Below are 213,165 nucleotides of genomic sequence, written 5' to 3'. Positions count from 1 at the left end.
CCCGCGGAGCGGGTCTCTCCGGGCTGCGCCCGGAGCAAGCGAACACCCGCGCTGCGCGCGGGTGTTGCGCTCCCGCTCCGCGGGCGCGCAAGCGGGCCGCTGCGCGGCCCGCTCAATCCGACTGCTGCGCAGTCGGATTGACGCTCCGTTCGCTGCGCTCCCGGAGCTGGCGGGACATCCGTCCCGCCGTCAGGCTTCCGCTTCGCTCCAGCCTGACAGGACGGGTCCGCTGCGCTCCCCCGTCAACGGGACTTCCGGCTTCGCCTCCAGTCCCTTCAGGCCCGCTATCGCGGGCCAGGCTGGCTAGGAGGACCAGGGTCGGACGGTCAGGGTGACTGGCTGTCAGCAGTCGGCGGGCAGCTGGCAAGCGCGCCTCAGGCTCTTCCGGCTGGTGTCCATGGCTTCTCAGGGGGCTGCGGTGCCTCCAGGGCGCTGCGAAGCATTTCCCTCAAGCTTTTGGGTGGGGCTTCCTTCTCCTCCTGTGAGTGCATGAGCCGGGCCGTGGTCACCCGTATGTGGCACTCGCGATGCCGCTGCCTGAGCTGCACCACCCACGCACCGTCCTTGGTGAGGAAGGCACGCCGAGCCGGCTGGTCTCCCGGGCGGGCATGCCGAGCCAGAACCCCCGGCACGTAATGCAGAGCCGCGTCCTCAGCCACTGCCGCGGCCTGGGCTTCACCGCCTTCGATGTGGTGGGTGGCCACCAGCATCCAGCGGTGCAGTCTCAGTTCCACGCCGTCAGCATTCCTGGTCTCTCGGGTGTCCTCTTCGATGAGGACGTACCACTCGGCGGTCATGCCTGCGCCTCTCCCCTAGTGGCCTCACGCGGCCCTCTTCCTGATGAGTGCGCGGGCAGCAGAACCGGGCCCCGCGGCTGAAAACTATCATCCGCTCCAGCTCTCTTTCCGGGGTGCTTCATTTTGAAGCTGCGATACAATCTGGAATTTAGGGAGACCACCGTTGAGGCTGTCTACAGCCCATCGCCATCATTCAACCCAATCCGACCCACATGATGAACCGCAGCTCGTTCGTAGCCGACGTATCGTCAACTAGCGGCAGCTTGAGGCAGCTTGAGGCACTTCGTCCTCGTGACACCGCGCTCAACAGACAGCAGAAGGCTGACCGGCATGGCAGTGAAACATCTCCGTCCCCACCAGCGTGAAGCCGTAGACACGGTACTCCGCTCTCTGGAAATCCCGGCAAGATCAACGGTGCCCGAACGGGGACTCCGCACTCAGGTGATCATGGCGACCGGCACCGGCAAGACCCTCGTCGCCGTACGCAGCGCGGAAGAACTGCGTACGGGCCGTGTGCTGGTGCTCGTACCCTCGCTGGACCTGCTCGCCCAGACCCAGGCCGCGTGGCGTGAGGGCGGCCGTACCGGCCCGATGATCGGGGTCTCGTCCCTGCGGGGTGAGGACGCGTCCTTCCCGAACACCACGGACGTGGACGAGCTGGTCGCCTGGGTACGGCCATTCGACAAGGTGACGGTGTTCGCCACGTACGCCTCGCTGGGGCTTGGCACGCTGGAGCGCGCGCACGCCGCTGGCCTGCCCGGCTGGGACCTGATCGTCGTGGACGAGGCGCACCGGACGTCGGGGCGGATCGGGAAGCCGTGGGCGGTGGTGCACGACAATGCCCGCATCCCTGCCCTGCGGCGGCTGTACATGACCGCCACCCCGCGCTTGTGGCAGTTCGATGAGGACTCCGAGCAGGGCGCGCCGGGTGAACTGGTGGCGTCGATGGAGGACGATGCGGACGGGCCGTTCGGGGCTCGCTGCTACACGCTGACGCTGTCGGAGGCCATCGACAGGGGCATCTGCGCCCCCTATCAGGTGGTGTGCCTGGACATCACCGACACCCAGCTCCAGGCCGCCCAGCTCCTGGGCGCCGAAGCTCGGTCGGAGCAGGTGCGCGGGGCGCGGCTCGCGGCGCTGCAGACCGCGCTGGTGAAGGCGTCGGCGGAGGAAGGCTTCCGGCGCACGCTCAGCTTCCACCATGTGGTGAAGGAGGCCGAGGCCTTCGCGGCCGGCCTTCTGGGCGTCGCCGAGCGGCTGCACGCCGCCGACCCCGAGCTGTATCCGAAGACGGTCTGGGCCGACTGGCTGTGCGGGGAGCACAAGCCCAACCATCGGCGGCGGGTTCTCGGGGAGTTCGCCGACGGGATCGCGGCCGACGGCACGGTAGTGGAGAAGAGCTTCCTGGGGTCGGTGAGGGTCCTGGGCGAGGGCGTCGACACCCGCGAGTGTGACTCTGTGTACTTCGCGGACGTGCGCGGCTCGATGCCGGACCTGGTCCAGGCCGTCGGCCGGGCGCTGCGCATGCAGCCGGGCGAGGGCAAGACGGCCTCCCTCGTGGTGCCGGTGCTGCTGGGGCCCGGGGAGACGGCGGACAACATGCTCACCTCCCGGGCGTACGGCGGGCTCGCGAAGCTGCTGGAGGCGCTCAGGGCGCACGATGCCCGCGTCGTCGAGCAGCTCGCCGAACCCCAGGCACGAAGCCGGTCACGGGGCGTACAGAGCCGCAGCGGCAGCCAGGAAGACGAAACCGCCGGCAGCGACCGAAGCGACCGAGGTCTGTCCCTGCCGGCTCGGGCGCTGCTGAAGTTCTCCACGCCGCGTGATCCCGCCGCACTGGCCACCTTCATCGACCTGCGGGTCCTCAACCCTGAACGCACTCACTGGCGGCGCGGTATCGAGGCCGCCGTCATCTACCAGCGGCTCCACGGCGACCTGCGCGTGCCGTTCACCTACCGCGTCCCCGGCCGCGACGATCAGGACGCGGAGGGTGAGGGGTGGCCAGGGTCGCTGGCTGGGTTCCCGCTTGGGCAATGGACCGCCGACGCTCGAAGGTTTCACGCCCGCGGGGACATGGACGAAAGCCGCGCCCGGCAGCTCGAGAAGCTCGGCATGATCTGGTCGCACTACGACGTCGCCTGGGAGGAAGGTCTGGCCGCCGCCCGCGGATGGGCCACCGAAGCGGGTCACCTCCTGGCGCCGCTGGATGCCACGTTCCAGGGTTACCGGGTGGGGATCTTTCTGAAGAACCAGCGGGCCGCCGCCCGAAGGGCGCAGGAGAACGAGCAGCGACGTGCCGAAGGACTGCCCGTGGGGTCGTCGGCCGGCGCCCTGTCGGAGGAACGGCGCGAACAGCTGGAAGAGATCGACCCGTCGTGGTGTCCGGCCTGGCCGGTGGAGTGGCAACGCTGCTTCCACCTCACCCGCCAGCACCTCGAAGCCGGCGGCACGCTGCCCACCTCGCCAGGCGACGTCGTCCACCAGGGCGAGGACCTCGGCCGGTGGGTGAGGGCACAGCGCCTCGGGTGGGACAAGCTCACCAGCGTGCAGCAGTGGATGTGCGAACACATCCTCGGCATCCAGCCCGCGGCCGAGGACGAGAAACCGAAGCCGCGGCGTTCGCAGGCGGACAAGTGGGCCATCAACCTCGCCGCCGCCACGCAGTACTACCAGCGCGAAGGACATCTGCGCGTACCGAGGAAGCACATCGAGACCATCGCCGTCGCCAGCGGAGACGACGGCCGCGACGGCGAGAGCGGAGCAGCCCAGGAGGTGCGGGAGCTTCGGCTAGGGGCATGGGTGAGCAACCAGCGGTCCAGAGCCGCGACACTTACCCCCGAGCGCGTGGAACAGCTCTCCGCCATCGGCATGCGCTGGACATGACCATGGACGTGACCGCCAGATCACGACAGCCGCCGTCACCCTGTCATGGGTCGACTTCCTCGGTCCCAGCCGCTGGCCGTCGCCGCACCTGCAGGGCGCCCACCGCGAACCGTATCGTGAAGCGTACATTTCGCGTACTAATTGCGCACAGATGACGTATTTACGCATGGTGGCAGCGGACATGGCGCGCGAGGGAAATCCGCATCATCGCCGTCACCCCGAGACACCGCCCGGTTGCGCCACCCCGCGGCGCTGGCCCCGGCTTGGCGAAGGAGCCGCGGCAGCAACTACAGCCGTTCCCGGAGCCCCGGTCTGCTTGATCCGCGAAACCTCCCCACCCGGGACCGGCGGACACGAGACCGTGGTGGAGTGACCCATCACCCCGGCCTCCTGCGCACAGCTCCCCTGCAGGGGGAGACGACCTCGTCGCTGATCTGCCGCATCGCAAGCCGCTACGGGCTGGAAGCGAAGGTGCTGCGGTCCTGCTGGCACTGGCGCAACTACCAGCCCGGGCACGACGACGGGGGCGCACGAGCCGACGCCGAAGTGCTGCTGAACTCAGCCGGACGGCATCTCCTGGCGGGCCTGTGCGGCGTCACCGAAGGCGTGCTGGCGCGGGCGTTACCGTCCTGGGGACAGGAGGACGCCAAGCTGCCCGCCGGAGAAGACCAAGTGCCGGCGGCGGCGTGGCGGACCGGCGGCGCGGTCGCCGGGCCGGTGGCATTCGGCTGCCGCCTGTGCACGGCCCGGCGCACGGGGACGGCCGTGCGGATGGTGCGGTACGCGCCGCGATGGGAGCGGGTGTGTGTCCGGCACGGGCGGTGGCTCCTGGACGCGGACGCCGACCAGCCTCTTGAGTATCTGGACGTGCGAGGTGTGCCGGAGGTGGTCGCGGCGCAGCGGCGGTGGGCCGGTGTGGCGCGGCGGGCGGTACGGGCCGGGGCCGAGCCAGCAAGGGTGTTCGCCCTGGCGCATGCGGTGGTGGCCCGGTGGTGGGAGCATGCCTTCCACTGGGAGCGGGAGACGATCTGGCCGCGGCGTCTGCATCAGGTCGCGGGCGGCAACGCCGGAGGTGATCTGGAGCGGTGGCGGATCGTGGGCCGGGACGCGGTCGTCTTCCCCGAGGTGGTGGCCGTCGCCGACGCGCTGCTGGACCCGGCCATGGCCCAGCTGGCGTGGGCCGACAGCGGCGCCGGACAGCCGCGGGCGCTGCCCGCCGACGGGATGTTCTGCCGCCTGCTCGGCGAGCGGGTGGACCGCCCGTGGCTGGGGCCGCTGGCCGCGACCGACTACGGCGGCCCGCTGACCTCCTGGATGGGCAGCATCATCCGCATCCGCCGCGGCGCCGGCGGACCACCCGGATACGACAACGACCCCTGGTGGCTGCGCCAGGAAAACCAGCCCTCCACCATGGCCGGACAGCTGCGCGTGCTGGGCAAGGAGAAGAAAGCGCCGGGCTCGGGGACGATGTGGCGCTCGACTGTGCCCGCCGAGCAGCGCGCCCAGATCACCAGCCTCGTCGACGGCGCTCAGGAGCAGCTCATCCAGCTGCGCGGGGCGCAGACCGGTTCGAGTGCGGACGTGGCCCAGCATCTGCTGCGCATCCTCAGCTACAGTGCCGCACTGCTCGAGAAGGCCCTGCAGCACACTGTCGTGGCGGCCGTGAACGCCGGGGTGCCGCCGCGGGATGTGGCCCAGTGGGCGAAGCTGCCCCCCGGCGCGTTGGCGGACGCGCTCAAGGCCTACCAGGAGGCGTACGGGTAGGCGCCGGCTCGCCGGGAATTGGGCGGCCCGGGACAGGTCTTTTTGGGGCGCTGGCGTGGTGGCCCGGTGTTACCGCATCACGCGGCTCCACGTGATCGAAATGCGGAAACAGCTCCGGCCGGCAGCCGGGCCGGTTTGGCTGGGCCAGGTGAGCGGCAAGGGTGCGGCGGCTGGGTCTGGTAGCAGGCCGGGACAGGTGGACGTGAACATCGGGGCCGGGTTCGAGGCGGTCTTCCTCGACCCCGTCGGGCGGGCGGTGCAGCAGCGGTGGGCGGACGCCGCCCTCGCGGTCGCGTTCGAAGACCTCGATCCGGTGTCGGCGTTCCCGGTGGTGCCGGGACGGCGGTGGGGGCCGGGTCTGTGGTGGTCGGCCACCACCGGGCGGCACGTGGCTGCCGGATCGAACGCCATGCGTACGCAGCTGATGGCCCTGGACCGTGACCCGCAGGTCACCGGCATGGCCGGGCGGCCGGTACGGCTGCTGTGGCGCGACCGTCGGGGCCAGGTGCGTTCCTGGGTGCCGCAGTTGTTCGCCCGCTACGCCGACGGCACCGCTCTGCTGGCCGACTGCCCCGGCCAGCCCGATAGCGGCGGCGAACGCGCCCTGAAGGCCGCGCATGCGGTGGCTGCGGCGTGCGGGGACATCGGCTGGAGCTACCGGCGCCTGGCGCCGCTGGACGAGGTGCTGGCGGCGAACCTGAAATGGCTGGCCGGCTACCGCCACCCCCGCAACCAGGGCAGGCCCGGCCTGATGCCCGCAGTCCTCGAGGCCTTCTCGCGGCCGCGGCCGCTGATCGAGGGCGCCGAAGCGGCCGGCGACCCGATCGAGGTCCTCCCGGCCGTCTTCCACGCCCTGTGGCACCACACGCTCACGACAGCACTCGAGGCGCCGCTGCACGAACGGGTCATCGTCAGTCCCGGTTCCCTCCGCGAGGCCTGTGGCGCAGCGCCGGCCGAAAGCCTGCACGATGACTCTGGCGCCGGGCGTGGCGAGGAGAGCCAGGGCTGCGTCCCTGCGGCCCAGTGCCCGACGTCAGGCGAGGGGCGCGGCGGGGCTTGCGCCGGGTGCGGGGAGGCGGTGTGAGCAGCGGCCGACGGAGCGGTGGGCCGGTGGTGGCGGTCGGGTCTCATGTCCGCTTCCGCGGATCGCGGTGGCAGGTCGTTGCCCTGGCCGGGCAGTGCGTCCACCTGGCCGGCGAGGACGGCAGTGATGAAGCGGTGCTCGCCGGGCACCTCTTCGCCGATCCAGGCTTCGCCCTCCTGGGGGCAGAGGCGCAGCAGCCTCAGGCGGTGCCGCGGTGGGGGCTGTTCGAGACGGCCCCCACCGCGGCGCGGGAGAAGGCGCTGGCCTGGCAGTGCCACATCCGGGAAGTCGAGTGCGGGTTGCCCGGCGGGCTGGGCAGCGGCGGGCCGGTGCGGGAGCAGTACGACCCCGAGCAGCACACGCTGGCCGAACGGGAAGAGGCCAAAGCAGCAGAGCTGACAGCGCTCGGCTTCGGCCGGGTGTCCCGTACGACGGTGCAGCGCATGCGCCTGGCCTACCGCAAACAGGGCCTGTGGGGGCTCATCGACCACCGCACCACCCGCGGCCCCAGCCCCACAGGACGAGCCGACGAGCGGGTCGTCGCCGCGGTCAAGGAGGCGCTGCGCCGCCAGCGCGGCCGCTCCAAAGGCACCATCAAAGGGCTGATGCCGCTGGTCGCGCACATCCTTAAGGACCGGCACGGCGGCGCGGTGGCGATGCCGGCGCAGGCCACCTTCTACCGGCTCGTCCATCAGCTCGCCGGCCCCGCCGACCATCCCGCACGCCCGGTACGCACCCCGCCCATCACCGAGGACGGACGGGGGCACACGCCCACCGTCGCCCTGCGGCCCGGAGAGCAGGTGCAGATCGACACCACCCGGCTCGATGTCCTGGCCCTGTTCGACGACGGCACCCTGGGCCGGCCTGAGATGACGATCGCGGTAGACGTTGCGACGCGAGCGATCCTGGCGGCCGTGCTCTGTCCGGGCGGGACCCAGGCCGTGGACGCGGCCCTGCTGCTGGCGGAGATGGCCGTCCCCCACCCGTCAAAGCCCACCTGGCCCGACGCCCTGCGCTTCACCCACAGCCAACTGCTCCCCCGGGCCCGTTTGCTGACGCTGGACGAGCGACTTCAGGGCGCGGCCGCCCGCCCGGTCGTGATCCCCGAGACGATCGTCGTAGACCGGGGCAAAGTATTCCTTTCCAGGGCGTTCACCGCCGCCTGTGAGACCCTCGGCGTCAGCGTGCAGCCCGCCCCGCCCTTCGCGCCCACCGCCAAGGGCATCGTCGAGCGGACTTTCGGCTCGATCAACACCCTGTTCTGCCAGCACCTGCCCGGCTACACCGGATCCGACGTCACCCGCCGCGGGCGCGACGCCGAACGCGAGGCGTGTTTCACCGTCGCGCAGTTGCAGGACCTCCTCGACGAATGGCTCGTGCACTACCACCACCGCCCGCACCAAGGGCTGCGTCATCCCGTGCTGCCCAAGGCCCCACTGACACCGAACCAGATGTGGGCCGCCCTCATCTCGGTCGCCGGGTACGTCCCCGTCCCCCTCACCAGGGACGACTACCTCGAACTGCTGCCGGTGCGCTGGCAGGCCATCACCGAACGCGGGATCCGCCTGCACCACCGCACCTACGACTGCGACCTCCTGGCCCCCTACCGCGGGCAGCCCTCCCCCATCACCGCCCGCGGCGGGAAATGGGAAATCCACACCAACCCCCACGACGCCCGCCAGATCTGGCTGCGCCTGCCCGGCGGCACGTTCGCCGAGATCCCCTGGATCCACCGCGCCCACGTCCACCGCCCGTTCAACGAACAGACCTGGCAGCACATCCGCACCACCGTCACCCGCCACACCGACCCCGACAGCCTTGAGGCCGACCTCGCCGACGCCCTCGACCAGCTCATGCGCCGCACCCGCACCGGCCATGCCACCGCAGGCGAACAACGCCTCCTGGCCCGCACCCAGCCCGCCCGAAAACCCCTGCCCCCACCGCGCTCCGCACCCGACCACCCGGGCGAAACAGAGGCCGGTGCCGTCCCGACCGGGCCCGCGACGGACACCGACAGCCTCGACGACCTCGACGAGGAACAGGACCTGGACCTGGACGCGGAAGAAGACGACGCCGACGACGGCTCGCCCGCCGTCCCCTACACCGGACTCGGGCTCTACGACGCGCGCGCAGAGGCCCTGAAATGGTGAACACCCGCCCGCCCGCTACAGCCGGCGATCCCGGCAGCACCACCACACCCGACGCCGGACGAGCGGGGCAGTCCACAGCGGACACGATGACCGCGTCATGGCCCGTGACCACCTGGCAGGGCTGGCACCACTTCGCCACCACGACGCCACCCACACCGCCCCAGCCCGGCCAAGAGCCCCGCAGCGCGGAGGAACGCCTCGCCTACCACTCCGCGTTCGTCACCGTCCGCACCCCCGCCATCGACACCCTCGCCCGCCACGTGCGCACCGTGATGATCCTCGGCCGCCACCAGACCACCACCGCACGGCCCTCACTGATCGTCACCGGCCCCGCAGCCGCAGGCAAAACCACCGCACTGCTCCACGTCGGACGCGCCTGCCACCTCGCCCACACCCACCGCACCCCCACCCCGCCCGGCCACCACCCTCAGGTGCCGGTCGCCTACGTCCTCGTCCCACCCGGCGCCACCGCGAAGACCCTCACCGCCGAATTCGCCCGCTACCTCGGCATCCCCACCACCACCCGCATGACCCAGGCCCAGATCACCGAAGCCGTCTGCCACACCTACAACACCGCCGGCGTCCAACTCATCCTCATCGACGAGATCCACCGCCTCAACCCCCGCACCACCACCGGCGCCCAAGCCGCCGACCTCCTCAAAGACCTCACCGAACGCATCGGTGCCACCTTCGTCTACGCTGGCATCGACGTCACCGCCACACCCCTGTTCAGCGGCGTGCGCGGCGCCCAACTCGCCGGCCGCGCCACCCTCATCACCTGCGGCCCCCTCCCCGCCCGCCACGGCAACCAGCACCCCTTCACCGACGTCATCACCGACCTCGAAAACGCCCTCGACCTCCAACACCACCGCCCAGGCACCCTCCCCCGCCACCACGCCTACCTCCACCAGCGCACCGCCGGCCGCATCGGCAGCCTCACCCGCCTCATCCGCCAAGCCGCCATCACCGCCATCTGCGACGGCACCGAACGCATCACCAAGAAAACACTGGAAGCCATCCAGCTCGACCACCTCGCCGAACAACACAAGCGCCCCCGCACCCGCCGACCGTCCACACCGGCATGATGCGGACGTGAAGAAGACCAGGGAAACGCCCACTGACGAGGAATCCGCTGCCGTCTGCGGCCAGGCGTGAGACGTCCTGACCCCCGCCCGTGCCGACTACCTGGCAGGAGTCTCACCGCACTACGACGAGTTGTTCCACAAGGTCGTGCAACGAACTGAGTACGCCGGCAGTCTCGGGAAGACGGACATCGCAGCCCTGGTCGTCTGGAAACGGCTTTCCGCACAGACCCCGTGGGTATCGGCGCTCATGTCCCTGCCCGACGCACACGTACGCGAGGTCACCAAGCGGGCCGTCACCGCAGTCCGCGACACCGCAGTACCGCGCAGTGAGGCTGCCCGCACAGGACGCAGCATCATGTGGGAACTACCGGGCTTCCGTACCGGCGACGCCCTCGCCTCAGCCGCCCTGACAGCAGCGGCACCCACACGGATGGCCGTCTACGACCGCCGTGTCCAACACGCCCTGGACACCCTGGGCCTCACCCTCACCCGCACACCAGGACGCTACAGCCGCTACATGCAACTCCTCGACAACCTCCTCCAACACAGCCCAGCACCCGCCGACGGCTGGACCGCACGCGACATCGACACCGCCCTGTACTGGACCGGCAAGAGCCCCAACCCACCGACCACCGAGCCAGGAGCTACCAGCCCCCGACCCGCCCGAACGGCCCCTACAACGCTCCGACACCACAGACACCAGGCCAGGCCTCTGACCAGGCACCACACGCCTGACCAGCCAAAACACACCCCGGACCATTAGACGCAGAAGCTACCCACAACGCCCCGGAAATTCCCACTACAACCCACACAACCCCAGCTCAGCCCCACCCCACCCCCGACAAACCCCATTCTCAACCAACACCCAACCCCACAGCTCACACCCCACCCAGCACACCAACTACCCACCCCCGGATCGACAGCAGGTCCGCGGGGCCCGGCTCGCCGCCCTGCAGACCGCCCTAGTGAAGGCATCGGCCGAAGAAGGCTTCCGCCGCACGCTCGTCTTCCACCACGTCGTGAAGGAGGCCGAGGCTTTCGCGGCCGGCCTTGGCGACGTCGCGAAGCGGCTGCATGCCACCGACCCCAAGCTGTACCCAAGGACCATCTGGGCCGACTGGCTGTGCGGCGAGCACAACCCGCTCCACCGGCGCCGTGTCCTGGACGAGTTCTCCAGAGGAATCGCCGCTGATGGCACCGTGGTGGAGAAGACGTTCCTCGGGTCCGTTCGGGTGCTCGGCGAAGGCGTCGATACATCCCACTGTGACTCCGTGTACTTCGCTGACGTACGCGGCTCCATGCCCGACCTCGTCCAGGCCGTCGGCCGCGCGCTGCGCATGCAACCCGGCGAAGGCAAGACGGCGTCGCTGGTCGTGCCCGTCCTGCTCGGGCCCGGAGAGACGGCCGACAACATGCTCACCAGTCGGGCGTACGGCGGCCTGGCCAAGCTTTTGGAAGCGCTCAGAGCACACGACGCCCGTGTCGTGGAGGCTCTGGCGCAGCCCCAGGCGCCAAGCCGTGTCAGAGGCGTACAGACACGTTCCGGAGGCGAAGGAGCCGAGGGCGGCGACCGCGGACTGTCGACGCCAGCCCGGGAGCTGCTGAAGTTCTCCACCCCGCGTGACCCCGCGCAGCTGGCCGCGTTCATCAACCTGCGCGTCCTCAACCCCGAACACCAGCACTGGCGACGCGGCATCGAAGCCGCCACCCTCTACAACCGGCTCCACGGCGACCTGCGCGTGCCGTTCACGTACCGCGTGCCCGGCAAGGACGACCAGGAGCCGGAAGCCGAACGGTGGCCCGCCTCGCTCGCAGGGTTCCCACTGGGGCAATGGACCGCCGACGCTCGCAGGTTCTACGCCCGCGGCAACATGGACACCGACCGCATCAAGCAGTTGGAGAAGCTGGGGATGGTGTGGTCGCACTTCGACGTCGCCTGGGAAGAGGGCCTGGCTGCGGCGCGTGGGTGGGCTGCCGAAGCGGGCCACCTCCTGGCGCCGCTGGACGCCACCTACCAGGGGTACCGGGTGGGCATCTGGCTGAAGAACGCACGCGCCGCCGCCCGGAAGGCCGCTGAAATCGAGCAACGGCGTGCCGAGGGCCTGCCAGTTCAGTCGTCAGCCGGCGCGCTGCCGGAAGACCGGCGCGAGCAGCTGGAGGACATCGACCCCTCCTGGTGCCCCACATGGCCAGTGGAATGGCAACGCTGCTTCCACCTCACCCGGCAGCACCTGGATGAGGGTGGCGAGCTGCCGACCAAGCCGGGCGAGGTCGTACGCCAGGGCGAGGACCTCGGGCGATGGGTCAAGACGGTCCGCTTCGGTTGGGACAAACTCACGACCGTGCAGCAGTGGATGTGCGAGCACATCCTCGGCATCCAGCCCGCCACCGACGACGAAAAGCCCAAGCCACGCACGAGCCAGGCTGAGAAGTGGGCGCTCCATCTCGCCGCCGCCAAGCAGTACTACGAACGCGAAGGACACCTGAAGGTGCCGCGCAAGCACGTCGAACCAATCGTCATCGGCGGCAAAGGAGACGACGACAGCAGCAAGGGCCAGGAGCAGCGGGAAGAACGAGAGATCCGGCTCGGGGCATGGATCAGCAACCAACGCTCACGGGCTGCGACGCTAACACCGGAACGGATCGAGCAGCTGTCGAAGATCGGAATGCGCTGGACATGACCATGCACGCAACCGCCTGATCACAACAGCCCGCCGTGACCCTTGCCACGGGTTGACTTCCTCGGTCTCAGCCCCTGGCCGTCGCCGCACCAGCAGGGCGCTGACCTCGCCCCAACAAGCGGCTCAGTCGCTGGGGGGCGTAGTCTTCGATTCTTCGCGAGTGCGGGGCCGTTCCGACTCGTCCTCTTCGTCGGCCAGGTCGGCTTGGTCCGGAGCGCCGCTGCTCCACGCGACGGGCGGTGTCGGCGCCGTGATCGTCTGCGGTTCGTCGGAACCCGGGTGGACGCTCGGCTGGGATCCCGGTGCATGGGACGTCTGCGCTTCGTCATTGGAGTTCGTCATGGAGTCTGTGTTCCCGTCGTTCTCATTCGAATCCCCCTGATCAAGTTCAGCCGGTGTCATCATCATGCCGAGAGCCCAGGAGCCCCGGGCTACGGTGGGCTCCCTGGTGTGGGGCCGTGACGACGCCTTCGTGCAACTCCGCAGGTACGACGGCGGCGGGGGCGCGCAGGCCGAGGTGCTGCTGAACGCAGCCGGACGCCAGCTCCTGGCAGGCCTGTGCGGCGTCGAGGAAGACGTCCTGGCGCGGGCGTTGCCGTCCTGGGGACAGGAGGACGCCAAGCTGTCGGCCGGAAGGAACGGGGTGCCGGCGGCGGCGTGGCGGACGGGGAGCGCGGTCGCCGGGCCGGTGGCGTTCGGCTGCCGCCTGTGCACGGCCCGCCGCACGGGGACGGCCGTGCGGGTGGTGCGGTACGCGCCGCGCTGGGAGCGGGTGTGCGTCCGGCACGGGCGGTGGCTCCTGGACGCCGACGCCGACCAGCCCCTGGAGCATCTGGACGTGCGGCACCTGCCGGAAGTGGCCGCGGCGCAGCGGCAGTGGGCCGGTGTGGCGCGGCGGGCAGCACGGGCCGGAGTAGAGCCGGAGCGGGTGTTCGCACTGGTGCATGCGGTGGTGGCCCGGTGGTAGGAGCAGGCCCTTGGCTGGGAGCGGGAGACGATCTGGCCGCGCCGGCTGCACCAGGTCGCGGGCGGCAACGCCGGAACTGAGCTGGAGCGGTGGCGGATCGTGGGGCGGGACGCGGTCATCTTCCCCGAGGTGGTGGCTGTCGCCGACGCGCTGCTGGACCCCGCCATGGCCGAGCTGGTCTGGCGCGCAAGCGGGGGGATGCGGCCTCGGGTGCGGGGCGAGGACGCCCCGTTGTGCCACCGGCTGGGCGAGCGTGTGGACCGGGACTGGCTGGGGTCTCTGGCCGCCACCGACTACGGCGGCCCGCTGAGCGGCTGGAGGAATGCGATCGTGCGCGCCCGCCGCGGCAGCGGGCCGCCGGGATGGCGGGACGATCCGTGGCATCTGAAGCGGGAGCAGCAGCCCGCAACGATGGCCGGCCAGCTGCGTGTCATGGCGGCGGAGGCACAGGCGGGCGGCTCGGGCACCCGGTGGCGTGCCACCGTTTCTGCCGAACACCGCTTCCACATTACGCAGTTGCTCGACGAGGCCCGCGAGGAGCTGGCGCAGCTGCGCGGCCCTCACAGCGGCACCACCGCCGAGGTGGCCCGGGAACTGCTGGAGCGCCTCAGTCAGAGTGCCGAGCTGATCGACCGGGCCGTGCTGCATACCGCCGCCGCGGCCGTCGCGGCCGGGGTGGCGCTTGAGGAGTTGGCCCAGTGGTCCCGCCTGCCCGCCGAGGAGCTGTCACAGATACTCGCCGTGGGCCGCAGTGAAGACTGACGCACTCGACGCCAGCCCGGGCAGCGGCCCTGGCATTACGGTCCGCTCTGCGTACGGCGAGCAGCGGTCGAAGAAGGGCGGCCCGGCAGCCGAAAAAGTGCAGGGGTGCGCACTGACACCGGCGAGCCTGGGTGGCATCTTGGCCCGCGCGCGGCCCAACAGGCTTGCCAGGCAACGCAGTTGACGCGATTGGGGGTTACCGGCCGGTTCGCCTGCGCGGCAGGACAGGCATGGCGTTATATGGAGTTCGTGATCATCGACAGCAGCCAGGACGGCGCGCAGGCCGGCTTGCCCGCCGTCGCGTCCGGCGCCTGCCGGGTACCGGACGCGGGCGCGGTGGAGGCGGAGTTCGCCGGGGTGGACGGCACGCTGGTGCAGCGCCGCTGGGCTGAGGCGGCCGTGGCGGTGCGGTTCGAGCAGCTTGCGCCGGCGGCGGCGTTCCCGGTGGTGCCCGGGCGGCGGTGGGGGCCGGGCTGGTGGTGGTCGGCCACGACCGGGCGGCATGTGATGCACGGTTCGCAGGCGATGTGCATGCAGCTGATGGTCCTGGACCGCGATCCGCAGGTGGTGGGCCTCTCAGCGCGGCCGGTGCGGCTGATCTGGCGGGATCCGGACAGCGGGCGGGCCCGGACGTGGGTGCCGCAGCTGTTCGCCCGCTACGCCGACGGCCGCGCGCTGCTCGCCGACTGCCCCGCCGCCTCGACGGCCGCCGGGACGCGGGCCGAGCACGCCGCCGCGGTGCTTGCCGCGGCGTGTGCGGCGGCGGGGTTCACCTACCGGCGTCTGGTGGCGCCGGACAAGGCGGTGGCGGCGAATGTGCGGTGGCTGGCCGGCTACCGCCATCCGCGCCACCGCGACGCCGGCGGGCTTGAGAAGGCGGTGCTGGAGGCGTTCACCACCCAGCGGCCGCTGATGGCCGGGGCCGCGGCGGCGGGCGAGGTCCTCACCGCGCTGCCGGTGCTCTATCACGCGCTGTGGCACGGCCGGCTGGCCGCGGACCTGATACGGCCGCTGGGCGAGCACACCCTCGTTGCGCCCGGCCCGGTTACAGGCGACGGGGAGCAGGAGCAGCACGGCAGGTGAGCAGGCACAAGGTAACCGCCCCCGGCGGGCGGTGTGTTGAGGTGGGCACTCAGATCAGGTTCGAGGCCCGCACCTGGCAGGTGAGTGGCCTGGTCGACGGAAGAGTGCACCTGGTCGCCGACGACGGGACCACCGGGTGCGTGCTGGCCGCCCACCTGGTGGCCGCCGACGGCTTCGAGGTCCTCGGCCAGGCCACCTTGCAGGTTCCCGCCGCCCCCGTGTGGGCGGCGCTGCCCCTGCCGGCCCGGGAGCGGGCGATGGCCTGGCTGCGGCACATCCGCGAGGTCGAGACCGGGTTGCCCGACGGTCCCGGCAGCGGCGGCGAATTGAGGCCCGAGTACGACCCGCAGCGATTCACGCTCGCCGAGCGGGAGCACGCCAAGGCGAAAGAGCTTGCCGCGCTGGGCTGGACGAAGGTCAGCCGGCCCACGGTGCAGCGGATGCGGCTGGCCTACCAGCGCCAGGGGCTGCTGGGGCTGGTGGACAAACGGTCCCTGCGCGCCTCCTCCCCCAGCGGGCGTCCGGACGAGCGGGTGGTGGCCGCCGTTTTGGAGGCGCTGCGCCAGCGTCGCGGCCGCAGGGCGACGACCGTGAAGCAGGTCATCGACCTGGCCGAACTGATCGTGACGGAGACCTATGGGAAGGGCCGGGTGCGGCTGCCGGCCCGGTCGTCGCTGTATCGGCTGGTGAGGGTGCTGGCGGATCCGGCCGAGCCGCCCGGCAGCCCGGCACGCACCGCCACCAGCCCAGACCGGGCAGGCGGCGGGCCGCCTGCCCTGCGGCCCGCCGAGCGGGTCCATGTCGCCACCGCCCGCCTCGGCATCGAGGTGGTGGGCGAGGACGGCCGTCCGGTGGCGGTGTCGGTCATCGCCGCACTGGACGGGGCCACGGGCTGCGTGCTGGCCGCCGTGCTGCACCCGCAGCAGGCCACGCCGGTCGAACTGTCGGTGCTGATGGCCGAGATGGCCGTCCCTCTCGCGATGCGCCCCAGGTGGCAGGAGATGCTGCAGGCAGCCCACGAGGGGCTGCCCGAGCGGCTGATGACACTGCCGGCCCGGCTTGAGGCAACGGCGGCTCGCCCGGCGGCTGTGCCCGAGACCCTGGTCTTCGGCCCGGCGGCGGCCGCCGTCACGCCCTGGTTCCTCACCGTGTGCGAAAGCCTCGGCGTGAGCCTGGAAGCCGTCCCCGCACGGCAGGGCGGCATGCGCAGTGTTGCCGGGGACACCGTGAAGGTGCTCGCCGCTGTGTTCACCCGGCACGCCGCCGAGGTGAGGGCCGCCGCCCGGCCTGGAATGCGCTCGCAGGACAACATGGCGCGACAGGCGGAGGCGTTCTTCAGTCTGCTGCATCTGCAGGATGTGCTGGACGAGTGGATCACCGCCCGCTGGCACAACCGCCCCCAACAAGCCCTGCGGCACCCGCTGCTGTCCAAGGCGGCCCTGACCCCGGATGAGATGTGGCGGGTACTGCTGGGCGTCGCCGGTGGCTGTGTCAGTTTCCGTGGATGCCATTTCGAGGTGAGTTCGGGAGTCACTCGAGGGGCACGCGCATGATCAATGTCGATGTGAATTGATGTCACCGCGCCGTTGTGTCCCATCGTCAGCTCCCGACGCCGTCGAGGATCATGCGATGTTCGAATGACGTGCCCAAGGTCGGCCGGTCGAGTTTGATCAGAAGCCGAAGGAGTTGTGCGGTTCGGGGTCGGTCCAAAACATTCGGGCAAGATGTCCGATCGCGTCGTCGCCGTGCGTAATGATGCGGCCCGCATGCGCCAGGTGGCGCGCCGACATGCCACCGAAGTAGAGCGAGCTGAGCGCCGAGAGCGTGATGGTCAGGTCCGCCGTCTCGTCGGTCGGAACGCACGTCACTGCGTCGTCTGCCTTCAGATGCCATGTCCTGTTGTTCGCCGGGCACATCTGGTCGTCGTCGATGGTGAATTTCAGCTCGCCGGGTGTGAGGTATGAGCGTTGCGTCAGGGCTCGGGGGACGTCGAGCAGGCGCGCCCAGAGGTTGTCCGTCTGGCGAGTGATGCGCATCGCCCGCGGGTTGGTGAGCATCCACCGCAGGGGTTCGTCGCGCGGACGGCCAGGCGCCACGACGGTCTTGGTGAGGTCGAAGTCGATCAGCAGTCCCCACAAAGCGCGGTAGGCCACAGGGTTCGTAGCCTCCAGGGCTTCCACCACGAGCGTTCCCGCACGGTCAGCGGTCGGGGACCACGGCAGCCGGAAGTTGGCGATGCCATCCACATTGCCGTACTGGTCGTGGTGGGCGAGAAAGCGAAGCGGTCCGTTTGTGCCGTCTGCTTCGTCGGACAGCCCGTCCCAGCGCCCAGGCAGAGGGCTGAGCTCTCCGACGCGATGTGCACGCACGTCCGCGTGCACCCGCGGCCAGGCCGTTCTCGCCTGCGCAGCGTCGACCAACTCCAGTGACCCGGGATCCGGCTCTGCCGGAAGGAGGACTGCTTCGTGACGGGCCAGCTCCCACCGGGTGCGGTAGGTCGCGGGCGAGAACCCGAACCGCCCATAGATGCTGCCCTCGCTCGCGCTGAGCATCGCCAACGGCTCGCCTCGCTCCAGGGCCGCCTCGAACATGGCCTGCATCATCTGCCGCAGGTAACCGCGCCGGCGATGCGTCGCGATCACCCCGGTAGCAGTGACGCCGGCCATCCTCGCCGTTCCCCCGCCAGGGACCGTCACCTCGAAGGAGATCGTCGCCGACGCACCGACACACCTGCCGTCTACGAACGTCGCTATCGGGTGGAAGGAACCGTCCTCGATATCGGCTGCCGCCCACTTCTCAAGCTGCTCAGCGCTCGCAGGGGTGCGCTGCGGAGGCCACGGCTCGGGGCCACCGTGCCACGCGGCGTCCGCAGGTTCCCAGCTCGGCAAACCGTTCGCAAACGGCAATGCCCGGTAGTATGCAGCCATCTCATCCCGGCGCGGCGAGCGGACCTCAGTCACCATGCCTGACATTGCATCCATCAGCCCCGCAGGCGAGCAACCAAATATCTCCTCAGGCCCACGCATCAGGGGGTGTCAGTCGGCCGCGGCGCGTTCGGCTTGGGCCTTGGTGTGGGCGAGGCGGTAGGACTCGGTTCCGGTCTGGATGATGGCGCCGTTGAAGGTGAGGCTATCGACGATGGCCGCGCAGAGGCGTGGGTCGGTGAACGTCTTCGTCCAGCCGGAAAACGATTCGTTGGAGGCGATGGCGACGCTGTTCTTCTCCTCGCGTTCGGTCAGGACCTGGAACAGCAACTCGGCGCCGCGGCGGTCCAGTTCCATGTATCCGAGTTCATCGATGCATAAAAGATCGACACGGCCGTAGCGGGCGATCGTCTTCGACAGCTGCTTCTCGTCGGCGGCCTCGACCAGCTCGTTGACGAGCTTGGTCGCCAGCACGTAGCGGACCCTGAAGCCCTGCATGGCGGCCTCGGTGCCCAGGGCTATGAGCAGGTGGGACTTGCCGGTGCCGGAGTCACCGATCAGGCAGAGCGGCTCGCCCTTCTTGACCCACTCGCAGGTCGCGAGCGTGTTGATGGTGGCGGGGTCGACGCTGGGGTTGGCGTCGAAGTCGAACGCCCGCAGGCTCTTCTCCCGCGGGAAGGCCGCGGCCTGATGCGGCGCTCGGACCTGCGGCGGGCCCGGTCATCGCACTCGGCCATCAGGAGTTCGGCCAGGAAGGCCCGGTATGACATCTGCTCGCGGGCTGCGCCGTCGGCCTGGTCCTTGAACTGCTGGCGGATGGTGAGCAGCCGCAGCATGCGGCACGCCTGGTCGATGGAGGCGGTGGCGGCTTCCTCGGTGAGTCCACGCTTGCGCGTCATGATCCTTCTTTCTTGCCGGCCGTGCGGCCAGGCCGTTGCAGGAGCTGGTCGTAGTGAGCCACCGAGGGCAGCGGCCGGTTGTCGGGCGGCAGGTGGGACAGCCGCCAGTCGGCGAGAAAGGTCACCGACGCGGTCGGCCCCTCGTCCTCCGACGCCGACGCCCCGGGCCCAGAACAGGCCGGCAGGGCCGGTTCTCCGTCCGATTCGGCGAGCTTGCGGGCTTCCAGCGCGACCGCGTCTGCAGTCAGGGCCCCCGCCCGGTAGGCGGCCGCCAGCCCGGCGACGACCTGCTCGTGGTCCATGTGCCGGCCCAGCAGCAGCACCTCGATCAGAGCCCGGGGGCCGGCCGCGTCGCCGTGCGCGGCCTTCGCTGCCGCCCATCACTTGTCGTGGACGGGGGTGAAACGGCCCGCGGAGCGGGCCTGTTCCAGCGCCGTCGATCCCGGGAAGGCACCCGGCTTGCGCAGCAGTGCCTCCAGGTAGTGGTCCAGGACCAGGCGGGAGCCGTTGCGGCCGCCCAGGCGCTCGTGCCGGGCGACCACGGTCCGGCCGTCGTAGACGATCAGTTCATTGGCGTGCAGCAGGACGCGCAGCTGACGTCCGATGAAGCGGACCGGCACCGAGTAGGCGTAGCCGCGGACGCTGATCTGGCTGAACCGGTTGACCCGCGGGGTAAACCAGCGGCCCGTCTCGAACGGCTCGGTAGGCAGCGGCTTGAGCAGGTGCTGTTCAGCCGCGAAGTAGTCCCCGACGGTCCGGGTACGGCCCCGCAGACGCCGCGCCTCGTCGTCCAGATCCCACTGGTCGACCATCGCGTTCAGCTCGGTGAGCGAGGCGGACCTCGGGAACGGGAACGAAGTGGTTGCGCCGGTAGTAGCCGATCCGCCCCTCGACCCCGCCCTTCTCGTGGGCGCCCTCGATGCCGGGCCGGCAGTAGAACGCCTCGATACCCCGGTGCGAGCGGAACGCCGTCCATCGATCCGCCTCCACCCGGCCCCGGTAAGTGCGGCCCGGAGCCAGAACTTACGACTGGCTTGACCGCCATGGCGGAGGCAGTCGCACGCCAGATGCTGGATGCGGGGATCGGCCCGCAGGCCACTCCCGCACTGAGATACAAAGCCAAACGCGGCTCTGAAGCCGGCCGGTTGCAACTCCTCTTCTCCCCGTACTGATGTACCTGGAGAAGCGGTCCCGGCCCCGGAAGGCCGCCGCAGCGAAGGCCGACGCGGACCTCCGCGGCAAGGTCCTGCTCGCCCTCGCCCAACTGCGCCTGGCCACACCCCGCCAGCTCAAGGCAATGCTGCTGCCGCGTCAGCAGGGCACCGACCACGTCCGGCGCGCGCTGCGCAACCTGCTCGCCGAATCCCCGGCCCTGGTCGGCCGGACCAACCGCGCCCAGCAGAGCTACTGGTACTGCACCCCGGCGGGTCGCGCCGAAGCCGCGGCCTCCGGTGAGCTCGCGCCGACTGCCGGCCGGACCACCGGGAAGCGCATCGCCGCCAGCAAGACGGGCCTGCGGGAGCACGGTCTCGCCCTGGTCGACACCGTCATCGCCTTCCACCAGGCGGGGATGGCCGACCACGCCGACTGGCAGGTGGAAGTCGCCCACCCCCCTCCGGCCGGCTCCCTGGTGCCCGACGGCGTGGTGCTCCTGGCCGACGGCTCCAGCGCGTTCGTGGAGATCGACCGCACGATGTCCTACGCTCGCCTGGTCGCCAAGCTGGAGCGCTACGACGCCTACCGCAACGCGCCGCCGTCCGGGCGCGGGAACGCCGCGCGAGCTCCGCGCAGCCACTGGCAGGAGACCTACGCCGGGCCGTCGATGGACCGGCCCTTCCCGCCGGTGCTGTTCGTCTTCGCCCCCGCCCCGCGCCGCGCGGCCCCGGCCACGAGGGAGGCCGCCTTCCATGAGCGCGCCCGCTTCGTCGGGAGCGTGAACTACCGGCTCACCGTGGCGACCACGACCCTGCCCCTGCTGACCTGCGACGGGGCTGATGGGCCGGTGTGGTGGGTCGTCGGCAACGGCCGCGGCGAGGACCGCTGCTCTCTGACCGCGCTGCCGAAGGCACGATGAGCACGGTGGGCCCGGCCTCCACCCAGGCCGGGCCCACCGTCTTCTTCACGCTCTCGTTGTCGGTGGCGGCTGCAGGCTGATCATCATGAACGGCGATGAGGAGCTGCTGAACGGACGCGTCTACGGCCACGACCCACGACGACCCCACCCCCCCGGCCCGCTCCCGCACCGGACCTACGCCGAACTGGTCGGCGGTCCGCTGGACGGCCTGCTGCTGGACATCCACGGGTGGCGGACCGAGGAAGTCGGCGACGGTGTCGCCCTGTCCACCGAGCTCGGGCAGTTCCCCGGCGGGGGCGGTCGCTGTACGACCCAGGCCCTGGCGAGCCCCGCACGCCCGGCCCGGGGGTGAGCTGCTGCTTCTCCTACTCCGGCGACACGCCCTGACCACAGGCCCGACCATGGCCCCCACCACGGCAGCGGCCGTCCCGACCACAGGCCCGGCCAGGCAGGCCAGGAGTCTGCGGACCGTGCGGGCCGACATGCCGCGCATGGCGTAATGAGCCGTTGCGGCTGCTTGGCCAGGTCACGTTGTGCGGAGGCAGTGGTCGGCGCGGGTGGCGGGAAGGCGGTGGCGTACCGGGCCATGGGCGAGGAGAGCGTGGACCGGTCGGAGGGTTTCGGTGAGCGGCTGCTGGGTGTGCTGCTGGATCGGGCGCGGTTGTTGCCGCCGCAGCTGATCGCTCCGCTGATCGCGGATGAGGTGGCCAGGATCGGCGGCCGTGACGTGTCCATCCTGCTCCAGGATTACGGGCAGGAGCTGTTGGTGCCGCTGCCGGGTAAGAAGCTGTACGTGGGCCAGCCTGAGCCGGTGGTGGGCTCTCCCGCCGGCCGGGCCTTCCAGCGCGCGGAGGTCGTCGAAGTGCCGCAGGCCGGCGGTGTGCGGATGTATCTGCCCCTGCTGGACGGAAGCGATCAGGTGGGCGTGCTGGCCCTGACGCTGGACACCGTCGACGAGGATGACCGGCGCCTGCTGCGCCGGCTTTCCTGCCTGGTCGCCGACATGCTGGTCACCAAGAACGCCTACACCGACCAGTTTTTCCTGGCCCGGCGCCGGGAGCCGATGAGCGTGGCCGCGGAGATCCAGTGGGGCCTGCTGCCGCCGCTGACGATGACTGTGCCGCAGGTGGAGGTGGCAGGCATCCTGGAGCCCGCCTACCGCGTTGCTGGCGACAGTTTCGACTACGCCCTCAACGACAACATCCTGCACATGGCCGTGATCGACGCGATGGGCCACGACCTGGACGCCGCCGCGATGGCGACCGTCGTCATCGGCGCCTACCGTCATGCCCGGCGCGTGTTCATCAGCCTGGCCGAGAAGTACGCGTTCATGGACGATGCGATCTCCCGGCAGTTCGGGGCCGACCACTTCGTCACGGCGCAGCTGATGCACCTGAACATCGCCACCGGTGAGCTGGAGCTGGTCAACGCGGGCCACCCCGCGCCGCTGCTGATCCGTAACGGCCAGGTCGTGCGGCAGTTGGAGAGCGCGACGACGCTGCCCGTCGGCGTCGGAGGCGAGGTGCCCCGCATCAAAGAGCACACACTCCAGCGGGGCGACCGGGTGCTCTGCTACACCGACGGCATCATCGAGGAGCGCGTCGACGGCGGGGAGCCGTTCGGTGAGGAACGCCTCATCCGCTGCGTCAACAACCTTGGGCAGGAGCCGTCGGACGGGATGAGGGCGGATCTGCGCCGTCTGTCCCACACGCTGAAGAAGCAACGGGGCGGGCGCACCAGCGACGACGCCACCCTCTTCATGATCGAATGGCGGGGAGGCTCCGCCGACCACCTCGCGGTCCTGGACTGAACCCCCCGGCCTCGGCCGAGGGGTGCCGCGTACGAACGTTTGCAGCAGGCTGCCGCCGCGATCGAGCCGGGGCACAGTGGCTCAGCCATTCGTCGAAGCGCTGGCCGAGCTGGTCCGGGCGCAGGCCGACACCACTGGCTTCGTCGTCCTGCCCCGCTGGGCGGAGATCCTGGAGCGGCACTTCCCGCCGGAGCTCCCCGACCCCGACTGCACCACCGAGTAGACCGAACACGGCACCGACCACGCTGCCGCCAACCCGACCATGATTCCGACCACGGCTGGTCAGCGGTGCTATGCCGTTACGCGCCGTCCGGAGCGGGGAGCTGGATCCCCCTGGCGCGCGAGACCCAGTGGATGCGCTGCCGCGACGGCAGCAGGCTGTAGTCCAGGGTGCGCAGACCTGATCCCTCGGTCAGGTGCCACGGAGCGATCCTCCACAGCCCGTCCCGGTCGGGGAACGGTTCGACCGGGCAGCCGGTCAGCACCAGGTCCCAGCGATCCGTGCTCCCATTGTCACGGTCGTCTTCCGCCGTCACCGTGCCGAGCACTTTGTGCGGCAGCTCCTGCCCGGCCTGCTTCGCCGTGAAGTTCTCCGAGAGTTCTTTGATGGTGAATTCGCGCTGCAGGTAGACGTCCGGGCTTGTCTCGCGGGGTTCCAGGACGATGACGCCGGCGGCATTGGGCCGCCTGTCCTCATCGGCCACGACCAGGTCGCCGTCGAACCGTGCCTGCACGCGCCGGTCGCTGAGGTTCTCCAGGACCAGGACCTGCTGCAGCACGAGACGGTTGGCGCCATGTTGCTGTTCGGGGAAGTGCCAGGTGTGCCCCTGCGGCCAGGGGGTGCACGGCATCCCCATGTTGGTCGCTGCCAGCGGCTCCCACGGCGGGGGACTGAGCTTGAGGGTGACGTCCGGGGCCTGGGAGTCGAGTCGGCTGCGGATGGCGTCGGCGGTCATGAGCTGGCTGACCTTCAGTGCTTTGCGCGTGAGGTATCCCTGCCACACGACGCCGCCCAGGGCCAGGGTGGTGCCGATCGAACTGAGGGCGTCCCAGAAGGTTTCTGACATGGCGGAGATTCTGGCCCCACCGGTACGGCCGCACACCAGCGGCTCCCGCCGGAGCTGCCCGACCCCGAGCACACCACCAGGTAGACCACCGCACGCTGCCGCCGCCAGCCCCGACCATGACTCCGACCACGGCTGGTCAGCGGAGCATGGCCGGCCGGGCCGCCCGCAGCGCTACGAGTCGGGCTCCTGACGCAAGTCGAGGAAGCAGCGCAGCCGTACACCGGGTTCGCCGGGCTCACGGGGCGTACGGTCCGCCGGGGCGTCGCGCACCGCGCGGCGAGCAGTTCCTGGACCGCGAGCGCGGTGTCATCATCGGCGGCCGCGACCTCCACCACAGCCAGGCCCGGCTCTGACACGTGCGCGTTAGTGATCTGCCTCATGCCTGGCACTACGCGTCGGCGCCCGCAGAAGTTCTCCGATCCCGGCGTCTTCACCCGACCGAGTACGGACGCGAACTGCGGCTCGCCAACATGAGACCCCGGGCGCTGCCCGGTCGAGCCGGGGTCCGTGTGCATGTAGCACGCTATGCCGAGCGCCGTGGGCTGTGCCGGGCCAGCGCGGCGTGGAGTTCGCTGGTGATCAGGTCAGGCAGGGCAGCACCCTGGGCGTGCTTGAGAACGTGTTCGGCGACGGCGGACAGCTTGATGTTGGTGTGCTGGGAAATCTCCCGCAGCACGGTGTAGCCGTCATCGGGATGGACATGTCCCAGAACCACGAGGACGCCGATGGCCTGGTCGACCACGGCATGGGAGGCGAGCGTCTGGTGGAGCTGCCTGTTCTCCGCGCGCATTCGTTCGAGCTCCGCATCGCGCTCGTGGGCTGTTGCTCTTGCGGGCTGCGGTTCGGCGGGCGTGGGGGAGGCCATGAGGATCACCGGTGAGGGACGGCGTACGGGACATCCCGGTTCGCCTGCCCGGCTTTCCTTTCCGCATCCGTCTGTGCGCAGCCGTCACAGCAAGCGAGAGTCCTCCGGACACGATCCGGAGGACTCCGGGAGGCTTGCTTTCGAACCCCGCCGTCGGTGAGTAGCCGCCGCTGCAACGCTCACTCCCGCCAGCTCGTCAGGCACGCGAAGGCACTCTGGGGGTGGTGTAGCGCGCTGTCGAGCGGCCCGGCACAATCCACCACATGAGTACGGCCGACCGCGACCGGCAAGAACCGTCTGCTCACCTCAATGGACATGCGCCTGGGCGAGCGGCGGTGGTTCAGTACGAGCTGGGCGGGGCCTGGGTGGTTGTTGCTCACGGCGACTACGACATGAATTCCATGGGCCCGGTGGCCGACGCACTGCAGACGGCCGCCCGGAAGCATTCCCGGGTGGTGCTGGACGCTTCGGGCGTCACGTTCGCGGACTCAACATTCCTGAACCTGCTGCTGCACATCCACCCCATGACGAGCCTGCGTGTGGCCGGGCCTACGCCACAGTTCAAGCGAGTGCTTGAGATCACCGGAGCCGACACTGTCCTGGACGTCCGTGACAGTGTCGCGGACGCCACCTCGGACTAAAGTCAGCGCTCGCACGACCGCTCTAGGTTCTGTCTCTTTGGTCAGCGTTGGGTCCAGATGAGGATGCTCGCGAGGTGGAGTGCGGCCTGGTAGGCGATCGCGAGCTTGTCGGTTCGTGTGGCCAGGCCGCGCCACTGCTTGAGGCGGTTGATGCACCGCTCGACGGTGTTCCGCTGCTTGTATGCCTCGCTGTCGAAGCCGGGCGGACGGCCACCGAGTCGGCCTCGCCGCAGGCGGTGGCCGACTTGGTCGGACGGCTGTGGGATGACCGCGCGGATGCCCCGGCGCCTCAGGTGGCTGCGGATGGCACGTGAGGAATAAGCGCGGTCGGCCAGCACGGCCAGGGGCCGGGTCCGGGGCCTGCCGGGGCCAGTGCGGGGGACGCGGATGCGGGACATCACCGTCTCGAAGGCGGGTGCATCACCTGCCTGGCCTGCGGTGACGGTGAAGGCGAGGGGTCGTGCGCGGCCGTCTGCGGCCAGGTGGACCTTGGTGCTCAGCCCGCCGCGGGAGCGTCCGAGCGCGTGATCGGCGGGCTCGCCGGAGTGGGCCGCCCCGTTACCTTCTTCGTGGCCTCGGCGGCATGCTGTGGGGGCGTACGACAGTGGAGTCGACCGACACTAGCCAGTCGACCTCTCCTGCCGCGTCCGCCCGGGCCTGGGCGGCCTGGAGCATCCGCTCGAAGGTGCCGTCCAGGGCCCACCGGCGAAAGCGGGTGTGCAGCGTGTGCCAGGGGCCGTACCGCTCGGGCACGTCCCGCCAGGCCGTGCCTGTCCGGAACTTCCACACGATCCCGTTGAGCACGGTTCGATCGTCCAACCGCTTCCGCCCACGCAAGGACTGGGGCAACAGCGGACGGAGGAACTCCCACTCCTCATCGGACAGTTCATGACGACGTATCACCCGCCCATGATCCACTACGCAAGATCAATTGAAGACACGACCTAGGGTCAACCACGGACGCACGTCCTCTCCCACCCCCATCGACGGCAGGACGTGCGCGGCGCCCGCTGCCGCCGCCAAGGCCGCGAGGATCGTCATGGCGACGTGGGCCGACTCACGCCAGGCGTTCCGCAGTCGCGACACAGGCCGGACGTCCTGGAGCAGCTCGGCGGGCAGGAGCGCTGCCTGTCTGCCGCACAGATGGTGCTCGGCGATAACGAGCTGCAACCGTGCCAGCTCGGTCAGTGCGGATTCCGGGTCGACGTCCACCTGATGCAGCGCCACACGTTGGGCTCCGGCCCAGGCGGGCCTGCAGGGCGGATTCCGCAACCGGCGTGGTGGTGAGCAACAGCACCCGGGTCGTCGGAGGTTGGGGAGCGTAGAGGTCGTCTTGCCAGGGCGGTGGGCCTGGCAAGGTTCACCGCTGCGCGGCTGGCGCCGGCGAGCATAAGCGGACATTGGTTGAAACCTGAACAGGTCTTTCTTGAGCAGCCGATGGGGCATGGTCGGGTTATCCGGTCCGGGTCACGGCAGGATCCCTGCGTCAGGCCGTCGCGACCGCGGCTCCCCTCTCCTCCACCAGCCGCAGCGCCAGCCGTGAAGCCGCGCTGGGGACCGGAGCCGTGGTGTGGCGTCGTGATCGGGAGCGACCTCAGGCCATGGCCAGGACGGCTGAGACCAAGGCCCGCAGGCAGACACGCTCGGCTTCCTCGTCCGGCAGGGAGAGGTGCTGCATCGTCAGTCCGTCGAAGCCGGCCAGGAAGAACCTCGCGATCGTCTCGGCGGGCTGGCCGAGCTGGTGACCGGTGCGTTCGGCGGCCTGGTCGACCAGTTTCGTCGTCACTGCCAGGACCTCGCTGTAGTGGCTCTGAAGAGCCTCCTTCAGGTGTGGCGTACGCAGGGCAAACATGCTCAGCTCGGTGAGCAGTTGGTGCGAGGCAGGCTGTTCGAGCACGGTACGCCAGAGTGCTTCGGCGAGCGTGACGATGGTTTCCTCGAAGCTCGCGTCCGTCGGCGCGGCCTGTGTCACCTGGTCGATCAGGTCGTGCGTGAGCTGTTCCATGACGGCCCGGTACAGCTCCTCCTTCGTGCCGAAGGTGTAGTGCACGGTCGCCTGTGCCACGCCGAGCTCGGTGGCAATGGCGCGGGTGCTGCCGGCGGCGACGCCCTCCCTGGCCATGAGGGCGATGGCCGCCTTGATCAGTTGGGGGCGGCGCTCCGCCGCGGACACATGAGCCATGACACCATCCTATCCGACTCAGTCTGTCGAACAGGTCGCTCGACAAGGCCAGAAACCGCCGCCTGTCGGAGGGCGATCCTCGATGCCTCGGAACGGAGCAGGACGTCCAGGGTGATCATGAGGTGCGTCCACCGGCTTGGACCGGGCGGAACTCGAAGGTGTTGGTGACGTCCTGGAGCGGGGCGAACCCGGTGCCGGTGTCGACACGGCGCTTGAAGGGCTCGATCTCCCTGACCGTCCAGACCGAGTCGGTCTTGAGGGGGCCGAGGGTGCGGTTGCGCTCGGAGTAGGTCTTGCCGACGGTGACGACGCCGTGGTGGTCGGTGACCTCGATGGCTCCGGCGACCCACTCGGCGTACCGGTCGGTGCGGGAGATGACGTCCCACACCCGCCCGAGGGGGGCGCCTTCGGATCGCGGTCCTTGCCGTGCTCATCACGTGCGCCGGCGTCTTCGGCGGCAAGCTCGACGACCGCTTCACCGTGCCGGGCAGCGAGTCCCAGCCGCGCTGGGCATGTTTCGGCAGGACACTGCCCGCAGCCCAGCTCCCGGAGCGGGCGCCCAGCTCGTCTTCACGGCCTCAGGGGCACCGCGTCACGGACGCCCCGTACCCCGCGGCCACGCCGAATCCCGGCGGTGGTCGCGAAGGCGCCCCAGGTCAAAGCCGTCGCAGGCCCGGGCCTTTCCGTGGCTGTCCCGGCCTACCGGAGCACGGCGATCGTGCAGGTGCAGTACTCGGTACGGCGGGCCGAGGTACGCCCCTCGTCCCTGGACGTGATCGAACGGGCGGCCGAGGCGGCCGAGAAGAGCGGGCTCAGGACCTCAGTCGGCGGCCGTGCATACGGCAGCAACGGCGTGCCCAGGCCCGTCATCCGGCCTCTGCCCAAGCGGTGGGTGATCGAGCGGACCACGCCGGCGAGTCGGCCGCGCTCCGTTACGGGATCGTGCCGGACGGGTGGTGATGCGCCACCCACCAGGCAGCGACCCGGGCGCGGGAGCGGAATCCGAGCTTGGCCAGGATCTGCTCGATATGGCGGTCCACCGTGCGCGGTGACAGGTCGAGCGCCGAGGCGATCTGCCGGTTGCTCATGCCCTCGGCCACCAGCGCGGCCACCTCCCTTTCCCGGGGGGTCAAGGGACATGAGCGGGCAGCTGAGGCACTCCGCCCGGCGTCGGCCGACGCCGCCAGGGCCAATTCGACGGCACAGGTCGGACTGTCGTACCGACTGCCCTCCGTGATGGCCTTCTCGAACGCCGTCGGGCCGAGGCCTCCACGGTTTCCTTCTCGAAGTGGGCCTGGAACTGGGACATATGAGGGCCGAACGCGCCGATGGATGTGCCGATGACCCGCCACAGAGAACGGGTCGCGCCCTGCAGACGGGCCGCCATCCGGTGGTCGCCGCATGAACCGGTGATCCAGGCCAGGAGGCCCACCAGCATCGCGCTTCCTATGGGGTCGTTGAATCTCTGCTGAATCTCCAGCCCGGCCCGCGTCGACCGGACGGCGGCGTCGTTGTCGCCTCGTATCCAGGCGTCGAAGCCCAGTGCCCACAGCGCGTAGGCGCGGCACAGCCATTCTCCGTGTGCCTCCGCCACAGCCACCGCCTGCGCACCGGCCTGCGCGGCGCCCGGGTCCCGGAGCTGCCCTTTGGCGACGGCCAGCAGAAAGAGCCAGAACACCGTCGCGCGTGTTTCGTTCAGCGCGTCCAGCCGGTCCACGGCCTGCTCACACAGGGCCACGGCCGCCTCCGGACTCCCCCGGAGCAGTCCCGGCATGCCGCGGAATCCCATGACCAGCGCCCGCGTCCACTGATCGTCCAACTGATCACTCAGCGTCCCGGCCTCGTCGAGCCACTGGTCGGCCACTTCCAGATCGCCTTGCAGGAGCGCCACCCAGGCAGCCGCCACCAGGGCGGCTGCCCGCGTCCGGTGGGTTCGGGCGAGGTTGCGAGCAGCCGGCCGAGCCAGCGGCTTCCGTCACCGAGGGCGCCGCCGGCGCACCAGTGGATGCTCAGGGCCTCGGCCAGTGCCAGCGTCGTCCGGGCGTCACCGGGGTCCGACGCCGCGGTCTGTGCCCGGTCCGGATCCTGGGCCGAGGCCCGTGCGTCTGCTCGTGCGTCTGACCGTGCGTCCGCCCCTGCATCGCCGCGCTTCAACGTTGCCAGGAAGTTGTCGTGTTCGGTGCGGAGGCGTGCCAGTACCGTTTCCTGTCCGGGACCGTACCAGCCGTCGACGGTGCGCTTCGCGAAGGCGAGGAAGTACGCGCAGTGCCTGCCTCCTCGGCCCCGGGGGCAAGCGCCTTCCGACGCGGTCCCGGACCGCTCTCCCGCGCCGGGCGAGGTGTCTCGCCGGGCGGTCCTCGGGGCACTCACCGGCCGGCGGGGCGGCAGCCCTTCTCCGAGAGGAGCGCCGCAACCGGCCGCGTGGCAGCGGCTCGTGCACGCGTCGAGACGGTTCTGACGGCCGCCGAACACTGCCGGGTTCCACAGGCCGGCGCGCGGGACATGTTCGGGGTCGCCCTGAAGTCCTCCACCGCGCACCGCGCGAGGGGATCAGCGGCGACGCCCCTGCCCGGGCCGAGGCGTCCGCAGGAGGGGTCCACCGGCTCCTGTCTCCCGGGCTCCGGGCTCGTCCAGGCCGTGCGGAAGCGCGTCGTCCACGAGCTCTCTCCCCCCGACCGTGTCACCCGGCCCGGCGACCGCACCGACCGCGAATCGGCGTGTGCGTCGGCCACTCTGGTGTGCAAGCGGATCAGCGGTGGACGGGAGGCGCCGGCGGACGTCTGGTCCGCGGTCTCCGGCTCTCCCCACGTCACGGCCGGACTCACTGCCGGCACGCGGCCGGCGTCGGTACACGTCCGCCACCGGACTGCCCAGCGTTCAGGCTTCGCTGACGGAACGCGACCGAACATGCCGGTCCCGCCCCGCGCCGGCGCGCGCACCACCGAGGGATACGTGGTGATGTACGGCGCGGGCTGCCCGTCCTCCCCGGTCAAGTCCCCTCTTCAGGACGTCGGGCACGTTGTCACGTTCCCTTTCGGTCCCTGGCTTCGCCTCACTCACCAGTCCGCACACACTTTCCTCACACGACTATGTCCAATAACCAAGTCAGTCGACATTGTCACTCGACAACGTATGCCTGTAGATTGACAGCCATCGCTTGCCAGCCGTGATCGAAAGGCACGCTCATGTCCCATGCGCCTCTCTCCGAAACCGAGCCGATCCCCGAGCGCCCGGCTCTTCCCTTGATCGGGCATGCGCTCGACGTCCCCGGCGGGGCCGAAGGTCTCGCCTATGTCATGAAGGAGGCCAAGGAGCTGGGGCCGCTGTTCAAGCTCCGGATCTTCGGCACCGAGATCAACTTCGTCTCCGGCCTGGATCTCGTCTCCGAACTGGCGGACGAGAGCCGGTTCCGTAAGAACGTCCACCCCGATCTCGTGATCCTGCGGGAGATCGGCGGGGACGGTCTGTTCACCGCCTATGGCGACGAGCCCAACTGGCGCAAGGCGCACGACGTCCTGATGCCGGCGTTCTCCCTGGGTGCGATGCGGGGCTACCACGCGACGATGCTCAAGGTCGCCCGGGAGCTGATCGCCAACTGGGACCGGGCGGCCGGGGAGCTTCCGGTGGACGTGGCCGCCGACATGACCCGGCTGACCTTCGACACGATCGGACTGTGCGGCTTCGGCTACGACTTCGAATCCTTCCGCCGCGATCAGCCGCATCCCTTCATCACGGCGCTTGCGAGGGCACTGGACTTCGCTCAGGCCAAGGGCGAGTCCATCCCCGGGACCGAGTTGTTCCAGTGGAAGAAGGCGGAGCAGTTCCGCAACGACGTCACCCTGATGAAGGATCTGGTCGATGATGTGATCCGGCGGCGCAGGGCGGACGGCGACCAGAGCACCGACGACCTGCTGGGCCGGATGCTGCACACCCGCGACCAGGTCACCGGTGAGCCCCTGGACGACGTCAACATCCGCTACCAGGCGATCACGTTCCTCATCGCCGGCCATGAGACCACCAGTGGCCTGCTGTCGTTCGCGCTGTACTACCTGACCAAGCACCCCGAGGTACTGGCCCGCGCCCAGGCGGAAGTGGACGCCCTGTGGGGCGATACGGCCGACCCCGACCCGCAGTACGCGGACATCGGCAAGCTCACCTACGTCCGCCAGATCCTCAGCGAGAGCCTGCGGCTGTGGCCCACGGCGCCGGCGTACGCGGTCGAGCCCCTGGCCGACACGGTCATCGGCGGCAAGTACGCCGTGCGCCAGGGCGAGTCGCTGATGGTGCTGGTCCCTCAGCTGCACCGGGATCCCGCCTGGGGGGACAACGTCGAGCTGTTCGACCCGGAGCGGTTCTCGGCCGAGCGGGAGGCCGCACGCCCGGTCCATCTGTTCAAGCCGTTCGGCAACGGCGAACGGGCCTGCATCGGCCGCCAGTTCGCGCTGCACGAGGCGACGCTCGTCCTGGCCCTGCTGGTGCACCGGTTCCGCCTGATCGACCACACCGACTACCAGCTCAAGATCAAGCAGTCCCTCACTCTCAAGCCCGACAACTTCACCCTGAACCTGGCCCGACGCGACAGCGGCGAGCGCCGCCTGCCCACCGCCGCCATCAGCACACCCGCTGAGCAAGCGCGGCCCGCCGCCCGCCGTGCGGCCGGTACGACATTGACCGTGCTGCACGGTTCCAATCTCGGGACCTGCTCCGGCATTGCCGCCGACCTCGCCGTGGACGGCGACGAGCACGGCTTCGCCAGTGCCGTCGCCTCCCTCGACGACGCCGTGGGCGAACTCACCGGCACCGGCGGCCCGGTGGTAATCGTCGCCGCCTCCTACAACGGCAGGCCCACCGACGACGCCGCCCGGTTCGTGTCATGGCTGGACGAGTTGGAGCCCGGCTCGCTCGACGGCGTCGAGTACGCGGTGCTCGGCGTCGGCGACCGCAACTGGGCCGCCACCTACCAGCGCATCCCGACGCTCATCGACGAGCGGCTCGCCGCCGCCGGCGCGACGCCCCTGCTGGAGCGTGGCGCCGCCGACGCCGCGGGGGACTTCGCCGGCACCGTCGACCGGTGGACCGGCGACCTGTGGAACACCCTGCTGGAGAAGTACGGAAGCCCGGTGCAGGCCGGCGCCGAACCGACCGGACACAGCGGCGAAGCCGACGCCGACCAGGGGCTGTACGAGCTTCAGGACGCCACGGAGTCGGTCACCGGCCCGCTCGCGGCACGGCACGGCGTACAGCCCATGGAGGTGCTGGACGCCTACGAACTGGTCGACATGGACCACCCGCTCGGCCGCTCCAAGCGCTTCATCCGGCTGCGGTTGCCCGACGGCGTCACCTACCGCACCGGCGACCACCTCGCGGTGCTCCCGCGCAACCCGGCCGCCCTCGTGCAGCGGGTCGCCGACCGCTTCGGCCTTGACCTGGACCGCACCGTACGGCTGAAGGCACGCCGCCGGAGCCGCAACGCCCTGCCCGTCGACCGTCCGCTGACTCTGCGTCAACTGCTCACGGACTTCGTGGAGCTGCAGGACGCCGCGACCCGGGAGCAGGTCGCCGTACTCGCCGAGCACACCGCCTGCCCGCCCGAGCGCCGTCCCCTGACGGAACTCGCCGAGGCGCAGCCCGACGTCTTCCGCGAGCGGGTCACCGCCGCCGGGTGCAGCCTCCTGGACCTGCTGGAGCGCTACCGCGCCTGCGAGCTGCCGTTCGAGCACTTCCTGGAACTGCTGCCCGTCCTGCGGCCACGGCACTACTCGATCTCCTCGTCCGCCGCGGCCACGCCCGGCGAGGTGGACCTGATGGTGTCGCTCCTCAAAGCCCCGCACCGCAGCGGCCAGGGCACCTTCCACGGCATCGCCTCCCACTACCTGCAGACCGTCAGCGCGGGCGACACCCTCCAGGCGCGCGTGCTCCCCTGCAGCGAAGCCTTCCGTCTGCCGCAGGACCGTGCCGTCCCCGTGATTTTGATCAGCGCGGGAACCGGAGTGGCACCCTTCCGCGGCGCCGTCCTCGACCGGCTGCACGGCAAGGCGACCGGGACACTGCTGTGCTACTTCGGCTGCGACCACCCGGACGTCGACTTCCTCCACCGCGAGGAACTCCGGACGGCCGAGGACGCCGGAGCCGTCAGTCTGCGCCCCGTCTTCAGCCACGCCCCCGAGGACGGCGTCCGCTTCGTCCAGGACCGCATCGCCAAGGAAAGTGCCGAGGTCTGGTCGGTCCTGCAGGCCGGAGGACGGGTGTACGTCTGCGGCGACGGGCGCCGCATGGCCCCCGGCGTACGCACAGCGCTCCAGGCCGTCTACCGCGAGCAGACCGGAGCCGACGCCGACGAGGCCGCCGCCTGGCTGACCGCCATGACGGAGTCCGGCACGTACGTCGAGGACGTCTGGGCCGGCTGACCCCCGTCGGCACGCACTCTGCACATCAAATGACCAAAGCCTTGTATCAGTGACCAAAGGACAGATCATGACCGATACACAGAGCACTGCGGCCGCAGACCACCGCGGGAGCCGCACCACCGATGTGGTGGTGGTCGGTGCGGGGCTGGCCGGTCTGACTGCGGCGCGGGAACTCGTCGCGGCGGGCAAGTCGGTGGCCGTGCTGGAGGCCCGCGACCGGGTCGGCGGCCGACTGCTCAACCACCACCTCGGCGACGGCCAAGTGACGGAGATCGGCGGGCAGTTCGTTGGCCCCACCCAGGACCACATCCTGGCGCTGGCCAAGGAGGTCGGCGTGGCCACCTACCAGGCCGCCGTCCCCGGCGAGACCGTCTACGTCAACGACGGCAAGGCCAAGCGGTTCACGGGTCACACCCCGCCGGACCTGTTCGCCCTGCCTGACATGGGCATCGCCCTGGCCCGCATCGGCCAGGCCGCGGCCGCGGTGGACCCGGCGGCCCCGTGGCAGGCCCCGGACGCCCGCGAACTGGACGGCATGACCTACGAGACCTGGCTGCGCAAGGCCGAGATCACCGGCGACGCCGTCGACATGATCAACCTCTTCCTCAACTCCGCCTACGGCGGCGAAGCCCGCGACGCCTCCGCCCTGTTCAGCCTCTGGTACGTCTCCACCTTCGGCAACGAGACGCACCCCGGCACCATGGAACGCGGCACCGGCACCACCGGCGGCGCCCAGGACAGCCGTTTCGTCGGCGGCTCACAACTGGTCGCCCAGCGCCTCGCCGAGGAACTCGACGGCCGCGTCCACCTGTCGGCGCCGGTGCGGCGCATCAGCCAGGACTCCACCGGCGTCACCGTGATCTGCGACGCCGGCGACTGGCGGGCCGAGCGGGTCATCGTCGCCGTACCGCCACTGGTGGCCTCGCGGATCGTGTGGGACCCGCTCCTGCCCGCACAGCAGGACCAGCTCTTCCAGCGGCTGCCGTTCGGCACCCTCATGAAGTGCGTGGCCGTCTACGACAAGCCGTTCTGGCGCGAGGACGGACTGTCCGGCATGGGCCTGCTGCGCGGTGGCTCCCCCATCCGCGAGATGTTCGACAACACCCCGCCCGATGGCGGACCCGGCGTGCTCATGGGCTTCCTCGGTGGCAAGGAATGGCGCAAGTGGGCCCACCGCCGGGCCGCCGAACGCCGCGGAGCCGTGCTGCGCTGCTTCGCCCAGGTCGTCGGGGACCGCGCCTTCGACACCCTCGACTACGTCGAGCAGGACTGGACCGCCGAGCAGTGGACCCAGGGCGGCCCCACCTCCGTCGCCGCCCCCGGCGTGCTCACCGACTTCGGCCAGTGGATGGGCCGCCCCCACGGCCGCGTGCACTGGGCGGGCGCCGAGTTCTCCCCCTACTGGAACGGCTACATGGACGGCGCAGTCCGCTCCGGCCGGACGGCGGCCGCCGAAGTCCTCGACCGGGACTGAGCGCAAGAGGCACCCGACAAGAAAGGGAAACCACCTATGAACCACTACGTCGTCACCGAGACCGCCGTCATCGACGCCCCCCTCGGGCGGGTGTGGGACGTCATCTCCCGCACCGACCGGTACGCCGAGTGGGTCGCCGGAGCCATCGAGGTCACCGACCACCACGGCATCGCCACCGTCGGCAAGACCTACTCCGAGCGCAACCGCACCCTCGGCCCCCTCAAGACCGACTCGGTCTGGACCGTCAGGGAGATCGAACCCCTCAAGCGCCGCGTCGACACCGGCACCGGCTTCGCCCCGCTCCAGGACGTCACCAACACCTTCGAGTTCCGCCCGGTCCAAAGCCCGGACGGCCGGGACACGACCGAGATGCTCTACCAGGTCGAGTACACCATCGGCCTCGGACCACTGGGCCTGCTCCTCGACTCCATACAGCAGCCCGCGATGCGCGCCGGCATGCGCACTTCCATGGCCAACCTCAACACCCTGCTCCGATCGGAGGACTCGAGCACCGGTCGACGGTGACGCCGGTCAGCGGTCGCCCGCCCCTCCCCTTCCCGGAGATCCAACTCCTTTCAGAGAACCGAGGTTCGCATCATGTCCACCACCATGCTGGCCGGACGCCTCCACCTGGACACCCGGACCTTCGCGGTCGAAGAGGTCCCCTTTCCCGTCCCCGGTCCCGGAGAGGTGCTGATCGAGGTCAGGGCCGCCGGAGTGTGCCTGTCCGACGTCCATCTGATCGACGGCGGCCTCACCCCTGCCTTTCCTGTCGAGGCGGTCACCCGTTCGGGCGCGGTCACCCTCGGCCACGAGGTCGCGGGCGTCGTTCACGCGCTGGGCCCCGACCTGTTGGGGGACTGGGCCCCCGGCATGCGCGTCGCCCTGCAGGCCGGCCAGTCGTGCGGAGCGTGCGCCGACTGCATGCGCCGCTCCCCCTGTCCACGGCCGCTCACGCGCGGCGTCGACTACGACGGCGGCTGGGCCGAGTACGCCGTCGCCCGGGAGGACACCCTCGCCCCCATCCCCGACCATCTGCCCTTCGACCAGGCCGCCATCATCCCCGACGCGGTCTCCACCCCGTATGCCGCGATCATCGACAGCGGGGCGGTCCGGCCGGCGCAGTGCGTCGGCGTCTGGGGCGCCGGCGGTCTGGGCGCCCACGGCATCCGGCTCGCCCGCCTGGCCGGCGCCGCGCCCGTCATCGCCGTCGACCCGCTGCCCGAGGCCCGCGAACGGGCCCTCGCCTTCGGCGCCGACCTCGCACTCGACCCCACCGACCCGGGATTCGCCGAAGCCGTGGGCCGGGCCACCGGCGGCCGCGGCCTCGACGCCGCCTTCGATTTCGCGGGTTTCCCAGCGGTCCGCGAGCAGGCTGCCGCGCTCCTGGGCGCCGGCGGTGTCCTCGTCCTGGCCGGCCTCACCTCGGAACCGCTCACGATCACCGACAGCACGTCCTTCAGCTACCGCGGCAACCAGATCCGCGGTCACTACGGCTCCGGACCCGAACACGTGACCCAGCTCATCCGCCTGGCCGCCGCCGGCAGGCTCGACCTGGCGCCCTCCATCACCGATCACATTCCCCTGGCCGAGGCGGCCGACGCCGTCACCCGACTGGAGAAGAAAACCGGCAACCCGATCCGCCTCGTCCTCACCCCGTGAATTGTCGAGGAGTTCAATAAGATATTCGGGGGCGAGCAGATCTGCCGCATGCCGTCCAACTCCACGGGGTCGCCCGGTTCAATCTCCAGCGTCTGCATTCTGCGACCGGCACTATTCGGCCCGCCGAACGCGAGGTCAACTACTACCCTCGACACCAGCCCCAACCGGCCGCTGGACCCAACCCGTGGAGCTTCCACTGATCCCGGGGGCGGTTCAGCGCGTGCAGGAGGGCGGGCTGCCGCGCGGAAGATTCACCACTCAGTCGATCACTCAGCGAATGGCTACGAACGAGTCCGGTCACCAATTCCCGGCCGATCGATCCTTTCTGACGATTGCACGTGCCGTTGTGATCTTCCCTTTATCGAATTCCCTACCCAAGTCGGTGTCAGCCTTGCTAGATTGAGCCCGCCCCCGAGACGAAGTCAGGGCAGTCCTCGCAGCTCACGGAGGGCAAATTCCCCCAAGCCTTCACCGAGGCTTTCTTTGGATGCCTGAAAACCGTTGCGGCTGAGTTTCGCTGCTTCCGGCCACGCTTCATGTCACACCTTTCGGCATCCACGTCCCCAACTCACTGGAAAGCGCACGTAAGTGATGAGATCCCTTCAGCGTTTCGGTCCCCTGCTGGCCGTCTCCGCCGTGACGGTCGTGCTGAGCACGCCCGGTCTGGCCGCCGCCGACGAGGCGAGCAACGGCAAGGACACCACGTACTACATCTCGCTCGGCGACTCCCTGACCACCGGCTACCAGCCGGACGTCGACAAGGACACCGACGTCGCCTACACCGACCAGCTCTACACGCAGCTCAAGCAGCGCACCCCCGGTCTGGAGCACATACGCCTCGGCTGCACCGCCGAGACCACCGAGTCGCTGATCAACGGCGGCAAGTGCGACTACCCGAACGCCAAGTCCCAGCTGGACGCCGCCCTCAAGGCCATGGCCCAGCACCAGGGCAAGGTCGCCTACGTGACCCTCAGCGTGGGCGCCAACGACATCCTCCTCAACTGCGTCAGCCGCCCGGCCGGCACCCTTGACGCGGCGTGCCTGAACAGCCAGAGCCAGACCATGGCGAAGAACCTCGCCCAGATCGCCGGCGCGCTGCGCAAGGCGGGCACGGACAACACCCAGTTCGTGGGCTCGAATTATCACAACCCGTTCCTGGCGGCCTGGATGCTGGGCGCCCAGGGACAGCAGGCCGCCAAGGAGTCGGCACCCCTGGTCAAGGCCGCCAACACGGGGATCACCCAGGTGTTCAAGTCCACCGGTTTCAAGGTGGCGGACGTGGCCGGGGCCTTCTCCTCGGACGACTTCACCACCCAGGTGAACGTGCCCGGCGCGGGCGAGGTGCCGGCGAACGTTGCCAAGATCTGCCAGCTGACCTGGGCGTGCACGAAGCAGGACCCGCACCCCAACGCCGATGGCCACAAGGTGATCGCAGGCGCCTTCGCCGCGGTGCTCGCCGACAGCACCGCGCCCGGTGGCGACGAGTCCCCGGCCCCCAGCGAGCCGGCCACACCTGATGCGGGCGAGTCCCCGGCCCCCAGCGAGTCCGCCACCCCCGGGGCCGGCACCGACTCGGGTGCGAACAGCCCGACCGTCAACGGCGATCTCGCCGAGACCGGCGCGTCGAGCAGCACTCCCGTCCTCGCGGGTGCGGGTCTCGCGGTCGTGGCGGTCGGTGCCGCCGCGACCTACTTCGCGCGCAAGCGCCGTCGGGGCGAACAGAGCTGACGGCCAGTCCGTAGACCACCTCAAGCAGCAGGCCGCTCGCGGTGTCGCGGGCGGCCTGCTCGGCTCGGCTACGGACGGCCGGGGTCCAGACCCCGGCCAACCGGGGGGAACCGTGGGGGATCTCCGTGTACGTGGTGCGGGTGACGATGCCGTGGGCCTCGAACTGGCGCAGCCTGCTGGTTGTGCTCAGGCGGGCTGGGTGGGGGCCCGTAGTTCGATCTCGTATCCGCCCTGTGGCGTGGGTTCGGCGATGAGCGTGCCGTCGAGGAGTTCGGCGCGTTCTTTCAGGCCGATGAGGCCGTGGCGGGCGCTGGGGAGGGCGACAGTCGGGCGGGTGGGGGCGGTGTTGGTGACGGTGACGCCGAAGTGTTGTGTGTCGTGCCACAGGCGTACCTCGGCGCGGGCGCCGGGGGCGTGCTTGCGTACGTTGGTGAGGGCTTCCTGGACCGTGCGGTAGACGGTGCGCTGGGCGGTCGTGCTGATGCCGGGCGGGAGCCCGCCGGTCAGGGTGGTCTCGATGCCGCTGTTGGCGATCAGCGGCTGGAGGCCGGCGAGGGTGGGCTGGGGGGTGAGTTCGGTTTCCTTGCCGCCGGAGGCGCGCAGCAGGGTGACCATGTGGCGGAGTTCGTCGAGGGTGTTCACGCTCAGGGTGCGGATGGTGCGGGCGGCGTCGCGGGCGTCGGGGTCCTTGGCGGCGACTTGGAGGGCTCCGGCCTGTACGGCGATGAGGCTGACCTGGTGGGAGACGACGTCGTGCATCTCGCGGGCCAGTTGGGCGCGTTCGCGGGCGAGGACGGTCTGGGCGTGCAGGGCGCGCTCGTGTTCGCGGGCCTCCTTGACCTCGACGAGCCGGCGGGCCACGTCGTGTCCGGCCTGTACGAGCTGGCCGCACAGGATCGGAGCGAAGGCCATGGCCAGCGTGTAGACGAACTGGATGAGCGTCCAGGTCCGGTCGCCGGAAAACGTGTCGCCGGAAAACGTGTCGGACAGGGGCCAGGCGAGGGTGGTCGCCGCCGCGTTCAGCAGGGCGCAGCCGGCCAGCAGCGGGCGGTTGCGGATTCGCGCGGCCAGTGTGTACAGCGCGGCGATCGGCGCGACTCCCACCTCCATGAACAGCAGCATGGGCAGTGTCAGCAGGAAGACGGCGAGCGGAAAGCGCCTGCGCAGGAGCAGTCCGGCGCTGCCGAGGGCGGCGCAGGCCCACATGAGTGGTGTCGCCTCGTCGTCGAGGTTGATCCAGGCGTCGAGCGCGGCGAGCACGACGAGGCCCGCGTCGACGACCCAGGGCGGCGTCCGCCGCCACAGTGCCCGACCCGTGCTCATCGCGCGTTGTCCCGTGCCGTGTCGGCGCCGTCGTCGCCGAGCAGTCCGGCCCGCTCCGCGAGGAGCGCCGCCTGGACGCGGCTGGAGACCCGGAGCTTGGTCAGGATCGAGCTGACGTGGTCCTTGACGGTGCCCGCGCTCAGATGGATGCGGGTGCCGACGTCGGCGTTGGACAGTCCCTCCGCGATCAGGACGAGCACGTCACGTTCGCGGTCGCTGAGCAGCTTCACGCGCGCCACGCCCGCGTCCTGGGGCGTGCCCGCCTCCGGATGGCCGCGCAGCAGAGCCCGCGAGGCTTTCGGGGACATGACGACCCCGCCCGCGGCCAGGGTGCGTACGAGTTGGGCGAGTTGTTCGGGCTCGGTGTCCTTGAGCAGGAAGCCCGCGGTTCCCGAGCGCAGTGCGGTCAGGATGTACTCGTCGGTGTCGAAGGTGGTCAGCACGGCCACCGTCGGCGGCTCGGGCAGCGTCTGGAGCTCCCCCAGGACGGTCAGGCCGTCCACGTCCGGCATGCGGATGTCGAGGAGCACGACGTCCGGGTGCTCGCGCCGGATCACGTCGGCGGCCTGCGCTCCTTCCGCGGTCGCCACGACCTGGATGCCGTCGGAGGCGTTCAGGCGCATCCGGAAGCCGGACCGCACCAGGGCCTCGTCGTCCACCACCACTACCCGGATCACCGGCGTTCCGCCTCACACTCGTCTGCTCTGTCCAGCTTCTCGGCGATCGCGATCCGTACAGCCCGCGTCGGGGCACCCACGTTCTCGTATCTCGTACGGTGATCGCCTGCTGTCGACAGTACTTCCGGCCAGGCGCGCGACGGTGCGGCCGCCGTGGACACCCGACACCCGGCGGGCCGGTTCCAGCCGCTCGGGGGGAGTGCTCCGGCCCATCGGCAGGCGGGTGGGCGAGGCTCGGCGGGTGGTGTCCATGGTTCTCGTCCGGTGGGATCGGTCCGTGGCCCGCCCGAGTCTGCGGGCCCCATAGCCGATTTCCGTACCGTTCGAGGATCACCCAGCCATGCCCCATTTGTACCTGCGTCAGCCTGTCCGTGCTCTGCGCCGCTGTGCGGCGCGGCCCCATGTGCTGTTCGGGGGCGTATACGGGGCGGTACTGGCCAGCTCCATGGTGGCCGCCCTGACAGAACAGGGTGAGACGGCGCCCGCCGACCGGTTCAGCAGCGCCCAGTGGCTCCTGGTCACGGCCGTCGCATCGGCCTTGGCGCATGGCTACGCGCATCTGATCGCCCTGCGCGGCGACCGGACCCATCATGGTGTGCGCGCCGGGGTGCGGCTGTTGCTGTCCGAGTGGCCGTTGGTGGTGGCGACGGCGCCGACGCTGGTCCTGCTGCTCGGTGCGGCCCGGGGGTGGTGGCCCTCGCCGGGCGTCGAGTACGTGGTCTTCGCCGTGAACGTGGTGCTGCTGTTCGCCTGGGGCGTGGTCGCGGCCCGCGCTGCCGGTCGCACGTGGGGCTCCGCCTTGAGGATCGGCATGGTGGACGCGCTGCTCGGGCTTGTGGTCGTGGTGGCCAACGCCGTCATCAAGTAGGGCGGTGGGCCGTCCGGGCCCGCTGACCGGCCGGGGTACTGGTCCGCCGGTCGGCGGGGTGGTCCCGGCCGGTCGGCGGGGGTGTCACCGCAGCCTGCCGGATGGTCCGCCTCCTGACGACACGGCGAGATTGTCCGTATGACACAGATACAGCCGCCGCAGGAGACTTCGGCTCCGCAGGAGAACTCGCCTCCACCGCCCGCGACCTCGCCCGGGTCCGCCGGGAAGGGCACGGGCGGTCCCTCGATGGGACGTCTGGTCGGGGTGGATCTGGCCCGCGCGCTGGCGGTGTTCGGCATGTACATCGTGCACATCGGCCCGATGCTGGGGAACACGAGCGGAGTCGGTACGTGGGTCCGGTTCCTGGCCGACGGGCACTCGTCGGTCCTGTTCGCCACCCTCGCCGGGTTCTCACTGATGCTGATCGCAGGCCGCTTCGAGCCGAAGACCGGCCTCGCCGGCCGCCAGGCGAAGGCGCGGGTCGCGATCCGCGCCGTGATCCTGCTGGTGCTCGGCAGCGTGCTGGCGATGGAGTACGGAGACGTCATCATCCTCGGCTTCTACGGCGTCTACTTCCTCCTCGCCCTGCCCCTGCTGCGGCTGTCCGCCAGGACTCTGGCGATCATCGCCGCAGGGCTCGCGCTCGTCACGCCGCAGCTGGCGTTCGTCCTGAACAAGTGGCTGAGCGGGTTCGTCCTGCAGAGCATCAACGCCCACGACCCGCTCGAGAAGCTCAACGACGTGGGAGTCGTCGATCTGCTGCTCACGGGCCTCTATCCGACGATCACGTGGATGCCGTTCGTGATCGCCGGTATGGCGCTGGCCCGCCTCGACCTGTCCGCCCCCGCCGTCCAGCGGCGCCTTGCCGCGCTCGGTGCCGCCCTCACCGTGGCTGCGTACGGCCTGTCCCTGCTGCTCGCGGGCAAGGACGCCGTGTTCGGCGGGACTGGGGGGTCGTCGAGCGGCTCCGGGTCGTGGTCCGGCGGTTCCGGTTCGTGGTCCGGCGGCTCCGGGGCGGGGTCCAGCGGCAGCGGCTCCAGCGAGCAGCTCGTGTCGTCGGCCTCGGACCTGCTGGGTGCCGGCCCGCACACCGGCACGACGTTCGACATCATCGGCAGCGTGGGCGTGGCGATCCTCGTGATCGTGGGCGCGACGGTGCTCATGGATCGCGTCGTGCGACTGCGCCGCCTGGCGAAGCCGATCATCGCCGTGGGCACCATGTCCCTGACGGCGTACGTCGGCCACTTCCTCGCACAGTCCGCGTGGCCCGCTTCCGGCGCCGGCACCACGAAGTCCTGGGTGCCCGTGCTCCTGTACATCCTCGGGGCGATCGTGTTCGCCGCGATCTGGTCCCGCATCTTCCGCCGCGGCCCCCTGGAGTATCTCCTGAACGCCGCCACCAAGCCGGCCAAGTACATCCGCTGAGGTCCGGTCGGGGTGGCTCGGCTCCATGCCCCATCCCAACCTGGACAACCCGCCCGGCCCGCAAGGGGATTCCCCTTGCGGGCTTTGGCGTACCCGGAAACGCGCAGGGCGCCCCTCATCGGGTGCCATGCGGGGAGGGACAGGGATGAGCGTGGTCGCCCGGGCCGGGTGGCAGCGGAGCCAAGCGGTGTACGGGTCGTGCGCGTGTGCTCAGCGATGGCACTCGATGGCCCGGAGGAGGTGGGCGAAGGTGGTGCGCGCCGCCGGCTCACCGATGGCCGATGGACTCGTCCGGGTTGATGGGGTTGTCGGCGAACAGGACGTCGAGGAACCGCCGTTGCCGTACAGCACGGCGAAGGCGCCGAGGTTGCAACGGGGGCGAAGTCCGAGGGCGCCGAGGAGTCCCGGACGCGGAGCGGGCTGCCGGCCGATGCCCATGCGCACCAGAGCGAGCGGGCGGCCGGCCTGTTCAGGGATACCTGCCGGCCCTTGGCCATGAGCACGGGCCTGGAGACTCCAGGATGAGGTGACGGACTGGGCGGGGAAGCGGACGCAGCAGTCCGGTGCCGCCCCGCCACCCGGCCGGGGTGCCCCCGCCGTGCGACGGGGGCACCCCGTGGATGACCTTTCCGTACGGGCCCGCCTCACTCGCGAGGGCGTCCCGCCGAGGTCAGCAGCTGCGTCGCCGCGAGCTGCGCATACAGCCCGTCCTCGGCCACCAGCTCCTCGTGGGTGCCGACTGCGCGGACCTGTCCGGCGTCCATGACGACGATGCGGTCGGCGTCCGTGACGGTCGACAGGCGATGGGCCACCACCAGCACGGTGGTTTCGCGTGCCGTCTCGGCGATGACGTCCCGCAGTGCCAGCTCGTTGACGGCGTCGAGCTGCGAGGTCGCCTCGTCCAGGAGCAGCAGCCGGGGCCTGCGCAGCAGCGCGCGGGCGATCGCGATGCGCTGCCGCTCGCCGCCGGACAGTTTCGTGCCGCGGTGCCCGACCGGGGTGTCCAGGCCGTGCGGGAGACGCTCGACGAGGGCGTCGAGCCTGGTCCGGGCGAGGACCTCGCGCATGTCGTCGTCGGTCGCGCCGGACGCGGCGAAGACCAGGTTCTCCCGCAGCGTGCCGGCCAGCACCGGCGCGTCCTGCTCGACGTACCCGATGACGGACCGCAGCTCGGACAACGGCCACTTCGTCACGTCCTTGCCGTCGACCAGGACACGGCCGCCGGTCGCTTCGTAGAACCGCTCGACGAGCGCGAAGACCGTCGACTTGCCCGCGCCGGAGGGGCCGACGAACGCCGTCATTCCGCCGCCCGGCACCTCGAAGTCCACCCGCTGGTGGATGTCCGGCGACCCAGGCCCGTACCGGAAGGACACCGCCTCGAAGCGAACCGACGCCGGACACCGCACCGCCTGGGTCGCCGCGGGCCGTACCGACCGGTGCCGGTCCTGCTTCTCTGCGTTCTCTGCCTTCTCTGCCTTCTCTGTCGCCAGGCCGTCCACCTGCGCGATCCGGGCGATCGCGGCCGCGCCCTCCTGGTATTGGGACGCTGCCTCGACCAGCTGGTACACCGGCTCCATCAGGTAGAAGAGGTACAGCAGGAACGCGATGAGCGTGGACACCGGCATCTCCCCGGACGCCACCCGCGCCCCGCCGACGGCGAGGACCGCGAGGAACGCCAGCTCCACGGCGAGGTTGTCCGCCGAACCCAGCACGGCCTCCCACTTCGCGCCGCGCACGCCGTGGCGCCACGCCCTGCGTGCCGCCGCCTCGACGCGAGCGGTCTCCCGCTCCTCGGCGCCGGACGCCTTCACCGTGCGGTAAGCACCGAAGACCCGTTCCAGGCCCGTGGACATCTCCCCGACAGCCGCCTGCGCACGCTCGGCGGCCTGCCCGATCCTCGGCAGCACCAGCGCGGCGCACACGCCGACGATCGCGACCACGCCAAGCGTGACGCCCAGCAGGACGGCATCGAGGAACGCCATCACCACGACCGCCGCGACCAGCGTCACCGCCCCCGTCGCCCCGGAGACCACCGCCTGGGTGCTGACGGCCCGCAACAGCGTGGTGTCGGAGGTCACCCGGGACATCAGATCGCCCGGCTGCATCCGGTCCACCTCCGCGAGGCGCAGCCGCAGCAACCGTCCGATGAGGCTGCGGCGGGCGGCGAGCACCACCGACTCCGCCGTCCGCTCCAGCACATAGGCACCGAACGCCTCGGCCACCATGCTCAGCAGGACCAGAACGGTCATGGCCAGCAGGATGGTGCCGATCGTGCCACCGGACGAAAGCCGGTCGACCAGCGTCTTCGTGGCCAGCGGCTGCAGCAGCCCGCCGGCGGCCCCGGCCAGCGCGCACAGCAGACCGAGCGCGACGGCCCACCGGTGCGGACGGACGTACCCGTACAGCGCCTTGAGCGTCTCGCGGGCGCGCAGGGACTCGGCATCCGTCGCCTCTGGGGCGGATGCGGTGTTCACAGGATTCCTTTCCTACGTGGTCGGCCGTGCACCGCGTCAGCGGTTGCGGGCATCGGCCCGCGGGTGCGCAGATGGCGCACCGTGTGTCATGCCACCAGCCTGGAATCCCCGGCCTTCCGTCGGCCATCCGGCAATCGTCGGGTGCACCCCCGCCAAGTGGCTGGAGCCACCCGCGAAGGGTTAGGCGGGGCGGGTCAGAGGCGTCGGGCCGCGCGCAGCCCTTGTGGGGCCGCCCGCGTTCTTCCGGCTGGAGATGAAGCGCGGGTGGTCGGCGGTGTCCAGGCCGAGGTAGATACCGATGTTGCCGATCCGTCCGCCGGGCAGCTCCCGTGTTCTGAAGAAGACCAGGTCGCCGGGCTGGAGCTGCTGGATGACGGCGGGGCGGCGGTCGCTGAGGGGGATCACGGGTACGCCGAGCCGCCCGTGGGCGATCGCGTCGGGAGCCCGCCGCGCTGTCCCTGCTGTTCAGCGGGAACCCCGAGCGGTATCCGTACACCAGCCGGACATAGCCGGAGCTGTCGACGGAGGCCGCGCGGTCCTACTCGGGGCGGCGGGTGACCGTGTCGGGGAAGGTCCAGGGGATGCCCAGGTAGTCGTAGAAGTCCGAGCCCGTGCGCCCCTTCGACTTCCCTTGCCCGGCACGCGCGGAGTCGCCGGCGGTGTCGGGTGTGTAGCGGGCGGCACCGCTGTATCTGACTCCCGCTGCCGTCGTCCGGACCGGGGCACCGACGACGTAGTCGAAGGCCGTGGCGAGGATGTCGGGGTCGCGGCAGCGGAGGCGGGCGTTCACCGGTCTTCGACAAGCAGCTCTACAAGCAGCGCAACGTCGTGGAACGGTGCTTCAACCGCCTCAAGCAGTGGCGCGGCATCGCGATCCGCTACGACAAGACCGCCGAGTCCTACCAGGCAGCTGTCACCCTCGCCTCGCTCCTGATGTGGGCGTGACATTTGAAGACACGACCTAAAGGGTGTTTCAGAACGGGATCAGCGCTGATTTTCCGCCGTGATCCAGACTGTCGGCCGCTTCGATTTGTCCGGCTTCCTGGCGACTGACGGCGCTCGTTGATCTAGCGAGTGACTCGCTGGGCGATCTACGCAGCCCTTGTGCAACACCCTTGAGAACTCGACGGCGATCCCTCGGATGAAGCGGAGCAGGCCCACGCTGACAGCCGCGCAACGAGCCGCGGCAGACTGCGCGCCCGCCGGCAACGCCACACCCGCCACCGCACCGCTCTGCCCCACCGGCACGCCCCCGGCCGCCTCTGGTACGAGACGCGGGGGCGCGGACGCCTTCTCCGCGCCGCCCTCACGCGGCCCGGCCAGGACAAGGTCAGCCAGAGCCCACCGCGTTTGCTGCTCTTCGCGCTCCCGCCGCACCACCGCGCGGTCCGGCATGACCCCGCCAGCCTCCAAGTCCCGGCGCACTGCCCGGTGCAACGACGCCAGCAAGTGCACCTGGTCCCCGGCCTCCTTCAGATGCCGGTACAGCGCCGCCACGTTCCCGCCTGCCTGAGCCAATGCCTCCCACGCCTGGTCGGACAACTCCAGCCGGGCCCGCGGCCTGCTCTCCATGCGGCCCTCCGTCCGCGCCGCCTCCAGCCAGCGCCACACCGTGCGCACATTCACCCCGCCGACCTGGGCGCCTGCACGCACATGCGCCGTCGTCAACGCCCCGGCCGCCTCGAGCTCCAGCAACCGCGCCACCAGCACCGGCCTGGACACCCTCAGCCCCGCCGCGACCTCACCCCACACGCCCGGCTCCCCCACCCCACAACCCTCCCGGCCGCGCAAAACCGACGCCGACCACCGTGCCGCCGCGCAGCCCTCGGAAGGATCAGAAGTGCCGTTCTCAAACAGTGGAGCGGAGTGGGGTGTACCGCCCTGGCTTCGCTGATGAAAACGGACAGCGATTGTCGATGGCTTTGGGCGGCAGTCGGTGATCGCTGTGCCTCGACATGTCGACGAGTTTTGACGGCACTGGAGGACCTCGTGGCTGCTGCTCGCGTCCCAGAAGCTCGCTAGGTCAGACGACGGATGGGCGCCTTGGATCGGTCGGGATGATCGCGTGCTCGTCGAAAAGCTGTTCAAGGGCTTCGTGGCCGTGCTCGCGGCGGTATGCCATCTCAGCTGCGGTGACCGGCAGAACCCAGAGGATGCGGGCATCGCCGTCCGGCAGTGGGCACTGCTCGAGGTCAGGTCCGTGGAGGTAGAGAAGGCTGACCAGCAGGTGGTCGCAGTGGGACCCGGGCAGCCACGGCTCCCCGATGGGCAGGCTGTGCTCGAGATCGAGGTGGTGATCGGAGTGGTAGTAGGCGGTTACGGCCAGGAGATCAGCGAAGCGTTCGTCGCGGACGGGAGCGGTGAGGACGAATTCGAGGCCGTGGCCGTCCGTCTCAACCGTGGACCAGCAGCCGGCGGTGATGTAGGCCCAGCTGTCGGCGCGCGGTCCTGGGCTGACGGTGAGGATCCGCAGGTCGGGAACAGCTTCCCTTCGTCCAGGTCCCCGGTCGTAGTCGCTGACCGTGATCATGTGGCCGGTGAAGAACTCGCGAACGTGGGCCTCGACGCCTGCTATCGCCCGCTGGTTGCGCTCGTTCTCGAACATGATGGAGAGGATCTCACGGCTGGCCCAGGTGTCCTGGCTGTGAGTCCGCCCCGCCGCAGGCGGGGCGGACTCGGATGGTTCAGCTGGCCTTGACCGGCTCCTCGGCCCGGGCTCGGGTGCTGGCGAGCCGGTAGGAGTCGGTGCCGGTCTCGATGATGGTGCCGTTGAACGTGAGCCGGTCGACGATGACCGCGCAGAGGCGGGGGTCGGTGAACGTCTTGGTCCAGCCACCGAACGACTCGTTGGAGGCGATGGCCACGCTGTTCTTCTCCTCGCGTTCGGTCAGGACTTGGAAGAGGAGTTCGGCGCCGTGGCGGTCGAGTTCCATAACGTCGGCGCCGACGCCACCGTCCCGCCCCGCCTCAGCGCCGCACAGGCCTTCACCACCGTCTCGTTCACGGTCCTGGGCGGTGCCCTCCGCCTGGCCGGGATGCCTCTGGGGGACGTCTTCGCCCTCCTGGGCGGGTGCGGCGCCCTGGGCGCGGCGACGGTCGTCGCCATGAGCGGCGGCCGTCGGCGCCTGTCCTCCGTCGCCGCCGCGGTCGTGCGTGCAGCGGACGGGAAGTAGGGGCGGGCATGGGGCGCCGGGAGAAGCCCGTCGACCACAGCCATCCCGCCCGCGGCCGGCTGGCCGAACACCTGCGGCTGCGGCGGGAGACGGCGGGCGTGACCTACGAGGTGCTGGGGCGGGAGAGCGGTTTGTCGCCGGCCACGCTCAAGCGCGCGGCCTCCGGGAGGACCGTGCCGCGGCGGGCCGTCGCCGAGGCCTACGTGCGCGGCTGCGGCTGCGGCGGTGACGAGGAAGCGCTGCACACGGTGCGGGAGCTGTGGCGGCAGGCGCGTGTCGAGGAACGCGGGCGGCTGGCGCAGCTGAGTGCTCCCCGGCCTGAACTGATCAGCGACGCAGCCGACCTGAGCCGAGCCCTGGAGGCGGGTGTGGGAGCAGGCCGGGGCGCCGAGCCTGCGGGAGATCCGGGACCGCTCCGGCGCCCCGCTTGCCCTGCCGGTCAGCAGCGCGGCCCGGATCGTCAAGCGCGTCACGGTCCCTGCTGACGAGCAGCAGCTGGTGGCCCTCCTGGCCGGCTGCGACGTTCCTGCGGAGCGGCACCCCGCGTGGGCGGCCGCCTTCGCCAAGATCACGGGTTCCGCCTCCGCCGCTGCGGCCGAGCAGACCCCGGTGGACGAGCGGGACGCCGCCAGGCGTCGGGTCGCCTCACGGCGGCTGCTGCATCTGGCGGCGCAGCAGGAACGGGCCTCCTCGCGCGAACAGCAGTGGAGGCGGTTCATGGATCTGCTGCCGCCCATGGCTCTCGAGGAGATCATCACCAGCGGGACACAGAGTTACCTGGCGGCGGAAGCCGCCCGCAACGGCACGACCGCCCGCAGCATCAAGCCGTGGCAGCCGGACTTTTTCGCGGTGCACGACGGCAGGTATGTGGCGGTCGAGTTGAAGAGCACGTCCCGCAACGACGGGCGCGGGCCGCAGGCCGGCGGGGCGGGGAAGGCGTCGCGTAGGCCGCCGGGCAACGGCGGCGGCCCCGCTGCCCGCCGGGAGTCCGGTCACGGATCCGATCTGCCTGCGCTCACGGCCGCATCCCGCAAAACGGCCGTGCCCGGCCCGCCCGTCGTGCACGTGTCGGGTTCTCAAGTCGAACAACACGACTCCACACACCGGCCGCCACGGACGCCAACCGACCGGCGCCGAGCGTGCGAAGCGCGCCCTGTTCGCGACCACGGTCCGCAACCCTGACGGCACCACCGCTTTGACCTACCAGTGGTTCCACAGCCGCTTCCGGCAGTGGATCGCCGAACTCGACCTCGGCCAAGTCGTCCCGCACCAGGCCCGCCACACTCTGGCCACCAGCCTGCTGCGGCACGGCGCCACCCTCACCCACATCCGCCGCTACCTCGGCCAAGTCTCCGACCGAATGGCCGAGCACTACGTCCACCTCACCAAATCCGACCTAGACAACGTCCTCCAGCACGTCTGGGTCGCCGGCCCCGGCACCGCCAGCCCCGGGCAGCTGCTGACCGGTGACGCCGCCAGCGCACTCACCCGCCAACAGGCCCAGGCCCTCGCGATCGACCTCACCCGCCGCAGCACCCCCGCCGAAGGCCGGTTCTGCACCTTCCAACCCGTTGTCGAGGGCGGCGCCTGACCCTGGAACCTCGACCGCCACAACTGCGACAAGTTCGTCCTGTCCGGCGCCGATCTCCTCTACTGGCGGCGCAAGCGCGAGCAGTGGCGGCTGCTGGCCGAAGGCGCCCCCGACGACGCCACCGCCGACTACCTGCACCACTACTTGGAGCCCACCGCCCGCGCCATCGACGGCCTGGAGAAGGCCCTGGCCGGCCTCTGCCTCCTCGATGACGCCCTCGCCCTGGACCTGCGCAAACCGCAGGACTACTTCCACCGCGTGTGGTCCACCGCCTTCCGCGCCGCCGACCTCGGCGACGCGGGCAGCGACGAGCCGGGTGAGTACAGCGATACGTGCACAGCCGACGGCGACGAGCCAGAACAGGACTCCGCATGAACACCGCCGCCATCCCCGAACCCCGCACCGCGGCGGCCCTGGCCGCCCGCCGTCGCAGCGCAGAGACCGCCCTCCAGCGGGTCAGCGAGGCCATCACCCGGCTCCGCCGCGAGAAAGCCCAGGTCAGCGTCGCTGCCGTCGCCCGCCGCGCGGACGTCTCCCGCACCTTCCTCTATGACAACCCCGAGGCCAGAGCCGCGGTCGCCTCTGCCATGGCGGAAGCCGGTGAACGACGGACCCAGATGCTCACTCTCGACGAACGACTGAAGGCTGCCAGATCCAACCTCCGCTTCCAGGACCGGCGCGTCGCCGACCTCGAAGCCCGCATCGCCGACCCGGGACCAGCACCCTCCACGGCAGAGCTGGAATCAGCCGCCTCAGGCGAGAAGCGCGGCCCGTGACACCATGTGCGCATGCATTTCCAGCTCGCCCCACCCATCGGCGTCGGCCCTCTGCAGATTGGCATGTCACGCCAGGCTGCGAACAGCGCCCTGGACTCGCTGCGGGAACCGACGGCGATCTCCCCGTCCGACCAAGCGGGTCAGCACATCTTCCGGCCGAGCGGCCTGATGATCAGTATCGGATGCGCGCGGGACCAGCTGGAATCCGTGGAGCTGGGACGCCCTTCTGAGCCGTCAGACGTCGTGTTCTTCCGTGGCATCGATCTCTTCGGCCTGCCGGCCCGTGAGGTCGTGACCCGCATGTCCGAAGTCACGGCCATCGCCGCCGACGACGAAGACCCCGCGTCATTCGTCGCGCCAGACCTGCTGCTCAGCTTCTGGCGCCCCTTCGACGGCGACAATGAACCAGACGACGAGCAGGGCTACTACTTCACCTCCGTGTTGCTGGCCCGGCCCGGCTACTACGACGGCCCCGGCCATGGCTAAGCCCCGAGCAGCCATGTGATCTTGCCTCGCCAACCCCTTCACGGCCCGTCCACCGTCCCGGTGGAGGGGCCACCCCATGAGACCACTCGGACGAGCGACAGCATCGACCCCAACTCGGCGTCGAGGACATGTAGTCTATAAATCGCCGCAGTTCAGAGCCGGTATCCGAGCTCCTGCGGTCGGTAATATCGACGAAATCCACCGCCTCAACCCCCGCACCACCACCGGTGCCCAAGCAGCCGACCTCTTGAAAGATCTCACCGAACGCCTACCCGCGACGTTCGTCTACGCAGGCATCAACGTCACCGACACCCCCTCTTCACCGGCACCCGCGGCGCCCAACTCGCCGGACGCGCCACCCTCATCGGCTGCGGCCCCCTCCCCGCCCGCCACGGCACCCGCCAACCGTTCCGCGACGTCATCACCGACATCGAAAACAACCTCGACCTCCAGCAGCACTCACCCGGCACCCTCCCCCGCCACCACACCTACCTCCACCAACGCACCGCCGGCCGCATCGGATCCTGACCTGACCATGGCACACCTGACTGATGTGGACCTCACGCGCGCCCGCCTTGCTGATGCTCAGCTACTCGGCACAGACCTGACAGGTGCGCTGCTGACTCGCGCTGAACTTGTGGGAGTGCGCTGGTCGATTGGCACCACCAGGTGGCCCACAGGAGAACTAGAAGAAGCAGTGCTACGTCGCTCGGAGCACGTTGGGAAGGGCGTCTACGTGGTTCGAGAGGACTGGGAGAGGTCCCCCTCCGGCGTCCTGACAGCGTCCTGAGCTGGCCCTCATTCAGGACCGTGCCGATGGTTCACTGCGTCATGTCGACCTTGGCCTTCGAGGGGGCGCCGGCCACCGGCCACCCCAACCAACCCCGTCACACGGTGAGTCCTACGGGCTGCTGGCGCTGCGGAATTCCCCTACGGCACGCCGTAGCTCCTGCGCGACCTCGAAACGGTTCAGGCCCTCGGCTCGGGCGTAGCGGGTGACGGCGTCCTGGGCTGCGGCTGCCGCGTCGCACCAGACCCGGCGCTGACGAGTGCGTTCGTCGTGGCGGTCGAGCAGTTCCAGTGCGGCACCGGCCCGCCTGACCGCGTACCCATGGCTGTTTCGAACTCGGCGTGACCGCGTGGACGCCCCGACGCCGGAGCCGTCGGCCGGGGGCCGGGCTCCGGCGTCAGGGGTCGGGCCGGTGGGTCAGTGTTGGCGGAGGGCGATGCGGATCGCTCGCTCCACCTGGACCGCGGTGTTGGCGTGTCCGGCGGCGTTGGGGTGGATCATTGTGGCGCGCTTGTCGATGGGACCGCAGTCCACCGACGTGCCGGGGAACGTGGTGGGCCAGTAGTCCGCGGCGTCGCCGCAGATTCCTTCGATCCACTTGGTGCCCTCGGGCTGACAGACGTCGTGGCCCTCGCTGGAGGAGTAGACGTTGACGTAGCGGTCGCCGAAGAACGACGCGGCCCGCTGAATCGTTTTGTTCAGCGGCTTGAGGACGTCGTCACGAAGCCAGTCGATGTCGGCGTGGGTGGTCGCGCCGAGTTCGGTGAGGGACCCGCGGTCGCAGTCAGTGGCCTCGGCCGGCATGATGGCCGGGTAGCCGATGTTGATCACCTTGGCGTTGGGCGCGGCCTTGTGTACCTCGGCCAGCATCTCGATGTACTCGCCCTGGACCCGGGCGAGCCTCTCCCGGACGCTCTCCACACCCTCGGGGGGGGCGGTGAAGTACTCGCGGCAGGACTTGCCGACCGTGCCCTGGTCGAGGCACTTGGGGAAGATGTCGCCGAAGGGCAGGCTGTTGCCGCCGATGGCGATGGTGACGACGTCGGTCTCGTCGTCGAGCCCGGCCCGCTTGATCTGCGTGTCCACCGCGGGCCAGCCGCCGGCAGGGGTCTGGACCGGGCTGATCGGCGTCTGCTTGACCTTGGCGATGTTCGCGATGACGGCGCTGCTGCAGCCGACGTTGGTCAGGTGGACGTACTTGCCGGGCGGGAACTCGGCGAGTTCCCGTTCGACGACGCTGGGGTAGGAGCCGCTGGTCCGGGCGCAGCCGTCCTGCGACGGATCCCCCAGCGGGGGCTGCGGGTCGCCGACGAAGACGCCGGCGGTGAACGAGTCGCCGAGCGCGGCCCATTCGTACTGATCGGCCGCACCGGCGGAGCCGGAGGGTAAGAGTGTGGCCGCGGCGAGCGCGAGCCCGACAGCCAGGGCTCGCGTGCGCGGGCGGGAGACAGGGTGTCGCATGGATCCTCCAGAATCAGTGGAAGACGTCCGGGCTGCCGGAACACGACGCCCGGAGCGGAACGCACCTCAGCCGAGATCGTCTGCGCCGTCACCCCGCCCTGTCCGGTGAAACCGTCCGCCATCACTCGATCGAGCTAATTGGTCGTATCTTTCGCGTCGACTCCCGGCGCAGCCTGTATTCTCGCGCGCGCGAGACGGGGCGACCGGGGGTCGGGGCGACCGGGGTCAGTGGACGCAGAATTCGTTGCCCTCGGGGTCCGTCATGACCGTGCAGGAACCGCCCTGTTCCGTGCCCCGCGGACGAGGGCGGCGCCCAGGGACTCCAGGCGGGCGACCTCCTGCTTGCGGGTGCCGGGGGACGGGTGAAGGTCGAGGTGGAGGCGGTTCTTGCCGGCCGGCTTCGGCTCCGGGACGCGCTGGAAGAGGATGCGGCGGCCAAGGCCCGTGTCCGAGGCCTCGTCGAAGGGCTCGTCCGGGTGGCGGACGGCGGCCAGGTCGCGCCAGGCGGGGCGGCCGTCGACGGTGAGCGTGGCGGCGGGCGGGACGGCGCCCGCGTCCAGGAGCCGGGTGACGAGGGCGCTGTGGTCCTCGCGGTGGTAGTCGAGGGCGGCGGCCCTGAAGGCGGCCGGCGCGTGCGGGTCGGCCCGGTAGTCCCGACTCGGACGCCAGGGAGCAAGTAACCCGCCGGTAGGTATCGGTGGTGGATTTGACCTGCCGTTTCCTGCTGCCAGGGCTCTCGTTGGGCTGATCGGATGAACCGACGGTTCGACGGAAAAGGGGCGGGTGTGCGGCAGGAGTGGTCACCGGAAGTGGCGTGGTGGCGTGCTGGACGCTGGTGGATGGCGACTGCGACCTGGTGGCCGACGCATCCGGTCCGACGAGGCTCGGCCTCTGCCTGATGCTCAAGTTCTTCGAGATCGAGGGCCGGTTCCCGGAGTTCATCGAAGAGTTCCCGCAGCCCGCTGTCGAATACATCGCCGGTCTGGTGAAGGTGCCAGCGGTCGAGCTCGCAAAGTACGACGTGGCGGGCGCGAAACGGCATCGCAGGCAGATCCGCGAGGCACTGGGGTTCCGGCCGTCGACCGGGGCGGATGAGGAACGGTTGACGGCGTGGATGGCGGCGGAGGTCTGCCCGGTCGAGCTGGTCGAGGACCGGCAGCGGGAAGCGCTGCTGGTGCAGTGCCGTGTGGAGCGGATCGAGCCGCCGGGACAAACCCGTGGGGAGAAGGTGCTGGTGACGGCCCGCAACCGGTGGGAGCGGGCGTTCTGTACACGGACCACCGGTCGTCTGGGGGCTGTCGGGGTGGCGCGGCTGCTGGCGCTGGTGGGGGAAGGTGACGAGGACGGCACCACGCTGCTGGCGTCGCTGAAGCGTGACCCGGGCGCGGTGGGCCTGGACTCGCTGCCTTCGGAGATCCTCAAGCTGACCGCCGTGCGGCAACTCGGTCTTCTCGAAGGGCTGTTCGCGGACTGCTCGGAGAAGACGGTGGCCGCGTGGCGGGCGCGGGCGCGGGCGCGGGCGCGGGCGATCAAGATGTACCCCTCGGACTTCCGCGACACCGCCGAGGACGTACGGATCACGCTGCTCGCGGCGCTGTGTTCCTCCCGGCAGGCGGAAATCACGGACGCGCTGGTGGAGCTGCTGGTCGCCCTGGTCCACCAGATCAACGCCCGTGCTGAACGGCGGGTGGAGAAGAAGCCGACGGCGGAGCTGAAGAAGGTCCGGGGCAAGGAGGGCATCCTCTTCAAGCTCGCGGACGCGGCCATCGGCAAGCCGGACGAGGTGGTGCGCACGGCCCTGTTCCCAGTGACGGTGAGAAGACGCTGCAGGACCTGGTCGCGGAGGCGAACGCGAACGAGAAGGTCTCCAAGACCCAGGTCCGCGCCACCCTGCGCTCCTCCTACAGCTCGTACTGCCGGCAGACGCTACCGCCCCTGCTGAGAGCGCTGGGCTTCCCGTGCAACAACACTGCCTACCGGCCGGTGGTGGACGCGCTCGCGCTGCTGGAGAAGTACGCCGGCGTCGACGGCAAGATGCGGTTCTACGCCGCCGACGACGAGGTTTGATGGACGGTGTCGTACGCAAGGACTGGCGCGAGGCCGTCGTGGACGACAAGGGCAGGATCGAGCGGATCCCGTACGAGCTGTGCGTCCTGGTGGCGCTGCGGGACGCGATCCGGCGCCGCGAGATCTACGTCGAGGGCGGCCGGCGCTGGCGCAACCCGGACGACGACCTGCCCGGCGACTTCGAGGCCACCCGCACCGTGCACTACGCAGCGATCCGTCAGCCCCAGGACCCCGCTGAGTTCATCACCGGCCTGGCCCCAAAGCACCCCACCTACTCCGCGCTCGAAGAACTCGGCCGCGCCGTACGCACGATCTTCGCCTGCGACTACCTGGCCAGCCCCGATCTGCGGCCGCGAGATCCACGGCGGCCTCCAAGTCGTGGAGAACTGGAACAGCGCGAAGACCGTCCTGCACTACGGCAAGGACGGCGCGCTGACCGGCCCGGACAAGGAGCACGCCGAGATCTCGATGCTCGCCTTACACCTGCTTCAGGCGGCCCAGCTGTACGACGGTGCCAACACCGGCAGCACGTGCGCCGCTGCACCCACCAGTGATGGAGGGTCAGGTGGGCCCAGATCTCCTGCCGTACCAGTTCCGGCGAGGGTGCGGGCTCTGATCAGCAGGTGTGCTCCGGCCTGCGTGTGGGCCTTCCACAGAGGAGCAGCCCCCTCGAGCCACAGAGGAGCAGCCCCCTCGAGCCTATGGGGCGGCGACGGCCGCCGGCTGCGAAGCGCGCGCCACGACGAAGAGGAACAGCCCGCAGGCCGCCACGAGCAGCCACCCCGTATGCGACGCGGCGGCAAGACCGGCGGGACCGGTGCCCGCGACCAGGCCCCCGGCGACGGCGATGCCGACCGCCGCACCGACCTGGCGCGCGGTGGAGGTGATCGCCCCTGCCACACCGGCCCGTGACGGCGGCAGGCCGCTGACCGCGGTATTGGTGAGGGGGGCGTTGGCGAAGCCGAACCCGACGCCGATCAGCAGGTGAGCAAGGAGGATCAGCGGCACACTCGTGTCCTGGCCCAGGTCGACCAGGCACATACCGCCGACCCCGGTGAATCCACCCGCGAGGATCAGCGGACGCCGTGGTCCGAAGCGTCCCACCAGGGTGCCGGACCAGGGCGCGCACAGGGTGGCCCCGAGCGCCATGGGCAGGGTCGCGGCGCCACTCGCGAGCGGTGTCCAGCCGCGGGTGTGCTGGAGGTAGAGGGTGTTGAGCAGCAGGCTCACGTTCAGCGCGATGAACACCGCCATGGCGCCGAGCACCGCCGTCGCGAACGGCGGTCGGCGGAAGAGACCGAGGTCCACCAGGGGTTGGCGAGTGCGCAGTTCGACCCGGACGAACCCGGCCGTCGCCGCCGTGATCACGGCGTAGCCGGTGAGGACCGCGGGCGAGGCCCAGCCCATGCGGGGTCCTTCGATGAGAACTCCGACGAAGAGGCCAAGGACCACGGTGAGCAGCACCTGGCCGGGCAGGTCGAGTCGCCGAGCGCGCTCTGCGCGGGACTCCGGCACGAACACGGCGACCAGGACGAGGGCGGCGAGGACAACCGGCGCGTTGATCCAGAACACCGCACGCCAGCCGAACGCGGCGATGAGCGCCCCGCCGGTGACCGGGCCCACCGCCATGCTGAGTCCGAAGACCGATGCCCACACGCCGATCGCCCGGGCCCGTTCCCGTGGGTCGGGCATCGCGTTCACTACGATCGCCAGCGCCACGGGGCTCAGCATCGAGGCCCCGACCCCCTGGACGGCCCGGGCCGCCACGAGCAGGCCGAGCGACGGGGCGAAGGCGCACGCGAGGGAGGCCAGGCCGAAGACGAGCAGTCCGCACTGGAAGACGCGGCGGCGTCCGAAGCGGTCCGCGAGCGCGCCGGAGACGATGAGGAGGCTGGCCAGGACAACGGTGTAGGCATCGACGACCCATTCCAGACCGCGGACGCCCACGCTCAGGCCCTGCCCGATCTCGGGCAGGGCCACGTTGACGATGGTGGTGTCCACACCCACCAGGAACATGCTGAGCGCGCAGACGGCCAGCACCGTCCAGCGCTGGCGCCTCCCCAGCGAGGAGGGTGGAGAGGCCAGGGATGTCGTGGTCACGGGAGGTTCCCCTTCGGTACGGGATCGGCTGCCGCCCAGACTCGGATCGAGGGAGGGTCCAGGACCAGGGACTTTGCGGAGACCGCAAAATGTCGGTATGGACACCGAACTCACGCAACTCCTCGGCAGCATCGGGCCACGGTTGCGCGCCCTGCGGCGCGACCGCGGACTCACCCTCGAAACGCTCGCGGAGGACACCGGGATCTCCTTGAGCACGCTGTCGCGCCTGGAGTCGGGCCGGCGACGCCCGACTCTCGACCTGCTCATCCCGCTCGCCCGCGCCCACCGCGTCGCACTGGACCAGCTGGTAGCGGCTCCGGCCACCGGTGATCCGCGGGTCCATCTGAAGCCGCGGAGCCGGGAGCGCGGGAGCGTCCTGGTGCCGCTGACGCAGTACCCGGGCCGGATCCAGGTCTTCAAACAGGTGCTCAGGTACCGCGAACCCAGACTGGTGACCCACTCCGGCTACGAATGGCTCTACGTGCTCGCCGGCGAGCTCCGCCTCATCCTCGGGGAACGCGAGGTGACCCTCCGCCCGGGCGAGGTGGCCGAGTTCGACACCGGCGAACCGCACTGGTTCGGCCCCGTCGGCGCCGAAGCAGTGGAGATCCTGCACCTGTTCGGCCCTCAGGGCGACCAGGCCGTCGTCCGCACCGGCCCGACGGCGAACGGTTGAGGGACACCACCCAGCGGCAGGCGGAGCCGGGCCGAAGCGGCGCCACGCGGGAAGCTGGGCAGGCCGACAGCTCCGGGATCACCGCACGACCCACCGAACAGGGAATGCTCCGGCTCCCTGTGAGGCCCGGCAGGACCGCCACCGGGGCCGTCCCGCTGGGCCTGCCCGGCTTTTCCGAACCCCGCTGACACCTCCACACCCCCATCCTGATCCTGAGGACCGAACAGAAGGAGGCTCGTCGGCGGTGGCTACCGACCTGTGCGACTCGAAGCCGGTCCGACAGGCGGCAACCGAGGGAGCTGCGGCGATGTGGGTCTCGCCGACCCCCGGCGGTCCCAGCACGGCCGCGTTCGCCTTGGCTCGACGAAGGCGGGGATGGCGGACCCGCGGCACCCAACTCGCCGGCCGCACCACCCCTCATCGACTGCGGTGTCTTCCCTGCGCGCCTCGGCGAACGCCAACCGTTCCACGCTCTCATCACCGACACCGATGTCGACCCCCCGCCGGCTTCCGACGGGCGCGGCGAGGGCGCAGCGAGCCGGATGTCCCGCACGTCGGGATCCCGCGGCGCGAGCTGTCAACGCGGCCGTCGGCTGCCCGCGACCCGGCTGCCATTCCGGGGGTCGGCAGCCGTGAGACCCTGACTGACGAGCCGCCAGGTCACGAACATGTGACCCGCGAGAGCGAAACGGTCCGCCGACAGAACCGGCGGACCGTCATGCAAGATTCAGGCTAGGCAACGGCTGTGCCTGTCGCCTTGTGTGCGGTGTTGGTGCCCCAGTATTCGTAGACGACGATGCCGACGGGGGTGTCCTCCAGGAAGAAGTTGCCCTCAATGGATTCGCAGCGTCCGTCGTTGGAGGGGTCGGACACGAACACCCACACCGAGCCGGAACCGTCCCGACCGCTCACCTCGGCCGTGATTCCGCGGCCGTCGGACCTGTTGTCACAGACGGTGACCTTTTCCACGCCGGGGTACCCATTGAGGTCGGCGTCGAAGAAGGCAGCGCCACTCTGGTTGCTTGTGTAAATCCAACCGCTGTTCTGCGACGCCTGTGCGTGGGTGGCGAGGCCCATCGTCGACATCACCGCGATGCCGGCCACGATCGAGGCCCCTCGTATTGCTCGCATGGTTTCCTCCCGTTTCTGCTACGCCTTCAATCAAGGCGCGCCATCGGGTCACGTTAGGCACCGGGTTTTACGAAGGCAACATCTTATTTCCCAACTCCCTTGGCAGAGAAGGTCAGCCGGACCGGCTTCAGCGGCAGTTCAACAGGCGGGCGGCTTCACGGGCGAGCGCCCTGGTGGTTCGCTGAGTAAGCATGCCGCGCACCATGAACAGCAGGCGGCGTCAGTGTCGCGTACTCAGCGTGAGGGCGGGACACCCCGGCCTGCAGGCGCCCGGGCCGCGTCGGTGGATCGCGCCGCCGGGAATGATTCGCGCGTTCGCGGGCGGCATGGGACCGAGGCCACCGACCCCCTCCGGGCCCCGCGACGTCGGCGAAGCCCTCGACCACGAACTGCTGCCGAAGAACATCGAAGGCACCCGCGCCCAGCTGAAACGCCTGCTGAAGCTCGACGTCCTCACCGAGGACGACGCCCTCGGCTTCGCCAGGAAGCGGTGACCGACCAGGCCCCGCGATCAGCAGCCCGTCTCGGCCTCGCCCGGAAACGAACATCACCTCACGAACCGCCCTCAGGACGAAGCCAGTCATGGGCTGACCGTGCGGTCATACCCCTCTTGAGGCAGTGGGCGGCTTCATCTTCGTGATCGTCAATAACCACGTCATTCCAGGCACCAGACGTGGCGCAAGTCTTGACTCCGGCATGATCCCCGCCACAGACTCCGCCTGACCGCGCGGTCATACGGCTTCGTATGACCGCGCGGTCATACGAAGCCGTCCGGTCGCGAGTCGATGGCCGAGCGCCGGACTTGCCGCCGCGAAAGAGGAGAGGCTATGCACAGAGGAAAGTCGGCGAAGGTACTGGGAGCCTTCGCCGCAGCGTCTGCGATGCTGGTGATCCCCATGGCCAGTGCGCAGGCGTACAACCCGACGGGCGGGTTCATGTACCAGCTCGGGAACGAACCGTGCCTGAAGGGCCGGGGCAACTGCGCGATCTACGTGAAGTCGGCGCAGCTGTCGAGCGGACGTCTGGTCGCGTCGTTCGAGAAGGCCACGGTCGTGCCGGAGACGGGAAGCGCCGACGGGGAGACACTGCCGATCTACAAGAGCGACGACTACGGAACCTCGTGGCAGCCGCTGTCGGAGGTGAAGGCTCCGGCCTACCTCTCCGACGACCCCAAGTACGCGAAGTACACGAGCAACTGGGGGGCACCGTACCTCTACACGCTTCCGCAGGACGTCGGCAACCTGAAGAAGGGCACGCTGCTCCTCGCGAGCGTCGTGACGGGCGACGATCACTACTACCTCGAGCACAAGGCGGCCGACCCGAACTGGACGCCGTCCAATGACGGAGACCGCAGTGACATGGCGATGGCCCTGTTCTCCAGCACCGACGAAGGCGTGACGTGGGACGTCCTCAACGTCATCGCGACGGGCGGCTGGCAGGGCGGCAGCGCGGGTGCGGTCGGTAAGAACGTCGCCGAGGCGAACACGTACAAGCAGGTGGACCCCCTGTGGGAGCCGTACCTGATGGTCCACGAGGGCCGACTCGTCTGCTACTACTCGGACGAGAACGACTACATCGGCTTCGACCCGGTCACCGGCGTGCCGATACTGGACCCCGAGAACGACACCGCCCCGGATTCGCACGGCCAGATCCTCGTCCACAAGACCTGGGACGGCCGCAGCCCGCAGTGGAGCGACCCCGTCGTCGACGTGGCGGGCCTGACCCAGGACATGGGCGGCGGCAAGACGGAGATCGGTGGCGGGCGGCCGGGCATGACGAACGTCGTCCCGACATCGGACGGCAAGTGGCTCCTCACCTTGGAGTACTGGGGCGGCGGAACCAACACCAGGTACGTGCTCGCCGACGACCCGCTGAAGTTCTACCGAGGCTCCCCCACGGGCACGGGCGTCACCTCACTGCCGGTCGACGCCGGTTCCCGTCCCCTCTCGACGGGCGGCAGCCCGGTCATCATCAGGCTTCCCGACGGACGCCTCGCCTACAACGCCGCCGGCAGCGGCAACGTCTGGATCAACGAGAGCGGACGCAGCGACGGCCTGTGGAAGGAGTACCAGACGACCTCGCGGGCCGGCTACACCCGCAACCTTCAGTACGTCGAGGGCACCGGCCGCATCTCGATCCTCAACCACCAGGGCACATCGACGCTCCGCTATGCCGAGGTCGACTTCGGCCGTTCCGAGGGGGCCTACTACCAGCTCGTGAACCGCAAGACCGGCCAGGTGATCGGTACCGGGAACAAGACCAACGACGCGAACATCGGCAACCGGGACGTTCCCGACGTCCGTCTGGAGGACGCCGGCTCGGCGGCGAACGAGGACACACAGTACTGGCACCTGGTCACCAAGGCCGATGACGCCCTGACGCTGCTGAACAAATCGGGCGGCCGTGCCGCCGGCATCTGGACGGCGAATCCGACGGTCGGCCAGCGGATCGGGCAGTGGGCCGACGACACGCCGGCGGGTCTGTGGAACCTCATCAAAACCGCTGACGGGTACTACAGGTTCCAGGCAGCCAAGAACACCAGCGTGTACTTGACCGGTGCGTCCAACGGGGCGCCGCTCACCCTGCAGAACGCGGTCGCCGACGGCTCGCAGGAGTGGCAGCTCGTCCAGCAGGCTCCGATCTCCGCGGACCTGACGAAGGACAGGCGGTCCAAGCGTCTGATCGCGGGCAGCGTCGGGAAGAAGGCCCCCGTGTCGTTGAACGCCGCCGCGTCGGATCCTGCGGGCACGGCCCTGCACGCGAACAAGACGGGCCGTGTCTACGTGTTCGCGGCCGACGGGAAGGTCACGGACCTCGGTCCGGTCCCCTTCGACGAGGCCCAGAGGGGCAGTGTGACACTTCCAGGGACCCTCGCGGCCGGGCAGGTGAAGATCGCCGTGGTGTTCGACGACACACCGTTGACGTGGGACACGGCCACGATCCGGGCCACTGCCACCGATCGTTGATCTGAGGTCTGCCGGCCCATGGCTGAGGCGCCGACTTGTCGGACCTCAGCCCTGGGCCTTCTCCGGATCACTTGGTTCATTACGGCTTCGCCGGGATCACCGTCTCCGAGAGGCGACCGTCGACGTTGCCGCCGCTCAACGACCGATATGCCACCGGGTGTGAACTGCGTTCAGCGCCCTGAGTGCCGTATGAGTTCGGTGCGCCGTTCGCCGGGTCCAAGGTCGGTGACTCCACAGCGGCGCTGATCGAGCTTCCCCCAGCTCCGAAGCACCTGCCGGGAGGGACAGGATGTGCGGCAGTGCCCGACGACGACGCGGATCGTTTCACCGCCATCTACGACGGCTGCCGGCAGCGCGTGTGGGCCTACGTGGTCAGCCCTGCGGGACGGCAGGTCGCCGACGAGGTGGTGAACGAGACGTTCACCGTGGCCTGGCGCAGGCTGGACGACGTCCCCGAGCCGCCGCTGCCGTGGCTGCTCGTGGTCGCACGCACCATCCTGCGGGACAGCGTCCGGGCGGAGGCCAGGCACGCGTCGCCCGCCGCCGAGTTGATGTCCTGGGCGGAACGCGCCGAGGCGGACATCTCCAAGGATGTGTCCGAGCACAACGCGCTGCTCAAGGCGCTGGTCACGCTGCCGGAGGACGATCGGGAACTGCTGATCCTTGCCTCGTGGCCAGGCCTGACGCCGGCACAGGCGGCCGCGGTGGTCGGCTGCTCGCCCATCACTCTGCGGGTCCGCCTGCACCGGGCGCGCAAGCGCCTCGAACAGGCCGCGTCGGCCTCCCCGCTCGAGGACGAGGCCACTGCCGCGCGGCGCGTGTCCACCCGAGCCCGGATCGCCGTAGGGAAGGAAGCCCGGTGAAGAACGACGTCCTGCACCGCCTGACCGCCGCCCGCCCCGCCCATCTCGACCCGGCCTCCCCACGCCGTCGCAGGTTCGGGAAGAGGGGTTCGCAACGACCCTGCCCCTTCCGCGCGTGGCGCGCAGGGCTCGCGCCACCGTCCGGACGCGGCGGGTGGGCCGCCCTCTCATTTCGGGTCTCGCCCTGGCCACCGCGAAGGCGGTCGCGGCTCTGGTGATCAGCGGCACCACGCCGGAGAAGCCGGAGCCTTCGCACTCCGCGACGTTGGGCTCCGGCAGTCAGGTCCTTCTCGCCGCGGCCTCCCGCGTCGAGCGGCAGCCGGCCGGCTCGGGCACGTACTGGTACGTGGAGGAAACGTTCGCTGACCGCCACGAGGTGCCCGGCAAGACCTACCGCATCGCCGTTCGCAGCGAGCGGCGGTGGTGGTGGATGGCCGTCGCCGAGAACAAACGGTGGTCGCAGTTGGTGACCCGGGAGCCCGTCCGGCGACGAAAGTCGACGAGGCGGCGTGGAAGGCGGACGGGCTCCCGGGTCCTGGGACCTGAGGGACGTCACCGGCGAGATCCCGTCACCGAAGCCGACGAAGCGAGATCGAACACGACGTCCCCGGCGGTAGGGCGGACAGGGCATGATGGGCGACCTGCCCCTGCCGCTCCTGCCCACGCTGCCCGCCGATGAGAAGGTCCTCCGCAAGCGCCTGTTCGCCTTGGTCGACAAGGATCACAACGGCCCCAAGTGGACCCTTGACCGGATCGGGGTCCAGAGCGCCGTCCTGCTCGCGACGACCCTCCCGTCCACCCCGGCGCTGCGCGCCGCCGCCTACCGGCTCCTTGCCGCCGAGCCCGGCGTGCGCTCCCTCGGCAACGTCAAGGACCACACCGGGCGCACCGGCTACGCCGTCGCCCTCCCCAGCCCCTACGGGTCTGCCCCGGAAGTCCGCCTGAACTTCGACAAGTCGACGGGTATGCCCCTGGGCACCGAGACGGTAGCCCCCCATCTCACCATCGCCGCCGCGGCGGCCGACCACCCGAACGTGGCGCGGCTGGTCCGTGCCCTCGACGACGACCTCGCCGCCCGCTGCCCCGACGAGCCCTGCACCGGGGGCTCGCGCATCGACCCCGCCATCCGCTTCCTGCTCGCGGAGGCCGACGGCCGCCCGATCGGCTGCTGTGCCGTCCAGCCCTTCCCGTCCCCGACACCGCCGCCGAACTCAAGCGGATGTACGTAATCCCCGATGCCGCGGCCGCGCCATCGCTGCCCGGCTCCTCGCAGAGGCGGAGCGCACCGCCACTGCCTTGGGCACCCCGAAACGCGTCTGGCGACAGCCGTCCACGAGCCCGAAGCCATCGCGCTGTACACCCCCGCCGGCTACCAGCGGATCCCCAACTACCCTCCATACGAACACAAGACGCTCAGCCGCTGCTGCGCCAAGCCCCTCCCTCTCCCCCAGGCCGGCCCGGCCGGAGTGGGACGGGGGCGAGCTGGCCACCTTCCTCGCCGGACAGGGCCTTTCGTCCAAGGACGTCCTCGCGCCCGGAAGCCAGTACTGGCTCACCCGGGACACCGCGGGCCCCGCCACGGCCCTGGGCTGGGAACGCCAGGACGACCGCGTGCTGCTGCGCAGTGTCGCCGTCCGCCCCGACCGGCGCGGCTGCGGCGCCGCACGACGCCTGGTCGAACACGCGCTCACGGACGCCGCGCAAGGAGCACGCACCGCCTACCTGTTGTCCACGGAAGCCGGACCCTTCTGGACCCGGCTCGGATTCCGCCCGGTACCGGTCGCCGAGGTCGCCCACGCCCTGCCCAACGCCCCCCAGGTCCACCAGTACCGCACCGCCGGAACGCTTGCCGACGAAGCGGCCTGGCGACGCGACCTCCACGCGCCTGCCGCCGATCACCTGGACCGCCATGCCACCACTCCGGGCGACGGGTGATGAGCGGGCGGTCTCACAGCTGGACCGCGGCCAGGTGGTGCGGGCCGCGCGCGGCTTCGGCCGCCAGGGCGGCCAACTCCCCCACCCTGAACGCGTATCCTCCAGCCGTTGCGCCGAAGGCGGCCGCGCAGACAGCCGTTTCCGGGTTCGCCCGGCGCAGATCGGTGCCCAGAGAGCTGTGCCGTCGAGCAGACTCCCCGCCACGGCCGCCTGCCCGGCCACGGCCTCCTGGAGCGCCCCGGCGACGGACTCCACTCCAGGCCGGCCGCCTCGGCGCGGGTCCACGGTGCGGCCGTCGACCAGCGGGCGCAGCACCGCCTCCACCTCGGGCGCGAACTCCCCCACGCTGCGGGCGGCGGACAAGGTCACCACGTCGTCGGGGTAGAGGCGCCGCCCGCCGCGCTCCAGCGTCGGAAAGCGAGCAGTATTGACCGGTCAATTGATTATTTGTACGGTCTAATAGTTCCCGGCCGTGGTGCCGATCGCGCAGATCAGGCGGGAGACCGACATGACGAATCAGGCAGGGGTACGGCCCTCTGGCACACGGCTGCCGGATGAAGAGGATCTCCACCGCCAGTTCGGCGTCAGCCGTGCCAGGGCACAGCGTGGGTCCGGCGATTCGGCGGAGGCGGGTGCGATCACCCCTCTTCGGCGTTGCGGAACGCTCGATGTGAACGGGCGTCCGCGCCCTCGTCAGCTCAGCTCCGGAGCCACTCCGTCCTGGCCTGGCAACCGCTCAGGACGAGTGGGGAACAGCCCCCGCCTACGAGGCGGGGGCGACGAACTCTCTGGTCAGCTCGCCATTGCCGGTCAATTGACTGAATGTACGGTCCAGTCATGACCGTGCCGCTTTACGTACAGATCAGACGAGAGATCGAAGCGAAAATCCGGACCGGGGACCTGCCTCCCGGCGCGCGACTGCCGACGGAGATGGACCTCTCGGGCCAGTACGGCGTCAGTCGGGCCACGGCCCAACGGGTCCTCAACGACCTGGCCCAGGCGGGACTGGCGGTCCGCCGGCGGCGCCACGGAACGTTTGTCGCGGACGTGATGCGGCAGATCAATCTGCTCGGCTTCGTCACCCCGGCGACAGCCGCAAAGGGCGCACCAGGCAGACACGACGTCGTTTCCGCGCGGGTCGTCAGGGCCGCCGACGCCATCCTGGCTCTCCCCGGCGCCTCTGCCGACACGGCCGTGGTGGAGCTGGTCCGCCGCAAGCTGGACGTACGCGAGGAGCCACAGTCCGTCGAGCGGCACGTCGTTCTCTTCGCGGCTGCTCCTGACGTCCTGAACGAGAACCTCGAAGACCTCGTCACCCTTCCATATCTGCAGCGCAAAGGAGTACCGATCGACGCGATCCGGCTCTACCTCGACCCGGTGACCCTCGACGAGCACGACGCCGAATTGCTGCAGAGCGAGATCGGAACGCCTGCGCTGATGAGGCGCAGGGAGCTGCGGACCGATGACGGGAGCACCGTCGAGGTGGTCACGACCCTCGTGCGTCCGGGAACCGCCGAGTTCTTCCTGGAGCTTCCCGTCCCGGCCACGTGAGCAGCGTGCCGCTGCCAGAAAGGAAATGCCACATGAAGGTCATCATTATCGGTGCCGGCGTGCTGGGGGTCAGCGTCGCGAGGCACCTTGCCGTCGTCGGCGAAGACGTTCTCCTGCTGGATCAGCGGGGAGTCGGCACCGGTACGACCGCGACCAGCTTCGCCTGGACCAACTCGAGCCGGAAGCACGACCCGGACTACCACCGCCTGAACCTCGCGGGGATGGAGGAGCACGCCAGGCTCGCCGAGCAACTGCCCGGCGTGCCGTCGCACTTCCGCAGCGGGGCGCTGCAGTGGGCCGACTCCTCCAGCGAACAGTGGCTCGCCAGCAACGTGGAACGACTGCAGTCCCTCGGCTACCCCGCGCAATGGGTCTCGCCGGAGGAAGCAACGCGGATCGCAGGCGACCTCCGGATCCCGGCGACCACAGCGTTCATCGCGTACTTCCCCAGCGAGGGATATGTCCTGCCGGATCTCTTCGTGGGGAACCTTCTGGCGGACGCCGAACAGCACGGAGCCAAGTGCGTGTTAGGCGAGGCCGTGGCCATCGACGATCAGCCGGGCGGCGTTTCCGTCACCGTGGCCACAGGCGAGGTCTTCACCGGCGATCGTGTCGTCCTGGCGGCAGGCCGCTGGACCCAACGGCTCGCCGCAGGGGTCGGGATCGACGTTCCCATGGTGACGGACACCGGTCTCGGCTCGCAGACCGTCGGCCTGCTCGGATACGCCACGTCGCCGCACCTCGACCTGCGCTGTGTGGTCCACAGCCCTGGCCTCAACCTCCGCCCCGCGGCCGGCGGGCACACCGTCCTGCAGGCTCTCGATCTGAACGCGAGCGTAGATCCGGCAAACCCTCCGTCCACGTCCGGGAACCTTGCACGCACCCTCTCCCAGCGGTTCTCCGCACTGCTGACCGACCCACGCCAGGCACCGGAGATCGACCTGCGCATCGGCTTCCGGTCACTGCCCGCGGACGGCCACACGGTCGCCGGCTACGCCTCCGGGCAGTCCCGCGTCTACTGCCTCGTCTCGCACAGCGGGATCACCCTGGCGCCAGTGCTGGGACGGCTGGTCGCGACCGAGATCAGAACCGATCAGGAGCAGGACCTCCTCCGAGCCTTCCGGCCCACACGATTCATCGGCGTACGGCGCTCGGACATCGAGGCGGACCAACGCGCCACCAATCTGGGTGAGCAGTAGCCGACGGCCCTCGACCGGGTTTCCTCCACGGAAGGCCCGATGGCGTGACGGCAATAGACACCCGCGACACATGTGGCGGCGGCGGTGGCGCCGGCGGCGCTGGGGACAGTCGCCGGGGGGAGGGTTTTGCCGGGCTGGCCGGTGCGGTCCCTCAGCGTTGTGGGTGACGGCCTGCCGCCCGGCTGCCCTTCTTCGGGTACAGCTGACTGACAGTGACCAGGGCAGCATCTCAGCGTGATCGACGGCCTCGCGGACGCGACCTGCGACCTGATGAGGGCGGCGGCGCGGGTGCGGGCCATCATGGCGCGATGCCCCGCGAGGGCGGGCAGCAGGGCGCGCGGTGAGCCGCGCGCGGGCACGGATGCGGCCGTGGTGCTGTCGGTGGTGCTGCTCATGCGGCGAGTCCTTCTTCCGGGGTGCGGCCCGCCCTGACGAGTTCGGCGTAGACGCCTCCGGCTGAGACGAGGGCGGCGTGCTGGCCGACGGCGTCCACCGGTCCGCCGTGCACCACGATGCGGTCGGCGTGCCGGACGGCGGCGAGCCGGTGGGCGTCCACCAGAACGGTCCGGCCGCCCGCGGCGTCGAGCAGTTCGCGGACGATGTCCGCCTCGCGGCGTTCGTCGACCGCGCTGGTGGCCTCGTCGAGGACGAGCACCGGAGCATCGGCCGGCAGGGCGGGTGCGAGGGCGAGCCGCTGCCGCTGGCCGCCGGACAAGGTGGCGCCGCGTTCGCCGAGGACGGTGGCGTAGCCGTCGGGGAGGGCGGTGATCTCGTCGTGGATGCCGGCGGTGCGTGCCGCCCGTACGAGCTCGTCGTCCGTGGCGGCCGGCCGTGCCAGGCGCAGGTTGTCGGCGATGGTGGCGTGGAACAGGTCGTACGCCGCTGCTTGCGCGGCGAGGTCCGCCCGCACGATCTCGTCGATCACCGGTTACCGCTGCGACAATCACGCCGGATCGCCGCGTACAGGTCGACCTTCGACGTCCGCGGCATGACCAGCACCCTTCACCAGGAGCACCCCGATGCTGTCCTGCCAAGAAGGGCCAGTGCCTCCCAAACTCGTCGACATCACCCAACCCTGGATCCGGGCACCTCCCAAACTCATCGACAAGTGACTTCACTACTGCTCGATTAAGCCAATCGTCCCGATGGCCTACTGTGGAAAACGGAGGCGACAGCATGGGCGCGTCGGAGTGTGCCGGGCTGACCACAGTATCGACCGGTGGCGCATCAGGTGGTGGACCGGCCACGGCGCGGCTGCTCGCCGTCCGCCGGCCCGTGTCCCCTGCCTCGGCCTCAAGCCCGACGACGTGCCCGCACCGCTGGCCGGCATACCGGCCGACGTGGCCGTACGGGCGGCGGCCGAGGAGGCCGAACGGGCGGCCCGGCAGGACCGACATCCTGGTCGACAACGCTGGTATCGGCGCCCAGGGCTCCATCGAGGGCAACACCGACGGCGAACGGCGCCGGGTCTTCGAGGTCAAGGTCTTCGGCATCGTGCGAGTGTCCCGGGCCGCCCCGCCGGATCTGCGCCGCTCCCGGAGCGCGGCAATCGTCAATACCTGCTCCATCGTCGCGACCGCGAGCGCTGCCCGACCGGACCCGGTACTCATCGGCGCAGGTCGCGTCTCGCCCTCGTCCGCGCGCCCGCCGCCGGCCCCGTGCACCCCGGGATCCGAGTGAACTGTGCCGACCCTGGCATCGTCGGCACACCGTGGACCGGCCGCCTGCCGGGCCGCGCCGCCCACCCCGAGGCCGACGCGCAACTCTGGGCGCCCGCCGGCCGATGGGCCACCTTGTCAGCACCGCCGACGCCGCCCTCACCTACCTTGCGAGCCCGCTCTCCGCTTCCACAGGTGGTGATCTCGCCGTCGACGTCAGGCATGCACGACCACGGATCCGGCGCTGCGCCTGACCTGCCGCACGAAACCGTCCGCAAGGAGTACCAGCCGTGAAGACCCGATGCCTCAGATATCCCGGCCTCGGCGCCGTCACCGCCCTCGCCGTCACGGCGCTCAGCGCCTGCGGCGGTTCCGGTGTGGACTCGGGGGGCGACACGGACGACGCCCCGGTGGTGGGCGTCGACTACCCTCGCTCCGACACCGACTTCTGGAACGCGTACATCAAGTACACCCCGCGGTTCGCCAAGGAGCTCGGCTTGGAGCTGAAGACCACCTCCTCGCACAACGACGTCGCCAAACTCGCCGCCAACGCACAGACGTTCATCATCCACGGGGTGGACGGCGTCGCGATGGCCCCGCAGGACACCGCCGTGATCGCGCCCACCCTCCAGCAGTTGGCCGCGCAGAAGATCCCCGTCGTCACCCTGGACACCCGCCCCGACACCGGCGACGTCTACATGGTGGTGCGCGCCGACAACCGCCTGTACGGAGAGAAAGCCTGCCGGTTCCTCGGCACCAAGCTCGGCGGCGAGGGCAAGGTCGTCATGCTCCAGGGCGACCTTGCCTCGATCAATGGCCGGGACCGCACCGAAGGGTTCAACGAGTGCATGAAGGCGAACTATCCCAAGATCAAGGTCTTCGGGGAGGCGACCAACTGGGACGGGGTGGTCGCGGCGCAGAGGTTGCAGACGGATCTCACCGCCCACCCTGATATCAAGGGCGTCTACATGCAGGCCAGCTTCGCACTCTCCGGCACCCTGCAGGTGCTCAAGCGGCAGGGTCTGCTGGTCGGCCCGCAGGACAAGAAGCATGTGTTCGTGGTCTCCAACGATGGCATCCCGAGGGAGCTCAAGAACATCGCCGAGGGCAAGATCGACGCCACGGTCTCCCAGCCCGCGGACCTCTATGCGAAGTACGCCCTCTACTACCTGAGGGCGGCGATCGAGGGCAAGACGTTCAAGCCCGGCAAGACCGACCACGACAGCACGATCGTCCAGGTCCGCGACGGTGTGCTGGAGGACCAGCTGTCCGCACCGCTGGTGACCGCGGACGGCGGCACCTACGGCGGGGTTCCCAGTCTCAGGAGCGACGACACGTCCCTCTGGGGCAACACCCTCGGTTGACCTCCCACGGCGTGCGCTCGGCGAACGCCTCCTGTCACACCGCGGCCGATCTCCTGCCCGCTGAAGATCCCCGGCTCTCTCGCCGCCGTGATCCGGACGGCGGGCGGAATCAAGGGCGTGCCGCCTCGGGCGGTGGTGTGGCTCAAGTGATCAGGTGATGCGATGTGGGGCCGGATCGAGCCGTTTGATGTCGGCCGATCCGGTCCGTGGACGACGGTGGGCCCATCACCGTCGAACCCTTGAGGCCAGCGCGTGGAAGGACCGCACCTGCTCGCCATGGCGGGACCTGCCCGCTGAAGAGGCGACAGCCGAGACCTGCCCGCGGAGGCTCAGGGGGAGGACTCCGGGCTGTTCTGCCGGCTTCGGGGCCCGCCACCGGCTGCATGAGCCAGAGACCGAGGTCGACCGGGCTTCCGACGAGGAGATCGTCGGCATGTTCATGGAGTGTCGCTGTGCCCGCGATCGACTCGTTGTGTTGCTGCTCGGGCGGGTGGGTCTCCGGCCCGGGCAGGTCATGGAGCATGCGGAGTGGCGGCCTGCCTCCGTCAGCGGGTCACCCCGAGCACGCCGGACTGCGACGCGCGCAACGGCAAAAGCTCAGCAAGGCGAAGCCGGTGGGCACCTTTAGTCGGGCGTCGGCCGCGTCAGCGGACGCTGACGCGGCCGCCGGCCCGTAGCCGTGTGTGCATGACCGCAATGCCCCGGCGGAAGGGCGGACCGCACAGCTCAGATGCTGAAGCGTTCCTTGCCCAGCAGGGGGCGTACCCGGGATTGGAAGGCGCCCGTGCGGAAGGGGCGTTGCAGGAGTCCCGGCTGCAGTTGCTGGGCGAGTGCGGCGGCGATCATGCCCTGGTCGAGTGCGAGGACGAAGTCGCTGACGCGGCCGGTGGTGACGTTGACGGAGTCGCGGAAACCGTAGCGGTCGTCGTATGCGCCGAGGTCGCGGGCGAGTGCCGTCAAGTTGGCGAGGGCCTCGTTCGGTGCCTGGGGAAGGGCCAGGAAGGAGGCGTGGGGGGTGACCACGCCGAGGCTGTTGTAGCCGTCCTCCTGCATGCCGATCGCGTCGACGCCGTACTCGCGGTAGCCGCCTTCGGGGATGTTGGCGGGTGAGAAGCCCCAGTAGCCGTACTTCTCCTCGATCAGGCCGTGTTCGATCTGGCTGCGTACGTAGCGGTGGTGGTTGGTGCCCCAGGAGTTGGGCGCCCACTCGGCTTCGGGTACGAACAGCGGCACCATCAGGGCTTCGAACATCGACCCGCCCCAGGAGGGGACGAGGTTGCGGCCGCGGTAGGTGTAGTGGCCCTGCCATACGCGTACGCCGTCCACAATGACGTACGCGCCTGCGGGGTCCTGTTCCTGCCCCATGCCTGGCAGCAGGGTGCGGAAGAGGTGCCAGTAGTGGTCGGTGGGCAGCGAGCCGTCGGCGATGCCGAGGTAGCTGGCCATGCGGGGTTCGGTGTTGAGGGCGCCGTAGTGGTGGCCAGTGGGTTCGCCCTTGCCGGGCTTGTCGGGCCAGAAGCCGCCGCGCAGCTGACCGGGGCCGGCCACCGGGTCGGCCGCGTTGTAGGGCGTGTAGTAGTACGACCAGTCGGCGGCGTCGAGGAGCGCGGCGATGCGCGGGCGCAGCGCGGGGTCGGCGTCGGCGGCGATCTTCAGGCCGGTGACCAGCCAGGCGTTGTCGACGGTGGACAGGAAAGGGCGGACGGTGTCGCCGTTCTCCGGCCAGGTCGTCAGGACGGAGCCGTCGTGGGCGTCGTACCAGTTGAACCAGAAGCCGTGGGCGCGTTCCAGTTTCTCTACGGCCGCGACCGTGCGGGCGAGGCGGTGGTGCATGGCGGATCGGGAGATCACGCCCAGGCCACCGGCGGCGACGGTGGACCACAGCCCGCAGCCGATGTTGGTCGGCGAGGTCTGTCGCGAGGGGACGGGTGTGCCGGTGCCGGTGACGTCGATCTTGTCGGCGGACAGGCCGAAGTCGGTGGTCATGGCCGTGATCGAGCGGTAGGTCGCTTCGAACCAGGTGCGCAGCAGCGCGGTGTGCGAGGCCGTGCCGTCACTGGTGGCGGGAGCGGCGAAGGCGGTGGGTCCGGTGGCGCAGACGGCCGCTGTTCCTGCGGCGGCAGTGGTGAGGAACCGACGACGGTTCATGCGGGCTCAACTCCTCGAAGCGGGGCGGGTGAAGGCGCGGGGGTGAGGGAGGGGCTGGACGAGCAAGGCGGGAGCCGGTGGGGGTCAGGGGTCCCACCGGCTCCCGGTCACACGGCCGGGCTTAGCGGGGCAGGGAGGGCCCGGCCGCGTGTGTCAGGTGGCAGCGCGCGGGAGTTCGCGGGTGCGGCCGAGGTTGCCGAGCCAGACGGCGGCAGGCTTGGGTGTGCGTTCGAAGGTGACCGGGTCGACCGCGATGAGGCCGAAGGTGGGCTTGTAGGAGCCCCACTCGTAGTTGTCCAGGGCGCTCCAGGCCAGATATCCCTGGACGTCGAGGCCGTCCTCGATCGCTGCGGCGACCGCTGCGAGGGCGCCGGCGTAGTAGTCGATACGGCGGTTCTCGTCGGCGGTGGCGATGCCGTTCTCTGTGACGATCAGCGGCATGCCGGCGCCGATGACGTCGGCGGTGTGGCGCAGGGCGTGGCCCACGGCGTCGGGGTAGTACTCCCACTGCGTCAGCGTGCGCTCGGCGTCCTCGGGTGCGGGAACGGGACCGTCGAGGCCGATCTTCGTGCGGGTGTAGGACTGGACGCCGATCCAGTCGTCGCCGCGGGCGGCTTCGATGAAGACGTCCTCGCGGGGGCGGCGGTAGGCGGCCGTGACCTCCTCGGCCCCGGGCAGGGCCTGGTAGACCTGGTTGGCGACGGTCCAGCCGACCTGGATGTCGGGGTTGATCGCCCGTACGGCCTTGACCGCGGTGTGGTGCGCGGCGATGACCGCGTGGGTGGTCTCCTCGTCGGGGGTGGGCAGGCCCGCCGGCGGGAAGCCCTGGTCGCCCGCCTTCGCCGCGCCCGCCATCACGGCGATCATGTTGGGTTCGTTGATGGTGCACACGTGGCGTACGCCGTCGGCGATGATCGGCGCGCATGCCTCGACGTACCGGGCGAACAGTTCGACGGCGCCGTCGGCGGTGAAGCCGCCGAGGTCCTCGAACCACTGCGGGACGGTGAAGTGGTGCAGGGTCACCATCGGGCGCAGGCCGCGGACGAGGGCGCCTTCCACCATGCGGCGGTAGTGCGCGATCTCGGCCCGGGAGAAGACGCCGGGGACCGGTTCGATGCGGGCCCATTCGACGCTGAAGCGGTAGTCGGTGAAGCCGAGTTCGGCGAGCAGGTCCATGTCCTGGTCCCAGCGGTGGTAGCTGTCGCAGGCGTCCAGGCTCGGCTCGGCGATCTTCGCCGCGGGGTCGTGCTCCTTGCGCCACCAGTCGCTGTTGACGTTGTTCCCCTCGATCTGGTGGGCGGCGGTGGAGGCACCCCACAGGAAGCCGTCGGGGAAGCTGGTCGCAGTGTGCGTCATCGTGCGTGTCTGTCTCTCTGGTGGGGGGCAGGCAGGTCCGGTCGGCGTATGTGAGCTGCGGGAGCCGGACGGTGAGTGAAGGGGTGGCGGGCTACTTCAGGCCGGCGGTCGCGATGCCCTGCGTGAAGTGGCGTTGCAGGGCGATGAAGACGATGAGGACCGGCAGCACCACCAGCAGGGACCCGGCCATGAGCATTCCGTTGCCGCCGGCGATGGTGCGGTTGGGGTCGTTGGCGAAGGTGGCCAGGGCCACCGGCAGGGTGTACTTGCCGGGGTCGTTGGTCGCGATCAGTGGCCAGACGAAGTTGTTCCAGGAGCCGAGGAAGGTGAAGATCGCCAGGGTGGCCAGGGCGGGCTTGACCAGCGGCAGCACGATGCGGAAGAAGATGTACCACTCGCCGGCGCCGTCGATCCGGGCCGCTTCGAGCAGTTCGTCCGGAACGGACTGCATGAACTGCCGCATCAGGAAGACCCCGAAGGCGCCCGCCGCGAAGGGCAGGACGAGCCCGGCGTAGGTGTCGATGAGGCCGAGCTTGTTCATCAGCACGTACAGCGGCAGGATCAGCAGGTTACCCGGCACCATCAGGGCGATGAGCACGATACCGAAGACCCTGGAGCGGCCGGTGAAGTCGAGTTTCGCCAGCGCGTAGCCGACCATCGAGCAGAACAGCAGATTGCAGACGGTCACGAGCACCGCCACGATCAGCGAGTTCATGAAGTACCGCGGCATGTCCAGCTGGTCGAGCAGCTCGCTGAAGTTGCTCAGGGTCCACTCCGACGGGAGCCACACGGGCGGGCCGGCCGTCAGATCCTTCTTCGTCTTGAACGCGGACAGCGCCATCCACAGCAGCGGTGCCGCCATCAGCAGCAGACCCAGCGATGCGATCACGTACAGCAGCGGTGTGCGGACGCGGCCCTCGCTGCGGCGGCCGGTCGGTGCGGTTGCCGTGGGGGCGCTCATCGGGTGTTGTCCTTCAGCAGTCGGAGCTGGAGCACCGTGATGCCCATGATCACCACGAACAGCACGTACGCCATGGCGCTCGCATAGCCCATGTGGAAGAAGTTGAAGCCCTCCCGGTACATGTCCAGGGACACGGTCAGGGTGGCGTTGTCGGGGCCGCCCTGGGTCATCACGAAGGGTTCCTCGAAGACGTTGAGGTAGCCGATGGTGGTGATGACGCTGGCGTAGAGCAGCGTCGGCCGCAGCAGCGGCACGGTGATGCGCCGCAGTTCCTGCCAGCCGCTCGCCCCGTCGAGGCGCGCGGCCTCGCGTACCTCGGTGGGGATCGCCTGCAGCCCCGCGATGAACAGCACCATGACGGTGCCAAGGTTGCGCCAGACCGCCAGCGCGATGAGCGACGGCATGGCCCAGGTCTCGGAGCCGAGGAAGTCCGGTGCCTTCGCGCCCACTTCCGAGGCGAGGCCGGCGATCAGCCCGTCCGTCGGGTCGAGCACGAAGCGCCAGACGATGGCGACCGCGACGATGGAGGTGACCACCGGGGCGTAGAAGCCGACCCGGAAGAAGGTCCGGGCCCGGTCGATGCCGTTGTTCAGGAGGACGGCGGCCAGCAGGCCGAGCAGGACGGTCACCGGTACGCCGACGACCACGAAGTAGGCGGTGTTGAACAGGGCCGTGCGGAACGTGTCGTCGCCGAACAGGTTCACGTAGTTGTCGAGGCCGACGAAGTCCGCCTCCAGCGGCTGCCTGACGTCGCGTATCCCGAAGTCGGTGAAGCTCATCAGGAGCGTCGCGACGATCGGGAACAGCATGAAGACGCCGAACAGCACCAGGAACGGGGTGGAGAACAGCCAGCCGTGCAGATTGCGCCTGCTCAGCGAGCGGCTGCGGCCACGCCGCCCCGGCCCCGCGGCCGGAGGCTTCGCGCCTCCGGTCCGGCGGGCTTTCGTCTTGGGGGCCGCGTCGTCGGCGGCCGATCCGGTCACGAGGGACATCCCTGCCACACCCCTACTTCACGAGTCCTTCGATCTCGGACTGCGCCTTGTCCAGGGCCGCCTTCGCGGAGGACTGGCCCTGGGTGACCGCCCCGATGGCGTCGTCGAGCTTGGAGGTGATCTCGGTCAGCTTGGGTTGGGCCGGCAGGACCTTCGCGGTCTCCGCCTGCTCGCGGAACACCTTCAGGTTCGCGTCGGTGGCGAGCTCACCCGACTTCCAGGCGGCGGTGTTGGCGGGCAGGTCCTTGGTGCGCTGGTACCAGCCGGCCTGGTTCTTGGTGTCGGTGAGGTACTGGATGAACTCCGTCGCGGCGGCCTTGTGCGAGCTGTCCGCGGAGACGGCCAGGGTCGCCCCGCCGGCCCACGACACCGAAGCCTTGTCGGCCGGTACGGGAGCGACGGCCCACTTGCCCTTCAAGTCGGGGAAGTTGTCCTCGATCAGGCCGATGGTCCAGGGGCCGCTGAAGAACATCGGCTTCGCACCGCTGTTGAAGTCCTTCGTGACGTCGTAGCCGGGCCGGAACGTCTTGTCGCTCAGGCCCTTCTTGAAGAAGCCGGCGTAGTTCTCCAGTGCCTTGACGGCCTCGGGGCTGTTGACGACGGGCTTGCCGTCCCCGTTGAGGACCGCGCCGCCCGCCGAGTACAGGAACGGGTAGAAGCTCTGGACGGCGTCCAGGTTGCTCGGCTGGATGTCCAGCCCCCACTTGGAGCCGGCCTTGTCCTGATAAGCCTCGGCCGCCTTCTGCAGGTCCGCCATCGTGGCCGGGGCCCCCTTGAGGCCGGCCTTCTTCGCCAGGTCGGTGCGGTAGAAGAGGACGCGCGTGTCGACATACCACGGAACACCATAGGTCTTGCCGTCGTACGTACCCTGCTCCCAGGCGGCCGGGAAGAAGTCGCCCTTCTCGAAGACCTTGGTGTCGACCGGTTCCAGGGCGCCCATGTCGGCGAACTCGCCCAGCCAGCTCGAACCCATCTGCATGACGTCGGGCAGCTTGCCCGCGGCGGAGGCGGCGACCAGCTTCTGGTGTGCCACGTCCCACCCGACCGGGGTCACCTTGACAGTGATGTTGGAGTGGGCCTTCTCGTACTCCTTGGCGACGTCGACGAGCTTCTCACCCTCCGCGCCCATGGCCCAGACGGTCAGGGTCTGCTTCGCATCGGCAGCCGTGTCCTCACCACCGGAGCCGCCGCACGCGGTGAGGGTGAGCGCGGACGCCAGGGTGAGGGCGATCGAAGCGGTTCTGGCGGTGTGGTGCATGGACGGCTCCTCGTCGGGAATGGCCGATGTATGCGCTACCTGTAAGCGCATACATCACTGTCCGGCAGACGCTTCGAGCCTGACAAGAGGGCGCTTGGTCACACTCCCGTAACGGCCACGACACGAGATCAGGCAGATATGCCGGATTCTTCATTCAATGGTGGGCATGAGGTGGGGCGCCCGCTGTGGAAATCGACACAGCGGGCGACGCGGAATGCATGCGGATGCCCCGTGCCTCTTGCCCCACTGATTCAAGCCATCGGAGCTGCGGAACACCGCGTTCGTCGCACAGCGCGCCGGGTGAGCCGCAGGCACACGTCTCGACTGCTCAGCACCCGGTATCCAGGCGGATACCGCAATCCGCCTGGATACCGCGCCGCGTACCAGCGGGCGTGCGGCTCACCGCCCGACAGGCCCCGCCGCCACTTCCTCGCCACACCCGCAGCTGGCGCGGCGCACGACCGTCACGGGGAGCATCATCGACACCGGGTCCCCCGTGCGTTGGCCGCTCAGACGCTCCACGAGCAGGTCCACGGCCGCCTCCCCCATGCGCAGCATCGGTTGACGCACGGTGGTCAGCGGCGGGCGGACCAGACGGCTGAGGGGAATCCCGTCGAAGCCGGTCACCACCACGTCGTCCGGAACCCTCAACCCTCGCCGTTCCAGCGCGTGCAGAGCGCCGACAGCCATCTGGTCATTGGCGAAGAGGAACGCCTGGGGCAGCTCACCGCCCCGTTCGCACAGCACATCCGCGGCGCGCGCCCCTTCCGCCTGTGTCATCCACACGCGCAGAGCCGGCTCGTCATCCACCTCCACCCCCGCGGCATGGCAGGCCGCCAGAAAACCCCGGAAGCGGGCCTGCACATCCGGAGAGTCCTCGCCGGTGGCGATGTAGGCGAGACGGCGCAGGCCGTGGTCCTCGATGAGGTGGCGCGTCAGTTCCCGCTGGCCGTCGAAGTTGGCGACCTCGATGTGATCCAGGTGGTCCGCGCCGTCGACGTCCTCGCGCGGCCCGGCCAGCATCACCACCGGCTGACGCCGGGCGATGGCCTCCAACTCCGCCGTTGCCACGGTGCGGGCGATCACCGCGAATCCGTCGACCCGCCCGGCCACCTTGGCCACCTCGGAGCCGCCCTGCAGCGACCCCGCGATCAGGAGCGCGTAGCCGTGGCGGCGTGCCGCCCGTTCCATGCCCCGGATGATCTCGTCCGAATAGAGCATCGCCGCGTCGTCGTCATCGGCTGCCGCTGCTTCCACATCCGGGTCGGAGTAGTCGGGAAAGCACAGCCCCAGGACGCCGGTGGAGCGGCTGGCGAGCCCCCGCGCGCTACCGCTGGGCACGTAGCCCAGGTCACGGGCCACGGCAAGGACACGCTCCCGGGTCTCGGGCCGTACGGCCTCGGGGTTGCGGTAGACGCGGGACACCGTGGCGATGGAGACCCCGGACCGTTCGGCCACGTCGTACACCGTGGGGGCAGTACCGGAAACGCTCATGGGACGGAACCCCCGTGCTTGTCGGAACGTGAACCGTAGACAATGTAAGCGCATTCAGAGTAGTTTCCGGAGGCCGGGGCGAGCAAGCGACGCCAGAGATGCGTGCAGCCGGGCAGTCGCGGGGGCCGACACGGCCCGTGCCCTGCTCGGCCCCGCCGGGCAGCACGACCGGCCAGAAGGTACGCAAGGCGCCGACGCCGTCGAAGCGAGCTGCTGCCTCCACTTCCCGAGAGGCCGGCTTGCACAACTGTTTCATGAGGAAGATCACGTGGAGGCATGGTGGGACAGCCCGTCCGCTCGGCGGTGTACCTGGATCCGGACGCGTCCGTGGAAGCGAGGGCCGAGGACCTGCTGGTCCGGATGACCCTGCCGGAGAAGGTCGGGCAGTTGCTGCTGCTCGACGCGCGTCAGGATCTGCTGGACATCGTGTCGGCCAAGCTGGCCGGGTCGATCCTGCATGCGTCGCCCGCGCGGATGCGGGAGGCCATCGCACTGGCCCGGCGGACACGGCTGGGCATTCCGCTGCTGACAGCCGACGACTGCATCCACGGTCATTCGTTCTGGCCGGGCGCGACGATCTTCCCGACGCAGCTGGCCATGGCCTGCGCTTGGGATCCCGGGCTGCTCCAGCGGGTCGCCCGTGCGGCGGCGACCGAGATCGCGGCGACCGGCATCCACTGGACGTTCTCGCCGGTGCTGTGCATCACCCGGGACCTGCGGTGGGGCCGTATCAACGAGACGTTCGGCGAGGATCCGTTCCTGATCGGTGAGCTGGGGGCCGCGATGGTGCGCGGTTATCAGGGTGAGGGTCTCAGCGATCCGACGGCTGTCCTGGCGTGCGCGAAGCACTTCGCGGGCTACTCCGAGACCCAGGGCGGGCGGGACGCCAGCGAAGCCGACCTCAGCCCACGCAAGCTGCGCTCGTGGTTCCTGCCGCCGTTCGAGCAGGCAGCTCGTGCCGGTTGCCGCACCTTCATGCTCGGCTACCAGTCGATCGACGGGGTGCCGATCACCGCGAACCAGTGGCTGATCAACGACGTGCTCAAGCGGGAGTGGGGCTTCACCGGAACGTTGGTGACCGACTGGGACAACGTCGGCCGGATGGTCTGGGAGCAGCAGGTCTGCGCCGACGATGTCGAGGCGGCGGCGGTCGCCGTACAAGCCGGGAACGATCTCATCATGACCACGCCGGCGTTCTTCGAGGCCGCACAGGAGGCGGTCGCCCGCGGCCTGGTCGACGAGAAGCAGATCGATGACACGGTACGACGGGTCCTGCGGCTCAAGTTCGAGCTGGGGCTCTTCGAGGACCCTCGCGCCCCCGACCCCGAGCGGCAAGCAGTGGTGATCGGCTGCCGCGAGCACGCCGACCTCAACCTGGAGACCGCTCGCCGTTCCCTTGTCCTGCTGCGCAACGACGGGGTGCTGCCCCTTGAGGGCGGCCTGACTCGCGACGGAGCGGGCCGCGCCGCCGGCCAGGGCCCGCCGCGAACGATCGCGGTCATCGGCCCCAACGCCGACAGCCCGCAAGCCATGCTCGGCGACTGGGCGGGAGCCTCCGGGCAGGTCGACTGGATGCCGGAAGGACAGCCACGCGCATTGGTGGAGACAGTGCTCGACGGATTCCGCGCCGTCGCACCCGCCGACTGGACTGTCGCGCACGTACGCGGAGCCGACATCGAAGTCCTCGCCCCCGACCCCCGAGGGCCGCTCTCGCCCGACGGCCAGCCGCGGCCGCCCGTTTTCACCCCCGCCCCCATCGATCAGGCACGACTTCGGCAGGCCACTGCCGCAGCGGAGGCCGCCGACTACGCCGTGGTGGTCGTCGGGGACACCATCGCCCTCACCGGCGAGGGGTGCTCGACGGCCACGCTCGATCTCCAAGGCGGCCAGATCGCCCTGCTCGACGCGGTCGCCGCCACCGGCACACCGATGATCGTGGTACTGATCCAGTCCAAGCCGAGCACCCTCCCGGACTCCGCCCTGAACGCGGCAGCACTCATCGAGGCGTTCAGCCCGGGCATGCGCGGTGGCCGCGCCATCGCCGAACTCGTCCTCGGACTCATCGAGCCCAGTGGCCGTCTGCCGGTCTCCTTCGCAAGCCACGTCGGACAGCAACCGGTCTTCTACAACCAGGTGCGAGGCCAGCACGGCGACCGCTACGCGGACCTCAGCCAGGAACCCATGTTCGCCTTCGGCGAGGGCCTCAGCTACACCACCGTCACCTACTCCGCCCTCACCGTGCAGGACCACGACGTCCCCGCCGACGGCACCGTCCACGCCACCGTTCGCCTCACGAACAACGGCAGCCGCCCTGCCCTGGAAACCGTTCAGGCATACGTCAGCGATCTGACCACCAGCGTCACCTGGGCCGAGCAGGAGCTGAAGGCTTTCGTCCAGGTTGAGATCCCTCCCGGCGAAACTCGCGACGTCGGCATCCGCATCCCTGCCTCGCGCTGCTCGCTCGTTACAGCCGACAATCACCGAGTGGTCGAACCCGGTGGGTTCGCACTCCGTGTCGGTCCCAGCTCGCGACCCGAGCAACAGCTGACCGCGGAATTCCGCATCCGGGCTTGAAGGACATTCCCAACCGCCCGACCGGAGCGCCTGACAGCCCCGGCTGGTCAACGGCACCTGCTGACGCAAGGCCCTCCGCGCCCGCACGGAGTACCCGGACACCCCTCCGGCTGATGCACACCACCACGCGATCACGCGACTTCGAGCGGCGCATCACCAGCGCCGAGGCGATGGCCTACCGGTCGATGACCCTGCTCATGACCCGCTGTCTGGACCGGTCACGCCCTGCGCGAGCGTGAACCTGCCTGGCGCAGGCTCGGCCAGCCATCCGCGCGCGGCCAGGCGCTTCACCTTCGACCGCAGCGCCCCCACCCGCGCCGGCACCCCGTCCATGCCGAACCCTGCGGCCATCTCCTGGCAGGTCGACGGCCGTTGATGCAGCCGGGCCCGGGCCGTGAGCGCGTGCAGCGCCCGGGCGGCACGGTCTCGTCGCCGGGCAATGTCGGGCATGTCCTCCCGGTACTCGTCGGCGACCGCCTGGAGTTCTTGAGCCGTCCGACCGGGAGCATCCCACCACCACGGCGCCACGAGAGACAACCGGACCAACTCCTGCAACCCGATCGCGAGCGGGCCGGCCACGCCGTCGGGGCTCACGTGTACCACCGGGAGTTCTTCGCCGCTCTCGGTGCGCAGCTGGCGCGGGACGCGGCGCACGTGGTCGTCGCCTTGGTGGTGCGGGGTGAGCAGCCGGTGGAGCTGCTCGGGGGGTGGCCACGCCAAGGGTGAAGGGCATACGTGCCCGTCGACCATTCCTCCTCCCCTGCACCTCGGGCAGCCCTACGATCGCCGCTCCTTCGGCTCGGCCGGGAGGACGTCGGCGGGGGGCCGTTGACAGGCAGACCTGCTCAGACGCCCGTCGTCTGCCGGACCTGCTGCAGCCAGGCCGCGCAATCGGGTGAGCTGAGCAGGTCGGAGTGGCCGCCCGGGAACGTGCGCCGAGTGAACGGGCCGGTCGTGGTCCGCTGCCATGCGGCGATCGTGTCGTCCGTCGTCAGCGGGTCCTCGGTGCCGCGGGCGGCCAGCACTGGGCAGTGCAGGACGTGACCCGTCGAGGGGGTGAACTGCCTGAGCAGGCGCAGGTCCTGGGCCGTCGTCTCGGCGACGACGGCGCGCCAGTCGTCCGACGGGGCCCCGGCCAGGACGCCGGGGTCCACCCTGTCGAGGTAGGCCGCCGCCTCGGCCGGGCCGGTGCCGGCCTCCTCCGGTACCCTCAGCCGGCCCGGCCCGGCGGCGCCCACCGCCACCAGCGCGGCGATCTCGACGCCGGCCTCGCGCAGCCGGGCCGCGGTGGCGTAGGCGACATAGGCGCCGTAGCTGTGTCCGAGCAGCAGCGGGCGTACGGCGGGCCTTCGGGTGATCTGCTCGGTGCAGGCCTCGACCACCGCGTCGAAGGAGGCGGCCGGGGCCCCGAAGCCCCGGCCGGGGCGCCCCGGGTAGCGCACCGGCCAGGACGCCCGGCCCAGCGCCCGGGCAAGCGGCCGGAACTCGGTCCCGAAGGAACCTGCACCGGGAAAGAAGACGGTGGCGTGCGTGACGTCGTCCATGGTGGTCTCCGTAGGTCGGTGTCTGGTGCTGTCCGCGCCGCCGGCGTTCGCCGGTCCGGCGCGCACACGGCCCGCACCCGTTGGTGACCTCCGGCCGTCCATGCCGACCGCTGCGACAGGTTCCAGACCGGCGGCTCCCAGCCGCCGCGCCGGCCGTGCTTCGCCGGTGGCCGCCGGTCCTGCGGGTCGGCGGCGTTCACCGGTTCGCGTGCTCGTACTCGGGTTCCGTTCTCGACGGGCGGCGGGTGAGGACGACGGTCGTCAGCGAGAGGGCGGCGAACAGGGCCCAGCACGTCCACATGGGCGGACCGGCGAGCACGGTCACGGCGACCACCGTGAGCGCGCACAGCGCTGCTACCGCCCTGGGCGCGCCGGGTCCGGCCAGCTTGGTGTAGCAGGCCGCGCCCAGGCCGTAGAGCACGAAGTAGATGCCGCCGGACAGCACGAAGAGGAGCTGGAACGACATGACGCCCGTCGAGCCCGGCAGCGCGATCAGGGTCAGGACGGCGCCGACGGCCAGCACGGCCAGCACCGGGTTGCCGTCCCGGTGGCGTACCCGGGCCAGCGGGGCGGGCAGGTAGCCGCTGCGGGCCATGCCGTACACGAGGCGGGACAGGGCCAGGACGGAGGCACACACGTTGGCGGTGATGGCGGCGACGACCAGCGCCAGCGTCACCGGCCGGCCCAGGTCCCCGAGCGAGCGCTCCGCCAGCCGCAGCAGCGGCGCCTGGTCCAGGGCCTCGTCGCCGGGGCCCACCGTGCTGAACAGGCCCAGCAGCACCAGCCCGTACAGGGCCACCACGATGACGTAGGAGGCGGCGAAGATGCGCGGGATGGCGTCCGGGCGTTTGTGCTCCTCGAAGGTGAAGGCCACGGTCTCCCAGCCGGTGAAGGCGACGTAGACGGCGGTCAGGACGCTGCCCAGCTTCCCCAGCGGCGGCACGGCCGTGCTCGGCGCCCGCACCCCGTGCGTCCCGAGCGCGACCAGCGCGGTGCAGGTGACGAGGATGAACAGGCCGAGGACGAGGGCGATCTGGACCTTGCCGGAGACGTTCGTGCCCAGGCAGCCGATCAGGGTGGCGAGGGCGAGGACGGCGACCGGGAACAGCCAGGCGAGGCTCGGGAGGCCGGAGAACTGGGCGACGTAGCGTCCGCCGGTGATGGCGGTCGCGGGGATGCCGGCGACCAGCGCGAGCGTGGCCAGCATTCCGGCGGACCGCCCGACGGGCCGGCCGAAGGCGACCTCGGAGTAGTGGGCGACCCCGGACGCCGACGGGTGGCGACGGCCCAGCCAGGCGTAGCAGTACAGGAGCGGAATGACCGACACGGCGGCGACCGCCCAGGGCAGCCAGGCGGAGCGGCCCAGGTCTTGGTAGCTCGTGCCGGGCAGGATCATCATGCCGCTGCCGAGGATGGTGGACAGCGCGAGGAAGGTGCCGACGGCACCACCCAGCGACTTCTGCAGTCCGCTCACGCCGCGTCCTCCTCGGCGAGCACGCCGGTGAGGGCCCGGTCGAGGGTGGTGTTCCAGGTCGCGTCCAGGTTGTGCCGGCCGGGGGCGACCGTCAGACGGAACTCCCCCGGCACCCGGTGGGCCCAGGCGGCGCAGCGTTCGGGCGGGATGAACCGGTCGTCCCGTCCGCACAGCACGTGCAGGCCGGTGAGGGGGCCGGTGGGGCCGATCCGTTCGGCGAGGCGGTCGGCCACCACGGCGTCGGCGCGCAGGCCGTCCGCGATCTCGGCCAGCATGTCCTCGTCGTCGAGTAACTCCGGGGGGAAGCCGTCGTCGGCGAGTACCCGGGCGATCTGGGGGTCGGTGAGCTGTGACATCGACGGTATGCGTCCTGAGGAGTCGGGGCAGGGTGTGTTGATGACCAGTACCCCGGCCGGCCGGGCACCGCTCATGGCGAGGGCCGGGTGCAGACAGACGGCGGACAGTCCGCCCATGGAGTGCCCGGCGAGGACGATGCGGCGGGCGGCGCCGCGCTCCGCGGCCCGCCGGATCGTCTCGACGGTCCGTTCCTGCCAGCGGCCCGAGTCGAGGTCGGCCACGGAGTCGGCGTTCGGCAGGGCCAGCACGGCCAGGCCGTGGCGTGCGGCGGCGTCCTTCAGCAGGGTCAGCGTGGTGCCGCCGCCCCCGGCGGCCGGGAAGCACACGCACAGGTCCTGACCGGCGCCGGCCCCGCTCATGTGCGGAATTCCTTGGCGTCGACCACCTCGACCTGCAGCTCGGTCAGCCCGAGCATGAAGTTCGAGCGCAGCTTGCGGGGCGGTTCGAGTACCGCGAACGCCTTGTCCCAGGCGGCCAGTTCCTCAAGGAACGTCTGGATTTCCAGGGTGGCCGCCGGTGCGCCGACGCAGCGGTGCACGCCGGCCCCGAAGGCGAGCTGCTTGTTGTCGCTGCGGTCGATCAGGAAGTCGTCAGGGCGGTCGAAGACGTCGGCGTCCCGGTTGGCGGACATGTTCCACAGGGTGATGAAGCTGCCGGCCGGGATGACGTGCTCGCCGATCTCGTAGTCCGCCACCGCCAGCCGCTGCACATAGCTGTTGGTCGAGGTCCAGCGCAGGAACTCCTGGGTGGCCACGTCGCAGCCGACGTCGCCGTCGGTGACCTTGCGCCACTGGTCGCGTTCCTGGTCGATGGTGTGGACGGTGAGGCTGGCGGTGTGCGGGGTCGTCTCGTTCCCGCCGACGGCGACGTTCAGGCCGTTGAGTACGGCGACGTCGCGGGGCATGGTCCCGTCGGCCACGCACTGGGCGAGGAAGCCGATCATGTCGTCGGCCCGGCCGGAGCCGAGCCGCTGCCCGATCAGCTGGTCGATGAATTCGAGCACGTCCAGCTGGGCGTCGACGAGCGTGTCCAGCGGGGAGGTCCCGGCGTACACCTCGTCGCGGTAGCCGATCATCGTGCGGGTGGCTTCCAGCAGCTGGTGAGCGTCGCCGGGGCCGATGCCGAAGAGCACCTCCAGGACGCCCTTGGGAAGCTCCGGTGCGACGACGCTGCTGAAGTCGATCCGGTCGCCCACCGACAGCTTGCCCAGGGCGTCGCGGATGTTGCGACGCACCGTGCCGCCGACCCGGCCGAGCATCTCCCGGCTGAACCCGCTGGTCTTGACCGGTTTGCGGAGGGCGGTGTGCTCCGGCTGGTCGGTGACGATGAGCATGCGGCCGGACGCCGAGTCCTTCTGCGGCAGGTAGGAGCCGTCGACCATCGTCCCGTAGGAAGAACTGAGCCGCCGGTGATCGACGTAGGCCGCGTAGATGTCGGCGTACCGGGTGAGCGCGTAGAACTCGTAGCCGTCGTCCCGGCGGTGCACGGACACGGGGTGGTGTGCGCGCAGGTCGGCCAGGTACGCCCACGGGTCGTCGTCGGCGAAGAACTCCGGCGAGTACAGGGGGCTGTCCTCAACGACCAGCATGGGCGCCTCCGATCAGGTCGGCTATGCGGGCCGGGGTGCGCCCCTCGAAGAAGACGTGCCCCGGGACCTTCACTCCGGTCCGCTCCTTCAGCAGGGCGCGGCAGCGCAGGACGGCCAGTGAGTCGACGCCGGCGGCGAAGATGTCGGTGTCGTCGGCGAGTTCGCAGTCGAGTACCGTACGCACGCAGTCGGTGATGGCAGCTGGTGAGATGTCGGTCATGTCTCCTCGGCCTTGTCTGTCGTTCGGTAGTGGTCCATCAGGGTGGGGACGTCGACCTTGCCGCCGGCCTTGACCGGGTACCGGTCGACGAGGCGGACGCCGATCGCGGGTGAGAAGTCCTGGACGACGGTCTCGATCCGCGACCGGGCGGCCGCGTCCCGGAGCGTGGCGGGGTCGGTCCGGACGAAGGCCACCGTGTGCCGTTCGTGCTGGACGACCCGGCAGTCCTGCACCCGGGGCAGGGCGGTGACCCGCTGTTCCAGGGCGGCGGTGTCGACCCGCATGCCGTTCACCTTGACTTCGCCGTCCAGTCGCCCGGCGAACACGAGGTTCCCGTCGCCGTCGGTGTGCACCAGGTCTCCGGTGCGGTACGACGGCTGGCCCGCCGCGTCGCGGAACCGGTGCGTGAGGGCACCCCGGTCGAGGTAGCCCCGGCAGACGAACGGGCCGGTCACGACCAGTTCGCGGGCGTCGGGCGGGCCGCCGTCGGGGGTGCGCAGCAGTTGCCGGCAGCCCGCGAGCGGCCGGCCGATGGGGACGGCCGGTGCGCACAGGTCCGCGGGCAGCCGGTAGTGGTGGGTGGCGAAGGTGGCCTCGGTCGGCCCGTACAGGTTGACGAAGTGGTTCGCCAGGCCCGCCCGGCGGGCCTGCCGGTAGGTCGCCGCCCGGAACTGTTCGCCGCCGCTGAACAGCCAGGGGACGTCCGCGACGGCCTCGGGCAGCACCTCGACGACCGTGGCGAGCACGGCGGCCGGCAGCAGCAGGCGGCCGATGCCGTAGGCCCGGGCCAGGCCGGGCCAGGCGAAGACGTCGTCGTTGACGTGCGGCAGGCACACCACGCGCCCGCCCGCCGCCACCGTGCGCCAGGTGTCGAACCACCAGCCGTCGTAGGTGGGGGTGGCGAAGCTGCCCGCCGTGAGCGGGCCGGGCACGGGCACATCCAGGTCCCGGCAGAGGAAGAGGGCCAGCAGGTTGTCCCGGGTGACCGCGACGGCCTTGCGGCTGCCGGTGCTGCCGGAGGTGAGGTTGACCGCGACGACGTCTTCGGGGACGCGGTCCGGCGGCAGCCGACGGGCGGGCCGCGCGGCGGGCTCGACCGACGGGTGGGGGGTCGCCGACACGGTCAGGGTGAGATCGGGCCGTATGCGGTCGAATTCCCGCTCGGTAAGGGTGTGATCGTCGGCGACGGCCACGCAGCCGGCCCGCCAGGCACCCAACTGCCCGGCGAAACACCCGAGCTTGTGCCGGGCCCGGACGACGACCACGCGGGCCGGGCCGTGCGCGCGGACGCATCCTTCGACCGCCGCGGCGAGCCGTGAGACGTCTGCCCAGCTGTACTCGGTGCCGTCCTCCACCCACACGGTGGCCGGCGAGGACCACTGCCGGCCGTGCAGCAGTTCGGGCCAGGTGTCCGTCATGACCGCAGTCCCAACTCGTCGATGATGGCGCTGATGCTGATCAGGCTGAGCCGGACATCCCACTTGTCGGGCGTCGCGTCCGCTTCCAGGGCGGTCAGGGCGGCGGGGCGGAAGACACCGCTGGCCGCGACGAGGTCCCGCCAGCGCGACAGGGTCCGCTCGTCGGCCGTGTCGGCGAGGCCGTACGCCGTGAAGCCCTGTTTGGCGCGGTGCAGGATCCGCTCGGGCACGATGCCGGCGTACGCCTCCTTCAGGCATGCCTTGCCCTCGAAGTCGGCCGTCTTGCGCTCGTCGGGGACGGCCAGCGCGAGCTCGACGACGGGGTTCCCGAGGAACGGGTAGCGGCCCTCCACGGAGTTCGCCATGAGCATCATGTCGCCGTGGTCGCCGAGCAGGTGTCCGCTCAGCTGCACGTACACGTCGGCGATCGACCTCAGCTGCATCCGGGTCAGCCCGGCGGTCTCGCGGTCGTCGAAGGGGATGAGCCGGTCCCGCCAGAACTCCTTCCCGGGCAGGGAGTCAAGGGCCTGCGCGGTGAGGCACAGCTCCCGCCGGCGGGCCGTCCGCCTCCGGTCGGTCTCCCAGGCGAAGTCCGCTCTGCCCCACGCCTGTTCGTTCTCGGTGTGTGGCTCGGGCGGTTTCCTGCGGGCGCCGTCGAACGCGTAGGAGTCATAGCCGAAGAACAGCTCGTCGGCGCCTTCGCCGGAAAGCACGCCCTTGAGGCCGGTGAGCCGTACCTGCCGGGCGAGCATCAGGGCCGCGACGTTGTACGTCTCCCGCTGCGGGTAGCAGCAGTGGCGCACCATGTCCTCGAACTCGGCGGCCACATGGGCGGGGGTGCAGCGGACCTGGTGGTGCTCGCTGCCCACCGCGTCCGCGATCTCCCGCTGGAACCGGCCCTCGTCGAGCGTGACGTCGTCGAAGAGCACGGAGTACGTCCGGGTGGGTTTCTCCCGGGTGCGGGCCGCTTCCAGCACGAGGGTGCTGGAGTCGAAGCCGCCGCTGAGGTAGGCCCCGATCTCGACGTCCGCCCGCAACCGGTCCGCCACCGACCGCCCCACGGCCTCACGGATCTCCTCCCCGGTGACCGGACGGTCCGCCTCCCGGAAATCCCCGTAGCGCCAGTACCGTACGGTCTCGGGCGGCCCGTCGCCCAAGCGGACCACGCATCCGGGCGGTACCGCGCGCACGTCCTCGACCAGGGTCCGGGGCGCGACGATGTTGCCGAGCGCCAGGTACTGGTCGACCGCGCCCAGGTCCAGCCGCCAGGCGTGCGGCACGCTCCGCACGAGCGGCTTCAGTTCGGAGCAGAAGTGGACCTTGGTGCCGAGCACGGCGTAGAAGAGGGGGCAGATGCCGAAGCGGTCCCGGGCCAGGTACAGGCTGTCGTCGGCCCGGTCGTGGATCACGGCGGCGAACTGCCCGTCCACCCGGGCCAGGCCCGCCGGCCCGTAGCGGGCGAACAGCTCCGGCAGGACGGCGACGTCGACCCGGTTGTCGGGCGGGGCGCCGCCGGGCAGGGCGCGCAGTTCGGCGGCGTTGTAGATCTCGCCGTTCGTCAGGGCCGCGTACCGGCCGCTCGGGTCCTCGGCCGGCTGCCAGCCGTCCTTCAGCGCGGTCATCCCGAGGCGGCCGAGCTTCGCGGACAGGGTGGGCGTGTTCAGGGAGTAGGTCTCGTCCGGTCCGCGGTGCACCAGCCGGGAGTGCATCGCGGCGACGACGGCCCGGTCGAGGGTCTTGTCCGGGGCGTAGGTCCCGCACAGGCCGCACATGGCGTCACACCCCCCGTTCCGGCAGCCGGCCGGCGAGTTCCCGCAGGTTCTCCGCCCGCAGCACGTCCCGGACGCCGGCATCGGTCCAGCCCAACTTCTTCATCCCGTTCACCAGGACCACGGCCGAGGCGGAGTCGCCGCCCAGCTCGAAGAAGTTGTCGTCCAGCCGGGCGTCCTGCACCCCGGTGAGGGTCCGCACCAGGTGCAGCAGCTGCTCGTCCGGGCGGTCGGGGGCGTCCCCGGTGGCGCGGGTCTGCCGGCGCGTGCGCAGGGCATCCCGGTCGATCTTGCCGTTCGGGGTGCTGGGGAAGACGTCGACGCGCTCCAGCACCGACGGGATCTTGTAGGGGTCGAGGAGGCCGTCCAGATGCCGGCGCAGGGTGCGCGGGTCGGCCTCGCCCTGGTAGTAGCAGACCAGGGTGTCCGTGGCGGCACGGTCGCCGTCGGCGTGCGCCTCGGCCACGACCACGGCCTCGCGTACGGCCGGGTGACGGCACACCGCGCTCTCGATCTCACCGGGATCGAGCCGGTAGCCGCGGACCTTCACCTGGCGGTCCAGCCGCTCCACGAAGTAGAGGCGGCCGTCGCGCAGTTCGACGACATCCCCGGTGGCGTAGCCGCCCGTCCCGTCGGGACCGGTCAGCGGGCTGACCCCGTCCTCGGTGAGGTATCCGGCCGCGACCGAGGCTCCGGTGACGACGAGTTCGCCCCGTCGTGTCCCCTCCCCCGTGGTCCCGGTCCCGAGGTCGCGCAGGACGTACGCGCAGTCGCCCACCGGATCGCCCAGCGGCACCCCGTCCTGGCAGTCGTCCGGGTCGAGGGCGTCGCTGAGCAGATTGCACACCGTGGTCTCGGTGAGGCCGTAGGCGTTGTGGAAGCCCGCCGCCTTGGACCAGGTGCGGACCACGGCCGGGCGGCACGGGCCGCCCCCGTTGATCACGTGCTCCAAGTGCATCCCGTCGCTGGGTTCGGTGACCGTCAGGGCGAAGGGGGTCGTCTTGAGATGGGTGATCCCGAACCGCTCCAGCGTGTCCTGCAGGACGGGCCCCGGCGCGAGACGCTCCTCGTCCACGACGACGAGACACGCCCCGGCGGTGAGCGTCCAGAGGATCTCGGTCAGGCAGCCGTCGAAGGTGAGCCGGGCGAACTGCAGGGTCCGGCTGCCGGGTCCGACGGACAGGCGGGTGACATGATCGCGGACGACCGGGGCGAGCGGGGCGGCCCGGACGAGGACGCACTTGGGCGCGCCGGTGGATCCCGAGGTGTGGATCGCGTACCCGATCTCGCCGTCGGCGAAGGGAAGCGGGCGCGGCGCGGGCGTGCCGTCGGCGGGGAGCCGGCGGGCCGGCAGCTCGGTGAGTTCCACGTGGCCGTCGTCGCCCGAGCCGCGGGCCAGCAGCCGGACACCGAGCAGGCCCGTCTTGGCGGCGTTGGAGGTGTCGCTGTCCCGTTCGTCGACGAAGACGAACGGCCGCCGTGCCTTCAGGGCGCCGATCATGGCGACGATCGCGGCCGCGCTGCGCGTGGCGAGCAGCGCGACGCACTCGCTCGGTTCGGTGCGCTGCCGTAACCGGTGCGCGAACTCGTCCGCGAAGGCGCCGAGTTCCCGGTACGTCAGGCCGGACTCGGCGGTGCGCACCGCTTCGTTGTCCGGGAGTTCCCGGACGACGCGGTCCAGCGCGTCGAGCACGGACTCCTCTGCTGGAAGCATGTCACCCTCCTTCACCGTGGACTGCCGGGGACCGTGCCTTCTGGCGGGCCGCCGCCTGCTGCCGGACGGGATGGGTCAGCGTGCCGACGTCCTGCACGACCGCCTGCACCGTGTCGCCGGCGTTGATGACCGCCGCTCCGGGAGTGCCGGTGCAGATGACGGTGCCGGCTTCGAGCGTGCGTCCGGCGCTGAAGTACTCCACGAGGCGGTCGAGGCCGAACTTCATGTCGGCGGGGGTGGCCGCCGCGACCGTCTCCCCGTTGCGGACGGTGGCGACGCGCAGGGCGGCGAGGTCGTCGTCGCTGAACTCGTCCAGCGTGACCAGGACCGGGCCGACACTGCAAAAGGTGTCGAACCCCTTCGCCCAGGGGATGTGGCGTGGATTCTCCCGGATGACGTCCTCGGCCGTCATGTCGAGGACGGCGGTGACGCCCGCCACGACGTCGCGCCAGTCGGCGCGCTCGACGTTCTTGCAGGTGGTCTTGATGACCAGGCCCAGCTCCGCCTCCGCGGTGACCCGCCGGGACTGCCGGGGCAGCTCGATGTGATCGCCGTTGCCGATGAGGCAGTTGGCCGGGCGCAGGTAGGAGCCGGGGCCGGAGCGGGGCTGCTCCGACTCCAGGTCCTCGGAGTGGCGCCGGTAGTTGAGCCCGGCGCCCCAGATGTCGGCTCCGGGATCGACGACGGTGGCGGCGAGTTCCAGGGCGGGCTGGACGGGGCTGAGGGCACCCGCCTGCCGCTCCAGGGCGCCGGCCAGCTCCCGCGACGGCGTGTCGCCGAGGAGGTCGCTGATCCGGGAGGTGCGGGCGTACCCGGGAACGTCCGACAGGTCGTACCACTGGTCGCGCCGGTGCACGGCGATGCGGTGGCCGGCGGCGGACGTGCGGGTCCTGGTGATTCTCATGGGGTCTCCTCGGGGAGGGCTGGGAGGGCTGGGAGGGCTGCGGTGAGTGGGCTCCTGTGGGTTCCTGCGGGTTCCTGTTGGCGGGGCTCCCGGGTGGCTCCGGACAGCGTGTCCCGCTGCCTGTCTGGGCCGGGGGTACCCGACCGTCCAGGCGCAGGCGTGTGCCGGCGGGCTCTGGCCGGGCGGGCTTCCGTCCCTCCCGGCGGGCGGGCTTCCGTCCCTCCCGGCGGGCGGGCTTCCGTCCCTCCCGGCGGGCGGGCGTTCCCGCCGCCCGGGCGAGCACGTCTTGCCCGCAGCTCCGTGCGAGCGCGTCCTCTGGCGCCCCGGTGGGGTGTCTGCCGGTCGCTCCGGACGGGCGAGCTTCCACCAGCCGGCCTCGGACGGGTGAGCCCCCGCGCCCCCGGACGACCGCGCCCCCAGTCGCCGCGGGCTGGGACGTCGCAGAGCCGGGGATGCCCCCGTGGGGCGCGGCGGGCCGGCAAGCACCAGCGCTGGGCGCCGACGGTGGCGACGGACGCCGCTCATCCGTGGTGCCGGTCCGGTGACTTGACGGGGTCCGGACGACGGGCTCAGGCGCTGATCCTGTTGGCAGCGGTGCGGAAGTCGGCCTTGCGCGGGCTGTGGTCGGCGATCTCCACGGCCGTCTCCATCAGCCGCGCCGGGTCCGTGTGGTACTCCTCGGCCAGTTCCTCCACCAGCGGGAAGTAGCCCGAGTGGATGCCGATCACCGCGCCGAGAACCTGCATGGTGCGGTCCTCGGGAATGGGGTCCATGTGTTCCCGGCAGTAGGCGGCGAGCTTGGCGAGTTCCCGGTAGTCGAAGAGGTCGGTCCCCAGCATCTTGATGACCCCGGCCAGCGACTCGATGGCGGCATTGCCGGATCCTCGGCCGATGCCGTCGAGGGTGGCGTCGACGATGGTGGCGCCCGCCTGCATCGCGGTGATGCTGTTGATGTTGGCCATGCCCAGGTTGTCGTGCCCGTGGAAGCCGACGACCGGGAAGTACTCGCGCACCGCGCTCACGTAGGCCTGCACGTCGGCGGGCAGCATGGCGCCGTAGGAGTCGACGACGTAGACGCCCGCGATGTCGGGGGTCACCCCGTCGAGCAGTTGGACGAGCTGGCGCTCCGGGGTCGCGCTGGACTTCATGAGGTTCAGGTAGACCTGACCGCACAGTTCGGTGGCGCGCCGCAGGTAGTCGAGGTTCTCGGGGACCCGGTCGGGTTCCATGCCGACCCGGACGAAGGACATGCCCCGGTCGCTCATCTCCGCGATGGTGTCGAGGCGGGTGAACTCCGGCTGGGCGAACATGCCCCAGGGCTTGCGGGCCAGGGCCGAGCGGGCGATCTCGGCCCAGCGGTAGTGGCCGATGTTGCAGGGCTTGATGCCATTGCGTTCGGCCTCCAGGCCGATTCCGTGGCCCACCTCCACCTTGGCGACCGGGATCTCGTCCAGCCGGGTGAGCAGGTGCGTCACGAACTCCTCGTCGAGCTGGAAGTCGACGGCGTACGAACCGTCGCGCAGGGTGCAGTCGAGCAGTTCGATAGCCGGCGCTTCTTCGGGCCGGCCGTCCGCTAAGGCCATGTCAATACTCCTTGTTTTCGACAGCACGGATGACGCCCCCGGAGAGGGCGGAAGAAAGGGGAATCCAGCGATGACGGAAACGTGTGGGGAAGCGATATTCCCTTGTGGTGTTGCCGTGCTGAGTTACGCGTTCCCAACCCAAGGTGCCGTGAACACGCATTCGTTCTTTGACTGAATAACGCGCCCCTGTTGGCAGGGAATCCGGCGTGTCAATCACCAGTCCGCGTGAGGCAAGGGGCGGGTACGCCGGCCGTCCTGGCTGCCCAGAGCCGGTCCGCGGGCCCGCGCCACGGGATCCGCGGTGCGCGCCGCCCCGGGGGCGCAACACCCGAACCGGGCGTCTGGGGCACCGAGTTACGGCCGACATGGCCGCAGAACCCGGGAGCGCCCTTGACGGACACCACGGCAGGCCACTCACGCCCGCGGCGACCACGACCACCCGGCCTGGGCGTACCTGCCCCCTCGTAGTACATGCGCGCCGCCGAACCTGCCGTCGCGGTCAGCCAGTACAGCATCACGTCGGTGAGCAGGACGTCCCGGTCGACGGTGCCTGTTCGCCCGCCGCGGCACCACGTTCCAGCGGACCAAGACGTGGAAGGAGTCGCCCGACCCGGAGCGCGACGCCGAGCTGGACCGGATCGAGGAGGTGCTGGAGCGTTGATCTGACCGGGTGTTCGCGTTCGATGAGTTCGGGCCGCTCGGGATCCGGCCCACCGCCGGGTGGGACTGGGCCGAGCAGGGCCGGCCCGAGCGGCATCCCGCGATCTACCACCGCACCCACGGGTTCGCCAACTTCCACGGCTGCTACTCGGTAGGCGACGACACCTTGTGGGGAGTCAACCGCAGGAAGAGGGGTGCCGCGAACACCCTGGCCGCGCTGAAGTCGATCCGGGCAGCCCGCCCGGATGGCGCCCCGATCCACGTGATCCTGGACAACCTGTCCGCCCACAAGGGCGACACCATCAGGCGCTGGGCGAGCAAAAACCGAGTCGAGCTGTGCTTCACCGCGACCTACGCGTCCTGGGCCAACCCGCTCGAGACGCACTGTGGGCCGTTGCGGCAGTTCACCGTCACCAACTCCAACCACCGCGACCACACCGCACAGACCCGTGCCCTGCACGCCTACCTGCGCTGACGGAACGCCAACGTCCGCCATCCCGATGTTCTCGCGACCCAGCGCAAGGAACGTGCCCGCATCCGCAGCGAGAAGGGCCTCCGCTGGGGCGGCAGACCACTACCGACCGCGGCGTGACCACCCAACCCGGCACCGCTAGGAGTTGGCGGCCTTTGCCAGGACGCGGGCGAGTTCGCGGGGGCGGGTGGCCATCGGCCAGTGGCCCGAGTCGAGGTCCACGTACTCAAGGTGGGCAGCGCGGGCGAGTTCAGGACTCTCACCGGCCGCGATCCACTCCTCGGCCTGGGCGGGGGTGAACTCGGGGCAGACAACCACAACGGGGACGTCGAAGCGGCGCTCGTTGGTCAGGCGTACGACTCCCCTGGCGACCGCCTCTGGGACAGGAACGGCGGCGGACTCGACGCGGTCCCGGGTCTGCTGGTCCAGGTCGGCGGCGTCCGGGCCCTCGAAGGGATCCCAGCCCGGGAAGGGCATGGCGCCGCCCTCGATCGCGAAGTGATCGGCGTAGGCCCGCCCATCGGCGGCGGGGAAGCCGCCGATCAGGGCGACCTTGGCCACCTTCTCCGGTCGTGCGTCGGCGGCCAGCCAGGCCAGGGTCGCGGCTGCGTAGTGCCCTACCACCAGGGGCTTTCCGGGCGCCGCGTCAACTGCGGCAAGCACTGCTGCCAACTGGTCGTCAAGCGTCGCGGAGGCGGCGCCGTCGCCCTGGCCTGGGAGGGTGAGCGGCACGGGGTGGTGGCCGAGCGCGGTGAGTTCGGGTACGACGTCATCCCATGCGGATCCGTCGAGCCACAAGCCAGCGATGAGCAGGATGTCCAAGGTGGTTCTCCCGGAGAGGAGTCTGATCTGGTTGCCGGCACGCTACCGGGAGTGTCCGACACCGGGCTCCGGGCATAGTGCGATCTTCGAAAACGGCGGCTCGACCCGACCCGACCCGGCGCACCTACGCGGTCACAGCACTAGGGCGGCGGTTCCAGCTGCGTCCCCCGCCACCCGGTGGCAGTGGGCAAGGCATCGATGGGTGGTGAGGCTGTCGGGGTGGTCCGGTCCCAACGCCCGCTCCTGGCCGGCTAGTGCTCTGACCGCATAGGTTCGCCGGGGTGGCGACGTCGATGCTCGGACCGGCTGGACTCGGTGTGGGAAGAATTTGAGCGGTCGCGGAGCCGATCAAACTAGGCTCCCAACATGTCTGGTCCGACGTTGGTGATCGAGTTGGCGGAGCCGCTCTCCCTGGCTGCGCTGCGGGAGTTCCACGCGTTGATGGTGGGGCTCTCCTCCCACTTCGACGAGAAGCGGCCCGGCTTCTTCGACGTCAAGGTGCCCGCAGAGCGACTGGGCGTCGAGGACAGGCGAGAGAAGGACTGGCGAAAGCCGTTCCCGCTTCCACTCCTCGGCAACACCATCGCGGACGAGGAGCTCACAGCCCTGGTGGGATTCAATCCGCAGCGCGAGGACTGGCGTCGGCCCTTCCTGGTCTACTTGATGGGGCCGGGTGTCAGCGACGAGAGCACCTTCGAGGCTGAGCACGCGGACGAGCCCGAGGTGGAGGCCATTCTCGGCTTCAGGCCGACCCATGCCGTCAATGTCAGCGCCTGCTGCAATCGCGAGATCGACCACGTGACCACGGCCCTGCTGACCGCCGCTGTCATGGACGTCATCGGAGGCGTGGCCAAAGCCGAGCTGCTGGACGGACAGGCGTCGGTCGTCGCCGGCCTTCCTGGGGTGTCGGGGATCGCGGACGACGACTGGATGGCGCTGGGAACGGCGGAGTTCCTGCGGGCCTGGGTTGGGCACCCCGCCTTCCGGCTGGTCAAGTAGCCCAGACAGATCCGCGGCGGAAGTGGTGCTGTGACCGGGAACGTTCGCCATGTTGCCTGATCATGCGGCGAGAGCGGGTCGGCCGCCCCAGCGGATGCCTTTCTCGCTGCGGATGCGGGCGCGTTCCTTGCGTTCGGCGGCCAGGACGTCGCGGTGGCGGGCGTTGGCGTTGCGCCAGCGGAGATAGGCGTGCAGGGCCCGGGTCTGCACGGTGTGGTTGGGGTGGTTCGAGTTGGCGATCGTGAACTGCCGCAGCGGTCCGAAGTGCGCTTCGATCGGGTTCGCCCACGAGGCGTAGGTCGGAGTGAAGCACAGCTCGACCTTGTGTTTCTCCGCCCAGCGACGGATGTCGGCGCCCTTGTGGGCGGACAGATTGTCCAGGATCACGTAGATCGGTGCACCGTCCGGGCGGGCGGCGCGGATCGATTTCAGCGCGGCCAGCGTGTTCACGGCTCCCTTCTGGCGCCGATTCACGCCCCACAGACGATCGTCGCCCACCGAGTAGCAGCCGTGGAAGTACCGGACTCCGTGGGTGCGGTGGTAGGTAGCTGGCAGCCGGTCGGGACGCCGTTGTTCGGCCCAGCCCGCGCCCGCGGTGGGCCGGATCCCGAGCTGGCCGAATTCGTCGAAGGCGAAAACCCGGTCCGAGAAGCGGTCCAGGACGTGCTCGATACGGTCCAGCTTCGTCTCCCGTTCGGGGTCCGGGGACTCTTTCCAGGTCTTGGTGCGATGGAAGGTGACGCCGCGGCGGGCGAGCAGGCACCGTAACGCCTCACGGCCGATGCGGATCACCCGGCCGTGCACTTTGCGCAGGTAGGCGACCAGCTTGCGCAGCGACCAGCGGGTGAACGGCTGGCCGAGCTTGACCGGGCGGGTGGTGGCCGTCGCGATGACGAAGTTTTCGTCGTCATCGCTGAGTTGGCGGGGACGGCCTCCCGCCCACCGAGGGTCCAGGCAGGCCAGGCCCTTCTCATTAAACGTGTGGATCACATCGCGGACGGTGTCCTCGTCGGCCTGCACCAGCTGGGCGATTACCGGTACCCGGTTCCCGCCGGCCGAGGCCAGCAGCATCATCGCCCGCCGGTAGCGAACCGAACTGGTGCTGCCCCGGCGCACGATTTGCTGCAGCTTCTGCCCCTCCTGGTCGGTCAGTCTGCGCACACGGACGGGCTCGGGCACCGCGCCTCCAGCGGTCGGATCGGACGTCACCGCACATCCAACCGCTACAACCGCCGACCCGGCGAACCTAGGCGGTCACAGCACTAGCAACTCGGCAAGGGCGGTCACAGTTCCGGCCGCATCCCCCGCCATCGCCCGCCAGTAGGCAAGGCATCGACGGGTATGGCGGGTATCGGGGTGGTCCCGGACCGAGGACCTGCTCCCGATCGGCCGGCAGCCCGGCAAGAGCGGCGGCGCCTTCAGCCGCCTCCCGGCCTTCCCTTTCCAGACCGCCAGGTTGTGCCGGGGTGCGGAGGCTGAGTGGGTGGTGCGGTCCCCAGGACCCGCTCCTGGTCAGCCACCTTCAGCCTGACGGTCCCGCGCTGCCCGAGACAGGAACCGAGCGGCGCTTCACGTAACGACAGGGCACATGTTGCCTGATGCGGCACTGGACGGCCGAGCGGCTGCGCGCGCTCGTGGAATGACCGGCCCCGCCGGGTGGGTCAGCGGGCGATGAACGGCTCGGTCAGGTGCGGGGTCGCGAGGTAGAGGGTGCTGGCGGCCCGGCTGTGGAGCACCTGTTCCCTTGAGGCCCTTGCCTGCTCTGGGTTCATCTCGTGGGCGTAGGCGAGTTCGGGGTGGAGCAGCTGGATCGCGTGCACGAGCACGTCACCGGTGACGGCGACCAGTTCACGCCCGGACGCGACGAGCACGCTCTGGTGCCCGGGCGTGTGACCGGGCGTGGCGAACACGCGCTCGCCGCTGCGCAGCGGGGTGTCGCCGTCAAGCGGCCGTAGCTGATCGGTCTTCCGGAGCGGGTCGATCACAGCGGACCGCAGCTGCGGGTTGACCTCCTCGATCGCGTCGAGTTCGGCCTGCTGCAACAGGTATTCGGCGTTCGGGAAGAACGGCCGCGCCTGCTCGCCGACGACGGCCCAGCCCACGTGGTCGGTGTGGAGGTGCGTGAGCACCACGGTGTCTACTTCAGATGGTTCGATACCCGCGGCAGCCAGCGAAGCCGGGAGCACCCCGGGCACGGGCGCCCACGAGGCCGCCGGGCTGTCGGCCGGGCCGATCCCCGCGTCGACCAGCGTCACGCCCTGGTCGCTGCGGATCGCGAACGCGCGGAACTGGAGCCGCCAACGCCCATCGGCGTCGCGCGCGCCGGGATCGAACTGGTCGGCCGCCGCCCACTGCTCGGAGGTGGCGCCGGGAAACGCCTCCGACCTGGGGGAGAAGAAGGGGCCCGCGCCGTCGGCGAGCGCGATGACGGTGTACGGTCCGACCTGAATGGAAGGGGGCATCCCACAGATGGTGCCACCGGCGGGCGGCCCACAACCAGACGGGTTGCCCTGTGTCCACTCCAGGTCGTGGGCGCCTCGCAGAACCGGTAGACCTCGACCTCGTCCATGGCTCGGGCGTCGGCCGTTTCCGCCTCATTGAACACGCGTACTTCTTTCAGGACCACAAGCCTGCCTCCCCCGCAGATAGTGCCGTCATTTCTCCGTTCTGGCACAGATCTTGGGGAACGGTAGCGCTGGGTCACCGGGGTGTTCGATTGCGAGGCTTTGCAGCTTCGAGTGAGACCGCGTACGCCCTGCCGCCTGACAGGACAGAGTGACGCTCCGTCAGGTCTAGGACGGTCTTCGTCGTGGTCGGCTGTTGTCGGTGACGGTGCTGGTCATGCAAACCGACGCATCGCTCTGGGACTCGCTCGTGTTCGACGGGATCGACGACATGAACGTCGAAGCGGTGACCGCTGCCTTCGGCACGGTCGAGTTGGTGCCGAGAGGCCGCCGGTCGGCCAGCTCAGCGGGTCCGGACTGCGGTCGCTTCTCGGGCCGGGCGCACGACTCCTCTCGGCGCAGGTTGAAGGATCTTCCGCTCGATGGGCAGAGCGTCGTGATCCGGCTGACGGCCCGGCGTTTCCTCTGCGGCACGGTGGACTGCCCACGCCGTACGTTCGCCGAGCCGTTCACGCAGCTGACCGCCCCCTACGCGCGTTTCACCACGCGGCTCAACCACATACTGGAACGCATCAGGCCCTCACTCGCCGGACGGGCCGGCGCCGGGCTGACCAACTGGGCCTGCATGCAAGGCGGATGACGTTGCCGCGCAGGGTCATGGCACTGCCTGATCCGCAGTTCAGCACACCCTGGCGACGCATGGGTCCGCAACCGACAAGGCTCCCGCTACCGTTGAGCGAGGTGTTGGACGTCTCAACCCGCATGCACAGAAGCCCTGTTGGTGCCCTACCCTGCCGCACTCGACCTCGCCATGCCCTGGCCGAGTGGGTAACCATGCCCATCGTCACCCGCGAGGGGTGACCGCCGCCACAAGCTCCCGCCGCACCAGCGTGCCGGGCCGGCCCGTGGGGGACGACACCCCTCGTTGGTTCCTAGTACTCCAGCCGTAGATCGTGATCCACGGTCTGTGCCGATTGGGTTGACCAGTTGGTTGCCGCGATGGCATCGCGTGCGATGTCGGTGACGGAGCGGCCGTCGGTGGGTACCCGTGCGACCCATGGGGGCGCGGTGGCTTCCAGATGTTGGGCCATGGCGGTGCTTCGGGTCACGTGGGCGTCGAGTTGGCTGCCGATCTCTCGGGTGCCGAGGCGCTGCTGGGCGGTTGTTTCGTCGGCGGTCAGGAGTACCGCGGTGATGCGGGGTGTGCCGCCCATGGCGCGGGCGATCAGGTCGGGCTCCAGAACGGAGACGGTGTTGGTGTAGATCAGCCTGCGGTATCCCAGAGCGGCGTAGTTGCGCCAGAGCGCGGCGAGGTTCGCCTCGGTCATCTTTGTGCGGGCGGGGTCGTCGGCCGGGGCGGGGAATGCCTGGTCCAGGTTGTCGCCCTCGACCAGGCAGTGGGCGATGCGCAGGGCTTGGAGTTGTGCGGAGATCTCCCAGCCGACCGTGGTCTTGCCGACCCCGGCGCGGCCACCGATGAGCAGTGCTTCGTATGCGGCGGTCGGCACAGGTGGTCTCCTTGCGTTCGCAGGGCCGATGACGTCTGAGGCGACATGGGTGCGGCCACCGTTGATCATCGGTGTGTGAAGACAAACGATCATGCGGTGGCCGCAGGTCACAGCGTAGACCCTGGCCGCTGGCAGGAGGCGTTCGACGGCCTGATGGGCCGGATCGCGGGTCGGTTCGCGCGGGTCGAACCCCGTCTTCGAGTACGGAAGTTGATGCTCGGCCTGCTGTCGGACCTGCCGCGCAAGAACTGCTGGGCCATCGCCGAGTGGGCCGGGGAGGCGACTCCGGACGGCATGCAGCATCTGCTACGGCGGGCCAAGTGGGATGCCGACCGGGTGCGCGACGACGTGCGCGGCTACGTGGTGGACCACTTGCACGACGATCAGGCGGTGCTGGTCGTCGACGAGACCGGGGACGTGAAGAAAGGCACCGGCACGGTCGGCGTCCAGCGCCAGTACACCGGCACCGCCGGAAGGATCGAAAATGCCCAGGTCGCTGTTTATCTGGTCTACGCCGGTCGGCGCGGGCACGCCGCGGTGGACCGGGAACTGTACGTTCCGCGTTCCTGGACCTCCGACCCCGCCCGCTGCCTTGCCGCCGGACTCGGCAAGGAGACGTCATTCGCCACCAAGCCAGAGCTGGCCGCCCGCATGGTCGCCCGGTTCCTGGACGCCGGCCACCAGGCCGCCTGGGTCGCGGGCGACGAGGTCTACGGCGGCAACCCCACTCTGAGAGCCGTGCTGGAGGAACGCGGCACCGGCTATGTCCTCGCGGTGGCCTGCTCGCACGAAGTCACCACCGGCGCAGGGAAGTACCGCGCCGACGCCCTGGCCACGAAGGTACCCAAGCGGGCCTGGCACAAGCTCTCCGCAGGGACCGGGGCGAAGGGCCACCGCTTCTACGACTGGGCCGTCATCGACCTCGCCGACCCCGCCCCCGGCAGCCGCCAGTTGCTGATCCGCCGCAACCACACCACCGGCGAACTCGCCTACTACCGCTGCTACTCACCCCGCCCGGTGCCGCTGGCCGAGCTGGTGCGCGTTGCGGGATCAAGGTGGCGGGTGGAGGCGATTCGAGTACGAGAGCTCCCGTGCTGCTCAGCACTGCGGCCTCACCTTGAGTGTCGCCCAGATCCCGAAACAGGGTCAGGGCATTCTGGAGCAGCTCTGTGGCAGTGGGATGGTCGCCACACAGCCTCCGCATTCGGCCCAGATGGTGCAGGGCGCCGGCTTCACCGATGCGGTCGTCGATAGCGCGGTACAGAGCCAAGGCGTCCGTGAGTAGGCTGTCCGCTTCGGGCAGGTCTTTCATGGTGTACCGGACCCGCCCCACATCTCGTAGGGTGTTGGCTTCGCCGAGGCGATCGCCGAGAGTGCGGTACAGAGCCAATGCCTCTTCCAGCAGGTCGCACGCAGTCGGACAGTTCCCGGACAGCAGCCGTAGTTGCCCCAGGATCTGCAAGGCGTTGGCCTCGCCGAGGTGGCTGCCGAGGGAGCGGCAGAGGCTCAGTGCCTGCTCCGCGGGAGCAATTGTCAAGACCTGTGGATCGATCTTGGCCAGGCCGCGGTCTCGATGGGCGGCGTGACTGATTGTTGATCTTCTTCTCGTTCGAGGTCCGCGCAAAGCGTCGCCCGAATGAGGAGGCGGTGGCTGCCCGTGAAGACGTCGGCCCGTCCTGGTCCCTTCCCTCAACCCACCCGTACGGCCAGTCGGCCGATCAGACAGTTCGTCGGTCGGCTGCCGGTCAGTCAGCGGGCAGGCCGAACCAGCGCAGGAGTACGGGTCGTGCGTCGTCGGGGGCGTCCTCGGGCCCGCGGGCGTAGCGCCCGAGCAGGGCCAGATAGTCGTCATGGAATGCGTCCAGCTCACCCTTCGTGAGGTGGATGAGGCTGCGTGAACCCCGCATCCAGCCTTCGGACTCCGCCTGTGCGGCGGTGAACTGCCGGGCGAGCTCGACGTCCTCCTCCATCCTCATCCGGTCCAGCTCGGCCGACATGGCGCGCTCGGCCTCCGTCAGCTCGCCCTGCGGCGGTCTGCGGATGTCGAGCCCGCGCACCCCGCGCCACCAGCGCTCTCGCCCGGTGGAGCGCTCGGGGATGTCCTCGATGAGGCCACTGCGCTCCAGCATGCGCAGGTGGTAGCTGAGCGTCCCGGTGTTTTCGCCGAGGGCGGCGGCCAGCGTGGTTGAGGTGGCCGGGCCTGCCGCGCCGAGGTGGCGGAGGATACGCAGGCGCAGGGGGTGCGAGAGGGCCTTGAGTATCTCGGGGCTGTCGACCGTGCGCCGCCCTGTGGCTTCCGCTCTTCGCTCGTTCGTCATGGCGGCAGTCTATCCAGATAACAGCGTTTTCTCTGCAGATCTTTCTCTGCAGAGACATCTCTGCAATGCTGTGGCGTATGACGCCGAACCGAGTGACCTTGAATCGCACAGTGCGCCGCTTCACAAGTGCTGCTGCGGGGGCCCTACTTGCCGGGCTCGCCCTGGGCGCCGCACCCGCGCATGGAGCTGAACGGGCCGCGGATCTGCCCGAGTTCGACTTCTCCGCCTGCCCGGCCGTCGATGAGCTGCCTGCGGGTGCCGACCCCGGGACCTGGCGCTGCGAGGTCATGCACGCCACGGGGCATCTGCGCATGGGCGCCATCGACGAGCCGCTCACCGAACCTATGAAGATCACTTTTGCGGAAGGCCGTGTGGACGGTGAATTCCGCCAGGTCTTCGGGGAGATGACCGCTGCGCCAATCCGGGCGGGAGGAACCCCGTTGACCCTGACTCCGCAGTACGGCGGCTACTCGGACTTCCTGTCCGACGACACCCGGCGCGGCGAGTTCGACATCAAGTTCGCCATAGGCTCGGCGCACGGGCTGCCGGCCCTGCCGTGGTCGGGCTGCTCGGTGGGCAGCGATGAGGACGCGGTCCACCTGGTACTCAAGGACACCGATCCCACCCGGGTGATATCCAGGGACCCCCTGGTCGTCGCCTTCGGTGCCAAGGACGCGGAGTTCGCCGCCCCGGACACCAGTGGCTGCGGCCCCCTGAGCCGCGCGCTCGACCGGGCCCTGGGCCTGCCGTCCGCAGCGGGGGCGAACGCCTTCGACATGGATGTCACGGTGGCCATCCGACCCTACATGGAGACCGGTTCGGTTGAGTGATTGTCAATACCTGTGAGCCAGTTGAGGTGGTTCAGGCCGCGTGAACCTCGGAGCATTCTACGAGGCGGCTGCGCTCGAAGCGGGCTCCGGCCCCGACGAGGGCGACGAGGGGAGGTGCGTTCACGGCCCGCCAGCGGACTTGGGCGGACTCGACGAGCTTGAAGACCATCGCGAGGGTCGCCGCCCGGGAGCCGGCGCCCTTCGTGACCTTCGTCCGTAGCCGCACGGTCGCGAAGGTCGACTTGATGGGGTTGGTGGTCCGCAGGTGGATCCAGTGCTCGGCGGGGAAATCGTAGAACGCCAGCAGCTCGGCCTCGTCATCGACGATCTCTATAGGGTGTTGCACAAGGGCTGCGTAGATCGCCCAGCGAGTCACTCGCTAGATCAACGAGCGCCGTCAGTCGCCAGGAAGCCGGACAAATCGAAGCGGCCGACAGTCTGGATCACGGCGGAAAATCAGCGCTGATCCCGTTCTGAAACACCCTTTAGGCTGATGGAAGCCGTTACGGACCACCATGCGCTGCCCCTTATCGTTGCGCTCGTCCGCCAACTCGGCTATGTAGCGCTGACTTCAGCCTCCAGCGCGGCCGCCAACATGCGGCGGGCCCCCTCGCGGACGATTTCGTCGATCAAGGATCCCTGCGGCGTGGTGCCGTCCTCGTTGACTACCGTAAGCACGGGCGTGCCTTCCCGACCGACGCGCCAACGTCGGCCTTGCTCGATGACCTATCGATCGATCCATCGGGAAGGTACGCCTCCTTCCGTCAGGCCGATCCACAGGTATTGAGCATTGCTCTCCGCGGCAGCGGCGGCTGCGGAATACTTGCCCGTCAGGCGCCACAGAACGTTGCCCGGGCGGAGGCTGTCGGACAGTTGGCCGTCGGCGGTCTCGGCTGTGTGTTGGTAGTAGTCCAGCAGCCGGTGCATGGACTCTTGCCGCTCACAGTCGGGATCGTTTCGGGTGGCCAGTGTGCGGGTGTATTCGCGTACCAGATCGTGCAGGCGGTAGCGCCCTGGGGCGGGTTCTTGAATGAGGTGATCGATGTAGAGAGCTTCCAGTCCCTGGCGGGCCTGGGCGCGGGAGATCCCGGCGAGGGCAGCGGTGGCGTAGATGTCGGTGTCGGTTCCGGGGTGTAGTCCGAGGCGGCGGAAGAGGCGTTGGTGCCCGGAGGGAAGATCGCGGTACGACATCTCGAAGGCGGCGGCCACCGCGCGGTCGCCGCCCTGGAGTTCGCTGATCCGGTCCTGCGTCCGGTGGAAATCGTTGGCGAATTCGACGAGGTTCCACTCGGGGTGGTGGGCGAGTCGGCCGGCGAGCAGGGCGATGGCCAGAGGCAGATAGCCGCACAGGCGGGTGAAATGCAGCTCCGCCTCCTGTGAGGAGAGGGTACCGAGGGGAAGCGGTTCCGCACCGTCCAGCGCAATGAGGCGACGGCGGCTGGTGATCAGGACAAGGCTGCCAGCCATGCCCGGCAAGAGCGGCTCGACCTGCGTGTGGTCGGCGGCGTCGTCCAGAACCAACAGCATCCGTCGGCCCGCGAGATGGTCCCGCCATAAGTCAGCGCGTGCTTCCAGGTGGTCGGGTATACGTGCCGGATCGACTCCGACACTGCTGAGCAGAGCGGCCAGTACGTCGGCTGGATCAGCGGGCTGCTGGCCGGGATGGTGTGCGTTAAGGCGAACAAAGAGCTGACCGTCGCTGAACCGATGCGCAAGCTTGTGGCAGTGTGAATAACGAGAGCGGTTTTCCCCACTCCGGGCATGCCGTCCACGGCGTGGATGGCGACCGCTGAGGCCGATCCAGCTGTTTCCATGAGCCGGGCCACCTCACGTTCTCGTCCGGTGAAGGCGGCGACATCCCGCGGCAGGGTCCGCAGCGCGGCAACCGGCGCCGGCGAGGTGACAGTGCCGGGTCTGCCCCGCAGACGCTGGCGCTGGGCCCGGGCCCAACTGCTCTACAATCGCACGAGTGCCCGCACGAGATCGGCATTGTCTGCGCTGGGCACTTTCGCCTTACGCGCATCCTCGCTCAGCCACTCGCCGATCCGCTGGTTGTTCAGCTCAACGCCGTAGGGGCTTTCGCAAGTGCGCGAGTGACGCCTCGACGTGAATAACCCTTGCCCATTCGGGATTTGGCCTGCCGCTCCAGTGTACGCAGCGCCTCCTGCAAAGCGCGGGACTCAGCATTCATCCGATCCCTCCGGCAGCCAAGGCGCCCGCCCACCGCCCGCCAAGTAGTGCAGCGGGCACCCGCCTGAACTGCACCGTAAGGCAGATGCGCCCGTTCTGCCCTGTCTTTGAGATACCCCAACTGTCCGGCCAGCAGCCTTACGTCAACCGCCCGGCTGCGGAGCCGGACACGTCACGCAGTGGGGGCGATCATGAACAACAAGGCAGGTACCCGTAGGCAGACCGCCCGGCGTCTGGGAAGCACGGCACTGTTCAGTCTCGTCCGCGGCGCGGGAACCGCCCTGGGCTCTGCAATCACGGCTGTGATCATCTGGTGGCTGCAAAGCCGCTAGCCGCGTGCGCTCGTGATGGGGGCCGTCAGCTTCATGACGGCCCCCTTTTTTCAGTTGCGCACGGCAGGGGCTTGACCAGGGTTCCGGTCTGGCCTGGAGATTTCACGGTGTTGGGCGTCCTGGATGCTGATCAAATGAGTAGAGAGTGCTCCTGACCTGGGAAGCTGGACTTGCTGCCGAAGGCACCGTCCACTGCGGGAGAGAAGGCACTCACCAGGTGAAGCGTGCTGCTCTGTCCCCCGCGTGATCGTGTCCAGGCCCGGGGCGTCGGCGGTGGCCTCGCAGGCCGGGGGGTGCTGCTGGTCGAGACGGTCCGCAAGACGGGGCGCCCCGGCTGCTCAGGAGGGGGCGGGCGCCAGGCCGGCGTCGTCAAAGGGTGGGTAGCTCTCGTTGCTCATTCGCCCGGCCGCATCGATGTAGCCGGCAAGCGCGTTGCGGGATTGAGCAAGCCTCTCCATCTGATCGTCCAGTCGCTGCAGCCGTGACCGCATCGCGGCCAGCAACTCGGGACACCCGAGCAGCTCCGGGGTCTCTCCCACCGCACAGGGCAGCAGGTATGCGATGTCCTCGGAGGACAAACCCGCGTTCAGCAGGTGCCGGATCTGATTCACCCGCAGCACGGCCTTCTCGTCGTACTCGCGGTATCCGTTCACGCCACGGTCTGCCTCCAGCAGGCCCTGGGCCTCGTAGTAGCGCAACTGATGGGTGTTGGCGCCCGTCCGGCGGCTCAGTTCCCCGATACGCATCGAAACCTCACTTGACCTTCATACCGGTATCAACGTTGACGATGCTGCCATGAACAACAACCCCGAAACACCCGTGACAGTCATCGGACTCGGCCTGATGGGCCAGGCACTCGCCGGCGCGTTCCTGAAAGCCGGGCATCCCACAATCGTGTGGAACCGTACGTCCTCCAAAGCCGACCAGCTGGTGGCCGAGGGGGCGCGGCTGGCGCCGACGGTTGACGACGCACTCAAGGCAGGTTCTCTGACGATCATCTGCGTCACCGACTACCCGGCCATGCACGAGCTGCTCGGCGCGAGCGATATCGAGCTGGACGGCACGATGTTGATCAACCTGACCTCGGGCGACTCGGCCCAGGCCCGGGAAGCCGCCCAGTGGGCCGAGCAGCGAGGCGCCCATTACCTGGACGGCGCCATCATGGCCATCCCGCCGGCGATCGGGACCGCCGAGGCGGTGATTCTGCACAGCGGGCCGCAGTCGGACTTCGAGGCACACAAGTCGACACTCGACGCGCTCGGCACCGTCACCTACCTTGGCGCGGACCATGGGCTGGCGTCCCTGTACGACGTGGCCGGCTTAGCCATGATGTGGAGCGTCCTGAACGCCTGGCTCCAGGGCACCGCCCTGCTCAGGACGGCCGGTGTTGACGCCGCGACGTATGCGCCGTTTGCGCGGCAGATCGCTGCCGGTGTGGCCGAATGGCTGCCTGGATATGCCAAGCAGATCGACAGCGGCCTCTTCCCGGCCGAGGTGTCGGCCCTGGAGACCGACGCACGGGCGATGGCACACTTGATCGAGGAGAGCGAGGCGGTGGGCGTCAACTCCGAACTGCCGAAGTTGATCAAGGCGATGGCCGACCGCTCGATCGCCGCCGGACACGGTGGAGAGCAGTATCCCGTGCTGATCGAGGAGTTCAGCAAACCCCGCAACGACTGACTGATCCCGAATCCCGACACCGGGCCAAACCATCGTGCTTTCGCGTGGCGAGCTGTCCGGATCGTGATCACGAACACGGGAAATGCCTCTGCCCAGCGAGAAGGAGGATTGTCGCGATCCTTGTTCGCGCGTGGTGCGGAGGCACTTTCCAGGTGAAGCAGCGTATCGGTTCCTACCCACGTGTCCGTGTCGAGGGCGGCGGTCGTGGGGTGGTGGCGCAGGCCGGGGCCGTACTCCTGGTGGAGACGGTCCGCAAGACCGGCCTGGATACGGTGATATCGCGGGCCCTGGCGCCATGACGCAAGCCGCGGGCGGTGCACGATCCGCGCAAGATTCTGCTGGATGTGGTGCCCTGGCCGTGGCGTTGGGCGGGGACTGTTCGGCCGATGTGGGCCTGCTGCGGGCCGAGCCGGCCGTGTTCGGGCCGGTGGCCTCCGACCCGACCATCTCCCGGCTGGTCGACACGCTCGCCGCGGGCGCGAAGCGGAGCCCTGGCCGCGATCCGCACTGCCCGGGCCGAAGTACGCAAGCCCACCTGGCAGTTGGCTGGCCATCGGGCGCCGAACGCCGACGGGCAGGTGACCGTGACCAAAAGCGTGCGCCCTCGTCCGTGTCGGTCAGCTGGAGACGCAGGCGAGGACCAGAGCGCGGCGCAGCCCTGGAGGAACCACGCCCTGTTTCAGACCATCGGCCAGGACACGTCCGGCGCACACGCCCGGATCCTCGTGGAAGTTGCCACGCAGGCGGAGAAGCATCCGCGCCGCTACAGCGGGGTCAACAGAGTCCTCTGGATCCGTAGCCGCCCTGCTCGCGCTCCACGGTGGTGCCGGCACAACGGGGGGCGCGCTGGTGTGGTGGTTCACCGGCAGCGTCCCGGTGTACGACCCGAAGCCGGAGGACCTTTCCGGCCCATCCGACGTCTTCGGTAAGACCTTGTGGAGAAGGGCCTGCGGGGAGCCGTGGCGCTCGAGGAGGCAGGTGACGGCGGGGTGGTCCGGGCGTGGGCCGGGGACGCGTTCGAGGCTGGGGTGGAACTGCGCGAGCAGGCCGCGGATGCGGTCGGACGTGCGGGTGGCGGGTGTGCGGCATGGTGCGGGCCGCGTCCGCGATCACAACGGCGTCCTTGGCGTCGACGCCGTATCAGCGCCATGGCCGCCCTCATCGCCGTTGTTCTTCGACTTGACGGTCGCGTATCCGTGCTGTCTCTTTCACGGCGGATCCGAAGAACGTTACAGACCAGTCGTCCGGTGGTGAGGGACTGGCACTGATCCGGTGCCGGAGGGAATGATCAGGTCGCATGGGATCACGGGGACGCTGGGGGACACGCGCCGTCATCGCCGTATGCGTGGCGGCCGCGGTGTGGCTGCTGGTGACGGCGGTGCGTGATGGCTGGGGTGTCGCCGACCCGGTGGCGAGTGTCTTCGGATCGGCGGCGGGACTGGTCGCCCTGGTGGTCTCCTTGCGGGCGGTCCCCGGCGCACCGTCGGCCGCGACCAGCCGTCCGGCGCCGCCCGAGGTGCCGGAGTGGTGGGTGAACAGAGACGAAGCGGCTGCCGTCAGCAAGGCCGTCCGCAGGCGTACTGGGCGCTGGGGCAGCAGCGCTCCGGTGGCGATCACAGCTGGGTTGCACGGGGCCGGCGGGTTCGGCAAGACCAGTCTGGCGAGATACGTGGCCGCCCAGCGTTCGGTGCAGCGCCGGTTCCCGGGCGGCGTTCACCTGATCACCATGGGGCGGGAGGTGCGCGGCCGTGCGGCCATCGCCGCGAAGGTCGCGGAGGAAACCCGCCTGATCACCGGCGACACCACCGAGAGCGGTTCGGACCCCGAGCGCGCCGGAGCCCATCTCGGCACGCTCCTCGCCGGGCGGCCGCGCACGCTGCTGATCATCGACGACGTGTGGGAACGAGAGCAGCTCACCCCGTTCCTGCGGGGTGCCGAGCGGTCCTGTGTCCGGTTGGTGACCACGCGCAGGGCCGATGTGCTCCCGGCCGCCGCGGTGCGGATCGAAGTCGACCGTATGACGGTGGAGCAGGCCCGGCTCCTGCTCACCCACCGCCTCCCCGCCCCGCCGCGGCGCGAGGTGGTGGAGGAACTGGTCAAGGCGACGGGACGATGGGCGCTGCTGCTGGGCATCGCGAACAAGTTCCTCGCCGATCAGACAGCCACTGGAGCCGATCCCACCGCCGCGGCCAGGACGCTCCTGCGGCGGCTGCGCGCTGACGGTCCCGCTGTCCAGGACCCCGACGGCACCCTCGACCTCAACAACCCCGACCAGCGCAACACCGCCGTACGGGCCAGCATCCGCGCCGCCTCGACGCTCCTGCCGCACGAGCAGGCCGAGCAGCGCTTCAACGAACTCGGGGTTTTCGCCGAGGACGAGAGCGTGCCCATCGACCTGGTGGCGGCGCTGTGGCACGCCACCGGCAATCTCGACGAGACCGCCACCCGCGCCCTGTGCAAGCAGATGGCCGACCTGTCGCTGCTCGGCATCGATACCACCGTGGCCGGCGGAGCCGTCACTGTCCACGACGTCGTCCGCGACTACCTGCGTACGGAACTGGGGCCCGCGGGGCTGAGCACCGCGAACGCCGCTCTGCTCGACGCCGTCGCGGCCTCCCTGCCCGCAGCCGAGGACGGAGCGGTGCCGTGGTGGCGGGTCACGGCCGGCTACCTGCTGGACCATCTCATCGAGCACTTCCTCGACGCTCGCCGTTCCGCACAGGCACTCACCCTCGCAGGGGATTTCCGGTGGGTCCGCGCGCGCCTGCATCAGCGTGGGCCCACCGCCCCCTGGCGCGATCTCGACCGCCTGGGAGCTCCGGCCCAGCCCCTCGCCCGCCAACTGGCCCAAGCCGCCCACCTGCTCACCCCCACCACCCCGCCGCACGCCCTCGACACGGTCCTGCGCAGCCGCATCACCGGCGCACCGCACTGGCCCGCCCGCCCGCTTCCCGCCGGCACTCCCGCCCTCGTCGACCGCTGGCCTCCTCCGGACCTGCCCGACCCTGCCCTGATGCGCACCCTGACCGGCCACCGCGGGCCGGTGTACGCGGTGGCGTACAGCCCGGACGGTGCCCGCATCGCCACGAGCAGCCGCGACACGACTGTACGGATGTGGAGTTCCGCCACTGGGGAGACCCTGCACACCCTGACCGGCCACCACGGGCCGGTACGCGCTGTGGCCTTCAGTCCCGACGGCCGCCTGCTGGCCACCGGCGGCCGTGATGCGACCGTACGGATCTGGGACGCGGCCACCGGCCAGGCAGTGCGTACCGCGAGGGGGCACGACGGGCCGGTCCTCGCCATGACGTTCAGCCCGGACGGCTCGCTCCTGGCCACCGGCAGCAGCGACACGACGGTGCGGATCTGGGATCCGGCGACCGGCGAGGTGCTGCACACGGCGACCGGTCACGGGGGCCTCGTGTCCGCAGTGGCGTTCAGCCCGGACGGCTCGCTCCTGGCCAGCGGCAGTGCGGACGCGACCGCACGGATCTGGGGCGTCGGGGCTCTCGGCCCTGACCGCAGGCCGGGAGACGGGCCTGCCACCGGTGTCCGGGCGCCGCGCGTGCTGACCGGACACCGCGGGCCGGTGCGCGCGCTGGCGTTCACCCCTGACGGTTCCCGCCTGCTCACCTGTAGCAACGACCGCACACTGCGGATCTGGGGGCCCGGTGGGGAGGAGGTCGTACACGATCTGTCCGGGGTGGTGCGGGCGGCGGGCTTCAGCCCGGACGGCTCCCGCCTCGCCACCGGCAGCCATATCGCCGTGGTGCGGATCTGGGACACCACCACCGGCCAGGCGGTGCACACCCTGACCGGGCATCGCGGGGCGGTGCTCACGGTGGCTTTCGACCCGGACGGCGCTCGCCTTGTCACCGGCGGAAATGATCGCATCGCCCTGGCGTGGGACCCGACGTCCAGCGGCACACCGGTGCCCCTGACCGGCCGGACCGACCAGTTGCACACGGTCGTCTCCAGCCCGGACGGCTCCTGCGTCGTCACCAGCAACCGCGACACCGCTGTGCCGGTCTGGGACCCCGTCACCGGCGAGATCACACGCACCCTGCGCGGACACCGGGGCGCGGTGCTGGCGGTGGCGTTCAGCCCGGACGGCACCCGTCTGGCGACCAGCAGCAGCGACAGGACACTGCGGTTGTGGGACATGGCCACCGGCGAGACAGTACGCACCCTGCGGGGACGCACCGACCAGCTCCACGCGATGGCATTCAGCCCGGACGGTGCACGCCTGGCCACCGGCAGCAGCGACACGACGGTACGGCTCTGGGACCCCTCCACCGGCGCCATGGTGCGCATGCTGAACGGTCACCGCGGACCGGTGCGCGCGGTGGCCTTCAACCCCGACGGCACGCTCCTGGCCACCGCCAGCCACGACGCGACGGTACGGCTCTGGGACCCCTCCACCGGCGCCATGGTGCGCACCCTGGCCGGCCACACCGACCAGCTGCACACGGTGGCCTTCAGCCCGGACGGCTTGCTTCTGGCCACCGGCAGCAGCGACACGACGGTGCGGATCTGGGACCCGTACACCGGGGCCATGGTGCGCATGCTGAACGGTCACCGCGGGCCGGTGCGCGCGGTGGCCTTCAGCCCCGACGGCTCCTGCCTCGCCACCGGCGGCGCGGATGAGACCGTACGGATCCACGCCCCCTCGAGCGGCGAGGTCCTGACCATGATGCGCACCGACAGTGGCGTGTGGTCGTGCTCCTGGTCCGCGGACGGCCGGGCGTTGTTCGCGGGGACGACGGCGGGGTTGTTCGGCTTCGACTACATGGCTGCCTGATGCGGCGAGAGCTCGGTGATCCGTTCGTGCGGCTATGAAGGTGGTCGCTGGTCCAGCGGCTGGATCAGCAGGGCCTTACCCGTGGTTCAGCAAGGCCTTACCCATGGTTCAAACGGACTCGTGGGGCACCTGGAAGCCGTTCACCCGCATCGTCGAGCGCACCTTCGAGCGCACCTTCGGCACCATCAACGCCCTGCTCTGCCAGCACCTGCCCGGCTACACCCCAGCCACCCGTGCGGGCCTCGACGAAGGCGTAGAACCGGTACACCGCCTGCGCCCTCTGCCCGCACCCCGCCGCCGGCCCCCACGCCGTAAACCCGCACACCGCGAGACGGCTCACCAGGCTCATCCACGAAAGCCCAAAAAATATCGGACGGTGATGTCGAGAACCCGTGGCCGGCTCCGTCCCCGAGGTGAACGCGACCACAATGGGTCGCACCAGCACCGAGGAGATACACGATGGCCAAATACTTGCTGCTCAAGCACTATCGCGGCGCTCCGGCAGCGGTCAACGACGTGCCGATGGACCAGTGGACGCCGGAGGAGATCTCGGCGCATGTGCAGTACATGAACGACTTCGCGGCCCGGCTCGAGAAGACCGGCGAGTTCGTCGACGGTCAGGCGCTCGCCCCCGAGGGGACGTGGGTCCGGTACGACGGCGAGGGACGCCCGCCGGTCACCGACGGCCCGTTCGCCGAGACGAAGGACCTCATCGCCGGCTGGATGGTGATCGACGTCGACAGCTACGAGCGCGCCGTCGAGCTGGCCGGGGAGCTGTCGGCCGCCCCCGGGGCGGGTGGGAAGCCGATCCACGAGTGGCTCGAGCTGCGCCCGTTCTACGGCGTGTCGCCCACCATCACGGAGTGACCTCATCCATGGACGGGGCCCTGCTCCGGAGCCTCACACCGAGCGTGCTCGCCATCCTCGTCCGCCGCGGAGCCGACTTCGCGGCGGCCGAGGACGCCGTGCAGGACGCGCTGGTCGAGGCGGTCCGCGTCTGGCCGGCCGACCCCCCGCGGGATGCGACGGGCTGGCTGGTCACCGTGGCCTGGCGCAAGTTCCTCGACCGGGCCCGGGCGGACGCCGCCCGCCTCCGACGTGAGGACCTCCTCGACCAGGAGCCGGCGCCCGGGCCCGCGCCCGCGGTGGACGACACGCTCCAGCTCTACTTCCTGTGCGCCCACCCGTCGCTGACGCCGTCGTCCGCGGTCGCGCTCACGCTGCGCGCCGTCGGCGGGCTGACCACCCGCCAGATCGCCCAGGCCTACCTGGTGCCCGAGGCAACCATGGCGCAGCGCATCAGCCGGGCCAAGCGCACCGTCTCCGGCGTGCGGTTCGACCAGCCCGGCGACGTCGCCACCGTGCTGCGCGTCCTCTACCTGGTCTTCAACGAGGGCTACTCCGGCGACGTCGACCTCGCCGCCGAAGCCATCCGGCTCACCCGGCAGCTCGCGGCCGCCGTCGACCACCCCGAGGTGACGGGGCTGCTCGCCCTCATGCTGCTCCACCACGCCCGGCGCGCCACCCGGATCGCGCCCGACGGCAGCCTGGTACCGCTCGCCGAGCAGGACCGCAGCCGGTGGGACACCGAGCTGATCGCCGAGGGCGTCGAAATCCTCCAGGCGGCCCTCGCCCGCGACCGGCTGGGCGAGTTCCAGGCCCAGGCCGCCATCGCGGCACTCCACGCCGACGCGCCCACCGCCGAGGAGACCGACTGGGTGCAGATCGCCGAGTGGTACGACGAGCTCGCGCGCCTGTCCGACAGCCCGGTCGTCCGGCTCAACCGCGCGGTGGCCGTCGGCGAGGCCGACGGACCGCGCGCCGGGCTGGCGGCACTCGCGGCGCTGGACGACTCACTGCCCCGCCACGCCGCGGTGGCGGCGTACCTCCACGAGCGTGACGGCGACCTGGCGACGGCGGCACGGCTGTACGCCGAGGCGGCCCGCAAGGCACCCAACCTCGCCGAGCGCGACCACCTGACGCGCCAGGCCGCCCGGCTCAACACCCTCCGACATCGCTGACGACACCGAGGGCGAGACTTGGCGCCGAGGCTGGCATCCTGCCCGGTCGAACACGAGGTCGACGCTGTCGGGCTCGGTCAAGCGATGTCGCCTGGTCCCCGCAGAACCGACACGGGAGGGGAGGGTGGCGGCGTCCAGGGGCCGGCGGGCGGCGCACGGTCACTGGACGCGGCATTCCGCCGCCGGTACACCAACCCGGCTGGCACGCACCAGGGTTGCGTCCTCGCGCGGTCATACTCACGGAAGGCCGGGCGCTGATCAGCGGGCGGAACGTGTGCGCTAGATTTTGCCTCTCCTTGACCGCGATCACTCACGATCCCTCACGCTACGGAGTCGGCAACCCCATGAGCGACATCGTCAACGGACTCGGGCGGGCCACCGCATACGGTGGCCTGGGACTGGTCCTATTGGTCCTCGGGATCGTCCTGGTCGACGTGCTGACGCCTGGAAAGCTCGGACGACAGATCTGGGAACAGCGCAATCGCAACGCCGCCATGGTGCTCAGCTCCGCACTGCTCGGTATCGGTGGCATCGTGTTCACGTCCATCTGGACGACGTACGAGGACTTCGGCAAGGGGCTGGTCTCCACCGCGGCGTTCGGGCTGCTCGGGCTGGTGATGATGGCCGTGGCGTTCCTGGTGGTGGACCTGATCACGCCAGGGCGCCTGGGTGCGACGCTGGTCGAGGCAGAGCCTCATCCCGCGGTCTGGGTGACGGCGTCCTGCAACCTCGCTGTCTCCGCCATCATTTCGGCGTCCATCTCCTGAAGCCGCTGTCCCTGCGAGACGGCCCAGGACAACACGCCGTGGAGGGTTCCTGCTCCACGGGGGAAGCGGCGTCAGCATGTATGCCGTCTGATGCCCTGAGAGTAACCGTGACCTGGGCCTTCGCGGCCAGGCAGCGGTGTGGCCAGTAGAAGGCGTTCTCCGGTTGGGGCAGCACAGCCGCCCCAGCCGAAGGCGCGCATGATCGCGATGCATACCTGTCTAATGACGCATCGCGCACAGCCGGACCAGTCCGCTCACCGCTCTGTCGATCTCCAGGGCACACTCGTACAGTTCCTCACGGGGCCTGCCCCAGGGGTCCGGGATGTCGTCCTCGGTCGGCGGGACTGGGGCCGCGACACCGCGGCGGGTGGCAGCCGCTGCCACCACGGCCTCGAATCCGCCCCCACCGCTCCCCGCGGCTCCCCCATCCGCGAGCCGCACGAATTCCTTGAGGGTGAAGCAGCGCCGCATAGCCGCCGGCGCGAGGCGCACGGCGGCCTCCCGGTGTTCGCGCGCGAGCCCAAGGACCAGCGGGGCGCCCGCCATGAGCTGTGCGGTGAGCGGACGGGAGGCGAATCCGGAGCCGTCACCACCCAGCTCCTCCAGGACCGCCCGGGTGGTGTCCTCCATACGGCAACGGTGCCACGCCTCCGTGCCGGCGCTCTCCGGCCGTAGGGCCGAGCCCGGCGGCAGCCTTGCCGCCAGCAGCCGCTCGGCGAGCACCGAGCGGTGCACGTTGCCCGTGCAGACGAACAGGATCCGAGTCATCTCCCGTCCGTGGGACGCGTCACCGGGGAGGCGGCCCTCCCCTCCCGCGTGACCGACGCACGCGGCGCGGGCAGCTCGCCGTACCTCCCGTAGGCGCCGTAACGGCCATAACGGCCGCCCTTGGGAACCGGAGCCATGCTGAACACGGTGCCGAGCAGGCGGACGCCCACGCGCTCCAGCGATTCCGTGGCGGTGCGCACCTGGTCCCGGTTGGTCTTCGAGGCCCGTACGACGAGCAGCGCACCCTGGGAGAAGGAGGCGAGCCCCACCGTGTCGGCGACCGGCAGCAGCGGCGCGGTGTCGACGATCACGACTTCGTACATGTCCGCGAGCTCGCGCAGCACCTCTTCCATGCGCGCCGAGGCGAGCAGTTCCGCGGGGTTCGGCGGCACGGCACCGCTGGCGAGCACCGAGAGCCCGCCGACCACCTGCTGCATCACCTCCTCGACACGTGCCTGCCCGATGAGCACCGTGGTCAGGCCCGCATCCTGGACGAGGCCGAAAGCTGGCGCCACGCACGGGCGGCGCAGGTCGCCGTCCACGAGACAGGTGGAGACGCCGACCTCGGCGAGCGAGAGGGCGAGGTTGATCGCGGTGTTCGTCTTGCCCTCACCGGGTACCGAGCTCGTCACCACGATGATCCGCGGCGGATCGTCGACCTGCGAGAACTGCAGGTTGGTACGCAGCTTGCGGAACGCCTCGGCGCGCTTGGAGTGCCCGTCGGCACTGACCAGCGGCTGCCTCGGGGCGCTCCTGTCGTACGGGATGGTGCCGAGGCCGGGCACAGCGATGTAGGCGCCCAGTGCCTCGCTCGTCTTGAACGTGGTGTCCAGCGTCTCGCGGAGGGCGACCAGCCCGGCAGCGATCAGCAGGCCGCCGACCACACCCGCGGCCAGGTTCAGCAACGGGCGGGGCGACGTAGGAGAGGTGGGAGCGACGGCTTCTTGGGTGACGCCCAGGGAGACCGGGGAGACAGGCACGGCATCCTCGTCCGTGTCACCCGTCTCGGACGGCGTCGTGCGGACCGGCCGCTTGGGGGTCTCCAACTGCTCGACGACCGAACTGAACCGTTCTGCCACGGCGTTGGCGACGCGCGCCGCGCGCCGGGGCACGGTGTCCCGGACGGTGATGTCGATGAGCACGGTCTTGAGCGGAACGACTGCGGTGATCCGGGACGCCAGCTCCTCCGGGGTGGTGCGCAGCCGCAGCTGTTTCACCACGGGAGCGGTGACCTGGCGGGTCCGGACAATCTCGGCGTACGACTGCACACGCGCCTGCGAGAACGTCTGCCCCTGGTTCAGGTCGACGGTGTCCTCACCGGTGCGGGTGGCGACGAAGAGCTGCGTCCTCGCCTCGTAGACGGGGGCGCTCACGCGGGTCACGGCGAGCGCCGCCCCGACCGCGAGAACGAGACAGACCAGGACCGTCGGCCAGCGTCTGGCAAGAGCCTTCAGGAATCCTTGGAGATCCAAGCTGCACCCCTCACGGGACTGAGGGAACCACCCGAATTAAGGCTTTCTGTTCCCTATGGACGCAGTCGACCATAGGGACTCGGACTCCGCGAGCGAGGGAGGCACCCCCTGTGTCGACCTCTGCGGCGCCCACCGTGTGAGCCGGTACTCCCCCAATCCGGTGACTTCTCGCACCGCCACACCAATAAATGTCGTTATGTTCTTTTCATTCCATGTATCCAGGTCTTGGTGTCCACGCACCGCATCCCGGCCGCCGCACGCCCAGGTCCGACCCGAGTCGAGGAGATTGAAGAAGATGACAGCATCGCGCAGATGGCGGGCCGCTGTGGCATCGGCGGCATCGACTGCCATTCTCATCGCGGCACCGCTGATCGGGGCGCAGGCCGCCTCGGCGCAGCCGTACCCGCCCCCGCCCCCGCCCCTGTCCGTCAGTACCACCACGGTGACCGCCGGGGAGCCGTTGAGCTTCAGCACCATCCCCGGCGTGTTCGAGCCCGGATCGGAGGTCACGGCGCTGCTGGAATCACACCCGGTCGTGCTCGGCCACTTCCGGGCCCGGGCTGACGGCTCGGTTGCGGGGACCGTGACGATCCCGGCGAACACCGTGACGGGCTGGCACGTCTTCCGGCTCACCTCCAGCCGCCCCCACGTGAGTGTCGGCGTCAGCATCTACGTGCGGGGCGGGGTGACACCCACCCCGAAGCCGCCCCACCACACGGACAAGCCCCACCACCCGGACAAGCCCCACCACCCGGACAAGCCCGGGCACCACGACAAGCGCGGGCACGGTGGGCACGTCGGATATGGCGACGGCCGCAACGACTCCCACGAACGCGCCGCAGCCGTCGAGCCGGTGAATTACTCGCACTCGAACCAGAACGACAAGAGGCTCGCGGCGACGGGCAGCGACAAGGTCCTGGTGATCGGCGGCACCGCGACCGCCCTGCTCCTGGCGGGCGGTGGCACGATGTTGGCCGCACGCCGTCGTCGCAGTTCCTGACAGATCAGGACGTGCACACGGCGCAACCGCGGCGTCCCGGCCCGGGCCAGGACGCCGTCCGCTTGCCCGGAACGAGTCGTTCCGGCAACCGGGCGGCGGGCCGGCGCCGCACACTGAGACACGCCCTGCCGTCCGTCGTGGCCCTCCTGGTCACCGGCTCCCTCTGGATGGCAGTCACCGGGCCGCTCACCCGATCGGATCCGCCTGCCGCCCAGCGGGACGTGGAAGCAGTGTCCGGTGATCCGGCCGACCGAAGCCACCCGCGCGGGCGGCAGGTCGGCCCCCACCGGGTCGAACGCCTGCGCGTGAAGGTCCTCGAAACCCTCCCCCACGACCCGAAATCGTTCACTCAGGGCCTGGAGATGGCCGGCGGCACGCTCTACGAGGGCACCGGGCTGTCCGGTCGGTCCTCCGTATCGTCCGGGCTCCCCGGCAAGCCGCCCAAGGTGCGTACCGGCCTTCCCGCTCCTCTCTTCGGTGAGGGGATCACCCTGCTGGGTCGGACCCTGTGGCAGCTGACCTGGCGGGACGGGATCGCCATCGAACGGGACGCGACGACGCTGAGGGAGCTGCGCCGTGTCCCGTACGCCGACGAAGGCTGGGGCATCTGCTTCGACCGCGACAAGCGGCAGTTGGTGACGAGCGACGGCTCGGCACGACTCACGTTCCGCGATCCGCGCACCCTCGCGAAGAGGGGTGAGGTCACCGTGACCGAAGACGGCCGGCCGGTGACGAGAGTGAACGAGCTGGAGTGCGCCGACGACGCCGTCTACGCCAACGTGCTGCCCACCGAACGCATCGTGCGCATCGACCCCGTCACCGGCGCGGTGACGGCGAGCATCGACGCCTCGGGTCTCCTGCACGCCGATGAACTCGTCCCCGGTTCCACCCTGAACGGCATCGCGGCCGTCCCCGGAACGGACCACTTCCTCCTCACGGGCAAGTTCTGGCCCAAGATGTTCCGTGTCGCCCTCCTTCCGGCGCAACCGCCGAGCCGCACCCCCCCGCTGAACCGGCAGTGGGCGGTGGCGCCTTCCGGCACGAGGTAGCAACTCCTCGTTGCCCCTCCGCCTACAACGGGACCCTGATCACACCGGCCCCGCGCGTGCCACCTCCCTGTACAGCCGTTCGAGTTCCGCGACCTTCAGGGAGCCGCGCTCGGCCTGGCTGATCAGCTTCCGGTTGGACAGGCGATCACTCGCGTCCAGCGGCCCCGCGTCTGAGAGAGCGTCAGCCAACGAGGTGACCAGCGGATCGGGAAGCAGGTCCGCCAGCAGGCCCTCCGCCACCAGTTCCCGATAGGGCGCGATGTCGGAGAGCAGCAGCCGGCACCCGGCAGCCGCGGCTTCGAGCACCGATGAGCTCCGCTGGTCGGCCTGGGGAACCGAAATCGCCGCATCGCTCGCGCGCATCAGGCTGAACATCTCGGCCTGGACGAGTGGCCGATCGATGACGGCGACCCGGCCGGCCAGGTCCTGTGCGCGGGTGCGCAACAGCGCGAGATATTCCTGCTGCGCGCGTCTGGCGGCGGCATGTGCCGGCCGGTGACCCACCGGCAACACGAGGAACAGGTCGGGCCGGGCCCGTGCGGCACGGGCGAATGCCGCGAGAATCTCGTGTGTCCGGTAGACCTCCGACGTGCTGCGGACCGACAGCACGACGGTGGCTTCGGCCGGAATGCCGTACTTCGCGCGCGTCAACTGGAGATCGGCGTTGTTTCCGGCATCCAGCAGCACGTCTGGTACCCCCCAGGAAAGGACCGTGATCCGTGAGCGGAGGACCCGGTACCGGCTCGCGACCAGCTCAGCCACCTCCCGGGAGGTCGGCACCACGCGCGCGGCCCGCCGGAGCGCCAGCCGAGCGACCAACGCCCGGCCGGGATGCCGGTCCGCCGCCCGCAGTTCGGAGCCCCACGGAGTGATCACGAGCGGCACTGCCGGGCGGGCCGACAGCAGGAGGGAGAGCGCCCCGTGCGCGCCGAGCGAATGGACGTGGATGACATCCGGTCGCGCCCGGCGCACCTCGCGGCGCAGCCAGTGTCCCGCGTGCACCGCCCGCAACGGCGGGCACGCTCCCGCAGGGGCGGACGCGGCTCGCCAGCCGTCGGGACCCGCCTGCGGCTCATGCCAGCTGCAGACGGTCACTTCATGACCCCGCACGGCCAGATCGCCCGCCCAGCGCCGGGTGTGCGCCGACGTGGCCGACGCGAGCAGGACGACGCGCAGCGGCTCGGCCGGCGCATCGCACATGCCCAGCCGCAGCGGGGCCTGGTCATGATCGGGCACGGCGCTCCTTGAGGACGAACCGACCCTTGCCCGCCGCGGCCCGCAGCCGCCCGGCGGGACTGCGCGTGTAGCGGTCCCACGCGATGGCCACCGCGGACCACCGCGGGTCGGCGAGCACTCGTCCGGCCGCGGTCAGCAACGCGACGTGCAGGCAGTGGTACGCGAAACTGGCGGGTGCGGTGTGCCGGAGGTCGTACCTGGTCCAGTACCCCAGGTCGAACGCGGCCAGCGAGTCACGGAGCCGGTCCGCCACGCGCTCGTGGCCGGTCCCGCCCTGAAACCGGCTCAGCTCGCAGAGACCGAAGAGGGAGAAGACCGCGCCGTTGAGAATGTGACTGACCGGGTCCGAGGGGCACTCCTCGGGGAAGGGGCGCCCCAGTTGGTCGTAGTGCGAGCAACCGCCCGCGTCCAGCGGCCGGAGCATCAGTTCCGCAGCACCCTTGCTCGCGTCGAGAAAGGACCGCTCGCCGGTCATGGCGTATCCGCGCAGCATCACGGACACCGCCAGGCCCTGGGCCATGGCCGAGTACCAGCCCGGGCGCACCCCGTACCGGTGCACTGGCACCGGATAGCGCCAGCCGCCGTTGCCGTCCTGGCTGGCGCGCAGCCATCCGGCCTGGGTGAGCAGAGCCCGCACGCCCGGCGGCCGTTCGTCCGTAGCTTGCGGGTGCAGGCCGGCGGCGAGCGCGCCAGTGTGCTGTGCGAGCGCGTACAGGCTGACCGACACCGGGTTCCGGTAGGTCTCGCCGGTCGCGGCACGGGTCACCACCACGCGCTCATGGTCGAGCAGGCTCCCGGCGGTCATCGGCCGCAGGTCGATCGGGTACCTGCCTGGCTTGTCGGTCGTCATGTCGCCCAGCGGCGTCGTCGCGTCGACCGGGAAGCTCGGCCGCCGCAGATCGCGTACCGCTTTCCCCGCCATGCCGACCAGCGTTGTTCCGGCCCACGTCCTGTTGTCCTTCACGCCGGGCTCTCCCTGCGGAGCAGCCTGCGACGCCCCCGCGCCGCCAGTGCCTGGTGGTACAGCTCGTTCACCTGGCCGACTGTGCCGGCGATGTCGAACTGGCGGAGCGCGAGTTCGCGGCCCCGGTCGGCCATGCGGAGACGCGCTGCGGGATCGGTGAGCAGTTCGTTCACGGCCTGGGCCAGTGCCGGGGGGTCGGCGGGCGGGACCAACAGGCCGGTGCGACCGTGCTGGACGGTGTCCGGCAGGCCACCGACGTCGCTCGCCACCACACCCTTCCGCATGAGCAATGCCTCCACCACGGCATAGCAGGCGGACTCGTCCATGGAGGGGTTCACCAGGACGTCCAGCCCAGCCATGACGGAGCTGATGTCGGACCGAAAGCCGGTGAACCGGATCCGGTCGGCGACACCGAGCCGGTCGGCGCGGCGTTCCAGCTCGCGCCGGTACCGCCCGTCACCGACCAGCTCGTCACCGACCACGAAGAACATGGCCCGGGGGTGCTGACGCAGGATCAGTGGCACGGCGTCGATGAGGACTTCATGCCCCTTGACACCGACCTGGCGGAACTCCCGCAGCTTGCTCGCATACATGTAGGCGACCATGCCGACAGCCGGCGTGTCGTCGGTGAGGCCGAACTCACGGCGGAACGCCTCCGGCGAGGTCGCCGGATCGAAGCGGTGTACGTCGCAGCCGTAGTAGCTGACCGCGACCGACCGCGCTCCCATGGCCTGGTAGCGGCGCGCGATCGCCCGGCAGGATCCGAGCACCAGATCGTCCCGGCGCAGCGAGAGCCGCTCCAGGATCCGGAAGGGCACGATCCGCAGATGCACCATTCCGGGCACCTGCGACACGACCAGCGCCGGCCGGTAGGCGGCCGACACCACTCGGGCCACGAGCTTCGCGATGATCAGGTGCGAATGGATGACATCCGGCCTGTATTCCCTGACGAATCTCATCAGCCGCCAATGCCCAGCCATCAGCACTGGCAGTTGTCCGATCCGGTGAGGCACGCCGAACGGGATGATTTCCACCCGGACGCCGCGGACCCCGCGCAGCCGGTCGGCGAGCGGGCCTTCTCGGGGCAGCACCGCGCACACCTCGTTGCCCAGTTCGGCGAGGCCCCGCACCTGGTCGTGGAACCAACTGCCGCCGACGGCGGCCGAGGTGATCTGCAGGACGCGCAGCGGACGCGGCTCCCCGATCGCGGACGTGCTCATCGCGCCACCGGTACCGGTCCGTCGGCCGGAGCCGGCTTCGCTGCCAGGATGATCAGCATCAGGCCGGCCAGCAGGGGCGGGACCAGCAGGACCTCGCCGAACAGCGAGCAGACGCCGGCACCGACCATGGCCAGCAGCGCCGCCTCGCCCGAGGGATCACCGGATCGAGCCGCGCGCCACGCCCGGCGGACGCCGAACACGACAAGCGAGCCGATCCCGACCGCGCCCACCAGGCCGGTCTGCGAGAGCACTGTCAGGTAGGTGTTGTGAGCGAAATGCAGGAGCGGGAACTGGAGGAGCATGACGTCGTAATCACCTGTGGCGTAGTAGTAGGCGGGCAACTGGTTGGCGAAGTTCAGATATCCGACCCCGAAAGCCGGGTGCGCCTCGAACACCCGCAGTGCGCTGCTCCACAGATCGAGCCGTACCGCGGAGTTGACGTCCGGCGCGCCGACGAGGATCGAGTCGAAACGGGCCGCGATCGCGGCGGGCAGCAGCGGTACCAGGCAGGCCGCGCCGACGCTCAGGGCCAGGACGCCGCGCAGCGATCTACGGGCGGCGTAGAGCACGATCATCACGATTCCCGCCAGATAGGCCGCGCGGCTCAGCGAGTACGCGACCCCCAGGGCGAGCACGACGACCCCCACGCCGATGGCCAGCCGCAGCAGGGGCGCCCGGACGGCCTGATAGCGCCTGAGCAGGACTGCGGCCGCCATGACGAACAGGGCACCCACCGCGTTGTGGTTGGCCGCGTCCTCTTGAGTGATGGCCAGAACGGCGGTGTCAGCAGGGGCGAGATGAGACCCCGCCGCGAAGACGGAGCCGATCTGGAAGATGTCGATCAAGGCCAGGATGACGCTGCCGCAGCAGAACACCAGGAGCGCGCGGTCGAGAGCCCGTCCGGGTTCGGCGACCAGCGGCAGCAGCAGCAGCGGCGCACACATCAGCAGCAGGTACTGCCATTTGTCGGCACTCAGCAGATCGGTGTCGCCCATCAGGACGCTGGTGGCCGCCATGTAACCGACCGTGCCAACGGTGATCAGGACGCCGATGGGCTTCGGCCGCGCGATCCCCCGGCCGGTGATGACACGACCCAGCAGGCAGGTGAGCATCAGAGCGACCAGCACGCTGGGGGTGATCAGCGAGTTGCCGACGTCGGACTGGGAGAGCGGGATGGCCGCCGCGAGTACGCACAGACCCACCTCCGGGATCAGGGCCAGCACAATGACCACGAGCGTGGCGGCGGCGCCGGCGGCGCCAAGGGCAGGGCTGTACGCCGTCGCGAGACAGCCGGCACCCGCCACGCCCAGGAGTCCCGCCACGACCATGAGTCCTCTGCTGGCCGGGACGGACCTCACCCGCCCCGGGTACGCGCCCCGCCAGCGGTCGCCGGCCGTCTTGACCGACAGGCACCCGACCGGCGGGCGCGCCGGTGCGGCCGCCGCCTCGTCGCCGGCGTGCTCATCCGGACGGCGCCGGCGGGCACGAACAGCCGAGCGCACACCAAGGGCGAGCAGCACCGCGAACACCAGGTATCCGGCCGAGTCGGCGGCGCCCGCACCGACCGCGGCATGGTGGGGGGTCAGGGCCACGAGCAGCGCGATGTTGACCATCGCACCGATCACCGTGGCCGTGATCACCGGCCGGAGCAGGCCGGCGGCCGCCAGGTAGGGCTGGACCGAGCGGGCCGCGCTGAACAGCACCAGGCCGGGGAGCATCGCCCAGATCACCGGCACGGCACCGGAGTACTGGTGCCCATAGACCGCTGGGATCAGGATGGGCGCGGCTGCCGCCGCCACAGCGGCAGCCGTGGCGGCGGCTGCGAACATGGTCCGGGCAATCCTGGCCGCCGCCCGCGCGTCGACGGCACCGGACGTGACGGCGGGGAACATCACCAGCGCGACCGTGGTCGACAGCAGGAACAGTCCCTCGGCCAGGGGCAGCGCCACCGCGTACACGGCCACGGCCGTCGCCCCGGCGAGCGTCTGGATCACCGGCACGTCCAGGCGGAGCATTCCGTAATGGATGAGGTTCGGGGGATAGGACCTGATGGCGAAGCTCCCGAAGGTACGGCCAGAGACAGGCTCACCATCGGCGTGGACGCGGGCGGTGGACGCGAACAGCAGCATCACGGCGCAGACCAGCTGGCCGGCCAGCACCGCCATGAAGCAGTTGGTCGGGGTCAGCGATCCCGCGGCGAGCAGGCCGCAGACACCGACGAGGTAGCCGGCCGAAGGGACGGTGCTGAGCAGGTTGTACATCGCGACCCGGCCACGACCGAGCTCAGCCATACCGAGCAGCGTGGTCAGCAAGCTCACCGGGCACATGGCGGCCACGAGCAGCGCGAGCCGGTACGGCATGCCGAGCAGCACGGCCGGCCAGAGATGACCGAGCAACAGCCACAGGCCCGCCAGTGCGGAACCCGAGATCATGGAGAACACCAGGCTCCACCGCACGATCTGCCGGAACGCGGTGTGCGAGATCCCGGCGAACCGCGCGTTGGCGTTGTCCACACCCAGGACCATGACGATGCTCAGCACGGAGGGGACCGAGATCATGACCGCGAACGTGGCCCTGCCTTCCACCCCGAGAGCCCTCGCGGCGATGACGCCCGCCGCGAAGCTCATCACCGTGGCCAGCAATCGCGTGGCCAGTGTTCCCCCGATCGCCGCCGGGCTTACCCCCGGCAGCCGGTCGCGGAGACTTTTCGTGATCGACAGCACCAGGGACGGCCTCCGGAGTCGCGGGTCGGATCGGTGCTGCTGGGAGCAGCGGATGGTCTCGCCGCCTCGGCATGCAGGCACAATGTAGCGGCACCAGTAGCGGAAAGTAGCGATGCGTGCACGGTGAGTAGTAGATTTCTGGTCGCCGGGCCGACCACCGCCGCCTTCGCGGACGCCGGGAGAAGGCTTTTCCGGCGCGGACGACCGCGGACAGGACAGGGGAACGCAGCTGTGAAGGTGCTCAGCGCGGTCGGCGTACGTCCGCGGTTCGGCAAGCCTGACGCCGCTCGCGTGGCGGCTGGCCCCGGTTACAGCCCTCTCCGCCTGCCTCCAGCCCGCCAGGCTCCCGGTACGCCCATGACTCGCCGCCGGAGCTGGGCAGTTCGGGATCGACCTTTCGGGCGGCTCACTGTGGGCGGCCGCCCCGCTACCCCACCGGAGAGTGATCGTCGCGCCGGCCGGAGCCGACGGGCTGATCACCGACTCCGGCGGCCTGCGGAAGGGGCGTTTGTGCTCACGTGCGGCACACCGCTCGCCGAGACGGAGTGGCCCGAGACTCCGCAGGGCGGCCGGAACGTCCTGGCGCCCGATCTCCGCGAGCCGCCTGCGGCAGTGGCCGGGCCGCGGTCGGCCGACGAGCCGCCCACACCCTGCCGCGACGGTGAAGCCGCCGTCAGGGTCATCGACGTACTGGCGTCACCGGCTCACGACGAGCGCGTTGCTCAGCACGCCGTCAGGTGCGGCGGGGCGGCTTCGACGGAGGTGAGGACATGAGGATCTGGATCTTCAACCACTACGCGGCGCCACCGGACTGCGCCGCCGGCACCCGGCACTACGAGCTGGGCCGCGTGCTGGCGGCGCAGGGGCACGACGTCACCGTCTTCGCCAGCAGCTTCAGCCATTTCAGCAGGCGCGAGGAACGGCTCGCGCCCGGCGACAAGGTGGCCACCCGGACGATCGACGGCGTCCGCTTCGTCTGGGTCCGCACACCGCCCTACACCGGCAACGGATACCGCCGCGTGCTGAACATGGCCCACTACGCGGCCCGGGTGCTCTCGGCGCAGCGCCGCCTGGACCGGCCGGATGTGATCGTCGGCTCATCGGTGCACCTGGCCGCGGTGCTCGCCGCCTGGCTGGCGGCCCGCGGCCGCCGCGCCCGGTTCGTCGTCGAGCTGCGCGATCTGTGGCCGCAGACGCTGATCGACATGGGCGCGCTGCGTGCGAACGGGCTGCCCGCCCGGCTGCTCCGGCTGGCCGAGTCCTTCTGCTGCCGGCGTGCGTCCGCCGTGATCTGCCTGCTGCCCGGTGCCGCCGACTACCTGGAGGCCCGCGGTCTCCCGGCCGGCAAGATCCATTACGTGCCGAACGGGATCGCCGACCTCCCCCGGCCGATGGATCCGGGTCGGCCGGCCGACCCGGACGTTGCGGAGCCCGGGCACCGGGCCGCCGACCTGATCGACCGGATCAGGCGCTTCCGCAAGGACGGTTGCCTCACCGCCGGCTACATCGGCTCGCACGGACCGGCCAACGGGGTGGCGACCATTGTCGCGGCCGCGGCGCAGTTGCGAGCCGCCGGCCATCCGCGGGTCGCCGTGGTGATGGTCGGCGACGGCCAGGAGAAGGCCGCGTGCCAACGGCTCGCTCGCCGGCATGGCCTGGACAACGTGCTGTTCTGGTCGCCAGTGCCGAAGCAGGCCGTGCCGGCCGTGCTGGCCGAGCTGGATGTGACGCTGTTCTGCCTGCGCGATGTCGCGGTCTTCAAGTACGGCCTGAGCAGCAACAAGCTGTTCGACTACCTGGCGTCCGGCAAGCCGGTGCTGTTCGCGAGCAACGCGCCCGGCGGCCCGGTGCGCGAGTCCGGCGGCGGCGTGTGCGTGCCCGCCGAGTCACCGGCGGACATGGCGGGCGCGCTGGCCGGGCTGGCCGCGATGAGCGCGACGGAACGGGAGCTGATGGGCGAGCGCGGCCGCCGCTGGGTCTACCGGCATCACGGCATGACAGCGCTGGCGGGCGCATTCCTCGCAGCGGTCTCGGAACCGGCGCGACGCGGCGGTCCGGTGACGGAGGTGCGGCCGTGACGCTGCACATCGTGGGCGCAGGCGGCTTCGGCAGGGAGACGCTGGACGCGGTGCGGGCGACAGCCGCGGCACCCGAGGTGGTCTTCGTGGACGAGCACCCGGCAGCCACTACGGTGGACGGCTGTCCGGTGCTGCTGCCGGGGCAGTTGGCCGCGTCGGGCGGGCGGCGGGACGAGTTCGTGGTCGCGATCGCCGACGCCGACGCGCGCCGCCGGTTGGCCCGGGAGTTCGAAGATCGCGGCCTGCGTCCGGCGACAGTGATCGACCCGCGTGCGGTTGTCTCCCCCGGCGCCAGGATCGGGCGTGGCTGCGTTGTGCTGGGTCAGGCGTTCATCTCCACCGGCACCGTCACCGGCGCACACGTCCAGGTCAACTACCAGGCCAGCATCGGTCACGACACGGTGCTCGAGGACTTCGTGACGATCCTTCCGGGGGCCAACATCGCCGGCAACGTGACCATCGGCGCCGGGTCCACGGTGGGCAGTAACGCCGCCGTGCTCCAGGGCCGGCGGATCGGTCCGTCCGTCATGGTCGGCGCCGCGGCTCTGGTGACCCGCGATGTCGCCGTCGGTCAGCTGGTCGTGGGCGTCCCCGCGAGGGCCCGGGAGCCCTGACCGTCCGGTTCGATCACGGGATCCCGAAACACCCGGTCGTCGGCGCAGCTCCCCTGCGGAAGTCCGCGTCCAGCGTGGGCAACTCGTGCAGGTCCGGCGGCACGGGCAGGCACGCCCGGCGTCTCCCTGGCGGGGCACGCCTGGCGGGCTGGGCACCGCCGTGCCACCGGCCAGGTCCGGATCGCGGATCTCGGTCCGCGGTCCGACCAGGCGTAAGCCGGGCCGGGCGGCCAGGACCTGGCGCGGTTTCGGGACCGTCGCGCCAAGTCGACTACGCAGGCACGCGATTCACGGTCACCGGGCACCGACCGGCGTCGGATGATCCGTGGCGTTCGGCGACGCGGTTGCCCGGCCGACGGCGGTGGTCACCGCGTCGGCGATCTCGGCCACGTCGGCCTCGGTCAGCCGGTGGTGCACCGGCAGCGAGAGCATCGCCCGGGCGACGGCCTCGGTCACCGGCAGTGCCGCGGCGTCCACCGTGCCGCCGTCCCGCCGGGCGAAGATCGGTTGCCGGTGTACCGGCGGGAAGTAGATCCGTGCTTCGATGTCCTGGTCCAACAGGTCGGCGAGCACTTGGTCGCGGATGCCGGGAAGCAGGCAGGTGTAGAGCGTCCAGGTCCCCCGGGCGTCGGGTACCTGATGCGGCGTCGTCAGGCCGGGCACGTCGGCCAGCCGCCGGGTCAGTGATTCCGCGATCTGCTGTTTGCGCCGCAGGATGCCGTCCAGCTTGCCCAGCTGCACCCGGCCGATCGCGGCCTGCATCTCGGTCAGCCGCCAGTTGTAGCCGAGGCTCTCATGCTGGTACAGCCCGGTCTGCCCATGGTTGCGGAGCAGTTTCAGCCGCTCCGCGACGCCCGGGTCGTTGGTCAGCACCATGCCGCCCTCACCGGTGGTGATGTTCTTGGCAGGGGTGAAGCTGAACATGGCCGACCGGCCGAAGGTGCCGACCGGTCTGCCGCGGTACTCGGCGCCGGCCGCCTGCGCAGCGTCCTCCAGCAACGGCACGCCGGCCGCGCCGCATACCCGTGCCAGTTCGTCGAGGTCACCGGGCTGCCCGGCGTAGTGCACGGTCATGACCGCCCGCGTGGCCCGGGTGATCCGGGCCGCGACCGATACCGGGTCGAGGTTGAACGTCCGTGGGTCGATGTCGGCGAACACCGGGGTGGCCCCGACGTGGCACACCGAGGTCGCCGTGGCGACGAAGGTCATCGACGGGACGATCACCTCGTCGCCGGGGCCGATGCCCTCGGCGAGCAACATCGCGTGCAGCGCGGCCGTGCCGGTGCAGAAGGTCACACCGAACCGCGCCTGATGCCGGTCGGCGAACTCGCGCGCGAAGGCCTCGTTCTCCGCGCCGTTGGTGAGAACACCGCTGCGCAGAACCCTGCGTACGGCCTCGCCCTCCTCCTCGCCGAGATCGGGACTGGCAAGCTGGATCCGGACGTTGCTGTCAGGCACCTGAGAGCATCCTTTCTGATCTGCGGGCGATCGGGTCGTTGTCGTGGCTGGCGGTGACTCCGCCCCCGGCCAGGACCGTCCAGACGGTGAGGAACAAGATGGCCAGGTCGAGCCGGAAGCTCTGGCGGATGACGTACCGCAGATCCCACTCGATGCGCTCCGGCCAGCTCAGCTGCTGTCGCCCGTGCACCTGCGCCAGGCCAGTCAGGCCTGGGGTGGCCAGCAGCCGCAGCTGCTGACGATCGGTGTACCGGCGTACCTGGTAGGGCAATGTCGGCCGAGGCCCGACCAGGCTCATCTGTCCGCGCAGCACATTGACCAGCTGCGGCAACTCGTCGAGGGACGTGCGGCGCAGTACCCGGCCGACTCCCGTCACCCGGGCAGCATCGGCGTCACCCGGTCTCTCCGGATCGGCCGGGACATTCCGCATCGTGCGCAGTTTCAGCAGGACGAACAGGCGGCCGTCACGGCCGACCCGCTGCTGCCGGAACAGGACGGGTCTGCCATGCGCGAGCAGGTGCGCCAGCGCGGCGATCGCGCACAGAAGAGCGGCCGGCACGATGATCAGGCTGACCACGACCAGGTCCAGCAGTCGCTTGCCGCGGTACGACCTGCGACGAGGCACCTGGCTGCCGGCCCGGGCGTAGCCGGGCATTGCGTGGGGCGCCTCCGGGATCACCGAGTCTGCCGGGTAGCTGCCCGGCAGGGGCGGGGCGGTCATCTGCTGGCCTCCGCCTTTTCGGGCTGGCCGGGCAGCACGGGCTGGTCGGCCGGCTGCTCGGGGCCGGGCTCGGCGACGAGTCGCGCCAGGGCGGCGCGTACCTCGTCCGGGTCGGTGAGGTGACCGAGGCCGGCGATCTCACCGGCATCGAGTGCGGGCACCGGCACCTGTCTGACCAGCGGATGCCGCGGCCGGTGGTCGGGCTCCCCCTTGCCCAGCAGGTCCTCGGTCAGCTTTTCGCCGGGCCGCAGCCCGGTGAAGACGATCTCGACGCGCCGCGATGCCGCGGCGGCCATACGACGAGCGAGGTCGACGATGCGGACCTGGTCCCCCATGTCGAGGACGAGGACCTCACCGCTCTCCCCGACGGCCACGGCCTGCAGCACCAGTTGGACGGCTTCAGTGGCTGTCATGAAGTAGCGAGCGACCTGCGGGTGTGTCACGGTGACCGGGCCGCCCGCATCGATCTGCGCGGACAGCGAGCCGAGCAGCGAACCCCGGCTGCCCAGGACGTTGCCGAACCTGACGGACACGCAGGTCCCGGGGAATTCTCCGGCCATGTGTGCGGTGAGCCGCTCGGTGATCCGCTTGGAGGTGCCGAGGACGCTCACCGGGTCGGCCGCCTTGTCGGTGGAGACGTTCACGAACGACCGGACGCCACAGGCCGCAGCCGCTTGCAGCACGTTCAGCGTGCCGGTCACGTTCGTCTTCAGCGCCTCGGCCGGATACCGCTCGAGCAGCGGCAGGTGTTTCACCGCCGCCGTGTGGAACACGATCTCGGGGCGGGTCTGCGCGAAGACCTCGCGCATGCGGGAGGCATCTGTGATGTCGGCGAGCACGACCTCGTCGGAATCGAGCAGCGCACGGCCGTGCAGCGCGAGCTGGATCGCGTGCAGAGCTGATTCGTCCCGGTCGAGCATCACCAGCGACGCGGGACCGAGCCGGTGCAACTGGCGGCACAGCTCCGAGCCGATCGAGCCGCCGGCGCCGGTGACAAGGATGCGGCGTCCGGCGAACTGACCGGCAGCCGACTCGAGGTCCAGCTGGATCGGATCACGGCCCAGCAGCCGGGTGATCCGCGGGTCGCGCACGTCGTCGATCCGCGCCGGTCCGGCGACCAGTTCCTCGACGCGCGGAATCACCTTGGTGACGAGGCCGATCGACTCGGCCAGTGTCGTCAGCTCGCGGATCACCCGGCCGTCCCGGCACCCGCCGGCGATCGCGATCACCATGACCGTCGCCCCGGTCTCCGCGGCGACCTCCGCGAGCCGATCCCGCCCGCCGCGCACTCGGACACCGCAGATCCGCAGTCGGCGCTTGCCGGGGTCGTCATCCAGCAGGGCAACCGGTTGGTACTGCGCGCCAGGCTGACCGATCAGCCGCTGCACCAGTTGCGTTCCGGCGCTGCCCGCACCGAACACGATCACCTTGACGGCGGTAGGCGCGGGCCGTCTCGGCCTGCGCCGGACGGCCGCGACTGCGGCCCTCAGGGTGATCATGGCAAGCACGCCGACCAGGGCGGCGAGGCCGACCACGGCCGGCCTGTCGCCCACCAGGGGAAGCCCCGCCTGGCAGAGGCCCTCCAGAAGCAGCCCGGTCAGCGCGGCGGCAACCAGCACCGCCCTCAGCTCCGCGCCGGTCGCCGCCTGATAGCGCCCGGAATAGAGCCCGCACACGGCCCCGGCCAGTACCGCCACTGTCCATGTGACAGCACAGACGAGGGCGAGATCGCCAGGTCCGACGAGCAGGTCGGAAGCGCTGGTGGTGGTCAGGCCGGCCATCAACAGGCCGCCTGTCCAGGCGATCGCGTCTACGGCGGCCTGCACCGCCGGCCGGCGACACCGGGCGGCAACGCCAGGCCAGCCGCGGCTGTCCTGTGCGGTGTGGAACACCGCAGGATGAACCGCTGTCAACTTGTCGTTGCCCGCGCATTCCCCACGCAAGGTGAACCCCGATCAGCAGGATGTCAGTTGCCGAAGATCTATTTCGGCACTTCGCCGACCGTATGTCCAAGGACGCCGCCGCATCCTTCCGGGTGAATCAGAATTTCTTCTTACTTTCCCGCGGACTTGCTCTTCGATGGGTGCGATTTCACCGCTCGGCTGGATGAGTTCCGCTGTAGCTTTCTTGGGCCGGCGCGGGTCACTTGAGGTTCACTCGAGCGGCCCGACTATTTCACGCACGGCTGAATGCGCACCTTGGTGGTCTGCGGCCGTGCCAACGGCTGCACGGGCACCACAGGGGGGCGGTCCGAAGCCGGTTCCAGCAGACGAATGTCCACTTCTCGCGTCTGACCGGGCAGGAGTTCCACCTGTGCCCCGAGTACCGGGTGACCGCGCTCCTCGGTCGACGACAACAGAAGTCGCCGACCGTCCAGGGTCCCCCCGGTGAACCGCGCACCGACGCTGGCGTACAACGAGAGCCAGATGCTTGTGGAACCCGGGGGGTGTGAGTGCCGGGGATCGTCGGAACGGAGAGCGACGAGGGCGGGCAGGCCCGCAGCGGGAGCGGCATTTGTCAGTCTGATGCGCACCACGCTGGAACGGGTACCGCCCTCACAAGGGCCCAGCTCGTAGGTCAGCGACCGTCGCAGGTAGTAGTCCATCTTGTTGCCCGCGGAATTGTTGACCACGAGATAGGCGAACGGTCCTGTTCTCTCGGGGACGTCGCCTGCCAGCCCGCTCTTTTCGAGCGCCGACGCGGTGGAGGCGTCTGTGCTCCACACACGCAGTCGGCCGTCGTCGGCGTTCTGCCGCAGTGCGTGGAGGAGGGCCGCCGAATCGTGGTGGTGGCGCAGCAAGGCAGCAGCGACTGACTGTGCGACCTGTACCAGGAAACGCTTGCGTTCGATGTTGCCGTACGACGCGTAAAGGGTGCTCTCGGTGAGCTCTACGGTGTTCTCCGCCGTCAGGAGCTGCCCGTCCGGAAGTCGGACCGGCCCCGTGGCTTTGAGAACACGGGCGAGTCCCACAGGATCGGTCGCGATGGCCCCATCGAGACGCTGCCCCGTGTGCCGCTGCCACAGGCCCACCCAGATCTGCGCCGCATAGGGAAAATGAGCGGACAGATTGGAATTGGCCAGGCCCTGGGTGCTCTCAGCAGCTCCGTACCGACGGTCGAACGCCGGCCCGAAGTTCGCCACGGGGGTGGTGGTACGCGGCAACGTGTCATCCGACGCGAAGTCGTGCAAAGTGATTCGACCACGGTCGGCGGTCAGGATACCGAAGGTGCCTGCGAGGCCACCGGTGCCCCGGGCCTCGGCATTGTTCTGGAAGGCAAGAAAGTAGGAGCGCGGCCCCGAGCCGCCCAGAAGAGGCACCAGCAGCCGCGTCGTCGCCTCCGCCTCGGAGACCGAGTCGGAAAGGCGCGCCACTCGGTCGGACAGCCGCTGCCGTGCCATGTCGAGCTGACCGACCACCGTCGAGCCGGGCAGGTCGTTCAAACTCGTCCCGATTCCGGTCAGTCGGCGGTGCACATTCCCCAGCAGGTCGGTGGCAGCCGAAAGCCGACGGAGGTCGACGCGAGCGTGGTGCACGATCTGGCCGGACGCGAGCATCTGATGCAGTCGCACCACCTCCGGCAGCACCCCGGTGGCCATCTCGTCGGCGGCGACACTCAGCCCCCGGGCAGAACGGAGCGGTGGGCCCATCAGGGGGAGGTTCTCGGCTACGCTCCACACCGGCGTGGCGGCCGCGCTCCGGGCGGCCGCCGTGTGTTTCCGGATGTCGCCCAGCACGTCGGCTGACGGCCTGCCATGACGGGCCATCTCCGTTTGCAGTCGGTCAGTCGCCACCTGAGCCGCGACAAGATTGCTCTGGACCGCGCGGACCTCCCACACCAGGAAACCGACGGACGCGGCGGCCAACACACCGACTCCAGCAACCCAGAGGAAGGCTCGGCGGCGTCGCCGTAACATCGAAGCCGCGAAGGCCCGCGCACTCTCCACAGCGCCTTTCCTGCTGCACGTTGGGGCCTTCGCTGCCTTCATCGCCCACCCATGAATCGAAGGGTCCACCGGAACCAAGCATGTCGACTGGATCAGTAATGACAGTCACTGAGAGGCGTTGCAAACCTCACCGCGCCCGGTGGCGGGAATCTCGGTCCGAACGGCCTAATATTCCGGCCTTGGATCGAGATCTTGCTGGAGTGTCCTGACCAATTGTTCGCCGGACTCGATCCCTTTGCGGGCGATCCGCACTCCGATCCGCTTCCATCGTCGTCATCCGTGCGGGTCGGCACGGTCGTAGGCCTTGTCCGCATGCAGGCGCTGGGGCTTGGTGTACCTGTCGTCGTGAGGGTCGTGTCTCGTTTGGTGACCCTCGATCACGGGCGTCCGTGCTGCGCTGCGTGGGTGTGGGCGGCCGAGCTGCCCACGAGGTGGGGCAGTCCGTTCGCGTTCGGCTTCGATCCGCGGAAGCACGGCGGGAGTTGGCGTCATGCGCAGCCGCCGGCCAGGACATGGATGACGGCCGCGAACAGCGCTTCTTCAGCGTGTCCTGCGTTCCGCCGCCCTGCGGCACGTCGCAGTGCTCCAGAAGGACCTCTTGCCCGCTGCCTCGGCCTCAGGTGAGCGCAGGTACGCGATTTCTTCACGAGTACTCAACCGTAACTGCTCCCACCCCTGTTACTTTCACTTTCAAACGTCCGCCTGTGCTTCTCTCCCATCCCGCACCGAGGCCCCCCACATGCCCAGCTCCTCCCCTGCCGCCGCTGTCGGCGGTCGTCACCGTAAGCCCAAAGCGATGAGCCCATCGGTGCGCCGAACGCTCGTACTGGCGGTGACCGCCCCCATCGCCGGGACGATTCTCACCGCTCCCTCCGCCTTCGCCGCCGACAAGGCTGTCGCGAAGAGTTCCGCCACCGAGCTCGACCCCGCCGAGCAGAAGATCGCGGACAACCTCAACACCCGGAGCCAGGACCCGCGTCTTGGCAGCAACCTCAGTGGTGTCGTCATCGACGCCAAGTCGGACAAGGTGGTCTGGGGCCACAACGCGGAAACCGCGCTGATGCCTGCGTCCAACACCAAACTCGCCACGGCCACCGCCGCGTTGACCGTTCTCGGCCCCGACCACAGGTTCACCACCGAGGTCGTCTACGGCGACGGCACGCTCACGCTCGTCGGCGGGGGCGACCGCACCCTGACCAGCGACGACCTCGACGCGATGGCCAAGACCGCGGTGGCGGGCCTGAAGAACGCCGGTCTCACCTCGGTGAAGGTCCGCGTCGACGACAGTCTCTTCCCTGAGCCCACGCTCGCCAACGGCTGGAGCACCGGCTACTACCCGACCGAGGTCACCCCGGTGCGGCCCCTGGTGGTGGACGGGCACGCGGTCACGGACACCTCGCTGGACGCGGGGCAGGTCTTCGCCAGGTTCCTCGCCGACCGGGGCGTCACGGTCACCGGTGACGTCAACCGCGGCGTGGCCGGGCCCGGAGACGTCCCCGTGGCTCGGCACCAGTCCGACAAGCTGTCCACGATCGTGAAGCACATGCTCAAGGTGAGCGACAACAACATCGCCGAGACGCTCCTGCGGATGACCGCGCTCGGCGCCGGCCGCCAGGCCACGTTCGAGGACGGAACGGCGGTCGTACGGGATGTGCTCAGCCACTACGGCGTGTCGATGGACAACTTCGAGATGTACGACGGCAGCGGGCTGTCCCGCTCCACCCGCATCCCGGCGCAGACCCTGGCGGAAATCCTCGACCTGAGCACCGACCGCCGCCATGGCCGGACCCTGAAGTACATCGCGGACGGCCTGCCCGTCGCGGGCGAGGCGGGCGCCACCTTGGGGCCCGAGTGGGGCCGGTTCGACACCCCGGACTCCATGTGCGCCGTCGGAGAGGTCAAGGCCAAGACCGGCACCCTGAGCGGCGCCATCGCTCTCAGCGGCATGACGCAGGCACAGGACGGGCGCTGGAAGGTCTTCTCCTTCGTCGAGAACGGCTCCACCGCCAACCCGAACGACATCAAGGACGCTCTGGACGGCCTCGCCGCCACGGTCAACGGCTGCTGGGCCTGACCCCGGAGGCGCACAGCGCCCGAAGCACCGCAGCGCTGCCTCGCGTACGACGACCGGAGTGCTGAACGGGGCCGGACGGAAGCGTTGGGTACGCGGCGCAGCGCGCCGGCGGGTAGCACGTGCGGATCTCGAGGTCCGTGAATGGCCACCGGAAAGAGCAGCGCGGGCGGGCTCAGCGTGCCGCGGGGTTGCCCTGGTGGGTGAAGGCGGCCCACAGGTGGATCTCGTGCAGGCCGGCGCGGGCGGCTTCGCGGTGCAGCGGGTCGCCCAGGCCGGGCGGGGGCCGGCGGTCCGGGTCGAGCATCCACAGCTGGGCGGCGCGCAGCGCGTCGGCGGGAGCGAGATCCTGGCTGGTGAGGAAGTGGTGGAACACGGCCATCATCAGCGCGGTCGCTCTGTCGTTGACGGCCCAGCGGGAGCCGACCACGTCGGCCGCGCCCCGGGCGACCAGGGCGGTGGAGAGGGTCAGTGCCTCGTCGTGGTCGCCCGTGCTCAGGTCGGTCTCGCAGGCGCTGAGCACGACCAGCGGGCCGTCCGGGCCGGGCGCCGCGGTCACCACGTGGTCCAGGATCCGGGCGACGGTCAGCTCACCGTCGGCCAGCGACAGCGCCGATCGCGTAGGACTCGCACCGGCCACACCGTGGCAGGACACGTGCACGACCGCCGCCGGCCGACCGCCGCCCGGCAGCACGGCCAGCAGGTCCTCGCAGCTCCCCGGCCCGTCCGGTACGCCCTCGGCGGCCACGAACTCGCCGTAGCGCCGGGCGTCCGGGTAGCAGGCCGAACGCAGCGCCTCCGTCTCGAACTCGGCCCACACCAGGCTGAGCCGCGGGTCGGTGACCAGCACCTGGCCCTGGGTGGCGGGCAGTCGGCCCCGGGTGGCGGCCCGCAGGAACTGTGCCCCGGACGGGGCGTAGCTGAACACCGCGTCCTGGCAGGCGTACCGGTCTCCCCCCAGCAGGACGGGCTTGCGCGCCGCATGCCAGGGGACGACGCCGAGCGGGCCGCAGGGGATCAGCACGATCCGAGGCGGCCGGCCGAGGGGTTCCAGGGAGTCGAGGACGGGCCCTACGGCGGCGGACCAGGCCCAGTCACACAGCTCGCTCAGCGCCGCCTGCCATTGCGTCTCGGCGGTCTCCCGCGATGCACGCGACGCGTCCGGGTCGGCCGCCTTGCGGGAACGGTCGGAGGCGGCGGTGAGGTAACGCTCCAGCTGGTGGCTGCCGGGGGAGAGCAGCAGCGGCAGTTCGAGCACGGCCGGTTCGGTGCCGCCGGGGCGCAGGACCAGCGCGCGCCCCGGGATGTGGGGGCGGAAGCCCTCGCCGGGTACCAGGTAGACCAGCGCGTCGGCCCCCGAGGCGGCCAGCGCGGCGGTCAGCTCGGCGACGTCCGGAGTGCCGAGCAACTCCCGCGCGCCGGTGCCGTTTCGCGCCCCCAGCGCGAGGAGCGCCTTGCGTCGCAGGCTGCTCGGCAGCTCAGTGCCGGGGGCCGGGGCCGCCACCACGGCGGCTCTCCTCGGCCGGAGCGGATCCCCCTCAGCCGGATGCCCCTCACCCGCGTCCCCCTCGACCCGGTCCCCCTCGCGCGGACCTCGCTGGAGTGGATGCCGCGGTGCCTGGGCCCGCCACCGCTCGGCCAGGTCGGAGTGGCCCCGGTCCGCCAGCAGCCGGGGCACGCCGTGTGCGGCCGCGGCCGTCTGGAGCACCAGGGCCCGCCCCAGCTCCAGCGACTCCACGGCCTCGGCGGGGCGGCGGTCCTCGGCGCACCGCAGGGCCAGCCACAGCACGTGGCCGGTCGCGGCCCGGGCCACCGACAGGGCGTGCTCGGCGCCGAGTTGGAGGAGGACGTCGGCGGCCATCAGCTCCAGTGCCTCGCGGCGGGTGTCCAGGCTCGCCTTCCGGTCCTCGCTCGCACGCGGGCCACCGGTCACCGCGCTCATCCAGTGGGCCGTGGACAGCTCCGTCAGAACCTCGACGCTCAACGGCAGGCCGTGGCCTTCGGCGGCCAGGGCGCGGACCCGGCTCAGCTCGGCGATGCACGGGTCGAGCAGGCTGAGGTCGCTGCGGTGGGTGGTCGCGCGGAGCATGGCCCGGCCGAGGGCGAGCCGCAGCCGGGCTTCGTCCCAGGGCAACGTCCGCGATTTTTCGATCACCTGGTGGACCTCCGCGATGGCGCGGTCGATGACCTCCCGGCGGGGGTCGGCCCTGGCCAGCTCGGTCATCAGCTGGGCCCGTACGGTGGAGAAGTACGGTGCGAACAGCGGCGGAACCGTGGCCGGATCGGTCTCCACCGCCTCCCGCAGGTACCGGGCGGCGGCGCCCAGGTCGGCCCGGTCTCCGGTGCGGGCGGCACGTTCGCTGTGGGCCAGGCCCAGTGTGCCGGTGATGACGAAGCGTGTGCCCGCGTCGGGCGCAGGGGAGGCGTACCGGTCGCCCAGCGTCTGGATCAGGTCCTCTGCCGCGCGGGCCAGCGCGGCCTCGTCCCGGCTGAGGCGGGCCAGTTGGAACCCGGTGAGGAGGCTGAACAGCGCCTGGACATCGTCACGTTCGTCGGTGGTGGACAGCCCCTTGACCATCGACAGGGCGGCGACGCCGTCCTGGAGGCTTCCGCCGAGCGTGGCGGCGGTGGAGACTCGGTGGGCGAGGAGGGCGGTCAGGTACCGCCGGGCGGCCGCGGCCTTCGCCCCCTCCGTCGGAAGGGCGTCGATCCACTGCCGGAGCCATGCCGCGCTCCGCTCGACGCGCGCGATCTCGCCGTTCGACACCCACAGGTTGTCGATCGAGGTGGACAGGATCAGTTCCAGGCTCAGCCCTCGCCGCCAGGCCGAACGCGCCGCGGGGTCGGGGTCCGGCCGCGTCGCGGCCACGTCCACCTCGCCGAAGTCCAGCGTTTCGGGCATCCGCAGGTTCCCGGCCACCAGCAGGGCCGCGTGGAACTTGGCGACGCGGATCCGCTCGGGTGCGTCCGCAGGCAAGGCGAGCAACACCTCCCTGGCCGCCTGCGCGGCGCTGTGGACGCGTTCGACGAGCGACCGGGGATCCTGCCCGCCCGATCGGAGGGCGGCGAGCAGCTCGCGCAGCGGCGCGAACTCGGGTCGGTGCAGGCCCAGATCCGCCAGTTCCCTGTTGGCGTCCGCCAAGGAGACCCGGGGTTCGTTCACGGTGACGCACAGCCACTCCAGCAGGCGCGCGAAACGCACCGCGTCCTGGCGTGCCCAGTCCACCACCCCCTGGACGGCGTCGGCCGGCGCCTCCTCCACGGGCTCCACGCGAGGCGCCGCCGCACCGGCAGGCCCCGCCGCCTCCTCACCAGCGTTGCCCTCCTGGGGCGGAGGCGGCGAACTCCCCGCGGGCGGGCCGGGGAGGGAGGACAGCATCCTCGCGACGCGCTCCATGACAGCCACCACCGTCTCCTGCGTCGTCAGGTCCCCGGCGACGATGCGGGCGAGAACGCCCAGGGCCTCGGTCAACTGCTCCCGCAGGGATTCGGCCAGGGCGGGCGGCCCCGAGCCGTCGCGCGCCTCCGGAGGGATGCCCGGCGGGATGAGCAGCTCGGCCAGGTTGCTCCGGGCCATCATGGCCAGCCGGTCGTTCAGCGGCCTGGCACGGTCGGTCCACCGGAGATGGCTCAAGGCGGCCGCCCGCTCCCGCGGATCGGCGCGCGGTCGGCCCTTGAGCTGCGCCTGCATCAGCAGCCCGAGCCAGGGCACAACGGCTGCCCGGGCCGGGTCCTCCGCCGGCAACAGCCTCTCGATCGTGGCCAGATGCTCGGTCACGAACCGCAACGCGGCCGTCCGCGGATCCTTCCGCGCCTGGGGCCACAGCTCGTGCGCCTGGCGAACGGCGACGGCGGCCCAGGCCCGGAGCCCCGCGACGTCTCCCTCGCGCTGCTCTTCGTCGGCCATGCATCCCCCCGGCGACCGATGATCCCACCCCGGTCCCCCGCAACGGCCCGCGGTTGGGCAGAGGGGGCGCCGACCGAGGAAAGGTTAGTGCCCCGGTGGGCCGGCTGATGCCGGAAAACGGTCACGCGCCGCACGCGAAGCGATCTTGAAAGCCCCACAGCGGTGCGGGCCGGCCGTACTCGTGAACACCCCGGGCTCGTGCGCGGGGCTACGTCAGTGGGGGCTGGGCTGTGCGGCGCGGCTCGCCGGTTCTCCGGCCTCGGGTTGTCAGCAGCAGCTCCCGGGTTGCGGGCTGGAGGAAGCCGGGGACACCGGCCGAGGCGAGGGTCCGGCCGCCGAAGACATCGCCATCCAGTACGGTCGTATGGCGAGAGTTACTTTTGAGTCACCCATGCGGTCCTGTAGCGTCCGGAATTGATCGATCCGTTTCGATGCTGCCGCCCCGATGAGGACTCATGCTCGCCGATGCCGACGCCCCGATGGCCGTTTTCCTCAGACGAAGACGCCGTGAGGACCCCGCCCGTTGCGCGCTTCGGGGACTCGACCCCATGAGCGATGCCACCCCGCGCTCCGTCGGCGGGAAGCCATCTCGGACAAGAGATGGGGGGGCGCCGGTTCGTTGAGATTCCGGAAAAACCGCTCAAGCAGCGCATCCGCCCAGCCGTCTCCGGAGCGCTCGGCACCCACCCCGGCGGTACATGACGTAGAGCCTCACGTCGTCGAGGCGCCTCTGTCCGCCCACGAGCAAGACCTCATACGCGCCTCCGTCTCGGTGGTCGAGCCGTTCGCCGCAGAGATGACGGTCTACTTCTACGCGATCCTCTTCGCCCGCTACCCCGAGGTCCGTCCCCTGTTCCCGCCGGGAATGGACACCCAGCGCGGCCGCCTCCTGCGCGCGCTGCTGCGCATCGTGGACCTGGTCGACGACCCCGCGGGTTTGGTGCGCTTCTGCGGACATCTGGGACGCGATCACCGCAAGTTCGGCACGCTCAGTGCGCACTTCCCGGCCGTGGGCGAGTGCCTTCTCGCCTCCCTGGCCCGCTATGCAGGCCCCGCGTGGACCGCGGACATCGCCGCCGCCTGGGCCAAGGCGTACGGCGTGGTCGCCGACGTCATGATCAGTGCCGCCGAGCGGGACGAGGCGGTTCGGCCCGCCGTGTGGCCCGCCACGGTCGTACACCGTGTCTCGCGGGGACACGGCATTGTCGAAATCACCGTGCGCCCCCACATGCCCTACGAGTACGCCGCCGGACAGTACGTGAGCGTCGAGACTCCCTGGTGGCCGAAGCTGTGGCGCTACTACTCCCCCGCCAACGCGCCCCGGGAGGACGGCACCCTCACCCTTCACGTGCGCGCGGTGGCCGGCGGCTGCGTCAGCAACGCGCTGGTGCACCGGGCTGCGGTGGGCGACGCGATCCAGCTCGGGCCCCCGCTGGGAGACATGGTTCTGGACGCGGCCGCCTACGGCAACCTGCTGTGTGTGGCCGGCGGCACCGGTCTCGCCCCGATCCGCGCGCTCGTCGAAGAGGTGGCCCGTCGCGGCGAGCGCTACCGGGTCGACCTGTTCCTCGGCGCCCGAACCGGCGCCGAGCTGTACGGGATCGACGACATGCTCCGGATGGCCCAGCGGCACCACTGGCTGACCGTCAGGGGCGCGGTCTCCGAGGAGCACATTCCCGGGATCAGGGGGTCCCTGCCGGAGGTTCTGGCCGAATACGGGCCGTGGTACCAGCACGACGTCTATCTCAGCGGCCCGGCTTCGATGGTCGTCGCCGCCGCTGAAACCCTCACGCTGGGCGGCACCTCGCCCGACCGCATCCATTACGACCCGTTCGAGACGCCTGTCCTGTCCCTTCCCTGAGCCAAGCGCTTGCCCGTCCCGCCAGGAGAACACCCGTGACCTTCCCCCCGCCGCCCTTTGGATCAGCAGGTGAACACCGTCTGCAACAGCAACTGGGCACCGCCGACCGCGCCGCCCGGTTCTACGACCAACAGGTACGTCCCTGCCTCACACCCGCGATGCGGGACTTCATCGGCCGCCAGGCAATGGTCTTCCTGGCCACCGCCGACTCACATGGGGAATGTGATGCCAGCTTCCGCGCCGGGCCGCCGGGATTTGTCCACGTGATCGACGATCGCACGCTCGCGTACCCCGAATTCCGCGGGAACGGTGTCCTCGCCAGCGCCGGGAACATGACGGAAAACCCGCACCTCGGCATGCTGTTCGTGGACTTCACGCACCACCACGTGGGGCTCCATGTGAACGGCGCGGCCCAGCTCTGCACCGACGCGGACCTGCGCTCCGTCCTTCCCGACCTGCCCACCGACGTCGCGCCCGGGCGAGGCCCTGAGATGTGGGTTCATGTCAGCGTCGAGGAGGCCTACATCCACTGCTCGAAGTACATACCCCACCTGGAACCAACTCCCCGTCCCCCCAGCCAGGACGCCGCGCGCCCCAAGGACGCGAACTATTTCGCCGGCCCCTGACACGGCACCGGCCAAGCCCTCTGCTGACGGGGGCTCGGCCGGCAGTCCTCCGATGCCGGAACCCCGAGCGCTGCTGCGGGATGCCCGCCCGCAGGGGGCGGGCCTCGGCCTCGCGGTAGCGGCGGTGCCCCGCGGTTTCGGGCATGGTGACCTGCGGGAACGCAGGACGCTCACGAAAGCTCGGGCACCAGCTGCCGCACCCCCTGGAGCACCCTCCGACGCAACCCTTGCCGCAACAGGTGCCTCACCCCGGCCCGCGGCAGAGCCGACGGACAACCGATCAATCTCTCACCGCACCGTCATCTGCAGCAGCGGGTCGAGGGCGACGGCCGCGCCGCACTGCTTGGCAGGCGACCGCCCCCGTCGCCCGATCCCCGTGGCACCATGCCCTCTCCGGCACCACTGTCCAGGGGGGACATAATGCGCACCCGCGCCACCACCGCCATAGCCGCCGCACTCCTCGCCGCACTCACCGCCTGCTCATCCGGCAGCAGCGACGACAAGGCCGATCCCGCCAGCGACTCGGGTACGCCCGCGGCCGAGCCGACCATCAGCGTCCCGGCCAGCAAGGAGGGCGACGACCTCGAGGCCGCTGTCGCGGTGTACACCGCCGCCTACTTCGCGGCCGACGCCGACACCGGGTACGGCATGCTGTCGAAGCGCTGCCAGGGCGAGATCAGCGCGGACGTGTACGCCGGCGTCGTACAGCAGGCGAAGGCGGACTACGGGGAGGACCACCCGGCGACCGACGTGAAGGCCGACGTGTCCGGCGAGCTCGGCCGCGCCACCTACAAGGTGAAGGGGCTGCCCAAGTTCGACCAGACCAAGCAGCCCTGGACGCTGGAAGACGGCGCCTGGAAGTACGACGCCTGCTGACCCGCACTCACTGGACCGGCCCGACCACTCTCCCCGGTGGCCGGGCCTCCACCCCCGGCAGCCAATCCCACGGCGACTGGTTCAGGAACTGCTACAGGGTTGGCCGAAGGTGAGCGCCAGGCTCCAGCAGCAGGCGTGATCAACAGTCGGAGAGGCCCAAGGAAGGCGGCTTCCCACCTCGCCGTCTCGGAGGATGCTCAGTCGAGGCAGAACTCGTTGCCCTCGATGTCCTGCATCACGAGGCACGACTCGTTGTCGTCATCGGCAGGCAGCAGTCGCACGCGTACCGCGCCGAGCGCGACCAGTCGTGCGCATTCGGCCTCAAGCGTGGCCAGGCGCTCTTCACCCACGAGCCCGGTGCCGACTCGCACGTCGAGATGCAGCCGATTCTTGACGACCTTGCCTTCGGGAACGCGCTGGAAATACATTCGCGGACCCACACCTGAGGGATCAATGCATACGAACCATGAACCCCGTTCCTCAGGCGGCAGCGAGCTGTTGAAATCGTCCCAAGTGGCAAACCCCTCCGGTGGCGGCGGTACGACGTACCCCAACACCTCGCACCAAAAGCGAGCGACGCGCTCAGGTTCCGCGCAGTCGAAGGTGACTTGGAACTGCTTGACCGATGCCATCGGCCCACCGTAGCAGGGGGAATCCGTTGCTCAATTCCCGGTGTGAATCCGCACGTTGACGAGAGGATGGCTGGCCCTTGCGAGCCGCTGCCGTGCCGTGCGGTCGCAGGGGGCGGGGTCCAGATCGGCGTGCTTCGGTGTCCGTCCTGTCGTGGGTGGGTCGGCGGTAGTGACGAGTTCGAGGCCGACGTCGTGGCGTGCTGCCGTGGTGGCGGTTCTTCGGGCCGGGCGGCCATTCGGAATCTGAGCGGGAGTGTTTGGGAACAGCCGCCGGTGAAGACGGTTCCATGCACTGCCCGTTTCTCAACCTGCTTGCTGGAGCTTGAAGAGGTGGGCACGACCAACACGGCACGCCCGCGCGGCTGTACGTTTCGCCTTCGGCACGTCTTCAGCGCTCGAACCCTGCCGAGAAGGACGATCCAGATGAACGCCCCTGCCGGCCCCCTCCCCCCAAGCAGCGCCAGTGGCTCCGCGCCGACCTTCCGACTGGGGGTGATGCAGACCGCCGCACCCGTGCTGGTCGGCGGTCTGGTGGGCACCGCCCTGGCGTACGTGCTCGTGGCGACCACTGGTGGATATCAGCGGCCTGGCGGAGCTGGTGTGGCTGGGGCATCGGCGGTGCGGTCCGGCAGGGGGCTTGCGAGTGAGGCGGCGGGTCATGAGGGAAAAGCGACGGCCAGGCGATCAGTGCCTCGCTGTGCTGCGGCAGGCGTTCGTAGGCGCGGCAGTTGCGACGGGGCCGCGTGATCCACGACGGACTCCGTTCCACCACCCGGTCATCGGGAACGACTGACCTCGTCTCGAGGCGTCGCGTGCAAGGATGGCGCCCGTGACCGGATCGTCTTCCTCGCCTGTCGCCGAGGGCACGCCTGGCAACTACGGCCTGGGGCCCCGTGCCGCTGCCGTGCTTGTGTTCGGGTCCTCGGCCGCAGTCCTGGTGGTGGAGATCGTCGCTTTGCGGCTGCTGGCTCCCTACCTCGGTCTCACCCTCGAGACCAGCACCATGGTGATCGGCATCGCCCTCACCGCGATCGCCACCGGCTCCTGGCTGGGTGGGCGCATCGCCGACCAGGTCAATCCACGTCGGCTCCTGGGCCCCGCGCTCGGGGTATCGGGAGCGGTCGTCGCGCTCACCCCTGCCGTGCTGCGCACCACTGCGGAGTGGGCACCGGCGATGCTCTTGTTGATCGCGTCGCTGACCATCCTCGTGCCGGGCGCGCTGCTCTCCGCGGTGACGCCGATCGTGACAAAGTTGCGTCTCACCAGCCTCGCCGAGACCGGCACGGTCGTCGGCCGACTGTCCGGTGTCGGCACCCTCGGCGCCATCGTCGGCACCGTCCTCACCGGCTTCGTCCTCGTATCGCGGTTGCCGGTCAGCGGCATACTGATCGGCCTCGGAACACTGCTGGTGGTCGGCTCGGCGCTGGTCGAGTGGCGAACGCGCAGGTGGAGCGGCACCCCTGCCCTGACACTCGTGGTCGTTGCCGGCGGCCTCGCCACCACGGTCGCGCCCGGTGGCTGCGACACGGAGACCAAGTACCACTGCGCACGGGTCGTCGCAGACCCCGACCGGGGCAGCGGCCGCACACTCGTCCTGGACGGCCTGCGGCACTCCTACGTCGACATGGACGACCCGACCTTCCTCGAGTTCGAGTATGTGCGCGCCATCGCGTCGGTGGTCGATGCCGCCTTTCCCGAAGGTCAGCCACTTGTCGCGCACCACCTGGGCGGCGGCGGGCTCACCTTTCCCCGTTACCTGGCGGCCACGCGGCCCGGGACGCGCAGCCTGGTATCGGAGATCGACAGCGGGGTCGTGCGCATCAACCGCGACCAGCTCGGTCTGAGCTCCCGAGCCGGTATCGACCTACGCGCCGAGGACGGCAGGCTCGGCCTGCGGCGGCTGGACGCCGGCAGTCGTGACCTCGTCGTCGGCGACGCCTTCGGGGGCGTCAGCGTGCCGTGGCACCTCACCACGGTGGAAGCGATGACTGACATACGGCGGGTGCTCAACGAGGACGGCCTGTACGTCGCCAACCTCATCGATCACGGTGGTCTGGCCTTCGCACGGGCCGAAGTAGCCACCCTCAGCGAGACCTTCGACCACGTCGCCCTCGTCGGCGAACCCGCCGCTATCGGCCTCGACCCGACCGCCACTCCCGCGGGCGGCAATCTGGTGGTGCTCGCCTCCAACCGACCAGTCGACCTACGCGCGACCCAGGAAGCGCTGGACGCCCGGCAAACCGGCTGGAAGATCGCCACCGGTGACGACCTCACCTCCTGGACCGGCGATGCCCAACCGCTCACCGACGACTACGCACCCGTCGACCAGCTCCTCCAGCCCTACAGCCCACGGAGCAGCCAGTGACACGACATACGTCCAGGCCCTGCCGACGCACCTGAACAGGCTGCCCCCACCCTTGCTGCCGGTACCTGCCTGCCGGACCGAGACCGGCGGGCACCAGGAGAGGTGCCCGCGGCGGGAGCTCGTCAACGGCATCCGTTCCATCGTCGACAACGGTGCGAAGTGGCGGGCGCTGCCCGCGGACCTTCCCCCGTGGGAGACGGTTCACGGGTTCTTCTGGCGGTGGAACCGGTCCGGCGTCGCCACCTCCATCCGATGACGAGACGCCCGACCCGCCAAAGCCCACGGCCCAGCCAGTGGACGAGGAAGACTCGTGCCTGATCAGGAGCAGTCACGTCATGTGACTGAAAGGCGTTGGACCAGTCGTGGCGACGGTGCGTCTCTGAGCAAAGTGCTCTCCCGAGTCGAGTACATCCGGGATCATGAAACATGCTCCCGGATGACTGGCAACTCACCGAAGACGTCGACGACTTCCTCGCCCGAGCCGGAGACTTCCTGCGCTCGCGGCCCGCCCTGCACAACACGCCGCTGACGGACATCGAGAAACTGCGAACACGCGGGGCGGACGCCGACGGCGCCGAATCCACCGTCTTCGGCCGACTGGAGTCAGGCGGCGAGGTCCGCGCCGTCTTCTATCGCACCCCGCGCGGCCGCCTGGGCCTCACCCCGCTCTCTGCCGAGCAGGCCGGCACCCTCGCCGCTCACCTGGCCGGCCTCGGCCACTCCCCCGCCAACGTCATCGCGGACCACGACACCGCCACCGCTTTCGCCGAGGCATGGCAGCGGCACACGGGCGCAGCGTCGGTACGCTTCTGGCGGACTCATCTTTACCGTCTCGGCACGCTCAACCCACCGCAGCCGCGTCCAGATGGCCGGGGCCGCGTCGTGGGCGAGCAGGACCATGAGCGAGTCGTGCGCTGGTGCCGTGAGTTCTGCGTCGACGTCGGGGAGCAGTCGTCCATCGACTTGATCGACTCCGGTTCCTGGGCCGACTCGCGCTTCGGCGACAGACACTTCACGTTCTGGGAGACCCCGGACGGCACCCCCGTCTCCATGGCGGCCGCGACCTCGATCGTCGGCGGCATGATCCGGGTGGACCCCGTCTACACCCCGGCCCACCTCCGGGGCCGCGGCTACGCGGGCGCCGTGACGGTCGAGGTGAGCCGTGCCGCGCTGACCGCGGGCGCGACGGACGTCGTCCTGTTCACGGACCCGACCAACCCCACCAGCAACGCCCTCTACCAGCGCATCGGATACGTCCACGTCGCCGACTTCGCCGGGTACAAGTTCTCGTACGGCGCACCAGAAGCCGGCTAGGAACATGACCGGGCAAGCCGACCCGAGGCCCCCCGCCCGAGCGGGGGGCCTGTGGCAGTCCGACTGAAAGCCCGGCGGGGTTTTCGGTCGGGGTGACCGGTCGGCCTCAGGTGGCCACCGCGCACTGCCCGCGGTCTGCGGCCTTCGGACCTTCCGCGTTGGGGCGGACGTCGAAGTCGAAGATTCCGGTCGGGAGGTAAAGGGAGCAGCAGGCGTTCGGGATGTCGACGATCCCGCTGATGCGTCCCTCGATAGGTGCCGCGCCGAGGATCAGGTAGGCCTGCTCTCCGGTGTAGCCGAACCTCTTCAGGTACTCGACGGCGTTGAGGCAGGCGCGCCGATAGGCGACGGTCGCGTCCAGGTAGTAGTTGGTGTCGGTGTCGTGGTCCACGGAGATTCCGATGAAGGAGATGAACTCCGAGTACCGCGGCTCGACGTTGCCTGGCATGAAGACGGGGTTGGTGGTGATGCCGTACTTCTCCATGCCGCCCTTGATCAGATCGACGTGGAAGTCGATATAACCGCCCATCTCGATGGCGCCGCAGAAGGTGATCTCGCCGTCTCCCTGGCTGAAGTGCAGGTCACCGCCCGACAGCTTTGCGTCCTTGACATGGACGGGGTAGAAGACGCGCGATCCACGGGTGAAGTTCTTGATGTCGTGGTTGCCGCCGTTCTCCCGGGCGGGAACAGTGCGTGCTCCCTCTTGGGCGACGCGTTCGGCATCCGATCCGGTCGCCTGGCCGGCCAGGGCCTGATCGGGGTCGGGCGTGAGGCCAAGAGGCGGGATGCGGTCGGGGTCGGTGTCGACCAGGGCCTGCTCACGCCTGTTCCACCGTTCCAGCAGCTCTGCGGACGGCGCGGTGCCGAAAAGACCGGGGTGGGTGATGCCGGTGAAGTGGACACCGGGAAGGTGCCGGGAGGTCGCCACCTGTCCGTGGAAGTCCCATATCGCCTTGTAGGCATCGGGGAAGTAGTCCGTCAGGAAGCCTCCGCCGTTGGCTTTGGCGAAGACGCCCGTGTATCCCCAAGCTTCACCGGGCGCGTCCCCGACTTGCTGCGGTACCGGACCGAGGTCAAGGATGTCCACGACGAGCAGGTCGCCCGGCTCCGCGCCTTCGACGCCTATCGGCCCGCTGAGCATATGGGCCCGCTTCAGGTCGACATCGCGAACGTCGTTGGCGGAGTCGTTGTTACCGATTTGCGCATCGGTCCATTCGCGGCATTCGACGCGAAACTCGTCCCCCGGGCGGACCATCGCGGCGACCGGAACATCCGGATGCCACCTGTTGTGTCCGGGGACATCCTGGTCGCGCATCGACCGGGACTGGTCGACGTTGAATACTACTTCAGGCATGTGAGCCCCCTATGTGTCCTGTAACGGTGCGTGGGGTGCACAGCGTGGCGCTCTCGGGTGCCCGAGGTCCGCTCATGCCGCTTCTTGCGTTCTTGTTTCCCTGCGCGCCCTCCTTCCGCGCTCCCGGCGAGGCGGCCGTCCGGCCGGGCCTAGCCGGGACTGCCGGCCGGGTAGCGTGTGGCCCCGTGCTCCGTCGCGGGCGCGCCAGGTCCCCTCCGGCGCAGTACGAACCACAGCGCAGCGAAGGTCAGCACACCGAACGCACCCAGTGCGATCGCGATCTCGTAGAAGTTTTCCTCGACCCAATAACCGGACAGCAGCAGGAATGCCGGTATGACACCGGTCACCCAGCCTTCGATCGCGGTCACCCAGCCGACATAAGGCGTCAGCTTCTCCAGTTTCAACCCCAGAAGCAGGAAGAAGAGGAACCAGAGGAACGCCCAGTAGAGCCATATCACTCCGAACGGCTCATCGCCGAACTGCCGGAAGCTGACGAATGAATAACCCAGAGCGACGATGGCCACGAACAGCGAGTAGTAGCCCACTCCTGTCGTGTCGAGCCCCATGAGCAGCCCGATCCCTACATACAGGTAGGTGAAACCGAAAAGAAAGATGCCCGATGCGAGCAGAATCCGGTCAGGATCCTGATTCGCGGCGATGATGAGATATGTGGGTGTCAGGACCTGAAGCCCACCCACGAACAGGTTGAATATGGCTGCTGCCCGGCTATCCACTCTTCCCAGCAGCATCAACCCGTTCAGGAACAGCACCGCGCCGACGAAGAGAAGTCCTACGTTGGCCAAGGCGAGACACCTCCCGATATTTCGCTCTCGCGAGCGATGGGCCCGCCGGGCGGTCAGGTGACCGACAAGCTGTCGTGCACGACTTCCTCGTCAGGGACGGGGGAGCCGGGCAAGGGCCGGATGGGCCGGCAACGGATCAGCCTCCTTGGGAGGCACCCGCGTGACGACGGCCGGGTTTTCCCTGGACTCTTCCTCTTGCTCGCGCAGCCCCGCGACGGCAGGCGAAGTAAAGGCGGTCGCTGGGGAGGAGTACACACGCCGAGCCCTACTCGAGCACTGCGGGCAGATTTGGTGGCTCGGCGCCGTGCCGATGGGCAGCTTCACGTCGAACGAACCGCAGCGCTCGCAGGAATACTCGTACGTGGCCATGAGCCCTCTCCAACCCGCCGCGCTTCCTGGCCTTGGCCATGGATGCGGGCCTACTCGAGCCAGGGACGCCCGGGAAAAGCACCTCTTATTCCAGGCAACGCCTCCGACGACGGCCTGTCAAGGCGAGTCGAAGATGCGCCGGCACCACCCTGCGGAATGGGCCGTGTGCGACATGGACACCACGGGCGCCGAGGACGTGAAACACACCGGTAGGCGGTGCGGTCGAGGCTTTGCCGACGCGGTGATTCAGCCGCTCAGCAGCCCGTTTTATGGGCTGGGCCGCAGGCCGTCACTTGGTGTTGGAAACAGCAAGGGCGGCCGCGCAACATATGGCGCGCCGACCTGAAGTGTCGATCACAGCGGGACCGGTTCGCACTACCTTTGCACCCAGTGGCACAGTCGCGGAGCTCGCAGTACACGGGCGTGGGCACCGCGGGCCATGTGTGGGGGCACCGCCCGGATTGGGATTGAACGTGGCCTGGTCAGCGTCGCACGGAACCACGACCTGGAGGGCATGACGTCGGCGTCTTCGGTACCGGCGTGGCAGTGCTGGCGCCGGCTGCGGCCGTGCGATGTGGAGCTGCATGCAACGACGCGCGGGTGTCACCGCACCCCGAGCCAGAGGGCCGGGGCTGACCTGGCATTCGTACGTCCGCTCATTGACGGCCCCGGACTCGCTCTGTGCAGCCGGCATGGCCAGCCGGACCCGACTGGCCATGCCCTGACGCGTCAGGGTGTGCCAGCGATCGCGCACGCGCGACACGGGGGCCGGCCGCAGGTGCACTGCATGATGCCGTCCAGCACCTCGCGATCGTGGTAAAGGCACTCGTCCTTGCAGGTATGGCGCGGGATGAAGCCCGCCTGAAGCTCGTCCGGCCAGGGCTCCTCTCCCTCACGGCAACGTACGAACCGCTCGGGATCCGCAGAGTGCAGCCGCTGCATGCTCTCCCGGGCCTGGCCCTCCAGATCACGCGTTTCGGCAACCATGACTTTGAGCTGGTCGGCGAGACCGGAGAACCTGGCGTCGCCGGTCCTCACATGGGCGGCGCTCAGTGCCATGACGGCGTTGCCCAGGAACCGCTGGGCGTCCTGGAGGTTGGTGACGTGGTGCAGTTGGATGCCGGTTACGCCTCGGACCCACACGGCGTCGTCGCTCACTTGTTCCACCTTCTGGGCTCGAAGTCGCCCTCTGGCGATGCCGCGGGGAAGTACGCCGCATCATCCTTATGCGCAGGGAATCGCCGGGCACGGGCGGCTGTCCGCGACGTCGGTGGTCGACGACCCGTACTCGTTCACGACCCGTCGGCCGCATGCGGACATCGCCTGTGAGGCTCGCATGCTTTCAATGAAGGAAGCTAAGTCTGCGGTGGGTATGAGTCCAGTCATCCGTGCGTGAATTGCCTCACAAGGCGTCGTACGTCCGTTTTCTCCCTCGCGGACCGGAGGACCTGGGCACTGGGGTCGTGACCCGTCACGTACCCGGCACCGCTGCCGGCTCCGACGAGCAAGACAGCCGGTCCCGGCCGGGCTCCCCCGTCACGCTCGCCGGATCGGACCCGGTCGGATCGCACGCAACTGGGACTACCGCTACTCCTGGATCCGCGACGCGATGGGGCTCACACCGTCTTCCTGCTCCGCCGCATGGGACTGCCGTCCGAGGCCGGGGGTATCTGTGCTGGGCCCATGAGGCCGCTCGTGACGACCATCAGCCGCGGGTTTGCGACGTCGACGGTGTAGTCCCGCCGCAGAGGGCCAGATCAGGAGCCGCGACACCCGTGTCGGGCAAAGCGGCGATCGGCCCTACCACGTTCCCCAAGAGGTGCACGGCAGATCCCCCGGAGAGCCGGCCGTACGCCCCACGCTGCCCCATCGGGCCGCTCAGGGACCAGAGCCGTGAGGGCGGTGCCGCGGCCCGCCGCGGCAGCAGCCACCTCCCGCAACAGCTCAAGTTCCTGCTCACCCAGCCGCGCCCTCCTGGCGGAGATGCCGGCAAGTCGCTTCAGGTAGGGATCCAGAGTGTGCACCGCCGGGGGCTCGCCACCTACGGGAGCTCCGACAGCGGACACGATGGCATCGGCTGCACCCACGACCGCGTTCTGACCGTTCCTTCGCCGCGGCATGATGCCATGCCGGTTCGGGACGAGTACGCAGGGATGAAGTTCTTCGTCAGAGAAGCCGGCAAACGGGTCGCCACCCCGCTGCTTGCGGTCGTCGCCGCTGTTGAGGCGGCCGACGTGATCTTCGCCGTGGACAGCGTGCCCGCGGTCCTGGCGATCAGTGACGACCCCTTCATCGTCCACACCAGTAACGCGTTCGCCATCCTCGGCCTGCGCGCCCTGTACTTCCTGCTCGCCGGTCTGCTGGACCGATTCCACTACCTCGGCACGGGCCTTGCGCTGATCCTCTCCTTCATCGGCGTGAAGCTGATCCTTCAGGCGTCCCACAAACTGTTGAGCAGCAGCATCCCGGAGATCCCGTCACCGGTCAGCTTGGCGGTTATCGTCGCGGTTCTGGCCGTGTCTGTCGCGCTGAGCATTCGCCGTCCGCGCCCGATCGCCCAGGACAAGGCTTGCTCGGCCCCCCGGGAGGAGAACGGCAGTCGAGATGCTTGGCACTACGGAGACGGACGGTCAAGGGGACGGAGGTGACGCGGAAGGACTTGCGGCGCGGTGGTGCCACCACGCGTCCGCCGGTCTGAGCATGCCGTTTCCTCGCAGCCCAAAAGCCCAAAACCTCCATCTGGATGAAGAGCGCCGACGATCCCCTGCGCTCCGGCGCAGATCACTAACATCAAATAATGCGTACATCCTCATCGCTGCTGCGGGCCCTTCGACCCCAAGTCCAAGAGCGGCTCTACGAGTTCTACGACGAACTGCGGAGCGCCGACCACCTCTTCTGGGACCGCCACCTGGGCGCCTGGGTCGCGACCGGGCACGCGGTCGTCAGCAGCGCCGCAGGTGACCCGAGGCTGTCCTCGGTGCGCTATCCCGACATCGAGGCCGTCTCCGAGGAACTGCGGCCGCTGGCCAAGGTCCTGAGCAGACAGATGCTCTACAGTGACGCCCCCGACCACTCCCGCCTGCGGGCCCTGATCAGCAGGGCCTTCACCCCCCGGGCCGTAGCGACACTCCGCGCCCGGATCATCGAAGCAGTCGACCGGATCATCACGCCCGCGGCGCGGACCGGGCGGATGGACATCGTCGCGGACCTCGCCCGCCCCCTGCCTCTCACCATCATCTGCGATCTCCTCGACGTACCGCAGCAGGACCGCTCCGCCCTCGCCTCGTGGTCCGAGCCGATCGCCGAAGCCATCGGCAACTCCCGGCTTGACGCCGACGGAAATCGCGCGGCGTCGCAGAGCATGGCGCACATGCTCACCTACCTCCGCGAACTCCTCACCCGCCACGACACCCCGCCGGCCCCCCACACCCTGCGCGCACTGTTGAGCGCACAGATGGAGAACACCGACCAGGACTTCGACGAACTCCTCGCCAACTGCGCCCTGCTCCTGATCGCCGGCCACGAGACCACCACCCACTTCATCGGCAATGCCACACTCGCCCTGCTCCGCCACCCGCACGCGGCTGACGAGCTGCGTCGCCGACCCGATCTGATGCCCGCGGCAGTCGAGGAACTCCTGCGCTACGACGCCCCCGTGCAGTTGATGCTGCGCCGGGCACGGCAGGACCTGGATCTGGCGGACCGCGCCATCGCCGAAGGGCAGACGGTGCTCCTCGTGTGCGGCGCCGCCAACCGGGATCCGGCTGTGTTCCCCGATCCCCATGTGCTGGACTTCGAACGGCCCGGCGGACGGCACATGGCGTTCGGGCACGGTCCGCACTTCTGCCTCGGCGCGGGGCTGGCCCGGCTGGAAGGCGCGATCGCCCTGGAAGCACTCCTTACCCGGCTCCCCGGTCTGCGTCTCGACAGCACCGCGCCGCAGTGGCAGCGCAGCCTCAACTTCCGCGGACTGACCAGTCTGAACGTCGCCTTCACCCCGCTCTCGGACGCTCACGACAGAGGCCCCCAGACCACACCGACCAATGGTTCCTCACCTGGCCTCGGCAGCGCGACGCATGCCGACCAGTGCCCCGCCCGGCCGGGACCCGACGGCGTCACGGGCGCTTGACCGCTCCGGAGCCGATATCGGGCGGCCGGCCTCCGGCACCGTTTCGCCACTGGGCGGTGCCGCGTGGCACGTTTCTCGATGAAGCAGGCGCTGGCGGTTCCCCCAGGCGACGACCCCTGGACACACAGAAGACGGTGCGGCTGCGGATCATGGCGACAGCCGCGGCGTCGCGGCCACCCCCATCGCGGCGACCTCGCGGACGGCGATGACTGCGGCGGCCACCAGGATGCTGTTCCAGGGGACATCCGCAGCCAGACGGATCAGTCCGGCTCCGGTGAGGAAGTCGAGCAGGACGGGCAGTGCCTGGCTGATCTGCCGCGAGAGCACATAGGCCGCGATGCGCTGAGCACCCCTGCCGCAGTGATCAGCAGTGCGGCTGCGACAAGAAACGCCGTCATGGCGTCTCCTCGGCCGCACGGGAGCCGGCCTTGCGCTGCCCTGGCTGGTCGGCAGCCAGTTCGGCGCGCTCACGGGCGATCTCTCGCCTCAAAAAGTAGTTCAACGCGGTACGGATGGCCGCGATGGCCGCCAGCTGGCCGATCAGCAGCTCCACGGAGTCATGCGGGGCCACTACCCGGCACTCGCCCGTCCCCCTCATCGGCGGCGGAACGCCCCCGAAAAGCTCATCCCTACCGCGGAGCCAGGCCGTGTCGCAGCCGACAAGTCCAGAGATGTACGCCGCCGAGGCTCGTAACCTGAACAGATGGAGGATGAAGACCAGGCCGCCCCGCTGGTTGTCGTCAGCGGCGTGTCCGGATCCGGCAAGACCACGGTCGGCAGGGCTCTGGCCCTGCAACTGGGAGTCCCTTACGCGGAAGGCGACGATTTCCACCCGCCGGCGAACGTGGAAAAAATGACGGCCGGCATACCGTTGAGTGACGCGGACAGGCGCCCCTGGCTCGACGAGATCGCCCAGTGGCTCGCCGACCACTCGCTCCGAGGCGGCGTCGTCGCCTGCTCCGCCCTCAAGCGGCACCACCGTGACCGGCTGACTTCCGCCGCACCCAACGTGTTCTTCGTGCACCTGCACGGCTCAGCCCAACTCATCGCTGACCGCATGGCGGCTCGCAGAGGCCATTTCATGCCGGAAAGCCTGCTGCAATCGCAGCTCGACACTCTGGAGCCACTGTCTCCCGACGAACACGGCGCACAGGTTCCCATCGACGGCACGCCCGCGGAGACAACGAGACTCGCCGTCGATGCCGTCCGTGCCCGATGAAAGCCATCATTCCTGGCGGCCGTCGCCCGGTGCGTGGCTGTCGCCGGGCAGCGCCGACCCGTACGTGAGGATCTCCGGGCGCCGCCGCTGCCGGTCCGCTGACCTGAGATCACACTGACACTGCCATCCGTCTCCCATACGACGGCCTGTACCTGTTGGAGCCCGCCCGGCGCCGGCGTTGCGGCGCGCGTCGCTCGGCGCAGTTCGTCCAGCGCGAACCGGTGGCACGCAAGCTCCTCGTCGAGGACGCGCCCCTGGTCCAGCAGGAGAGCAAGCTCTGCCTCGAATGGAGGAGCCTCACCCGCCACCCGTGCCCAGCGGCACGCCTACTCGGCTTGCGGACTGAGAGCGATGACGACCTTGACGTCGTCCGAGGTGCCAGTGAACGCCTCCTGCCAGTGGTCCAGCGGCACCCGCCGGGTGATCAGGCGTTCCAGCCAGGCCATATCCGCCTCCGCGAGTGCCCGGGCGGCCTGCTGGTAGTGCCGCAGGTTGGCGTTGACCGATCCGAAGACGGCGTCGTTGTCGAGCACGAGTTCGCGGTTGAGCATGCCGGCATCCACCGTCATCCGGCGTCCGCCGGAGGACACGCCGGTCATGCAGGCAATCCCGTACGCGGGAGTCCCGCAGATCACGTCGAAGACCACGTCCGGGGCGCCCGTGGCCTCGATGACGATGTCCGGACGGACCGCCTTCAGCACCTCGGTGACGTTCCGTGTGTGGTAGGTACCTCCCAGCGTGCGCACCAGCTCCGGTTTCGGCCCGTGAGTGACCCGGTCCAGGACATGGACCTCAAGACCCCGCTGGGCAGCGATCAAGGCGGCGAGCAGGCCGATTGCACCGGCCCCCGTGATCAGCGCTCGCTCCGGCCGGAACCATGACCGGTTCCCGATGCGCTCGATCTGCTCCCAGGCTTTGGCCACCACGCTCGTGGGCTCGATCAGCACCCCGACGCGGCCCAGCACAGGGTCCAGCTTGACGGCGTAGCCGCTCTCCACGCACCACTGCTGCGCACCGTAGCCGTCGATCTGCTTGATGCCCCGCTCGGTGTACCTGCCGTTGCGGCACATGTCGAACTCTCCGGCCGCGCATGCACCACACGGAACCGGGTCCGGGCGGCGCACCACACCGGCCACGAGATCGCCGGCCGTGAATCCGCTGTCGGCAGGCGCCCGCAGCACGCGCCCCAGGGACTCGTGCCCCAGCACGAGGTTCTGCCGGCCGGGCGGGGCCCAACCGTAGTGCCCTTCGATGATCTCCTTGTCCGTGCCGCAGACCCCGACCGCCAGCCCCTCCACCAGCATCTCGTCCCTGCGAGGAGAGGGATCGGCGACCTCCTCAAGCGCCACAGAGCCGGGCTGCTGCGGACGAACCAGTAATGCTCGCATCGTGCGCCCCTCACAGATCTGTTCACGGCAGCACTTGTGCGCGTACCCCGACCACCCGGGCTCACCCCCTTCTCCCACTCGCACAGCACCGGAACCCGCGAGACGCCCGAGGACGAACGCGAAGGGACCTGCCCCGTCGACACGATCAGCCCCGCTCCGCTTGTCCTCTCTCCTGCGGGCGCTCAACGTGGAGCCGGTGTGCTGCTGAGAGGAGTGACCATGGCAGCTCTCTTCGTGCTCCGCGGCCGGTGCCCCCTCGCGGCGGCCGCTCTTGCGCTGGCCGTGACCGCGGGCGCGTGCGGGGCCGATGACGACTTCTCCCTGCCGGAGTGGGACGCGCCGGGCCAGAACGCCCGCGTCGGCGACATCATGATCCGGTACGCGCATGTGGCGGAACCGCGAGGTAGGCCGTGGCAGCCGGGCAGCGACGTGCCCGCGTACGTGTGGCTCTACAACAAGGGCGGCGAGGCCGACAGGCTCCTCGGCGCCGACACGCCGAACGCGGCCTCGGTGGACATCGTCGACTCCGACGGCAAGCGGCTTACGGACGGGGTGGAGCTGCCGGCGAACCAGCTCGTGCAGCTGGAGCCGGGCAAGACCCATCTGATGCTGCGGGACGTGCGCGAGGTGATCAGGGGCGGCGACTTCATGAAGTTCACCCTGCGGTTCGAGGACGCGGGATCGATCACTTTCAACATCCAGTCACAGATCCCCGCCTACGACGAAAGCCCCTCCCCCACGCGGTGAACCGCCCGTGTCGACGCCTGCGTGTCCGTCGTCCGGCGGGCCCTGGGGAGGCGACACGACGCGCCTTGTGACGTGCCGGCGGCCTGGAGCCTGCCCACTCCGACGGCGCGCCGGGCAGTGGGCGCCGCAGGCGGGGCAGAGCGCCCTCCACACGCCGGTCCCCGACGGTCCGTTCCGCTGGAGCAGGAGACCGCCGCCGCGACGGGAGCAGGCCCGGGCGAGCCGTTCCCAGAAGGTGGGGTCCGTCCTCCTCACCCCGTCCAGGTCGCCGGTGGGACGCGGGAGGGGATGTGCGACGGCGAGCCCGTCGCATTCGGGCGGGCTCGCCGTGCTGACGGGGTGGGGTCAGCTGGTGATCTCAATGCGCCGGGGCTTGGCCTTTTCGGCCTTGGCGACCTTGACGGTGAGCACGCCGTCGGCGAGCTCGGCGGTGACCTGCTCCTCATCGGTGTCCTGCGGCAGCGTCACCCGGTAGTCGAACTGGCCGGTGCGCCGGGTGCGGCTGCGCAGCACCCCGGTGCGTTCCTTTTCCTTGAACTCGCCGTGCACGGACAACTCGCCGGCGTTCAGCTCAACGGTGATGTCGTCCTTCTTCACCCCGGGCAGGTCGACCTCGACCAGGTAGGCGTCGTCGGTCTCCTCCAGGTCGGCCAGCGGCGCCCAGGCATCACCGAGCAGACCGCCGCCGCCCGGGACGGCCGTCTGCCACAGCTGGCCCATCCGCTGGTACAGGTCGTGGAACTCGTGGAACGGGTCCCACACCGGACCGGTCTGCTCACGTCGGACAGGCAGCGTCATCTCCGATCCTCTCCTTCCGAAAGGCTCCGCGACCTGTGGCACGCCACGATCCGCTTGCGTTCCGGAAGTCCTCCTGACCGGGACCTCCACTACCCATAATCGGTCCAATACGGCGCATATTCCACGCCTTCCTGTGCGGGAATGAGCCCTCGGACAAGACCAAGAGACGACGGACAGCGATGTGGCACGCCGAGCTTCTGGCGCGGATGCGTGAGCGTGGCGAGTACACCGGCCAGGAGGAGGCCAAGAAGATCGAGGAGGCCGAGAAGATCACCGCCGGTGCGGACGCCGCCGCGGGGCCACGCCCGCGTCGTCCGGGCTCAGGCCCGCACGGCGGGTGCGGAGGAAGTCTCCCAGCTCAGCGTTCTGCTCCATTTCTCCTGTGCTCGCCGAGGGACGGGCCAGTGGCCTTGTGCAGGGTGGCCCACCCGGACCCAGGCTGGGGTGGGCCACTTTCGCGGGCTGTCCCGCCTTCCAGCGGCGTGATCCGTGATGGCGCGTCAGCTCTCCGGGCACGCCCGTCCGCCCGACGAACCGTGCAGCAGGTACGCAGACCGTTCCAGGGCGGTCAAGTCACGGCCGACGGTACGACAGATCTTCCGGATGGCCTCCGAGGGCCCGAGGAGCGCGACGTTCCACAGCTTCGCCATGGTGTCGAAGCTGCCGGTGGCGAGGGTGTGTCCGTTGGGGCTGAACGCCACCGAGGGGATCGCGTCGGACTCCCACAGAGTGGCGCGGTTCTGGCCCGTGGCAACGTCCCACAGTCCCACGGTGGCGTCGAAGCTCCCGGTGGCGAGGGTCCGTCCGTCCGGGCTGAACGCCGTCGACAGCACCCAGTCCGTGTGCCCGGTCAGGGTGGCGCGGTTCTCGCCGGTGGCCACGTCCCACAGCCGTAAGGTGTTGTCGCGGCCGGCGGTGGCCAGTGTCCGCCCGTCCGGGCTGAACGCCACCGAGTCCACCGCACCGGTGTGGCGCGCCAGCGTGGTCAGGTTCTTGCCGGTTGCCACGTCCCACAACCGCGCGGTCTCGTCGGTGCTACCGGTGGCGAGGACGCGTCCGTTCGGGCTGAACGCCACGGAGGTGACCGTGTCGGTGTAGCCGGTCCGGAAGGGTAAAAATTTGCCCGTTCTCACATCCCACAGCCGCAAGGTCTCGCGAACTCCGGTGCTGCCGGTGGCGAGAGTGTGCCCGTTCGGACTGAACGCCACGGCGTTCACGGCGCCGGCGAACTCCCTCACGACGGCGCGGTTCCTGCCGGTGGAAACGTCCCAGAGCCGTACGGTGGCGTCATAGCTCCCGGTGGCCAGTGTCCGCCCGTCCGGGCTGAACGCCACAGACTGCACCCAGCTCTTGTGGCCGGTCAGGGGGGCACGTGAGGTACCGGTGTCCACGTCCCACAGCCGCGCGGTGTTGTCGCGGCTGCCGGTAGCCAGGACTTTTCCGTCCCGGCTGAAGGCCACCGATCGTGCCACGTCGGTGTGGCCGCTCAGAGGGGCCCTGGTCAGGCCCGCCTCCATGTCCCACAACCGCACGGTCTTGTCGAAGCTGGCTGTGGCGAGGGTGCGCCCGTCCCGGCTGAAGGCGACCGAGACCACTCTGGCGGTGTGGCCACTCAGGTGGACACGGGGTGTTCCAGAGGGCATGTCCAGCAGCACCACGGTCTCGTCGTCACTGCCGGTGGCGAGGGTCCGCCCGTCCGGGCTGAACGCCACCGCGAACACGGCACCGTGGTGGTGGGAAAAGATGCCTTGCCGCTCACCCGTGGCCACGTCCCACAGCCGCACGTTGGTGTCGATGCAGCCGGTGGCGAGTGTGCGTCCGTCCGGGCTGAACGCCACCGAGGTCACCGCGTCGTCGTGGGGCAGGGACGAGCGGCTGATTCCCGTCCTCACGTCCCACAGACGCACTGTCCTGTCGCGGCTGCTGGTCGCGAGGACGCTTCCGTCGGGGCTGAACGCCACCGACCACACTTCGGCACCGTGCCCGCGCAGAGTGGCCTGGCGAGTGGCGGTGTCCACGTCCCACAGCCGCACGGTCCTGTCGGCGCCGCCGGTGGCGAGGGTACGCCCGTCCGGACTGAACGCCACCGAGCTCACCGCGTCGTCGTGGGACAGGGTGGTGCGGGCAGTGGCGGAGTCCACGTCCCACAGCCGCACGGACTTGTCGGCGCCGCCGGTGGCGAGGGTACGCCCGTCCGGACTGAACGCCACCCAATAGACCGCCCCGGTGTGGCCGGTCAGGGTGGCACGTACGGCGCCGGTAGCCACGTCCCACAACCGTACGGACTTGTCGGCGCCGGCGGTGGCGAGGGTACGCCCGTCCGGGCCGAAGGACGCGCGGTTCACCGGTCCGGTGTGCCCGGTCAGGCGTTGCCGCAACGGAAGGGCCGCGGCGTTCTCCAAGCTCGCGACGGACTCGGGAGTAGGGCTTGTGCGGTATGCATGCACGGCCAGGATCGAGGCGAGATCGGGGTTCGCTTGAGTGAGTGCACCGGATTTGGCGGCAAGCTGACGCGACACCGCCTCCTGCCGCTCACCCTTGACCGTCTGCCACTGCCAGACGGCTCCTCCGACCGCGAGGACGGCCAGGACGAGCAGGGTGGCCAGGACCGCGTTGAGGCGTCTGCTGCGCCGGATGGCGGCCTGTTGGCGTTCCTTGCTGGCCGCGAGGAACGCGGCGACGCTGCCCGGCAGGCGGCGTCGCTGTGCCCATTCGAGCCCTTCCGCGAGGGCTGTTCCTCCGAGCAGGTCGCCCGGGTCCTTTCCCTCGGCCCAGCGGACGCTCTGATCGCGGGCGTAGCTGAGCCACTCCTGGAAGCGGTGGTCCTGCGCCACCCAGGCGCGCAGGGTGCCCCAGTCGCGGATGAGGGCGTCGTGGATGAGTTCGGCCACCGGCAGCGCGGGTGGGGCGTCGCGCACCAGGGAGACGACGGGGGCGTAGGTGGTGATGATGCGGTGGCGGGTGAGGGCGGCGAGTACGTCGTCGATGTCCTCGGCGCTGGTCGGCCCGCCGCCGACGTCGGCCGCCAGTTCGCGCAGTTCGTGCAGCGGGACCTGGGCGCGGGTGGCCGGGATGTTGCGGCGGGGGTCGGCGGAGCGCACCAGAGAGGTCAGGATGCGCTGGGCGATGGGCCGGTGCTCGGGAGGCAACTGGTCGAGGGCGGTGTCGCACCAGGTGGTCAGGCTGCCGGTGACGCCGCCGATGCGCCGGTAGGCGTCGTGGGTGAGGTAGCCGTCCCGCCGCCTTTCCCACAGTTGGCTGAGGGTGAGTTCCAGCAACGGCAGGACCGTTACCGGGGCGCGGCGGGTCGCGGGTCCCTCGGGGGTGGTGGCCAGGACGTCGGCGATGATCTGCTCGGGCAGCCCGGGCTCGAAGTGGGCGCCGGCGTTGTCGGCGGGCCGGACGATGATGTCGTGCAGATCGTCGTGGCTCATGGTGGCGGGGATGTTGAGGAGCCCCGGCATCGCGGCCTCCAACAGCTTGGGGGCCAGAGCGGCCTGCCGGGGGTAGAAGTCGTCCCGCATGACGAGGATCACCGCGAGCGCCGCGGGGGAGTTCACGGCGGCGGTGATCTGGTCCGTGGCGGCCAGGCGGCGCTCCAGGTCGCGGCCGGTGCCGGGCTGGGTGAGGAGCTCTTCGAACTGGTCGACGACCAGGAGGACTCGCCCGTGGGTGGGCTGAGCCGCGAGCTTGCGGGTGACGGCCGCGGCGATCCCGTCGCCGGCGGCCCCGGCGAGGCCGACGCGTTCGAGCTCGGTCAGCAGGTCCTGTCGCGGCCGTGTCAGCACGGGCAGCCATCTGTCGCTGCCCGGGATCGCGCCCGCGGCGAGCGCCGGCAGGACACCGGCCTGGATCAGGGAGGACTTTCCCGAGCCGGAGGGGCCGAGCAGCAGGGTCACCCGCTGCTGTGACAGGTTCGCCAGTACCTGGTCGACCGCGTCCTGGCGGCCCTCGTACCACTGGGCCTCTTCCACGGTGAACGGTTCGAGACCGCGGTACGGGCTCAGCTCCTGCTCGGCCAGTGCGGGCCAGACCTCCCGCAGCACCTGCACGGGTGTCACGTACGCGATCCCCTGCCCCCGCTGGTGCTCGTCGGGCGCGGTGATCTCCGTCAGCATGCCGATGACCAGACCGGTGACCTCGTCCATCACCGGCCCGCCGCTGAACCCCGTCGTCAGGTCGTTCGCGGCGGTCAGCTGAAGATGGACGCCCCTGCTCTCCGTGGCGGGCAGGACGTCGCCGGCCACGGCGAACCCGAAGTGCCCGCCCGGCGGGGCGTGCGCCGGGAACCCGAACGAGCGCACGTGGTGACCCCGGCAGCCCGTCGCGGAGCCCAGCGGCAACGGCCGCAGTCCGGCCGGGGCATCCCGCAGGCGCACGACGGCCACGTCCTCGTCCTCCGAGGCGCGCCACGGCTCGACCAGGACCAGGCCCTCGAGCCGGCGGGCACCGTCGACGCGCGGAAAGACCAGCCGCACGCTCTCGCCGGGCCCTGCTCCGGCAGTGCGGACGACGTGTGCACAGGTGACCAGGATGTCCTCGGCGACCAGGAAACCCACCCCGGCCACCTCGTCGCCCGGGCCGAGGACCTGGGCCACGGCCCTGATCAGTCCCGAGACGCGGTCACTGCCGGGGCCGGTGCCGGGGCCCGTGCCGGTGCCGGTACCGTCCACGGGATCAGTCCGGCCAGTCGTCCGAGCCGCTAGAGCCCGGACTCCGCTGCCATGACATCGTCACCGTCAAGTGGCAGTTGGCGCTGCTCTTGGTGATGACGGCCCCCGCCTCGACCGCGAGGTCGATACCGAACTGCACCGTGATCCCTTCGGGCCCGGCCTTGCGCAACTGGTCGAGCGTGGCGCGGGCCGCCACGGTGATGGGAGCCAGCGCAGCCTGCAGACTCCCCGGCAGCTCATGAATGGCATCGCCCACGCGACCCGCCTTGACCGGGCCGGCCACCGCAGCGGGAGCCTCGACCAAGAGGAAACCACCGTTTCCCATCGCGATCCGGGCCAGGTGCATCAGGCTCTTCCTCCCTCGCCGTGCTTGCCGACCACGCCCGGGAGCGGTACGTCCGGCCGGTGTCGACGCCGTTGGCCGACCGCGGGAACGTACCGGCGCCCTCTGCCGCGATCTTCCTCGGACCCGGCCCCCGCCGCATCCGAGGAAGGCCGTACGAATGAGACGGCCCGCGTCGACGAGCCACAGCCACCGGCTGGATCCCCTCCTCGGTCTCCGCCGCCACCGCAGCGCGGACCCCACAGGCGCCGTCTCCCGCCCCTGCTGCCGGCCGCCGGCCGCCGGCCGCCTGCGAGGATCTGCCCCAGGAACTCGGCTTCGGCTCGGCATGACCTGCTGGCGACGCCTGCGGGACGGGAACGAGGCTGGTGTGTGGCAGCGGCTGCACGAGGACCTGCTCGCCGAGCTCAACGCGGCCTCACGGCTGTACTGGCCCGCTTCGTGGTCGACTCCCCCCATGCCAGAGCCCTGAAAGGGGAAACCGGACGGCGCTGTCGCCGGTCGACCGGGGCTGGGCCGCCCGCAGACACCACCTGGTCACCGGCGGGCACAACACGCCGCTCGCGGTCCTGCCGACCGGCGGCAACCGCAACGACGTCACCCAGTTGCTCCCCCTGCTCGATCGACGCACACCCGCCCGTCCGCGTCCGGGCCGGCCGCCCCGGACGCAAGCCGGACTCCCAGTTCGCCGACCGCGGCTACGACCACGACAGCCACCGCGACGAGGTCCGCGATCGAGGCATCGTGCCGGGGATCGCCCGCCGCGGAACGCGGCACGGCACCGGTCTGGGCACCTACTGGTGGGTGATCGAGCCAAGTTTCGTCTGGCTGCACGGCTTCAGACGCCTGCGGATCCGCTGGGAAGGAGGGGCCGGCATCCACGAAGCACTCCTCAAGCTCGCCTGCTGTCTGATCACCCACCGACAACTCGGCTCGTCGTGTGAGCCGTTGTAAGGCCGCGAAGTTGATCCCGTTACTTGTTACTTCCAGACGATGAAGTAGCCCTGGGCGGGGAAGGTGAGGATGGCTCATGCTCCACCGCCGCCTGGCCCGCGACTACGAAACCCTGCCCGCCCGCTCCGAAGCCATGATCCACCTGGCGATGACCGACCTGATGGCCCGCCGCCTCACAGGCGAAACCACCATCTCCTGGCGCGAAGTCTCCACCCAGTCGACGACCCCACTGATCTGAGGATCATCGTCGGTACCTGTGAAGAGGACGTTTCCGGGATGGAAGTCCCGGTGCAGGAAGCACCCCTGATAGGCCGGGGGCTCCCGGCGGATGACGTCGACAGCCCGCTGCCAGAGCTCAGGCCGCTCGGTCGCCGCGGGCAGAGTCACTCGCTCGGGAGAGGCCCAGGCCTGGTAGGTGCGAGGCCGTTGTTGCGCGGTCACCGGCAGTTGATGGATACGCACCAGTTGCCTGGCCAGCAGCAGTTCAGCGCGGTCATCAGCACCCTGATCGCCAAGGCGCACGGCCCCCGGCAGCAGGGACATGAGCAAGGAGGGGTGATCGCAGTACTGCGCCGTCGCATCCACCGCCGCCAGCGTGGCCGCGGGCACGTGTCACCGAGCAGGCGCAGGACAGTCGCCTCATGGGTCAGAAGGCCCTCCGCGTGCGGAACGAAGAAAGGCTTGACGAAGGACCGCAGGACAAGTGAGCGCCGGCCGCCCGGACCACAGAGGTGCAGGCGGCGCATCTCCGACGTCCAGCCGCCGCGCAGGCGCACAACCTTTTCGATGTGCTCCGCCTCGGACAGCCCCTTCACCACCCAGGAGCGCGTGGCCCCCCAGCCCTGACTGCCAAGATCCGCGCCGATGCCCTCGGCCCCCTCACCCGAAGCCATGAAGGCAGGCTATCCGGCTCCCAGCGAACGCATCCCATGAACTGAATTCGCCAGCAGTGTCTTGCAGTTGCCGGGGAGGAGACGCGCAGCATTTTAGGAGAACAGAACCGGACACTACCTACCTTTGACGCCGGGGAGGGGACTCTCTCGTTCCGAAAGCCGCGGATCGCTACGGCCTCTATGCCGCCGCGTGAAGACGGGTATCCGCCAGCAACCGCAGTGGTGGCATCCGTATGACAGCAACTCTTCGCGGTTGACTGATCTTGCGCGCCGGTACATTACGGGCGCTCAGGAAGTCGGCTCTGGCAGCACCGTCGAGAGGGGCTTGCCGCTCCGCCTCAAGTTGCTCGCGGCACGGCGACGGGAGCAAATCAAGCAGGAACGGCAACGGGAAGAGATCAGTCACCGCATTGAATTGCGAGTGTGCAGGCAAGTGCTCATTGCTCGCAGACCAGATTGCTTCCCGCCGACCTTTCAGACCTGGGAGCCACCAAGTCTCACCGTGGAGAGCCACGGTGACCCGCCGTTGCCCTGACTCGACGACGAACGGCCGCGAGTTGCGCTGCTGGACGCCCGGCTGAGTCTGGAAGACGCATTCCTTCAGCTTGCCTGTGAGATCGCGGATGAGCTCCTGACGCTGGCCCTCTGCAGTCGCGAGTACGAGTCTTGCTGCAGTGCCTCCTGTGGCGTCCTTCCCTCGCGGAGTGCTTCGCCTAGGGACCGCACACGTACCCCGGGCTCCTGGCGAAGCGGACACGGATCACATCTGTCCGCAGCGGGCGTCCCAAAGGCTGTCCCACAATGATCAGGAAGCTCCCCGCTCGCGGACACACGAACTGTGAGAGGAGATCGTGCGCCCCACCGAACCGGCATGAGGGCCGTTCGCTGAGCCCGGGAAAACCGTTGGACCCGCTGACGGGGGCGCGTCATAGGGTCGGGGCGCGGAGACGCGGTCGGTCGGCGAGGGAATGGTGGATGGCGGGACTGTACGAGATCTGGCAGCGGGCGGAGGTGTCGCGCAGGCTGGACGTGTTGTCGGGCTTCATCGCAATGTGCGTGGCGGAGGACGACGACGCGCGACGCCGTCTCGCCCAGCTGGTTGCCGGCGCGAACGCGGCCCTCTCCGCCTCGCCCCCGGATTTGGTAGTCGCCTCGGAGTACCTGGACGAACTCGTGCGGTGGGCTGACACGGAGTGGGCCGAGCACCCCTATCGTCCCGTGGAAGCTCGGCCTGACGAGGCCGACCGGCAGACGCGTGACTACGCCAAGGATCTCCGGCACACCGCACTCCCGGTCCGCGTCCGGGACGAGATGGGGCGCATCGAACTCAGTCTCGAGGTGCGGTTCCTCGCCTTGTGCCGCCAACCGGGGTTGGACTGTCGGATCCGCCAGGACATCTTCTACGTCGCCGGGCGTGCTGCGATGGCCCTCGACCTCGGGCACTTGGAAGCGGCAGAGCGGGAGATCCGGCGCATGGAAGAGGTGGGTTCAGTGGAGCCACGGGAGAGCCGCTGCGGCTGATTCGCGGCCTTCCGAGGTCCACAGATGTGGAACGACCTCTTCACGTGGCTGGTCTGATCACCGCGTCGGAACCGCATTGGATAGCCCAATGGGCAGCGACGGGGCGGCTGAGACCTAACCAGGACCAGGGCCCAGTGAGCTCTTCTTCCAGACTGGTCCGGCCGCTCCCGCCTGATCGCTGCGGTGGTGGCGGTCGGTGCCGGGTAGTCGTCCACACACTCCCGGGACTCGATCCGTCGAACAAGAGCCGGCCCCCGGTTCCGTCCGCTGCCACCGCGACGTGCGCACCGCATCCAGTCCGATTGATCGGATCGTTGATGTCCGCAGTCCGAGTCGTTCGCAGGGGTCACCTCTCAATAAGCCCTGAGCCGCCGAGTTCTGAAGCGGACCGAGGGCCTGGGGGCAGCTGGGGTCACGAACGGCTGATCGGATGCATGGCTCTGTTCATGAGAACGGGTTCTGGCACGACTTCCGTGAAGCGGTCACGATTAGTGATCAGTGGGTGTTGTTTCGAGTGCTTGGAGGATCTGTCGCACTTCCTGGCGCCACTGATCGGCGTCGGCACTGTCCACCCAGCCGGTCGCCATCTCGGATCCGTCCCGGAGGACCCGGTCCAGTGCGAGTCTCGCCGACGCGCGAAGCGAGGCCGGTAGTTCGGGCAGCGGTTCCCTGGGGCCGTCATCGGGGTCAATCACAATGGGGCTGTCGGGGAGGGTGCTGGCGACGAGCGCGCCGGCGGCAACGGCCTCGGCCCCGTCTCCGCCATCGACGCGCTCTCCCGAGTCGGTGACTCGCTGGAATGCCCGCTCCAGCACGTCGATGACCTGCTGGTGGGTGAGTCCCTCAAGTGCATCGACGAAGTCTGCGGCGAGGTCGCTGTCGAACGGGCCGGTTCCCCACGTTCCCATGCATGGCTCCTGACACGGCTGTCTCTGACGAAGGCCATGGTTCCAGAAGCCACTGACATCGAACCATGAGGCGAGGAGAACCCGCTTGTGGAGCAATGCGAAGCCGGCGCGTCCGAACATCTGGCGCTTGAGCATCTTGATCCGGTTGACGTGTCCTTCGACGACGCCGGAGTTCCAGGGCAGGGTCAGGCCGGCGACGACCGCGTCGCGGTCTCGGTCGATGCCGGCCGCGAGAGTGTGAAGGCTGGGAAGGTCGTCCTGGCGGACGGCGTCGAGCCACTGCGGGAGTCGTTCCCCCTGCCGCTCGGTGAGCATCTGGGCGAAGGACCGGACGTGACCGGTCAGGGCATCGAGTTCAGGGCAGTTGGCCAGCACGGCCTTGAGCCGGAGCTGTTCGGTCTCTGTCAGCGTCTCGGGTCGGCTGAGAATCCATTTCGTCACCACGCGGGGTGCCGGCGGTTGCGCCGTGACCGGCCGTGGTGAGGTGCGCTTGTCTCGCAGGTAGGCGCTGACCCGGCCGTAGCTGCCTCGATAGCCCAAGGGAACGATCTCTTCCCACAGCTTCCAGGCGTTGGTGCAGCCCTCGTCCCAGCGTTCGTCCAGGTAGGGCTTGTACTCGTCGAGGACGGAGGTCCGGTTGTGCTGCCACTGACCACGAAAGAGGTCTTCCGGCTTCCCAGCGTCGGCGAGGCCCTTGACGGTGCGGTGGGTCATGTTCAGCTGGCGCCCGATGGAACGGCGGCTGTGGCCGACTTCCAGCAGCGCGTGGACCGTGGCGTGCCTGGCTCGGACGCGGTTGGCGAATCGCTCGCTCCGCCATGGAGAGTCCGTCTTCTCGACGGGCGGCGCCGGTTCGTCGGCCCTCCCCTCACGATCGGGGACCAACACGCGAAGGCACTGGCGGTGGCGGGCGACAGCCCGCTCAGCAGCCTCCCCGAGGTTGTGCCACAAATGCCAGCGGTCGGCAACCTGCGTCGCCTGGGGCGCCCCGGCTGTGGCGCCTTCCGCGAAGAACGGCGCGCGGTCCCGGCAGACGATCTCAATCCCGGGTCGCTTCGCCAGCCATGCGGCCAGGCTGGATGCCTCCCGGTCCGGCAGCAGATCCACCGGCCGACGCGTCTCGACGTCGACGAGCACCGTGCCGTAGACCCGTCCCTTGCGTGTGGCGTACTCATCGACACCGACCACCCGCGGGGCCGGGACATCGGGTTCGGGCAATGCATCGAGCAGCCGCAACACCGCGCTGCGGCTGATGGACACGCCGAAGGCCCGTGCCATCCGGGCGCCGGCTCGGCCGGCGAGCGCGAGACCCACCGCGGCGAGAGTCGACCGCAGCCGCTCCGTCCACCTGCTGTGCCGCCGGGTCAGTCCCGGCATCTGCTCAACGAACGTCCGCCGAGCACACGAAGACTCCGGACAGAAGAACCGCCGAACTCGCAGTTGCAGGACCACCAGACGGCCCCCGCTCGGCACGTCCGCAGGAAACCGCAGGTAAGAGCTGTGCACCCGGGTCGACTCGCTCCCGCAGTCCGGGCATGCCGCCCTGCTTGCGGTACTGCAGACGTCGATGCGTATCGCCTCGTGGCTCACCTCCAGCGACAGCACCGACACGTCCGCGATGGACGGTAGCAGCAGGCCCTCCAGAGGAGGCGACGTCTCTTCCACGACGCCGCACTGTCGACCACACCAAGATCATCCCTGGTCATTTTCAGGCAACTTCCCAAAGCCTGATCGGAGCAGCAGCCATCACTCAGCGTGCGCGCTTCACGGAAAACGAGCCAGAACCTGAGAACGGACAGCAGATGTCCACCACTTCGGTAGGCACCACGACGCACCGAGGATTCGAACGCTGCGTGAGGTGTGGCCCGAGAGGTGGCCGCCGAGGTCTCACAGGGGCGGGTGGCCGCAGGGCGGACGCCGCCGTTCGCGCTGGAGCCCGTTGTCGACGTCGTGGCGGCGCTCGGGCCCCGCAGCGGACGAGAAACACCATGGCTCGGCCGCCGCCAAGCTGCAACGATGCTGTTTTTCAAGCGGAGGGCATTTGTTCGTCTTCGTGTGTGCGGGGTGCGGCGCCGAGCTGACCGTCCCGCTGTCCCAGGTGGTCCTGCCGGTCCACGCCCATCAGAAGTACGGGAACGGGATTCAGCTCCCGGTCCTTATGGAGTCGGGCACGTTCGCCTTGGAGCCGGAGCCCTCGGGGCCTCCGTGGCGGAGGTGGGAGGAGATCGATCCGGACGAGCAGGCCGCGCGCGGCATCTACGCGCCGGTCCACGTCCTGCCTGACGGCACGCCGGGCGCGATCGTCATCCCGCCCGGAGATGTCCGCGGCACCGTGCTGATCCCGGAGAAGTGCGGTGGCAACTGCTGCGGCCTCGACGGCGCTGACGGCCCCAACTTGGCCTGCGAGACGTGCGGCCTGCCTGTGGCGAGCAGGATCGACGACTGCTCGCTCTGGCAGGCGGTGTGGCTCGCCCCTGACGCGGTGCGCCGCCGCCGAGTCGACGGCACCGATGCCGCACCGCTTTCCTGGGCGGAGCTGGCGGCGCAGGGAAAGCGCACGCCTCCGTTCGAGCCGATCACCGCCTGGGGCGGACCACGGCTGGGGTTGAAACACTGGTGGTCCTGGAGCCCGCGGTGGGAGGCGGCGGCCGGCCGGGCGCTCGCCCATCTGCTGACGGCGTCGGAGGGCCGGTCGGTGACAGTCCCGGACGGCCTGACCGAGGAGGTGTTCCAACGCGTCCTCGACACCCTGTTGCCCGCAGGTCCGCCGGCGCGGCGCGCCGTTGTGGCCGGACCGGGGCTGCCCGCCCCCGACGCGGACGTCGACATCCTCATCGTGCCGGTCCATCCGCAGACGGGGGAGACCTGGGCCCCGCCCAGCCCGGCCGCCTCGGCACCCCCGGTGCCCCTGCCGTTCGGGGTGTGGTGGTGGTTGGCTTTCCCCGAGCCGCACCTGCCCGCCCCCGCGTCGGGCGTCATGCCCGACGGCGTCCTACGCGACGATCCGCCCGCACCGCACCCCTGCAGCCTCTTCAGACCCGACCCGGGAATTTTCTGGCACACCCTGGTCCGGCTACCAGCCGTCCGCAGCCAGTGGCTGCGCGAGATCTTGAGAACCTCACGCAGGACACGCGCACGCCTCTTCTAATCAGCCGGCAGAAGACGCCGACGCTCAGCCTCCGACCTGTCGGGTGATCATGCCTCCGCAATCGAACAGCGCCAGACGGTGGTGCCTTCCGAAGCGGTGAACATCTGCTGTCCGTTCCCCGTTCAGATGGCCACCCTCCCAGTCGGGGGCCTCGGCCAGCAGAGGAGTACCCAGCCGTGCGGGCGGCCGCCATCGGAACCCGTCCGCGAGGCAGCACGGTCCAAGTCGATGTACTGATGCAGCTCGTCGATGTACTGATGCAGCTCAGCGAGCGCCCAAAGCCGCTGAAGCTGCAGCGGCAGGCGCGCGACGCGTGGCGCCCACCCGAGGCCTTCTGTTGGTGGCCTAAGCGTTGTCCCGCAACTGCCCTGCCTGAGCCGTCCGCCATGACAGGGAGCGGGGTAAATCCGAACAAAGAGCCGGATATGGGGTCATGCTGGCGGTCAGGTCCGCTCCTCTGGCAGCCAGAAGTACGGGCGACAGGCGAATTAGCTACTCGACCAGATGCCGGTGCGCCTTGCTCCACTCGATCCTATTGTCGAGTTCGGTCAGGAGCCCATCGGCCGCCCAGCTGGCCTGGGGCTCGTGCCCCTGCTCGGCCAGCTGGCGCACGAGGTCGGCATTGTGCTGCTGTCTGGCGATGACGGCGTCGACGATCCCCACGGTCGATTCGAGGCCGTACGCGCTGCAGAAGTCCTCCAGTCGCGAACGGCGGTCGGGGGGCGCCGGGTAGTGCAGCCAGCGCAGACACTCGGCATCATCGCGGAACGGGGCGACGTACTCCAGCGCGTAGGCGACGTCGTGCAAGCGTGGTGCCGGGCGGGCAAAGTCCCAGTCGATAATTCCCACAGGTTGGTTACCCTGCCAGACGACGTTCCAGGGGCCGAAGTCCCCGTGGCAGATGACCTCGTCGTTGCCTGGGCCACCTGCGTCCGTGGACCAGGTCGCGCCAGGCGGAGGTGAAAAGCTTCTGCAGGCATCGTGGTAGTCGCGCAACAGCCGGGCGAAGTTCCTCAGACCTTGGCGGTCCACGACCTTGGCCCAGCCCGACGGCCCAGAGTTACCTTCGATGAAGGTAAGGACCTCACGACCCTCGTCGTCGATTCCCAGCGGCCTCGGCGCATAGGCAAAGCCAACCTTCTCCAGGTGCCGCAGCAACGCATGGACAGTGGGCGTCCATGGCTGGACGGGCCTGCGGACAGTGTCACCGATCCGCACCACCCGACGATGGGCACCGTCCTGCATCACTTCCTCACTCGACACGCGGTTCACGCTACCCAGCCACCTGAACGCCGGGCACCTCGATTAAAAGCCGGAATGACCTGCCCGTTGCTGCGTCATCCTGCCAGCGTGAGGTTGTGCAGGCGGGCGATACCGAGCATGGCGTGGTGGACGCCGTCGCCTTTCAGACGGCAGTCGCGGAGTATCTTCCAGCCCTTCATACGAGCGAAGGCGTGCTCGACCCGGGCGCGGACCTTGCGGTGGGAGGCGTTGTGTTCCTCCTTCCAGGCCGGGAGTTCGGCACCGCGCTCCCGGCGGTGCGGGATGACCAGGCCCGTGCCCAGGTAACCACCGTCGGCGATCACGGTCGTGCGGCCGACGGCATCCTTTGCGCCGGAAAGTTCCCACGCCTTGCAGTCGTTGCGGTTGCCCGCGACCGGCCGACCGACAGCGACGATCAGCCGGGTGTCTGCGTCGATGACGACCTGGTGGTTGGTCGAGTAGCGGTAGTTTTTCGACTGCTCGGCGATCGCATGGTCGCGGGTGGGCACCAGGGTGCCGTCCACGATGAGCACAGTGTCCTTGCGGAACCGCCGACGGGGCCGAAGCGCGAGTGCCGGCCCCAGGTGATCGATGATGCGGTTGGCCGCAGACTTCGAGACGCCGAACAGCGGGGCCAGCTGGCGAAGCGTCAGGTTTGTGTGCCAATGGGTGGTCACCAGCAGCACGCGGTCCTCCAGCGGTAGGCTCCAGGGCCGACCTTGGCGCACTGGACCCACACCGTCTCGTCGTAGCGCGGTGATCAGCTTGCGGAAACTACGCGGGCTCAGTCCGCTGAACAGGGCTATCCAAGACGGCTCCGACGCCGTGATCACAACAGACACGGACAAGATCGTTCCATCCGCCGCACCGACTCACTGAGGCGTTACGGAATCGCCGACCGCCCGCTGATGGCCAGGCCACATGTCGTCGTACGCCGCGTCGAAGAACTGCGCCTGCGGCCCGCGCAGCGCGGACCCGTCGGATATCCCGCCCCTGGCTGCCTCCGCGAGGCGGGCTGCATAACGATAGGCAGCGCCTCGTAGAGGCTCGCTTCTAGCTGCCAAATCGATCTCCGCATGCGCCAGCCACAGGTCATCGACGAGCTGATCGAGCCCGGCAAGGGCCGTGGCGCCACCGGCGCCCAAGCGTGCGAGCGCCGCCTTCTCCACCTGCGACGCAAGGCCCAGGAACTTCAGGACCGCGTTCTTGAGCTCCGCCCGGTGCGCGGCTGCCTCCTGTACTTCGAGCTGCCGAGTGCTTGCTCGTGACACAAGGTACTGGCCAAGCAGCGATCCACCCGCGCCGAGCGCAACACCTGCCAGCGACAACAACGCCGGCCCCAAGGTTCCCCAAGATCCCATAACTGGAGTATCTCAACATCGGGTTCGTCGCTGTGCGAGGAGCCCGGCGACCCACGGACCGTTCCTGCCACAACGATTGCGGGACAACTCTTAGTACTCCAGCTGTAGATCGTGATCTTGCTGATCAGGTACAAGGTCTCGGACCGAACTGATTCCCATCCCGATTGGTCCGGTTCGATGCGCTTGCTGTCTCAGCTGGACTGGTCAGTAGAGGGGCTGATGGCGCTGTCCGTGCCGTAGAAGCGGCCCTGGTCGCACAGGGCGTCGATCTCGGCGTTGTCTTCCTCGCTCAGTTGCGCGTCTAGCGCGACGCTGATGACGCGTCGGGCGCGGGCCAATCGCCGAGCGACATCCCAGTCAGCGATGAACTTGCCGACGGTGTACTCGTCGGTGTTTCCGGATGCCTGACGGGAACCGAGCCGGTCGAGGGAGACCACGAACTCGTTCAGGTCCTGCAGGACTGCGACGACCTCGTTGAGGGGCATGCGGATCTCTCGGGAGGACATGTCCATCGGTCGATTCAACTCCAGAGCTGGTGCTCAGGCCCAGATCCTGCATCTTGCTGGTCAGGGCTGGTCCGGGAATGCGTGCGGCCACCGGTGATCATCGGTGTGTGACGACAGACGATCAGACGGTGGCCCCAGGTCACAGCATAGATCCTGCGCGTTGGCGGCAGGCGTTCGCGGTGGCCATGGGCCGCATCGCGGGCCGGTTCGCGCGGGTCGAACCCCGGCTGCGGGCCGAGCGGTTGGTGCTGGGCCTGTTGTCGGACCTGCCGCGCAAGAACTGCTGGACCATCGCGGAGTGGGCCGGGGAAGCCACCCCGCACGGCATGCAGCACCTGCTGTGCAGGGCCTCTTGGGACGCCGAGGCCGTCCGCGACGACGTACGCGAATACGTCGTCGAGCACCTCAACGACGAGGCCGCGGTGCTGGTCGTCGACGAGACCGGCGACGTGAAGAAGGGCACCAGCACCGTCGGGGTCCAGCGCCAGTACACCGGCACCGCCGGGCGGATCGAGAACTCCCAGGTCGCCGTCTACCTTGTCTACGCCGGCGAGCGGGGGCACGCGGCGGTGGACCGGGAGCTGTACATCCCGCGCTCCTGGACGTGCGACCCGGACCGCTGCCGGGCCGCGGGGCTCGACGCGGATACCGTCTTCGCGACCAAGCCGGAACTGGCCCGGGTGATGATCGAACGATTCCTGGCAGCCGGACACCGCGTCGGCTGGGTCACGGGTGACGAGGTCTACGGCGGCAACCCGAAACTGCGGACGGCTTTGGAGGAACGCGGCATCGGCTACGTCCTCGCGGTGGCCTGCTCGGCCGAAGTACCCACCGGCGCAGGCACGTTCCGTGCCGATGCCCTGGCACGGAAGGTGCCGAAGCGGGCCTGGCAGAAGCTCTCGGCCGGACGCGGAGCAAAGGGACAGCGGTTCTACGACTGGGCCGTCATTGACCTCGCCGACCCGTCGCCGGGCCACCACCAGCTGCTGATCCGCCGCAACCGCACGAACGGTGAACTCGCCTACTACCGCTCTCACTCCACCACGCCGGCATCCCTGGCCACCCTGGTCAGGGTCGCAGGTTCCAGATGGCGGGTAGAGGAGACCTTCCAGAGCGAGAAGGGGCTGGCCGGACTGGATGAGCACCAGGTCCGCCGCTACCCCTCCTGGGCCCGCTGGGTCACCCTCGCGATGCTGGCCCATGCCTTCCTCGCCGTCGTCCGCGCCGACGAGCACGCACACCGCCCCACACCGGACGACCTGATCCCGCTGACCTGCAACGAGATCCAGCGCCTGTTCATCACCGTCGCGGTCCGGCCCGATCACGGCCCAGCCCACCGGCTTAGCTGGTCCGCCTGGCGACGCCGCCACCAGGCGCGATCACGCGCCAGCCATTACCGACGACAAGCCGCATCCCAGGCATGAAGATCACGATCTACAGCTGGAGTATTAGCTGGTCCGCCTGGCGACGCCGCCACCAGGCGCGATCACGCGCCAGCCATTACCGACGACAAGCCGCATCCCAGGCATGAAGATCACGATCTACAGCTGGAGTATTAGTTGCGCATTGCGGCAGCGCGCGGCGGCTGAATGTCCGGTATCTCCACAAGCAACCCCTGGTTATTTGATGCATGCAGCTACTGCCGCCCGATCATGCTGGACCCGCTTAGTGGACGGTCGGCAATCTGAAGGGGCAACAGCAATTCCGGGGAAGATTTGCGGAGTTGAAAACGCAACCACTCTGGTCGTCTCTGTTCCGGGACGGCCCCTGCCATGGAAGAAGGTGCTGACGATGGCCCTGCTCAAGACTGCCTCGTACGCGATTGCCCGCCGCACGAAGATGACCGCCCTGGCCGGCTTCTACAAGTACTGAGCAGCTCCCCCTGACCTGCAGTCAGGGAGCTGATTCCTGGGGCTGGGCAGAGCTTTCGCTCCTGTCCAGCCCCACGGGCACTCAGGCCGGACCGACTAACCCGAGGGAATCCGATGAACCGACCTCCAGGCCCGCGTGGCGCGCGTCTTGCCGGCAACGGACCGGCCTACGACGAGGACCGCCTCGGCTTCATGACCAGTATGTCCGAACGGTACGGAGCGATCTGGTCCTTCGACCACCACATTGTCGTCGTGTCCGACCCGGCTCTGGCGGGCGAGGTTCTCCTGCGCACCAACAACGACTTCGGCGGAGAGGTGGACTTCCTCCACCGGAAGCAGAAAGAGGATGAGGCGACACTGCAGCAGTGGTCCTCTTCGCGTGCTGCCCGGATGCGCGGAATGCGTCCGTCCGCAATGCAGGCCAAGATCCCCATGATCGGGGCGGAAATGCGGACCGCGATTCCGTCTTGGGCTTCCGGCAGTGACATCGAGATCGTCGCGGAAATGCGGCGCCTTACCTCCCGGCTGGGCGCGGTGATGTGCTTCACGCAGGATGCGCCGATAGCGGAAGGCTTGGAGCAGGAACTGTTCGACGCCCTCCTTCCGGTCATCCGCAGTACGATCGCGCTGCCCTCCTGGCTGCCGCTGCCGCGTCACAGGCGTGTGGCACGCGCCAACCGGGCGTTGGAGGACGGAATAGCCCGGGTGATCGACGTCCGCCGACGGGAGGGGCGTACCGAAGCGGATGACCTGCTCGGTGTGCTGATGAAACCGACAGGTCGGCATGGAGTGCTCTCCGACCGGGTGCTGCGCGAGACGTTGGCGGCCACCCTGCTGGCCGCTCAGAGCGCGCCCTCTTCCGGGTTCGGCTGGATCATCCACGAGCTGATCAAAAACCCCGAGATCCAAGAGCGCATCGCGGCTGAGGTCGCCGCCGTGCTCCCGCCGTCGGACCCGATCACTCATGCCCACTACAACCAGCTCGAATACACCGGGCGAGCAGTCAAGGAGGCACTGCGCCTGTGGCCGCCGAACTGGGTGTACGCCCGCCACACGCTTCATGACACGGAGCTCGGCGGTTACACCCTGGCCCGCGGCACGAAGGTGATGGTCCCCTCTTACGTCATCCAGCGCGACGCCCAGTGGTTCCCCGACCCGCTGACCTTCGACCCGGATCGCTGGCTCTCGGATGGATCCGGTACCACGGCTGTGCCCCATGCGTATCTGCCCTTTGGCGCGGGCCCCCTGGTGTGCATGGGACTGTCCTGGAGCCTGATCGAGATGACGCTGGGCACCGCGCTGCTGCTCCGCGACTTCCGTGTGGAGGCCGCTCCTGGCACGACCGTGGTTCCCGATCCCGCCAGGGAGCTGACGCCCAGCGGACTCATGGTGCGCCTCACCGCGCGCGCCGCACCTGTTCACGTCGCCCGTACCGGAACAGCCCGGCAGGGCCCCGCGTCGACCGGTTGCCCGATGTCGCTCGGCTCACCCACATGAGCGGGCCGATCACCTACAAGGTCCTTCTCGGCAACCGTGAGTTCAACGGTCTGTTCGCGGCCCACACGGTGTCCATCCTCGGTGACGTTCTCACCAAGATCGCACTGTCGGTCCTGGTGTACGACCGCACCGGGTCCGCCCTGGCCGCCGCGCTCACGTACGCTCTCGGCTTCGTACCCCAAGTGCTGACGGCGGCCCTGCTGTCCTCCGTGGTGGACCGGTTCCCGGCCCGCCGGGTGATGCTCATCGGCGATGCCGCGCGCATGGTGTGTGTGCTGCTGATGACCCTGCCCGGCACGTCGGTTGCTGTCCTGCTGTGCCTGGTGACGGCATCCGGGGCGCTGACGCCCGCATTCCGCGCGGCCCGCCAGACCATGCTCCCGGAGATCGTCGGCATGGAAGCTTACGCCCTGGCCCGCTCGATGTTCTCGGGCACGATTCAGATCGGCCAGACTCTGGGCTTCGGCCTCGGCGGTCTCCTGCTGCTCCTGGTCACGCCGCGGGCCGCTCTGTTCCTGGATGCGGCGACTTTCGCCTTCGCCATCGTGGTCGTGCTCCTGACGGTCCGCCCCAGGCCTGCTACTTCCGCCGGGCGTCAGGAGAGCACGGGCATCATCCGTGCCACTGTGCAGGGCAATCGGATGATCCTGACCACGCCGCTGCTGCGGCGTCTGCTGTTCCTGCAGTGGCTGCCTACCGCGCTGGTCGTCATGCCGGAAGGACTCGCAGCCCCCTACGCCGAGCAGTTGGGGGGAGGGCCCACCGCAGTGGGCCTTCTCCTGGCAGCCCCGGCCGTCGGCACCGCGCTCGGCGAGGCGGCAGTCGCCCGATTCCTCAGAGCCGAAAGGCGCGCCCGGAGCGTTCCCGCCCTGCTGCTTCTCGCAGCGACCCCGCTCGTCTGCTTCGCCTTCGAGCCCGACCTGCCCTGGGCCCTCGCCCTGCTGCTGCTGAGCGGAGCGGGAACCGCCTACGCCCTCCCTCTCGACCAGCTCTTCATCGAAAGCGTGCCTCCACATCTGCGTGGCCGCGCCATGACCCTCGCCGGCACCGGCTCCATCACCACCCAGGGCACTGGACTGGCCATCGGCGGGCTCGTAGCCGAGTGGATCTCTGCGCCCTGGGTGTTCGCGGCCGGGGGACTCACCGCGCTTGCGGCGGCGGCCGCGACCGGCAGGACCCGCCCATGGCGGGCCGATCCGCACACCGTGATGCAGCCGGCCTCGGCCGACCAGGCCATCAAGGACCAACTACCACAGCACAGTGACAAGTGAGGAACCCCAGAATGCCCGTGCCTTCCGAGCCCCTGACCTCTGTGGACAACGCTACGTGGGCGCATTTGCCGCCCGCCGCACCGCTGGGCCTCACATTCGACGCCGTACGGCTCGCTGCAGAGGTCGCCGCCCTGTCGGATCTCACGTGGCGCCCCAACCGTCCGGTGAGCCAGAACGGCCTGGGTGCGGAGGACGCCTTCGACTGGAAGATCATCTCCCTGCGCGGCCCCAACGGCAGCCTGGCGCGAACCGACCCGGGCGGCGCCGGGCTGGAGGACCACCTCGACACCGAGGCCCTGGCCCGCAGCCCCTACCACGCCGAGGTGCTGGGCAGGATCCCCGCTCCACTCCACAGCGTCCGTCTCATGGCACTCGGGCCGGGAGCCGAAACCCATGAGCACCGGGACGGCCGCACGAACTTTCCCTGGGGCTCCCTCCGGCTGCACATCCCGATCGTGACCCAGCCCGGGGCCGAACTCATCGTGGGCGGCGAGACCTGTCACTGGGACGCGGGGCAACTGTGGTACGCGGACTTCGACCGCCTGCACATCGCCCGCAATCGCAGCGCCCAGCGACGTATCCACCTGGTTGTCGACTGCGTTCCCACCCCGGAACTGATGGGTCTCTTCCCGGCCGGCTTCCGCGCCGAACTGCCCTGGAGCGACGTCCTGTTCGCCCGGAGAGAGGTTCCACTCCAGCCATTCGAGAGGGAGGGCCTGACCTGCGCGCTCGATGTACCCGCCACCTTCCCGGACTGGTCCGACGACTCCGGCGCCGACCCCACCGACAGCCTCCCCGGCACGATTGAGCAGATCGACGGGGGCCTGGTCCTCTGCATCGCCGGAGAACCGCGCTTCGGACTCATCCACATCGGCAACGCCGAATTCCGGTTGCGGGGCTGGACCGACGAACGCACCCTGCTTCTGGACCTCGAACGGCCCGATCCCACCGCACGGTTCAGGGTCCGCTGCGGCCGGTCGCTCACCGAGTACGTCGTCCGTAACGTCCGCACGGTCGATCCCATCGGGCTTGGACAGTCATGATCGATCGGAGCAGGCGGCATCAACCACGCTGTCGATGTGACCGGAACCGGGGTTTCCGGCATCGCCCAGCCGCGCGCGGATGAGGTAACCGAGTTGGAATCGACTCTCGGCGCGGAAGCTCTCCATGACTTCCCTGATGTGCTTCCGGCAGGTTCGCAGGGACATGTTCAACCGGCGGGCTATGACTTCGTCCTTGAGGCCTTCGGTCAGCAGCCGCACGATTGCCTGTTTGGCCTCGCTGCTGATGGTTGGCGTGCCGAAATGGCCTGGGTTGAGCGGGGTGGCGAGCACCCAGGAGTGCTCGAAGACCGAGCAAAGGTAACTGACCGTGAACGGGTCACGAATGATGGCCGCGCCATCCTGCGCATGGTGGTGGGAGACGAACGCGACCTCCTCGTCGATCACGGTCATCCGGCCGAACAGCTCGGGCAGGGTTCGGACCTGGGCTCCGGTCAAGGCGAGCTGCTTGACGTAGTCCTGTGTCGTTGTGTCGTGGCGAGCTGTGTGTTGGTAGAGGGTGCGCATCTGTACGCCGCGCCGGAGAAGGGCCAGGTCGCGTGCGCTCGCAAGCTCCACCGGTCCTGTGAGGTGCTCGCGGCTGGGTTGGCAGGTGAGCACCTCTGCTCGGCACTGTGCGATCGCGTCCTCGATCCGTTCGACAAAGGTCTTGGTGTCGTGGACCTCTTCGATCGGAGTGTGGTGACGCTGGGTCTGCCGTATCTCGGCGTACAGGGGGCCCAGCGCGTTGAATTCCCCTCGCAGCTCTTCAGTGCGTGCCAACTGGCTGCGAAGTGCCGTCTCGATGGGGGCGAGCAAGGTCGCTGCCGCTGTCTCGGGAGCGACGGATACGAGCCGAGTCTCCGCTGTGGGCCCTTGCAGTGGCCGAAGTAAGTGCCGGGCGGTGAGCACAGAGGCGGCGTGTTGCACGGCCTCCGCTGTCAGCCCCAGATCCTTAGCCGCTGTTTCGATACTCAAGTGGCCGTGCTGCGCGATCCAGCGGAAAACGCCGATTTCAACGTCACTCAGCCGACTCATGCCTGCTATAGAGCTGTTCTCCACCGTTTGCCCCCCTGGACAGATCCTGCATGCAGCTTAGTGCCGGGTGATCACGCTGGACGGGTAATCGAGTGGCTTGGCAGGCTGAAAGGCTCAAAGGGAACTCTGCAAAAGTTGCCGACCGCAGACGCCTCATCCTGACGCGGAGCCGAGGAATTATGGGTGTGATCACTGAGGGTGTAGAGATGAGGGCGGCCGTCCTGGAAGATGCCGGAGCACTTGCCGTAACGCTGCTGCGGAACCGTGCGTACATGCGACCTTGGGAACCCGACCGGCACGGGGAGTTTTTCACCGAGGGCGGGCAGCGTGCCCGGTTGAGAGACCAGCTCGCGCAGCGGGAAGCGGGGCAGGCCATGCTGTGGGTGCTCGTCGAAACGGACGGCGGGCGGCTCGTTGGCGCCATCTCCCTGTCCAGGATCGCCCTCGGTCCGCTGTGCAGTGCGAGCGTCGGTTACTGGGTCGACGCGGAGCGAGCCGGGCGCGGCATTGCCACTGCCGCCGTCGAAGCGGCGTGCCTGGCCGCGCGAGAGGAGTTCGCACTGCACCGGGTCGAGGCGGGGACGATGGTAGACAACCTGGCCTCACAGCGGGTTCTGACGAAGGCCGGATTCGAGCAGTACGGCTGCGCGCCGAAGTATCTGCACGCCAACGGTGCCTGGCGGGATCACCTTCTCTTCCAGCGAATCCTGCACGATGAGCGACCACAAAGTAGTAGTCACCACCTGTGGATCAAGAAGATGGCGGACAGGTGACCGGCCCCGTGGCGTCAGGGACGTTCACTGCCTCCTCGTCGCGTGGGCAGTGACACGGCAGCTGTAGATCGGGATCTTGTTCGTTGCGCTGGTCGCTTCGGCTGACCTGCATGAGGTGACCAGCTCCCGCAATCACTGCCGGGTCTGCTGTGGTCCAGCGATCCACCGTGCCGTTGACGGTTCCTCGAGGGCAGGCCGGCCGTGAAGTGGGCGGTGTCGGTGCAGTAGGCGTGGCGCCGCTATGCGGTGAGGTCCCGCAGACGGGAGATGGCGGCTGTCACCTGCTCCGGCCTCGGGATGTCCCGTCTCATTGGATCTTGCTTTCACGGGGCCTTCTGCCCCTGCGAGGACGCACTTTGACGTGAGGGAGGGACCGCGCCCGTGTCTCATCTCGTCGTGCCCGTGCCGAGCGGATGCGGACGGCTGTCTCACTTCATCGTGTCTGCTGGCCTGAAGGATGGCCGTGGCGGGTCGGCGCTCTGAGTGCTGACGGGTGATCTTTCTTGCTGTTGAACCAGCCGGTAGGTTCACCTCCATGAGATCACCACGGGCGGACGTGCATCATTCGGCTTCGTCCTGGCGGCAGCCCTCTCCCCCGGCGGCCTCCGTCGAGCGCAGCACGCTGGTTGAAGAGGTCGCCCAGCGCATCCTGGCTCTGGGTCAGGGCCGCCTGCTCGTGGGGATCGACGGCTTCACCGCTGCTGGGAAGACGAGCTTCGGACATGAACTGGCTGAGTGCATCAGTGCTGCGGGACGGCCAGTACTCCGGGCGACTCTCGACGACTTCAAGAACCCGTGGAAGGACCGGCACCTCTACGACCGGGAGTCTGGTGAGGGGTACTACCGCAACGCGTACGACTATGAGGCGGTCAAGCGTCTGCTGCTGGATCCCTGCCGGTCATCGCGAGCGACAGCCTGTGCGCTGTGCAGCATCGACCCGCTGACCCAACGAGATCACTCATCCGAAGTGACGCCGCTTGGGGCGGACGCGGTGCTGATCGTGGATGGTGTCTTCGCCTTCCGCCCCGAAATCAATGAGTACTGGGACTTCCGCGTCTGGTTGCAGGTGGATGCGGAACTGTCCGTTCAGCGGGGTGCCGAGCGCGACCAGGACTGGGCCGGAACTGAAGCGGAGTCGATCCACCGCGACAGGTATCTGGTCGCCGAGCGCCTCTATCTTCAAGAAGTCGACCCGTTGCCGATGATGGACATTGTCATCGACAACTCTGTGTTCGCGCGTCCGCAGGCCGTGACAACGAGGGTCCGCGGCGGGAGCGTTTAGTTCGTTGCCGGTGGTCTCCTGCGCGTGATCGCCGGCGTGGATGACGAGCGTGCCGAGCGGGACGGTCAGCGCCGCCAGGGCGCCGGTCAGGTCATACAGCGCCCGCCGGGGGGCAGCCGTCTCGGTGAGGTCAGTGCGCTGGGCGAGCTGCGAGGTAGCCCGCTGATCTGGGCGACCAGTTCCTCCGGAATCGGGCTCACCGGGCCGCCTGCGTCCCGACCGCGGTGGCGGCCTGGTCGTCGCCCAGCTCCCTCAGGGCGAGCACGGCCAAGCATTCTGCTACGTACGCGGCCATGATCCCCAGCATTGCAGAGGGTCAGGGATCCTCCGGCCAGCTCGTCAACACGGTGCCGGTCTCCTCGTCGGTGAGGGTGACACTGGCGCCATCGCGGTCGCCGTGGGCGCCGAGCCAGTTGGTGTACTTCCGCTCCGTGGTGGCCCGGTCGTCCCACCAGCCCTCCATGACGGGGGCTGCGTCGACCGTCACGGTGACCCGGTACCGGCCTTCCATCGGGCTGCCTGCCTCCCAGCTCAGCCGAACTCCGGCGATCATGCAGTTGCGGCACTGATCGTGCCAGCGGCGGCCGAGGCCGGGGATGTCGACGACGCGTGTCGCGAGGGCGAGTGCCCGACATGAGCAGCAGCGGCGCCGACCGGGGTGATGTCGATACGCGGCCACCAGTCCGTGCGGGCGGGGCGCTCCGGGGCGGGCTCCAGGTGGGCGGGGCGCCGACCAGTCATCTTCTTGGCGCGAACCTGCCATCGCGGCCGCCGGGTGTTCCGGCGCCCCTACGCTCGGTTCCATCGGCGTGATCCACGCAGATCTCCGCAGGGTGTGCCACGGCGCCGGGCCGATCGTGGCTCCGCCGGGACCGGGCCGGGACGGAGCTGACAATGACCGATACCCACCCGGACCGAGCCGGCGGCCGGGACCCGGGGATCATCGCGGTACTCGGTGCTTTCGTTCTCAACGGCGCGCTGCTTGGCTCGTGGGCCCCTCGGGTGCCGGCGCTGGCCGCGCAGATCGGTGCGGAGGAAGGGGCGCTGGGGCTGTCCCTGCTCGGTGCCAGCGTAGGCATGATCGCCGCTTCGCTTCTCGCCGGTCGGCTGTGCGCGGCGTTCGGGGCTCGCATCGTGATGACGGTGTCCGGCGTTGCCGGGTCCGCGATGCTTCCGGCTCTGGGACTGGCGAGGTCGCCCGCGACGCTCGGCCTGCTGCTGATCGCACTCGGCGCAATGGTCGGCGTGATGGACGTGGCGATGAACGTGTCCGGCGTGACAGCGATCCGGCGGACCGGCCGGGCGATCATGCCGCTGTTCCACGCTGCCTTCAGTTTCGGCACGCTGGCCGGTTCGGTCGGCGCTGCGGTCGCGGCCGGACAAGGATTGGCACCGAGCCGTCATTTTGCCATCGTCGCGGTGATCTGCGGCGGCGTCACCGTCGGCATCGCCCGCTGGATTCCCGTCGAGGAACTGCTGAGGGTGCCCGTGGAGAGCGGGCGCGTCGGGCGGGCACCGTTCAGGCGACCGGCGCTGTGGCTGCTCGGCGGCGTGGCACTGTGTGCCTCGACAGCAGAAGGAGCGACCGCGGACTGGTCGGCGCTGTTCGGTGTGCAGGAGCGCGGTCTCAGTGAGGCCACCGGCGCCCTGATCTACTCGTGCTTCTCGATCACGATGGCGTGCACCCGCTTGTGCGGTGAGGCGATTCAGCGTCGTTGGGGCGCACCACGGATGCTCATCGGGGGTGCGGTGATCGGCGGGCTGGGGCTGGTCACTGCAGTCATGGCGCCGTCGCCGGCGCTCACCTTCGCCGGCTTCGCTGTCGCTGGTGTCGGTCTGGCGTACGCGTCCCCCGTCGTCATGGAGTTGAGCGGCGCGGCCGGGCGACGGGCCGATGGGGGCGGTGGTGAGCGCGAGGTCGCGTTCGCGACAACGATTGCCTACAGCGGGTTCTTGCTCGGCCCTCCGATGGTGGGCGGCATCGCCCAGCTGACCAGTCTGCCGGTCGCGCTCGGCGCTGTCGCGGTGCTCGTGTTGTTGATCGGCCCGCTGACTCTGGCCGCGGGTACTTTCCGGCGCCGGGAGTTGTCGTCGGCCGAGGAGTCAACGGCGAACCCCGCCCGGGGCACAGCGATCCGGCGCAAAATCGACTGAGCCCGCCGCCACGGTCGTGGGTGCGGGGATTTGTTGTGATGTGCAAGCGCTGCGTCGTCTGGAGTGCGTCCGCGTGTACGCGCGTGGCCCGAAGTAGTTCCAGAACCTCGGTGACGTTGCGCCGGGTCGATACTGTCCAGGCCGCCTCCGCTTCGTCGTAGTGACGAGTCGTCACGAAACAGCCGAGCATGTCAACGCTGAGCACCGAAGTGGCCAACTGAAGCGCTCAATGGCCAACTGAGGCGCTCAGTCACAGCTCCCCTCGTGCTGCTGGTGGGCAACCCACCTCCTAAAATAGAACGTGTGACCGACATGTCGCCTGATCTGCCCCACCTCGGCGCCCTGGATCGGCTCGATGGGCTCCCACGGCAGGAATCCGAGGATCTCGATCGCCTTCGCGGTCGGCGGCGGGAGCTTCTCCGGTGGGAGGGCGACGGTGCGGACCTGGCCGACCTGTCGATGATGCGTGCCGAGCCGTTTCCCGATCAGGGCCCGAACCCGAGGCTGCTCGACGACCTTCTTGCCCAGCGCCCCGAGGAAGAGGACTTCGACGACATCGAGGACTTCGACGACGCCATCGAGGCGTGGGACGAGCGGTGGGAGGTCGTCATGTTCGCTCCTGAGCGCACCGCCGTCGCCATCGTGATCTCCCACCTGGGCTGCGCCCAGAGAGAATGGCTGATCATCAGCGGCAGCCACCGCGGCACGATCTGGTCCGACTGCCGGGCCGACGACGTAGGCCTCGCCCCGCTGCTCGACGACGACGGTACGCCAGTGACGTTCGCCCGCTGGTACACCGACTGGCTGGAGAAAGCCGAGCACACAGCCCTGTCGGCACCGTAGGCCCGTCGGCCTGTGCTGTTGAGACACCGAGGCGGGCGGAAGTTTCGACTTCAGCCCGGCCTTCCACCACCGGCGGGCCCGCTACCGGCTTTACCTGGGCCTGCTCCTGGTCGACGAGTGCGGGCCCCGCAGCTTCGGCCGCGCACCTCGTGTTCTGCCGCCGCATGCTCGCCGACGCCGTCGCTGGCCTCCGCACCGCTGCTCGGACGGCTCCGCACCGCTGCTCGGACGGCTCCGTAACGCCCCCTCGGATGCCGTGTCCAGGGAACCCAGGAACGGGCGGAGGGCGGCGGCGAGCAGTACGACGACCGAGACGGCGGCCAGGACGAGCAGGGCACGGGTCGAAACCTCTGGGCCTGCTGACCAGACCAATTCCACCTGCTGACAGCGTGGGCCCCGCCGCTCGTGCGCCACACCCATGGCGCTGGAGGCGCTTCCCTCAGGCGCCAGGCGGTACTTGCGTCACCTGAGGGCGTGCGCAAGTGAGCGGCAGTCAGCCGAGGCGGCCGCCGCTCGAGCCCCGGGCCGAGGACGACGTCGACGTGGCGTCCTCACCGTCATTGCCGTCATTGCCGTCAGTGCCGTCAGTGCACTCCCGTCAGGCGCTTGAGCGGGTGACCAGTCGTGTGGGCAGGATCAACGGGGTGGGGTCCTGTCCGTTGATGAGCGTGACGAGCATGCGCGCCATCTCCCGTCCGAGAGCCGTTATGGGCTGGTGGACGGTGGTGAGGGGCGGATCGGCGACCTGCGCAACGGTCAGGTCGTCGAAGCCCACCACGGCGACGTCGGCGGGGACTGCCCGGCCGGCCGCACGCAATATGCGCAGCGCCCCCGCCGCCATGTTGTCGTTGGCAGCGAACACCCCGTCCAGGTCGGGATGGTTCGCCAGCAGTACGGCGATGGCGGCGGCTCCGCTGGGTTCGGTGAAGTCCCCCTCCTGCGGTGGCAACGGATCGACGCCGGCGGCCAACAAGGCGTCTCGGTAGCCGCGGTACCGAGCGCGCCCGGCCTCGGTGTCCAGACGCCCGCAGATTGCGGCCACGCGAGTCCGGCCGAGCGAAACCAGGTACTCGGTGGCCTCGCGCGCTCCGCCGACGTTGTCGACGTCCACATACCACCGGGGAGCCGAACCGACCGGGCGCCCTCCGAACACGACAGGCATCTCCGCCTCCTCGGCCATACCGGTCAGCGGATCGTCCTCGCGCAGCGCCATCAGCATGACGCCGTCGGCACCCTTGGACCGGAAGAGCTCCTCCACCCGCTTGCGGCCCCGGTCGGAAGCGGCCAGACACAGCATCAGATGCAGATCGGCCTCCTCCAAAGCGGTCGACGCCCCCACAATCACCTGGGCGTAGAACGGATCCGCGAAGATCGACGGATCCTCTCCCGAGACGACCAGGGCGGCCGCTCCCGTCTGACGCGTGGCCAGAGCCCGGGCGGTCGGATTGGGCACATAACCGAGTTGCCGGACAGCCCGTTCGACCGCCTCCCGTTTGGCACGGCTGACATGCGGAGCGTTGTTGAGGGCACGGGAGGCCACGGAGCGGGAGACACCGGCGCGTTCGGCCACCTCGTCGAGCGTCGGGTGCCGACGCGGCGCATCTTCTGCCATGAACCACGAGCCTTTCCCTCACGACCGGACGGGAAGCGTCTCACCCCGACCCATGGCATTGCCACCCGCCAGCGGACGTCGCAGGGCGAGGCAGGGAGTCCTCGCCGCCTATGACTGGGAGCGCTTCCAGTCCTTGCCACAGAGTCTGGTTTTCGCCATGCGAACAGGTTGCGCATCGGCTCTTGACAGCTCAACTAGCCCGCCAGACCATACCGAGCACACCCCCAACAATTTTTCGGTGCTCTTGGGAACGCTTCCAATGGGAGCGCTCCCAACTCAGGTCGTACCACCGCTCTTGCTCAGGTCGCACGCTCGGGACCAGAGGGTGCGACACACCCTTGCCAGGAAGTTGAGGTTCAGTCATGCGCCGCCGACTCCGCGCCTTGGCCGCAGCACTCTTCGCTCTGCCGCTGGCGCTCGCCGTCGCTCCGTCCGCGCACGCGGCCGACCCGACGACCATGACCAGTGGGTTCTACGTGGACCCCGACTCCAGCCCGAAGAGGTGGGTAGCCGCCAACCAAGGCGACGGCCGAGCCGCCGCCATCAACGCCTCCATCGCCAACACCCCGATGGCCCGCTGGTTCGGCTCCTGGAGCGGCGCCATCGGCACCGCGACGGGCGCGTACGCGGGAGCGGCGGACCGCGTCGACAAATTACCCGTCCTCGTCGCCTACAACATCTACAACCGCGACTACTGCGGCGGGCACTCCGCAGGCGGAGCCGCCTCGCCGTCCGCCTACGCCGACTGGATCGCCCGGTTCGCCGGCGGTATCGGCAACCGCCCGGCCATCGTCGTCCTCGAACCGGACTCCCTCGGGGACTACGGCTGCATGACCCAGGCGCAGATCGACGAACGCGAGGGCATGCTCACCGGCGCCCTCGCCCAGTTCAGCCGCCAGGCCCCCAACACCTGGGTCTACATGGACGCCGGCAACCCGCGCTGGGTCGACGCGGCGACCATGGCCCGGCGCCTGCACGAAGCCGGCCTCCGACAGGCCCACGGCTTCTCGCTCAACATCTCCAACTACATCCCCACGGTTGAGAACACGGCCTACGGAAACGCCATCAACAGGGAACTGAGCGCCCGCTACGGCTACTCCAAGCCGTTCGTCGTGGACACCAGCCGCAACGGCAACGGCTCCAACGGCGAGTGGTGCAACCCCGCGGGCCGTCGTATCGGCACCCCCACCCAACTGGGCGGAGGCGCCGAAATGCTCTTGTGGATCAAGACACCGGGCGAGTCCGACGGCAACTGCGGCGTAGGAGCGGGTTCCTCGGCCGGGCAGTTCCTCCCCGAGGTCGCCTACAAGATGATCTACGGCTACTGATCCCAGACTCCCGTGGCCCGGTTCGCTTCCGCCCCGCGACCGGGCCACCGGCGCCGCGCCCGGCCGCAGGACGGCGGGTCTTGCTGCGACTGCGACTGCGACTACACGCTGGATCCCGGCGGGAGAACCGGTCTTCTGCACGCCTGGGACTCAAACTCCAGCGCCGATCGGTTCGATAATTAGTTCACTGTTCCACATATCGACCGATCTTCCCTTTTCGGCAGTTGCCGTGCTCCTCATGTGCCGCGAACCGCTGCTCCTCGGGCGTCCAGCACAGCAGCGCGACGTGCAGGGACGTGCACTGCAGGCCCGACTCCAGATCGCAGCCGAGCAGCCGTTCGATGGTGTGGAGGCGCTGGTAGTAGGCCTGCCGGGACATGTCGGCCTGTTTCGCCGCGACCGACTTGTTCCCGGCTGCCGCCAGATGGGCGCGCAGGGCGGGGAGCAGGTCGCCACCGTTGCGGTCGTCGTGCTCGATGAGACGGGTGAGCTGCCGCTCCGCGTAGCGCTGCAAGCGAGTGTCGTTCCGCAGGACGCCCAGCAGTTCGGGGAGCCCGATGTCGGCGGGGACGTGGAACCAGCGGTCGGGCGAGGTGGGCATGATGGCCTCGGCCGTCTGCTCGGCCTCCTGCCACGACCGGGCGATCCCGGAGAGGTCGGTCACGCCGGGGCCGACGGCGACGACGGCCTCCGGGCCGAGTTCCTCGCGGCAGAGACGTCCGATCCGTTCGGCGACCGGCTGCCAGGCGCTGGCCTGTGCCAGGGCCAGGAGTATGCCGATCCGGCCCGGTGCCGTCTCGCCGACCAGGGCGCGGATGCCGGTCTGCGCCATCGCCTTCGCGATCCGTTCGTCGAGGTGCTCGCCGGTGCCGGTGTGCGTGTGGCGGATGACCACGGCGAAGAGGCGGTGCCCGAGGGTCGGCAGCCCCAGCGCCTCGGCGCGGGCGCGGGCGTCCGCGGGGGAGCGGAAGCGCCGTTCGGTCACCGCCGGCACGGACAGCACCACCAGCGCGGTGGCCGGCCGCGCACCGTCCAGGGGGCCAGTGCGGCGTACGGCAGGTTCTCCTAGAGAAGGCGGCCCGCTGAACGGGAGCGAGCCTCACTCCGCCTCACGCGCCTCCCCGTACCAGCGCCACTTCTCCAGCCGCTCCCGCCCCGGGAGCTCACCTCGCCCGGTCGCCCACAGCAGCGTCGGCCACTGCTCCTCGCCGCGCTCCACATGCGGGAAGAGCCGTCCGAGGACCAGCGCGCAGAGATCGTCGGGGGCGGTGAACCGCATGCCGAGACCGGCTGCGATGTCGTACGTGTGGACAAGGGTCTCGACGATGCCCATCGCCGCGAAACCGGCCGGGTCTGAGGCGCCCATGGCGTGGTGGGCACGGGCCGACGGGAGAGTTGTGCGAGTCAGGGAGACCTGCATCGCACCGCACGCCTCCAGAACTGTCAGCAGCCCGGACGGGCCCGGCTCCCGCGCGGCCTGGAGTATGTTGACCGGCCCTTCGGGCCGTTGGCGGTGCATCTCGAGCGGGACATAGGTGCCGGCCGGTAGGCCGGGCGTCGCGATCTGCATGCCGTAGAAGAACAGGTCGTCCGCCAGGTGCTCGGCCGTCTCCCAGCACGTCCACTCCAGCGAACCTGCCTTCGCCTCCCATGCCTGAGCCTGAGCAGCCGTCGGCCGCAGCGTGGCGAGCGCGAGCTGCACCGCGCGGGCCAGGGCATCGGCCCAGGCGTCGTTCGTGCGGGGGCCCGACGGGTCATGATCTTCGAATGTCATCCGGGCACCGTAACGTGCGCGTCCCATCGCCGCGCCACAGTTCGAGAAGGCCGCTGCCGCTCGCGATCGGATCGAACGGTCGGACGACGGGCCCGGGTCCGCACTCCGTTGGCGGTGGGCTGCTCAGGCGCGCCCACCGCTGCAACCGGAAACGGACTCAACGCCCACTCAGTACCACCCAAGTCTGATCGACTGGCCATCAGGCCAGACCGGGTGCCGGGCCGCTCGCCTTGCAGCACTGGGGTGCGGCCAGCTGGTGAGCGGCGAGCGGTCAAAGTGGCGTCGGCCCACTCCCGCCAGCGTCTGGGGACGGCGTCACGGTCCCTCTCCCACCAGGCCACGTCCGCGTCGAACCCGGTCTTGAGGTTCTTCGGCGAGGTCGGCGACGTGGCCAGGACGTCGTCCGAGAGCAGCTTGACAGCGCCAGGGACGACCGAGCCGTGCGGGAAGAGCTTGGCGAACGCCCGGTCCACATCCAGCAGGTACAGCTTGTCCAGCGGAACGCCGTCGGTCAGCAGCGCGAACTCCAGTTCGGGCAGGTCCACCTCCGCGCTGCGCAGCGAGCGGGGGCCGCTGAAGGCATCCGTGTTCCAGAAGCCGGTCCAGCTCTTCGGGACACGCTGACCTGCGTCGACTGGTAGTTGACTGTCGTGACCGTGATGCCGGTCACCGCGGTGGCGGCGGCCCAGCGTGCCTGCGGTGCCCGGAGTACGGTTCTGCGTCCTATCCGGTTGGCTCCCATCGGGCGCCTCCTGGGTCCTTCGGAGCTGTCCGTGCGGGACGACGTGCGTCGCGCGTCAGGTGCCGAGCATCCGGTTGAGCTCGTCGAGGGACTTCACGGCCACGTAGTCGTAGCCGTGGGTGACCGGGTCGCAGCCACGGTCGAGGAGGATGAGGTTGCGGAAGCCCATGTCGTGCATCGGCATCAGGTCGTAGCGGGTGTGCGAGGAGACGTGGACGAAGTCCTCGGGGGACGCGTCGAGCTGGTCGAGCATGTACTCGAACGCGGCGTAGCGAGGCTTGTAGTAGCCGGCCTGCTCCGCGGTGTACACCGCGTGGAAGTCCGCCCCGAGCTTGGGCACGCTCTCCGCGAGGAAGGAGTCGTCGGCGTTGGAGAGGATCACCAGCTTGTAGTGCTCGCCCATCTTCTTCAGCGGTTCCGGCACGTCGGCGTGCGGGCCCCAGCTGCGCACGCCGTCGGCGAACCGCTTGCCCGCGTCCGGCGCGGCCTTCACACCCCACTTGCGGCAGACCCGCTCGAAGGAGTCCTGCAGCACCTGCTCGTAGGGGTAGTACTCGCCGCGGACCTGGTCGTAGCGGTAGCCGCGGAACTCCCGCACGAACTGGTCCCACTGCTCGGCGGGGATCTGGTCGCCGACGAGCTCACGCGTGATGGGGGTCATCGGCCACTCGATCAACGTGCCGTAGCAGTCGAACGAGACGTACTTCGGGCGGAAGGAGGGATTACTCATGATGGTGCTCCACTCTTTGCTTAGGGGAACTGGTTACGGCCGGTGCGGGCCTTTTCAGGAATGCCCATGACAGAGATGTCGAGGTGGGGGGCGATGCCGTCGGCATCGCCGGGGATCAGGCGGCGCCGACTCCTGCCGGAGCGAGGAAGTCGACGGGGTGATCAGTGGTGCCGTCGAGTGCCAGGTCGGAGGCGATCTCGCCCATGGCGGGCGAGAGTTTGAAGCCGCTGCCGGAGAATCCGGCCATGACGATGATGTCGTCCTCGCCGGGGAGACGACCCACGAGCGGGTTCCCGGACTCCGTGTAGCCCTCCATGTAGACCGACAGCCTGATGGGGTCGGGGTTCAGATCGGGCATGAGTTCACGGATGAGCTCGCGGAAGGTGCCGAGTTCCTCCGGGCGGACCGTACGGTCGAGCCGTTCGGGCTCGGGCACCGGCAGATGGCGTGCGAAGGAGAGACCGAGCTTGACGGAGATGCCGTCGGGCGACGGGAGCCCGAAGCAGTCGTGGGGTGTGCTGCGCACGAAAGGAGGGGCGCCGCCCGCGAACCAGTCGTGGCGGGTGGGCAGGTGCCAGGAGCAGATCACCCGGCGGATGTCCACGGTCCGTGGGAGGTCCGGGAGCAGGGTGTTGATCCAGGGGCCCACGGTCACCACCGCGGTGTCGACGTGGTCCGTGCCGTGGTCGGTGACGATGTGTACCCCGCCGCCCGCCGCGGGGGCGATCTCCCGCACCGGCGTGTAGCGGTGCAGCCGGGCGCCCAGTTGCTCGGCGCGGGTGGCGGCGGCCTGGACCGACGCCTCGGGCCTGATGATGGCGCCCTCGCGGTCGAGTACGGCGGTGTGTCCGTCCGGGAGACGGTGCTGCGGATAGCGGCGGGCCAGTTCCTCCCGGTCCAGTACCTCGTGATCCAGACGATGGGTGGCGCTGGTGGCGAGGAGGAGACGCATCGACGGCGAGGCGGTCTCCCCCATGACCAGGCAGCCGCTGCGGCGGCGCAGTGAGAAGCCCGTCTCCGCCTGGAGCTGCTCCCACATCCGGTCGGCGAGTCGCAGCAGCGGAATGTACCCGGGTTCGCCGAGGTGGGCGGCTCGGAAGATGCGGGTCTCACCCCCGGCCGCGCCGCGGTCGTGACCCGGGGCGTACCGGTCGTAGCCGATGACCTCGGCCCCGCGGGCGGCAAGTCGCCACATGGCCTGGCTGCCCATGCTGCCGGCACCGATCACGGCGACGCGCTTCGGGATGCGCATGAGGTCGCTCCTTTCGATGGTGTGGTCTGGGTGGTAGTCGGGCCCCAGCACGGTGCGGACACCCTGCGGACCCTTCCGGTTCGGGTCCCGCTGGGGATGACGTTCACTTTCGGCCTGGGGAAGGCCGGGCTGCACACCTTGCCGGCGATCGGGTGATGAGCATCGTGAAGGCTGCGACGAAGGCCATGCCGACCGGTTCCCTGGTGGTACCGGCCGAGGGCCACAACCAGCCGGTGAGGATGCCGGCGACGATGGCGGTCAGGACCCAGAAGCAGAGCTGCTTGACCAGGGCGCTTGGCGGGTTGGGCTTGGGCGGGGTCGGGGACACGGGTGCTGCCATGGCGTTTCTCCTCGTTGAGGAACGGCGCGACCGGGACGCGGAACGGTCCTCGCCACGAGGGAAGGCCGGTGGGGGCGCCGCTCGGGAAAGGGGGAGAGGGCGCGGGAGTGCCCGGTGAGCGGTGGGCGGCGTCGTCGCTGCCGCCCACCGAGGGTGGAGATGGCTCAGAGGAGCTCGATCAGCTTGTCGGTGAACTCGGCGGTGGTCGCGGTTCCGCCCAGGTCACGAGTGCGGATATCGGTCTTGGCCAGGACCGAGGTGATCGCGTCCGTGATGTCCCTGGCCGCGGCGGGATGGCCGAGGTGGTCGAGCATCATGGCCGCGGACCAGATCGCGCCCAGCGGGTTGGCGATTCCCTGGCCCGCGATGTCGGGCGCGGAGCCGTGCACCGGCTCGAACATCGAGGGGAAGTCCCGCTCGGGGTTGAGGTTGGCCGCCGGGGCGATGCCGATGGATCCGGCGACCGCGGCCGCGAGGTCGCTGAGGATGTCGCCGAAGAGGTTGGAGGCGACGACGACGTCGAAGCGGGCTGGTTCGAGGACGAACTTGGCCGCGAGCGCGTCGATGTGCTCCTGGTCCCAGGCGACCTGCGGAAACGAGGCGGCCCGCTCGGTGACGAGCTGGTCCCAGAACGGCATGGTGTGCACGATGCCGTTCGACTTGGTCGCGGAGGTCAGGCGGCCGCCGCGCTGGGAGGCGAGCGTGAAGGCGTAGTCCAGCACGCGTGTGACGCCGGCCCGGGTGAACACGGCCTCCTGCACGGCGATCTCGTCCGGGAAGCCGCTGTTGAGCCGGCCGCCGACCTGGCTGTACTCGCCTTCCATGTTCTCGCGCACGACGACGAAATCGACTTCGCCCGGCCGTGCGCCGCGCACCGGACTGTCGATGCCTTCGAAGACACGGATGGGCCGGAGGTTGACGTACTGGCGGAAGCTGCGCCGGATCGGGATCAGCAGCCCCCACAGCGAGACATGGTCGGGCACCCCCGGGTATCCCACCGCACCCAGCAGGATCGCGTCCTTGTCGCGCAGCTGGTCGATCCCGTCGGCGGGCATCATGGCGCCCTCCCGCAGGTACCGCTCGCACGACCAGTCGTCGTACGACGTGTAGGACAGGCTGAAGCCGTGGCGGCGGCCGAGAACATCGAGCACCTGCTGTGCCGGGGGCAGTACCTCGGCTCCGATGCCGTCGCCGGGGATCAGGGCAATGCGGTGGTTCGTCGTCATGCCGTCGATTGCAGCAAGGCGGTCCGTGGGGCGTCCAAGACGCAAAGCGGATCTCCCTTATAAGCGGTGCCTATCAGCTGTCGGTGGCCGAGGTCGCGCTCGTGACGAACGCGGCTGCCGCGGGCGACAGGCTGCCGCGGCGGCTGACGAGGGCGATGTCCAAGGTGGTCTCCGGCTCGATGTCCAGGACGCGGGCGCCCAGTCGCCGGGCGACGTCCCGCCAGGAATCCGTGACCACCGCGAGCCCGACCCCGGCCAGTACCAGGGGCATGAGCGCCACGCGGTGCTCGGTCTCGGCGGCGACGGTGAACTCGATGCCCTGTTCCCGCAGCGCGTCGACGTAGGCGCGCATCCCGGTACCCGGCTGCCCGACGATCAGCCGCTGTCCCGCCAGCTCCCGGCACTCCACCGCCGTCCGATCAGCGAACGGGCCGTCGGCCGGCACCACCAGCACAAAACGCTGCCGCCCCAGCGCATGGGAGACGACCTCCTTGTCGGAGACCGGACCGGCGGACGCCAGGAGCCCCAACTCCACGGCACCCGTGCGCACCATGTCGATCACATCACGCGACGTGAACGCCGCATGGATGGCAACGGAGACGCCGGGATACCGGTGGCTGAAGGCACTCACCAAGGTCGTCAGTGGCTCCACCGCCTGCGACGGCATCGACGCCACATCCAGGCGCCCCTCACGCAGCTCATGCACCGCCGCGACACTCGCCCGCGCCGTCTCCAGACTCCGCACGGCCTCCCGGGCGGGCCCGATCAGGGCCCTTCCGGCCTCCGTCAGGACTGCCCTGCGCCCGATGCGATGGAACAGCTCGGAGCCGAGGTCACGCTCCAGTGCCCGCACGGCCTGCGACAGCGACGGCTGCGACACGTACAGAGCCGAGGCCGCACGGTTGAACCCCCCACGATCAACGATCGCAAGGAAGTACTCCAGCTGCCGAATGTCCATACGCGTCCTCTGCCCCTCAAGAAATCAACCGACGACTCAATCGGTCCCGACCATGGTTACGTGCAGGATCGCCTCGACGAAGTACGGACCACCGATGCACTGGCCGTAAGGTCCGCGAGCCGTGTCGGACGTACGAGGTCGGACGGGAAGGGTTACGGGGCAACCGGAAGGAAAGCAGCCGTACGACAAGGAGACGTCCACGCCATGGGTACCGCCGTCCACGTCCCACAGACCCGGGACATGATCGGGGACGAGCTCTCCGGAGACGAGGCGTTCACCGCCCTGCGCCACTACGGAGGGCTGCGGCTGCTGGCCGACTCCTTCGCGCGGTTCCGTTACGCGGACGGCTTCACCAACGCGCGGGCTCTCGCCTTCCAGGTGGTGCTCGGGCTGGTTCCGTGCACCGTGGCGCTTGTCGGGCTGGCGACGTCGGTGCACACGGAGGGTGTGGGCCGGATCATCGAACTCACGCTTGGCCGGATCGTGCCGGGCGCCAGCGCGGAGATCGTCGAGGACGCCTTCGAAGGGACGCGGCGCACTGCTCACGGCGATGTCTGGAGCACGCTCGCCCTGTGGCTGGGTCTGGGCTTCGCGCTGTTGAACCTCGCCTCGGCCATGGGCCAGATCGAGCGCGGCGCCAACCGTATCTACGGCATCGAGCGCGATCGCCCCTTCCCGCGCAAGTACGCGCGGGCGATCGTTCTCGCGATCGCCGCCGGTCTGCCCTTGGTGCTGGGGTTCGTCGTGCTCGTGGCCGGCGAAGCCGTGGGCGACGCGCTGGCGGACTCCGCCGGCTGGGAGGGCAGCGGGCCGCGATGGTGGGGGGTGCTCGACATCCCCGTGGGCCTCGCGCTGGCCTGGGTGGCCTCCGCGGTGATCTTCCGTTGGTCGCCCCGCCGCGTCCAGCCCGGCTACACCTGGTTGGCCTTCGGCTCGGCCCTGCACCTCCTGCTGTGGGTGTCGGCCACATGGCTGCTCGCGCTGTACGTCCAGGAGAGCGGTGCCTTCGGCGCCGTGTACGGGCCGCTCACCGCCTTCATCGCCCTGCTGCTGTGGGCCAACCTCACCGCCGTCGCGCTCTTCCTCGGCATCGCGTTCGCCGCCCAGCTGGAAGCGGCCCGCGCCGGCGGCGAATCAGCTGTCCAGCCAGACCCCGGACCAGGGGTGTGAGACCGGACGACAGCTGAGGCCGCCCGCCGCGTCGTCAGCCGCCCGCCGCGGCAGTCACCGTCGCGGGATCCACCCCGGTCAGTTCGACGATGCGGTGCGGTGGCACACCGGCGGCCAGTGCGCGTCCGATCAGGCCGTCCCGGCCGTCCGCGCAGTCACGGTAGGCGAGCAGCTCCTCCTCGACCCGGGCGAGCGGCTCCGGTGCCATCCGGTGGCGGACCCGGCTCAATTCCTCGTCGCTCAATGGGACGGGCAGCCGTTCCGCTCCCTCGGGCACGGCCGCTGTCTCCTCCGGTGGAAGCAGGCGCAGGTGCGGGGAGGTCGGCGTGGCTCCGTGAGCGTCCAGCCACGCGCGTACCGCGGGAGTCTCCATGCACGCGAGATCGCCGACGGCGGTCGGGGCCACGCCGAGCGGCGCAGACGCGTCGTCAAGCAGGAACAGGTAGGCGTCGTCGGTCATCCTCAGCTCTTTCTCAACGGGGACTGATCGACTTCCCATTACCCCGGTGCGCCCGAATTACCGCCGGGCCGCCATGGCGCACCCTCGTCGGCGTCGACGAACTCCTTCCGGTGCATCCCACTGCCGCCGATGCGGTGCGAGCAGGGCCGGCTGGGCCGCCTTGACGCGACCAGTGATGCCCATAGTTTCCCGTTCGCAGAAACAGGCGAGAAGCGCAGCGTTTCGGGCAACCCCTCTCATGAAACTCGACAAAGACGACTGACGACACGGGAGCGATGGCGGAATGGACCCCAATGAGACTGAGGCACGGTTGCTGGACGGGCTGACGGTGGACGACCGCCGGCCGGAACAACCGATCCTGCTCGACGGCACCCGAGAACCGATAACCACCTGGCGGGAAAACTACCCGTACGACAAAAAAGTGAGCCGCAAAGAATACGAGCGAACCAAGCGGGTCCTGCAGATCGAATTGCTCAAGCTTCAGCGGTGGATCAAGGACACCGGCGGTCGTCTGGTCCTGATCTTCGAGGGCCGGGACGCCGCAGGCAAGGGCGGCACCATCCAGCGTTTCACCGAACGCCTCAACCCCCGAGGCGCCAACATCGTCGCTCTTGACAAGCCCACGGAACGGGAAAAGGGCCAGTGGTACTTCCAGCGCTACATCAACCATCTCCCCGGACCGGGAGAAATCGTCTTCTTCGACCGCTCCTGGTACAACCGGGCAGGAGTCGAACGCGTGATGGGATTCTGCACGCAGCATGAATGCGAACTTTTCTTCCAGCAATGTCCGGTCTTCGAGAAGATGCTCGTGGAAGACGGCGTCATCCTGGTGAAGTTCTGGTTCTCCGTTTCGAGAGCGGAGCAGCGAACGCGCTTCGCGATACGCCAGGTCGATCCGGTCCGTCAGTGGAAACTCTCTGCGACCGACCTTCAGTCTCTTGATCTCTGGGACGAATACACCACTGCCAAGGTGGAGATGTTCCGCGCCACCGACACCGAGCACGCCCCATGGACCGTCGTCAAGAGCAACGACAAACGACGTGCCCGCCTCGAGGCCATGCGCAGCCTCCTCCACCGGGTCGACTACGCGGCCAAGGACGTAGAAGCGGTCGGCAAGCCGGACCCGCTCATCGTCGGCGCCGCGGCCACCCTCCTCGAACCGGGCGAAGAGGACACAGCGCTTTCCCCGACCCCACTCGTCACCCAGGAGGAAGGCCCCGGGCATCATCCCGCCAGACGGACCCCCGCACCTGCGAACGGGGAGGCGCAATAGGCGGAGAGGTCTCTTCCGCAGGACGTTCCGTTGCTGCGGAAGGGAATCGCAGGCGGAGACCAGGACCTGTCCGACGCGGCGGCCGTCCGGCCGGCCGCGCTCCGTCCCCGCGGATTGCTCGGAAGGGGGCGCCGCAGAAAGCCCGTCCGACACAGCGCGAGACGGGCTTTCTGCGGGCCCTGGGCGGGGCCCCGCACCTGCTTGTCCCCCACCAACGCACCACACCACACGTCGCGGTGACGGGATCGCGATCAGGAGCGGACGATACGGCGCACGTTGTCCACGGCGCCGCAGCCCGCCTTCAGATGACGCTCACGCTCTTCCAGGAACGCATCACCCAACTCCTCTCGACGCTCCATGGCGACGTTCTCGCGTGCTCCGTTGAGGATCGTGCGCTCCTCCTCGTCGGCGTGGTGGGTGACGGCCTCCACGAGCTCTTCCAGTTTCGCGTCCCACTCCTCGGAGCCGACCTCGTCGACCTCCAGGAGTTCGAGGAGTGCCTCGTTGCCCTCCTCGTGCTCCTCCTCGCCGTGCTGGACCTCTTCGTCATCGATCTTCTTGTAGCGCTTGAGGGCGGGGTACACCTTCGCCTCCTCGGCCAGCGCATGCGCGACCAATAGATCGGCGAACTCCCGCAGCGCTGCTGCTCGGTCGGCTTCGACGCTGCGCATCAGACGAAAAAGGTCCTCCATTCTGCGGTGGTCCTGGAGGATGAGCTCGACGACGTCTCGTGTCTCGGCCATGGAGTGGGCTTCACTTTCGTATGAGGGAACCTTGCCGAGACCGACTACCCCCGCCCGCCACGTTCAGTGAGCCTTCTTTCAACCACACCCGGCGCCCGTGGGCGGGTGAACCATACGCAGAGCTCACCGCCTCCCGCAGGACAACATAGGGAGCTGCTTCAGCGTTGCGGGAAACCGGCTGTCGATCGTCCCCACCTGCGCCGACGGCATCCGTGTCCTCACCAGCCGCGGCAGATCGACCCACCACCGCCCCGTGACTCCTCAAGGCTGTCCGGTGGGTGAGCTGTGGTCCCGCCCTGGGTGGTACGTGCCTGCGGGGTGTTCAGAGGGGATGGGGGTCATCGGGGCGGTAGCGGGCTTTGATGTGGACGCGTTCGCCCTGAGGGCCGAGGATGCTGAGGAATTCCACGGGGTGTTCGTCGGCGTTGCCGAACCAGTGCGGGAGGTGGGTGTCGAATTCGGCGACTTCGCCTTCGGTGAGGATGAAGTCCTTGTCGCCGAGTACGACGCGTAGGCGGCCGCGCAGGACGTACAGCCAGTGGTAGCCCTCGTGCGAGCGGGGGTCGGGTTCGCGACCGTCGGTCAGGCACCGCGGCCAGCACCGCACCGAAGTCATCGCTCATACGTTCACCGTGAGTCCCTTCCAACTTGCTGAATGTCTAGCTGAGATCACAGGCAACGAGCCGCTGATCTCCCGCCGGCCCGCCCAGTTACTCGAGCGTGTGCCCGCGAGGCAGCCGCCCAGCAGATCTCCGAGTCGCCGAAAGATCGGCAACCTGTCTTGTGGGGCGCTTCAGTGGGCTGGGACCATGCCGGCATGGACTCGCGAGTAGTCGGAATACCCAAGGTGGACGGCACCGAACAGGTGGCCGTCGTGATCGACGTGATGCGGGCGTTCACCACCACCGCCTGGGCTTTCCACCGCGGGGCAGACAAGATCGTTCTCGCTGTCGACGAGGACGAGGCACTGTCAATCAAGGCGTGGCACCCGGGCTGGCTTGCGCTCAAGGACGGGGCACCGGCCAGCGGGTTCGACCTGGTCAACTCCCCTGGCCTGATCCAGGAGGCCGACTTGGCCGGTCGCACCGTGATCCAGAAGACCACTGCGGGAACGGTTGGGGCCCTGGCGGTTGTCGAGGCGAAATTGGCGCTGTGCGCCAGTTTCGTCGTGGCCGGCGCGACGGCCCGGGCCCTGGCGGACGCCGGCGCCGACTCGGTGACGTTCGTGGCCACCGGCGAGGACGGCCGTGCCGCCGAGGATCTGGCCTGCGCGGAGTACCTTGACCGGCTCCTGGCCGGGGATCGTCTCGACCCCGGCCCCTATCTGCATCGTGCCCGTACCTCTCCGGCCGCGGACGACCTGCGCGGCGGGCGACGCCGCGGTGCTCACCCCGCCGATGTGGGGTTGTGTTTGGAGGTGGACCGGTTCGACTTCGCCATGAAGGTCGGACGCGAGGAAGGGATGGCAGTGCTGCGGCCGCTCCGGACTCGACCAGATGCAGTGTCCGCTGTACACCGCGCACGGTAATTGATGAGCCGTTCCCGCCTCACGCTGACGCGAGGTGGAGGGTGAGGACGGCCTTGACGATGTCGGTGATCCAGGTGGTGCTACAGCGCAGCTTGCGCAGCAGGCGCCAGCCCTTGAGCGTGGCCATGGCCTGCTCGCCCACGGCGCGGACCTTCGCATGGGCCACGTTGACCGCCTGCTTGCCGGCGGACAGGTTCCGGTGCTTGCCGCGGAAGGGGACGACCACGGTGCCTCCCGCACCCTGATATCCCTTGTCCGCGAAGCACTTGATGTCTGCCTCGGCCAGAGCGTCGATGACTTGGTGGGTGCGGGCGGCGGTGATGTCGTGGGTGGCGCCGGGCAGAGCGGGCAAGGCCCAGATCAGGCGCCCGAAGGGGTCGGTAGTCACCTGCACGTTCATGCCGTGCTTCTTGTGTTTGCCGGAGTAGAACGGGCGGTCGGCGGCGATCCGGTCAATTGGCAGCAGCGTGCCGTCGAGGATGAGATACGCCTTGGTGGAGGCGGCCGTTACGACCTGTTCCAGGGTGGGGGCCACGGCAGCCAGGACGTTGATCGCCTCGTGTATGTAGCGGTAGCCGGTGGCGATGCCGACCCCGAAGCCGGCGGCGAGCTGGGCGTAGGTGTCGCCGCGGCGCAGGTGGGCCAGGGCGAGCAATGCTTGCTGTCCGGCGGGGAGTTTGCGCCAGCGGGGGCCCATCTCGCGCTGCCGGCGGGTGAGGTGTTGGGCGAGGAAGCGCAAGCCGCGGTTGGACAGATCGATCGCCGACGGGTGCACCAGCACGCGAAGCTCCTGGTGGTGCGGGTTGATCTTGGTTGACGATCCTTCTACGCTTCACCACTTCCCGACGCCAGGGCGCCCGCCCGTCGCACCAGCCAAGCGATCAGGTTGGAAACGGCTCCGTGCCTGCGCTTTGCATTTTCCGCAAAGAACTTCGCCCTATTGCCGACGTGGGCGCACTTTGGAGTCGGAGGTGGTCACCATGACCCGAAATTCCCAGGTCAACAGCAGCGACGATCAGTACGACGTGGTCCAACGCTGGGACGAGATGTACCGCAGCCGCGACCGGATATTCAGCGGCAACCCCAACGGAGTGCTCGTCGCCGAGACCATCGACTTGCCACCAGGCCAGGCGCTCGACGTCGGATGCGGTGAAGGGGCCGACGCACTCTGGCTGGCCCGGCGCGGCTGGCAGGTCACCGCGGTCGACATCTCCGAGATCGCCCTGCAACGTGCCGCCGCCGCTGCCACCGACGTCGAGGGCCGCGTGGCGTGGGCCCGGGCCGACCTCACCACCACGCCGCCCCCGGCAGGTGCCTTCGACCTGGTGTCCGTCCACTATTTCCCGCTCAAGCGTCAGCCGGGCCACGCTGCGTTGCGCGGCCTTCTGGATGCTGTCGCCTCCGGTGGCACGCTGATCTTTGCCACCCACGCCCTCGCGGACCTGGCCCTGCACCAGGAGGAGGGCTTCGACCCCGCCGACTACTACCAACCCGACGACATCGCCCAGCTCCTCGACTCCACCTGGAACATCCTGATCAACGAGACCCGCCCCCGCACCACCCAGCCCCCCGCCGGCACACACCACTCCCACGACACCGTCCTGCGAGCGCTACGCCTGCCGTGAGCACCCCCTCGCCGCGCTCTTCGTCATCGAAGTCCGCTGTAGAAGGCCGGTCCGCACCCACTCCTCCGCACGGGCAGCGGGAGCGCAGCGACCGCTGACGCTGGTACTCCAAGCGGGGCTGCGGCAGCAGGAGCAACGCCGCCGTCTACCGCCGCCGGAGTCGCGAGGAGGAGCAGGTCTGCCCACAGCGCGACACCACCGGCGAGGACGCGGCCGGACAGCAACTCCCCCACGGGACTGAGCACCCCACAACTCGCCGCCCATCACGCTGCGTTGGGGAGCGTGGGGCCGCCCCGGTTGGTTCGCTCACCGGGCCGGCAGTACGCCGCCGACGGTTCGGCTGCCCGGCCGGCTTCCTTTCATCCAGGCCGCGGCACCCCCATTCGGCCATTTCCCCGTCCGCCGGTGGACACGGGACAGTCTGAATGGAACGCTCGCTCCAGACCGCGGGCAGTACCCAGGAGGCGCACCCCCCGGCCGCGCCGACGCGTTCCCCGTACGAGCCGTGCATCGCGCACCAGCACAGAGTCCTCGCACAAGCCGAGTCCTGGTACGCCCGGATTCCTCGCCGAGAGGGGTTCTCCCATGAAGGCCACAGCCGTCACGGCCGCGACCGCCGTCGTCCTCCTTGCCACCGCCGCACATCCCGCTGTACCTCACGCCGCCCGTCCCGCCGCTCAGCACGTCGCCCGTGCCGCCGCTCCCGCGGCCGCCGGGCCTGCTCAGTTCACCGTGGACACCACGTCCGACGCGGTCGACGCCGACGGGTCGGACGGCCGGTGTCTCACCGCCTCGGGCGCGTGCAGCCTGCGTGCCGCGGTGATGGCCGCCAACGCCCGGCCGGGCAGTACGATCACGCTGCCTCCCGGCCACTACCGGCTGACGATCCCGCCCGACCCGCGGCTGATCATCGGCGACAACCCCGACCCCACCACCGGCGACCTGAACGTCACCGCCCCCACCACGATCGAGGGCGCCGGCGCACGGACCACAGTCATCGACGCCAACCAGCTGGACCGGGCCTTCCGCATGCAGGCGGACACCCGGCTGTCCGACCTGACGATCACCGGAGGAGTGACCAGGCAACGCGAACTGCCCATCACCGACACCGGTGGTGGCGCGATCGCCAACGGCCGTCACATGACGCTGCGCCGGGTCACCGTGACCGGGAACTCCGCCGGTTACGGCGGCGGCATCTTCAACGTCCCGGACTCCCACCTCGATCTGATCGACAGCACGGTCAGCGGGAACGTCGCGGGCGAGGCCGGAGGCATCAGGTTCGACGACACCGGCACCGTGACCAACTCGACGATCGCGGACAACCGGGTGACCAACCCCGGCAACCGCCCCGGCAGCCTCGCCGGTTACGGCGGAGGCATCGACATCCGGGGGACGGGCCCCGTAGAAATCCTCAACTCGACCATCACCGGCAACCGTTCCAGCGACGGCGGGGGCGGCATCAACATCGCCCCCGCCTACCTCGACAGCCTGCCCTCCCCGATCCCCGACATCATCGATCTGCCCCTCGGGCGCCTCACGCTGCGCAACTCCGTCATCGCGGGCAACACCGTCGACGGCGCCCCCGCCAACTGCAAGAAGGCCTTCGCCACCATCACGTCCCAGGGCCACAACCTCGACGGCGACGGCAGCTGCCGGCTCACCGCGGCCGGCGATCTGCCCAGCCGCACCCCGCTCATCGGACCGCTCGCGGACAACGGCGGCCCCACCGACACCGTCGCACTGCTGCCCGGCAGCCCCGCCCTGGACGCGGCCGAGGACTGCACGGCCACCGATCAGCGCGGCGTCGCGCGCCCCCAGGGCGCCTCCTGTGACATCGGCGCCTACGAGCGAACGCCCTGACCCCCCACCCCCTACACCGGCACCTGGAGCCAAGGATGAGAGCCCCGAGCCTGCGTCCCCTTCTGGCCCGCGCCACAGCCGCCCTGGCGGCCCTGCTCCTGTCACTGACCGTCCCCGCGCCCACGGCCCGCGCCGCTTCCGACCCCGACTCCCTGGTCGTGCGCACCGACCGGGGCTGGGTGCGGGGGGCGGCCGTCCGCGACGGCGGGCGGGTCTTCCACGGCATCCCGTTCGCCGCCCCGCCGACCGGTGAAATGCGCTGGCGTCCGCCGCGACCGGCGGCGCGCTGGTCCGGCACGCGGGACGCCACCGCACCGGCCCACCCCTGCCCCCAGTTACCGCTCACGCTGCTCCCCGACGGCGGCCCGGTCCTGCCCGGCGAGTCCAACCGCACCGGCAGCACCGTGGAGGACTGTCTGTACCTCAATGTCTGGACACCCGCCCGCAGCAACAGCCGGCCTCTCCCGGTGCTGGTATGGCTGCACGGCGGCGCCAACGCCTACGGCGCGGGCAGCGACTACGACGGCGCCGCGCTGGCCGCGCGGGGTGTGGTCGTGGTGACGGTCAACTACCGCCTCGGAGCACTGGGTTTCCTGGCCCACCCCGCCCTGTCCGCCGAGAGCGCGGACCACGCCTCCGGCGACTACGGCCTGATGGACCAGCAGGCCGCGCTGCACTGGGTACGGCGCAACATCGGCGCCTTCGGCGGCGACCGCGACCGGGTCACCCTCGGCGGCCAGTCCGCCGGATCGGCGGACACCTGCCTCCACATCGCCTCGCCGACCGCGAAAGGCCTCTTCCACCGGGCGATCCAGCAGAGCGGAGCCTGCGCCGGGGGTGGAGGTCTGACGCCCCTCACACTCGACGCGGCCGAACGCAAGGGGGGAGACTTCGCGGCCTCGGTCGGCTGCACCGACCCGGCGACCGCGGCGAGCTGCCTGCGTGCCGTGCCCACCACCGAGCTCATCCGCGTCACCGGGACAGCAGCCGCCTCCCTGTGGGCCCCGAACACCGGCCCCCAGGTCCTCCCCCGCCCTCCGCACACGGCGTGGGCCGAGGGACGAGTGAACGCGGTCCCGGCACTGAGCGGCAGCACCCGTGACGAATACCGCTACTTCACCGCGCTGTACGTGGATCTGCTCGGCGGCGGCCCACTGACTCCCGACTCGTACGCCGCCCTCATCGGGCTCCAGTACGGCAACCGCGCGGCCGAGGTCCTGGACGCGTACCCCGCCTCGGCGTACCCCTCCCCGAACCTGGCCTACTCCGCCGTCGGCACCGACCAGCGGTTCGCCTGCCCGGCACGGGACGACAGCCGGCTGTACAGCAGCCGTACTCCCGTCTACGCCTACGAGTTCGCCGACCCCCAGGCACCGCCGTTCATCCCGGCACCGCACACGCCGCAGGGGGCCTTCCACGCTTCCGAACTGGCCTATCTCTTCCCCACGGACGCACTGGCGCCCCTTACGCCCGCCCAGCGGCGGCTGTCCGTCACGATGACCGCCTATTGGGCCCGCTTCGCAGCCACCGGCAATCCCAACGCGCCCGGAACTCCGCCCTGGCCGCGCTACACGGCCGCCGGGGACCACATCCAGGTGCTGGCACCGGACCGGGTCGGCCCGACCACGGACTTCGCGGCCGACCACCACTGCCCGTTCTGGCACCCCTCCCCCGCTCTCCAGGGAGCCGTGCGATGACCTCGGCGCTCGCCCTGTTCCGGGACGGGTGCCGGACGCTGCGCCAGGGCCCGCACGCCCTGGCGCAGCGGCAACGGGAACGGCTGGCCACGATGGTCGACTTCGCCCGTACCCACTCCCCGTACTACCGGGAGCTGTACCGGACCCTGCCCGCACGCGTCGAGGACCCCGCCCTGCTGCCGGTCACCCGCAAGCCGGACCTGATGGCGCGCTTCGACGACTGGGTCACCGATCCCGAGGTGACCATCGATCGCGTACGGGCCTTCGTCGCCGATCCCCGACGGGCCGGCGAACGCTTCCTCGGCCGATACCTGGTCACCACCACGTCCGGAACCACCGGCCACCGGGGCCTGTTCCTGCTCGACGACCGTGCGGCGGCGGTGGTCAGGGCCCTGTCGCTGCGGGCCGCCCGGCGCACCCTCACCCCCATGGTGACCGCCCGGTTGCTCGTTCGCCGGGTGCGGTCGGCGCACATCGTGGCCACCGGTGGCCATCTGGCCGCGTACTCCGTCATCGTCCGCACCGGCGCGACCGGCCGGCTGCCCTCCCGGGACAGCCGGGTGCTGTCGGTGCACAGCCCGCTGCCGGAGTTGGTGGACCGGCTCAACCGGCACCGCCCGGCATTCCTGGCCGGCTATGCCACGGTCATCGCCTTGTTGGCCGGCGAGCAGCTGGCCGGCCGGCTGCACATCACCCCGGCCGTGGTGTCACTGCTGGCCGAAGGCGTCAGCGACCGCGACCACCAAAGGATCCGCTCGGCCTTCGGGGCGCACCTGATCGACACCTACGCCTGCAACGAGAGCCTCGCCCTGGCCTACGGCTGTGCGTCCGGATGGCTCCATCTCCACAGCGACTGGCTGATCCTGGAGCCCGTCGACGTCGACCACCGCCCCACACCGCCGGGCCAGGAGTCCCACACCGTGCTGCTGACCAGCCTGTGCCGATGGGCGCAGCCGATCCTGCGCTACGACCTCGGTGACAGCGTTCTGCTGCGTCCGGACGCGTGCCCGTGTGGAGACCCGCTTCCCGCGATCAGGGTGCGTGGCCGCGCGGCCGACCTGTTGTCCTTCCCGCTCGGCGACGGCGGCACGGTGCGTATCGTGCCCATGGCCTTCGAGACCCTCCTGGAGAGGATCCCGGGCATCGACCTGTTCCAGATCGTCCAGACGGAGCCCACGCGCCTGCGCGTGCGGATCCGCTCCGCCGCCGCAGCCGATCCGGACCAGCTGTGGGCGGCGGTGCGAAAGGAGACGGTCGCCCTGCTCACCGCGCACGGTGCGGGTCAGGTGAACGTCGAACGCGCCCACGAGCCACCCGAGCAGTCCCCGGGCGGCAAGTATCGGGTCGTCATTCCCTGGTCGTGACGCCGTGAGAGGGGGCGTCCTCACCAGGGACGTCCCCCACCGGAACGCCGTGGTGACGCGCCAGCGCCAGCAACGCCACGCGCAGTGGTCCGGTCTCCACGACCGTGTCCGGCTCGAACCAACGGGCCACCGCCGTTCCACTCGCCATCCTCAGGGTGAAACGCGCCAATTCGTCCGCCACCTCGGGGCAGTCACGCAGGCCGAAGACGGAACTCACCGAATCCCGGGCCCAGGCCACCAGCGCGTCGCGGTAGTGACGCACCTCCGCCACCGCCGCCGCGCTGGCGTCCTGCTGCACCATGCCCAGCCCCAGCAGCAGCTTCACCCCCCGCGGCTGGCGCTGGAACGCGCCCTCCACTTCCGTGAGGAAGGTGTCCAGACGCTGCACGACATCGGCGCCGGGCACCTCGGCCGGGGGCAGGGCCGCCAGCAGTGCGGTCCTGGCGCGCTCCAGCACCGCGACGTAGATCCCGTCCTTGCTGCGGAAGTGCCAGTAGATCGAACTGACCGGCAGACCGCATGCGCCGGAGATCATCGAGATGGACGTGGCGGCGTAGCCGTGCCGCGCCATCAGATCGCCGGCGGTGTCGAGAATCGCGTCGCGGGACCGCGCGCCACGGTCCAGAGCCGGTGCCTCCGTCATAGGGCCGACTCTACGCAATCATGAAGAAGGCGGCCTTGGGGTTGGCGAGCATCACCGCTTTCCTCTGCCTACCGACCTTCGGCCTCGGTTCGCGTGGTCAGCCGGTGGGCACGCTTGCTTCGTTCAATGCGGGCCGCTTGCGGACCTGATGGAGGACGAGCAGGACCAGCGGGTGCGTCGCGTCGCCCCATTGGGGAGCGGGGCGCGGACCAGCGGATGCGCCGACCGACCGACCGACCTGCCTGCCAGCCTGCCTGCCTGCCTGTTGCGGGACGTCAAGCCGTGCGGCGGCGACCACAACGCGCGCCGGGCTGACCACCCACAACCCCTACAGAGGGAAAACCCTGGAAGGGCGGGCGTGCTCTTGTCGCGGCCGCCCCCAGGCGCTTCACTGGCGCTGCTCCACCCCCCACAGGAGAACACCCGTCCCATCAGTAGAAGGGTTTCTCTTGACCGCCCTACGCGCCTCCGCCGTCACCGCCGCAGCCTGTGCCGCCGTGCTAGCCACCGCCCTGCCGTCCTCGGCCATCAACTCGTACAACGCGACACCCGCACCCGAGCGCACCGAGGTCGGCGCGCTCGTCGCGACCTGGGACAACGACGGCGACCCCACGACACCCGACCGGGTCGACTGGGTCTGCTCCGGAACCATGATCGACGCGGACACGTTCCTGACCGCCGCGCACTGCACCACCGACTGGCCCGACAACGTGAGGTTCTACGTGTCCCTGGACCAGGACGTGCAGGCGGGCCTCGACGCCGCCGCGAAGAAGTACCCCGGCGATCCGGCCGCGCAGGCCGGCGCCGTCGCCGTCCAGGGCACCGCCCACAGCCACCCCGGCTACCCCGGGCCCGCGTCCGACTCGCACGACATCTCGGTGATCGAGCTGCCCGCGACCAAGGTCAAGGCCCGCTGGACCTTCACCCCGGCCACGCTGCCCACCGCCAACCAGCTCGGCGCACTCGGCCCGCAGGCGCTGAACTCCACCGACTGGTTCGTCGCCGGATACGGCACCCAAGAGGCGCAGCGCGGCCCCGGCGGCCAGACCCACCCCGGCGGCGGTGTCCGGATGAAGGCGCCTGTCACCTTCGACGCCCTCAACGACGCGTGGGTCCGCCTGGCGATGACCGAACCCCAGGGCAACGGCGGCGCCTGCTACGGCGACTCCGGCGGCCCCAACTTCGCCGTGATCGGCGGCCGGACTGTGCTCGCGGCCACCACGATCACCGGCGACGGCCCGTGCTACGCGACGAACGTGTCGTACCGCCTGGACACGCCGGGCGCCCGTGCCTTCCTGGCGCCGTTCGTGAAACTGCCGTAGCGCCCGCCGGGCGGAGCGCGCCCCCTCCGCAGCGCCTTACCGCGCTGCCGGGCCCGCCGTCGACCGCGGCTCGGACGAGCCGTCGGCGGCGGGCCCGTCCGGCGACCGGACCGGAAGCCTTCCGGCGAGGGGGCCGGCACCGATCGGTGCGACCCCTTCACGGCGACGCCCTCGAGGACGGGGGTCCTGTCCGGGAGTAACGGCTCGATCCGCGCCCACTGCGCGTCGGTCAACGGCACACGCGGGCCAACGAGCGAAGGACATGCTCTGGATCAGCGTCGTTCGTCAGGTCGCCTGTCCTGTACGCAGTCGTCGCACATCCCGTACGAGCGCGTACAAGGCGCTGAGAAAGATCACAGCCCCAGCCGCGATCCAGAGAGCCGATGTCCCGGAGTGGTACTGGCGAACGGCGCCGAGGAGCAGCACCGTGCTGGCAAGAACACCGAAAGCCGAGATCAGAGCGCTGACGCGATCGGTCACACGAACATCATCACCGACGACCTCGGCCAGCGGGAGTGATCCAAACGAATCGGCCTGCAACCGTGCCGACCCGCGCAGACGACTCCGCTGGAATCGGATCGGGGTACGGATCGTCCGCAAAGGGATCGAGTCAAGCGAACGATCAGGGCGACGTCGCTGGCTGCACACTGACGCCTCCAGGCAACAGCCCGACGCAGCCCGGCACTGCGACGTGCGTTGAGCGCGGGTCACCGGCGACCCCTCCCCCCATCTAGTCAAGTTTGACTAGACTTCTCGCGTGAGCGAGAAGACGATTCCGATCTTGCCGTGCCAGACCATCCAGCCCGTGCTCGACTTCTACTGCGCCCTCGGGTTCGACGTGACTTTCCAGCAGATGAGCCCCAATCCGTACGCGGTTGTCGAACGCGGCGGCATTGAGCTCCAGTTCTTCGGGATGAAGCACTACGACCCGACCAAATCGTTCAGCACCTGCTACATCCGGACCGATGACGTCGACGGGCTGCATGCGGCCTTCCGGGCCGGCCTCAAAGCAAGGTATGGGAGGGTTCCCTCCCGTGGACTGCCACGTATCGGGGCACTGAGGGACGCGTCGCACGGCATGCGGCAGTTCCTCATGACCGATCCGGGCGGCAACTGCATCCGCATCGGTCAGCCGATGAGCGAGGACCTGCACCACCGGCCCGCACCCAAGGAGACCTTCTCCCGGGCCCTGCACTACGCGTCACTGTTCGCGGACTCGAGGGACGACCCGGCGGCAGCCGCAAAGGTCCTCGACCGGGTACTGCGTCGTGAGGACAAGCGGCCCACGCACGTGCAGTTGCTGCGCCTCCTGGTGCTGCGTGCGGATGTCGCCAGGCGCCTCGGTGACGAAGAGACCGCGATGTCCGCGCTCTCCAAAGCTGCCGCGATCCGTCTCACGGCCCAGGAACGGGACTCGGTCCACGACGACCTCACGCGTCTCGACGAGTTGCAGGTCTAGGCCGTTTCTGGTGGCTCTTGGACGGTGTCGCGGAGCCAGATGACGATCGCGGTGACGGTCAGGGTGCCGTTGAAGATGTAGTCGCGCTTGT

170 protein-coding genes and 27 pseudogenes are annotated in these 213,165 nt (G+C 69.7%); 96 read left to right on the top strand and 101 right to left on the bottom strand.

Annotated elements, in window-relative coordinates; translation table 11 throughout:
- Positions 1-374 precede the first annotated feature (374 nt).
- On the bottom strand, positions 375-797 hold the full coding sequence (locus ACF1A1_RS31125) for a hypothetical protein (RefSeq protein WP_392004330.1): 423 nt from the start codon (positions 795-797) through the stop codon (positions 375-377).
- 330 nt (positions 798-1,127) lie between these two features.
- On the opposite strand from ACF1A1_RS31125, the gene ACF1A1_RS31120 reads away from it, so the two are divergent.
- The 10 genes from ACF1A1_RS31120 to ACF1A1_RS31075 all read left to right on the top strand — a co-directional run bounded on the left by ACF1A1_RS31120 (position 1,128) and on the right by ACF1A1_RS31075 (position 16,809).
- Positions 1,128-3,680, top strand: a complete 2,553-nt coding sequence (locus tag ACF1A1_RS31120; RefSeq protein WP_392004329.1) for a Helicase associated domain protein — start codon at positions 1,128-1,130, stop codon at positions 3,678-3,680.
- A gap of 369 nt (positions 3,681-4,049) precedes the next feature.
- On the top strand, positions 4,050-5,444 hold the full coding sequence (locus ACF1A1_RS31115) for a DNA-binding protein (RefSeq protein ID WP_392004328.1): 1,395 nt from the start codon (positions 4,050-4,052) through the stop codon (positions 5,442-5,444).
- A gap of 196 nt (positions 5,445-5,640) precedes the next feature.
- Positions 5,641-6,528, top strand: a complete 888-nt coding sequence (locus ACF1A1_RS31110) for a TnsA-like heteromeric transposase endonuclease subunit (protein ID WP_392004327.1) — start codon at positions 5,641-5,643, stop codon at positions 6,526-6,528.
- Complete coding sequence (locus tag ACF1A1_RS31105) at positions 6,525-8,678, top strand: transposase (RefSeq protein ID WP_392004326.1); 2,154 nt, start codon at positions 6,525-6,527, stop codon at positions 8,676-8,678. Before ACF1A1_RS31110 ends, ACF1A1_RS31105 begins: the two co-directional genes overlap by 4 nt.
- Positions 8,679-8,782: 104 nt before the next feature.
- Positions 8,783-9,763 (top strand): TniB family NTP-binding protein, encoded by a 981-nt coding sequence (locus ACF1A1_RS31100; RefSeq protein WP_392004336.1) that lies wholly within the window; start codon positions 8,783-8,785, stop codon positions 9,761-9,763.
- A 965-nt stretch (positions 9,764-10,728) separates the two neighbouring features.
- Positions 10,729-12,444, top strand: coding sequence for a Helicase associated domain protein (locus ACF1A1_RS31095; RefSeq protein WP_392004325.1), 1,716 nt, complete (start codon positions 10,729-10,731; stop codon positions 12,442-12,444).
- 406 nt (positions 12,445-12,850) lie between these two features.
- Positions 12,851-13,411 (top strand): hypothetical protein, encoded by a 561-nt coding sequence (locus ACF1A1_RS31090; RefSeq protein WP_392004324.1) that lies wholly within the window; start codon positions 12,851-12,853, stop codon positions 13,409-13,411.
- A 99-nt stretch (positions 13,412-13,510) separates the two neighbouring features.
- Positions 13,511-14,173, top strand: a complete 663-nt coding sequence (locus ACF1A1_RS31085) for a hypothetical protein (protein WP_392004323.1) — start codon at positions 13,511-13,513, stop codon at positions 14,171-14,173.
- Positions 14,174-14,413: 240 nt separating this feature from the next.
- Positions 14,414-15,256, top strand: a complete 843-nt coding sequence (locus ACF1A1_RS31080) for a TnsA-like heteromeric transposase endonuclease subunit (RefSeq protein ID WP_392004322.1) — start codon at positions 14,414-14,416, stop codon at positions 15,254-15,256.
- 41 nt (positions 15,257-15,297) lie between these two features.
- Positions 15,298-16,809 (top strand): transposase, encoded by a 1,512-nt coding sequence (locus ACF1A1_RS31075; protein ID WP_392004321.1) that lies wholly within the window; start codon positions 15,298-15,300, stop codon positions 16,807-16,809.
- Positions 16,810-16,926: 117 nt separating this feature from the next.
- Here the strand turns inward: ACF1A1_RS31075 and ACF1A1_RS31070 are convergent, their stop codons facing one another.
- The 4 genes and pseudogenes from ACF1A1_RS31070 to ACF1A1_RS31055 form a co-directional block, all read right to left on the bottom strand.
- The gene (locus tag ACF1A1_RS31070; protein ID WP_392004320.1) at positions 16,927-18,219 is read right to left on the bottom strand and encodes a GNAT family N-acetyltransferase; all 1,293 of its coding nucleotides are present in this window, start codon (positions 18,217-18,219) and stop codon (positions 16,927-16,929) included.
- Positions 18,220-18,291: 72 nt separating this feature from the next.
- Positions 18,292-19,079, bottom strand: a pseudogene (istB, locus tag ACF1A1_RS31065) (IS21-like element helper ATPase IstB).
- Complete coding sequence (locus ACF1A1_RS31060) at positions 19,076-19,402, bottom strand: hypothetical protein (protein WP_392004319.1); 327 nt, start codon at positions 19,400-19,402, stop codon at positions 19,076-19,078. Before ACF1A1_RS31060 ends, istB begins: the two are co-directional and overlap by 4 nt.
- 57 nt (positions 19,403-19,459) lie before the next feature.
- Positions 19,460-19,891, bottom strand: a complete 432-nt coding sequence (locus ACF1A1_RS31055; protein WP_392004318.1) for a hypothetical protein — start codon at positions 19,889-19,891, stop codon at positions 19,460-19,462.
- A gap of 359 nt (positions 19,892-20,250) precedes the next feature.
- Between ACF1A1_RS31055 and ACF1A1_RS31050 the strand changes: the two genes are divergently transcribed.
- From ACF1A1_RS31050 to ACF1A1_RS31035, 4 genes and pseudogenes are all read left to right on the top strand, one after another.
- Positions 20,251-21,153, top strand: a complete 903-nt coding sequence (locus ACF1A1_RS31050) for a replication-relaxation family protein (protein ID WP_392004317.1) — start codon at positions 20,251-20,253, stop codon at positions 21,151-21,153.
- Between the two features lie 85 nt (positions 21,154-21,238).
- Positions 21,239-21,540 (top strand): annotated as a pseudogene (locus tag ACF1A1_RS31045) (hypothetical protein).
- A gap of 199 nt (positions 21,541-21,739) precedes the next feature.
- Positions 21,740-22,963: a PP2C family protein-serine/threonine phosphatase gene (locus ACF1A1_RS31040; RefSeq protein ID WP_392004335.1), complete on the top strand. Its 1,224-nt coding sequence runs from the start codon at positions 21,740-21,742 to the stop codon at positions 22,961-22,963.
- A gap of 76 nt (positions 22,964-23,039) precedes the next feature.
- On the top strand, positions 23,040-23,186 hold the full coding sequence (locus tag ACF1A1_RS31035; protein ID WP_392004316.1) for a hypothetical protein: 147 nt from the start codon (positions 23,040-23,042) through the stop codon (positions 23,184-23,186).
- Between the two features lie 76 nt (positions 23,187-23,262).
- Here the strand turns inward: ACF1A1_RS31035 and ACF1A1_RS31030 are convergent, their stop codons facing one another.
- The 3 genes and pseudogenes from ACF1A1_RS31030 to ACF1A1_RS31020 form a co-directional block, all read right to left on the bottom strand.
- Complete coding sequence (locus tag ACF1A1_RS31030) at positions 23,263-24,030, bottom strand: hypothetical protein (RefSeq protein WP_392004315.1); 768 nt, start codon at positions 24,028-24,030, stop codon at positions 23,263-23,265.
- A gap of 171 nt (positions 24,031-24,201) precedes the next feature.
- A pseudogene (locus ACF1A1_RS31025) lies at positions 24,202-24,410 on the bottom strand (DUF6207 family protein).
- A 143-nt stretch (positions 24,411-24,553) separates the two neighbouring features.
- Positions 24,554-24,895, bottom strand: a complete 342-nt coding sequence (locus tag ACF1A1_RS31020; protein WP_392004314.1) for an ANTAR domain-containing protein — start codon at positions 24,893-24,895, stop codon at positions 24,554-24,556.
- 263 nt (positions 24,896-25,158) lie between these two features.
- Between ACF1A1_RS31020 and ACF1A1_RS31015 the strand changes: the two genes are divergently transcribed.
- Positions 25,159-25,536 carry an STAS domain-containing protein gene (locus ACF1A1_RS31015; protein WP_392004313.1) on the top strand — a complete coding sequence of 126 codons (378 nt, stop codon included), beginning with the start codon at positions 25,159-25,161 and terminating at the stop codon, positions 25,534-25,536.
- Positions 25,537-25,577: 41 nt separating this feature from the next.
- On the opposite strand, the pseudogene ACF1A1_RS31010 reads toward ACF1A1_RS31015, so the two are convergent.
- The 6 genes and pseudogenes from ACF1A1_RS31010 to ACF1A1_RS30985 all read right to left on the bottom strand — a co-directional run bounded on the left by ACF1A1_RS31010 (position 25,578) and on the right by ACF1A1_RS30985 (position 29,609).
- Positions 25,578-26,436, bottom strand: a pseudogene (locus tag ACF1A1_RS31010) (IS5 family transposase).
- Between the two features lie 27 nt (positions 26,437-26,463).
- Complete coding sequence (locus tag ACF1A1_RS31005; protein ID WP_392004312.1) at positions 26,464-26,763, bottom strand: hypothetical protein; 300 nt, start codon at positions 26,761-26,763, stop codon at positions 26,464-26,466.
- Positions 26,764-27,130: 367 nt separating this feature from the next.
- The gene (locus ACF1A1_RS31000) at positions 27,131-27,718 is read right to left on the bottom strand and encodes a TetR/AcrR family transcriptional regulator (protein WP_003999404.1); all 588 of its coding nucleotides are present in this window, start codon (positions 27,716-27,718) and stop codon (positions 27,131-27,133) included.
- Positions 27,719-27,833: 115 nt separating this feature from the next.
- A pseudogene (locus tag ACF1A1_RS30995) lies at positions 27,834-28,109 on the bottom strand (SRPBCC domain-containing protein); the annotation flags it as partial.
- Positions 28,110-28,650: 541 nt separating this feature from the next.
- Complete coding sequence (locus ACF1A1_RS30990) at positions 28,651-28,830, bottom strand: LuxR C-terminal-related transcriptional regulator (protein ID WP_392004311.1); 180 nt, start codon at positions 28,828-28,830, stop codon at positions 28,651-28,653.
- A 17-nt stretch (positions 28,831-28,847) separates the two neighbouring features.
- Positions 28,848-29,609, bottom strand: a complete 762-nt coding sequence (locus ACF1A1_RS30985) for a hypothetical protein (protein ID WP_392004310.1) — start codon at positions 29,607-29,609, stop codon at positions 28,848-28,850.
- A gap of 1,294 nt (positions 29,610-30,903) precedes the next feature.
- Here ACF1A1_RS30985 and ACF1A1_RS30980 point away from each other — a divergent pair.
- From ACF1A1_RS30980 to ACF1A1_RS30960, 5 genes are all read left to right on the top strand, one after another.
- On the top strand, positions 30,904-34,125 hold the full coding sequence (locus tag ACF1A1_RS30980) for a bifunctional cytochrome P450/NADPH--P450 reductase (RefSeq protein ID WP_392004309.1): 3,222 nt from the start codon (positions 30,904-30,906) through the stop codon (positions 34,123-34,125).
- A 67-nt stretch (positions 34,126-34,192) separates the two neighbouring features.
- Entirely contained in the window at positions 34,193-35,599 is a 1,407-nt protein-coding gene (locus tag ACF1A1_RS30975) for a flavin monoamine oxidase family protein (RefSeq protein ID WP_392004308.1), read from the top strand.
- 36 nt (positions 35,600-35,635) lie between these two features.
- Positions 35,636-36,124, top strand: coding sequence for an SRPBCC family protein (locus ACF1A1_RS30970; protein ID WP_392004307.1), 489 nt, complete (start codon positions 35,636-35,638; stop codon positions 36,122-36,124).
- Positions 36,125-36,196: 72 nt separating this feature from the next.
- Positions 36,197-37,261: a zinc-binding dehydrogenase gene (locus ACF1A1_RS30965; RefSeq protein WP_392004306.1), complete on the top strand. Its 1,065-nt coding sequence runs from the start codon at positions 36,197-36,199 to the stop codon at positions 37,259-37,261.
- Between the two features lie 591 nt (positions 37,262-37,852).
- Positions 37,853-38,989 carry a GDSL-type esterase/lipase family protein gene (locus tag ACF1A1_RS30960; RefSeq protein ID WP_392004305.1) on the top strand — a complete coding sequence of 379 codons (1,137 nt, stop codon included), beginning with the start codon at positions 37,853-37,855 and terminating at the stop codon, positions 38,987-38,989.
- Positions 38,990-39,175: 186 nt separating this feature from the next.
- Here the strand turns inward: ACF1A1_RS30960 and ACF1A1_RS30955 are convergent, their stop codons facing one another.
- A complete protein-coding gene (locus tag ACF1A1_RS30955) occupies positions 39,176-40,312 on the bottom strand; it encodes a sensor histidine kinase (protein WP_392004304.1) in 1,137 nt (378 codons plus the stop codon).
- Positions 40,309-40,935 (bottom strand): response regulator, encoded by a 627-nt coding sequence (locus tag ACF1A1_RS30950; RefSeq protein ID WP_392004334.1) that lies wholly within the window; start codon positions 40,933-40,935, stop codon positions 40,309-40,311. The genes ACF1A1_RS30955 and ACF1A1_RS30950 overlap by 4 nt, the downstream gene beginning before the upstream one ends.
- A gap of 394 nt (positions 40,936-41,329) precedes the next feature.
- Between ACF1A1_RS30950 and ACF1A1_RS30945 the strand changes: the two genes are divergently transcribed.
- Positions 41,330-41,857, top strand: coding sequence for a hypothetical protein (locus tag ACF1A1_RS30945; RefSeq protein WP_392004303.1), 528 nt, complete (start codon positions 41,330-41,332; stop codon positions 41,855-41,857).
- A 138-nt stretch (positions 41,858-41,995) separates the two neighbouring features.
- A complete protein-coding gene (locus ACF1A1_RS30940; RefSeq protein ID WP_392004302.1) occupies positions 41,996-43,282 on the top strand; it encodes a DUF418 domain-containing protein in 1,287 nt (428 codons plus the stop codon).
- Between the two features lie 644 nt (positions 43,283-43,926).
- Here ACF1A1_RS30940 and ACF1A1_RS30935 read toward each other — a convergent pair.
- The 3 genes from ACF1A1_RS30935 to ACF1A1_RS30925 all read right to left on the bottom strand — a co-directional run bounded on the left by ACF1A1_RS30935 (position 43,927) and on the right by ACF1A1_RS30925 (position 46,546).
- The gene (locus ACF1A1_RS30935; protein ID WP_392004301.1) at positions 43,927-45,756 is read right to left on the bottom strand and encodes an ABC transporter ATP-binding protein; all 1,830 of its coding nucleotides are present in this window, start codon (positions 45,754-45,756) and stop codon (positions 43,927-43,929) included.
- Between the two features lie 180 nt (positions 45,757-45,936).
- Positions 45,937-46,161, bottom strand: coding sequence for an NlpC/P60 family protein (locus ACF1A1_RS30930; protein ID WP_392004300.1), 225 nt, complete (start codon positions 46,159-46,161; stop codon positions 45,937-45,939).
- Positions 46,162-46,294: 133 nt separating this feature from the next.
- The gene (locus tag ACF1A1_RS30925; RefSeq protein WP_392004299.1) at positions 46,295-46,546 is read right to left on the bottom strand and encodes a hypothetical protein; all 252 of its coding nucleotides are present in this window, start codon (positions 46,544-46,546) and stop codon (positions 46,295-46,297) included.
- On the opposite strand from ACF1A1_RS30925, the pseudogene ACF1A1_RS30920 reads away from it, so the two are divergent.
- Positions 46,522-46,701: pseudogene (locus tag ACF1A1_RS30920) on the top strand (transposase); the annotation flags it as partial. The gene ACF1A1_RS30925 and the pseudogene ACF1A1_RS30920 overlap by 25 nt on opposite strands.
- Before the next feature lie 39 nt (positions 46,702-46,740).
- Here the strand turns inward: ACF1A1_RS30920 and ACF1A1_RS30915 are convergent.
- The 3 genes and pseudogenes from ACF1A1_RS30915 to ACF1A1_RS30905 form a co-directional block, all read right to left on the bottom strand.
- Positions 46,741-47,508 carry a hypothetical protein gene (locus ACF1A1_RS30915; protein ID WP_392004298.1) on the bottom strand — a complete coding sequence of 256 codons (768 nt, stop codon included), beginning with the start codon at positions 47,506-47,508 and terminating at the stop codon, positions 46,741-46,743.
- 271 nt (positions 47,509-47,779) lie between these two features.
- Positions 47,780-48,361, bottom strand: coding sequence for a suppressor of fused domain protein (locus tag ACF1A1_RS30910; RefSeq protein ID WP_392004297.1), 582 nt, complete (start codon positions 48,359-48,361; stop codon positions 47,780-47,782).
- Between the two features lie 79 nt (positions 48,362-48,440).
- Positions 48,441-48,689, bottom strand: a pseudogene (locus ACF1A1_RS30905) (ATP-binding protein); the annotation flags it as partial.
- Here ACF1A1_RS30905 and ACF1A1_RS30900 point away from each other — a divergent pair.
- The 9 genes and pseudogenes from ACF1A1_RS30900 (at position 48,672) to ACF1A1_RS30860 (ending at position 52,572) form a co-directional block, all read left to right on the top strand.
- The gene (locus ACF1A1_RS30900; protein WP_392004296.1) at positions 48,672-48,929 is read left to right on the top strand and encodes a hypothetical protein; all 258 of its coding nucleotides are present in this window, start codon (positions 48,672-48,674) and stop codon (positions 48,927-48,929) included. The pseudogene ACF1A1_RS30905 and the gene ACF1A1_RS30900 sit on opposite strands and share 18 nt — an antisense overlap.
- Before the next feature lie 8 nt (positions 48,930-48,937).
- A complete protein-coding gene (locus ACF1A1_RS30895) occupies positions 48,938-49,414 on the top strand; it encodes a helix-turn-helix domain-containing protein (RefSeq protein WP_392004295.1) in 477 nt (158 codons plus the stop codon).
- Positions 49,296-50,111 carry a hypothetical protein gene (locus ACF1A1_RS30890; protein ID WP_392004294.1) on the top strand — a complete coding sequence of 272 codons (816 nt, stop codon included), beginning with the start codon at positions 49,296-49,298 and terminating at the stop codon, positions 50,109-50,111. The genes ACF1A1_RS30895 and ACF1A1_RS30890 overlap by 119 nt, the downstream gene beginning before the upstream one ends.
- A gap of 13 nt (positions 50,112-50,124) precedes the next feature.
- Positions 50,125-50,520, top strand: coding sequence for a tyrosine-type recombinase/integrase (locus tag ACF1A1_RS30885; protein ID WP_392004293.1), 396 nt, complete (start codon positions 50,125-50,127; stop codon positions 50,518-50,520).
- Positions 50,521-50,664: 144 nt separating this feature from the next.
- Complete coding sequence (locus ACF1A1_RS30880; RefSeq protein WP_392004292.1) at positions 50,665-50,895, top strand: hypothetical protein; 231 nt, start codon at positions 50,665-50,667, stop codon at positions 50,893-50,895.
- Positions 50,892-51,296 carry a DUF6262 family protein gene (locus ACF1A1_RS30875; RefSeq protein WP_392004291.1) on the top strand — a complete coding sequence of 135 codons (405 nt, stop codon included), beginning with the start codon at positions 50,892-50,894 and terminating at the stop codon, positions 51,294-51,296. The genes ACF1A1_RS30880 and ACF1A1_RS30875 overlap by 4 nt, the downstream gene beginning before the upstream one ends.
- A gap of 12 nt (positions 51,297-51,308) precedes the next feature.
- Positions 51,309-51,782, top strand: coding sequence for a hypothetical protein (locus ACF1A1_RS30870; protein ID WP_392004290.1), 474 nt, complete (start codon positions 51,309-51,311; stop codon positions 51,780-51,782).
- A gap of 187 nt (positions 51,783-51,969) precedes the next feature.
- Positions 51,970-52,307 (top strand): annotated as a pseudogene (locus ACF1A1_RS30865) (ATP/GTP-binding protein); the annotation flags it as partial.
- Between the two features lie 10 nt (positions 52,308-52,317).
- Complete coding sequence (locus ACF1A1_RS30860; protein ID WP_392004289.1) at positions 52,318-52,572, top strand: pentapeptide repeat-containing protein; 255 nt, start codon at positions 52,318-52,320, stop codon at positions 52,570-52,572.
- Positions 52,573-52,989: 417 nt separating this feature from the next.
- Here ACF1A1_RS30860 and ACF1A1_RS30855 read toward each other — a convergent pair whose 3' ends face one another.
- Both ACF1A1_RS30855 and ACF1A1_RS30850 read right to left on the bottom strand, forming a co-directional pair.
- The gene (locus ACF1A1_RS30855; RefSeq protein WP_392004288.1) at positions 52,990-54,033 is read right to left on the bottom strand and encodes an SGNH/GDSL hydrolase family protein; all 1,044 of its coding nucleotides are present in this window, start codon (positions 54,031-54,033) and stop codon (positions 52,990-52,992) included.
- Between the two features lie 225 nt (positions 54,034-54,258).
- Positions 54,259-54,728, bottom strand: a pseudogene (locus ACF1A1_RS30850) (VOC family protein).
- A 101-nt stretch (positions 54,729-54,829) separates the two neighbouring features.
- Between ACF1A1_RS30850 and ACF1A1_RS30845 the strand changes: the two are divergent.
- Together ACF1A1_RS30845 and ACF1A1_RS30840 are read left to right on the top strand one after the other, a co-directional pair.
- Positions 54,830-55,975 carry a DUF4158 domain-containing protein gene (locus ACF1A1_RS30845; protein ID WP_392004287.1) on the top strand — a complete coding sequence of 382 codons (1,146 nt, stop codon included), beginning with the start codon at positions 54,830-54,832 and terminating at the stop codon, positions 55,973-55,975.
- A 124-nt stretch (positions 55,976-56,099) separates the two neighbouring features.
- On the top strand, positions 56,100-56,654 hold the full coding sequence (locus ACF1A1_RS30840; RefSeq protein WP_392004286.1) for a Tn3 family transposase: 555 nt from the start codon (positions 56,100-56,102) through the stop codon (positions 56,652-56,654).
- A gap of 145 nt (positions 56,655-56,799) precedes the next feature.
- Here ACF1A1_RS30840 and ACF1A1_RS30835 read toward each other — a convergent pair whose 3' ends face one another.
- Positions 56,800-58,200 carry an MFS transporter gene (locus tag ACF1A1_RS30835; protein ID WP_392004285.1) on the bottom strand — a complete coding sequence of 467 codons (1,401 nt, stop codon included), beginning with the start codon at positions 58,198-58,200 and terminating at the stop codon, positions 56,800-56,802.
- Between the two features lie 97 nt (positions 58,201-58,297).
- On the opposite strand from ACF1A1_RS30835, the gene ACF1A1_RS30830 reads away from it, so the two are divergent.
- Positions 58,298-58,876 carry a helix-turn-helix domain-containing protein gene (locus tag ACF1A1_RS30830; RefSeq protein WP_392004284.1) on the top strand — a complete coding sequence of 193 codons (579 nt, stop codon included), beginning with the start codon at positions 58,298-58,300 and terminating at the stop codon, positions 58,874-58,876.
- A 267-nt stretch (positions 58,877-59,143) separates the two neighbouring features.
- Here ACF1A1_RS30830 and ACF1A1_RS30825 read toward each other — a convergent pair.
- A pseudogene (locus tag ACF1A1_RS30825) lies at positions 59,144-59,236 on the bottom strand (ATP-binding protein); the annotation flags it as partial.
- Between the two features lie 372 nt (positions 59,237-59,608).
- Positions 59,609-59,980 carry a hypothetical protein gene (locus ACF1A1_RS30820; protein ID WP_392004283.1) on the bottom strand — a complete coding sequence of 124 codons (372 nt, stop codon included), beginning with the start codon at positions 59,978-59,980 and terminating at the stop codon, positions 59,609-59,611.
- A gap of 329 nt (positions 59,981-60,309) precedes the next feature.
- Between ACF1A1_RS30820 and ACF1A1_RS30815 the strand changes: the two genes are divergently transcribed.
- The 7 genes and pseudogenes from ACF1A1_RS30815 (at position 60,310) to ACF1A1_RS30785 (ending at position 68,521) form a co-directional block, all read left to right on the top strand.
- Complete coding sequence (locus tag ACF1A1_RS30815) at positions 60,310-60,501, top strand: hypothetical protein (protein WP_392004282.1); 192 nt, start codon at positions 60,310-60,312, stop codon at positions 60,499-60,501.
- Between the two features lie 402 nt (positions 60,502-60,903).
- Positions 60,904-62,637, top strand: a pseudogene (locus ACF1A1_RS30810) (RICIN domain-containing protein); the annotation flags it as partial.
- Positions 62,638-63,272: 635 nt separating this feature from the next.
- Positions 63,273-63,836, top strand: coding sequence for an RNA polymerase sigma factor (locus ACF1A1_RS30805; protein ID WP_392004281.1), 564 nt, complete (start codon positions 63,273-63,275; stop codon positions 63,834-63,836).
- A 629-nt stretch (positions 63,837-64,465) separates the two neighbouring features.
- Complete coding sequence (locus ACF1A1_RS30800) at positions 64,466-65,065, top strand: hypothetical protein (RefSeq protein ID WP_392004280.1); 600 nt, start codon at positions 64,466-64,468, stop codon at positions 65,063-65,065.
- The gene (locus tag ACF1A1_RS30795) at positions 65,007-65,771 is read left to right on the top strand and encodes a GNAT family N-acetyltransferase (protein WP_392004279.1); all 765 of its coding nucleotides are present in this window, start codon (positions 65,007-65,009) and stop codon (positions 65,769-65,771) included. The genes ACF1A1_RS30800 and ACF1A1_RS30795 overlap by 59 nt, the downstream gene beginning before the upstream one ends.
- An 837-nt stretch (positions 65,772-66,608) precedes the next feature.
- Complete coding sequence (locus tag ACF1A1_RS30790) at positions 66,609-67,322, top strand: GntR family transcriptional regulator (RefSeq protein WP_392004278.1); 714 nt, start codon at positions 66,609-66,611, stop codon at positions 67,320-67,322.
- Positions 67,319-68,521, top strand: a complete 1,203-nt coding sequence (locus ACF1A1_RS30785) for an NAD(P)/FAD-dependent oxidoreductase (protein WP_392004277.1) — start codon at positions 67,319-67,321, stop codon at positions 68,519-68,521. Before ACF1A1_RS30790 ends, ACF1A1_RS30785 begins: the two co-directional genes overlap by 4 nt.
- A 391-nt stretch (positions 68,522-68,912) precedes the next feature.
- Here the strand turns inward: ACF1A1_RS30785 and ACF1A1_RS30780 are convergent.
- A pseudogene (locus ACF1A1_RS30780) lies at positions 68,913-69,395 on the bottom strand (ATP-binding cassette domain-containing protein); the annotation flags it as partial.
- Between the two features lie 302 nt (positions 69,396-69,697).
- Between ACF1A1_RS30780 and ACF1A1_RS30775 the strand changes: the two are divergent.
- From ACF1A1_RS30775 to ACF1A1_RS30765, 3 genes and pseudogenes are all read left to right on the top strand, one after another.
- Positions 69,698-70,433: pseudogene (locus ACF1A1_RS30775) on the top strand (SDR family oxidoreductase).
- 36 nt (positions 70,434-70,469) lie between these two features.
- Entirely contained in the window at positions 70,470-71,543 is a 1,074-nt protein-coding gene (locus ACF1A1_RS30770) for a sugar ABC transporter substrate-binding protein (RefSeq protein WP_392004276.1), read from the top strand.
- 162 nt (positions 71,544-71,705) lie between these two features.
- A pseudogene (locus tag ACF1A1_RS30765) lies at positions 71,706-71,874 on the top strand (transposase); the annotation flags it as partial.
- A gap of 395 nt (positions 71,875-72,269) precedes the next feature.
- Here the strand turns inward: ACF1A1_RS30765 and ACF1A1_RS30760 are convergent.
- From ACF1A1_RS30760 to ACF1A1_RS30735, 6 genes are all read right to left on the bottom strand, one after another.
- Positions 72,270-73,691, bottom strand: a complete 1,422-nt coding sequence (locus ACF1A1_RS30760; protein ID WP_392004275.1) for a glucoamylase family protein — start codon at positions 73,689-73,691, stop codon at positions 72,270-72,272.
- Between the two features lie 153 nt (positions 73,692-73,844).
- Positions 73,845-75,047 (bottom strand): glycoside hydrolase family 1 protein, encoded by a 1,203-nt coding sequence (locus ACF1A1_RS30755; protein WP_392004274.1) that lies wholly within the window; start codon positions 75,045-75,047, stop codon positions 73,845-73,847.
- Positions 75,048-75,138: 91 nt separating this feature from the next.
- Positions 75,139-76,008: a carbohydrate ABC transporter permease gene (locus ACF1A1_RS30750; RefSeq protein ID WP_392004273.1), complete on the bottom strand. Its 870-nt coding sequence runs from the start codon at positions 76,006-76,008 to the stop codon at positions 75,139-75,141.
- Positions 76,005-77,000, bottom strand: a complete 996-nt coding sequence (locus ACF1A1_RS30745; RefSeq protein ID WP_392004272.1) for a carbohydrate ABC transporter permease — start codon at positions 76,998-77,000, stop codon at positions 76,005-76,007. Before ACF1A1_RS30745 ends, ACF1A1_RS30750 begins: the two co-directional genes overlap by 4 nt.
- Before the next feature lie 13 nt (positions 77,001-77,013).
- Positions 77,014-78,258: a sugar ABC transporter substrate-binding protein gene (locus ACF1A1_RS30740; protein WP_392004271.1), complete on the bottom strand. Its 1,245-nt coding sequence runs from the start codon at positions 78,256-78,258 to the stop codon at positions 77,014-77,016.
- 399 nt (positions 78,259-78,657) lie between these two features.
- Positions 78,658-79,752, bottom strand: a complete 1,095-nt coding sequence (locus ACF1A1_RS30735) for a LacI family DNA-binding transcriptional regulator (protein ID WP_392004270.1) — start codon at positions 79,750-79,752, stop codon at positions 78,658-78,660.
- Positions 79,753-80,028: 276 nt separating this feature from the next.
- Here ACF1A1_RS30735 and ACF1A1_RS30730 point away from each other — a divergent pair, with 276 nt between their 5' ends.
- Positions 80,029-82,326, top strand: a complete 2,298-nt coding sequence (locus ACF1A1_RS30730) for a glycoside hydrolase family 3 N-terminal domain-containing protein (protein WP_392004269.1) — start codon at positions 80,029-80,031, stop codon at positions 82,324-82,326.
- Between the two features lie 195 nt (positions 82,327-82,521).
- Here the strand turns inward: ACF1A1_RS30730 and ACF1A1_RS30725 are convergent, their stop codons facing one another.
- The 11 genes from ACF1A1_RS30725 to ACF1A1_RS30675 form a co-directional block, all read right to left on the bottom strand.
- Positions 82,522-83,046, bottom strand: coding sequence for a hypothetical protein (locus ACF1A1_RS30725; protein ID WP_392004268.1), 525 nt, complete (start codon positions 83,044-83,046; stop codon positions 82,522-82,524).
- Positions 83,047-83,171: 125 nt separating this feature from the next.
- On the bottom strand, positions 83,172-83,870 hold the full coding sequence (locus ACF1A1_RS30720) for a thioesterase II family protein (RefSeq protein ID WP_392004267.1): 699 nt from the start codon (positions 83,868-83,870) through the stop codon (positions 83,172-83,174).
- Positions 83,871-84,066: 196 nt separating this feature from the next.
- Entirely contained in the window at positions 84,067-85,344 is a 1,278-nt protein-coding gene (locus tag ACF1A1_RS30715; protein ID WP_392004266.1) for an APC family permease, read from the bottom strand.
- Entirely contained in the window at positions 85,341-86,060 is a 720-nt protein-coding gene (locus ACF1A1_RS30710) for a thioesterase II family protein (RefSeq protein WP_392004265.1), read from the bottom strand. The genes ACF1A1_RS30715 and ACF1A1_RS30710 overlap by 4 nt, the downstream gene beginning before the upstream one ends.
- Positions 86,057-87,289: a cytochrome P450 gene (locus tag ACF1A1_RS30705; protein WP_392004264.1), complete on the bottom strand. Its 1,233-nt coding sequence runs from the start codon at positions 87,287-87,289 to the stop codon at positions 86,057-86,059. The genes ACF1A1_RS30710 and ACF1A1_RS30705 overlap by 4 nt, the downstream gene beginning before the upstream one ends.
- Entirely contained in the window at positions 87,276-87,509 is a 234-nt protein-coding gene (locus tag ACF1A1_RS30700; protein WP_392004263.1) for an acyl carrier protein, read from the bottom strand. The genes ACF1A1_RS30705 and ACF1A1_RS30700 overlap by 14 nt, the downstream gene beginning before the upstream one ends.
- The gene (locus ACF1A1_RS30695) at positions 87,506-88,927 is read right to left on the bottom strand and encodes an AMP-binding protein (protein WP_392004262.1); all 1,422 of its coding nucleotides are present in this window, start codon (positions 88,925-88,927) and stop codon (positions 87,506-87,508) included. Before ACF1A1_RS30695 ends, ACF1A1_RS30700 begins: the two co-directional genes overlap by 4 nt.
- Positions 88,924-90,699, bottom strand: coding sequence for an asparagine synthase (glutamine-hydrolyzing) (gene asnB / locus ACF1A1_RS30690; protein WP_392004261.1), 1,776 nt, complete (start codon positions 90,697-90,699; stop codon positions 88,924-88,926). The genes ACF1A1_RS30695 and asnB overlap by 4 nt, the downstream gene beginning before the upstream one ends.
- A 4-nt stretch (positions 90,700-90,703) precedes the next feature.
- Positions 90,704-92,410, bottom strand: a complete 1,707-nt coding sequence (locus tag ACF1A1_RS30685; RefSeq protein WP_392004260.1) for a non-ribosomal peptide synthetase — start codon at positions 92,408-92,410, stop codon at positions 90,704-90,706.
- A 1-nt stretch (position 92,411) separates the two neighbouring features.
- Positions 92,412-93,314, bottom strand: coding sequence for a fumarylacetoacetate hydrolase family protein (locus ACF1A1_RS30680; protein WP_392004259.1), 903 nt, complete (start codon positions 93,312-93,314; stop codon positions 92,412-92,414).
- Between the two features lie 569 nt (positions 93,315-93,883).
- The gene (locus ACF1A1_RS30675; RefSeq protein ID WP_392004258.1) at positions 93,884-94,897 is read right to left on the bottom strand and encodes a hypothetical protein; all 1,014 of its coding nucleotides are present in this window, start codon (positions 94,895-94,897) and stop codon (positions 93,884-93,886) included.
- Positions 94,898-95,426: 529 nt separating this feature from the next.
- Here ACF1A1_RS30675 and ACF1A1_RS30670 point away from each other — a divergent pair.
- Positions 95,427-96,149: pseudogene (locus ACF1A1_RS30670) on the top strand (transposase); the annotation flags it as partial.
- A gap of 18 nt (positions 96,150-96,167) precedes the next feature.
- Here the strand turns inward: ACF1A1_RS30670 and ACF1A1_RS30665 are convergent.
- Positions 96,168-96,851 (bottom strand): alpha/beta fold hydrolase, encoded by a 684-nt coding sequence (locus tag ACF1A1_RS30665; protein ID WP_392004257.1) that lies wholly within the window; start codon positions 96,849-96,851, stop codon positions 96,168-96,170.
- A 366-nt stretch (positions 96,852-97,217) separates the two neighbouring features.
- Here ACF1A1_RS30665 and ACF1A1_RS30660 point away from each other — a divergent pair, with 366 nt between their 5' ends.
- Entirely contained in the window at positions 97,218-97,850 is a 633-nt protein-coding gene (locus ACF1A1_RS30660) for a DUF6368 family protein (protein ID WP_392004256.1), read from the top strand.
- A gap of 60 nt (positions 97,851-97,910) precedes the next feature.
- Here ACF1A1_RS30660 and ACF1A1_RS30655 read toward each other — a convergent pair whose 3' ends face one another.
- Positions 97,911-99,029 carry an IS630 family transposase gene (locus tag ACF1A1_RS30655; RefSeq protein ID WP_392004255.1) on the bottom strand — a complete coding sequence of 373 codons (1,119 nt, stop codon included), beginning with the start codon at positions 99,027-99,029 and terminating at the stop codon, positions 97,911-97,913.
- 482 nt (positions 99,030-99,511) lie between these two features.
- The gene (locus ACF1A1_RS30650; RefSeq protein ID WP_392004254.1) at positions 99,512-100,312 is read right to left on the bottom strand and encodes an MBL fold metallo-hydrolase; all 801 of its coding nucleotides are present in this window, start codon (positions 100,310-100,312) and stop codon (positions 99,512-99,514) included.
- 364 nt (positions 100,313-100,676) lie between these two features.
- Between ACF1A1_RS30650 and ACF1A1_RS30645 the strand changes: the two genes are divergently transcribed.
- Positions 100,677-101,114 carry a transposase family protein gene (locus tag ACF1A1_RS30645; protein WP_392004253.1) on the top strand — a complete coding sequence of 146 codons (438 nt, stop codon included), beginning with the start codon at positions 100,677-100,679 and terminating at the stop codon, positions 101,112-101,114.
- Between the two features lie 292 nt (positions 101,115-101,406).
- Here the strand turns inward: ACF1A1_RS30645 and ACF1A1_RS30640 are convergent, their stop codons facing one another.
- Entirely contained in the window at positions 101,407-101,982 is a 576-nt protein-coding gene (locus ACF1A1_RS30640; protein WP_392004252.1) for an AAA family ATPase, read from the bottom strand.
- Between the two features lie 153 nt (positions 101,983-102,135).
- Between ACF1A1_RS30640 and ACF1A1_RS30635 the strand changes: the two are divergent.
- Positions 102,136-103,056: pseudogene (locus ACF1A1_RS30635) on the top strand (IS701 family transposase); the annotation flags it as partial.
- A 190-nt stretch (positions 103,057-103,246) separates the two neighbouring features.
- Here the strand turns inward: ACF1A1_RS30635 and ACF1A1_RS30630 are convergent.
- Together ACF1A1_RS30630 and ACF1A1_RS30625 are read right to left on the bottom strand one after the other, a co-directional pair.
- Positions 103,247-103,834 (bottom strand): annotated as a pseudogene (locus ACF1A1_RS30630) (tetratricopeptide repeat protein); the annotation flags it as partial.
- Positions 103,728-104,300, bottom strand: coding sequence for an ArsR/SmtB family transcription factor (locus ACF1A1_RS30625; RefSeq protein ID WP_392004251.1), 573 nt, complete (start codon positions 104,298-104,300; stop codon positions 103,728-103,730). The pseudogene ACF1A1_RS30630 and the gene ACF1A1_RS30625, both read right to left, overlap by 107 nt.
- 77 nt (positions 104,301-104,377) lie before the next feature.
- Between ACF1A1_RS30625 and ACF1A1_RS30620 the strand changes: the two genes are divergently transcribed.
- On the top strand, positions 104,378-105,130 hold the full coding sequence (locus ACF1A1_RS30620; protein WP_392004250.1) for a hypothetical protein: 753 nt from the start codon (positions 104,378-104,380) through the stop codon (positions 105,128-105,130).
- Between the two features lie 31 nt (positions 105,131-105,161).
- Here ACF1A1_RS30620 and ACF1A1_RS30615 read toward each other — a convergent pair.
- The 3 genes and pseudogenes from ACF1A1_RS30615 to ACF1A1_RS30605 form a co-directional block, all read right to left on the bottom strand.
- Positions 105,162-105,461: pseudogene (locus tag ACF1A1_RS30615) on the bottom strand (transposase); the annotation flags it as partial.
- 395 nt (positions 105,462-105,856) lie between these two features.
- Positions 105,857-106,657 (bottom strand): hypothetical protein, encoded by an 801-nt coding sequence (locus tag ACF1A1_RS30610; RefSeq protein ID WP_392004249.1) that lies wholly within the window; start codon positions 106,655-106,657, stop codon positions 105,857-105,859.
- A 1,333-nt stretch (positions 106,658-107,990) separates the two neighbouring features.
- Complete coding sequence (locus ACF1A1_RS30605; protein WP_392004248.1) at positions 107,991-108,398, bottom strand: MerR family transcriptional regulator; 408 nt, start codon at positions 108,396-108,398, stop codon at positions 107,991-107,993.
- Positions 108,399-108,447: 49 nt separating this feature from the next.
- Between ACF1A1_RS30605 and ACF1A1_RS30600 the strand changes: the two genes are divergently transcribed.
- On the top strand, positions 108,448-109,332 hold the full coding sequence (locus ACF1A1_RS30600) for an NAD(P)-dependent oxidoreductase (protein WP_392004247.1): 885 nt from the start codon (positions 108,448-108,450) through the stop codon (positions 109,330-109,332).
- A gap of 152 nt (positions 109,333-109,484) precedes the next feature.
- A pseudogene (locus ACF1A1_RS30595) lies at positions 109,485-109,919 on the top strand (transposase); the annotation flags it as partial.
- Between the two features lie 354 nt (positions 109,920-110,273).
- Here the strand turns inward: ACF1A1_RS30595 and ACF1A1_RS30590 are convergent.
- A pseudogene (locus ACF1A1_RS30590) lies at positions 110,274-110,463 on the bottom strand (IS110 family transposase); the annotation flags it as partial.
- Positions 110,464-110,629: 166 nt separating this feature from the next.
- On the opposite strand from ACF1A1_RS30590, the gene ACF1A1_RS30585 reads away from it, so the two are divergent.
- The 4 genes from ACF1A1_RS30585 (at position 110,630) to ACF1A1_RS30570 (ending at position 116,921) form a co-directional block, all read left to right on the top strand.
- Complete coding sequence (locus ACF1A1_RS30585; protein ID WP_392004246.1) at positions 110,630-114,133, top strand: NB-ARC domain-containing protein; 3,504 nt, start codon at positions 110,630-110,632, stop codon at positions 114,131-114,133.
- A 459-nt stretch (positions 114,134-114,592) separates the two neighbouring features.
- On the top strand, positions 114,593-115,000 hold the full coding sequence (locus tag ACF1A1_RS30580; RefSeq protein ID WP_257537232.1) for a YciI family protein: 408 nt from the start codon (positions 114,593-114,595) through the stop codon (positions 114,998-115,000).
- Between the two features lie 8 nt (positions 115,001-115,008).
- Positions 115,009-116,154 (top strand): RNA polymerase sigma factor, encoded by a 1,146-nt coding sequence (locus ACF1A1_RS30575; protein ID WP_392004333.1) that lies wholly within the window; start codon positions 115,009-115,011, stop codon positions 116,152-116,154.
- A gap of 344 nt (positions 116,155-116,498) precedes the next feature.
- Positions 116,499-116,921: a DUF350 domain-containing protein gene (locus ACF1A1_RS30570; RefSeq protein WP_392004245.1), complete on the top strand. Its 423-nt coding sequence runs from the start codon at positions 116,499-116,501 to the stop codon at positions 116,919-116,921.
- Positions 116,922-117,140: 219 nt separating this feature from the next.
- On the opposite strand, the gene ACF1A1_RS30565 is transcribed toward ACF1A1_RS30570, so the two are convergent.
- Positions 117,141-117,689 carry a low molecular weight phosphatase family protein gene (locus ACF1A1_RS30565; protein WP_392004244.1) on the bottom strand — a complete coding sequence of 183 codons (549 nt, stop codon included), beginning with the start codon at positions 117,687-117,689 and terminating at the stop codon, positions 117,141-117,143.
- Positions 117,686-119,161, bottom strand: coding sequence for a polysaccharide biosynthesis tyrosine autokinase (locus ACF1A1_RS30560; protein ID WP_392004243.1), 1,476 nt, complete (start codon positions 119,159-119,161; stop codon positions 117,686-117,688). Before ACF1A1_RS30560 ends, ACF1A1_RS30565 begins: the two co-directional genes overlap by 4 nt.
- Before the next feature lie 295 nt (positions 119,162-119,456).
- Between ACF1A1_RS30560 and ACF1A1_RS30555 the strand changes: the two genes are divergently transcribed.
- Together ACF1A1_RS30555 and ACF1A1_RS30550 are read left to right on the top strand one after the other, a co-directional pair.
- Positions 119,457-120,161, top strand: a complete 705-nt coding sequence (locus tag ACF1A1_RS30555; RefSeq protein ID WP_392004242.1) for a hypothetical protein — start codon at positions 119,457-119,459, stop codon at positions 120,159-120,161.
- 62 nt (positions 120,162-120,223) lie between these two features.
- Entirely contained in the window at positions 120,224-121,210 is a 987-nt protein-coding gene (locus ACF1A1_RS30550; protein ID WP_392004241.1) for a glutaminyl-peptide cyclotransferase, read from the top strand.
- A gap of 39 nt (positions 121,211-121,249) precedes the next feature.
- Here ACF1A1_RS30550 and ACF1A1_RS30545 read toward each other — a convergent pair whose 3' ends face one another.
- From ACF1A1_RS30545 to ACF1A1_RS30530, 4 genes are read right to left on the bottom strand one after another with little or no spacing between them, the layout of a single operon-like run.
- Entirely contained in the window at positions 121,250-122,446 is a 1,197-nt protein-coding gene (locus ACF1A1_RS30545) for a glycosyltransferase family 4 protein (RefSeq protein ID WP_392004240.1), read from the bottom strand.
- Positions 122,433-123,410, bottom strand: coding sequence for a D-glucuronyl C5-epimerase family protein (locus tag ACF1A1_RS30540; protein ID WP_392004239.1), 978 nt, complete (start codon positions 123,408-123,410; stop codon positions 122,433-122,435). The genes ACF1A1_RS30545 and ACF1A1_RS30540 overlap by 14 nt, the downstream gene beginning before the upstream one ends.
- Positions 123,407-124,630: a glycosyltransferase family 4 protein gene (locus ACF1A1_RS30535; protein WP_392004238.1), complete on the bottom strand. Its 1,224-nt coding sequence runs from the start codon at positions 124,628-124,630 to the stop codon at positions 123,407-123,409. The genes ACF1A1_RS30540 and ACF1A1_RS30535 overlap by 4 nt, the downstream gene beginning before the upstream one ends.
- Positions 124,627-127,272 (bottom strand): O-antigen ligase family protein, encoded by a 2,646-nt coding sequence (locus ACF1A1_RS30530; RefSeq protein ID WP_392004237.1) that lies wholly within the window; start codon positions 127,270-127,272, stop codon positions 124,627-124,629. The genes ACF1A1_RS30535 and ACF1A1_RS30530 overlap by 4 nt, the downstream gene beginning before the upstream one ends.
- Before the next feature lie 851 nt (positions 127,273-128,123).
- Between ACF1A1_RS30530 and ACF1A1_RS30525 the strand changes: the two genes are divergently transcribed.
- Both ACF1A1_RS30525 and ACF1A1_RS30520 read left to right on the top strand, forming a co-directional pair.
- Positions 128,124-129,431: a glycosyltransferase family 4 protein gene (locus tag ACF1A1_RS30525; RefSeq protein WP_392004236.1), complete on the top strand. Its 1,308-nt coding sequence runs from the start codon at positions 128,124-128,126 to the stop codon at positions 129,429-129,431.
- The gene (locus ACF1A1_RS30520) at positions 129,428-130,045 is read left to right on the top strand and encodes an acetyltransferase (protein ID WP_392004235.1); all 618 of its coding nucleotides are present in this window, start codon (positions 129,428-129,430) and stop codon (positions 130,043-130,045) included. The genes ACF1A1_RS30525 and ACF1A1_RS30520 overlap by 4 nt, the downstream gene beginning before the upstream one ends.
- A gap of 294 nt (positions 130,046-130,339) precedes the next feature.
- Here ACF1A1_RS30520 and ACF1A1_RS30515 read toward each other — a convergent pair whose 3' ends face one another.
- The 5 genes and pseudogenes from ACF1A1_RS30515 to ACF1A1_RS30495 all read right to left on the bottom strand — a co-directional run.
- Entirely contained in the window at positions 130,340-131,503 is a 1,164-nt protein-coding gene (locus ACF1A1_RS30515; RefSeq protein ID WP_392004234.1) for a DegT/DnrJ/EryC1/StrS family aminotransferase, read from the bottom strand.
- Positions 131,496-132,224 (bottom strand): sugar transferase, encoded by a 729-nt coding sequence (locus ACF1A1_RS30510; protein WP_392004233.1) that lies wholly within the window; start codon positions 132,222-132,224, stop codon positions 131,496-131,498. Before ACF1A1_RS30510 ends, ACF1A1_RS30515 begins: the two co-directional genes overlap by 8 nt.
- Positions 132,221-134,167 (bottom strand): SDR family NAD(P)-dependent oxidoreductase, encoded by a 1,947-nt coding sequence (locus ACF1A1_RS30505; protein WP_392004232.1) that lies wholly within the window; start codon positions 134,165-134,167, stop codon positions 132,221-132,223. The genes ACF1A1_RS30510 and ACF1A1_RS30505 overlap by 4 nt, the downstream gene beginning before the upstream one ends.
- Before the next feature lie 227 nt (positions 134,168-134,394).
- Positions 134,395-136,089: a DUF4012 domain-containing protein gene (locus tag ACF1A1_RS30500; RefSeq protein WP_392004231.1), complete on the bottom strand. Its 1,695-nt coding sequence runs from the start codon at positions 136,087-136,089 to the stop codon at positions 134,395-134,397.
- 285 nt (positions 136,090-136,374) lie between these two features.
- Positions 136,375-136,741: pseudogene (locus ACF1A1_RS30495) on the bottom strand (IS5/IS1182 family transposase); the annotation flags it as partial.
- 225 nt (positions 136,742-136,966) lie between these two features.
- Here ACF1A1_RS30495 and dacB point away from each other — a divergent pair.
- Positions 136,967-138,244, top strand: a complete 1,278-nt coding sequence (dacB, locus tag ACF1A1_RS30490) for a D-alanyl-D-alanine carboxypeptidase/D-alanyl-D-alanine-endopeptidase (protein ID WP_392004230.1) — start codon at positions 136,967-136,969, stop codon at positions 138,242-138,244.
- A gap of 172 nt (positions 138,245-138,416) precedes the next feature.
- On the opposite strand, the gene ACF1A1_RS30485 is transcribed toward dacB, so the two are convergent.
- A complete protein-coding gene (locus ACF1A1_RS30485) occupies positions 138,417-142,148 on the bottom strand; it encodes a CHAT domain-containing protein (protein WP_392004229.1) in 3,732 nt (1,243 codons plus the stop codon).
- A gap of 796 nt (positions 142,149-142,944) precedes the next feature.
- Between ACF1A1_RS30485 and ACF1A1_RS30480 the strand changes: the two genes are divergently transcribed.
- The 3 genes from ACF1A1_RS30480 to ACF1A1_RS30470 all read left to right on the top strand — a co-directional run bounded on the left by ACF1A1_RS30480 (position 142,945) and on the right by ACF1A1_RS30470 (position 145,511).
- Positions 142,945-144,009: a globin domain-containing protein gene (locus tag ACF1A1_RS30480; RefSeq protein WP_392004228.1), complete on the top strand. Its 1,065-nt coding sequence runs from the start codon at positions 142,945-142,947 to the stop codon at positions 144,007-144,009.
- A gap of 35 nt (positions 144,010-144,044) precedes the next feature.
- Positions 144,045-144,635 (top strand): pyridoxamine 5'-phosphate oxidase family protein, encoded by a 591-nt coding sequence (locus ACF1A1_RS30475; protein ID WP_392004227.1) that lies wholly within the window; start codon positions 144,045-144,047, stop codon positions 144,633-144,635.
- 420 nt (positions 144,636-145,055) lie between these two features.
- A complete protein-coding gene (locus ACF1A1_RS30470) occupies positions 145,056-145,511 on the top strand; it encodes a hypothetical protein (RefSeq protein WP_392004226.1) in 456 nt (151 codons plus the stop codon).
- A gap of 197 nt (positions 145,512-145,708) precedes the next feature.
- On the opposite strand, the gene ACF1A1_RS30465 is transcribed toward ACF1A1_RS30470, so the two are convergent.
- A complete protein-coding gene (locus ACF1A1_RS30465) occupies positions 145,709-146,143 on the bottom strand; it encodes a VOC family protein (protein ID WP_392004225.1) in 435 nt (144 codons plus the stop codon).
- An 829-nt stretch (positions 146,144-146,972) separates the two neighbouring features.
- On the opposite strand from ACF1A1_RS30465, the gene ACF1A1_RS30460 reads away from it, so the two are divergent.
- The 3 genes from ACF1A1_RS30460 to ACF1A1_RS30450 all read left to right on the top strand — a co-directional run bounded on the left by ACF1A1_RS30460 (position 146,973) and on the right by ACF1A1_RS30450 (position 149,822).
- Positions 146,973-148,508: a fused MFS/spermidine synthase gene (locus ACF1A1_RS30460; RefSeq protein ID WP_392004224.1), complete on the top strand. Its 1,536-nt coding sequence runs from the start codon at positions 146,973-146,975 to the stop codon at positions 148,506-148,508.
- On the top strand, positions 148,432-148,764 hold the full coding sequence (locus ACF1A1_RS30455) for a transposase (RefSeq protein ID WP_392004223.1): 333 nt from the start codon (positions 148,432-148,434) through the stop codon (positions 148,762-148,764). The genes ACF1A1_RS30460 and ACF1A1_RS30455 overlap by 77 nt, the downstream gene beginning before the upstream one ends.
- Positions 148,765-148,934: 170 nt before the next feature.
- On the top strand, positions 148,935-149,822 hold the full coding sequence (locus ACF1A1_RS30450) for a GNAT family N-acetyltransferase (RefSeq protein WP_392004222.1): 888 nt from the start codon (positions 148,935-148,937) through the stop codon (positions 149,820-149,822).
- Between the two features lie 106 nt (positions 149,823-149,928).
- On the opposite strand, the gene fmdA is transcribed toward ACF1A1_RS30450, so the two are convergent.
- The 4 genes from fmdA to ACF1A1_RS30430 all read right to left on the bottom strand — a co-directional run bounded on the left by fmdA (position 149,929) and on the right by ACF1A1_RS30430 (position 153,506).
- A complete protein-coding gene (fmdA, locus tag ACF1A1_RS30445) occupies positions 149,929-151,176 on the bottom strand; it encodes a formamidase (RefSeq protein ID WP_392004221.1) in 1,248 nt (415 codons plus the stop codon).
- A 149-nt stretch (positions 151,177-151,325) separates the two neighbouring features.
- Positions 151,326-151,979: an AmiS/UreI family transporter gene (locus ACF1A1_RS30440; protein ID WP_392004220.1), complete on the bottom strand. Its 654-nt coding sequence runs from the start codon at positions 151,977-151,979 to the stop codon at positions 151,326-151,328.
- Between the two features lie 90 nt (positions 151,980-152,069).
- Positions 152,070-152,348 carry an FmdB family zinc ribbon protein gene (locus ACF1A1_RS30435; protein WP_392004219.1) on the bottom strand — a complete coding sequence of 93 codons (279 nt, stop codon included), beginning with the start codon at positions 152,346-152,348 and terminating at the stop codon, positions 152,070-152,072.
- A 729-nt stretch (positions 152,349-153,077) separates the two neighbouring features.
- Positions 153,078-153,506 carry a hypothetical protein gene (locus tag ACF1A1_RS30430; RefSeq protein WP_392004218.1) on the bottom strand — a complete coding sequence of 143 codons (429 nt, stop codon included), beginning with the start codon at positions 153,504-153,506 and terminating at the stop codon, positions 153,078-153,080.
- 617 nt (positions 153,507-154,123) lie between these two features.
- Here ACF1A1_RS30430 and ACF1A1_RS30425 point away from each other — a divergent pair.
- Both ACF1A1_RS30425 and ACF1A1_RS30420 read left to right on the top strand, forming a co-directional pair.
- A complete protein-coding gene (locus ACF1A1_RS30425) occupies positions 154,124-154,996 on the top strand; it encodes a hypothetical protein (protein ID WP_392004217.1) in 873 nt (290 codons plus the stop codon).
- Between the two features lie 149 nt (positions 154,997-155,145).
- Entirely contained in the window at positions 155,146-156,477 is a 1,332-nt protein-coding gene (locus tag ACF1A1_RS30420; RefSeq protein WP_392004216.1) for a cytochrome P450, read from the top strand.
- A gap of 147 nt (positions 156,478-156,624) precedes the next feature.
- Here ACF1A1_RS30420 and ACF1A1_RS30415 read toward each other — a convergent pair whose 3' ends face one another.
- Positions 156,625-156,804 carry a hypothetical protein gene (locus tag ACF1A1_RS30415; protein ID WP_392004215.1) on the bottom strand — a complete coding sequence of 60 codons (180 nt, stop codon included), beginning with the start codon at positions 156,802-156,804 and terminating at the stop codon, positions 156,625-156,627.
- Positions 156,805-156,871: 67 nt separating this feature from the next.
- A pseudogene (locus ACF1A1_RS30410) lies at positions 156,872-157,018 on the bottom strand (DUF1622 domain-containing protein); the annotation flags it as partial.
- A gap of 162 nt (positions 157,019-157,180) precedes the next feature.
- Between ACF1A1_RS30410 and ACF1A1_RS30405 the strand changes: the two are divergent.
- Positions 157,181-157,696: a gluconokinase gene (locus ACF1A1_RS30405; protein WP_392004214.1), complete on the top strand. Its 516-nt coding sequence runs from the start codon at positions 157,181-157,183 to the stop codon at positions 157,694-157,696.
- A 326-nt stretch (positions 157,697-158,022) separates the two neighbouring features.
- Here the strand turns inward: ACF1A1_RS30405 and ACF1A1_RS30400 are convergent, their stop codons facing one another.
- Entirely contained in the window at positions 158,023-159,084 is a 1,062-nt protein-coding gene (locus ACF1A1_RS30400; protein WP_392004332.1) for a glucose 1-dehydrogenase, read from the bottom strand.
- Positions 159,085-159,303: 219 nt separating this feature from the next.
- On the opposite strand from ACF1A1_RS30400, the gene ACF1A1_RS30395 reads away from it, so the two are divergent.
- Positions 159,304-159,831: a copper chaperone PCu(A)C gene (locus ACF1A1_RS30395; protein ID WP_392004213.1), complete on the top strand. Its 528-nt coding sequence runs from the start codon at positions 159,304-159,306 to the stop codon at positions 159,829-159,831.
- A 345-nt stretch (positions 159,832-160,176) separates the two neighbouring features.
- On the opposite strand, the gene ACF1A1_RS30390 is transcribed toward ACF1A1_RS30395, so the two are convergent.
- The 3 genes from ACF1A1_RS30390 to ACF1A1_RS30380 all read right to left on the bottom strand — a co-directional run bounded on the left by ACF1A1_RS30390 (position 160,177) and on the right by ACF1A1_RS30380 (position 165,648).
- Positions 160,177-160,629, bottom strand: a complete 453-nt coding sequence (locus ACF1A1_RS30390) for an Hsp20/alpha crystallin family protein (RefSeq protein WP_392004212.1) — start codon at positions 160,627-160,629, stop codon at positions 160,177-160,179.
- A 500-nt stretch (positions 160,630-161,129) separates the two neighbouring features.
- Entirely contained in the window at positions 161,130-165,302 is a 4,173-nt protein-coding gene (locus tag ACF1A1_RS30385) for a trypsin-like peptidase domain-containing protein (protein ID WP_392004211.1), read from the bottom strand.
- 4 nt (positions 165,303-165,306) lie between these two features.
- Positions 165,307-165,648: a CU044_2847 family protein gene (locus tag ACF1A1_RS30380; RefSeq protein WP_392004210.1), complete on the bottom strand. Its 342-nt coding sequence runs from the start codon at positions 165,646-165,648 to the stop codon at positions 165,307-165,309.
- A 322-nt stretch (positions 165,649-165,970) separates the two neighbouring features.
- On the opposite strand from ACF1A1_RS30380, the pseudogene ACF1A1_RS30375 reads away from it, so the two are divergent.
- Together ACF1A1_RS30375 and ACF1A1_RS30370 are read left to right on the top strand one after the other, a co-directional pair.
- Positions 165,971-166,599 (top strand): annotated as a pseudogene (locus tag ACF1A1_RS30375) (IS5 family transposase); the annotation flags it as partial.
- A gap of 67 nt (positions 166,600-166,666) precedes the next feature.
- Positions 166,667-166,837 (top strand): annotated as a pseudogene (locus ACF1A1_RS30370) (IS5/IS1182 family transposase); the annotation flags it as partial.
- Here the strand turns inward: ACF1A1_RS30370 and ACF1A1_RS30365 are convergent.
- A pseudogene (locus ACF1A1_RS30365) lies at positions 166,801-167,492 on the bottom strand (phosphotransferase family protein); the annotation flags it as partial. The pseudogenes ACF1A1_RS30370 and ACF1A1_RS30365 overlap by 37 nt on opposite strands.
- Before the next feature lie 975 nt (positions 167,493-168,467).
- On the opposite strand from ACF1A1_RS30365, the gene ACF1A1_RS30360 reads away from it, so the two are divergent.
- Entirely contained in the window at positions 168,468-169,013 is a 546-nt protein-coding gene (locus ACF1A1_RS30360) for a hypothetical protein (protein ID WP_392004209.1), read from the top strand.
- Between the two features lie 488 nt (positions 169,014-169,501).
- On the opposite strand, the gene ACF1A1_RS30355 is transcribed toward ACF1A1_RS30360, so the two are convergent.
- Positions 169,502-171,511 (bottom strand): ISL3 family transposase, encoded by a 2,010-nt coding sequence (locus ACF1A1_RS30355; protein ID WP_392004331.1) that lies wholly within the window; start codon positions 171,509-171,511, stop codon positions 169,502-169,504.
- Between the two features lie 451 nt (positions 171,512-171,962).
- Between ACF1A1_RS30355 and ACF1A1_RS30350 the strand changes: the two genes are divergently transcribed.
- Positions 171,963-173,069 carry a hypothetical protein gene (locus tag ACF1A1_RS30350; protein WP_392004208.1) on the top strand — a complete coding sequence of 369 codons (1,107 nt, stop codon included), beginning with the start codon at positions 171,963-171,965 and terminating at the stop codon, positions 173,067-173,069.
- 492 nt (positions 173,070-173,561) lie between these two features.
- Here ACF1A1_RS30350 and ACF1A1_RS30345 read toward each other — a convergent pair whose 3' ends face one another.
- From ACF1A1_RS30345 to ACF1A1_RS30330, 4 genes are all read right to left on the bottom strand, one after another.
- Positions 173,562-174,341 (bottom strand): aminoglycoside phosphotransferase family protein, encoded by a 780-nt coding sequence (locus ACF1A1_RS30345; RefSeq protein ID WP_392004207.1) that lies wholly within the window; start codon positions 174,339-174,341, stop codon positions 173,562-173,564.
- A 65-nt stretch (positions 174,342-174,406) separates the two neighbouring features.
- Positions 174,407-175,174 carry a transposase gene (locus ACF1A1_RS30340; protein ID WP_392004206.1) on the bottom strand — a complete coding sequence of 256 codons (768 nt, stop codon included), beginning with the start codon at positions 175,172-175,174 and terminating at the stop codon, positions 174,407-174,409.
- Between the two features lie 30 nt (positions 175,175-175,204).
- Positions 175,205-175,693 (bottom strand): hypothetical protein, encoded by a 489-nt coding sequence (locus ACF1A1_RS30335; protein WP_392004205.1) that lies wholly within the window; start codon positions 175,691-175,693, stop codon positions 175,205-175,207.
- Positions 175,694-175,884: 191 nt separating this feature from the next.
- Positions 175,885-176,205, bottom strand: a complete 321-nt coding sequence (locus ACF1A1_RS30330; protein WP_392004204.1) for a hypothetical protein — start codon at positions 176,203-176,205, stop codon at positions 175,885-175,887.
- 179 nt (positions 176,206-176,384) lie between these two features.
- On the opposite strand from ACF1A1_RS30330, the gene ACF1A1_RS30325 reads away from it, so the two are divergent.
- The 5 genes from ACF1A1_RS30325 (at position 176,385) to ACF1A1_RS30305 (ending at position 181,881) form a co-directional block, all read left to right on the top strand.
- Positions 176,385-177,623, top strand: coding sequence for an IS701 family transposase (locus ACF1A1_RS30325; RefSeq protein ID WP_392004203.1), 1,239 nt, complete (start codon positions 176,385-176,387; stop codon positions 177,621-177,623).
- A gap of 103 nt (positions 177,624-177,726) precedes the next feature.
- Positions 177,727-178,071 (top strand): hypothetical protein, encoded by a 345-nt coding sequence (locus tag ACF1A1_RS30320; protein ID WP_392004202.1) that lies wholly within the window; start codon positions 177,727-177,729, stop codon positions 178,069-178,071.
- A gap of 113 nt (positions 178,072-178,184) precedes the next feature.
- On the top strand, positions 178,185-179,567 hold the full coding sequence (locus tag ACF1A1_RS30315; RefSeq protein ID WP_392004201.1) for a cytochrome P450: 1,383 nt from the start codon (positions 178,185-178,187) through the stop codon (positions 179,565-179,567).
- A complete protein-coding gene (locus ACF1A1_RS30310) occupies positions 179,564-180,838 on the top strand; it encodes an MFS transporter (RefSeq protein ID WP_392004200.1) in 1,275 nt (424 codons plus the stop codon). The genes ACF1A1_RS30315 and ACF1A1_RS30310 overlap by 4 nt, the downstream gene beginning before the upstream one ends.
- 11 nt (positions 180,839-180,849) lie before the next feature.
- Complete coding sequence (locus tag ACF1A1_RS30305; protein WP_392004199.1) at positions 180,850-181,881, top strand: aspartyl/asparaginyl beta-hydroxylase domain-containing protein; 1,032 nt, start codon at positions 180,850-180,852, stop codon at positions 181,879-181,881.
- Here ACF1A1_RS30305 and ACF1A1_RS30300 read toward each other — a convergent pair.
- On the bottom strand, positions 181,876-182,940 hold the full coding sequence (locus tag ACF1A1_RS30300) for a LuxR family transcriptional regulator (protein WP_392004198.1): 1,065 nt from the start codon (positions 182,938-182,940) through the stop codon (positions 181,876-181,878). The two genes, ACF1A1_RS30305 and ACF1A1_RS30300, sit on opposite strands and share 6 nt — an antisense overlap.
- 161 nt (positions 182,941-183,101) lie before the next feature.
- Here ACF1A1_RS30300 and ACF1A1_RS30295 point away from each other — a divergent pair, with 161 nt between their 5' ends.
- Positions 183,102-183,689: a GNAT family N-acetyltransferase gene (locus ACF1A1_RS30295; protein WP_392004197.1), complete on the top strand. Its 588-nt coding sequence runs from the start codon at positions 183,102-183,104 to the stop codon at positions 183,687-183,689.
- Positions 183,690-184,224: 535 nt separating this feature from the next.
- Entirely contained in the window at positions 184,225-184,971 is a 747-nt protein-coding gene (locus tag ACF1A1_RS30290) for a uridine kinase (protein ID WP_392004196.1), read from the top strand.
- A gap of 316 nt (positions 184,972-185,287) precedes the next feature.
- On the opposite strand, the gene ACF1A1_RS30285 is transcribed toward ACF1A1_RS30290, so the two are convergent.
- Complete coding sequence (locus tag ACF1A1_RS30285; RefSeq protein ID WP_392004195.1) at positions 185,288-185,458, bottom strand: hypothetical protein; 171 nt, start codon at positions 185,456-185,458, stop codon at positions 185,288-185,290.
- A 407-nt stretch (positions 185,459-185,865) separates the two neighbouring features.
- Here ACF1A1_RS30285 and ACF1A1_RS30280 point away from each other — a divergent pair, with 407 nt between their 5' ends.
- Positions 185,866-187,125, top strand: coding sequence for an MFS transporter (locus ACF1A1_RS30280; RefSeq protein WP_392004194.1), 1,260 nt, complete (start codon positions 185,866-185,868; stop codon positions 187,123-187,125).
- 303 nt (positions 187,126-187,428) lie between these two features.
- Positions 187,429-187,968, top strand: a complete 540-nt coding sequence (locus tag ACF1A1_RS30275) for an SMI1/KNR4 family protein (RefSeq protein ID WP_392004193.1) — start codon at positions 187,429-187,431, stop codon at positions 187,966-187,968.
- A 598-nt stretch (positions 187,969-188,566) separates the two neighbouring features.
- Here the strand turns inward: ACF1A1_RS30275 and ACF1A1_RS30270 are convergent.
- The gene (locus ACF1A1_RS30270) at positions 188,567-189,580 is read right to left on the bottom strand and encodes a LacI family DNA-binding transcriptional regulator (protein ID WP_392004192.1); all 1,014 of its coding nucleotides are present in this window, start codon (positions 189,578-189,580) and stop codon (positions 188,567-188,569) included.
- A gap of 362 nt (positions 189,581-189,942) precedes the next feature.
- On the opposite strand from ACF1A1_RS30270, the gene ACF1A1_RS30265 reads away from it, so the two are divergent.
- Positions 189,943-190,908 (top strand): glycoside hydrolase family 6 protein, encoded by a 966-nt coding sequence (locus tag ACF1A1_RS30265; protein WP_392004191.1) that lies wholly within the window; start codon positions 189,943-189,945, stop codon positions 190,906-190,908.
- Between the two features lie 184 nt (positions 190,909-191,092).
- On the opposite strand, the gene ACF1A1_RS30260 is transcribed toward ACF1A1_RS30265, so the two are convergent.
- The 8 genes from ACF1A1_RS30260 to ACF1A1_RS30225 form a co-directional block, all read right to left on the bottom strand.
- A complete protein-coding gene (locus ACF1A1_RS30260) occupies positions 191,093-191,902 on the bottom strand; it encodes a PucR family transcriptional regulator (protein WP_392004190.1) in 810 nt (269 codons plus the stop codon).
- A gap of 105 nt (positions 191,903-192,007) precedes the next feature.
- Positions 192,008-192,682, bottom strand: a complete 675-nt coding sequence (locus ACF1A1_RS30255) for a hypothetical protein (RefSeq protein ID WP_392004189.1) — start codon at positions 192,680-192,682, stop codon at positions 192,008-192,010.
- A complete protein-coding gene (locus tag ACF1A1_RS30250) occupies positions 192,679-193,227 on the bottom strand; it encodes a hypothetical protein (RefSeq protein ID WP_392004188.1) in 549 nt (182 codons plus the stop codon). The genes ACF1A1_RS30255 and ACF1A1_RS30250 overlap by 4 nt, the downstream gene beginning before the upstream one ends.
- Before the next feature lie 252 nt (positions 193,228-193,479).
- A complete protein-coding gene (locus ACF1A1_RS30245) occupies positions 193,480-194,154 on the bottom strand; it encodes a haloacid dehalogenase type II (RefSeq protein WP_392004187.1) in 675 nt (224 codons plus the stop codon).
- Between the two features lie 115 nt (positions 194,155-194,269).
- A complete protein-coding gene (gene solA / locus ACF1A1_RS30240; protein ID WP_392004186.1) occupies positions 194,270-195,406 on the bottom strand; it encodes an N-methyl-L-tryptophan oxidase in 1,137 nt (378 codons plus the stop codon).
- A 103-nt stretch (positions 195,407-195,509) separates the two neighbouring features.
- Positions 195,510-195,746: a hypothetical protein gene (locus ACF1A1_RS30235; protein WP_392004185.1), complete on the bottom strand. Its 237-nt coding sequence runs from the start codon at positions 195,744-195,746 to the stop codon at positions 195,510-195,512.
- Between the two features lie 164 nt (positions 195,747-195,910).
- Entirely contained in the window at positions 195,911-196,972 is a 1,062-nt protein-coding gene (locus ACF1A1_RS30230) for a tartrate dehydrogenase (protein WP_392004184.1), read from the bottom strand.
- A gap of 73 nt (positions 196,973-197,045) precedes the next feature.
- Entirely contained in the window at positions 197,046-197,930 is an 885-nt protein-coding gene (locus tag ACF1A1_RS30225) for a LysR substrate-binding domain-containing protein (RefSeq protein ID WP_392004183.1), read from the bottom strand.
- A gap of 204 nt (positions 197,931-198,134) precedes the next feature.
- Here ACF1A1_RS30225 and ACF1A1_RS30220 point away from each other — a divergent pair, with 204 nt between their 5' ends.
- Positions 198,135-199,100, top strand: a complete 966-nt coding sequence (locus ACF1A1_RS30220) for a YihY/virulence factor BrkB family protein (protein ID WP_392004182.1) — start codon at positions 198,135-198,137, stop codon at positions 199,098-199,100.
- Between the two features lie 34 nt (positions 199,101-199,134).
- Here ACF1A1_RS30220 and ACF1A1_RS30215 read toward each other — a convergent pair whose 3' ends face one another.
- Positions 199,135-199,560, bottom strand: a complete 426-nt coding sequence (locus tag ACF1A1_RS30215; protein WP_392004181.1) for a DUF6003 family protein — start codon at positions 199,558-199,560, stop codon at positions 199,135-199,137.
- A gap of 283 nt (positions 199,561-199,843) precedes the next feature.
- On the opposite strand from ACF1A1_RS30215, the gene ppk2 reads away from it, so the two are divergent.
- On the top strand, positions 199,844-200,833 hold the full coding sequence (ppk2, locus tag ACF1A1_RS30210) for a polyphosphate kinase 2 (protein ID WP_392004180.1): 990 nt from the start codon (positions 199,844-199,846) through the stop codon (positions 200,831-200,833).
- Between the two features lie 251 nt (positions 200,834-201,084).
- Here ppk2 and ACF1A1_RS30205 read toward each other — a convergent pair whose 3' ends face one another.
- Together ACF1A1_RS30205 and ACF1A1_RS30200 are read right to left on the bottom strand one after the other, a co-directional pair.
- Positions 201,085-201,576 (bottom strand): hemerythrin domain-containing protein, encoded by a 492-nt coding sequence (locus tag ACF1A1_RS30205; protein ID WP_392004179.1) that lies wholly within the window; start codon positions 201,574-201,576, stop codon positions 201,085-201,087.
- A 322-nt stretch (positions 201,577-201,898) separates the two neighbouring features.
- A pseudogene (locus tag ACF1A1_RS30200) lies at positions 201,899-202,150 on the bottom strand (cupin domain-containing protein); the annotation flags it as partial.
- Positions 202,151-202,393: 243 nt separating this feature from the next.
- Here ACF1A1_RS30200 and ACF1A1_RS30195 point away from each other — a divergent pair.
- Positions 202,394-203,104 carry a 2-phosphosulfolactate phosphatase gene (locus tag ACF1A1_RS30195; protein ID WP_392004178.1) on the top strand — a complete coding sequence of 237 codons (711 nt, stop codon included), beginning with the start codon at positions 202,394-202,396 and terminating at the stop codon, positions 203,102-203,104.
- 19 nt (positions 203,105-203,123) lie between these two features.
- Here the strand turns inward: ACF1A1_RS30195 and ACF1A1_RS30190 are convergent, their stop codons facing one another.
- On the bottom strand, positions 203,124-203,885 hold the full coding sequence (locus ACF1A1_RS30190) for a transposase family protein (protein ID WP_392004177.1): 762 nt from the start codon (positions 203,883-203,885) through the stop codon (positions 203,124-203,126).
- Positions 203,886-204,084: 199 nt separating this feature from the next.
- Between ACF1A1_RS30190 and ACF1A1_RS30185 the strand changes: the two genes are divergently transcribed.
- From ACF1A1_RS30185 to ACF1A1_RS30170, 4 genes are all read left to right on the top strand, one after another.
- A complete protein-coding gene (locus tag ACF1A1_RS30185) occupies positions 204,085-204,729 on the top strand; it encodes a class I SAM-dependent methyltransferase (protein WP_392004176.1) in 645 nt (214 codons plus the stop codon).
- Positions 204,730-205,314: 585 nt separating this feature from the next.
- Positions 205,315-206,589: a choice-of-anchor Q domain-containing protein gene (locus ACF1A1_RS30180; protein ID WP_392004175.1), complete on the top strand. Its 1,275-nt coding sequence runs from the start codon at positions 205,315-205,317 to the stop codon at positions 206,587-206,589.
- A gap of 35 nt (positions 206,590-206,624) precedes the next feature.
- Positions 206,625-208,286 carry a carboxylesterase/lipase family protein gene (locus tag ACF1A1_RS30175; protein ID WP_392004174.1) on the top strand — a complete coding sequence of 554 codons (1,662 nt, stop codon included), beginning with the start codon at positions 206,625-206,627 and terminating at the stop codon, positions 208,284-208,286.
- A complete protein-coding gene (locus tag ACF1A1_RS30170) occupies positions 208,283-209,650 on the top strand; it encodes a phenylacetate--CoA ligase family protein (protein ID WP_392004173.1) in 1,368 nt (455 codons plus the stop codon). The genes ACF1A1_RS30175 and ACF1A1_RS30170 overlap by 4 nt, the downstream gene beginning before the upstream one ends.
- Here the strand turns inward: ACF1A1_RS30170 and ACF1A1_RS30165 are convergent.
- A complete protein-coding gene (locus tag ACF1A1_RS30165) occupies positions 209,634-210,293 on the bottom strand; it encodes a TetR/AcrR family transcriptional regulator (RefSeq protein ID WP_392004172.1) in 660 nt (219 codons plus the stop codon). The two genes, ACF1A1_RS30170 and ACF1A1_RS30165, sit on opposite strands and share 17 nt — an antisense overlap.
- A gap of 449 nt (positions 210,294-210,742) precedes the next feature.
- Here ACF1A1_RS30165 and ACF1A1_RS30160 point away from each other — a divergent pair, with 449 nt between their 5' ends.
- The gene (locus ACF1A1_RS30160; RefSeq protein ID WP_392004171.1) at positions 210,743-211,615 is read left to right on the top strand and encodes a trypsin-like serine protease; all 873 of its coding nucleotides are present in this window, start codon (positions 210,743-210,745) and stop codon (positions 211,613-211,615) included.
- A gap of 285 nt (positions 211,616-211,900) precedes the next feature.
- Here the strand turns inward: ACF1A1_RS30160 and ACF1A1_RS30155 are convergent, their stop codons facing one another.
- The gene (locus tag ACF1A1_RS30155; RefSeq protein ID WP_392004170.1) at positions 211,901-212,095 is read right to left on the bottom strand and encodes a hypothetical protein; all 195 of its coding nucleotides are present in this window, start codon (positions 212,093-212,095) and stop codon (positions 211,901-211,903) included.
- Positions 212,096-212,153: 58 nt separating this feature from the next.
- On the opposite strand from ACF1A1_RS30155, the pseudogene ACF1A1_RS30150 reads away from it, so the two are divergent.
- Both ACF1A1_RS30150 and ACF1A1_RS30145 read left to right on the top strand, forming a co-directional pair.
- Positions 212,154-212,258: pseudogene (locus ACF1A1_RS30150) on the top strand (IS5/IS1182 family transposase); the annotation flags it as partial.
- A gap of 114 nt (positions 212,259-212,372) precedes the next feature.
- Positions 212,373-213,074 (top strand): bleomycin resistance protein, encoded by a 702-nt coding sequence (locus ACF1A1_RS30145; RefSeq protein ID WP_392004169.1) that lies wholly within the window; start codon positions 212,373-212,375, stop codon positions 213,072-213,074.
- Positions 213,075-213,165 lie beyond the last annotated feature (91 nt).

The organism is Streptomyces sp. NPDC014995 (assembly GCF_043080745.1).
Classification (GTDB): domain Bacteria; phylum Actinomycetota; class Actinomycetes; order Streptomycetales; family Streptomycetaceae; genus Streptomyces.
The sequence above is the reverse complement of the archived record's forward strand: the minus strand, read 5'-3'. Positions and strand labels throughout refer to the sequence as shown.

Coding starts and splice junctions, on each gene's coding strand:
- ACF1A1_RS30875 (WP_392004291.1), top strand. CDS start 50,892: ATGAACACCGCCGCCATCCCCGAACCCCGCACCGCGGCGGCCCTGGCC.
- ACF1A1_RS31040 (WP_392004335.1), top strand. CDS start 21,740: ATGGGCGAGGAGAGCGTGGACCGGTCGGAGGGTTTCGGTGAGCGGCTG.
- ACF1A1_RS31090 (WP_392004324.1), top strand. CDS start 12,851: ATGCCGAGAGCCCAGGAGCCCCGGGCTACGGTGGGCTCCCTGGTGTGG.
- fmdA (WP_392004221.1), bottom strand. CDS start 151,176: ATGCCTGAAGTAGTATTCAACGTCGACCAGTCCCGGTCGATGCGCGAC.
- ACF1A1_RS30195 (WP_392004178.1), top strand. CDS start 202,394: ATGGACTCGCGAGTAGTCGGAATACCCAAGGTGGACGGCACCGAACAG.
- ACF1A1_RS30330 (WP_392004204.1), bottom strand. CDS start 176,205: ATGGACATGTCCTCCCGAGAGATCCGCATGCCCCTCAACGAGGTCGTC.
- ACF1A1_RS30310 (WP_392004200.1), top strand. CDS start 179,564: ATGAGCGGGCCGATCACCTACAAGGTCCTTCTCGGCAACCGTGAGTTC.
- ACF1A1_RS30455 (WP_392004223.1), top strand. CDS start 148,432: ATGCCCAACCGCTCACCGACGACTACGCACCCGTCGACCAGCTCCTCC.
- ACF1A1_RS30170 (WP_392004173.1), top strand. CDS start 208,283: ATGACCTCGGCGCTCGCCCTGTTCCGGGACGGGTGCCGGACGCTGCGC.
- ACF1A1_RS30740 (WP_392004271.1), bottom strand. CDS start 78,258: ATGCACCACACCGCCAGAACCGCTTCGATCGCCCTCACCCTGGCGTCC.
- ACF1A1_RS30225 (WP_392004183.1), bottom strand. CDS start 197,930: ATGGACATTCGGCAGCTGGAGTACTTCCTTGCGATCGTTGATCGTGGG.
- ACF1A1_RS30220 (WP_392004182.1), top strand. CDS start 198,135: ATGGGTACCGCCGTCCACGTCCCACAGACCCGGGACATGATCGGGGAC.
- ACF1A1_RS30695 (WP_392004262.1), bottom strand. CDS start 88,927: ATGACGGACACCTGGCCCGAACTGCTGCACGGCCGGCAGTGGTCCTCG.
- ACF1A1_RS30535 (WP_392004238.1), bottom strand. CDS start 124,630: ATGAGCACGTCCGCGATCGGGGAGCCGCGTCCGCTGCGCGTCCTGCAG.
- ACF1A1_RS30485 (WP_392004229.1), bottom strand. CDS start 142,148: ATGGCCGACGAAGAGCAGCGCGAGGGAGACGTCGCGGGGCTCCGGGCC.
- ACF1A1_RS30745 (WP_392004272.1), bottom strand. CDS start 77,000: ATGTCCCTCGTGACCGGATCGGCCGCCGACGACGCGGCCCCCAAGACG.
- ACF1A1_RS30860 (WP_392004289.1), top strand. CDS start 52,318: ATGGCACACCTGACTGATGTGGACCTCACGCGCGCCCGCCTTGCTGAT.
- ACF1A1_RS30855 (WP_392004288.1), bottom strand. CDS start 54,033: ATGCGACACCCTGTCTCCCGCCCGCGCACGCGAGCCCTGGCTGTCGGG.
- ACF1A1_RS30435 (WP_392004219.1), bottom strand. CDS start 152,348: ATGGCCACGTACGAGTATTCCTGCGAGCGCTGCGGTTCGTTCGACGTG.
- solA (WP_392004186.1), bottom strand. CDS start 195,406: ATGCGCATCCCGAAGCGCGTCGCCGTGATCGGTGCCGGCAGCATGGGC.
- ACF1A1_RS30840 (WP_392004286.1), top strand. CDS start 56,100: ATGGACGGTGTCGTACGCAAGGACTGGCGCGAGGCCGTCGTGGACGAC.
- ACF1A1_RS30290 (WP_392004196.1), top strand. CDS start 184,225: ATGAGATCACCACGGGCGGACGTGCATCATTCGGCTTCGTCCTGGCGG.
- ACF1A1_RS30730 (WP_392004269.1), top strand. CDS start 80,029: ATGGTGGGACAGCCCGTCCGCTCGGCGGTGTACCTGGATCCGGACGCG.
- ACF1A1_RS31020 (WP_392004314.1), bottom strand. CDS start 24,895: ATGGCCTCCCCCACGCCCGCCGAACCGCAGCCCGCAAGAGCAACAGCC.
- ACF1A1_RS31070 (WP_392004320.1), bottom strand. CDS start 18,219: ATGGTGACTGAGGTCCGCTCGCCGCGCCGGGATGAGATGGCTGCATAC.
- ACF1A1_RS30420 (WP_392004216.1), top strand. CDS start 155,146: ATGCGTACATCCTCATCGCTGCTGCGGGCCCTTCGACCCCAAGTCCAA.
- ACF1A1_RS30230 (WP_392004184.1), bottom strand. CDS start 196,972: ATGACGACGAACCACCGCATTGCCCTGATCCCCGGCGACGGCATCGGA.
- ACF1A1_RS31015 (WP_392004313.1), top strand. CDS start 25,159: ATGAGTACGGCCGACCGCGACCGGCAAGAACCGTCTGCTCACCTCAAT.
- ACF1A1_RS30755 (WP_392004274.1), bottom strand. CDS start 75,047: ATGACGCACACTGCGACCAGCTTCCCCGACGGCTTCCTGTGGGGTGCC.
- ACF1A1_RS30620 (WP_392004250.1), top strand. CDS start 104,378: ATGACGCCGAACCGAGTGACCTTGAATCGCACAGTGCGCCGCTTCACA.
- ACF1A1_RS31080 (WP_392004322.1), top strand. CDS start 14,414: ATGGAGTTCGTGATCATCGACAGCAGCCAGGACGGCGCGCAGGCCGGC.
- ACF1A1_RS30305 (WP_392004199.1), top strand. CDS start 180,850: ATGCCCGTGCCTTCCGAGCCCCTGACCTCTGTGGACAACGCTACGTGG.
- ACF1A1_RS30830 (WP_392004284.1), top strand. CDS start 58,298: ATGGACACCGAACTCACGCAACTCCTCGGCAGCATCGGGCCACGGTTG.
- ACF1A1_RS30600 (WP_392004247.1), top strand. CDS start 108,448: ATGAACAACAACCCCGAAACACCCGTGACAGTCATCGGACTCGGCCTG.
- ACF1A1_RS30660 (WP_392004256.1), top strand. CDS start 97,218: ATGTCTGGTCCGACGTTGGTGATCGAGTTGGCGGAGCCGCTCTCCCTG.
- ACF1A1_RS30940 (WP_392004302.1), top strand. CDS start 41,996: ATGACACAGATACAGCCGCCGCAGGAGACTTCGGCTCCGCAGGAGAAC.
- ACF1A1_RS30405 (WP_392004214.1), top strand. CDS start 157,181: ATGGAGGATGAAGACCAGGCCGCCCCGCTGGTTGTCGTCAGCGGCGTG.
- ACF1A1_RS31055 (WP_392004318.1), bottom strand. CDS start 19,891: ATGGTCGACCAGTGGGATCTGGACGACGAGGCGCGGCGTCTGCGGGGC.
- ppk2 (WP_392004180.1), top strand. CDS start 199,844: ATGGACCCCAATGAGACTGAGGCACGGTTGCTGGACGGGCTGACGGTG.
- ACF1A1_RS30175 (WP_392004174.1), top strand. CDS start 206,625: ATGAGAGCCCCGAGCCTGCGTCCCCTTCTGGCCCGCGCCACAGCCGCC.
- ACF1A1_RS30400 (WP_392004332.1), bottom strand. CDS start 159,084: ATGCGAGCATTACTGGTTCGTCCGCAGCAGCCCGGCTCTGTGGCGCTT.
- ACF1A1_RS30710 (WP_392004265.1), bottom strand. CDS start 86,060: ATGAGCGGGGCCGGCGCCGGTCAGGACCTGTGCGTGTGCTTCCCGGCC.
- ACF1A1_RS30910 (WP_392004297.1), bottom strand. CDS start 48,361: ATGTTCGAGAACGAGCGCAACCAGCGGGCGATAGCAGGCGTCGAGGCC.
- ACF1A1_RS30390 (WP_392004212.1), bottom strand. CDS start 160,629: ATGACGCTGCCTGTCCGACGTGAGCAGACCGGTCCGGTGTGGGACCCG.
- ACF1A1_RS30360 (WP_392004209.1), top strand. CDS start 168,468: ATGGCGGGACTGTACGAGATCTGGCAGCGGGCGGAGGTGTCGCGCAGG.
- ACF1A1_RS30960 (WP_392004305.1), top strand. CDS start 37,853: ATGAGATCCCTTCAGCGTTTCGGTCCCCTGCTGGCCGTCTCCGCCGTG.
- ACF1A1_RS30950 (WP_392004334.1), bottom strand. CDS start 40,935: ATGCGCCTGAACGCCTCCGACGGCATCCAGGTCGTGGCGACCGCGGAA.
- ACF1A1_RS31120 (WP_392004329.1), top strand. CDS start 1,128: ATGGCAGTGAAACATCTCCGTCCCCACCAGCGTGAAGCCGTAGACACG.
- ACF1A1_RS30465 (WP_392004225.1), bottom strand. CDS start 146,143: ATGGCATCGGTCAAGCAGTTCCAAGTCACCTTCGACTGCGCGGAACCT.
- ACF1A1_RS31050 (WP_392004317.1), top strand. CDS start 20,251: ATGTACCTGGAGAAGCGGTCCCGGCCCCGGAAGGCCGCCGCAGCGAAG.
- ACF1A1_RS30180 (WP_392004175.1), top strand. CDS start 205,315: ATGAAGGCCACAGCCGTCACGGCCGCGACCGCCGTCGTCCTCCTTGCC.
- ACF1A1_RS30760 (WP_392004275.1), bottom strand. CDS start 73,691: ATGAACCGTCGTCGGTTCCTCACCACTGCCGCCGCAGGAACAGCGGCC.
- ACF1A1_RS30580 (WP_257537232.1), top strand. CDS start 114,593: ATGGCCAAATACTTGCTGCTCAAGCACTATCGCGGCGCTCCGGCAGCG.
- ACF1A1_RS30790 (WP_392004278.1), top strand. CDS start 66,609: ATGACCGTGCCGCTTTACGTACAGATCAGACGAGAGATCGAAGCGAAA.
- ACF1A1_RS30685 (WP_392004260.1), bottom strand. CDS start 92,410: ATGCTTCCAGCAGAGGAGTCCGTGCTCGACGCGCTGGACCGCGTCGTC.
- ACF1A1_RS30870 (WP_392004290.1), top strand. CDS start 51,309: ATGCATTTCCAGCTCGCCCCACCCATCGGCGTCGGCCCTCTGCAGATT.
- ACF1A1_RS31030 (WP_392004315.1), bottom strand. CDS start 24,030: ATGTCAGAAACCTTCTGGGACGCCCTCAGTTCGATCGGCACCACCCTG.
- ACF1A1_RS30165 (WP_392004172.1), bottom strand. CDS start 210,293: ATGACGGAGGCACCGGCTCTGGACCGTGGCGCGCGGTCCCGCGACGCG.
- ACF1A1_RS30965 (WP_392004306.1), top strand. CDS start 36,197: ATGTCCACCACCATGCTGGCCGGACGCCTCCACCTGGACACCCGGACC.
- ACF1A1_RS30895 (WP_392004295.1), top strand. CDS start 48,938: ATGGGGCGCCGGGAGAAGCCCGTCGACCACAGCCATCCCGCCCGCGGC.
- ACF1A1_RS30280 (WP_392004194.1), top strand. CDS start 185,866: ATGACCGATACCCACCCGGACCGAGCCGGCGGCCGGGACCCGGGGATC.
- ACF1A1_RS30255 (WP_392004189.1), bottom strand. CDS start 192,682: ATGACATTCGAAGATCATGACCCGTCGGGCCCCCGCACGAACGACGCC.
- ACF1A1_RS30750 (WP_392004273.1), bottom strand. CDS start 76,008: ATGAGCGCCCCCACGGCAACCGCACCGACCGGCCGCCGCAGCGAGGGC.
- ACF1A1_RS30980 (WP_392004309.1), top strand. CDS start 30,904: ATGTCCCATGCGCCTCTCTCCGAAACCGAGCCGATCCCCGAGCGCCCG.
- ACF1A1_RS30270 (WP_392004192.1), bottom strand. CDS start 189,580: ATGGCAGAAGATGCGCCGCGTCGGCACCCGACGCTCGACGAGGTGGCC.
- ACF1A1_RS30555 (WP_392004242.1), top strand. CDS start 119,457: ATGACAGCATCGCGCAGATGGCGGGCCGCTGTGGCATCGGCGGCATCG.
- ACF1A1_RS30510 (WP_392004233.1), bottom strand. CDS start 132,224: ATGACCGCCCCGCCCCTGCCGGGCAGCTACCCGGCAGACTCGGTGATC.
- ACF1A1_RS30650 (WP_392004254.1), bottom strand. CDS start 100,312: ATGCCCCCTTCCATTCAGGTCGGACCGTACACCGTCATCGCGCTCGCC.
- ACF1A1_RS30450 (WP_392004222.1), top strand. CDS start 148,935: ATGCTCCCGGATGACTGGCAACTCACCGAAGACGTCGACGACTTCCTC.
- dacB (WP_392004230.1), top strand. CDS start 136,967: ATGAGCCCATCGGTGCGCCGAACGCTCGTACTGGCGGTGACCGCCCCC.
- ACF1A1_RS30325 (WP_392004203.1), top strand. CDS start 176,385: ATGGGCCGCATCGCGGGCCGGTTCGCGCGGGTCGAACCCCGGCTGCGG.
- ACF1A1_RS30735 (WP_392004270.1), bottom strand. CDS start 79,752: ATGAGCGTTTCCGGTACTGCCCCCACGGTGTACGACGTGGCCGAACGG.
- ACF1A1_RS30945 (WP_392004303.1), top strand. CDS start 41,330: ATGCCCCATTTGTACCTGCGTCAGCCTGTCCGTGCTCTGCGCCGCTGT.
- ACF1A1_RS30625 (WP_392004251.1), bottom strand. CDS start 104,300: ATGACGAACGAGCGAAGAGCGGAAGCCACAGGGCGGCGCACGGTCGAC.
- ACF1A1_RS30525 (WP_392004236.1), top strand. CDS start 128,124: ATGAGGATCTGGATCTTCAACCACTACGCGGCGCCACCGGACTGCGCC.
- ACF1A1_RS30815 (WP_392004282.1), top strand. CDS start 60,310: ATGATTCGCGCGTTCGCGGGCGGCATGGGACCGAGGCCACCGACCCCC.
- ACF1A1_RS30215 (WP_392004181.1), bottom strand. CDS start 199,560: ATGACCGACGACGCCTACCTGTTCCTGCTTGACGACGCGTCTGCGCCG.
- ACF1A1_RS30700 (WP_392004263.1), bottom strand. CDS start 87,509: ATGACCGACATCTCACCAGCTGCCATCACCGACTGCGTGCGTACGGTA.
- ACF1A1_RS30320 (WP_392004202.1), top strand. CDS start 177,727: ATGAAGATCACGATCTACAGCTGGAGTATTAGTTGCGCATTGCGGCAG.
- ACF1A1_RS30955 (WP_392004304.1), bottom strand. CDS start 40,312: ATGAGCACGGGTCGGGCACTGTGGCGGCGGACGCCGCCCTGGGTCGTC.
- ACF1A1_RS30470 (WP_392004226.1), top strand. CDS start 145,056: ATGCGCACCCGCGCCACCACCGCCATAGCCGCCGCACTCCTCGCCGCA.
- ACF1A1_RS30380 (WP_392004210.1), bottom strand. CDS start 165,648: ATGCACCTGGCCCGGATCGCGATGGGAAACGGTGGTTTCCTCTTGGTC.
- ACF1A1_RS30800 (WP_392004280.1), top strand. CDS start 64,466: ATGATGGGCGACCTGCCCCTGCCGCTCCTGCCCACGCTGCCCGCCGAT.
- ACF1A1_RS30975 (WP_392004308.1), top strand. CDS start 34,193: ATGACCGATACACAGAGCACTGCGGCCGCAGACCACCGCGGGAGCCGC.
- ACF1A1_RS30265 (WP_392004191.1), top strand. CDS start 189,943: ATGCGCCGCCGACTCCGCGCCTTGGCCGCAGCACTCTTCGCTCTGCCG.
- ACF1A1_RS30570 (WP_392004245.1), top strand. CDS start 116,499: ATGAGCGACATCGTCAACGGACTCGGGCGGGCCACCGCATACGGTGGC.
- ACF1A1_RS31000 (WP_003999404.1), bottom strand. CDS start 27,718: ATGGCTCATGTGTCCGCGGCGGAGCGCCGCCCCCAACTGATCAAGGCG.
- ACF1A1_RS30720 (WP_392004267.1), bottom strand. CDS start 83,870: ATGGACGACGTCACGCACGCCACCGTCTTCTTTCCCGGTGCAGGTTCC.
- ACF1A1_RS30245 (WP_392004187.1), bottom strand. CDS start 194,154: ATGAGTAATCCCTCCTTCCGCCCGAAGTACGTCTCGTTCGACTGCTAC.
- ACF1A1_RS31125 (WP_392004330.1), bottom strand. CDS start 797: ATGACCGCCGAGTGGTACGTCCTCATCGAAGAGGACACCCGAGAGACC.
- ACF1A1_RS30235 (WP_392004185.1), bottom strand. CDS start 195,746: ATGGCAGCACCCGTGTCCCCGACCCCGCCCAAGCCCAACCCGCCAAGC.
- ACF1A1_RS30335 (WP_392004205.1), bottom strand. CDS start 175,693: ATGGGATCTTGGGGAACCTTGGGGCCGGCGTTGTTGTCGCTGGCAGGT.
- ACF1A1_RS30585 (WP_392004246.1), top strand. CDS start 110,630: ATGGGATCACGGGGACGCTGGGGGACACGCGCCGTCATCGCCGTATGC.
- ACF1A1_RS30605 (WP_392004248.1), bottom strand. CDS start 108,398: ATGCGTATCGGGGAACTGAGCCGCCGGACGGGCGCCAACACCCATCAG.
- ACF1A1_RS30705 (WP_392004264.1), bottom strand. CDS start 87,289: ATGCTGGTCGTTGAGGACAGCCCCCTGTACTCGCCGGAGTTCTTCGCC.
- ACF1A1_RS30575 (WP_392004333.1), top strand. CDS start 115,009: ATGGACGGGGCCCTGCTCCGGAGCCTCACACCGAGCGTGCTCGCCATC.
- ACF1A1_RS30480 (WP_392004228.1), top strand. CDS start 142,945: ATGACGGTCTACTTCTACGCGATCCTCTTCGCCCGCTACCCCGAGGTC.
- ACF1A1_RS30185 (WP_392004176.1), top strand. CDS start 204,085: ATGACCCGAAATTCCCAGGTCAACAGCAGCGACGATCAGTACGACGTG.
- ACF1A1_RS30970 (WP_392004307.1), top strand. CDS start 35,636: ATGAACCACTACGTCGTCACCGAGACCGCCGTCATCGACGCCCCCCTC.
- ACF1A1_RS30675 (WP_392004258.1), bottom strand. CDS start 94,897: ATGGCCTTAGCGGACGGCCGGCCCGAAGAAGCGCCGGCTATCGAACTG.
- ACF1A1_RS30610 (WP_392004249.1), bottom strand. CDS start 106,657: ATGCTGTTGGTTCTGGACGACGCCGCCGACCACACGCAGGTCGAGCCG.
- ACF1A1_RS30680 (WP_392004259.1), bottom strand. CDS start 93,314: ATGAGAATCACCAGGACCCGCACGTCCGCCGCCGGCCACCGCATCGCC.
- ACF1A1_RS30395 (WP_392004213.1), top strand. CDS start 159,304: ATGGCAGCTCTCTTCGTGCTCCGCGGCCGGTGCCCCCTCGCGGCGGCC.
- asnB (WP_392004261.1), bottom strand. CDS start 90,699: ATGTGCGGCCTGTGCGGGACCTACGCCCCGGACAAGACCCTCGACCGG.
- ACF1A1_RS30565 (WP_392004244.1), bottom strand. CDS start 117,689: ATGACTCGGATCCTGTTCGTCTGCACGGGCAACGTGCACCGCTCGGTG.
- ACF1A1_RS30205 (WP_392004179.1), bottom strand. CDS start 201,576: ATGGCCGAGACACGAGACGTCGTCGAGCTCATCCTCCAGGACCACCGC.
- ACF1A1_RS30315 (WP_392004201.1), top strand. CDS start 178,185: ATGAACCGACCTCCAGGCCCGCGTGGCGCGCGTCTTGCCGGCAACGGA.